Annotated in this window: 215 protein-coding genes, 5 tRNA genes and 6 pseudogenes (2 of these 226 cut by a window edge); 95 read left to right on the top strand and 131 right to left on the bottom strand. The window is 59.5% G+C overall.

What is annotated here, in order from left to right:
* Positions 1-1,328, top strand: partial view of a DEAD/DEAH box helicase gene (locus K3728_06955; GenBank protein UWQ96947.1) — the 3' portion only. It extends 775 nt beyond the left edge of the window; 1,328 of the gene's 2,103 nt are visible here — the last part of the coding sequence; its start codon lies off the left edge, out of view; its stop codon occupies positions 1,326-1,328.
* Here the strand turns inward: K3728_06955 and K3728_06950 are convergent.
* From K3728_06950 to K3728_06915, 8 genes are all read right to left on the bottom strand, one after another.
* On the bottom strand, positions 1,325-2,137 hold the full coding sequence (locus K3728_06950) for a citryl-CoA lyase (protein UWQ96946.1): 813 nt from the start codon (positions 2,135-2,137) through the stop codon (positions 1,325-1,327). The genes K3728_06955 and K3728_06950 overlap by 4 nt on opposite strands.
* A gap of 70 nt (positions 2,138-2,207) precedes the next feature.
* Entirely contained in the window at positions 2,208-3,203 is a 996-nt protein-coding gene (locus tag K3728_06945; GenBank protein ID UWQ96945.1) for a fatty acid desaturase, read from the bottom strand.
* A 195-nt stretch (positions 3,204-3,398) separates the two neighbouring features.
* Positions 3,399-3,797, bottom strand: coding sequence for a DUF2177 family protein (locus K3728_06940; GenBank protein ID UWQ96944.1), 399 nt, complete (start codon positions 3,795-3,797; stop codon positions 3,399-3,401).
* Positions 3,798-3,831: 34 nt separating this feature from the next.
* On the bottom strand, positions 3,832-4,569 hold the full coding sequence (locus K3728_06935) for an SDR family NAD(P)-dependent oxidoreductase (protein UWQ96943.1): 738 nt from the start codon (positions 4,567-4,569) through the stop codon (positions 3,832-3,834).
* Positions 4,562-5,719: a cyclopropane-fatty-acyl-phospholipid synthase family protein gene (locus tag K3728_06930; protein ID UWQ96942.1), complete on the bottom strand. Its 1,158-nt coding sequence runs from the start codon at positions 5,717-5,719 to the stop codon at positions 4,562-4,564. The genes K3728_06935 and K3728_06930 overlap by 8 nt, the downstream gene beginning before the upstream one ends.
* Complete coding sequence (locus K3728_06925) at positions 5,719-6,471, bottom strand: DUF1365 domain-containing protein (protein UWQ96941.1); 753 nt, start codon at positions 6,469-6,471, stop codon at positions 5,719-5,721. The genes K3728_06930 and K3728_06925 overlap by 1 nt, the downstream gene beginning before the upstream one ends.
* Positions 6,471-7,751 (bottom strand): FAD-dependent oxidoreductase, encoded by a 1,281-nt coding sequence (locus tag K3728_06920; GenBank protein ID UWQ96940.1) that lies wholly within the window; start codon positions 7,749-7,751, stop codon positions 6,471-6,473. The genes K3728_06925 and K3728_06920 overlap by 1 nt, the downstream gene beginning before the upstream one ends.
* 186 nt (positions 7,752-7,937) lie before the next feature.
* Positions 7,938-9,605 carry a GMC family oxidoreductase N-terminal domain-containing protein gene (locus K3728_06915; GenBank protein ID UWQ96939.1) on the bottom strand — a complete coding sequence of 556 codons (1,668 nt, stop codon included), beginning with the start codon at positions 9,603-9,605 and terminating at the stop codon, positions 7,938-7,940.
* Between the two features lie 105 nt (positions 9,606-9,710).
* On the opposite strand from K3728_06915, the gene K3728_06910 reads away from it, so the two are divergent.
* Positions 9,711-10,622, top strand: coding sequence for a LysR family transcriptional regulator (locus tag K3728_06910; protein UWQ96938.1), 912 nt, complete (start codon positions 9,711-9,713; stop codon positions 10,620-10,622).
* Positions 10,623-10,655: 33 nt separating this feature from the next.
* On the opposite strand, the gene K3728_06905 is transcribed toward K3728_06910, so the two are convergent.
* From K3728_06905 to K3728_06895, 3 genes are all read right to left on the bottom strand, one after another.
* The gene (locus tag K3728_06905) at positions 10,656-11,768 is read right to left on the bottom strand and encodes a glycine cleavage system protein T (protein UWQ96937.1); all 1,113 of its coding nucleotides are present in this window, start codon (positions 11,766-11,768) and stop codon (positions 10,656-10,658) included.
* 318 nt (positions 11,769-12,086) lie between these two features.
* The gene (locus tag K3728_06900; GenBank protein UWQ96936.1) at positions 12,087-12,566 is read right to left on the bottom strand and encodes a RidA family protein; all 480 of its coding nucleotides are present in this window, start codon (positions 12,564-12,566) and stop codon (positions 12,087-12,089) included.
* Between the two features lie 211 nt (positions 12,567-12,777).
* A tRNA-Leu gene (locus K3728_06895) sits at positions 12,778-12,862 on the bottom strand.
* Positions 12,863-13,022: 160 nt separating this feature from the next.
* Between K3728_06895 and K3728_06890 the strand changes: the two genes are divergently transcribed.
* Positions 13,023-13,631 carry a Hint domain-containing protein gene (locus tag K3728_06890; protein ID UWQ96935.1) on the top strand — a complete coding sequence of 203 codons (609 nt, stop codon included), beginning with the start codon at positions 13,023-13,025 and terminating at the stop codon, positions 13,629-13,631.
* 85 nt (positions 13,632-13,716) lie between these two features.
* On the opposite strand, the gene K3728_06885 is transcribed toward K3728_06890, so the two are convergent.
* Positions 13,717-15,297 (bottom strand): NAD(P)H-hydrate dehydratase, encoded by a 1,581-nt coding sequence (locus K3728_06885; GenBank protein UWQ96934.1) that lies wholly within the window; start codon positions 15,295-15,297, stop codon positions 13,717-13,719.
* Between the two features lie 189 nt (positions 15,298-15,486).
* On the opposite strand from K3728_06885, the gene K3728_06880 reads away from it, so the two are divergent.
* The gene (locus K3728_06880) at positions 15,487-15,825 is read left to right on the top strand and encodes a P-II family nitrogen regulator (protein ID UWQ96933.1); all 339 of its coding nucleotides are present in this window, start codon (positions 15,487-15,489) and stop codon (positions 15,823-15,825) included.
* A 66-nt stretch (positions 15,826-15,891) separates the two neighbouring features.
* Positions 15,892-17,298, top strand: coding sequence for a type I glutamate--ammonia ligase (gene glnA, locus K3728_06875; protein UWQ96932.1), 1,407 nt, complete (start codon positions 15,892-15,894; stop codon positions 17,296-17,298).
* Between the two features lie 75 nt (positions 17,299-17,373).
* Here glnA and K3728_06870 read toward each other — a convergent pair whose 3' ends face one another.
* From K3728_06870 to K3728_06820, 11 genes are all read right to left on the bottom strand, one after another.
* Entirely contained in the window at positions 17,374-17,991 is a 618-nt protein-coding gene (locus tag K3728_06870; GenBank protein UWQ96931.1) for an MliC family protein, read from the bottom strand.
* Between the two features lie 115 nt (positions 17,992-18,106).
* Positions 18,107-18,301 carry a hypothetical protein gene (locus tag K3728_06865; GenBank protein ID UWQ96930.1) on the bottom strand — a complete coding sequence of 65 codons (195 nt, stop codon included), beginning with the start codon at positions 18,299-18,301 and terminating at the stop codon, positions 18,107-18,109.
* Between the two features lie 180 nt (positions 18,302-18,481).
* Entirely contained in the window at positions 18,482-18,679 is a 198-nt protein-coding gene (locus K3728_06860) for a hypothetical protein (protein UWQ96929.1), read from the bottom strand.
* Positions 18,680-18,735: 56 nt separating this feature from the next.
* Positions 18,736-19,434 carry an SMC-Scp complex subunit ScpB gene (gene scpB / locus K3728_06855; protein UWQ96928.1) on the bottom strand — a complete coding sequence of 233 codons (699 nt, stop codon included), beginning with the start codon at positions 19,432-19,434 and terminating at the stop codon, positions 18,736-18,738.
* Entirely contained in the window at positions 19,431-20,231 is an 801-nt protein-coding gene (locus K3728_06850) for a segregation/condensation protein A (protein ID UWQ96927.1), read from the bottom strand. The genes scpB and K3728_06850 overlap by 4 nt, the downstream gene beginning before the upstream one ends.
* Positions 20,224-21,222, bottom strand: a complete 999-nt coding sequence (locus tag K3728_06845) for a beta-hexosaminidase (protein UWQ96926.1) — start codon at positions 21,220-21,222, stop codon at positions 20,224-20,226. The genes K3728_06850 and K3728_06845 overlap by 8 nt, the downstream gene beginning before the upstream one ends.
* Before the next feature lies 1 nt (position 21,223).
* The gene (locus K3728_06840) at positions 21,224-22,255 is read right to left on the bottom strand and encodes an SPOR domain-containing protein (GenBank protein UWQ96925.1); all 1,032 of its coding nucleotides are present in this window, start codon (positions 22,253-22,255) and stop codon (positions 21,224-21,226) included.
* An 81-nt stretch (positions 22,256-22,336) separates the two neighbouring features.
* The gene (gene argS, locus K3728_06835; protein UWQ96924.1) at positions 22,337-24,064 is read right to left on the bottom strand and encodes an arginine--tRNA ligase; all 1,728 of its coding nucleotides are present in this window, start codon (positions 24,062-24,064) and stop codon (positions 22,337-22,339) included.
* A gap of 74 nt (positions 24,065-24,138) precedes the next feature.
* The gene (locus K3728_06830; GenBank protein UWQ96923.1) at positions 24,139-24,486 is read right to left on the bottom strand and encodes a hypothetical protein; all 348 of its coding nucleotides are present in this window, start codon (positions 24,484-24,486) and stop codon (positions 24,139-24,141) included.
* Between the two features lie 43 nt (positions 24,487-24,529).
* Entirely contained in the window at positions 24,530-24,895 is a 366-nt protein-coding gene (locus K3728_06825) for a hypothetical protein (protein UWQ96922.1), read from the bottom strand.
* Between the two features lie 2 nt (positions 24,896-24,897).
* Entirely contained in the window at positions 24,898-26,088 is a 1,191-nt protein-coding gene (locus K3728_06820) for a deoxyguanosinetriphosphate triphosphohydrolase (protein ID UWQ96921.1), read from the bottom strand.
* Positions 26,089-26,176: 88 nt separating this feature from the next.
* Between K3728_06820 and K3728_06815 the strand changes: the two genes are divergently transcribed.
* From K3728_06815 to K3728_06805, 3 genes are all read left to right on the top strand, one after another.
* The gene (locus K3728_06815) at positions 26,177-26,506 is read left to right on the top strand and encodes an iron-sulfur cluster assembly accessory protein (GenBank protein ID UWQ96920.1); all 330 of its coding nucleotides are present in this window, start codon (positions 26,177-26,179) and stop codon (positions 26,504-26,506) included.
* An 80-nt stretch (positions 26,507-26,586) separates the two neighbouring features.
* A complete protein-coding gene (locus K3728_06810; GenBank protein UWQ96919.1) occupies positions 26,587-27,771 on the top strand; it encodes an acyl-CoA dehydrogenase family protein in 1,185 nt (394 codons plus the stop codon).
* On the top strand, positions 27,768-28,817 hold the full coding sequence (locus tag K3728_06805; protein UWQ96918.1) for an acyl-CoA dehydrogenase family protein: 1,050 nt from the start codon (positions 27,768-27,770) through the stop codon (positions 28,815-28,817). The genes K3728_06810 and K3728_06805 overlap by 4 nt, the downstream gene beginning before the upstream one ends.
* Here the strand turns inward: K3728_06805 and choV are convergent.
* The 4 genes from choV to choX all read right to left on the bottom strand — a co-directional run bounded on the left by choV (position 28,800) and on the right by choX (position 32,310).
* A complete protein-coding gene (choV, locus tag K3728_06800) occupies positions 28,800-29,819 on the bottom strand; it encodes a choline ABC transporter ATP-binding protein (GenBank protein ID UWQ96917.1) in 1,020 nt (339 codons plus the stop codon). The genes K3728_06805 and choV overlap by 18 nt on opposite strands.
* On the bottom strand, positions 29,816-30,226 hold the full coding sequence (locus tag K3728_06795; GenBank protein ID UWQ96916.1) for a GFA family protein: 411 nt from the start codon (positions 30,224-30,226) through the stop codon (positions 29,816-29,818). The genes choV and K3728_06795 overlap by 4 nt, the downstream gene beginning before the upstream one ends.
* Positions 30,223-31,119: a choline ABC transporter permease subunit gene (gene choW / locus K3728_06790; protein ID UWQ97478.1), complete on the bottom strand. Its 897-nt coding sequence runs from the start codon at positions 31,117-31,119 to the stop codon at positions 30,223-30,225. The genes K3728_06795 and choW overlap by 4 nt, the downstream gene beginning before the upstream one ends.
* 246 nt (positions 31,120-31,365) lie before the next feature.
* Entirely contained in the window at positions 31,366-32,310 is a 945-nt protein-coding gene (gene choX / locus K3728_06785) for a choline ABC transporter substrate-binding protein (GenBank protein ID UWQ96915.1), read from the bottom strand.
* Between the two features lie 92 nt (positions 32,311-32,402).
* On the opposite strand from choX, the gene betI reads away from it, so the two are divergent.
* The 7 genes from betI (at position 32,403) to K3728_06750 (ending at position 40,685) form a co-directional block, all read left to right on the top strand.
* Positions 32,403-32,975 (top strand): transcriptional regulator BetI, encoded by a 573-nt coding sequence (betI, locus tag K3728_06780; GenBank protein ID UWQ96914.1) that lies wholly within the window; start codon positions 32,403-32,405, stop codon positions 32,973-32,975.
* The gene (gene betC, locus K3728_06775) at positions 32,972-34,492 is read left to right on the top strand and encodes a choline-sulfatase (GenBank protein ID UWQ96913.1); all 1,521 of its coding nucleotides are present in this window, start codon (positions 32,972-32,974) and stop codon (positions 34,490-34,492) included. Before betI ends, betC begins: the two co-directional genes overlap by 4 nt.
* Before the next feature lie 22 nt (positions 34,493-34,514).
* Positions 34,515-35,960: a betaine-aldehyde dehydrogenase gene (gene betB, locus K3728_06770; protein ID UWQ96912.1), complete on the top strand. Its 1,446-nt coding sequence runs from the start codon at positions 34,515-34,517 to the stop codon at positions 35,958-35,960.
* Entirely contained in the window at positions 35,961-37,631 is a 1,671-nt protein-coding gene (gene betA / locus K3728_06765) for a choline dehydrogenase (GenBank protein ID UWQ96911.1), read from the top strand.
* A 353-nt stretch (positions 37,632-37,984) separates the two neighbouring features.
* A complete protein-coding gene (locus K3728_06760) occupies positions 37,985-38,737 on the top strand; it encodes a glycosyltransferase family 2 protein (protein ID UWQ96910.1) in 753 nt (250 codons plus the stop codon).
* Between the two features lie 2 nt (positions 38,738-38,739).
* Entirely contained in the window at positions 38,740-39,057 is a 318-nt protein-coding gene (locus K3728_06755) for a lipid-A-disaccharide synthase N-terminal domain-containing protein (GenBank protein ID UWQ96909.1), read from the top strand.
* Positions 39,054-40,685, top strand: coding sequence for a glycosyltransferase family 39 protein (locus tag K3728_06750; GenBank protein ID UWQ96908.1), 1,632 nt, complete (start codon positions 39,054-39,056; stop codon positions 40,683-40,685). Before K3728_06755 ends, K3728_06750 begins: the two co-directional genes overlap by 4 nt.
* 71 nt (positions 40,686-40,756) lie before the next feature.
* On the opposite strand, the gene K3728_06745 is transcribed toward K3728_06750, so the two are convergent.
* The 10 genes from K3728_06745 to K3728_06700 all read right to left on the bottom strand — a co-directional run bounded on the left by K3728_06745 (position 40,757) and on the right by K3728_06700 (position 51,377).
* Positions 40,757-41,770: a Gfo/Idh/MocA family oxidoreductase gene (locus K3728_06745; protein UWQ96907.1), complete on the bottom strand. Its 1,014-nt coding sequence runs from the start codon at positions 41,768-41,770 to the stop codon at positions 40,757-40,759.
* A 14-nt stretch (positions 41,771-41,784) separates the two neighbouring features.
* Positions 41,785-42,909, bottom strand: a complete 1,125-nt coding sequence (locus K3728_06740; GenBank protein UWQ96906.1) for a Gfo/Idh/MocA family oxidoreductase — start codon at positions 42,907-42,909, stop codon at positions 41,785-41,787.
* On the bottom strand, positions 42,906-43,979 hold the full coding sequence (locus K3728_06735) for a Gfo/Idh/MocA family oxidoreductase (protein ID UWQ96905.1): 1,074 nt from the start codon (positions 43,977-43,979) through the stop codon (positions 42,906-42,908). Before K3728_06735 ends, K3728_06740 begins: the two co-directional genes overlap by 4 nt.
* A gap of 2 nt (positions 43,980-43,981) precedes the next feature.
* On the bottom strand, positions 43,982-44,998 hold the full coding sequence (locus tag K3728_06730) for an ABC transporter permease (GenBank protein UWQ96904.1): 1,017 nt from the start codon (positions 44,996-44,998) through the stop codon (positions 43,982-43,984).
* On the bottom strand, positions 44,995-45,933 hold the full coding sequence (locus K3728_06725; GenBank protein UWQ96903.1) for an ABC transporter permease: 939 nt from the start codon (positions 45,931-45,933) through the stop codon (positions 44,995-44,997). Before K3728_06725 ends, K3728_06730 begins: the two co-directional genes overlap by 4 nt.
* Positions 45,930-47,420 carry a sugar ABC transporter ATP-binding protein gene (locus K3728_06720; GenBank protein UWQ97477.1) on the bottom strand — a complete coding sequence of 497 codons (1,491 nt, stop codon included), beginning with the start codon at positions 47,418-47,420 and terminating at the stop codon, positions 45,930-45,932. The genes K3728_06725 and K3728_06720 overlap by 4 nt, the downstream gene beginning before the upstream one ends.
* 96 nt (positions 47,421-47,516) lie before the next feature.
* Positions 47,517-48,533, bottom strand: coding sequence for an ABC transporter substrate-binding protein (locus K3728_06715; GenBank protein ID UWQ96902.1), 1,017 nt, complete (start codon positions 48,531-48,533; stop codon positions 47,517-47,519).
* A gap of 49 nt (positions 48,534-48,582) precedes the next feature.
* On the bottom strand, positions 48,583-49,497 hold the full coding sequence (locus tag K3728_06710; protein ID UWQ96901.1) for a sugar phosphate isomerase/epimerase: 915 nt from the start codon (positions 49,495-49,497) through the stop codon (positions 48,583-48,585).
* A gap of 2 nt (positions 49,498-49,499) precedes the next feature.
* A complete protein-coding gene (locus K3728_06705) occupies positions 49,500-50,660 on the bottom strand; it encodes a Gfo/Idh/MocA family oxidoreductase (protein ID UWQ96900.1) in 1,161 nt (386 codons plus the stop codon).
* Positions 50,661-50,669: 9 nt separating this feature from the next.
* Positions 50,670-51,377: an SDR family oxidoreductase gene (locus tag K3728_06700; protein ID UWQ96899.1), complete on the bottom strand. Its 708-nt coding sequence runs from the start codon at positions 51,375-51,377 to the stop codon at positions 50,670-50,672.
* Between the two features lie 150 nt (positions 51,378-51,527).
* Between K3728_06700 and K3728_06695 the strand changes: the two genes are divergently transcribed.
* Complete coding sequence (locus tag K3728_06695; GenBank protein ID UWQ96898.1) at positions 51,528-52,550, top strand: LacI family transcriptional regulator; 1,023 nt, start codon at positions 51,528-51,530, stop codon at positions 52,548-52,550.
* Here K3728_06695 and K3728_06690 read toward each other — a convergent pair.
* Both K3728_06690 and K3728_06685 read right to left on the bottom strand, forming a co-directional pair.
* Positions 52,547-53,269, bottom strand: a complete 723-nt coding sequence (locus K3728_06690) for an SDR family oxidoreductase (GenBank protein UWQ96897.1) — start codon at positions 53,267-53,269, stop codon at positions 52,547-52,549. The two genes, K3728_06695 and K3728_06690, sit on opposite strands and share 4 nt — an antisense overlap.
* A gap of 29 nt (positions 53,270-53,298) precedes the next feature.
* Positions 53,299-54,387, bottom strand: a complete 1,089-nt coding sequence (locus K3728_06685) for a fatty acid desaturase family protein (protein ID UWQ96896.1) — start codon at positions 54,385-54,387, stop codon at positions 53,299-53,301.
* A gap of 256 nt (positions 54,388-54,643) precedes the next feature.
* Here K3728_06685 and K3728_06680 point away from each other — a divergent pair, with 256 nt between their 5' ends.
* Positions 54,644-55,000 carry a hypothetical protein gene (locus K3728_06680; GenBank protein UWQ96895.1) on the top strand — a complete coding sequence of 119 codons (357 nt, stop codon included), beginning with the start codon at positions 54,644-54,646 and terminating at the stop codon, positions 54,998-55,000.
* Here K3728_06680 and K3728_06675 read toward each other — a convergent pair.
* Both K3728_06675 and K3728_06670 read right to left on the bottom strand, forming a co-directional pair.
* Entirely contained in the window at positions 54,981-55,934 is a 954-nt protein-coding gene (locus tag K3728_06675; protein ID UWQ96894.1) for a dihydrodipicolinate synthase family protein, read from the bottom strand. The genes K3728_06680 and K3728_06675 overlap by 20 nt on opposite strands.
* Positions 55,934-58,039, bottom strand: a complete 2,106-nt coding sequence (locus tag K3728_06670; protein UWQ96893.1) for a xanthine dehydrogenase family protein molybdopterin-binding subunit — start codon at positions 58,037-58,039, stop codon at positions 55,934-55,936. Before K3728_06670 ends, K3728_06675 begins: the two co-directional genes overlap by 1 nt.
* Positions 58,040-58,165: 126 nt before the next feature.
* Here K3728_06670 and K3728_06665 point away from each other — a divergent pair, with 126 nt between their 5' ends.
* Positions 58,166-58,927, top strand: a complete 762-nt coding sequence (locus K3728_06665) for an aspartate dehydrogenase (protein UWQ96892.1) — start codon at positions 58,166-58,168, stop codon at positions 58,925-58,927.
* A gap of 1 nt (position 58,928) precedes the next feature.
* Positions 58,929-59,870, top strand: a complete 942-nt coding sequence (locus tag K3728_06660) for a LysR family transcriptional regulator (protein UWQ96891.1) — start codon at positions 58,929-58,931, stop codon at positions 59,868-59,870.
* 8 nt (positions 59,871-59,878) lie between these two features.
* Here the strand turns inward: K3728_06660 and K3728_06655 are convergent, their stop codons facing one another.
* The 6 genes from K3728_06655 to K3728_06630 all read right to left on the bottom strand — a co-directional run bounded on the left by K3728_06655 (position 59,879) and on the right by K3728_06630 (position 66,220).
* Positions 59,879-61,141 carry a TRAP transporter large permease gene (locus K3728_06655; GenBank protein ID UWQ96890.1) on the bottom strand — a complete coding sequence of 421 codons (1,263 nt, stop codon included), beginning with the start codon at positions 61,139-61,141 and terminating at the stop codon, positions 59,879-59,881.
* Positions 61,138-61,686 carry a TRAP transporter small permease subunit gene (locus K3728_06650; GenBank protein UWQ96889.1) on the bottom strand — a complete coding sequence of 183 codons (549 nt, stop codon included), beginning with the start codon at positions 61,684-61,686 and terminating at the stop codon, positions 61,138-61,140. The genes K3728_06655 and K3728_06650 overlap by 4 nt, the downstream gene beginning before the upstream one ends.
* A gap of 75 nt (positions 61,687-61,761) precedes the next feature.
* The gene (locus K3728_06645) at positions 61,762-62,745 is read right to left on the bottom strand and encodes a TRAP transporter substrate-binding protein (GenBank protein UWQ96888.1); all 984 of its coding nucleotides are present in this window, start codon (positions 62,743-62,745) and stop codon (positions 61,762-61,764) included.
* A gap of 148 nt (positions 62,746-62,893) precedes the next feature.
* Positions 62,894-63,436 carry a 3-hydroxyanthranilate 3,4-dioxygenase gene (locus tag K3728_06640; GenBank protein ID UWQ96887.1) on the bottom strand — a complete coding sequence of 181 codons (543 nt, stop codon included), beginning with the start codon at positions 63,434-63,436 and terminating at the stop codon, positions 62,894-62,896.
* Between the two features lie 103 nt (positions 63,437-63,539).
* Entirely contained in the window at positions 63,540-64,910 is a 1,371-nt protein-coding gene (locus tag K3728_06635; GenBank protein ID UWQ97476.1) for a glutamine synthetase family protein, read from the bottom strand.
* Positions 64,907-66,220, bottom strand: coding sequence for an aromatic ring-hydroxylating dioxygenase subunit alpha (locus tag K3728_06630; protein UWQ96886.1), 1,314 nt, complete (start codon positions 66,218-66,220; stop codon positions 64,907-64,909). Before K3728_06630 ends, K3728_06635 begins: the two co-directional genes overlap by 4 nt.
* A 95-nt stretch (positions 66,221-66,315) precedes the next feature.
* Between K3728_06630 and K3728_06625 the strand changes: the two genes are divergently transcribed.
* From K3728_06625 to K3728_06560, 14 genes are all read left to right on the top strand, one after another.
* Positions 66,316-66,978, top strand: a complete 663-nt coding sequence (locus tag K3728_06625; GenBank protein UWQ96885.1) for a helix-turn-helix domain-containing protein — start codon at positions 66,316-66,318, stop codon at positions 66,976-66,978.
* Positions 66,979-67,120: 142 nt separating this feature from the next.
* Positions 67,121-69,925 carry a molybdopterin oxidoreductase family protein gene (locus K3728_06620; protein UWQ96884.1) on the top strand — a complete coding sequence of 935 codons (2,805 nt, stop codon included), beginning with the start codon at positions 67,121-67,123 and terminating at the stop codon, positions 69,923-69,925.
* 97 nt (positions 69,926-70,022) lie between these two features.
* Positions 70,023-70,787: a 4Fe-4S dicluster domain-containing protein gene (locus K3728_06615; protein ID UWQ96883.1), complete on the top strand. Its 765-nt coding sequence runs from the start codon at positions 70,023-70,025 to the stop codon at positions 70,785-70,787.
* Positions 70,788-70,790: 3 nt separating this feature from the next.
* Entirely contained in the window at positions 70,791-71,663 is an 873-nt protein-coding gene (locus K3728_06610) for a dimethyl sulfoxide reductase anchor subunit (protein ID UWQ96882.1), read from the top strand.
* 65 nt (positions 71,664-71,728) lie between these two features.
* Positions 71,729-71,980 carry a helix-turn-helix domain-containing protein gene (locus tag K3728_06605; protein UWQ96881.1) on the top strand — a complete coding sequence of 84 codons (252 nt, stop codon included), beginning with the start codon at positions 71,729-71,731 and terminating at the stop codon, positions 71,978-71,980.
* A 368-nt stretch (positions 71,981-72,348) separates the two neighbouring features.
* The gene (locus K3728_06600; GenBank protein ID UWQ96880.1) at positions 72,349-74,133 is read left to right on the top strand and encodes an ATPase; all 1,785 of its coding nucleotides are present in this window, start codon (positions 72,349-72,351) and stop codon (positions 74,131-74,133) included.
* Positions 74,134-74,341: 208 nt separating this feature from the next.
* Entirely contained in the window at positions 74,342-75,697 is a 1,356-nt protein-coding gene (gene hmgA, locus K3728_06595) for a homogentisate 1,2-dioxygenase (GenBank protein UWQ96879.1), read from the top strand.
* The gene (locus K3728_06590; GenBank protein UWQ96878.1) at positions 75,694-75,843 is read left to right on the top strand and encodes a hypothetical protein; all 150 of its coding nucleotides are present in this window, start codon (positions 75,694-75,696) and stop codon (positions 75,841-75,843) included. Before hmgA ends, K3728_06590 begins: the two co-directional genes overlap by 4 nt.
* The gene (locus K3728_06585) at positions 75,840-76,196 is read left to right on the top strand and encodes a DUF1428 domain-containing protein (GenBank protein ID UWQ96877.1); all 357 of its coding nucleotides are present in this window, start codon (positions 75,840-75,842) and stop codon (positions 76,194-76,196) included. Before K3728_06590 ends, K3728_06585 begins: the two co-directional genes overlap by 4 nt.
* Positions 76,193-76,825: a maleylacetoacetate isomerase gene (gene maiA / locus K3728_06580; GenBank protein ID UWQ96876.1), complete on the top strand. Its 633-nt coding sequence runs from the start codon at positions 76,193-76,195 to the stop codon at positions 76,823-76,825. Before K3728_06585 ends, maiA begins: the two co-directional genes overlap by 4 nt.
* A 75-nt stretch (positions 76,826-76,900) precedes the next feature.
* A complete protein-coding gene (fahA, locus tag K3728_06575) occupies positions 76,901-78,151 on the top strand; it encodes a fumarylacetoacetase (protein ID UWQ96875.1) in 1,251 nt (416 codons plus the stop codon).
* Between the two features lie 150 nt (positions 78,152-78,301).
* Complete coding sequence (locus K3728_06570) at positions 78,302-79,252, top strand: MBL fold metallo-hydrolase (GenBank protein ID UWQ96874.1); 951 nt, start codon at positions 78,302-78,304, stop codon at positions 79,250-79,252.
* 74 nt (positions 79,253-79,326) lie between these two features.
* Positions 79,327-80,970 (top strand): FAD-dependent oxidoreductase, encoded by a 1,644-nt coding sequence (locus K3728_06565; protein UWQ96873.1) that lies wholly within the window; start codon positions 79,327-79,329, stop codon positions 80,968-80,970.
* Positions 80,967-81,149, top strand: a complete 183-nt coding sequence (locus K3728_06560) for a DUF2783 domain-containing protein (GenBank protein ID UWQ96872.1) — start codon at positions 80,967-80,969, stop codon at positions 81,147-81,149. Before K3728_06565 ends, K3728_06560 begins: the two co-directional genes overlap by 4 nt.
* 76 nt (positions 81,150-81,225) lie before the next feature.
* Here the strand turns inward: K3728_06560 and K3728_06555 are convergent, their stop codons facing one another.
* From K3728_06555 to K3728_06545, 3 genes are all read right to left on the bottom strand, one after another.
* On the bottom strand, positions 81,226-81,996 hold the full coding sequence (locus K3728_06555) for an ATP-binding cassette domain-containing protein (protein ID UWQ96871.1): 771 nt from the start codon (positions 81,994-81,996) through the stop codon (positions 81,226-81,228).
* Positions 81,996-83,126, bottom strand: coding sequence for an ABC transporter permease (locus tag K3728_06550; protein ID UWQ96870.1), 1,131 nt, complete (start codon positions 83,124-83,126; stop codon positions 81,996-81,998). The genes K3728_06555 and K3728_06550 overlap by 1 nt, the downstream gene beginning before the upstream one ends.
* Before the next feature lie 145 nt (positions 83,127-83,271).
* Positions 83,272-84,219 (bottom strand): sugar ABC transporter substrate-binding protein, encoded by a 948-nt coding sequence (locus K3728_06545; GenBank protein UWQ96869.1) that lies wholly within the window; start codon positions 84,217-84,219, stop codon positions 83,272-83,274.
* A gap of 179 nt (positions 84,220-84,398) precedes the next feature.
* Here K3728_06545 and K3728_06540 point away from each other — a divergent pair, with 179 nt between their 5' ends.
* Positions 84,399-85,397: a LacI family DNA-binding transcriptional regulator gene (locus K3728_06540; protein ID UWQ96868.1), complete on the top strand. Its 999-nt coding sequence runs from the start codon at positions 84,399-84,401 to the stop codon at positions 85,395-85,397.
* A gap of 100 nt (positions 85,398-85,497) precedes the next feature.
* Here the strand turns inward: K3728_06540 and K3728_06535 are convergent, their stop codons facing one another.
* The 3 genes from K3728_06535 to K3728_06525 are packed head-to-tail and all read right to left on the bottom strand — an operon-like array spanning position 85,498 to position 88,676.
* Positions 85,498-86,631 carry a Gfo/Idh/MocA family oxidoreductase gene (locus K3728_06535; GenBank protein UWQ96867.1) on the bottom strand — a complete coding sequence of 378 codons (1,134 nt, stop codon included), beginning with the start codon at positions 86,629-86,631 and terminating at the stop codon, positions 85,498-85,500.
* Between the two features lie 39 nt (positions 86,632-86,670).
* The gene (locus tag K3728_06530; GenBank protein ID UWQ96866.1) at positions 86,671-87,561 is read right to left on the bottom strand and encodes a sugar phosphate isomerase/epimerase; all 891 of its coding nucleotides are present in this window, start codon (positions 87,559-87,561) and stop codon (positions 86,671-86,673) included.
* 11 nt (positions 87,562-87,572) lie between these two features.
* Positions 87,573-88,676 carry a Gfo/Idh/MocA family oxidoreductase gene (locus K3728_06525; protein ID UWQ96865.1) on the bottom strand — a complete coding sequence of 368 codons (1,104 nt, stop codon included), beginning with the start codon at positions 88,674-88,676 and terminating at the stop codon, positions 87,573-87,575.
* Positions 88,677-88,781: 105 nt separating this feature from the next.
* Between K3728_06525 and iolD the strand changes: the two genes are divergently transcribed.
* From iolD to K3728_06505, 4 genes are read left to right on the top strand one after another with little or no spacing between them, the layout of a single operon-like run.
* Positions 88,782-90,653, top strand: coding sequence for a 3D-(3,5/4)-trihydroxycyclohexane-1,2-dione acylhydrolase (decyclizing) (iolD, locus tag K3728_06520; GenBank protein ID UWQ96864.1), 1,872 nt, complete (start codon positions 88,782-88,784; stop codon positions 90,651-90,653).
* Positions 90,653-91,633: a 5-dehydro-2-deoxygluconokinase gene (gene iolC, locus K3728_06515; protein UWQ97475.1), complete on the top strand. Its 981-nt coding sequence runs from the start codon at positions 90,653-90,655 to the stop codon at positions 91,631-91,633. The genes iolD and iolC overlap by 1 nt, the downstream gene beginning before the upstream one ends.
* A 15-nt stretch (positions 91,634-91,648) precedes the next feature.
* Positions 91,649-92,488 carry a 5-deoxy-glucuronate isomerase gene (locus tag K3728_06510; protein UWQ96863.1) on the top strand — a complete coding sequence of 280 codons (840 nt, stop codon included), beginning with the start codon at positions 91,649-91,651 and terminating at the stop codon, positions 92,486-92,488.
* Positions 92,485-93,324 (top strand): class II fructose-bisphosphate aldolase, encoded by an 840-nt coding sequence (locus K3728_06505; protein UWQ96862.1) that lies wholly within the window; start codon positions 92,485-92,487, stop codon positions 93,322-93,324. Before K3728_06510 ends, K3728_06505 begins: the two co-directional genes overlap by 4 nt.
* 69 nt (positions 93,325-93,393) lie before the next feature.
* Here the strand turns inward: K3728_06505 and K3728_06500 are convergent, their stop codons facing one another.
* From K3728_06500 to hisD, 6 genes and pseudogenes are all read right to left on the bottom strand, one after another.
* The gene (locus K3728_06500) at positions 93,394-93,585 is read right to left on the bottom strand and encodes a hypothetical protein (GenBank protein ID UWQ96861.1); all 192 of its coding nucleotides are present in this window, start codon (positions 93,583-93,585) and stop codon (positions 93,394-93,396) included.
* A gap of 109 nt (positions 93,586-93,694) precedes the next feature.
* Positions 93,695-94,249, bottom strand: coding sequence for a sulfopyruvate decarboxylase subunit beta (gene comE / locus K3728_06495; protein UWQ96860.1), 555 nt, complete (start codon positions 94,247-94,249; stop codon positions 93,695-93,697).
* Complete coding sequence (gene comD, locus K3728_06490; protein UWQ96859.1) at positions 94,246-94,752, bottom strand: sulfopyruvate decarboxylase subunit alpha; 507 nt, start codon at positions 94,750-94,752, stop codon at positions 94,246-94,248. The genes comE and comD overlap by 4 nt, the downstream gene beginning before the upstream one ends.
* Positions 94,753-94,785: 33 nt before the next feature.
* Positions 94,786-95,772 carry an alcohol dehydrogenase catalytic domain-containing protein gene (locus K3728_06485; protein ID UWQ96858.1) on the bottom strand — a complete coding sequence of 329 codons (987 nt, stop codon included), beginning with the start codon at positions 95,770-95,772 and terminating at the stop codon, positions 94,786-94,788.
* Positions 95,769-95,984, bottom strand: a pseudogene (locus K3728_06480) (SDR family oxidoreductase). The gene K3728_06485 and the pseudogene K3728_06480 overlap by 4 nt, the downstream one beginning before the upstream one ends.
* Positions 95,985-95,998: 14 nt before the next feature.
* Positions 95,999-97,306, bottom strand: coding sequence for a histidinol dehydrogenase (hisD, locus tag K3728_06475; protein UWQ96857.1), 1,308 nt, complete (start codon positions 97,304-97,306; stop codon positions 95,999-96,001).
* Between the two features lie 191 nt (positions 97,307-97,497).
* Here hisD and K3728_06470 point away from each other — a divergent pair, with 191 nt between their 5' ends.
* Positions 97,498-98,520: a LacI family DNA-binding transcriptional regulator gene (locus tag K3728_06470; protein UWQ97474.1), complete on the top strand. Its 1,023-nt coding sequence runs from the start codon at positions 97,498-97,500 to the stop codon at positions 98,518-98,520.
* 197 nt (positions 98,521-98,717) lie between these two features.
* Here K3728_06470 and K3728_06465 read toward each other — a convergent pair whose 3' ends face one another.
* The 6 genes from K3728_06465 to K3728_06440 all read right to left on the bottom strand — a co-directional run bounded on the left by K3728_06465 (position 98,718) and on the right by K3728_06440 (position 104,948).
* Entirely contained in the window at positions 98,718-99,473 is a 756-nt protein-coding gene (locus tag K3728_06465; GenBank protein UWQ96856.1) for an ABC transporter ATP-binding protein, read from the bottom strand.
* 48 nt (positions 99,474-99,521) lie between these two features.
* On the bottom strand, positions 99,522-100,280 hold the full coding sequence (locus K3728_06460) for an ABC transporter ATP-binding protein (protein UWQ96855.1): 759 nt from the start codon (positions 100,278-100,280) through the stop codon (positions 99,522-99,524).
* Positions 100,281-100,291: 11 nt separating this feature from the next.
* Positions 100,292-101,491: a branched-chain amino acid ABC transporter permease gene (locus K3728_06455; protein ID UWQ96854.1), complete on the bottom strand. Its 1,200-nt coding sequence runs from the start codon at positions 101,489-101,491 to the stop codon at positions 100,292-100,294.
* Between the two features lie 3 nt (positions 101,492-101,494).
* A complete protein-coding gene (locus tag K3728_06450; protein UWQ96853.1) occupies positions 101,495-102,526 on the bottom strand; it encodes a branched-chain amino acid ABC transporter permease in 1,032 nt (343 codons plus the stop codon).
* A 149-nt stretch (positions 102,527-102,675) separates the two neighbouring features.
* A complete protein-coding gene (locus K3728_06445; protein UWQ96852.1) occupies positions 102,676-104,052 on the bottom strand; it encodes a substrate-binding protein in 1,377 nt (458 codons plus the stop codon).
* Between the two features lie 221 nt (positions 104,053-104,273).
* On the bottom strand, positions 104,274-104,948 hold the full coding sequence (locus tag K3728_06440) for a spermidine synthase (GenBank protein UWQ96851.1): 675 nt from the start codon (positions 104,946-104,948) through the stop codon (positions 104,274-104,276).
* 200 nt (positions 104,949-105,148) lie between these two features.
* Between K3728_06440 and K3728_06435 the strand changes: the two genes are divergently transcribed.
* The 3 genes from K3728_06435 to K3728_06425 all read left to right on the top strand — a co-directional run bounded on the left by K3728_06435 (position 105,149) and on the right by K3728_06425 (position 111,270).
* A complete protein-coding gene (locus tag K3728_06435; protein UWQ96850.1) occupies positions 105,149-108,358 on the top strand; it encodes a reductive dehalogenase in 3,210 nt (1,069 codons plus the stop codon).
* Between the two features lie 96 nt (positions 108,359-108,454).
* On the top strand, positions 108,455-109,903 hold the full coding sequence (locus tag K3728_06430; GenBank protein ID UWQ96849.1) for a mannose-1-phosphate guanylyltransferase/mannose-6-phosphate isomerase: 1,449 nt from the start codon (positions 108,455-108,457) through the stop codon (positions 109,901-109,903).
* Positions 109,900-111,270, top strand: a complete 1,371-nt coding sequence (locus tag K3728_06425) for a phosphomannomutase (protein UWQ96848.1) — start codon at positions 109,900-109,902, stop codon at positions 111,268-111,270. Before K3728_06430 ends, K3728_06425 begins: the two co-directional genes overlap by 4 nt.
* Before the next feature lie 19 nt (positions 111,271-111,289).
* On the opposite strand, the gene K3728_06420 is transcribed toward K3728_06425, so the two are convergent.
* The 6 genes from K3728_06420 to K3728_06395 all read right to left on the bottom strand — a co-directional run bounded on the left by K3728_06420 (position 111,290) and on the right by K3728_06395 (position 117,840).
* On the bottom strand, positions 111,290-113,398 hold the full coding sequence (locus tag K3728_06420; GenBank protein UWQ96847.1) for an AAA family ATPase: 2,109 nt from the start codon (positions 113,396-113,398) through the stop codon (positions 111,290-111,292).
* Between the two features lie 396 nt (positions 113,399-113,794).
* The gene (locus K3728_06415) at positions 113,795-114,301 is read right to left on the bottom strand and encodes a GAF domain-containing protein (protein UWQ96846.1); all 507 of its coding nucleotides are present in this window, start codon (positions 114,299-114,301) and stop codon (positions 113,795-113,797) included.
* 15 nt (positions 114,302-114,316) lie between these two features.
* A complete protein-coding gene (locus K3728_06410; GenBank protein UWQ96845.1) occupies positions 114,317-115,063 on the bottom strand; it encodes an ABC transporter ATP-binding protein in 747 nt (248 codons plus the stop codon).
* Positions 115,060-115,890 carry an ABC transporter ATP-binding protein gene (locus K3728_06405; protein ID UWQ96844.1) on the bottom strand — a complete coding sequence of 277 codons (831 nt, stop codon included), beginning with the start codon at positions 115,888-115,890 and terminating at the stop codon, positions 115,060-115,062. The genes K3728_06410 and K3728_06405 overlap by 4 nt, the downstream gene beginning before the upstream one ends.
* Complete coding sequence (locus tag K3728_06400; protein UWQ96843.1) at positions 115,887-116,783, bottom strand: ABC transporter permease; 897 nt, start codon at positions 116,781-116,783, stop codon at positions 115,887-115,889. Before K3728_06400 ends, K3728_06405 begins: the two co-directional genes overlap by 4 nt.
* A 1-nt stretch (position 116,784) precedes the next feature.
* Positions 116,785-117,840, bottom strand: a complete 1,056-nt coding sequence (locus tag K3728_06395) for an ABC transporter permease (protein UWQ96842.1) — start codon at positions 117,838-117,840, stop codon at positions 116,785-116,787.
* 147 nt (positions 117,841-117,987) lie between these two features.
* On the opposite strand from K3728_06395, the gene K3728_06390 reads away from it, so the two are divergent.
* The 12 genes from K3728_06390 to K3728_06335 all read left to right on the top strand — a co-directional run bounded on the left by K3728_06390 (position 117,988) and on the right by K3728_06335 (position 131,964).
* A complete protein-coding gene (locus K3728_06390) occupies positions 117,988-118,605 on the top strand; it encodes a helix-turn-helix domain-containing protein (protein UWQ96841.1) in 618 nt (205 codons plus the stop codon).
* A gap of 27 nt (positions 118,606-118,632) precedes the next feature.
* Complete coding sequence (locus K3728_06385; protein ID UWQ96840.1) at positions 118,633-120,222, top strand: ABC transporter substrate-binding protein; 1,590 nt, start codon at positions 118,633-118,635, stop codon at positions 120,220-120,222.
* An 81-nt stretch (positions 120,223-120,303) separates the two neighbouring features.
* A complete protein-coding gene (locus tag K3728_06380) occupies positions 120,304-121,416 on the top strand; it encodes a Xaa-Pro peptidase family protein (protein ID UWQ96839.1) in 1,113 nt (370 codons plus the stop codon).
* A 116-nt stretch (positions 121,417-121,532) separates the two neighbouring features.
* A complete protein-coding gene (locus K3728_06375; protein ID UWQ96838.1) occupies positions 121,533-122,498 on the top strand; it encodes a nucleoside hydrolase in 966 nt (321 codons plus the stop codon).
* A complete protein-coding gene (locus K3728_06370) occupies positions 122,495-124,366 on the top strand; it encodes an amidohydrolase family protein (GenBank protein ID UWQ96837.1) in 1,872 nt (623 codons plus the stop codon). The genes K3728_06375 and K3728_06370 overlap by 4 nt, the downstream gene beginning before the upstream one ends.
* Before the next feature lie 155 nt (positions 124,367-124,521).
* The gene (locus K3728_06365) at positions 124,522-125,559 is read left to right on the top strand and encodes an ABC transporter substrate-binding protein (protein UWQ96836.1); all 1,038 of its coding nucleotides are present in this window, start codon (positions 124,522-124,524) and stop codon (positions 125,557-125,559) included.
* A gap of 77 nt (positions 125,560-125,636) precedes the next feature.
* Positions 125,637-126,461 (top strand): ABC transporter permease, encoded by an 825-nt coding sequence (locus K3728_06360; GenBank protein ID UWQ96835.1) that lies wholly within the window; start codon positions 125,637-125,639, stop codon positions 126,459-126,461.
* A 1-nt stretch (position 126,462) separates the two neighbouring features.
* Entirely contained in the window at positions 126,463-127,251 is a 789-nt protein-coding gene (locus K3728_06355; GenBank protein ID UWQ96834.1) for an ABC transporter permease, read from the top strand.
* 13 nt (positions 127,252-127,264) lie between these two features.
* Positions 127,265-128,326, top strand: a complete 1,062-nt coding sequence (locus K3728_06350) for an ABC transporter ATP-binding protein (protein ID UWQ96833.1) — start codon at positions 127,265-127,267, stop codon at positions 128,324-128,326.
* Positions 128,323-129,657, top strand: a complete 1,335-nt coding sequence (locus K3728_06345; GenBank protein UWQ96832.1) for an amidohydrolase — start codon at positions 128,323-128,325, stop codon at positions 129,655-129,657. The genes K3728_06350 and K3728_06345 overlap by 4 nt, the downstream gene beginning before the upstream one ends.
* A gap of 4 nt (positions 129,658-129,661) precedes the next feature.
* Positions 129,662-131,056 (top strand): M20/M25/M40 family metallo-hydrolase, encoded by a 1,395-nt coding sequence (locus K3728_06340; protein ID UWQ96831.1) that lies wholly within the window; start codon positions 129,662-129,664, stop codon positions 131,054-131,056.
* 8 nt (positions 131,057-131,064) lie between these two features.
* Entirely contained in the window at positions 131,065-131,964 is a 900-nt protein-coding gene (locus K3728_06335) for a nucleoside hydrolase (protein UWQ97473.1), read from the top strand.
* Here the strand turns inward: K3728_06335 and K3728_06330 are convergent.
* On the bottom strand, positions 131,961-133,136 hold the full coding sequence (locus K3728_06330; GenBank protein UWQ96830.1) for an amidohydrolase: 1,176 nt from the start codon (positions 133,134-133,136) through the stop codon (positions 131,961-131,963). The genes K3728_06335 and K3728_06330 overlap by 4 nt on opposite strands.
* A 74-nt stretch (positions 133,137-133,210) precedes the next feature.
* Between K3728_06330 and K3728_06325 the strand changes: the two genes are divergently transcribed.
* Positions 133,211-133,888 (top strand): phosphoribosyltransferase, encoded by a 678-nt coding sequence (locus K3728_06325; protein UWQ96829.1) that lies wholly within the window; start codon positions 133,211-133,213, stop codon positions 133,886-133,888.
* 221 nt (positions 133,889-134,109) lie between these two features.
* Positions 134,110-135,048 carry a response regulator gene (locus K3728_06320; GenBank protein ID UWQ96828.1) on the top strand — a complete coding sequence of 313 codons (939 nt, stop codon included), beginning with the start codon at positions 134,110-134,112 and terminating at the stop codon, positions 135,046-135,048.
* A 39-nt stretch (positions 135,049-135,087) separates the two neighbouring features.
* On the opposite strand, the gene K3728_06315 is transcribed toward K3728_06320, so the two are convergent.
* The 4 genes from K3728_06315 to K3728_06300 all read right to left on the bottom strand — a co-directional run bounded on the left by K3728_06315 (position 135,088) and on the right by K3728_06300 (position 138,751).
* Complete coding sequence (locus tag K3728_06315) at positions 135,088-135,426, bottom strand: alkylphosphonate utilization protein (GenBank protein UWQ97472.1); 339 nt, start codon at positions 135,424-135,426, stop codon at positions 135,088-135,090.
* 149 nt (positions 135,427-135,575) lie between these two features.
* Positions 135,576-136,229, bottom strand: coding sequence for a 5-formyltetrahydrofolate cyclo-ligase (locus K3728_06310; protein UWQ96827.1), 654 nt, complete (start codon positions 136,227-136,229; stop codon positions 135,576-135,578).
* A gap of 161 nt (positions 136,230-136,390) precedes the next feature.
* Complete coding sequence (locus K3728_06305) at positions 136,391-138,034, bottom strand: BCCT family transporter (protein ID UWQ96826.1); 1,644 nt, start codon at positions 138,032-138,034, stop codon at positions 136,391-136,393.
* A gap of 273 nt (positions 138,035-138,307) precedes the next feature.
* Positions 138,308-138,751, bottom strand: coding sequence for an Lrp/AsnC family transcriptional regulator (locus K3728_06300; protein ID UWQ97471.1), 444 nt, complete (start codon positions 138,749-138,751; stop codon positions 138,308-138,310).
* A gap of 137 nt (positions 138,752-138,888) precedes the next feature.
* On the opposite strand from K3728_06300, the gene K3728_06295 reads away from it, so the two are divergent.
* The 6 genes from K3728_06295 to K3728_06270 all read left to right on the top strand — a co-directional run bounded on the left by K3728_06295 (position 138,889) and on the right by K3728_06270 (position 146,257).
* On the top strand, positions 138,889-139,947 hold the full coding sequence (locus K3728_06295) for an ornithine cyclodeaminase (GenBank protein UWQ96825.1): 1,059 nt from the start codon (positions 138,889-138,891) through the stop codon (positions 139,945-139,947).
* Between the two features lie 454 nt (positions 139,948-140,401).
* Positions 140,402-142,444, top strand: coding sequence for a PAS-domain containing protein (locus K3728_06290; GenBank protein UWQ96824.1), 2,043 nt, complete (start codon positions 140,402-140,404; stop codon positions 142,442-142,444).
* Between the two features lie 115 nt (positions 142,445-142,559).
* Complete coding sequence (locus K3728_06285; protein UWQ96823.1) at positions 142,560-144,221, top strand: PAS domain-containing sensor histidine kinase; 1,662 nt, start codon at positions 142,560-142,562, stop codon at positions 144,219-144,221.
* 65 nt (positions 144,222-144,286) lie between these two features.
* Positions 144,287-144,661, top strand: coding sequence for a response regulator (locus K3728_06280; protein UWQ97470.1), 375 nt, complete (start codon positions 144,287-144,289; stop codon positions 144,659-144,661).
* Positions 144,662-144,947: 286 nt separating this feature from the next.
* Positions 144,948-145,886, top strand: coding sequence for a response regulator (locus tag K3728_06275; GenBank protein ID UWQ96822.1), 939 nt, complete (start codon positions 144,948-144,950; stop codon positions 145,884-145,886).
* 2 nt (positions 145,887-145,888) lie between these two features.
* Positions 145,889-146,257 carry an Hpt domain-containing protein gene (locus K3728_06270; GenBank protein UWQ96821.1) on the top strand — a complete coding sequence of 123 codons (369 nt, stop codon included), beginning with the start codon at positions 145,889-145,891 and terminating at the stop codon, positions 146,255-146,257.
* Between the two features lie 88 nt (positions 146,258-146,345).
* Here the strand turns inward: K3728_06270 and K3728_06265 are convergent, their stop codons facing one another.
* Entirely contained in the window at positions 146,346-147,458 is a 1,113-nt protein-coding gene (locus K3728_06265) for an S-(hydroxymethyl)glutathione dehydrogenase/class III alcohol dehydrogenase (GenBank protein ID UWQ96820.1), read from the bottom strand.
* A gap of 281 nt (positions 147,459-147,739) precedes the next feature.
* On the opposite strand from K3728_06265, the gene K3728_06260 reads away from it, so the two are divergent.
* Positions 147,740-148,378, top strand: a complete 639-nt coding sequence (locus K3728_06260; protein ID UWQ96819.1) for a glutathione S-transferase — start codon at positions 147,740-147,742, stop codon at positions 148,376-148,378.
* On the opposite strand, the gene hemN is transcribed toward K3728_06260, so the two are convergent.
* Complete coding sequence (hemN, locus tag K3728_06255; protein UWQ96818.1) at positions 148,375-149,724, bottom strand: oxygen-independent coproporphyrinogen III oxidase; 1,350 nt, start codon at positions 149,722-149,724, stop codon at positions 148,375-148,377. The two genes, K3728_06260 and hemN, sit on opposite strands and share 4 nt — an antisense overlap.
* A gap of 146 nt (positions 149,725-149,870) precedes the next feature.
* Here hemN and K3728_06250 point away from each other — a divergent pair, with 146 nt between their 5' ends.
* Entirely contained in the window at positions 149,871-150,740 is an 870-nt protein-coding gene (locus tag K3728_06250; protein ID UWQ96817.1) for an ATPase, read from the top strand.
* Between the two features lie 54 nt (positions 150,741-150,794).
* Here K3728_06250 and gndA read toward each other — a convergent pair whose 3' ends face one another.
* Together gndA and K3728_06240 are read right to left on the bottom strand one after the other, a co-directional pair.
* Positions 150,795-152,186, bottom strand: a complete 1,392-nt coding sequence (gene gndA, locus K3728_06245; GenBank protein ID UWQ96816.1) for an NADP-dependent phosphogluconate dehydrogenase — start codon at positions 152,184-152,186, stop codon at positions 150,795-150,797.
* A gap of 151 nt (positions 152,187-152,337) precedes the next feature.
* Positions 152,338-152,649 carry an elongation factor P gene (locus tag K3728_06240; GenBank protein UWQ96815.1) on the bottom strand — a complete coding sequence of 104 codons (312 nt, stop codon included), beginning with the start codon at positions 152,647-152,649 and terminating at the stop codon, positions 152,338-152,340.
* A 213-nt stretch (positions 152,650-152,862) separates the two neighbouring features.
* Here K3728_06240 and efp point away from each other — a divergent pair, with 213 nt between their 5' ends.
* Positions 152,863-153,426, top strand: coding sequence for an elongation factor P (efp, locus tag K3728_06235; protein ID UWQ96814.1), 564 nt, complete (start codon positions 152,863-152,865; stop codon positions 153,424-153,426).
* Positions 153,427-153,431: 5 nt separating this feature from the next.
* Here efp and K3728_06230 read toward each other — a convergent pair whose 3' ends face one another.
* From K3728_06230 to K3728_06215, 4 genes are all read right to left on the bottom strand, one after another.
* The gene (locus K3728_06230) at positions 153,432-154,286 is read right to left on the bottom strand and encodes a rhomboid family intramembrane serine protease (GenBank protein ID UWQ97469.1); all 855 of its coding nucleotides are present in this window, start codon (positions 154,284-154,286) and stop codon (positions 153,432-153,434) included.
* Positions 154,287-154,376: 90 nt separating this feature from the next.
* Positions 154,377-155,639: a hypothetical protein gene (locus K3728_06225; protein UWQ96813.1), complete on the bottom strand. Its 1,263-nt coding sequence runs from the start codon at positions 155,637-155,639 to the stop codon at positions 154,377-154,379.
* Between the two features lie 205 nt (positions 155,640-155,844).
* Positions 155,845-157,197: a TolC family outer membrane protein gene (locus K3728_06220; protein ID UWQ97468.1), complete on the bottom strand. Its 1,353-nt coding sequence runs from the start codon at positions 157,195-157,197 to the stop codon at positions 155,845-155,847.
* A gap of 87 nt (positions 157,198-157,284) precedes the next feature.
* Complete coding sequence (locus K3728_06215) at positions 157,285-157,938, bottom strand: protein-L-isoaspartate O-methyltransferase (GenBank protein UWQ96812.1); 654 nt, start codon at positions 157,936-157,938, stop codon at positions 157,285-157,287.
* A 165-nt stretch (positions 157,939-158,103) separates the two neighbouring features.
* On the opposite strand from K3728_06215, the gene K3728_06210 reads away from it, so the two are divergent.
* Positions 158,104-158,177, top strand: a tRNA-Cys gene (locus K3728_06210).
* Positions 158,178-158,246: 69 nt separating this feature from the next.
* Here K3728_06210 and K3728_06205 read toward each other — a convergent pair.
* A pseudogene (locus K3728_06205) lies at positions 158,247-158,480 on the bottom strand (integrase).
* Positions 158,481-158,561: 81 nt separating this feature from the next.
* On the opposite strand from K3728_06205, the pseudogene K3728_06200 reads away from it, so the two are divergent.
* Positions 158,562-158,966 (top strand): annotated as a pseudogene (locus K3728_06200) (hypothetical protein).
* Positions 158,963-159,919 (top strand): ATP-binding cassette domain-containing protein, encoded by a 957-nt coding sequence (locus K3728_06195; protein ID UWQ96811.1) that lies wholly within the window; start codon positions 158,963-158,965, stop codon positions 159,917-159,919. Before K3728_06200 ends, K3728_06195 begins: the two are co-directional and overlap by 4 nt.
* On the opposite strand, the gene K3728_06190 is transcribed toward K3728_06195, so the two are convergent.
* The 7 genes from K3728_06190 to K3728_06160 all read right to left on the bottom strand — a co-directional run bounded on the left by K3728_06190 (position 159,916) and on the right by K3728_06160 (position 167,448).
* The gene (locus K3728_06190; GenBank protein UWQ96810.1) at positions 159,916-161,130 is read right to left on the bottom strand and encodes a hydantoinase/carbamoylase family amidase; all 1,215 of its coding nucleotides are present in this window, start codon (positions 161,128-161,130) and stop codon (positions 159,916-159,918) included. The genes K3728_06195 and K3728_06190 overlap by 4 nt on opposite strands.
* 466 nt (positions 161,131-161,596) lie before the next feature.
* Positions 161,597-162,292: a DUF1275 domain-containing protein gene (locus K3728_06185; GenBank protein UWQ96809.1), complete on the bottom strand. Its 696-nt coding sequence runs from the start codon at positions 162,290-162,292 to the stop codon at positions 161,597-161,599.
* Between the two features lie 360 nt (positions 162,293-162,652).
* The gene (locus tag K3728_06180; protein ID UWQ96808.1) at positions 162,653-163,324 is read right to left on the bottom strand and encodes a class I SAM-dependent methyltransferase; all 672 of its coding nucleotides are present in this window, start codon (positions 163,322-163,324) and stop codon (positions 162,653-162,655) included.
* A gap of 11 nt (positions 163,325-163,335) precedes the next feature.
* Positions 163,336-164,232 (bottom strand): NAD(P)/FAD-dependent oxidoreductase, encoded by an 897-nt coding sequence (locus K3728_06175; GenBank protein ID UWQ96807.1) that lies wholly within the window; start codon positions 164,230-164,232, stop codon positions 163,336-163,338.
* Positions 164,229-164,678 carry an Rrf2 family transcriptional regulator gene (locus tag K3728_06170; protein ID UWQ96806.1) on the bottom strand — a complete coding sequence of 150 codons (450 nt, stop codon included), beginning with the start codon at positions 164,676-164,678 and terminating at the stop codon, positions 164,229-164,231. The genes K3728_06175 and K3728_06170 overlap by 4 nt, the downstream gene beginning before the upstream one ends.
* A gap of 481 nt (positions 164,679-165,159) precedes the next feature.
* Positions 165,160-166,557 (bottom strand): autotransporter outer membrane beta-barrel domain-containing protein, encoded by a 1,398-nt coding sequence (locus K3728_06165; protein UWQ96805.1) that lies wholly within the window; start codon positions 166,555-166,557, stop codon positions 165,160-165,162.
* Between the two features lie 684 nt (positions 166,558-167,241).
* A complete protein-coding gene (locus K3728_06160) occupies positions 167,242-167,448 on the bottom strand; it encodes a ParD-like family protein (GenBank protein ID UWQ96804.1) in 207 nt (68 codons plus the stop codon).
* A 117-nt stretch (positions 167,449-167,565) separates the two neighbouring features.
* On the opposite strand from K3728_06160, the pseudogene map reads away from it, so the two are divergent.
* Positions 167,566-168,409, top strand: a pseudogene (map, locus tag K3728_06155) (type I methionyl aminopeptidase).
* 299 nt (positions 168,410-168,708) lie between these two features.
* Here map and K3728_06150 read toward each other — a convergent pair.
* Complete coding sequence (locus K3728_06150; GenBank protein ID UWQ96803.1) at positions 168,709-169,944, bottom strand: hypothetical protein; 1,236 nt, start codon at positions 169,942-169,944, stop codon at positions 168,709-168,711.
* A gap of 385 nt (positions 169,945-170,329) precedes the next feature.
* Between K3728_06150 and K3728_06145 the strand changes: the two genes are divergently transcribed.
* The 10 genes and pseudogenes from K3728_06145 (at position 170,330) to K3728_06100 (ending at position 176,567) form a co-directional block, all read left to right on the top strand.
* A complete protein-coding gene (locus K3728_06145; protein UWQ96802.1) occupies positions 170,330-170,683 on the top strand; it encodes a hypothetical protein in 354 nt (117 codons plus the stop codon).
* On the top strand, positions 170,680-170,865 hold the full coding sequence (locus K3728_06140) for a hypothetical protein (GenBank protein ID UWQ96801.1): 186 nt from the start codon (positions 170,680-170,682) through the stop codon (positions 170,863-170,865). Before K3728_06145 ends, K3728_06140 begins: the two co-directional genes overlap by 4 nt.
* Before the next feature lie 864 nt (positions 170,866-171,729).
* Positions 171,730-171,891 (top strand): annotated as a pseudogene (locus K3728_06135) (transposase).
* A gap of 563 nt (positions 171,892-172,454) precedes the next feature.
* Complete coding sequence (locus K3728_06130) at positions 172,455-172,838, top strand: hypothetical protein (GenBank protein ID UWQ96800.1); 384 nt, start codon at positions 172,455-172,457, stop codon at positions 172,836-172,838.
* A 488-nt stretch (positions 172,839-173,326) separates the two neighbouring features.
* Positions 173,327-173,818, top strand: a complete 492-nt coding sequence (locus K3728_06125) for a hypothetical protein (GenBank protein UWQ96799.1) — start codon at positions 173,327-173,329, stop codon at positions 173,816-173,818.
* Between the two features lie 201 nt (positions 173,819-174,019).
* Positions 174,020-174,463 carry a LuxR C-terminal-related transcriptional regulator gene (locus tag K3728_06120; protein UWQ96798.1) on the top strand — a complete coding sequence of 148 codons (444 nt, stop codon included), beginning with the start codon at positions 174,020-174,022 and terminating at the stop codon, positions 174,461-174,463.
* 261 nt (positions 174,464-174,724) lie between these two features.
* A complete protein-coding gene (locus tag K3728_06115; GenBank protein UWQ96797.1) occupies positions 174,725-175,444 on the top strand; it encodes a hypothetical protein in 720 nt (239 codons plus the stop codon).
* A 106-nt stretch (positions 175,445-175,550) separates the two neighbouring features.
* Positions 175,551-175,640: transfer RNA gene (locus K3728_06110), tRNA-Ser, on the top strand.
* A gap of 84 nt (positions 175,641-175,724) precedes the next feature.
* Positions 175,725-175,800: transfer RNA gene (locus K3728_06105), tRNA-Arg, on the top strand.
* A 218-nt stretch (positions 175,801-176,018) separates the two neighbouring features.
* On the top strand, positions 176,019-176,567 hold the full coding sequence (locus K3728_06100) for an integrase core domain-containing protein (protein UWQ96796.1): 549 nt from the start codon (positions 176,019-176,021) through the stop codon (positions 176,565-176,567).
* Positions 176,568-176,962: 395 nt separating this feature from the next.
* Here the strand turns inward: K3728_06100 and K3728_06095 are convergent, their stop codons facing one another.
* Positions 176,963-177,511 carry a hypothetical protein gene (locus tag K3728_06095; protein UWQ96795.1) on the bottom strand — a complete coding sequence of 183 codons (549 nt, stop codon included), beginning with the start codon at positions 177,509-177,511 and terminating at the stop codon, positions 176,963-176,965.
* A 356-nt stretch (positions 177,512-177,867) separates the two neighbouring features.
* Between K3728_06095 and K3728_06090 the strand changes: the two genes are divergently transcribed.
* Positions 177,868-178,776 carry a LysR family transcriptional regulator gene (locus tag K3728_06090; GenBank protein UWQ96794.1) on the top strand — a complete coding sequence of 303 codons (909 nt, stop codon included), beginning with the start codon at positions 177,868-177,870 and terminating at the stop codon, positions 178,774-178,776.
* Here the strand turns inward: K3728_06090 and K3728_06085 are convergent, their stop codons facing one another.
* The 4 genes from K3728_06085 to K3728_06070 are packed head-to-tail and all read right to left on the bottom strand — an operon-like array spanning position 178,777 to position 181,421.
* Positions 178,777-179,493 carry an SDR family oxidoreductase gene (locus K3728_06085; protein ID UWQ96793.1) on the bottom strand — a complete coding sequence of 239 codons (717 nt, stop codon included), beginning with the start codon at positions 179,491-179,493 and terminating at the stop codon, positions 178,777-178,779.
* Positions 179,483-179,773, bottom strand: a complete 291-nt coding sequence (catC, locus tag K3728_06080; protein UWQ96792.1) for a muconolactone Delta-isomerase — start codon at positions 179,771-179,773, stop codon at positions 179,483-179,485. The genes K3728_06085 and catC overlap by 11 nt, the downstream gene beginning before the upstream one ends.
* 5 nt (positions 179,774-179,778) lie before the next feature.
* The gene (locus tag K3728_06075; GenBank protein ID UWQ96791.1) at positions 179,779-180,075 is read right to left on the bottom strand and encodes a YciI family protein; all 297 of its coding nucleotides are present in this window, start codon (positions 180,073-180,075) and stop codon (positions 179,779-179,781) included.
* A 17-nt stretch (positions 180,076-180,092) separates the two neighbouring features.
* The gene (locus tag K3728_06070) at positions 180,093-181,421 is read right to left on the bottom strand and encodes a TIGR00366 family protein (GenBank protein ID UWQ96790.1); all 1,329 of its coding nucleotides are present in this window, start codon (positions 181,419-181,421) and stop codon (positions 180,093-180,095) included.
* A gap of 89 nt (positions 181,422-181,510) precedes the next feature.
* Between K3728_06070 and K3728_06065 the strand changes: the two genes are divergently transcribed.
* From K3728_06065 to pcaD, 4 genes and pseudogenes are all read left to right on the top strand, one after another.
* Entirely contained in the window at positions 181,511-182,377 is an 867-nt protein-coding gene (locus K3728_06065) for a 3-hydroxybutyryl-CoA dehydrogenase (GenBank protein ID UWQ96789.1), read from the top strand.
* 2 nt (positions 182,378-182,379) lie between these two features.
* Positions 182,380-183,387, top strand: a complete 1,008-nt coding sequence (locus K3728_06060) for a cyclase family protein (GenBank protein UWQ96788.1) — start codon at positions 182,380-182,382, stop codon at positions 183,385-183,387.
* Positions 183,388-183,397: 10 nt separating this feature from the next.
* Positions 183,398-184,236, top strand: a pseudogene (locus K3728_06055) (3-keto-5-aminohexanoate cleavage protein).
* The gene (pcaD, locus tag K3728_06050) at positions 184,233-185,027 is read left to right on the top strand and encodes a 3-oxoadipate enol-lactonase (GenBank protein ID UWQ96787.1); all 795 of its coding nucleotides are present in this window, start codon (positions 184,233-184,235) and stop codon (positions 185,025-185,027) included. Before K3728_06055 ends, pcaD begins: the two are co-directional and overlap by 4 nt.
* Positions 185,028-185,251: 224 nt before the next feature.
* Here pcaD and K3728_06045 read toward each other — a convergent pair whose 3' ends face one another.
* The 5 genes from K3728_06045 to K3728_06025 form a co-directional block, all read right to left on the bottom strand.
* Entirely contained in the window at positions 185,252-186,493 is a 1,242-nt protein-coding gene (locus tag K3728_06045; protein UWQ96786.1) for an extracellular solute-binding protein, read from the bottom strand.
* Between the two features lie 64 nt (positions 186,494-186,557).
* On the bottom strand, positions 186,558-187,376 hold the full coding sequence (locus K3728_06040) for a carbohydrate ABC transporter permease (protein ID UWQ96785.1): 819 nt from the start codon (positions 187,374-187,376) through the stop codon (positions 186,558-186,560).
* Complete coding sequence (locus tag K3728_06035; protein ID UWQ96784.1) at positions 187,373-188,257, bottom strand: sugar ABC transporter permease; 885 nt, start codon at positions 188,255-188,257, stop codon at positions 187,373-187,375. Before K3728_06035 ends, K3728_06040 begins: the two co-directional genes overlap by 4 nt.
* On the bottom strand, positions 188,254-189,327 hold the full coding sequence (locus K3728_06030) for an ABC transporter ATP-binding protein (protein UWQ96783.1): 1,074 nt from the start codon (positions 189,325-189,327) through the stop codon (positions 188,254-188,256). The genes K3728_06035 and K3728_06030 overlap by 4 nt, the downstream gene beginning before the upstream one ends.
* Positions 189,324-189,998: a TIGR00725 family protein gene (locus K3728_06025; protein ID UWQ96782.1), complete on the bottom strand. Its 675-nt coding sequence runs from the start codon at positions 189,996-189,998 to the stop codon at positions 189,324-189,326. The genes K3728_06030 and K3728_06025 overlap by 4 nt, the downstream gene beginning before the upstream one ends.
* 56 nt (positions 189,999-190,054) lie before the next feature.
* Between K3728_06025 and K3728_06020 the strand changes: the two genes are divergently transcribed.
* Complete coding sequence (locus K3728_06020) at positions 190,055-190,777, top strand: DeoR/GlpR family DNA-binding transcription regulator (GenBank protein UWQ96781.1); 723 nt, start codon at positions 190,055-190,057, stop codon at positions 190,775-190,777.
* A gap of 904 nt (positions 190,778-191,681) precedes the next feature.
* Here K3728_06020 and K3728_06015 read toward each other — a convergent pair.
* Positions 191,682-192,557 carry a helix-turn-helix domain-containing protein gene (locus tag K3728_06015; GenBank protein UWQ96780.1) on the bottom strand — a complete coding sequence of 292 codons (876 nt, stop codon included), beginning with the start codon at positions 192,555-192,557 and terminating at the stop codon, positions 191,682-191,684.
* A gap of 85 nt (positions 192,558-192,642) precedes the next feature.
* On the opposite strand from K3728_06015, the gene K3728_06010 reads away from it, so the two are divergent.
* Positions 192,643-192,716, top strand: a tRNA-Cys gene (locus tag K3728_06010).
* A gap of 239 nt (positions 192,717-192,955) precedes the next feature.
* Here K3728_06010 and K3728_06005 read toward each other — a convergent pair.
* The 9 genes from K3728_06005 to K3728_05965 form a co-directional block, all read right to left on the bottom strand.
* The gene (locus K3728_06005; protein ID UWQ96779.1) at positions 192,956-193,843 is read right to left on the bottom strand and encodes a c-type cytochrome; all 888 of its coding nucleotides are present in this window, start codon (positions 193,841-193,843) and stop codon (positions 192,956-192,958) included.
* Position 193,844: 1 nt separating this feature from the next.
* Entirely contained in the window at positions 193,845-195,425 is a 1,581-nt protein-coding gene (locus K3728_06000) for a flavin monoamine oxidase family protein (GenBank protein UWQ97467.1), read from the bottom strand.
* Between the two features lie 272 nt (positions 195,426-195,697).
* Positions 195,698-196,786, bottom strand: coding sequence for a glycoside hydrolase family 88 protein (locus tag K3728_05995; protein ID UWQ96778.1), 1,089 nt, complete (start codon positions 196,784-196,786; stop codon positions 195,698-195,700).
* Positions 196,783-198,291 (bottom strand): glycoside hydrolase family 28 protein, encoded by a 1,509-nt coding sequence (locus K3728_05990; GenBank protein ID UWQ96777.1) that lies wholly within the window; start codon positions 198,289-198,291, stop codon positions 196,783-196,785. The genes K3728_05995 and K3728_05990 overlap by 4 nt, the downstream gene beginning before the upstream one ends.
* An 80-nt stretch (positions 198,292-198,371) precedes the next feature.
* Entirely contained in the window at positions 198,372-199,607 is a 1,236-nt protein-coding gene (locus K3728_05985; GenBank protein UWQ97466.1) for an ABC transporter substrate-binding protein, read from the bottom strand.
* 35 nt (positions 199,608-199,642) lie between these two features.
* On the bottom strand, positions 199,643-200,773 hold the full coding sequence (gene ugpC, locus K3728_05980; protein UWQ96776.1) for a sn-glycerol-3-phosphate ABC transporter ATP-binding protein UgpC: 1,131 nt from the start codon (positions 200,771-200,773) through the stop codon (positions 199,643-199,645).
* Positions 200,773-201,687, bottom strand: coding sequence for a carbohydrate ABC transporter permease (locus K3728_05975; protein UWQ96775.1), 915 nt, complete (start codon positions 201,685-201,687; stop codon positions 200,773-200,775). The genes ugpC and K3728_05975 overlap by 1 nt, the downstream gene beginning before the upstream one ends.
* 3 nt (positions 201,688-201,690) lie before the next feature.
* Complete coding sequence (locus K3728_05970; GenBank protein UWQ96774.1) at positions 201,691-202,575, bottom strand: sugar ABC transporter permease; 885 nt, start codon at positions 202,573-202,575, stop codon at positions 201,691-201,693.
* On the bottom strand, positions 202,575-203,969 hold the full coding sequence (locus tag K3728_05965; GenBank protein ID UWQ96773.1) for an alpha-galactosidase: 1,395 nt from the start codon (positions 203,967-203,969) through the stop codon (positions 202,575-202,577). The genes K3728_05970 and K3728_05965 overlap by 1 nt, the downstream gene beginning before the upstream one ends.
* Before the next feature lie 134 nt (positions 203,970-204,103).
* Here K3728_05965 and K3728_05960 point away from each other — a divergent pair, with 134 nt between their 5' ends.
* Complete coding sequence (locus K3728_05960; GenBank protein UWQ96772.1) at positions 204,104-204,949, top strand: helix-turn-helix domain-containing protein; 846 nt, start codon at positions 204,104-204,106, stop codon at positions 204,947-204,949.
* Between the two features lie 24 nt (positions 204,950-204,973).
* On the opposite strand, the gene K3728_05955 is transcribed toward K3728_05960, so the two are convergent.
* The 3 genes from K3728_05955 to uxaC all read right to left on the bottom strand — a co-directional run bounded on the left by K3728_05955 (position 204,974) and on the right by uxaC (position 209,396).
* Complete coding sequence (locus K3728_05955) at positions 204,974-206,509, bottom strand: altronate dehydratase family protein (protein ID UWQ96771.1); 1,536 nt, start codon at positions 206,507-206,509, stop codon at positions 204,974-204,976.
* A complete protein-coding gene (locus tag K3728_05950; GenBank protein UWQ97465.1) occupies positions 206,506-207,909 on the bottom strand; it encodes a mannitol dehydrogenase family protein in 1,404 nt (467 codons plus the stop codon). Before K3728_05950 ends, K3728_05955 begins: the two co-directional genes overlap by 4 nt.
* An 80-nt stretch (positions 207,910-207,989) precedes the next feature.
* Complete coding sequence (gene uxaC, locus K3728_05945) at positions 207,990-209,396, bottom strand: glucuronate isomerase (GenBank protein UWQ96770.1); 1,407 nt, start codon at positions 209,394-209,396, stop codon at positions 207,990-207,992.
* A gap of 114 nt (positions 209,397-209,510) precedes the next feature.
* On the opposite strand from uxaC, the gene K3728_05940 reads away from it, so the two are divergent.
* Complete coding sequence (locus K3728_05940; GenBank protein ID UWQ96769.1) at positions 209,511-210,209, top strand: GntR family transcriptional regulator; 699 nt, start codon at positions 209,511-209,513, stop codon at positions 210,207-210,209.
* An 85-nt stretch (positions 210,210-210,294) separates the two neighbouring features.
* Here the strand turns inward: K3728_05940 and K3728_05935 are convergent, their stop codons facing one another.
* From K3728_05935 to K3728_05895, 9 genes are all read right to left on the bottom strand, one after another.
* On the bottom strand, positions 210,295-211,818 hold the full coding sequence (locus tag K3728_05935) for an aldehyde dehydrogenase (protein UWQ96768.1): 1,524 nt from the start codon (positions 211,816-211,818) through the stop codon (positions 210,295-210,297).
* A gap of 128 nt (positions 211,819-211,946) precedes the next feature.
* Positions 211,947-212,906 (bottom strand): GAF domain-containing protein, encoded by a 960-nt coding sequence (locus K3728_05930; GenBank protein UWQ96767.1) that lies wholly within the window; start codon positions 212,904-212,906, stop codon positions 211,947-211,949.
* Between the two features lie 137 nt (positions 212,907-213,043).
* Positions 213,044-214,324 (bottom strand): TRAP transporter large permease, encoded by a 1,281-nt coding sequence (locus K3728_05925; GenBank protein UWQ96766.1) that lies wholly within the window; start codon positions 214,322-214,324, stop codon positions 213,044-213,046.
* Position 214,325: 1 nt separating this feature from the next.
* Positions 214,326-214,871 (bottom strand): TRAP transporter small permease, encoded by a 546-nt coding sequence (locus K3728_05920; protein ID UWQ96765.1) that lies wholly within the window; start codon positions 214,869-214,871, stop codon positions 214,326-214,328.
* Between the two features lie 89 nt (positions 214,872-214,960).
* Positions 214,961-215,944, bottom strand: coding sequence for a TRAP transporter substrate-binding protein (locus K3728_05915; protein UWQ96764.1), 984 nt, complete (start codon positions 215,942-215,944; stop codon positions 214,961-214,963).
* Between the two features lie 273 nt (positions 215,945-216,217).
* Complete coding sequence (locus tag K3728_05910; protein ID UWQ96763.1) at positions 216,218-216,736, bottom strand: redoxin domain-containing protein; 519 nt, start codon at positions 216,734-216,736, stop codon at positions 216,218-216,220.
* A 24-nt stretch (positions 216,737-216,760) separates the two neighbouring features.
* On the bottom strand, positions 216,761-217,930 hold the full coding sequence (gene uxuA / locus K3728_05905) for a mannonate dehydratase (protein ID UWQ96762.1): 1,170 nt from the start codon (positions 217,928-217,930) through the stop codon (positions 216,761-216,763).
* Complete coding sequence (locus tag K3728_05900; protein ID UWQ96761.1) at positions 217,927-218,667, bottom strand: ribonuclease activity regulator RraA; 741 nt, start codon at positions 218,665-218,667, stop codon at positions 217,927-217,929. Before K3728_05900 ends, uxuA begins: the two co-directional genes overlap by 4 nt.
* Before the next feature lie 11 nt (positions 218,668-218,678).
* Entirely contained in the window at positions 218,679-219,644 is a 966-nt protein-coding gene (locus tag K3728_05895; GenBank protein ID UWQ96760.1) for a sugar kinase, read from the bottom strand.
* A 79-nt stretch (positions 219,645-219,723) separates the two neighbouring features.
* On the opposite strand from K3728_05895, the gene K3728_05890 reads away from it, so the two are divergent.
* The 3 genes from K3728_05890 to kduD are packed head-to-tail and all read left to right on the top strand — an operon-like array spanning position 219,724 to position 221,624.
* Complete coding sequence (locus K3728_05890) at positions 219,724-220,035, top strand: cupin domain-containing protein (GenBank protein ID UWQ96759.1); 312 nt, start codon at positions 219,724-219,726, stop codon at positions 220,033-220,035.
* Positions 220,036-220,074: 39 nt separating this feature from the next.
* On the top strand, positions 220,075-220,902 hold the full coding sequence (kduI, locus tag K3728_05885; GenBank protein ID UWQ96758.1) for a 5-dehydro-4-deoxy-D-glucuronate isomerase: 828 nt from the start codon (positions 220,075-220,077) through the stop codon (positions 220,900-220,902).
* The gene (kduD, locus tag K3728_05880; protein ID UWQ96757.1) at positions 220,899-221,624 is read left to right on the top strand and encodes a 2-dehydro-3-deoxy-D-gluconate 5-dehydrogenase KduD; all 726 of its coding nucleotides are present in this window, start codon (positions 220,899-220,901) and stop codon (positions 221,622-221,624) included. Before kduI ends, kduD begins: the two co-directional genes overlap by 4 nt.
* 88 nt (positions 221,625-221,712) lie before the next feature.
* On the opposite strand, the gene K3728_05875 is transcribed toward kduD, so the two are convergent.
* Entirely contained in the window at positions 221,713-222,456 is a 744-nt protein-coding gene (locus K3728_05875) for a glucose 1-dehydrogenase (GenBank protein ID UWQ96756.1), read from the bottom strand.
* A gap of 366 nt (positions 222,457-222,822) precedes the next feature.
* Here K3728_05875 and K3728_05870 point away from each other — a divergent pair, with 366 nt between their 5' ends.
* Positions 222,823-223,506, top strand: coding sequence for a GntR family transcriptional regulator (locus tag K3728_05870; protein ID UWQ96755.1), 684 nt, complete (start codon positions 222,823-222,825; stop codon positions 223,504-223,506).
* A gap of 50 nt (positions 223,507-223,556) precedes the next feature.
* On the opposite strand, the gene K3728_05865 is transcribed toward K3728_05870, so the two are convergent.
* A complete protein-coding gene (locus K3728_05865; GenBank protein ID UWQ96754.1) occupies positions 223,557-225,602 on the bottom strand; it encodes an NADH:flavin oxidoreductase in 2,046 nt (681 codons plus the stop codon).
* A gap of 124 nt (positions 225,603-225,726) precedes the next feature.
* Here K3728_05865 and K3728_05860 point away from each other — a divergent pair, with 124 nt between their 5' ends.
* Complete coding sequence (locus K3728_05860) at positions 225,727-226,353, top strand: TetR/AcrR family transcriptional regulator (protein ID UWQ96753.1); 627 nt, start codon at positions 225,727-225,729, stop codon at positions 226,351-226,353.
* Here K3728_05860 and K3728_05855 read toward each other — a convergent pair.
* The 4 genes from K3728_05855 to K3728_05840 all read right to left on the bottom strand — a co-directional run bounded on the left by K3728_05855 (position 226,350) and on the right by K3728_05840 (position 228,964).
* A complete protein-coding gene (locus K3728_05855; protein UWQ96752.1) occupies positions 226,350-226,964 on the bottom strand; it encodes a ferric reductase-like transmembrane domain-containing protein in 615 nt (204 codons plus the stop codon). The two genes, K3728_05860 and K3728_05855, sit on opposite strands and share 4 nt — an antisense overlap.
* Before the next feature lie 85 nt (positions 226,965-227,049).
* Positions 227,050-227,553 carry a cytochrome b/b6 domain-containing protein gene (locus tag K3728_05850; protein UWQ96751.1) on the bottom strand — a complete coding sequence of 168 codons (504 nt, stop codon included), beginning with the start codon at positions 227,551-227,553 and terminating at the stop codon, positions 227,050-227,052.
* Positions 227,550-228,455: a VOC family protein gene (locus K3728_05845; protein UWQ96750.1), complete on the bottom strand. Its 906-nt coding sequence runs from the start codon at positions 228,453-228,455 to the stop codon at positions 227,550-227,552. The genes K3728_05850 and K3728_05845 overlap by 4 nt, the downstream gene beginning before the upstream one ends.
* Positions 228,456-228,535: 80 nt before the next feature.
* Entirely contained in the window at positions 228,536-228,964 is a 429-nt protein-coding gene (locus K3728_05840) for a DoxX family protein (protein UWQ96749.1), read from the bottom strand.
* 163 nt (positions 228,965-229,127) lie between these two features.
* On the opposite strand from K3728_05840, the gene K3728_05835 reads away from it, so the two are divergent.
* Positions 229,128-229,988: a LysR family transcriptional regulator gene (locus K3728_05835; protein UWQ96748.1), complete on the top strand. Its 861-nt coding sequence runs from the start codon at positions 229,128-229,130 to the stop codon at positions 229,986-229,988.
* Between the two features lie 102 nt (positions 229,989-230,090).
* Positions 230,091-230,686: the start of a xylulokinase gene (gene xylB, locus K3728_05830; GenBank protein UWQ96747.1), read on the top strand. Its footprint extends 856 nt past the window's final position; 596 of the gene's 1,452 nt are visible here — the first part of the coding sequence; it begins with the start codon at positions 230,091-230,093; its stop codon lies beyond the right edge, outside the window.

Raw genomic sequence — 230,686 nt, 5'->3', positions numbered from 1 at the left:
CGAACCGGGGATTTTCGGTCGTGGCTTTGTCGGGGGAATTGACCCAATCGGAGCGGACCAATGCCCTGCAAGCCATGCGCGATGGACGGGCGCAGGTCTGTGTGGCCACTGACGTGGCGGCGCGCGGCATCGATTTGCCCAATCTAGAACTGGTGATCCACGCCGAATTGCCGACGAACCAAGATACCCTTCTGCACCGCTCTGGCCGCACGGGCCGCGCCGGACGCAAGGGGGTTTCTGCCCTGATCGTGCCGCCTGCTGCCCGCAAGAAGGCGCAACGCCTGTTGGGGTGGGCCAAGCTGACCGCCGTTTGGGCCGACGCGCCTTCGGCCGAAGAGGTCACCGCCAAAGACGATGAGCGGATGATGCAAAGCAGTGATTGGGAGGCTGAAATTGAGCCCGCCAACCGCGACGCGGTGGCACGTTTGGCCGAGATGTATTCTGCCGAGCAACTGGCCGCCGCCTTTGTGCGTATGTACCGAGAGCGCCGCTCGGCGCCGGAGGAGCTGTCCGATGTGACCGCCGCGCCCGAACGCAAGCCCTTCGGACCGAGCGTCTGGTTCTCACTCGCCGGGGGCCAAGCGGTGGGCGCAGAGCCACGCCGACTGCTGCCGATGCTGTGCAAGATGGGCAAGATCAGCCGCGAAGACGTGGGCGCAATCCGCATCCACCACGAGGCCTCGTTCATTGAGCTGCGCGAAAGCGCCGTTGATGGCTTCCTGTCCGCTATTGGTGGAAAAATGCAGCTTGAAGACGGTGCGGCGCTGACCCGTTTAGACAGTGCCCCAAATGTTGATCGCGGCCCGCGTCCGCCACGGGGCGATGCGCCCCAAGATCGCAAACCGCGCACCAACAAGTCCAATGACCGACGCGGGCCCAAGCCTGCGCCACGCGACCATGACGGACCCAAACCGAGCGGTCCCAAGTCGAGCGGTCCAAAGCCGGGGCATTCCAAGCCGATTGATTGGAACGACGCGCCGGAGCCGCGCCAGAAGAAGCCAAAAAAGCCCGCCACCGGCGGCAAGCCGCGCCACAATGCAGCAGAGAGCAAGCCGGATTTGCCCCAGGCCGAGCCGTGGAAGGCCCGCAAGCCACGCCACAAGAACAGCAAGCCCGACGGCGGCGCAGGGTTCGAGCGCCCCACGCGGCCCGAGGGTAAAACGGCGGCTAACCCCGGCGCACGACTAGGCGCGCCCACCACCGGGAAACCCAACAGCAAGAAGAACAAAGCCCGCCGCGCGGCCGCCACTGAGGCGGGTGGAAAAGGCGCGCCGAAGCCGCGCAAACCCCGCGCGCCCAAGGCGTCCAAGCGGCGCGATCCGTCTTAGGTTTCGCCCGCGTCCGGTGCATAAAGTGGCAGGTAGGCCGGGGGCATTGGGCCCTTGTTTCGGCCTCCCTGCTGCATCTGTTCCCACCCATGGGCGAGGATGCCGACAGAGCGCGACAGGCAAAACAGGCCCCGTGCCAGAGGCGGCGCGAAGCCTAGCTCACAGAAGATCACCGCTGTCGCCCCGTCGATATTCATCGCAATGGGGGCGCCTCGGTTTTGGCCGATCCGCGTTTGCAGCGCTTCGGCGATGTCGGCAAAACGGCCCTGTACGACGCCGGCTTTCGCGGCCTCGCGCACCAAATCCATCATGCGCGGGGCGCGGGGGTCCGTGGGTTTGTGGAAGCGGTGACCAAAGCCGGGGATAATCTTGCCGTGAGCCGTGCGCCAATCGTCAAGGGCCGCGTCGATGGCCGCGTCTTGCGGGGTGCCGTCGTCCATGCGGGTGGCGATGTCTGAGTAAAGCTCGGCGCATTGCTCCCCCGCGCCGCCGTGGACATCTCCGAGCATATTTACCCCCGTAGCCATCACGTTATTGAGGCCAACGCCGCAGGTCGCCGCCATTCGCGCCGCCGCGATAGAGGGCGCTTGCGGGCCGTGGTCAACGCCCGCCACCAAGGCCGCCTCTAGCAGCGCCCCCTGCTCGGGCGTGGGAAGATCGCCGCGCGTCATCAGCCAGATCATCTGCGGGAAACTGACCGCGCCGATCAGCGCCTCGACCGGGTGGCCGCGAAAGGCGATCTTTCCCGGCTCCATATCTATGATCGAAGTGCGCCACCACGCGCGGACGGCATCGGCATCGTCTGTCATCGGCTATCCCATCTGATCGCGCCCATTCGGCAAAGCGCCTCAGACTACCATAGCCGAATTGCCCGGCGGGTTAAGCCGCCAAACGCCGCGCGGCGGCGAAGGACAGCAACTTGCGGCTATCTTCGTCCCACAGATGCAGGCGCGCACATTTGAAGCTTTCCCAAAGGGTAATTCGCTGAGATTGCGCCAAAACATCGTGGTCACGCATCACTTCGGGCAAGCGGTAGAACGGGATACGGCTGGCAAGGTGGTGGACGTGATGAACGCCGATATTACCCGTCAGCCAGCGCAATACAGCGGGCAGATCGTAGTGAGAGCTGCCGTGCAGCGCCGCGTCCTGGATCGTCCAATCGCCGTCACGGTCCCAAACCGTATCTTCAAACTGGTGTTGGATGTAGAACAGCCACATGCCAACAACAGCCGCCAAAAACACCGTGGGCAGGAAGATAAACAGCACGACATTCAGACCGCCAAGCCAGAACAGCCCCCCCACAATCGCAGCGACGCACAGGTTTGTGCCTTGGGCGCTGATCCAGTAACGCCAGCCCCCGCGCATCACGCCAATGGGCAAACGGTTTTGCAGGAAGAAGGTGTAGAACGGCACGACGCCGAACAAAAACAACGGGTTACGAACCAACCGATACAGCGCGCGCCCAATCCAGCTTTTGGCGCGATATTCGCGCACGGTCAGCGTTGGCAGGTCGCCCGATCCGCGATGATCCAGATTACCTGTCGTAGCGTGGTGCATCGCGTGGTTGCGGCGCCACACGTCATAGGGCGTCAGCGTCAGCACGCCAATGAAACGGCCTAACCAATCGCCCACTTTACGGTTCTTGAAGAACGCGCCGTGGCCGCAATCGTGCTGGATCATGAACAGCCGCACAAGAAAAGTGGAATTCGCGACCGCCAGGGCCAGCGCCAACCAAGGGCTGACCGACAAGGACCACCATGCCAACGCCCAAATCACGGTGAAGGGGGCAAGGGTTACAGCCACCTCGAAAATACTGCGCGAATGGTTCGGCTCGCGATATTTCGCAAGGATGCGGGTCCAGTCAGATGGTTGCAATCGAGTCTCCTTCGCGCTTGGGACGTCAATTGCCCTTCTGCGTTAGTGGCAGGTCACGCGCGGGATGGATAGCCCCCATTCTGAAGGCAAGGCATATCGTGCAATGGCCATTCCCCCATCCGATCACGGCAAAGGGGCAAGAACGAGGGTAGCTGCCGGAAGGTAAATATTTCGTCAAAGAGCCTCATACGGCCCCTAAACCACCGCGCGCGTCACCATAACTCCGGCCCAGGCGGCGAAACCGGTCAACACACCGCCCCAAAGGGTGTCCACGATGACCTGCTCTGCCGTCCAATCCGCCAAGGTGGCGAAGTTGGTAAATTCGTAAGTACCGTAAGCCATCAGGCCCAATATCACACCGCCGATCAGCGCCGCAGAAGGGTCACCGGCCCGCAGCGCGGGCAAGGACACGAACCACAAAATGCCCCCCACATAGCCAAGGTAGAACAACGCTGCCGGCACCGCGCGGAAGCTGTCGGCATAGAGGTGGTCGATGTGTCGATCAAACACCGGTTTAACCAACAACCGCAGCCCGACCGCGTCGGCTGCAAAGAAGATTAATGCGGTTGCAATATAAAGGATCAGAATATTCATGGCTGGACTCCAGTGAAAGAAGGGAAACTTGCGTTCATTGCGTCAACCGCCGCGTTAGGGGCAGCGCGGCCCAATAGGGCAGAACGCTCAGCAATTTCAGGGCGTAGGTGAAGCGGCGCGGGAAGTGGACCTCGAACCGGCGGGAGTTCAGCCCGGCGATAATCGCACGCGCGGCGACCTCGGGGGTGACCATGGCGGGCATGGTAAAATTGTTGCGTTGGGTCAGGCGCGTATCGACGAAACCGGGGCTTATCAGACGCACATCGCGGCTGCCTGAAAGCTCGGCCCGAAGCGATTGCGCCAAGTTCATCACCCCCGCCTTCGTGGCCGAATAGATTTGGCCCTGCGGTAAGCCGATATACCCCGCGACCGAGCCGCAAAGCGCCAGTTGCCCGCCTTCGCGCAACAGCGGCGGGGCGATTTGGGCGATATGGAACGTTCCAGTGAGGTTCACGGTGACGATTTGAGCGGCGGTGTCCGGGTCCAGTTCCGCGACTTTGCCGGGGTCATACATTGCCGCCAAGTGGACGACACGGTCCAACGGGCCGATGTCTGCGATCCTTTCAGCCGCCGCCACAAGGCTGCTCCGATCCGCCACATCCAAGGGCAGCGCCACGTGATCCGGGCCGAGGCTTGCGGCGAGGTCTTGCAACGCTCCCTCGGAACGGGCCGACAAGATCAACCGCGCGCCTTCGCCCGCCCAAGCCCGTGCCAAGGCCGCACCGATGCCGTCACTGGCGCCGATGATCCAAATGGTCTCGCGCTCAGGCATGGGCCAGCTCCACTTGCACGACGTTGGTGTGATCCGCAGAGAATGAGCCCGCGCAAATGCCCAGATAATAGCGCCAGTTGCGCAGGAAGCTGTCGGAGTAGCCCAAGCGCCGGATGCGGTCAGCCTGTGCGTCCAGACGGTCGCTCCAGATGGACAGGGTGCGGGCGTAATCAGCCCCAAAGGCGTGGCTATCCTTCACCATCAGCCCTGCCCGCTTTGCCTGATCCGCAATGACGGCGTCCGAGAGCAACATGCCGCCGGGAAAGGTGTAATGGCGGATGTAATCCGAGCTTTTGCGATAGGTCTTGAAGTAATCATTCGGCACCGTGATCGCCTGAATGACCGCATGCCCCCTGTCTGCCAGCCGGTCTTTCAGGGTGGCGAAATACGTGGGCCAATAGGTTTCACCCACGGCCTCGATCATCTCGATCGAGACGATGTTATCGAACTTCCCGTCGCATTTCCGGTAATCCTGAAGGCGGATTTCAGCGCGGCCATCCAGACGCGCATCGGCGTAGCCTTTTTGGCTGGGAGAGATCGTAAGCCCCGTCACATCGCGCCCATGCTCGGCGGCGCGTTCGGCAAAACCGCCCCACCCGCAGCCGATCTCCAACACCCGCTCTCCGCTGCCTAAATGCTGCAAGATCCTGTCGTACTTGCGGTTCTGCGCCCGGCTTAGATCGTCATCACCGGGGGCAAATAGCGCCGAGGAATAGGTCATCGTCTCATCCAGCCACAGCTGATAGAACTCATTGCCCACATCGTAATGGGCCCGGATGTTCCGCGCCGCACCGCGCACGGAATTGGCCCGCATCAGACGGTTGGCGGCCAGAAACTTCAGGTTGTTCCAAAAGCCGGGATAGGCGTAGCCCTCAAGCTTCTCCATGTTGCGCACGGCCACTTCGGTCAGATCGGCGATGGAGGGCGTGTCCCACAGACCCGCCACATAGGTTTCGCCCAGGCCGATATCACCGCGCGCGGCAAGAGAGGTGACAACAGACCAATCGTGGATCTCGATCTCGGCCGCGGTGCCGCCGTCGCCGAAATCATACACCTCGCCTTCGGGCGTGCGCAGGCGCAGGGTGCCTTGACGGATACGGGCGCAGCTCTCCAGAAAGTCGTGTTTCACGCGTTTGGTAAGGAATAACATTAGGTTACCTCCGAATTTGGCGGCGTTGGCCGGGGGCGATACACAGCCCCCTTCAACTTCAGTCGCAGGGCCTGCCAGTAGATCAACGCCATGGTGCGCATCGCGCCCAAGGGGCGGCGCAGGCTGGCCCCCAATATGACCCGATTGGTTAGGGGTGCACGGGGGCCGAACAGGCTGGCCGACACACCCTGATCGCCATTGCGATGCAGGATATTGATCGCGATGCGGTCACGTTTGATATCGAAGTGAAACGTATAATCTCCGGCCACCTCTTGGAAGGGCGAGACATGAAGGGATTTCTGCGTCGTGATCCGCGTCAACGCCGTGATCGGGGCAAAATCGGGGGAATGGCAAAGGTAGGAATGACGGTCGCCAAAAGGGGTGGAGACTTCGGCGATGACCGCAACCAGCGCCTCATCCCGCTGTGCGAGCCAGAAGCTGACGGGGTTGAACGCATAGCCCAGATAGCTTGGCTGCGTGAGCAGGCGAAGATCGACGCCGTCGCTGGCTAGCCCATGACGTTCCAACACTTCTCGCGCCCAGATCGGGCCGCGCCCTTTGGACATCGGGCCGCCGTGGTCACGATCCCGGACCGCCATCAGGTTGAACCGATTGCGCCCGAACAGGGCCGGACCCGGCGCGCTGGCCTCAGGATTTATCAGCACGAAATCAACGTCGTAGCTAAAATGGTGCTTAATTGCCCCCTTGCGCCGATGGGTCGTAGTGCCCGCGATATGTTCCGGCCTGTGCATCAGGCCACCTGCCGGTCCATCAGGCGGGCAATCCGCGCGGCCGAGGCGAAGCCATCCTCATGAAATCCGTGGCGCGTGTAAGCCCCTGCAAACCACGTGTTGTTCTGCCCCTGCATCGCCGTCAGCTGCTTCTGCGCGGCCAAGGCAGGCCCATCGAAGACCGGGTGGCGGAAGGTTGTCTGATCGTAAATCAAATGCTGCGGCACCTCTGTTGAGGGGTTGAGCGACACGAACAGCGGGTCCGCCTCGGCGATGCCTTGCAAGCGGTTCATCCAATAGGTGACACCAATGGCGGGCTCCGGTCGCGTGGTATCGGCCTTATACACCCAACTGGACCACACCGCGCGGCGCTGCGGCATCTGGGTGGTGTCGCGGTGCAGGATCATCTGGTTGTCCTGGAAGCGCATCGCCGACAGCGCCGTGCGTTCTTGCGCTGTTGGTTGCTGCAACAGCCGCAAGGCTTGGTCGGAATGGCAGGCGAAAATCACCTGATCGAAGGGCTCCTGTGCGCCCTGCCCCGTCACGACGGATACGCCCCCCGCCGCACGCACCACCTGTTGCACCTGCGTTGCCGTGTGGATCGTGACGCTATGGGCGCGAAGGTGTTGCTCCAGCCGGCGCACGTATTCGATGCTGCCGCCATCCACCGTCCACCATTGATGAGTGCCCGACGCGCTCAGCAGCGCGTGATTGCGGAAGAACTGCACCAAAGCGCGGGCGGGAAAGGCGCGGATTTCGGACGGCGGGGTAGACCAGATCGCCCCGCACAGAGGCATCAGGTAATACCGCTGGAACCAATCGCCCAGGCTCAAGTCGTCCATCAGCTCTCCGATGGTGGCGCTGTCGTCGGTGGCGTAACGCTCGGCCTTGTCGTTGAAGCGCAGGATATCGCGGACCATACGCAGGAAACCCGGCCGCAACAGGTTGCGCCGCTGCGCCGCTAGGGCCCCAAGGTCGCGCAGGCCGTATTCGACCCTACCGCCATCGACCGAGGCCCCAAAGCTCATGTCGCTTTTCTTCACCGGCACGTCGAGGTCTTGAAACATCCGCGTCAGATGCGGGTAATTGGCGTAGTTGAACACGATAAAGCCCGTATCCACAGGCTGATCCCCATTGCGCCCCGCCATCACCGTACGGGCGTGGCCGCCCAGCCGTGGCGCGGCCTCAAAAATCGTGACGGCGTGGTGGCGCGCAAGCAAATAGGCCGCCGCAAGGCCAGAGATGCCTCCGCCAATGATTGCAATACGTTGGGGGGCGATCGGGCGGGCGTCAAAGGGCATCGGAACTCCGGTGGGTTAGATGTATCTGATACGCCTGCCCCATGGGATTGGATCAAAAACATGCGGATTATTTTCCGGCCCCATGTGGGGGGGCTGAAACATCGCCTTACGGTGATCGTACACGATTTAAGACCTGCACGTCTTTGGATCGTCCGATTTGCCTTTAAAAAAGCGACCGAATGGGCGTCAGCGGCCCGCCAAGATCCAAGCGGCGGCTTTTTCCGCGATCATGATTGTGGGGGAATTGGTGTTGCCGCTGGTGATATTCGGCATGACCGAGGCATCCACAACCCGCAGCCCCGCAACACCCTTCAACCGCAAATGCGGGTCAAGAACGGCGCTGTCATCGTCTGCCCGGCCCATCTTCACGGTGCCCACGGGGTGGAAGATGGTGCTGGCAATATCGCCCGCCAGCGTCGCCAGTTCCTCATCGGATTGGTACTGCGCACCGGGTTTGAACTCTTCCGGCCCATAAGCCTGCATTGCCGGCTGATCCATGATCTGGCGCACCTGCCGCAGACTGTCGGCCGCAACTTTCCGGTCCTCGTCCGTATCAAGGTAATTGGGCGAGATTTCCGGTGCGTCGCGGAAGTCGGAGGAGGCGATGCGCACATGCCCCCGGCTGGTGGGGTTCAGATTGCACACGCTGACGGTGATGGCCGGGAAATCATGCAAATCCTCTCCGAAAGCCTCCAGGCTCAGGGGTTGGACGTGGTATTGTAGGTTCGCGTGGGGGCGGCTTGGATCAGAGCGGGCAAAGGCCCCCAATTGGCTGGGGGACATGCTCATCGGGCCGGTGCGTTTCAGGGCATATTCCAGACCGATCTTGGCCTTGCCGAACAGGGAACTTGCCAGCGTATTCAGGGTCTTGGTGCCTTTGACCTTATACACCGCACGGATTTGCAAATGGTCTTGCAGGTTCTCGCCGACACGGGGCGCGTCCTTCACCACGTCGATGCCATGGTCGCGCAGTAAGGCCGCCGGACCAACGCCCGAAAGCTGCAAAATCTGGGGCGAATTCACCGCGCCCGCCGACAAGATCACCTCCTGCGTGGCACGGACCGTGACGGGGGTGCCATTGCGGTGAACAACCGCGCCGGTGCAGCGGGTTTGTCCGTCGTAGGCCTTGGCGAAGGTCAGCTTCTCCACCTGCGCTTCGGTCCAGACCGTCAGGTTAGGCCGCGACGTTGCAGGCCGCAGGAAGGCCTTGGCCGTGTTCCAACGCCAGCCCGAGCGCTGGTTGACATCAAAGTAGCCGACGCCGGTATTATCGCCGGTGTTGAAATCTTCGGTCTTTGGAATGCCCGCTTCATTTGCGGCGTCGGAAAAACTGTCCAACACGTCCCACCGTAGGCGCTGTTTCTCGATCCGCCACTCTCCACCGTGGCCATGCATGTCCGAGAACCGGCTGTTGTCGCCCGTCGCCGGGTCCGCGCCTTCGTCCAGCTTGTAGTGATCCTCGTGCGCCTTGAAATCATTGAGGGAGTTTTCCCAGTTCCAAGCCGCCTCGCCGGTCAATTCGGCCCAATTGTCGTAATCACGCGCCTGTCCGCGCATGTAGATCATGCCGTTAATTGACGAACATCCCCCCAAGGTTTTGCCCCTAGGGTACAGTAAACTGCGCCCATTCAGCCCCTTGGCAGGCTGCGTTTTATACATCCAATCGGCGCGCGGATTTCCGATACAGTAGAGGTAGCCCACGGGGATGTGAATCCACGCATAGCGATCGGGTTTTCCGGCCTCCAGCAGTAGCACCCGGCGCGATGGGTCTGCGCTGAGGCGATTGGCCAACAAACAGCCCGCCGACCCTGCGCCAACCACGATGTAATCGAAGTGGCTTTCCCCATCCATCATCTGCGCATCCTGCCCGCTATCGTCCTTGATTGACCAAGACCTTTGCCGCCCTTTGCGGCACAAATCTAATGACAATTCTCACATAGCTATATTAGTTCCTTTTATATGGATAGATTTTCCAACCTTAACACCATCTTGGCCTTTGTGACCGTCGCCCGAGAAGGCAGCGTGTCCCGTGCGGCAGAGGTGTTGAATCTGACCCAACCCGCCATCAGCCATCAGATCAAAAGGCTAAGCGATGAAACCGGGATCACGCTGTTCACCCGCACCGCCAGCGGGTTGAAGATTACCCATGACGGTGCCGCGATGTTGGGCAAGGCCGAGCAAGTCTTGACCGCGATGGGTGAATTCCGCCGCAGCGCCAGCCAGCGCTTGGGCCAAGTCAGCGGCCAGTTGACCCTTGGGACCATTGTGGACCCCGAATTCATCCGACTGGGGCGCTTGTTAGCGCACCTGCGCAGAGATCATCCAAAGATTGAAACAGAGCTGATCCACGGGGTGAGCGGCGATGTGTTAAAATGGGTGAAACAGGGGCGTGTGGACGCAGGTTTTTACCTATGTGCGCCCGATGACATGGCCCAGATCGAGACTACCTCCGATGCCCCCATTCACGCGATCAAGCTGGCAGATTTCAGCTACCGCGTCATCGCCCCGGCGGGGTGGCAGAACCAAGTCGAAAACGCCGATTGGTCGAGGCTGGCAACATTGCCTTGGATTGGCACGCGGCAAACCTCGGTCCACCATCGCCTATTGGCCAAAGTGTTTGAAGCCACCGGAAAGCCGCAGAATGTCGTGGCCTTGGTGGATCAAGAAGCCTCGATGCTGGAAATGGTCCGCTCTGGCATCGGGTTAAGCCTTTGCCGAGAGTCCATCGCGCTGCACCAAAAGCAATCCTTCGGCCTTGCTGTTTGCCAGAACGTTTCCGTGCCCGCCTGCCTTTGTTTCATTGCCCTCGCCGCCCGCAAAGACGACCCCATGGTGGCTGAGGTCTTCACCCTGCTTGATCAAATCTGGTAAGCCCCGATGGGAAGATGCTGGCATAAGCGCTCCTTAAATGAACGGTATCCTATGGGTGCGCGCGGCATGATCTACCCCATCGATACGAACCGTTAACCCCGCCGCCCCTTCTTCAAGATCGGCGCGGATCATTCCCACGCCAATCGTGGATTGCATCCGTTTGGAAAAAACCAATTCGCTGACGTAGCCCACCTCAGCGCCCTCATGGCAAAGCGGCAAAGGATGGCCGGGGAATTCAGGCGTGCCTGCAATCACCAACCCCACCATGGCCCGCTGGCGCGGTGCGTCCGCCAATCGCGTCAGCGCCGCGCGGCCCACGAAATCGTGCCCGGCAGAAAGATCAACCAGCTTACCCAAGCCCATTTCAAACGGATCGGCCCGGTGGGTCTGCCACCGCATATCCGCCCCGTAAGAGATCAGGCCGCTTTCCAAGCGCTCTGTATCGTTTGGCGCTCCAGGGCCAATGTCAAAAGGCGCGCCAGCCTCTTTCACGAGATCCCACAGCTCAACGCCCCGTGCGCCATCCATCAGGTACAACTCAAACCCGCCCTGCTTGGACCAACCGGACCGGGCCAGCACCAAGGGAATGCCCTCAAGGCTCGTTTCCTCAAACCCGAAATAGCGGAAGTCGCGCACCCTATCGCCAAAGAGCTTTGCCGCCACCTCCACCGCTTTGGGACCTTGGATGGCGAGGGGCGAGACATCGGGCTCAGTCACTTCTACATCCCAGCCCTTTTCCTTACCAATCGCTGCCGCCCAAAGGTGGATATCGCTATCCGCCACAGACAGCCAAAACCGCGTGTCCGACAATTTTAGCAACACCGGATCGTTGATCAGCCAACCATCGTGGTCGCATATCGGCACATAGCGCCCCTGCCCCACTTTGGTTTTGCTCAAGTCTCGGGGGGTCAAATATTGCGCCAGTAGCGCCGCGTCGGGGCCCTGCAACTGCACCTGCCGCTGCGCCGCCACGTCCCACATCGCCACGCCATTCAAAAGACGGTCATACTCTGCCTCCGGGTTCCCGAAATGGCCGGGAATATACATGTGGTTGTAGACCGAAAAGCTCTGCACCCCATCGCGTACCGTTGCCTCAAAATAAGCGGATTTTCGGATATTCGGGCCAATGCCAATGGTGAACGTCATGGGTGATCCTTCGCGTAAGTGCCGAGCATGCGGTGTTTCCCTTCCCAAACCGAGTGAGCCTTGATTTGCAAGAGCGTTTCCGTAGGAGACGACTGAATGAGATCACTACTTGGCGAGCGGCCCCCCCTCAGCGTGCCATTCCTTAAGTATTTGCTGCCATTGCGGCTGGGGAGATGTAGAGACGCAACTTGAAGCTTATGCGCAATCGCTTGTTCGACCGCGCATTTGGCCTAGAAACGCATCCCTTTGTCCACGAGTCACGCGTGGAGCGATCGCTGGAAGAGGTCGTTTCGGTCTGACGGGACGGGCCCAAAAATCTCACCCATCCGCTAAGGGGGCTTGCGCCACGGCGCGGATCTCCATCAGGCCACCGGGCACGATCAACTCGGCCACGCCGATGGCGGTCCAGGCGGGAAAAGGCGGCGGCAGGTATCGGTCTTTTACGGCCATGAAGGTCGCCATGTGGCGGGACATGTCCACATGGTAGGTGGTGATCTCCACCACATCAGAAAGCTCCGCCCCAGCCGCCTGGAGGATCGCGCGCAGCGCCTCAAATGCGGTGGCGAATTGTGCCTCTGGGTCTCGGACGGCCACCAACTCGGTCAAAGTGTTTGTCGGCGCATTGGTGGTCGCCTGCGCCCCCGCAAGACCATCATCAGAGGGTGGCTCGCCGTCTGGGCTGGTGCCGATGATCCCGGAACAGAAGATAAGTCCGTTGGACACAACGGCGGGCGCGAAGTGCCAATTATCGTACACGCCTTGCAGCGCCGGAGGGATAATGCGGGGGGCCGATGTCATTGGAGCACTTTCTTCTTCGGTTTTGGCGCGGGTCTTGCGCAAAGTTTGACCTGCGGATTGGGCCAAAGCAATGGGCAGCCGCGCGCCATGGCCCCTCGGCGACTCGGGCAATTGACTAAGGTGGGGCACAAACGTGAAGACCGCGCCACGGGGACCTCAGGGCGCCAGGCGCGACCTAAGTGATTGAAAATACCTAAAAATTTAAGAAAAATGGTGCGGGTGAAGGGACTCGAACCCCCACGCCTCGCGGCGCCAGAACCTAAATCTGGTGCGTCTACCAATTCCGCCACACCCGCACTGGGGCTGCACTTAGCAGGGCATTCGCGGCAAATCGAGACCAAAATTTACCTTAGCATTAACCCACCCGTAACGCGGTTTTGCCCATATTGCGCCCCAATTCACCGCGAGAACGAGTTCATCAACGGGCTGCCACCCGAAAACCTGAGGGGAAGACACATGACTGACACCACTTTGATCGTTGAAGAAAACACTCGCCCGATGGGCGTTGATGGCGTAGACTCGCTTACACAAACACGAGGCAACAAATGCCCGAACGAGCGAGCAGTAAACCCAATGACCAATTCTTCCCCGCGGCCCACGGCCCGCGCGGGCGGCAAGACCAATGCCTGTGAGGCTGGCCTTGCGCCCGGAACCACCGTTCTTACCATGGACGGCGCTATCCCTGTCGAGTTCTTGAATCCCGGCGACCGCATCATCACCCGCCGCGGCGTGCGCAAGTTGAAGGCCGTCATGCGCCACAACCTGCCCGAAGGCACGCCCCGCGTTGTTGTTTCGGCCGACGCCCTTGGCGGTAAGCCTTCTACAAACATCACCCTGATGCCCGGCCAGCGTGTGCTGGTCCGTGACTGGCGCGCTCAGGCGCTGTGGGGCAAGGACATTGCCGCCCCTCAAGCCGCGCGTCTGGTCGATGGCGAATTCATCCGCACCGAGACTGAGGGGCGCCAGATCATGCTGTCGCTTTACTTCGGGGCGCCAGAAATCCTTTATGCCGATGGCCTTGAACTGGCCTCGGCTGACAAGCCAAAGGTGGCAGCCAAGGCTTAAGTCGCACCCGGGCGTTTTGCCGCCCGGTCCGACACTTCCTCCACAAAACGGCGTCCGTTTGGGCGCCGTTTTGCGTATGTGCCCTTTAGTAACCGTGTTCCCGCAACACCTTTGGCAGATTCTCGGGCAGGTCCTCGGCGATAAGTCCCGGTCCAACGGCCCGCGCGGCCTCTACATGTAGGAAGGCTCCGGCCTCGGCCGCCCAAAGGGGATCAAAGCCCCGTGCAAGCAGCCCCGTGATGATCCCCGCCAACACGTCCCCCGCCCCAGCCGTGGCCAACCAGGGAGCCGCGCGATCGTAGGCGGCGGAATGGACGCGGACCCGACCGTCCGGCGTGGCGATGACCGTATCCGCCCCCTTGAATAGCACCACGCAACCCGCGATGGCGGCGGCCTCTCGGGTCGCGTCGATCTTGGAGTAGGCGGGGCCTTGGGTGGCCGAAGCGTCCAACCGCGCGGCGATTGTTGGAAACAGCCGGGCGAATTCGCCGCCATGGGGCGTCAGAATGGCCTGCGGGTGGAGCATGTTGAACAGGGCCGCGGGATCATCGGCGAAGACGGTCAAGGCGTCAGCGTCCAGCACCACAGGGCGTTTTGTGGCCAACGCGCTTGCGACCATCTCTTGGGTGTTGGGCCCGATCCCCATGCCCGGCCCAAGGCACAAGGCGTTGAAACGAGCATCACCGAGAAGGGTACTGAGGGCTTCGGCCCCGTCGCATCTCCGGGCCATGATAGCAGTCAAATGCGCAGCGCATTCCATCATGGCCGAGCCCGGAACCGCCAACGTCACCAGCCCCGCCCCGATGCGCAATGCCGCCCTTGCCGCCATGCGAGCCGCGCCGCTGCGCCCCATGGGCCCCGATACCAACAGCGCGTGACCGTGGTTATATTTATGGCCGAAACCCTTCGCCAAACTGGGTTCCGCCAACATCGGGTCGGGAAGCCGCGCCAAGCGTAGATCGTCGCGTTCCTCGGCTTCCGAACCCCGCAAACCGATGTCTGTGACCAATAATTCACCGCAAACCTGCGGTCCATCAGCCAGCATATGGCCTTGCTTGGGGGCGTGGAACGTAACGGTCAGATGCGCACCGATGTCGCCGATCCAGTCCCCCTCGGCGCTCAAAACGACGCCGCTGTCAGCATCAAGGCCCGATGGGACATCGACGGCGACCACAAACGGAGAGCGCGCGTTTCCGTGACCCCAAAACCCATCGGCAAACATGCTGTGGAACGCCGCGCCGATTGATGCGGGGGGCACGAATCCCCGGCTCAGGCCGATTCCGAAAATTGCATCGACAATTAAATCCGCACCGCCAAAATTCGCCTCGGTGAGGTCCGCGACCGGGCCGATTTCAAGCCAACGCGCGTGGTTCGCCTGCGCATCTGGCGTGGCCTCCCCCGGCACGCCAAAGCCGTAGACCGTCACCCGCCAGCCCCAGTCATGCAACAGCCGCGCGATGACGTAGCCGTCGCCGCCGTTGTTACCGGGACCGCATAAAACCACCCCTTGGTGAGGCTTGGCCGCCAAGGCGGGCCAGCGCGAAAACACCGCGTCGACCACCGCCTGCCCGGCCTGCTCCATCAGGTCCAACCCTGTGGCACGACCAGAATCCAACGCGTCTTTTTCGACGCGGCGCATCTGCGCGGATGTCAGCAATTGCGTCACAGCACGCTCCGGTCGCGATTCACTTTTGCACATATTTTAATCGCTCAGCCTATTTTTTGATCGCACACGTCGGAATCTCCATCTCACCCCCAACGCTTCCCCCGTGCCGCATGGACGTTGCTCGCGCAAAGTGGTGTCACGTTGCTAAGACTGCGGGCCCAAGGCTGCGACGAGGAGGACACGGGAACCATGAAGAAAATCGAAGCAATCATCAAACCGTTCAAACTGGATGAGGTCAAAGAGGCCCTCCAAGAGATCGGCATTCAAGGTCTCAGCGTGACCGAGGTCAAAGGTTTTGGCCGTCAAAAGGGCCACACCGAACTGTATCGCGGCGCGGAATATGTGGTGGATTTCCTGCCCAAAGTTAAGATCGAGGTCGTTTTGTCCGACGATCTGGCAGATGCCGCCATCGAGGCGATCATCAACGCCGCCAAGACAGACAAGATCGGCGACGGCAAAATCTTCGTCTCCGACGTGAGCCAAGCGATCCGCATCCGCACCGGCGAAGCTGGCGAAGACGCGCTGTAGGACACTAACGGCCCCGCCCCCGCGCGGGCCAAACCGAACACCTTACGAACTCAAGGAAAACTGACGATGAGCACAGAGAGCTTTTTGAAAATGATGAAGGACGAAGACGTAGCCTACGTCGACGTTCGCTTCACCGACCCGCGCGGTAAGTTGCAGCACGTAACGCTGATCGCCGATCAGGTAGACGAAGACTTCATCGAGGAAGGATTCATGTTCGATGGCTCCTCCATCGCGGGTTGGAAAGGCATTGAAGCTTCCGACATGAAGCTGATGCTGGACACTGACAGCGCCTACGTAGACCCCTTCTACGCCGAGAAAACGCTTTGCGTGCATTGCTCGGTTGTTGAGCCTGACACCGGCGAAGCCTATGATCGCGACCCACGCGGCACCGCCGAAAAAGCCGAAGCCTACCTGAAGTCCTCGGGCATCGGCGACGTGTTCTACTGTGGTCCTGAAGCTGAATTCTTCATCTTCGACGACGTGCGCATGTCCGTTGAGATCAACAAGGTTTCCTACGAAGTTGACGCACAGGATGCTTCCTGGAACGGCGACACCGAGTACGAAATGGGCAACATGGGCCACCGTCCCGGCATCAAGGGCGGCTATTTCCCTGTGAACCCGATCGACGCATCCCACGATCTGCGCTCGGAAATGCTTTCGACGATGAAAAACATCGGCATGAAAGTGGACAAGCACCACCACGAGGTTGCGTCCTGCCAGCACGAGCTTGGCCTGATCTTCGATAGCCTGACAAAACAGGCCGACGAACTTCAGAAATACAAATACGTCATCCACAACGTGGCCCACGCCTATGGCAAGTCCGCTACGTTCATGCCCAAGCCCATCGCAGGCGACAACGGCACCGGGATGCACGTGAACATGTCGATCTGGAAAGACGGCAAACCCTTGTTCGCTGGCGACAAATACGCTGACCTTTCCGACGAGGCCCTATGGTTCATCGGTGGTGTTCTGAAGCACGCGAAGTCCTTGAACGCCTTCACCAACCCGTCCACCAACTCCTACAAGCGTCTGATCCCGGGCTTTGAGGCCCCCGTTCTGCGCGCGTATTCCGCCCGTAACCGCTCCGGCTGCGTGCGTATTCCATGGACGGAAAGCCCCAAAGCCAAGCGCGTAGAGGCGCGTTTCCCCGATCCGGCGGCAAACCCCTACCTGTGCTTCGCGGCCCTGCTGATGGCTGGCCTCGACGGTATCCAGAACAAGATCAACCCCGGCGATCCTTCCGACAAAGATCTTTACGATCTGCCACCGGAAGAGCTGGCAGGCATCCCAACCGTCTGTGCCTCGCTTCGCGAAGCGCTGGACGAGCTGGAAGCCGATCACGAGTATCTGCTGAAAGGTGACGTGTTCACCCGCAGCCAGATCGAAGGCTACGCCGCGCTGAAGTGGGAAGAGGTTTACGCCTACGAGCACACGCCGCACCCGATGGAATACAAGATGTACTACAGCTGCTAATCAGCAGTTATGATATAAGAGAAGGGGCGCTTCTAGCGCCCCTTTTTTTTGGGGCTATCAGTGGGTCACACCGCCTCAACAGCCGTCGTTGAAAATGCCGTTCAGCACAAAGCGCGGCGCGCACAACAGCCCGCCCCATTGGTGCGCTTGCTGACCGTTGAGAAGCTGAACCACCCACCAATTAAAGCCGTTAAAGCCAACGCCCGTATCCGCAATCAGTGTCAACTGCTGCCCGTTGAAGGTCGAACCGACATCGGCAAAGTTTGTGCCCGGCCCGGCCCTTAGGTTGCCGCCAAAGGAAAAGCCCGCAAAGGTGCCTCCACCTTGTGCTTGATTGCCCGGCACAGCCACGTTGCCGCCCGGCTCAGTCACAGAGGTCACGATGCAGTTGAATTGCGCGCCTGACAGTGTGGACAGGAACGCTTGTCCCTGATGTTCCACGAAGTCCAAGCCGCTGGCGGCATCGAAGAACCGCGCCCCGCTGCCGGACACGGCCGAACCTAATATGGCCCTTGAGACCTGCCCAGTGGCCTGATTGCGCGCATCGACGGCGACCACGTCTTCCTCGTCAAAATAGATGGCGGTGAAGTCAATGCCATTCGCCGCACCACAGGCGTAGTTCACATTGGCATAGGCCGCGCCGGTAAAGGTCAGGCAGGCGGCAGCCGCGCCCAAAACAGTTCTAAAAGTCATGAATCTAGAGGTCCCATTTGGTTAATGCCCCCCAATCATGCGCGCAGATTGCTGTTTCTCAAACGAAAAAGACGCCCCAGAGGGCGCCTGTCGGGTTTTCCGTAGGTTTTTAGAACTACTTCGCCGCGCGTTTGCTGGCGAAGGTTGCGCCGTCTTGGCGGCTCGCGAGCTTAGCTTGATCTGCCTTGAACGCGCTCAATGCGCGGTCGTGACTGCCGCCCATTGCGATCCGGTTTACGTGGATATCTACGGCTCTTTCGCCATCGCGTCCCGCAACAAAGCGCAGGAAGTTTGTGACCAATCGCTCCATAACACTGCCTCTTTTCTTTTTTGTTTTTGTCTTATCCACAGGGGTGCCGGGGAAATAAGGCAAAATCTAGGCAGAGGTCGCGGACAAGAAACAGGGCGCCAAAGGTGTGGCCGCTAAGCCACCACCCAAGGCCCCGTTAAGGCGTTATCTCAGTACAAAATGGCCCGTGAGGCCCGCCGATTACATCCGGCCAATCCGTCGGAACATCCGCATCGCACCGCGCGCTTGGCGCACAGCGCCCTTCGCTTGGCCACGCTGTTCGGAATTTGGTGCGGCGCCATTGCGTCCCCGCGTGGCGTGGTCAATGCCCGCGTCGATGCCTTTATTGACAACGCGGCCAATGACTTGCCGCAATATCATATTAAGAATCCGGTCCATAAGTGACCTCCTACTTTGCCTGTTGCCCTGACCTTAGCGGGCGAGTGCGGCGAAAGTCAGGCGTCATCTTCAAAGATAACCGCGTCGTCATCGGGGGCAGCTTCCGCATCATCGTCGAACATATCACCCGTGTTCTCATCGCGGGTGTCAGCGGGCTCTTCAGCCTCTGGCGGACGGCTTTCCAAAAGGCCCGCATCGCGTAGTTCCTTGAGACCCGGCAGATCGCGGGCGGATTCCAACCCAAAATGATCGAGGAAGACTTGCGTCACCACATAGGTCACCGGGCGACCGGGCGTCATGCGACGGCGCCCAAACTTGATCCAATCGAGCTCGATCAACAGATCGACCGTACCGCGACTGACGCTAACGCCGCGAATTTCCTCAATTTCTGCCCGTGTCACAGGCTGGTGATAGGCGATGATCGCCAATGTCTCGATCCCGGCACGGCTTAGCTTGCGCTGCTCCACCTGCTCTCGCGCCATCAAGAAACCAAGGTCCGCCGCCGTCCGAAACGCCCAAGCATCGCCGATTTTCGTGACCTGCACCCCCCGCCCCTCGTATCGGCGACGCAGTAGGTGCAGCGCTTCGGCCGGGTCCGCGCCATGGGGCATGCGCGCCGCCATCTCGGACAGGCTTACCGGCTCGGCTGAAGCAAACAAAAGCGCCTCAACCATACGTTCCTGCTCGGCCAACGGGGGGGCGCGAAACAGGCTTTCCTCGGCCTGCGGTTCGGGGCGATCGGGGGTGTCGGTCATGTATCTTTCCGGCGCAGTTGAATGGGCGAGAAGGTCTCAGATTGGCGAATTTCCACGCGGCCCGCCTTGGCCAGCTCCAGCGCCGCTGCAAAATTTGCCGCCGCGGCCGAGCGGCGCTTGGCCGGGTCCATGGTCCAACCGTCGGGCAAATAAGACATCAGATCGGACCAATCGCCCATGAAGCCCACCAAACCACGCAGGCGATCCAACGCTTCTTCCATGGTTAACACCGCCTCGCGGTCCATGACGAAAGGGCGGAATTCATCCTTGGTGCGGATGCGGGCATAGGCTTGCATCAAATCGAGCAGGCCCGCCGTATACGTCACGCGGCGGTGCGTGGTCATCACTTGCGGCGCACCGCGCACAAAACGATCGCGGCCAAGACGGTCACGCGCCATCAGCCGCGCGGCGCAGTCACGCATGGCGGCCAAACGCTCTAGCTGGAACGCCAGATGCGCGGCAAGATCTTCGCCCGAGGGGCCTTCTTCCCCCGGTTCCGGAGGCAGTAGAAGTTTGGATTTCAGGAAGGCGAGCCATGCCGCCATGACCAGATAATCTGCGGCCAACTCGATCCGCAACTGACGAGCCTTCTCAATGAAAACAAGGTATTGCTCGGTCAGCGCGAGGATCGAAATCTTGCGCAGGTCCACCTTCTGCGTGCGCGAGAGGGTCAGCAAAAGGTCCAATGGGCCTTCATAGCCGTCCACGTCAACGATCAGCGCCTCGGCCTCACGGCGGGCGGCGACGGAATCCCATTCATCGGTGTTGGCTGGTTGCCCCGCGCCGGTGTCAGACATAAACCTCTCCGCCCAGAAGGTCGGAAAGTTCCGCCTCTATGGCCTCGATGTCAAGCGGATCGGGTGTTCTGCGGAGGGCTAACGCGGCGTCTGTGCGGGTCTTCGCTTCCCCGTCGAGCGTCCCTGAGGCCGCAACAACATCGTGCATTTCTGGCAGTTCGCCATTGCAATGCAGGATCAGATCGCACCCCGCCGCCCGCGCCCTTGCCGCGCGTTCACCGATGGGGCCGGGCAAGGCACCCATAGACAGATCGTCGGTCATTAACGCGCCCTGAAACCCGATATCTTCGCGGATCATCGCGATGATCTCCGGGTCCATCGTGGCCGGAAGGCGGCTGCCCAAGGCTTCAAACACGATATGGGCAGTCATTCCCAAGGGCAGGGATTTGAGCGCTTGGAATGCTGCAAAATCAACAGCTTGCAAGGTAGCGCGGTCTTGCGTGACGCGAGGCAGGTCTTTGTGGCTGTCGGTCACTGCCGCACCGTGGCCGGGTATGTGTTTGACCACCGGCAAGACGCCACCCGCCAGAAGGCCCTGTGCAACGGCCCGTGCGGCTTGCGCGACCGTATTCACATCGGTCCCATAAAGCCTGTTGCGCAGAAAGGGGTGGGTTTCATCCCGCGCCACGTCGGCGGTGGGGGCGCAGTTCACGTCGATCCCCACGGCACGCAGCTCATGGGCGATCAGCCGATAGCGCAGCGTCATGGCACGCGGGCCGGCCTGTTCCATCTGTTCCAGTGGGGGCTTCCATTCGCGCCAAATCGGGCCCCGCATCCGCTGCACGCGGCCCCCTTCCTGGTCAATCAAAATGGGTGCGTCATAGCCCACAGCATCGCGCAGTTCCGCCGTTAAAGCAGAGACTTGCGCGGCGTTCTTGATGTTGCGCGCAAAAAGGATAAAGCCCCAGGGCCGCGCCTGCGAAAAGAAGGCGCGTTCATCATTGGTCAGGGCCAACCCCTCACACCCGAGGATGGTGGCAGAGTGGGTCATCCTAGCGAACGGTAACCGGAATACAGGCCGCCCCTTGGGCCACCAGCGCGGCGCAGAAACGGCGCGATGCGGACAGGTCGCCGAAGCCGTGGGCACGGAGACGATAGAAGGTTTGGCCGCCCGATGTCGCCTCTTCGATCACGCGGGCGCGGCCCAGAAAGAAGTCCGGGAAGTTGCCGGACAGGCGTTGCCATTCGGACCGCGCAAGGGCGGGCGTGTCAAAAGCGCCGAGCTGCACAAGACGGGTGCCGGCCTCTAGCTCGGAGGTGGCGATCTCGAAGCCTTCGTCATCTTCCGTCACCCCTTCGGCCACGGCATTGGTGGCGGCAGGCGCTGCGGCGGGGGCACGGGCAGAAAGGCCGGCAGGCCGCGCTGCCGGACGTGGGGAGCGGCGCACGCCGGGCACGGAAACCGGGACGATGTCGGCCACAACTTCGGCCTCTGCATCGGCGGTAGGTTCATCTAGCGCGGGCGCGTCCATGTCGCTAAGCGGCGTGGCCTCTTGCAACAGACGCGCAATCAGCGTTTCGGTGTCTTCTTCCGGGATCACTTCGGGCAGGACTTCCGCGTCAATATCGGGCAGCGCGGAGGAGGCATTGGCGAATTCTTGTTCCACCGGCGCTTCCTCTGGCGTTGTGTCCGCCTCGGCCAGATCTTGCGGTGGAGGGGCCAACAGTAGCTGGTCTGGCACCGGCGCGGCCTCGGCCCCTTCGGCCAAGCGGTTCACCGCAAGCCCTTGATTTTCAGCGATAGAACCGCCGGGGTTTTCGGGGGCGACCCGCATCGGCCCGTCCAGTGCCCGGATCACCGGCACATCGGCCACGTCACGTACCAGAAGCTGGAACGCCCAAACGCCCATGCCGATCACGAGGCCCATGGACACCAACGCCCCGGCCCAGTTCACCAGTTGAGTAACCCGCGATGCGTCCGCCGAGGCGGCAACAGGTGCCGCCTGTTCGTGGCCATATTCATAGCCGCCATCATAGGAATACGCGCCAGAGGAATGTTCCCCGGAATATTGGATATCTGCCATGCCCGCCTCATCGCCCGGTCACAGCACGCTGCCCGGGTCATTTTTTGCCTGTGACGTCCGGGTCGGGAGAGGTCTTGCGCCTCACATCTGATCGACCGGAGTGACCCCCAAGATACCAAGACCGTTGGAAATGACAATCGCCACAGCGGAAATCAGGCACAATTTCCCAGATGTTGCCGATGGATCAGCCTCTTGGAAGAAGCGCAGGCTCTCGTCCGTGTTGCCCTTGTTCCAGAGCCCGTGGAATTCCGACGCCAAATCATACAGATAGAAGGCCACCCGGTGCGGCTCGTGGCCTTTGGCGGCAATCTCGATCAGGCGCGGGTATTCCGCGATCTTGGCCGCAAGGGCCAATTCCGCGGGATCGTTAATGGCGTTAAGGTTTGCCACATCCGCCGTCATGCCCGCGTCTTCCGCCTTGCGCAGCACAGATTTGATCCGCGCGTGGGCGTATTGCACGTACCAGACGGGGTTGTCCTTGGATTGTTCGCGCACCTTGTCCACGTCAAAATCCAACGGCGCGTCGTTCTTGCGCGTCAACATGTGGAACCGCGTTACGTCAGGGCCGACCATCTCGACCACATCGGCCAGGGTCACGAACGTCCCTGCCCGCTTTGACATTTTCAGTTCTTCATCGCCACGGCGCAGTTTAACCAATTGCGTCAGCTTCACATCCAGCGGAACCGAGCCGTCAGACAGCGCCGAAACAGCCGCCTTCATCCGCTTCACATAGCCCCCATGATCGGCACCAAAAACGTCGATCAGCTCATCGAAGCCTCTGGAAACCTTATCAAAATGATAGGCGATGTCGGGGGCGAAATAGGTCCACGACCCGTCGGATTTCATCACCGGACGATCCACATCGTCGCCGTGCTCGGTGGACTTGAACAGGGTCTGTTCGCGGGGTTCCCAATCATCGGGCTTCTTGCCTTTTGGCGGCTCCAGGTAGCCTTCGTAGATCAGGCCTTTGTCGCGCAGATCACCAATCGCTGCCTCAATCCGGCCCGTCCCATAGAGCGATTTTTCCGAATAGAACACGTCCATCTCGACGCCGAGCATCGCTAGATCCTTACGGATCAGGTCCATCATCTTCTCGGTCGCGAATGCACGGATATCGGCCAGCCAGAACTGTTCACCCTTGCCGACGATCTGGTCACCAACCTTATCTTTCAGCGCTTGGCCGACCTCGATCAGGTAATCGCCGGGATAGGTGCCATCCTCAAACGCAACCTCTTGGCCGTGGGCCTCCAGATATCGCAGATACACCGACCGCGCGAGGACATCGACCTGCGCACCACCGTCGTTGATGTAATATTCCCGCGTCACGTCATAGCCCGCGACGTCCAGAAGCGAGGCCAAAGCATCGCCAAATACCGCGCCCCGCGTGTGGCCTACATGCAACGGGCCAGTGGGATTTGCGCTGACATATTCGACGTTAACGCGCCGCCCTTCGCCAACGCTGGACCGCCCGAACGCGTTAGTTTGTTGCAAGACCTGCCCGATAACAGCACGCCAAACATCGCCCGACAACCGTAGGTTCAAAAACCCCGGCCCCGCCACATCGACGGCGTCGATCCGGGGATCGTCTGCCAGTTTCGCGGCCAGCGCCTCGGCGATATCGCGTGGCTTGAGGCGCGCAGGTTTAGCCAGCACCATCGCGGCGTTGGTCGCCATATCCCCGTGGGACGCATCGCGCGGCGGCTCCACCGTGACGGCGTGCGTCTCCAAACCTTCGGGAAGGATGCCATCAGCAACAAGCCCGCCAACGGCGGCCAAAACGGTTTCGCGGATCTCGGCGAAGAGGGTCATGAGCGGTGTCCTTTTAAGATCACCGGGGGTGTATCATGGCCCTCGCCAAGGTCAATGCAGACAGGGGTGCGGCGTTACGGCGTGCAACGGTTGTAGTCGGTCACGATACCGTCATTAATCATCCGCATCACGGTGTCGCTCTGCAAGGGGATTAGCAGCATGTTCGCCGTCCATTCCAGCCCTTCGCCCGCGCAATTTCCGATGTAGGAAAAACCCTCGGTGCCTTGGATCGGTACTGGATTGGACAGGGTGCAGGTGCTTTCCCAGAAGGAAAGGACATTGTTTTCAAGGCGTACGATGGTGTCGAGCGGGTGCGTCGTACAAGCGCCGATCTGGAAGCGACCGTTGGTGACCTGCGCCGTGGCGGCCTGAGCCGCCAGCGCCGTGACCAATACGGCGGTGCTGAGTATTGAAAGTTTCATGATAAAATCCGAGCGTTATAAAAGGGACGCGCGGCGCGGGAAACTAGGGCTCACACCGCACATAGGTATGGGCGGTATTGTTCAACACCACGACCAGCCCATCAATGGAGGCATCCCCCACTAGCAATCGCGCGTCAAAATCGACGCCTTCGGCTGTGCAGGCTCCATCGTAGAGGAAGGTTTCATCCATATCGCGCACGTTGATCGGGTTCGACAGGTCGCAACACTGCTCGGTCAGGCATAGGGTCGGGAATGACAGCGAGGCGGTGCGTTCGCCACCCGGATCAAACCCTTCAGCGGGGCAGGTAAAGCCTTGATAAAAAAGGCCGTCTTGAGGAAACGCATGGGCGATGACTGTGGACGCAAAAAGGGCCGCCGCAGGCAGGATAGGGCGCAGAAATGAAGGCATGATCAGGCTCCGAAATTGAGCGAGTGGGGCCCTTTCACTGTGCCGCCTTCCAGGCCACCGATCAACCTTTGGTGGCTTTGCAGGGCAAATCTGTCGGTCATCCCCGAGATATAATCAGACACGATCCGCGCCAGCGCCGTGGCATCGCCCGCGACATCTTCCACATCCTTGCGCCATTGCTTGGGCAATTCGCCGGGGTTTTGCAGGAAGAACGGGAATAATTCCTCCACCACTTGGGTCACGTCCCGACGCATCACCACGACCGAGGGCGCACGATACATGCGGGTGAACAGGAACTTGCGGATGACTTGCAGATCATCAAACAGGCTTTGAGAAAAGCGAATGATCGGCCGCCCCGCCATGCGGATATCCATCGGGCTTTGGGGGGCAACTTCGGCCAAAACGGCGCGTGCGTGGTCCAACACATCTTCTACCAAGACGCCAAAGAACCGCCGCAGCGCCTCATGCCGTCGGCGGTAGTAGTTTAGGCCGGGGTAACGCTTGTCCACCTCTGCAAAACAGGCGTCCAGGATCGGCAACTTCGCAAGCTCATCAGTTGAAAACAGCTCGGCCCGCAGGCCGTCGTGCAAATCGTGATGGTTGTAGGCAATGTCATCGGCAAGGGCCGCAACCTGCGCCTCGGCCGAGGCATGGGTGGTCAATTCCAGATCAATGCCTTTGCAACTAGCCGCCAAGGCCCACGGCAACGGCTCGGGCACAGGGCCGTTGTGTTTGGCGATCCCTTCCAACGTTTCCCAAGTCAGGTTAAGCCCATCGAACTCTGCGTAGTGACGTTCCAGATGGGTGACAATCCGCAGCGCCTGCGCATTGTGGTCGTAGCCGCCGTAAGGTTCCATCAGCGCTTGCAGCGCATCCTCGCCCGTGTGGCCAAACGGCGGATGGCCCAAATCATGGGCCAAAGCGACAGTTTCCGTCAGGTCTTCATCCAGCCCCAGCGACCGCGCCATGGTGCGGGCGACCTGCGCCACCTCCAGCGAATGGGTCAGGCGGGTGCGGAAATAATCGCCCTCATGCTCCACAAACACCTGCGTTTTATGCTTCAGGCGGCGGAAGGCGCTGGAGTGAATAATCCGATCCCGGTCGCGTTGAAACGGCGACCGATGAGCGCTTTCTTCTTCCGCCACGATGCGTCCGCGCGTGGCTGTTGGGTCGCATGAATAGACTGCACGCATAATTTCTGCCTCCAAAGAGGCGATCTTGTCCCGCGCCCCTGCCGCCCATATATTGTACCCACACGCGATTTACGACAGGTGAACGCCCATGCTTTCCATTCCGCCCAAAGTCACAGACCGCGCCTTCGCGCGTTTGGCCGAGATCAACGCGGCGGCCGACGCCCCACAAGCCCTGCGCGTGGCCGTTGAAGGTGGCGGCTGCTCCGGGTTTCAGTATGAAATCAAGCTCGATGCGCCGGGTTCAGATGACTTGGTGCTGGAAGGCCAAGGCCAGAAAGTCGTTGTCGATATCGTGTCCCTGCCCTTCTTGGCCGATGCGATTATCGACTTCTCGGAAGAGCTGATCGGCGCGCGGTTCACGATTGAGAACCCCAATGCGTCGTCTTCCTGCGGCTGCGGCACATCGTTCTCAATGTAGCACTACTTGGCGTAACGTAGCGTTCCCGCTAGATTTTCTACCACCGCCTGTTACCCTTCCGTAGCCACGGGAGGGGTACGATGGATCTATCATTTTCGCCGCAAGAGCTTGCTTTTCAAGCCGAGGTTCGCGCTTTTATCTCCAAGGCTTTGCCCAAAGATATCGCCGCCCGCGTAGCCGATGGCAGCGGCCCCACCCGCGATGACATGCACAATTGGCACGCGATCCTGAACGACAAGGGATGGCTTGGTGGCACTTGGCCTGCGGCCCATGGCGGCTGTGACTGGGGCCCGATCAAACTGCATATCTTCGAGGAAGAAAGCGCCTTGGCAAACGCGCCACGGATCGTGCCGTTCGGCCTGAAAATGCTCGCGCCTGTGCTGATGAAATTCGGCTCTGCGGCGCAACAGTCAGAGCTTCTGCCACGCATCTTGGACGGGCGTGATTGGTGGTGTCAGGGCTATTCTGAGCCCGGCGCAGGCAGTGACCTTGCGTCCCTCAAGACCCGCGCGGAACGCGACGGGGACCATTATATTGTTAACGGCCAGAAGACTTGGACGACCTACGGCCAATACGCCAACCGCATCTTCTGCCTTGTGCGCACCCGCTCTGACGGCAAACCTCAGGCCGGGATCAGTTTCCTTCTGATCGACCTGGATACACCGGGGGTCGAGATGCGCCCCATACGCCTGATTGAAGGCGGTTTCGAGGTAAACGAAGTGTTCTTCACCGACGTCCGCGTGCCCGTCGCAAACTTGGTAGGGGCCGAGAATGACGGCTGGACGATTGCCAAGTATCTTCTGGGCCACGAGCGGACAAACATCGCTGGCACCGGGTTCTCCGTCCAAGCCTTGGCGCAGATCAAAGCCCTTGCAAGAACCGTCAAGCGAAACGGCAAGCCGTTGATCGAGAACCCATTATTTGCCGCCCGCCTGGCAGAAACAGAGGCCGAGTTGGAGGCGATGAAAATCACCAACCTGCGGATGCTGTCAAAAGCCGCCGCAGGCGGGCAATTGGGGGCAGAGCCTTCGATGCTGAAAATCAAGGGCACGGTGATCCGACAATCCCTCAATGATCTGGCGCGGCGCGCGTTGGGTCCGGCGGCCGCCCCCTTCCCGTCGGAAGACTTGGACAATCTGGCGATCACGCCCCCCAACCACAGCCACAACGCCGCGGATTACTTTAACAACCGAAAGATCTCGATCTACGGTGGCTCGAACGAAATCCAACGCAACATCTTGGCCAAAGGGATGATGACGCGATGAACTTTGAGCAATCCGATGACCGCCGCATGTTGTCAGAAACCCTCCGCCGATATTTGGCGGACAGCTATGAAATCTCTCACCGCAACGCTGTCGCCTACGACGCGCCTTTCCATGATCCGACCAAATGGGCGGAGCTGACCGAACTCGGCCTGTTCTACGCCCTCGTCTCCGAGGACCGCGGCGGTATGGGCGGGCACGGGTTTGATATCGTGACCGTGTTTGAGGAATTGGGCCGAGCGCTTTGCCCGGAGCCGGTTTTGGGTCAACTCATGGCGGCCTCCTTATTAACTGACGCGGACCCGTTGATGGCGGGCACGCGCTACACGCTGGCCATCGGCGAAAGCGACGCGCCCTATGACCTGCAAGACATCACCACAAGTTGCGTTAATGGCCGGTTAACAGGGCGGAAATCCGTGGTTTACGGCGCACCCGCTGCTGAAATTCTGTTGGTCGCGGCCCGGCAAAACGGCAAGATCGCCTTGTTTGAGATGCCCGCCGAAAACGCCGAAATCACCGGCTATGGGATGATAGATGGCGGCCCGGCGGGAGAGGTCTTCTTTGACGACACGCCTGCCACGCTACTGCTGGAAGATGCTGAAAACGCTTTGCAAAACGCCATGGACCGGGGCGCATTGGCCCTTTGCGCCGAGGCTCTTGGCGCGATGGAGGTGGTGCAGGACACGCTGGTGGACTACCTGACGACACGCAAGCAATTCGGCCAGCCTCTCGGCGCGTTTCAAGCCTTGCAGCACCGCGCCATCGACGTGGCGATCGAGATCGAGCAAGCCCGCTCCATCGTGATCCTTGCGGCCTCTGCCGATGGCACCGAGGCCTTCGCAAAACGCGCCGCTCAAGCGAAACACTTGGTCGGAAAGATCGCACGGCTCGTGGCCGAAGAAGCGATCCAGATGCACGGCGGCATCGGGATCACTTGGGAATATCCGCTGTCACACTACGCCAAACGGCTCGTCATGATCGACCACCAATTAGGCGACACGGACTGGCATTTGGAGCGCCTTATGAAAGGCTTAGCCGGGGGTTCCTAGACGCGCGGCCACGGAATCCGTGGTCACGGTTCCCACAATCTCTCCGCCCTCTTCGACGGCCAAAGGGGCGGGATTTTCGGCGAAGCGGGCCAGGATGTCTTTCACCGGCATTTCGGCCGGAACGCTTGGGGCTTCCGTGGGTACATCCTGCATCACATCGCGGGCGGTCAGGACGCCTAAGGGGTTCATGTTAGACACAAATTCCGCCACATACTCTGTCGCCGGTTCCGAGAAAATCTGCCGTGGCGTGCCGATTTGAACGATGCGCCCCCCTTCAAGAATGGCGATGCGGTTGCCGATTTTGAAGGCCTCGTCCAGATCATGGCTCACGAAGATAATCGTGCGCTTCAGATCCCGTTGCAAATCCAGCAATTCATCCTGCAATTTGCTGCGGATCAATGGGTCGAGCGCCGAGAACGGCTCATCCATCAACAGGATCGGCGCGTTGGTCACAAACGCCCGCGCAAGACCCACACGCTGCTGCATCCCGCCCGACAAGTCACCCACCTTGCGATCTGCCCATTCGGCAAGCCCCACCAAGGCCAGCTGCTGTTCAACGGCGGCATTCCGGTCAGCGGCGGATTGCCCGGCCAGCTCTAACCCAAGCCCCACATTTTCCCGCACAGAGCGCCAAGGCAGCAGGCCAAACTGCTGAAAAACCATGGAGACGCAATTCTGGCGCAGATACCGTAGATCAGTGCCACTGGCGCCCGGAAGGGTGCAGGACCAATCGCCGTCCGTCACCTCGACCTGCCCACGGGCAACAGGGTTAAGCCCGTTAACCGCCCGCAGAAGCGTGGATTTGCCGGAGCCCGACAACCCCATAAGAACAAGGATCTCCCCTTCTTCCACATCGAGAGAACAGTCGTGAACGCCCAAGACATGCTCGGTCGCGGCTTGAATGTCGGACCGGGTGCCGCCCTGATCGGCAAGGGTTAACGCCTGCGCAGGACGGGGACCAAACATGATGCAAACATCGCGAAATGAAACGGCTGTGCTCATCGGTTTACCTCGTAACGCAAGATACCGGCGACCCCGTCAGAGGGGCCTCCGTCGTTGGGGTGTTGCTGGCCGTCATGGACGATGATCTCGGCCAGTTGGAAAGGTGACTGCCCTTCAAGACAGGCCAGATTTACCCCGTATTCATTGGGGTTGGAGCGGCGCTTGTGGTGAGTGTAGATGCCACAATGGCTGCAAAAGTAGTGCTCGGCCACGCGAGTGTTGAACTGATACAGCGTCAGGTTCTCTGCACCCTTCGTGATGGTAAACCCTTCCAGATCGGTCGAGACCGCGACCGCCCCGCGCATGGTGCAAAGGGAGCAATCACAGCGGCGAGCAGAGGCCAGCCCGCCCTTGAGATCAGCCGTAAACTGCACCGCCCCACAATGGCATTTTCCGTTCAGTTTCATGCCTTCACCCTCAACGTGCGGTCTAGAACGATGGCGACCACAACGATGATGAAACCGCTTTCAAAGCCAAGCCCCGTGTTCACCTGGTTCAACGCCCGCACCACCGGAACACCCAAGCCATCGGCGCCCACAAGCGCCGCGATGACGACCATCGACAGCGACAACATGATGGTTTGGTTCAGGCCCGTCATGATCTGTGGCAGGGCGTAGGGAAGCTCTACCTTCCACAATTTTTGCGAAGGCGTGGCCCCAAATGCATCGGCGGCCTCGCGCAAGGAATTCGGCGTGGAGGAGATGCCAAGATGCGTCAGGCGGATCGGCGCGGGCAGCACGAAGATCACTGTTGCAATCAGGCCCGGCACCATGCCGATGCCGAAAAACACAATGGCTGGAATGAGATAGACGAAGGTCGGCAGGGTCTGCATCAGATCCAGAATGGGCCGCATCCAAGCATATAGCCGGGGCCTATGGGCCACTGCGATGCCAATCGGAACGCCCACGCCCATGCAAACGACACAGGCCGACAGCACCAGTGTTAAGCTTTCGGTCGTTTCTTCCCAGTAGCCTTGGTTTACGATGAACAAGAAGCCCACGGCCACCAAGGTGGGCACCTTCCAGCCGCGATGTAGCCACCATGCCAGCCCCGTAAAGATCGCAATGATTAGAAAGGGATGTAATTCCTGCGGGTAAAGAAAGCTGGCATCACGCAGGCGAATATCCTGCCACCAAGAGGTGTTGGGCGGCTCTTGCAAGATGGCGAGGAAGACCTCGATCATTGCCTCCAGCGCCACGGCCAAAGCGTCAAAAATGAACGCGCCGTTAGATTGTAGCCAATCGAATACCGCCTCAGCCCCGTCACCGATGCGCAGTTTGCATTCGGTCAAAAAGGTGATCGGCCCCGTCACATCGGGATCATTGGGAAATGAGCACTCTGAGATGCCGTCTTCTTGCCACCAAGCGCGTAAGTCGCTGAACCAAGTCATGTCAGGGGTCGTCCTGTTAGTTTGGGGAAGTCATGCATTGGCGGACTTCTTAACGTCGTTAAGGAATTGCGGAATATCCCGCGCCCCGTTGCTTTGCAGGGTCTGCCAAAAGGGCCCGCCAACCGGCAGGCCCTTCCGTTTGTCTTTTGACGTGGTTTAAAGACCCAGAGCTTCGGACACTGCGGCGGCTGCGTCGCCACCGTCGAAGGTGGTCACACCGTCCAGCCAAGCCATAACGGCGTCAGGGTTAGCGGCCATCCACGCGGTCGCGGCGTCGGCGGGATCTTCACCTTCGTCAAGGATCGCGCCCATGATCTCGTTTTCCATGGCAAGGCTGAACGACAGGTTGTTCAGCAATGCGCCCACGTTCGGGCAGGCATCCACATAACCGGCAGAGGTATTGGTGTAGACCGTCGCACCGCCCAGATCGGGGCCGAACCAATCGTCGCCACCTTCCAGATAGGTCAGGTCAAAGTTGGCATTCATCGGGTGGGGTTCCCAACCGAGGAAAACGACAGGCTCGTCCCGATCTGATGCACGGGCGACTTGCGCCAGCATCCCCTGCTCCGAGGATTCGACAACCTCAAACTCGGACAGGCCAAAGGCGTCGGCCTCGATCATATCCATAATCAGACGGTTGCCGTCATTGCCGGGCTCGATGCCGTAGATCTCTCCGTCCAGCTCATCCATCGCCGCAGCGATGGAGGCGAAGTCGGTGATGCCAAGCGCCGCGCCAGCCGCGTTGGTGGCCAGCGTGTATTTGGCGCCTTCAAGGTTTGCGCGCACGGTGTCCACAGTGCCTGCCTCACGATAAGGGGCGATATCGGCCTCCATCGTGGGCATCCAGTTGCCAAGGAAGATGTCCACATCGCCTTCGGCCAGCGACGTGTAGGTCACTGGTACGGACAGCACGAGGATGTCGGTTTCATAGCCAAGCGCCTCGAGCACCACGGTGGTCGCCGCCGTCGTCGCGGTGATGTCGGTCCAACCGACGTCCGAGAAGGTAACGGTGCCACATTCGGCATGGGCGTCAGCCATCGCTGCCCCGGCGGTCAAAGCAAGCGCCATGGCGCTGGTCGCTGTTGCGCGGAAAAGGGTCATTTTAGTCTCCTGTTGGGATCTGGTCGTTTTTGTTGATTGACCAGTCAATTAAAAACATATTTCTGGTACATGGCAACAAGGAAGGTGTCTCGATGCCCCGCATAGGTATGATGGCTATACGCAAGGACGCACTTGTCAACGCTACGATCAGCGAGATCGGGCGGTGTGGGTCTTTGGACGTGACCATGGGGCAGATCGCGAAAGCCGCGGGTGTGTCCTCTGCCTTGGCGCACCATTACTTCGGCTCCAAGGACGCGCTTTTGTTGGCTGCGATGCGTGCAATCCTTCGGGAATTTGGCACTTCTGCACGGGCCGAACTGGCCAAGGCCGATACGGCGCGAGGCCGCCTGACCGCCATTGCGCGGGCCTCTTTCGGGGGGCAAAACTTCCACCCAGAGGTCGTCTCGGCGTGGTTAACTTTCTACGTCATGGCACAGCGCGACCCCAAAGCCGCGCGGCTTTTGCGTGTGTACCAGCATCGTTTGGTGTCCAACCTGACCTATTCGTTAAGGCCGTTAACGAATAACGCCGTCAATATCGCCGTGACTACCGCTGCTTTGATCGATGGCCTCTACATTCGCCACGCTTTGGTTAGCACGACCGTGCCCGATGCCGACGCCGCCATTGCCCGCGTCACCGATTATCTGGAGGTGGCCCTGCGATGACTGCACCTAGTTCTCGGCCTAACATATTGATCCTCATGGTAGATCAACTGAACGGCACGCTTTTTCCCGACGGCCCCGCCGAGTGGTTGCACACGCCCAACCTGGACCGTTTGGCCGCGAAATCCACGCGTTTTGCCAATGCATACACCGCCTCTCCACTCTGCGCGCCTGCGCGAGCGTCGTTCATGTCGGGGCAATTGCCCTCGCGGACCGGAGTTTATGACAACGCGGCCGAGTTCGCCTCCTCCATCCCGACCTACGCCCATCATTTGCGACGGGCGGGCTACTATACAGCGCTTTCGGGCAAGATGCATTTCGTCGGTCCCGATCAGCTTCACGGATTCGAACAACGCCTGACGACCGACATCTACCCCGCCGATTTTGGCTGGACGCCCGACTATCGCAAATCCGGCGAGCGGATTGATTGGTGGTATCACAACATGGGGTCCGTCACCGGGTCGGGCGTGGCCGAGATCACCAATCAGATGGAATACGACGACGCCGTGGCCTTCGAGGCAGAGCAAAAGCTGTACGATCTGTCGCGCGGGAAAGACCCGCGTCCGTGGTGCCTGACCGTCAGCTTTACCCACCCCCACGACCCCTACGTCGCGCGGCGCGAGTTCTGGGATTTGTATAACGATTGCGAGCACTTGATGCCCGAAGTCGGCCCGATCCCCTACCCCGATCAAGACCCCCACTCTAAGCGCATTCTGGATGCGAATGACCTAGAGAATTTTGAGATCACCGATGCCGATGTCGCCCGATCACGGCAGGCGTATTTCGCTAATATTTCCTACCTCGATCAGAAGATCGGCAGCATTCTGGATGTGTTGGAACGCACCCGGCAAGAGGCGCTTATCGTCTTCGTCTCCGACCACGGCGATATGTTGGGCGAGCGGGGGCTTTGGTTCAAAATGTCCTTCTTCGAGGGCTCTGCCCGCGTGCCGTTGATGATCTCGGCCCCGGACATGACGCCGGGGTTGGTGACCGATCCTGTGTCCACAATCGATCTCTGCCCAACCCTTTGTGACCTTGCGGGCGTATCGATGGAAGAGGTGATGCCCTGGACCGACGGTGAATCGTTAATGCCGTTAGGAAATGGCGCCACGCGCAGCAGTCCCGTTGCGATGGAATACGCGGCCGAGGGCTCTTACGCGCCGCTGGTGGCTCTACGCTACGGACCGTGGAAATTCACCAGATGCGCCTTGGACCCGGACCAATTGTTCGACCTGTCCGCGGACCCACAAGAGTTAACAAACTTGGCTGAGGTTGCCGAACACCAAGGCACGCGCCTGACGCTTCGTGCAAAATCCGAGGCACGTTGGGATTTGGACGCCTTCGACGCAGACGTGCGCGAAAGCCAAGCCCGCCGATGGGTCGTCTACGAGGCCTTGCGAAACGGCTCTTACTATCCTTGGGATTTCCAACCGCTCCGCGACGCCTCTGAACGCTACATGCGCAATCACATGGACCTCAATGTTCTTGAGGAAAATCAACGCTTTCCACGGGGCGAATAGCTCCACGATCTTTAGGTGAACGATGCAACCGACTGCCTCTCATTTTGTGAACGGCGCGTATCTGGAAGATACCGCTGGCACCCCGATCCCCGTAATTTTCCCCGCTACGGGTGAAGAAATCGCGCGGGTTCATGCCGCAACCCCCGCCGTGGTAGAGGCCGCTTTGGCATCGGCCAAGGCCGCGCAGGCCGAATGGGCGGCTCTGATGGGCGTGGAACGCGGCCGCATCCTGCGCCGCGCAGCCGACATCATTCGCGAGAGAAACCAAGAGCTTAGCGAGTTGGAAACCCTCGATACCGGCAAACCGATCCAGGAAACTCTGGTGGCTGACGCCACTTCCGCCGCGGAATCGTTGGAATATTTCGGCGGCATCGCGGCCAGCTTGGGCGGTGAACATATGCAACTGGGCGGCGATTGGGCCTACACGATGCGCGTGCCTTTGGGCGTTTGCGTGGGCATTGGCGCGTGGAACTACCCCACCCAGATCGCCGCATGGAAAGGGGCGCCCGCTTTGGCCTGCGGCAACACGATGGTCTTCAAGCCTTCCGAACAAACGCCGCTATGTGCTTTGAAAGTCGCGGAAATTTTGGTGGAGGCCGGCGCCCCCGCTGGCGTTTACAACGTGATCCAAGGTGCTGGCGAGGTGGGCCGCGCTCTGGTCGAGGACCCGCGCACCGCCAAGGTTTCGCTGACAGGCTCGGCTGCTACGGGCAAGAAAGTGTACGCCGCCGCCGCCGCACAAATGAAACACGCGACGATGGAATTGGGAGGCAAGTCCCCTCTCGTGATCTTCGAGGATGCCGACCTCGAAAGCGCCGTTTCCGGTGCGATCAACGCGAACTTCTACGCCTCGGGTCAGGTCTGCTCCAACGGCACGCGCGTGTTTGTTCAGAAGGGAATTAAAGAAGCCTTCCTCGCCCGCCTGAAGGAACGCACCGCCAAAGCCATCATCGGCGACCCGCGCGACGAGGCCACAAACTTCGGCCCAATGGTAAGTGAAGAACAACTCGCAATCACTTGTTCTTATGTCGAAAAAGGCGTCGCCGAAGGCGCGCGACTGATCCACGGCGGCACACGGTTGGACCGCCCCGGTTGCTATATCGAGCCGACGATTTTTGCCGATGTGACCGACGATATGACAATCGCCCGGGAAGAGATTTTTGGCCCCGTCATGTCGGTTCTCGACTTTGAAACAGAGGAAGAAGTTATCGGTCGCGCCAATGCCACTGATCTTGGCCTATCGGGCGCTGTGTTCACCGCCGACCTGACCCGCGCGCACCGCGTGGTGCATAATATCGACGCGGGTAGCCTTTGGATTAACCAATATAACTTGACCCCTGTTGAAGTGCCCTTTGGCGGCATGAAAGGCTCGGGCGTGGGACGCGAAAACTCTCGTGCGGCGGTGGAGCATTACTCGCAACTCAAGACTGTCTACGTCGGCATGTCTCCGGTAGAGGCGGCGTTCTAAATGGAAGCGGATTACGTCGTTATTGGTGCAGGATCAGCGGGTTGCGCGGTGGCGTACCGTTTGGCCGAGGCCGGAAAATCGGTGCTGGTGATCGAGCATGGTGGCTCTGACTGGGGGCCGTTCATCAACATGCCCGCCGCGCTCAGCTACCCCATGGGCATGAAGCGCTACGATTGGGGCTACGTGACAGAACCCGAGCCAAACATGAACAACCGTGTAATGGCCTGCCCGCGCGGTAAGGTTATTGGCGGCTCCTCCTCGATCAACGGCATGATCTACGTGCGCGGCCACGCCAAAGACTTCGATACATGGGCCGAAATGGGCGCCGATGGTTGGTCCTATGCGGACGTTCTGCCTTACTTCAAACGCGCTGAAAATTGGCATGGTGACGCCGGAGATCCCGCGTATCGCGGCACGGGCGGCCCGTTGCACATCACCCGTGGGGCGCGAAAGAATCCCCTATTTCAAGCGTTTATCGACGCAGGAGCCGAAGCAGGCTACGGCAAGACCGACGACTACAACGGCCACCGCCAAGAGGGCTTCGGCGCGTTTGAGATGACGGTTTGGAAAGGCAAACGCTGGTCAGCCGCCAGCGCTTACCTGAAGCCCGCGTTGGCAATGCCGAACTGCAATCTGATTAACGGCTTGGTCGAAAAGATCGAAATCGAAGACGGGCGCGCTACTGGCGTACGCCTGACCGATGGCCGTCTTATCAAGGCCCACACAGAAGTGGTTCTTTCCGCCGGTGCGATCAATTCACCGAAAATTCTGATGCTGAGTGGCATTGGCCCCGCCAAGCACTTGGCAGAAAACGATATTCCACTGGTCGCGGACCGCCCTGGCGTGGGGCAGAACCTGCAAGATCACTTAGAGATGTATATTCAGTTCTCGGCCTCCAAACCGGTGTCGATCGCGCCCTATTGGTCGCTTTGGGGCAAGGCTTTGGTCGGGGCACAGTGGTTGTTCACCAAAACGGGTTTGGGCGCGACGAATAACTTTGAAGCTTGCGGATTCATCCGCTCAGACAAGGGCGTGCAATACCCTGATATCCAATACCATTTCCTTCCCATCGCGGTCCGCTATGACGGCAAAACACCGCCCGGTGGGCACGGCTTTCAGGCCCACACAGGCCCCATGCGGTCCCCCTCGCGCGGGGAAATCACCCTGCGCAGCAAAGATCCGGCAGAGGCCCCGAAAATTCAGTTCAACTACATGTCGCACGACAAGGATTGGGAGGATTTCCGCCGCGCCATCCGCCTGACGCGAGAGATTTTTGCCACCGGGCCGATGGCGGAGTTCGTCGATCACGAGATTCAGCCCGGAGAGGACGCGCAATCCGACGAGGCGCTGGATGCCGTGATCCGCGAGCATGCGGAATCGGCCTACCACCCCTGCGGCACCGCGCGCATGGGGCGTCGAGACGATCCAATGTCCGTTGTGGACCCGGAAAACCGCGTCATTGGGGTGGAGGGGTTACGGCTCGCCGATAGTTCCGTGTTCCCGCTGATTCCGAACGGTAACCTTAATGCGCCGTCGATCATGGTCGGCGAAAAGGCGGCTGACGCGATCTTGGGCCAAAAGCTGCCACCCGAAAATTTGGCGCCATGGATTGCCCCTGAGTGGCAGTCTGCGCAGCGTGAAAAGCACGCGGATGCGGTAGCGGCCGAGTGACGAGGGCCTAGTGGCCAGCTTGTGGGTGAATATTGCAATTGTGCTTCATTCACCCGGAACTCGCGGTCCTCATACCTCCGAATGTTCAAAAAATGAATACCTCGCCGCCCATAGGAACCAGTCTTCCGCAAGATATCCACAAGTTTATCAACAGCCAGCCGCGCCGATCTTCCCCACTAAGGGCAATCAGTAACACCCCTGTTGCAACAGTGTTTCTGCCGCGAATGCCTAGCTCAGCCTAGGCGGTCTTAAACGCCGGTGCGCCGGTTAACATCACGATCCGCCATTCGCCCCTTCCTGCCCAAGGGAAATAGGCTTAAACCAAGTCGAAATCGCCCTTGAGGAGCGCCCAAATGACCACGCCCCGGTTCGCGATTGCGATCCCCATGTTGAATGAGGCCGAAACGGTTCCGCATTTGCTCGGCGGATGCGTGGCGGCGGCCGAGCCCTTTGGCGCATTTGAGATCTGCGTCACGGACGACGGCTCGACCGATGGAACCGGCGCGGCATTGCGGGCGTTTGGCGCGGCTTACCCGCAGGCGAATTTGACGATCCTCACCCATCCGCGCCCCGCCGGGCAATCGGCTGCGGTCCACGCCGCAGTTTCAGCCGCCCGCGCGCCGATCATTGCGACGCTGGATGGGGACGGACAGAACCCGCCAGAGGAGCTTCCAAAACTGCTTAACGTTCTGTTGAACGGCCCTGAAACGCTGGGTCTGGTGGCGGGACAGCGCGTGAAGCGCGATGATCCTTTGCCCAAGCGCGTCGCCTCCAAGGCCGCTAACACGATCCGAGGTGTCTTACTGAAGGACGGCACCCGCGACACCGGGTGTGGGTTGAAAGCTTACCGCCGCGATGCCTACCTTGCCCTGCCCTATTTCGACCATATGCACCGCTATTTACCCGCGCTTTTTCAACGGGATGGATGGGAAATCGCCCATGTCGACGTGGCCCATAAGCCGCGAACATCGGGCGCGTCGAAATACACCAACCTTGGCCGCGCCATTGTGGGGTTGTCGGATCTTTTCGGGGTCGCTTGGCTGATCCGTCGGCGGCGCAAAGTGCTTCCGAAAGAGACTGAAATCTCCCGCCAGGAGGAGCGTTAACCATGCAAGAATGGCTATTCAGCTTCTTCAACATCGACAATTGGTTCGAGTTCTGGTGGGTCGGCCTTGGCTTCCTTGCCCAAGGCGTTTTCGCCTCGCGTTTCATCGTGCAGTGGATCGCCTCTGAAAAGGCCGGTCGCTCCTACGTGCCGGTCGCCTTTTGGTACTTGTCGATCAGTGGGGGCCTGTTGATGCTCGCCTATGCGATCTACCGCCAAGACCCGGTCTTTATCCTGGGCCAAGCCTCGGGCGTGATTGTCTATGCCCGGAACCTGATGCTCATCCACCGCTCCAAGGACGCGGTTCACGACCAGACATGAGTGTTCTGACCGCCCGTTTCACACCGCTCTGCGTGCTTCTGTTCGCGTTGCTGAGCTTCGCAATTGGTTTGGCGGAACTGCCGGTTCAAGACCGCGATGAGGCACGGTTTGCCCAGGCCTCGCGCCAGATGGCCGCGACTGGGGACGTGGTAGATATCCGCTTGCAGGACGCCCCACGCCACAACAAACCGGCGTTGATTTACTGGGCGCAGACCGCTGCAATCTGGGTCACCGGCATGACCGGTGAAACGCCGATTTGGGTGCACCGCCTACCGTCTTACCTTGCGGCGACCATAGCAGCTTTGGCGATGATTTGGGCCGGCACGCCTTTGGTGGGACGGCGTGCGGCGGTCGTTGCTGGGATCATTTGCATCAGCCTCTATATGCTACAGGCCGAGGCCCGGACCGCGAAGACAGATGCCGCGTTGGTCTTGTCAGTCATCGTGGCTATGGGGGCGTTAGGCCGTGTGTGGCTGGGGGAAAGCCGTGAATGGTTAACGCCGTTAACCTTTTGGACAGCGTTGGCGGCAGGGTTCCTGTTGAAAGGCCCCATGGTTGTGCTGCCCGTTGCCGGCGCGATCCTTTGGCTTTGCGTGCAATTCAGAAGCTTCGCTTGGCTTGCCCGGCTGCGTCCCGTGATCGGCGGCCTGTGGTTCGCCCTTCTTGCAGCGCCTTGGTTCATCGCAATCACAATGGTCACGGACGGCGCGTTTTGGGGCGCTTCCATTGGGACAGACTTTAGCGACAAAATCACCGCCGGGGGCGAACATGCCGCATCGCCCCCCGGTTTCTACGTGCTGACTGCGTGGCTCACCTTCTTCCCTTGGAGCCTGCTGATCCCCCTCGGCCTGACCTTTGCATGGTCGGCGCGCAAAGATCCCAAAATCGCCTTCATCCTAGGCTGGCTCATCCCCGGTTGGCTCGTGTTCGAGGCGGTCCCAGTCAAACTATTGCACTACACCTTGCCGCTCTATCCCGCATTGGCGCTTTTGATCGCTGCGGCGCTGATTCAAGTGAATGATGGTCGCCTTCCCTTGCGTCGGTGGATCATCGGGCTTGGGGCAGTCGGGTGGTTAATTGCATTAACCTTTTTCGCCATCGTCGCCGCCCTCGCCCCGATCCGCTATGGAGATGGTGTTAACCTTTTCGCCATCGCGGGGAGCGCCGTCTTTACCGTCGCGGCCCTCGTGGGGCTGTGGCACATGTGGCGCGGCGTAGTCCTGAAGGCCATCATCGCGCTGACCATCAGCGGCGTGCTGCTCGGCTGGACGTTGACCGCCGTGTCCCTGCCCGCCGCACGGGACTTCTGGATCGCGGACCGCTTGGCGGAGATCATGGCGCAGAATTCATGCTTCAGCGGCCCCGTCGCTGTGGCTGGTTACGCGGAACCCTCGACCGTGTTTCGGTTGGGCACAGACACGATCTTGACCGATGCGGAGGGGGCGCTGGCCTACCTGGCCGAAGCCCGCGGGCGGGCCGCATGGATTGACCCTGCGCTGGTGCCTGACCTGTCCGACACAGCGGGAGTTGTGATCGAGGGGATTTCCATCGGTAATTTCCGCCCCGTGACCTTGCAGCTTTTTGTCTCGCCCGGCGTAGCAGCGCCGGTTAATCCTTGCGGCCAATAGCACGTTGGCACGGCAAAAATTTCGCGCCGCCCGCAAACAAAACATATCTGAAGCTACGAGTTAACGCCCTATCAAAGCGCAACTCGCTGCCCCGTTCGAATGCTCTCATCAGCCGCCAGACAAATGGCCAAAGACGCGACGGCGTCGGCCATGTGACGGCTCAGGTCCATATCCTCTGCAATCGCGCGACGCATGAAAGCCTGCTCCGCATCACAAAGCTCTTGATGGCCCGGCTCCGCGTCAAACGAGATCAACTCATCACCGCTTGGACGATGCACCAGCACGCCGCCAACCTTGGTGTGGCCGTCAATATCGGCGCTGTCTGCCTTGTCGGCCTCGGTGATTGATACTGCGCCGTTGGGGCTTATCACATCCTTCACGAAGAACGCCGTCTCGGACATCATCGGCCCCCAACCCGCCTCGTACCAACCGACAGAACCGTCGTCGAAGAACACCTGAAACTGCCCATAGTTATACATCTCCGGCGCGATTTCGTCGCTGAGGCGCAGGCCCATGCCGTGAACGGCGACGGGTTTGGCATCGGTGATCTGGCACCAGACATCAACGTAGTGAACGCCGCAATCCACGATGGGAGAGGTCGTTTCCATTAACGCTTTGTGGGTCTGCCACGCCGCGCCGTCGGACTGTTGGTTAAGGTTCATTCGAAACACATAGGGGCCGCCCAACGCGCGAGCCTCCTCGATCAAGCGCATCCAACTGGGGTGGTGGCGCAAGACATAGCCGACAACCAATTTCCGCCCCGTCTCCTGGGCGACGTTAACCACTCTTTCGGCATCCGCGACGTTGGTGGCGAGCGGTTTTTCCACTAACACATCCGCGCCCGCCTTCATGGCGCGTTCGGCAAGCTCTGCGTGGGTGTCAGAATAGGTGGCAATCACGACCAGATCCGGGCGCTGCGCCATGCCTTCGTCGAAGGTGGAGAACAAGGGATAGCCCTTCAACGCCTCCGGCAGGTCACGGGCCGAGCGGTTAACCAAGCCGACCACCTCCACCCCTTCTGCCGCGTGATGGGCCAAGGCGTGGCTTTTTCCCATGTTTCCAAGACCGACGATCAGTACCCGCATGTCGTTGCTTTCCTTTAACTTTCCAAGCGCCGCGCGGCGCCAATCTCGACCTCGCGACCCGTCATCCGGGACCGCACAGCGGCAAAGGCCATCGCAAGGCTACGCAGGTTTTCAGCCGCGCCGTTGGAAGGCTCTCGGTCTTCCTCAATGGCGCAAAGCAGCTCGCCCATCGTGCCTTTGAAACCGTCGTTGAACCACTGCCCTTCCAACTGCGGCCGCGCGATACCATCGGGCGTCGTCAGGGTCACGCTTTGCTGGCTCAGGTCCGGCCCATCGGACACGAGCGAGCCCCCCGTGCCGCCCACAAACGTCGTGTCACGGGGGCCGTGGGGCACGCCGCCGTCAAACACGACCGAGGCCTGACCACCATCAACCCGCACCATCGCCTGCGCCAGCAGCGGCACTTTGTTGGCCTGCCCTGCCCCGCGAGTGGCATTGGCGAAAACAGCTTCGGCCCTTTCGCCGACGATAGAGTTAATAAAATCGAACCAATGCACGCCAAAATCGTAAAGGATCAGATCCTCGATTTCGTCAAAGGGGGTGCCTGCGGTCCAACCGTGGGTCCAGTGAACGGCCAGATGTACAGAAAGGACATCTCCGATATGACCGGCCTTCACGGCTTCGCGCATGAAGGCGAAATAGGGCGCCCACCGCGCATTTTGGTTAACGGCAAGCTTCACGCCCTTGTCTTGGGCCAGTTTCACAAGGTCCATTCCGACATCTAGATCGGTCACGAAGGGCTTCTGGCTAAGCACATGCTTGCCCGCCTTCAGCGCCGCGCGGGTGATCTCGGTCCGATGCTCGGGATGTAGGGTGATATCCACCACGTCGATGTCAGGATTGGCCAGGATCGCGCGCCAATCGTCCTCGATCCTGGCCTTGGGGCAAAACTCGGCCGCTTTGGCGCGGGCCTTGTCCGGCGTCCGGTTCCAAAGCGCCGCCACGTCCCACCCCGCATCGCGGTAAGCATCAAGATGCGCGCCGGAAATGCCGCCGGTTCCGATCACGCCGATCTGGGGGCGATAGGCCTTGGGCATCGGCGGGAGGTAGGACACATCGGGGGCGGCGATGTCCGGCAAATCGGCGGCTTTCAAGGCATAGGTATCGCTATCGCCCGCGTCCTGAGAGGCTTCGGTCATGGCAGCAACTCCAACGTGCGTTTCTGGGCGGCCGAGGCGGCGGCGGTGTCTACAATCCGTTGCGCCGTCAAGCATAGAGCGGGATCAAACGGCCCTTCCGGCTTGGCCCCTTTCTCAATCAGATCAAGGATATAGGCGATAGCATCGCTCCGCCCCTCAGGCAACGGGTCGACCGGAACCTCGTGCTTCTCGGGCCGGGCGCGGGTTTGGACCGTGACGGCCTGCGCATAATCAGGGCTGCTGATCGTTCCGTCACTGCCCACAAAAACGAAGCCGCAGGTGGGCTGAGGGTTCTCGGTCCAAGGGTCTGTGAAGGTGCCCCAACGGGTCTCCATCTTGCTGAGGCCACGGGCGTAGCGGACCAAAGCGATGGCGTGTTGATCGACCTCGATCCCCGGCGTGTCATCGACGCTGCATGTGACCTCTAGCGGCGCTTCCCCATCCATGTACCAAGTGCCAAGCGTGGCACCGTAGCCCATGTAATCCAGCAAGCTCCCGCCGCCCGAGGCCGCCTTGTACCACCAGCTGTTGGGCTTCTGCGCCTCCACCTCTTCCGGGGAAACCTCCACCTTATCGGCAAGGTGAAACAACGGCCCGCGATTACCGTCGTAGAAGTGAACTTCGCGCAGGTCTCCGATCATGCCTTCGTCAATCAGACGCTTTGCGGTCAGGTGCGATTGCACCCATGCCAGTGGCCAGTTGATCGACATGATCTTGCCCGTCCCCGACATCGCCGCAATCATCCGGCGCGCGTTGTCAGCGCTATCGGCGAAAGGTTTCTCGACGTGGATATGAACGCCGTGGGGGGCCAAACGCTCGGTCATTTTCGCGTGGTCGGCTGTGGCGCAACAAAGGATCGCCAGATCAAAGGGGCCCGCCGCCATGCAGGTGTCAAAGTCGGTGAAAAGCGCGTCGTCGGGCACATTGAACGTCTCCGCCGCACCCTGCATCTTGGCGCGGTCCGGATCGTAGAGCGCCGTGATTTCTGCGTTTGGATGGTTGTCCACCATGCGCAGCAGATCACCCATGTGCATGTGGTCGAAACTGATGCCAACAACCTTGAAAACCATGGTTAACGCGCTCCCGTGATGCGGACATAGAGTGCTGTGACGAGTAGGATGATAAGGCCAAAGAATGCGATCCGCGCGCCTTCGGGCATTTGCAGAAGCGTCAGCATGGTGTCGATAACGCGCAGGATCAGCGCGCCCACGATGGCCCCCGCGAAGCTGCCCCGCCCCCCGAAGATCGAGGTACCGCCGATGACCGCCGCTGCAACGCTTGGCAGGAGCAATGGGTTCGCCAATGACAGCGATGGCGTGCGGATCATGCCGAGGTAAAGCAAGCCCGCGAGCGCCGCGATCAACCCCGATAATGCGTATAGCGCAAGATAGACCTGCCACGAGCGGACTCCGCTTAGCTTGGCGGCATCCTCGTTAGAGCCGAGCGCGAACAGAAGCCGCCCGAAACCGGTGAACCGCATCAGGAAAAGCACCGCCACCGCGAAGGGGACGAAGATGAACAGCCCGTTCGGCATCCCCGCCGTGCGGCCCGTGCCAAGCCAGACCAGCGTTTCCGGGATCAACGTGCCGGTGGAGATCACGAAGCGTTGGTAGACCTGCAAACACCCCGTTGCGATCAACCCGGTGCCGAGCGTCATGATCAGCGGATGGACGCGGACCACACCGACGCCAAAGCCGTTCACCAACCCTGCCGTGACCCCGGCCGCAAGCGCGACCAGAACCGCAGGCGTCACGCCGATCAGCGGCCCGAGAGTGGCGCAAACAAAGGCCGAAACAGTCGCGATAATGCCCGCGCTCATGTCGATGCCAGCGGTTAACATCGTTAACACTTGGCACGCGGCGAGCATCGCCAGCGGAATTGCGAACTTGATAAGGTTGTTGACCCAGAAGGCGGATATGACCCCGGTGCGCCCCGTTCTTAAGGGCATGACCACATAGAAATGCGCCAGAATAAGCAGGACCAGGAAGACAATCAGCGGCACGACCGGATTGTCCGCCAGGAAACGCCCGAACCGCTTGAGCCCCGTGGCGACCTCGGCGTCGGCGTGAATGCGTGGTTGCTCGCTCATCCGCGTGCCCCCCTGTAAGTTAGGACCGCGCCAAGCATCACCACGGCCACCATGATGACCCCTTCGACGATGGTGGTCACGTTGGGATCAACGGCGGCAAGGGTCAGGATTGTGCGGATGATGCGCAAGATGAACACGGCAATGATTGGGCCCAGCAGGCCGCCGCGCCCGCCGCCAAGTACGACGCCGCCCAAAACGACCGCCGCCACAGAGGCCAGCAGATAGGGGCCGGGAACGGGCTCTCCAATCCCGGTTAACATGATTAAGGAAAGCCCCCCCATGGCCGAGAGAACACCCGCCAAGCCGTAGGCTGTGATCTTCGTCCACGTCACATTGATGCCAGACCGAAACGCCGCCAGCTCGTCCGAGCCTACCGCGTAAATCGACAAGCCCAATTTGGCGCGACGGATCGGCACCCAGACCAAAGCCACCGCAATCACCATGAAGATCAATGCGTTAGGGATGCCAGGGATCATCGTACCGGCAATAAGCTCTCGTAACCCCGGCGACACCGTCCCCCCCGGAGAAGTTAGGATAAGCAGCGCCACCCCCTCCCAAACGAACAACATCGCCAAGGTCACAACGATGTCGGGCACCTTCGTTACCACGATTAACCCGCCGTTGAGCGCCCCCATCGCAAGGCCCACAGCCAGAGTGATAGCCACCGCCGGAACCGCGCCCATGCTTTCCATCAGCACTGCCGCAGTCACCCCGCAAACGGCCATCATCGAGGCAATCGACAGGTCGATCCCGCCAACGATCACCACAATCGCCATCGCCGCCGTGGCAAAGGCGAACGGCATCGCGGCGCGGGCAAGGCTCTCTAGCCCTGTCGCCCCGAACGATGGCTGGATCACCTTGGTCACAATCATCAACACGACCAACAAAACGACCAGCCCGAGTGTCCAGGCGTTCTTTTGCAATAGACGGCTCATGACGCGACACTCCCTTCGGTCAGCCCGTAGGCCGCTCTCATCAAGGTTTCTTCCGTTGCGTCGGCCGCGTCGATCATGTCCACGACCCGACCGTTGAAGATCACGATGGCGCGGTCGCAGGCCAACGGGATTTCTTCAAGTTCCGACGTGTAGAACAACACTGCCGCACCTTGGTCGGCCAGCTCTCGCACAAGGGGATAAATCTGCCGCTTCGTGCGCACATCAATGCCGCGCGTGGGGTCGAACAGCAGCAGCGTTTGCACCCCGTGCGCCAGCCACCGCGCAATGGTCACCTTTTGCTGGTTGCCGCCGGAAAGGCGCTGCACCTCGCCTTGGGCGCGGGTGTCGATCTGAAGCTTTTCAATGGCATAATCAACACGTTGCTTCTCTTTCCGGGCCTTCAGCGGGCCCCAATCACGCAACCTTGCGGAGAATGGCAAAGCGATGTTCTCGCGCACTGATCGTTCGCGCAATAGCGCATGAGCCCGGTCGCCGGGCACAAAGCTAAGGCCCGCCGCGATGGCGTCTGCGGGGTGGCCGAAGCTCATCACTTCCCCGTCCACTTCCAGCGCGCCGCCAGTGGCTTTCACGTGGCCCGAGAGGACATCAAACACCTCGTCCTGGCCCTGCCCTTCCAAGGCGACAACGCCCAGAACCTCGCCGGGAAACAGGTCGAACGACACATCCGAGACCTTGGGGGCGATGGCGATATTCGTGGCCCGCAGACGCGGCACACCGCTGTTCAAACGCGCCGCACCCGTGTCGCGTTTATCGAGGCTCAGCTTCGCGCCCAACATCAGCTCTACGCACCGATCCTCAACCCCCGGTTCGATCTTCAAATCGCCCACCGTCATGCCGTCACGTAGCACCGTGGCACTGTCGCACAGCTCGGCAATCTCGGTGAAACGGTGCGAGATATAGATAACGCCGCGCCCTTCATCAGCCTGCCCGCGCACCACGCGCAACACGTTTTCCACAAGGTCCGTGGGCAGCGCAGCGGTCAGCTCGTCCAACAGCAGGACATCGGGTTGGCTTGCCAAAGCGCGGGCCAAATCAAGGATACGCAGGGTAGCCAGCGGCAGGTCGACGATCATGTCGTCAAGGCGCACACCACTGATGCCAAGCTCATTCACCCAATGCAGGAAGGCGTCCTTGGGCGTATCGCCAAGGCGCAGATTGTCCGCCACGTCGAGGTCCGGGATTAATGAGGGTTCCTGATACACCGGCACAAGGCCCGAACGGCGGGCCTGCGCGGGCGAGCCCACGCGCGCGTCTTCGCCCCGGATCAGCACCTGCCCCGTGTCCGGGCGCAACGCGCCGGTCAGAATCTTCACAAATGTCGATTTACCCGCGCCGTTTGCGCCCATCAGGGCCACAACTTCGCCGGGTGCCACATGAAGGCTCGCGTCCGTCAGCGCACGCACTGCGCCGAAACTCTTCGCAACGCCGGTCGCATCCAGCAGCGCCGTTTGTTCTGTACCGCCCATGAAGCCTCTGATCTTGTTCGTTTCTTTGCCACCCACCAAGCACATGGCCCAGTGGGTGGCGTGATTCATGCGGCTGAGATACCGCTTAACCGTTGCTTAACCTTCGCAGGCGATGATCTCGGCCATGGTGTAGTCGGTCCAGCCGGGGATCGACACGGACACCGGCCATTCCGGGTCCAGATCGGGGTTCAATGCGCCCGCAATCGTCTCGCGCCCTTCGTCAGAGGAGTTTTCCCAAAGGACCGGGTCAACCAGAACCGTTGTTTCTTCTGGCGCGTTGCCGTTCAGGATGTCCACGGCCAGCGCAATACCCGCCCCACCGACAGAGCCGGGGTTGGTAACGGCAGCGCCCGTGAAGCCTTCAATATCGTTGAGGTACTGAACGAAGCCCGCGTTATCCGCGCCCACAATCGGCACCATCGGCGCGCCGGATTCCACGAACGCGTCAACGATCACGTTGTCGATACCCGAGGTCCAGACCCCGTCAAACGGGATGCCTGTGGCAAGGAAGTCAAACATCTGCTGTTTGCCCTGATCCTGTTGCCAGCCGGTGAACACTTCGTGCACGACGCTGACATTCGGGAACTCGGCCAGGGCACGCTGGAAGCCGTTGTCACGGTCGGTATCGGCGGAAACACCCGCGATGCCGCGCATATAGACGACCTCGCCTTCGCCACCGATCTGTTCAAACAACCAACGCGCGCCGAGGTAGGCGTATTCTTCCTGGTTGTTGGACAGGATGTAGGCCCCTTCCGCAGAAACGCCCGCATCAACGGCAACCACAACGATGCCCGCCGCGATGGCCGCATCCAACGCCGAGTTCAGCGCGTCGGGGTTGGCAGGGTTCAGAACGATGGCGTCGACGCCCGCTTCGATCAGGTTGTTGAGGTCTTCCAGCTGGCCCGCCGCGTCGGTGTTGCGGTGCGCCACGATCAGCCCTTCAACGTCGCCCTCAGCGGCCGCCTGGGCACGCATTGCGCAGATCATCTGCTCGCGCCAACCGTTACCTTGCACAGTGTTCGAGACACCGATGGTGTAGCCGCCATGGCCGTCTGCATAGGCCGCAGGGGCCATCATGGCGAGCGCTGCGGCAGTTGTCAGAAGTTTTTTCATTGGTCTCTTCTCCCTATTAATAACGATATTTATCAGTTAGTTATGGCGCCTACTTAATGTAGGGCGTCAGCACATCTCGGGCTAAAAGGAAGCCACGTTTCACGCGGTCTTCTGTGCCCTCGAAATCTCGATCTTCGTGTTCAATTATGACCGCCCCGTCGTATCCGGCGCGGTACAGACCCGAGAAAAAGCCGCTCCAATCCACGTCTCCCAGACCGCAGAGGCGCGGGATTTGCCACCCCATGCCAGTGGACATCGTCCCGTTCTCATAAAGCCCGTCTTGGTCAATCATCACATCTTTCGCGTGAACATGAGCCATCTGAGGCCCGAATTCCTTAATGAACCGGGTCTGGTCAATGAACTGCCAGATCAGGTGAGAGGGGTCGAAATTCATCCCGACGGCGTCCCCCCATTGGTCAAAAACCCTCCGCCAGATCTTCGGGCTGTAGGCGATGTTGTGGCCGCCGGGCCATTCATCGTAGCTGAAGATCATCGGGCAGTTTTCAAAGCACAGCCGCACGCCGGATGCTTGGGCGTGGGCCACAATCGGATTGAAAATCTCGATCGCGCGGGCCCAGTTTTCATCGACGTTCAGGCTGCGATCTCCGCCGAGGAAAGTGTTAACAACGGGCACCTCCATGGTGCTTGCTGCGGTAATCACCTTCATCAGATGGCCGATCACCTCATCCCTATGTTCCGCCTCTTTGTGGAGGGGATTAGGATAATACCCAAGGCCCGAGATGCTTACACCACTCTCTGCCAAACCCGCTTTGATATCAGCACCTTGGCTTTTACCAAGACCGTCAACGTTGATGTGCGACGTACCAGCGTAGCGGCGCTTTTCGCCGCCGGACGCGGGCCAGCAGGCCACCTCCATCGCCGAGAAACCATTGGCCCCAGCCCAAGCGCCGACGTCCATCAGGTCCATATCTTCAAGCGGCGCGGTTAATATTCCCAGTTCCATGATTATCCCTCAACCTCATCCAGGCGCACCCAGCGTTCTTCGCGGGCCGACAGCACGACCGCATCGCAGAACCGCATCTCATAGTGGCCATCCTCAAAGGTGGCCCAGGTGCTGTTTTCTTGCCGCCCCCCCGCTTCCACGTCCGCATAGACGGCCCGAAAGAAGTTGAAGAAACTATCGGCAAACCCCTCCACATGGCCGGGGGGTAAGGCCGCCGCCGCCACGCCCGTGTCGTTCATTAACGTAAAGTCTCGCATTAACGTCTCATTGGCGCGATCTCGGTGGCCGATGAACAGGTGGTCCGGCGTTTCGCTGTCCCAAGCGGCCGAGGCGTTGGCCCCCGCCACATCCCATTGCAGCGAGTTCTTGCGGCCCATGTTAACCTGCGACGTGGACATTACGCCCCGCGCACCGCCGGGGTAGCGGATGACGATCATCGCCGCGTCGTCAGTGGCAATCGGCACGGATTCCGTCGCGCCGGCGGCGTTGGAGAATGTCTCGACCGGGCCGGTTGGCTTTTGGCGTTCGGGGATGAATGTGGCGAGTTCGGCCATCACGGCCTCGGCCTTCAGGCCCGTCACAAAGCTGGTCAGGTCGATCCAATGGGTGCCGATATCCCCGACCGAGCGTAGCTCGCCGCCCTCATCTGCAACAAGCCGCCAGTTCCAGTCCGTATCCTTCGCCAACCAATCCTGATGGTAATGACCTGAAATAAAACGAATATCGCCAAGCTCTCCGGCAGCGACCATCCCGTGGGCCTGTTGGTTCAGCGGATAGAAGCGAATATTGTAGCAGACCGCCGCAACCTTGCCAGAGGCGCGGGCGACCTTAACCATTTCGGCGCTTTCTGCCGACGTCATCGCCAAGGGCTTCTCACAGATCACATGCTTTCCGGCCCGCAAAATCGCCAAGACTTGGGAATAATGCGCGTGGTTCGGAGAGGTCACATGGACGACATCAACGCGATCATCGGCAAGCAATTCATCCAAGTCGCCGTAGGCCTTTGCCACGCCCATCTCAGCCGCGCGATCCGCCCCGCGAGACGCCGAAGATCCCAAGACGCCGCGCACCTGCACCCCCAACCGACGCAGGGCTTGCGTATGGACGGTGCCGATAAAACCCGTACCGACAACAGCCGCGCCGATGCCTGAAAAATTTGTCATAAGCCCCTCTTATGCAACAGAATATCCTCCATCTACCGGGATCGTTGTCCCGGTCATGAACTGCGCTGCGTCGGACGCCAGAAACAGCGCCACGCCCGCAATATCTTCGGGCTGACCCCAGCGCTTCATCGGTGTGCGCGCCTCGATCCGGGCGGTGAATTCCGGGTCCGTGCGCGCCCGCGCTGACTGTTCGGTCACGATGAAACCGGGGGCGATGGCGTTGACGCGAATGTCGTCCTCGGCCCATGCGATTGCGAGCGATTTTGTCATCTGCTCCACCCCCGCCTTGGACGCGCCATAGGCCGGATTCATGGGGGAACCGAAGCGGGCATACATGGACGCAATGTTAATGACGCTGCCGCCCCTCAACGCTCCGCGCAATGCTTCGGCACAGCGCAGTGACCCGATCAGGTTCACATCCAAGACATGGGCGAAGAACGCCGGGTCCATTTCCTCTCCGCGCTTGGTGATCGCGGCGCAGTTAACCAAAACGTCCAGCTTCTGGATGCCCGCCGCAAAGGTACGAACAGCCTCGGTATCGGTCACGTCCAACTGGTTGTAGGCGAAGCCTTCGTCGGGCACGGGCGCAGCCTCAACCCCGGTGACTTGCACCGATGCGCCTGCGTCCTGAAACGCCCGCGCAATCGCCGTGCCGATGCCGCCCCGGCTTGCGCCGACGACAAGAACTTGGGCATGTTCAAACGCTGGTACGTTCATGTCTGTCTATGGCAGAACCCTGCCAACCTCCCTATTTCCCCCGATCTCAGCCGTCCCAAAGATTTTTCTTTGTGGTGAATGAAATCGATTACATACTCGAACTACTCACAGATTCGAGTCAAGACACAAATCCAGTTCTGGTAGAGTTCAATGGCCCCGAGAAACGCAACGATCCAAGATGTGGCCACGGCGGCCAAGGTTTCGACTGCCACAGTCAGCCGCGCATTATCAAACCCCGGCGTTGTGTCTGACGCCACGAGAGAGGCCGTGTTGGAGGCCGTCAGGACGACAGGCTACCACGTGAATCATGCCGCTCGAAACTTGCGGATGCGCCGGGCCGGCGCCGTTCTGATCCTGGTCCCGAACCTTGGAAAACCATTTTATTCCGAGATCTTACAAGGCATTTCAAAGGGGTTCTCTGGCAGTGACTACGCTGTACTGATTGCCGACACCGAAAGCAGGCCGCTTCACGATACCGAACTCGCGGGCAACTTCACCAGTGGGCGGATTGATGGTGTTGTGAGCCTTGATGGCGGGTTAAGTCACGCTACCTTGGATGCGTGCAATGCGGCGGGAGTTGACCAGAAGATCGTCTTCGCATGTGAGTGGGTGGACGGCTACGTTTTCCCCTCCATCCAGTCCGACAACGCCGAAGGGGCCCGCCTTGCGATAAGGCATCTGCACGATCTGGGGCACCGTAAGATTGCCCATGTCACCGGGCCAAGCGGCAACGTTCTGACCCGCGTGCGCCGCCAAGGCATGTTAGAAGAACGCGCCCGTCTTGGCCTGCCCGCGAGAGAGGATTGGATCATCCGCGGCGACTTTTCCCTAGAGTCCGGCCACGACGCGGCACGTCAGATTTTGGCGATGGAGGACCGCCCGACAGCGGTCTTTTGTGCCGCCGATATGGTGGCTTTTGGCCTGATCGCCTGCCTGCGCGCAGGCGGGCTTCGCGTGCCAGAGGATATTTCGGTCGTGGGGTTCGACGACATTGATATGTCCGCCTATTATGTGCCTGCGTTAACCACGATCCGCCAAGATCGGGTCCGCTTGGGGCGCACTGCCGCCGCACGTCTGTTAGAGAGATTAGATACCTCTCCCCCTGCCCCGCCGGTCGAAGACCTGTTGCCGGTAGAGTTGGTCATCCGCGCCTCCACAGCCAGCCCGTCTTAGGGTGCGGCTCCGGCGACCCATTGCTCCAAATCCATGTTCACCCCGGACATCGGGATCGACGCATCCGATAACATCCACAGCGCTTGCGCCGCGCATTCCTTTGCCGTGACAAGGCGTCCCAAGGGTTGCTGCGCGGCCTGCTGGTCCAGCCATCCCGCCCCTTTATCGGCGTGCACCGCCTGTTCAGATTCCGTGGCGACCCAACCAAGGTTAATGCCGTTAACCCTGATGCGATCAGCCATATGGGCCTGCGCTGCGTTCTTCGTGAGCGTCTGCAAGCCCCCCTTACTGGCCGAATAAATCGCCAGCTCGGGCGTACCACAATGGGCGTTCATCGACTGGATATTCACGACCGATCCACCGACATTCCGGCCCCGAAGATGGGACACCAATTCGGCCATCAGGAAGAACGGGGCCCGTAGGTTCACGGCAATCAAGGCATCAAAACGCGCCACATCGGCATCGGTGAACGAGGCACGGGTCGTCAGACCGGCAGCATTTACCAGACCGTCAACCCGTCCCGCCATTTCAACAGCCTGCGCAAAGATCCGGCCGGGCGCATCGGGCGTGGCAAGGTCAGCCACGATCCCGCCGGGCGTCGCGTCGCGGTCTACCCCGATCACCTCGGCCCCGGCCTTAGTGCAAGCCTCGGCGATGGCCGCGCCGATGCCGCGTGCGGCCCCGGTGATGAGCACCACTCTTCCTGTCAGATCCGCCATCAACCCGCCCTCAATCCGTTAACATTCATCTAGCTCACCTCGGGCAGCGCATCTTGGCCGTGCAGTTCTTCCCGGTAAGGTCGCGCCCCCGCTGGAAGCGCGCGACGGGCATAATGCCCCGGCTCCGTCCTTTGGCGCCACAACGCGCCGAGCATCTCAGCATAAGCATGCGGAATGGACGGGTTCGCGGGGGGTAGATCGTCTTTGATCAGCGCGTGGAGATCGGGCAATGCGTGGTAGGGAACCATCGGGAACATGTGATGTTCAACGTGGTAATTCATGTTCCAATACAGCCAGCGGCTGACGGGGTTCATGTAAACGGTGCGTGAATTCAGGCGGTGATCCAGCACATCTTCGGCCAGGCCCCCGTGCTGCAACAACCCCACCATCACCATGTGCCACGTCCCATAAATGCGCGGCCCGCCGATTAAAACCAAGGGCAACCAAGACCAGCTAAGCAAGGCCCAAAGCAATGCAACCGCGTGGATTGCCACGAAAATACGCGCCCAGAACGCGACCTTGGGCAGTTCACTCTCGGGGATGTAAAGCGCTTCTGCCTCGGTCAATCGACCGGTCGCTTGCCGCACAAGAACACCGAAGTGCTGGAACACATCGGGCAATCCGATGAACGCCAAAGCCTTCCGGGCGATGTCGGGCGGGCGCATCAGGGCGATCTCGGGGTCACGCCCGACGATGATCGTATCGGTGTGATGGCGCGCGTGGCTCCACCGCCAGGCGACCGGATTCCGCATCACCATGAAGCTCGCGATGACGTAGACCCAATCGTTCTTCCACTGGGTCTTGAACGCCGTACCATGCCCGCATTCATGCCACCGACTGTCGCACGCCGACCCGTAAAGCACGCCGTAGACCGCAAAAAACGGGACACACCACCAAGTACCCCAGGTCAAAATACCGCCCAAAGCTGTCATGACCATCAGGCCGAGCCACATGGCCGTGTCGCGCGTCGCCGCTGTGTCGCTGCGCTTCATCAGGCCCTTCATGACCTTACGGGGCACGTCAGAATGATACCACTGCGCTGACACCAAACCTAGCTCCTCCGCACGGGTGCTTTCGGCGCCGTTTAGTGAATAATCCCGTGCTTGCACGCGTGTCATCAATGATCCTCCCAGATAGGCGCAAGTTGTTTGGCGGGCGGGGGCAAGTCAATCAGCAACGGCGAAAATTCGTCGCGCTTCATACTTTCAATCGATTGGCACACCTGTATACTGATCCCGAGAACCGGTCCTTCTACGGGCACGCTGCGAAACTGTGCATCGCACAGGGGGCATCGTGAGAAGGCCCAGAAATCTCGACATAAACCATTGAATGCACGCTGCTTTACTAATCTCGACCCGAAGGCATCACCGAATAATGACAGAGCGTTTTTCAGCACCCGCAAGCAGCGGCAAAAGTCAGACGAACCACGCAGCCCCGCAACAAAACCGCGTCCATCCAGTTGCGACAGAGCAATCCTCTCCATTCGTGGAACGGACCGCGCGCAGCGTCGCGATCGCCAAAACCATGGCGCGCATGCTGGGTGTAGACCTATTTGACGAACACCGCCGTGGGCGCTTCAAAGAGCTCGTCCAGAATTGCGATGTCTGCTTTCTCCACAAAGACTGCTACCAGCAGGTGGAAGAGCGAACCCCGATCCGAGCCGTCCCTACCCACTGCCGAAACAGGCATGACTTTGCCCCCGCCAAGGCGCTTAGGTCTGCAACCCGCTAGAGGCGAACGCCGCCCGCGTCGCGGCCTTTTCCGCTTCGGTCAGGTCCAACATCGGGGCACGAACGCCGCCGCCCACTTGGCCCAACAGCTCTTGCCAATACTTACCATGCGCCTGAGGTTTATCGGCGGGTTTCGTGCGCTTGAACGCCGCGCGTACAGGATCAAGACTGTCCCGCACCCGGCGGGCCTCTGCAAAGTTGCCTTCAAACGCCAAACGCGTATATTCGTTCATCCGCTGATCGACTTTCGACTGAATTTGGTACGGCGGAGAGGAACAGAGATAGAGCTTCCAATTCAGCTCTTCGATGTTCTCCAACCACGCGCTTTCATCTGCGGTGGACACATGGATTTTGTCGCCCGCCAGCTGTGAAAGCTCCACATAAAGGGGGCGCGGGACCGAATATTTGATCGCCACGATGTTGGGCAATTCCGCGATCCGGGCGCAAAGCTGCGGGGACATCAGATAGCCGCTGTCGGGATGGCTCCACATGGCGATGCCAATATCGACGCGCTCACAAATGGCCTTGTAGTAATTGTATAAGATCTCGTCTTGATTGCTCACGAAATGGAGCACAGGCGCGTGGACCACCACGTAATCCGCGCCACAGTTCTGCGCATGAAGGGCCAGTTCAACGACTGTCTCGAAGTTCTGGTCCGAGGCCGAGAAGATCGTGCCCGCCAACGCGCCGCATTCGTCCACTGCGATCTCGATGTTGCGCTTGCGCTCTTCCAACGTCATCGAGAAGAACTCACCCTGTTTTCCGGCAATGAAAAGACCCGCGATTGCCAGATCATCCACCCAATGGCGAATGTTGGAACGAAAGCCCTCTTCATTAAAAGACCCGTCTTCCCGCCAAGGATTCAGGCACGCGGCCCAGATACCGCGGAAGTTTTCCTGCGCGTGGTCTTTCGCATCTAAACGACTGTATTTCATCAGGTTTCCTTCTCTGCCGCGCCGATGGCGGACCAAATTTTGCAAGGTGTAAGAGGCATATCAAGGTGCCGGACGCCCAAGGGGTGCACTGCATCCAAGACCGCATTCAAGATGGCCGCCGGAGCGCCAATCGTGCCCGCTTCACCCACACCCTTTGCGCCCAAGGCGTTGAACGGCGACGGATGCTCGGACGAGGCGATTTTCAGCGCCGGCATATCGGTGGCGCGCGGCAAGGCGTAGTCCATCAGACTGCCCGTCAGCAGTTGGCCCGAGGCGTCGTAGACGACTTCTTCCATCATCGCCTCGCCCAGACCTTGGGCAAATCCGCCCCTGATCTGCCCCTCCACAAAGGCCGGGTTCACGACCCGCCCGGTATCGTCAAAACTGGTGGCATTTGTGATCTCAAACTGGCCCGTGTCCCGGTCCACGTCCACCGCCACGATGGTGACGCCGTAGCCCCAGGCTTGGCCCTCGTTTTCATAGCGCACGTCTTCTTCCAGCGGCAGCTTTTCGCCATTCAAGTGCCTTGCCCGAAGGCGTTCGCACGCCACGAAAACCGCGCTGCCCCCGATCGCCGTGCTCCGCGACGCCACCGCCCCGATCCCTTCAGGGCAAGTCTTGGTGTCGCCCTGAACCACCCGCACATCGCTAAGCGAGACCTCAAGAACATCAGCCGCAATCTGGGCGTAGCCGGTTTCGCGCCCCTGCCCTTGGCTGGACGAGCCGCTGGCGATCTCCACCCCCGCCTCAGACCAACGCACGCGGGCCGTTTCAAACCCCTCACCTGAAGGCTCCAAATAGAAGGCCACGCCCAGGCCGCTCACCCCTCCCGCTGCCCTTTTGCGGTCGCGTTCTATAAGCAACGCGGGGTAGTCTGACGCCGCCGCACTATCGGTCAGTGCCACGGGATAATCCCCGGAATCCAATCTGTTACCCGTTGCAGTGAGGGTCGGCAGGGCGCTGGCCTCCAAGACATTGCGAGCTCGGATCTCCATCGGGTCCAGCCCCGTCGCGCGCGCGGCCTCTTCGACCAAACGCTCCATCAAACAGGCCGCTTCTGGCCGCCCGGCGCCGCGATATATCCCCATCGGCGCGCGGGCATCCATGAGGGCGTTCGTCTCAATATCAACGGTATGGATGTTATACCCGCAGGGCAGAATACGCGCGGCATTCCACGCTGGAACAAGGGCCGAATTCGCCAGCCAAGGCCCCACAGGCGCCGTCACCCGCGCCTCTAACGCCGAGAAAGTACCGTCAGCGGCTACGGCCAAACGGCCCCATGTCGTCAACCCTCGCCCCTGCGTGGCAGACAGAAAATCCTCGCTGCGCGTGGCGCACCACCGAACAGAACGGCGGTGATGCAACGCGGCCCAAACGGCAAAAACCTCTTCTGGATAAAGCGAGGCCTTCATTCCAAACGCGCCCCCGACATCCGGGGCGATCACCCGCATAAAACCCGGATCAACGCCAAGCATCTTGGCGAGTTCAGACCGCGTGCGGTGCGGTGTTTGCGTGGAATGCCAGATGGTTAAACCGTCCTCGGTCCACTCCACGGCAATCGCTCTCGGCTCCAACGATGTGGGCGCAAGGCGGGGGTGTTGGACATTAACCTCGACCACATGATCGGCCTGCTCAAACGCCAACGCCGGGTCGCCCGTGCGCCAACGCCGTGTCGCGATGGGGGCGTGCTCCGTCGCATCATTGGGGGTAATATCCGCCCAAATAGCCTCTGCCCCGTCCTGTGCGGCGTGGGCGCTTTCTGCCAAAACCGCAGCAATCGGTTGCCCCAATCCGGTGACGTTATCTGTGGCGAGGATCGGAAAGGCCGGGGTCGCGCGCATCGGAATGACCGGGTTAACGGACAACGCGCACAAATGCGCCACGTCTGAGCCCAAGTGCACCGAAACGACGCCGGGCACAGCCAACGCATCTTCCGTCTCGATCGGCGCAAGCGCCCCCTCGGGTTCCGTGGCACGGGCGAACGCAAGATGAAGCGGGTTTGTCAGCGCCACATCGCCCACAAACAGCCCTTCCCCGCGCAGCCGAATGGCAGCGCGGCGGTCTACGGGCGAGGCCCCAATAACATGTGCGGTTCTGTCTAACATGTGGGGAAAATTAACCACGAAGCGCTTGAATTCCGAAATCGTATTAAGGCACAGTGGGTATAACTTATCCGGGTAGCAGAACTTTTTGATGCTACAGTTTTTATATATCCAAGAAGGACGCATCAGATGCAAGTGGCGGTTATCGGAAAGGGCGCAATCGCCGGATATATCACGACGCATATCGCGGCCACACCGGGGATGGCGCTGGTCGCTCGTGTTCTGCGGAGCCCGCAGACAGGCGCGGTAACGGACGTAGCTGACCTGCCCCCGGTAGACCTGCTGATCGACTGCGCGGGCCACGAAGGGTTGGCCGCCCATGGCGCGAAGGCCCTTTCGCGGGGCATCAACGTGTTGACGCTGTCCCTTGGCGCATTGGCCGATGACGCGCTGGCGAGGTCGCTGACCCAAGCCGCCGAGGCGGGCCAAGCCACCCTGCATCTGGCCAGCGGAGCCATCGGCGCATTGGACGCCTTGCGCGCCGCCCGTGTCGGCGGATTAACCAAGGTCACCTACACCGGGCGCAAGCCGCCCGCCGGGTGGCGTGGATCAATGGCAGAGGAGGTCTTGGACCTCGACACTGTCGCCGATGCCGCCGTCCACTTCGAAGGCTCTGCCCGTGACGCGGCGCTCCGGTATCCCAAAAATGCCAATGTTGCTGCCGCTGTGGCCCTTGCCGGCATCGGGTTTGACGCCACAGAGGTAGCACTGATCGCGGATCCAAAAGCCACAGGAAATACACACGAAATCAATGCTGTCGGCGCATTTGGTCAGGCGCATTTCACAATTACCGGTAACAGCCTGCCAGATAATCCACGGTCCTCCGCCTTGGCAGCGATGTCGGCGGTGTCCGCGCTGCAACAGGCTTCCGCGCCCGTTAGGTTCCTGTGACATGGCCAGCAATTCCGCCCTCTTCGACCGAGCCGTCAGCCGCCTGAAATTGCGCCAATTGCGTCTGCTGGTGGCGGCGGGGAAGCACCAGAACATTCTCTATGCGGCACAATCCCTTAACATTTCGCAGCCTGCCGCCACCAAGCTGATCAAGGATCTAGAAGCAGATTTCGACGTCCGTTTGTTTGACCGAACGAACCGAGGTGTCATCCCGACACCCCACGGAGCAGCCTTAATTCGGCACGCGCAGTTGATCTTCGCGCAACTCGGCACAGCCGCGCAGGAGTTGGAGGATTTGACCGAGGGCGCAACCGGCCGCGTCACCGTGGGAACCCTTGTCGCCGGGGCCGCCCGGTTGGTGCCCGGTGCCATTGGAAGGGTGCTGGAAACGCGCCCCAACGTTGCCTTTAAGGTGATCGAGGGCACCAACGAGGTGTTGATGCCCAAGGTTAAAACCGGCGAGATCGACATGGTCGTAGGTCGGCTGCCCACCCATCGCCATCGACGTGACCTGCACCAGCTACCGCTGATCGACGAGGACATCGCCCTTTTGGTCGGAAAAGCGCATCCCCTTGCGGGGCAAATGTCACTTCAGTTCGATGATCTACGCCCTTTCGGCTGGATACTACCGCCGCCCGAAACCACCCTTCGCCGCCAGATTGATGAGGTTTTCATGGACGCCGCGCAGTACCAGCCGCCCCTTGTGGTCGAAAGTGTTAACTATCTGACGAACCGCGCCTTGCTTGGGTTGGGAAAACTGATTGGCGTCGTCCCGCGCCAGGTTGCGGTCCCTGATCTCACCTCGGGCCTTCTGGTGGAGCCCGATCACAAGTTGCCGTTCAGCTTTGGCCCCGTCGGCGTCACCCACCGCGGCGAAGGGCAATTGTCCCCCGCCGCGATGGTGTTTCTGGATGCCCTTCAGGCCGAAGCGGCGGCCACTTAGGCGCGCATTCAGTCGATCAACGCAGTGGACAGCGCCGGGAAATAGCTGAGCAAAATCAGCACAACGGTCACAGCCAAAAGGAACGGCCAAAGTGCCTTCAAGATGCGGCCCGTCGGAGTCTCGGACATGGCGCTGGCGATGTAGAGGCCAACGCCCACGGGCGGCGTCAGCAGGCCCAAAACAAGGTTAAGCGAGATCACCACGCCAAACTGGTACGGGCTGATCCCATAGCTTTCGATCGCAATCGGCAGCAGGATCGGCGTCACCAGAATGATGGCGGCGATACCGTCGATCAGCATCCCTACGAACAGCAAAACAAGGTTAACGATCAGCAAGAACAAGAACGGATTCTCGGTAATCGTGGTGATAAATTCGGCCAATCGCTGCGGCAGCGCTTCGTAGATGATGACCCATCCAAAGACGTTCGCCGCCGCAATCATGAAGATGATAAGAGAAGCATTCAGCGCCGTCCGCTTGAACATTTCGAACAGCTTTTCGGGCTTCAACTCTCGGTACAGCAGCCAGCCTAATAAAAATGCCACCACCGAGGCGACAGCCGCAGATTCCGTCGGCGTCGCAATGCCGCCAATGATACCGCCGATAATCGCCGCCGGGATAAGCATCGCGGGCAATGCATAGGTCAGCGCGCGCCCTGCCTCTCGGGCCGTTAACCATTCCCCTTTGGGGAACTGCTGCCAAAGGCCGATCAAAGCGATGACCAACGCAAAGCAAACCGACAGGATCAGGCCCGGAATGATGCCCGCAAGGAACATATCACCAATGGGGATTTGTGCCAAAACGCCGTAAATTACAAACAGCATCGACGGCGGGATCACTGGCGCAAGAAGCCCGCCTGCCGCCGTCGTGGCAGCGGCGAAACCTCGGTCATAACCCTCTTTCTCCATCGCGGGGACCATGGCGCGGGACATGACCGCGATTTGAGCCGCCGCAGACCCGACGATGGCCGCCATGAACATATTGGCAAGCAGGTTGATATAGGCCAAACCGCCACGAAAGCCGCCGACAAAGACACGGGCCGCGTTAATCAAACGGCGCGTCATGCCGCCTTCATTCATCAGCTCTCCGGTCAGCATAAACAGCGGGATCGCCAGCAAACCATAGCTTTCGATCCCCGAGAACATGCGCTGCGCGAAGCTTTCATACAGGATCGTGTTGTCGCTTTCCCAGATGTACCAGATCGCGGTTAACGAAAGGACAATGGCGACGGGAACGGCCAAGAGAAGTTTGGCGAAGAAGACAAAAGGGGTCATGTGGAAACCGCCGCTTTCTCGGATTCAAGTTCAGAGAAATTCAAAAGATGCGCTAAGGCGTGGATGAAAACCCCTAAGGAAAACAGCGGCATAACCAGCCAGATGATCCATTTCGGGATGCCGATTGTCGATGTTGGCTCGGCGTAGATAAAGTTGAAAGTAGCGCCCTGGAAGGCCATCGTATCAAAGCCCATGCCCGCGATCTCCAACGGCAGATACCAGCGCCAGCAAAAGTAGAGCATCGCACAGGCGAAGACGAATATCGCCAAATCCACCAGCTTCGCGGCCACCCGTTGCAAGCCCGTGGGCAGCACATCGGTCAGGATCGTAATGGCGACTTGTTGGCGGTAGTGGATGGCGGCAGAGGCGCCAAGGAAGGTCATCCAAACCATCGTGTAAATCGCCGCCTCATCCACCCAGAACAAGGCGTTGTTCATGCTACGGGTCACAACGTTCAGCAAAATTAGCAACGTCACGCCGACGGCCAGAACGGCCGAAGCAATCATCTCCGCCTGCGCCCATTTGGCAGATATCTTGTGCAGCATCACAGCGCCTTTAGTCTAAAGGAAGGCGCGCGGAATATTCGCCCGCGCGCCGTTCAATATTATGGTATTTCCGGATTATTCCAGCTCAGCCGCCGCTGCACGCAGGTTGGAGAGTGCCTCTCCGGCGCGTTCTTCCCAGATGCCGTTCCATTCGGCGATCGCGTCACCGAAGAACTCTGGACCGGCTTCAATGTAGGTGATGCCTGTGCCACGGATCTGCTCCAACCATGGGCCGTCACGCTCGACGTAGGTGTCGATCGTGCTGTCGACGGCGGCGCCCATCAACTCGGCGATCATCGCGTGATCTTCCTCGGAAAGACCGGCCCAAACACGGCCCGAGACCAAAGCGACCATCGGGAACATCATGTGGTTGGTTTCGATCATCGTGTCGGCGTGCTCGTAGTAGTTGAGCGCCCAGATCAGCTCGGCGTCCATGTCGATCCCGTCAACCTGACCGTTGGCCAGCGCGTCAAACACGGCAGGCAAAGGCATGGGTGTGGGGGCCGCGCCAATAGCGTTGTAGAAGTCCAAGTTGGCTTGGAACGGGGTGATGCGGATCTTCTGGCCGTCCAGACCAGCTGCATCGGTGACACCGCCGTTAGTTACAATTTGGCGCATTCCGGCGCTGCCGAAACCAAGGCCAACGACACCCACGGTACCGGGCAATGTATCGAGCATCGCCGTCGCTGTGTCAGAGCGAAGGATCGCCGCCGCATGTTCAATATCGGTAGCCAGATAGGGCGCGTAAAACGCCCCGAATTCAACCGCGCGGTTGGAAACTTCTGCAACCGTCATGAACGCCATGTCCAAGGCACCGGTCTGCAATTGTTGCAGCATCTCGGCCTCGTTGCCCAACTGGCGGGCGGGGAAAACCGTGACGCTGTGGGCATCGCCCGAGGCTTCGGCAAGCGCCGCACCAAAGTCTTCAGCGGCCAGCGTCCAAACGTGGGTAGGCGGTGTGATCAGGCCAAGGCGGAATTCATCGGCCAAGGCTTCGCCCGCCCCGAAACCGGTCATTGCAACGGCAGCAGAGGCCATCAGCGCATTGAATTTCTTCATGTTTCTCTCCTTGTTAAAGCCCGTGACTTCATTGGCCCGAGCGCATTTTTCGGTCTCGTCTGAGGGTCAAACGGCCGTCGTCTTTTCGTCACCCTGCCGCATATCCCGGCATCGCGCAACATATTTTAAGCCTAAAGCATTTTCAGTCCTATAGCGTCACCCACCCTTCGGGCGGCTCTTTTCCGGGGTGGAGCGCACCGCAAGACCCGCAGGTTCGCGCCTCTTCCGAGGCATAGAACGCCGCGTAGACGGGCGGCAGATCATCCACGATCGAGGTTAGATGCATTTCCGAGCGATGCACCAGGTTGCCGCAGTCAAAGCAGTACCATTCAATCGCATCTACCGCGCCTTCCGGGCGCTTGGGTTCAATCACCAGCCCTACGCTGCCTTCTTGCGGGCGTTGGGGGGAGTGGCGCACATGGGGCGGAAGCAGGAAGATCTCGCCCTCGCGGATCGGCACGTCGTAGAACTCTTCGCCATCGAAAAGCTTCAACACCATGTCGCCTTCGAGCTGATAGAAGAACTCCTCGACCGGGTCGTCGTGGTAATCGGTCCGCTTGTTGGGTCCCCCCACGACCGTCACCATCAGGTCGGATTCCTCAAAAATCATCTTGTTGCCGACGGGCGGTTTAAGAAGGTGGCGATGTTCGTCGATCCATGCCTTGAAGTTGAACGCGCTGAGACGGCCCATGTGATATCTCCTGAGTATGTCCGCAGATCAGAATGCCCGAGTTCGCTATAACCGCAAGCGCGGAATGCTGATCCAGATATCCGAAAATCTGATATCCCGATGCCTAAAGCGTGCCGAAATATTCGGCATGTTCCCAATCCGAGATGTGGGAAAGGTAGCGGTCCCATTCGGCACGCTTCAAGATCAGCAACCAATCGGCCACCTCTGGCGACAGCGTTTCGCGCAATGTGTCCGAGGCGGCAAAAGCCTCAATCGCGGCCCCTAGGTTCGTCGGCAGTTCCGGTGCGCCGTGTCCATAGGGATCGTCCAGCGCGGGGGGCGGTTGTAGCTGCCCCTTCAGGCCGGACAGGCCCGACAAAAGCTGCGCGGCAAAGGCAAAATAAGGGTTGGCAGAGCTATCAGGCAATCGGTTCTCGACCCGGCTGGCGGTGTCGTTGGGCGCCGTAATGGCGCGGACCATTGCGCCGCGATTGTCATGGGCCCATCCGATCCGGTTCGGGGCCAGTTGGTGCGGCACAAAGCGCTTGTAGCTGTTCACCGTGGGGTTCGTCAGAAGGCAACAGGCGCGGGCGTGGTGCAGCAGGCCAGCGGTCCACTGGGCGGCGGCATCGCTGAGGCCGGGACTGTCGGCGGTGAAGATGTTGGCCCCCGCCGCGTCAGCGACGCTTTGATGAATATGCCAGCCGTTTGCCGCCGCATTAGGCAGCGCAGATTTCGCCATGAAGCTGGCCAGCAATCCGTCGCGGGCGCAGATCTCTTTCGCGAGGGTGCGGAAGTTTACCGCCATTTCTGCGGTTTGATTGGGGCTGTCAGGGGCGAAGGTCAGCTCATACTGCGAAGGGCCCATTTCGATCTCGACCGAGCGGACATCCATCCCCATCGCTTCCGCCGCGCGGCGCAATTGGTCGAGCATCGGCTCCACCTCTGCGTAGCGGGTCTCGGTCAGGTATTGATAGCCCTGGGTGGTGTTTTCCACCTGCGGCGGGGTGCCGGGCATGGTGGCATGCTGCGGTGCCAGGCGCGGATCGGTGACGCGGAAGACCTGAAACTCGATCTCCAGCCCGAAGGTGGCGGCCAGCCCCTCCTCGGCCAAGGCCTCCTCGCAGCGGCGCAAAAGGGTGCGGGAGGCATAGGGGATCGGCGCGCCATCAAGGGTGGTGACATCGCAGTGGATCAACGCCGAATGAGGCGCGTGGGGCAATTGCCGGAAGCTGGCGGGGTCAAGACGCAACAAAACGTCTGACGCACCCTGCATCGGGGCGCCATCCGCGGCCCAGACCGGAAAAACGGTGCGGTGCGACAGGTCTTTCAACAGCAGGGTCGAGGGCACCCGAATGCCGTTCATTAACGCCCCCGGCAGGGCAGAGGCCGTCAAAACCTTGCCGCGCAGAATACCGTGGGGGTCGGTGAAGACGGCGCGGATCGTCTCGATCCCCTCCGCCTCTACCAGGTCCAGAATATCACGGGGCGTCAAACGCTTGCATCCCATTCGCATTGGCCGCGCCGCTCCAGATCCGCCGCCTCGCTTGCCGCCACCCAATTGTCATCGGGCGCAATGGCATCGTTGGAAAGCGGGCCTCGGATAGCCTGAGTGTCATCATTTTGCATCTTCAAGCTCTCCCCCTCTCCGGCCTCCAAAGCAGCAATCGCGGCACGCAGCATACGGCGGTATTTAATGATACCCACATCGGTTTTGCCAAGGTGTTCTTCGCGGCGATCCTGAATACGGCCCATCGATTCGACGGCCCATTGGTCGTGGACGTTAATATCCAGCCCCATGCCCGTATAGGTCAGCTTGCCCTGCTCCTCGACATCATAGCCGTAGTTGTTACGGGCGTTCTTCAAGGGGGCGTAATCGGGCAGACGATGTTCCTCCAGTCGCTGATCGCGCATCTTCACTTTGTCCACGGGCGCGCCGAAACTGGTGAACATGGAGAACCAGTAGCACGTCTCATCATCCACGGGGACGTGCCATTGCGTGATCGTCATCTCGCGGCTCATGGGAATGCAGATGGCTTGAGGGAAAATCTGATTGGTGACGCGCACATGGGTCCGGCCATCGTCCAAATGGCGCAGCGCGGTCAGCTTCAGGCCATAGTCGGTTTCATCCACGGTGATCTCTGGGCGCGGGTAATCACGCAGCAGTTTGGTCATCGGGATTTCGGTATTGCCCGCTTTATCCCGGAATTGTTTGCCATAGCTGTCGGCGGGGTCTTCGTCTTGCAAGAAGCGGTGAAGGAAGCTGGCGTGAGCGGGGTCGATGCCGACCTCCATAGCTTGCAGCCAGTTGCATTCCCACAGGCCCTTGAAAGCGAAAACGTGAGTGTCAGGGGCGCGAAAACAGTCGAATTCCGCAAAAGGGGGCGGGGTGCCTTCGCCCATGAAGGCCCAGATGATCCCGTTTACCTCGCGCACCGGATAGGACACCGCCTTGATCTTCTCGTGCATGCGCGAGCCCTCGGGCTCTCCGGGTTGCTCAACGCACTGCCCCGAGCAGTCGAAGTGCCAGCCGTGGAACGGGCAACGCAATCCGTTGTCTTCAAGGCGGCCATAAGCCAGATCCGCCCCGCGGTGCGGACAATGCCGCCCGATCAGGCCCAGATTGCCGGTCTCATCGCGAAACAGCACCAACTCCTCGCCCAATAGCTTTACCGGAACCACGGGCCGCACGCCCATCAATTCATCGACCAAAGCAGCCGGTTGCCAGTATTGCCGCAGCACTTTGCCCGCAGGTGCACCCGGCCCAACGCGGGTGATCTGGTCGTTCATTTCCTGGCTCATCATGGGGGCGTGCTCCTCAGCAAAGTGCGATTATCGCACAAAAGTTGACATTTCAATCTTATGCTTGCTAAAGTCGAGCTGTCAACGTCAGGTGCCCCATGTCCAAAACGCTCTCTACCACGCTCCTCAAAGGCCTCGGCATTCTGGACGCATTTGACGGCGCCCCTTCCCTAACCCTTGTGGAGATCGCGGCGCGCGCCGGCCTTGACCGGTCCACCGCGCGCCGCTTGACCCTCACGTTTGTGGAGGCCGGTTGGATCGTCCAGAAAGGTCGCGCCTTCGCGCTGTCAGCTCGCGTTCTGCGCCCTGCGGGGCAGTTCCTTCAGGCCGGGGGATTTGGCCGCGCCGTGCAGCCGATCCTGAATGCCCACGCCGAAAACCTTGGGGGCGAAATCAGCCTAGCAGTACGCGATGGCGACCAAGCGCTTTACGTCGCCCACTCCGCCCGCCCCGGCGCGCGGGTGTCCCTCGGGCTTACCGTGGGCTCTGCCGTGCCACTGGAAACAACAGCCATCGGACGCGTTTTGTTGACAAGTGCCGAGCCGTTTCAAATCCTTCGCGGCGCCTATGAGACAGGGGTCTGCGGCTTTGCCGTACCCATCGGCCCGCCCGATGCGCCGATCGCGGCGGTGGGATCAACCTTCCCGCTGGCATTGCCAAACCTCGAAAGCCGGTTAGAAAGTGCCCTAGCGGGACTTCAAATGGCAGCAGCTGAGCTTCGAGATGTCGCGGGATTGCAGTTGATTGCCTCTGCCGAATAATAAGTATAGCAACCAAGTTGAGACCTTAAGTCTCAATACCTGAAGCATTCTGGCCCTACGACCCACAATCTTTGGCCATATGGTGCGCAATGCAGATGCTCGACTAAGTCGACGAACCAATGACTTGCAAAGGGACACACACATGGCACAACCCGACCTGAACCTGTCCCCCAAAGTCTCGGACGAGATCCGCAAAACCACCTGCTACATGTGCGCCTGCCGGTGCGGCATCAACGTCCACATGAAGGAAGGCCCCGACGGAGAAAAGAAAGTCGCCTATATCGAGGGCAACCGCGATCACCCTGTTAACAAAGGCGTTCTCTGTGCCAAAGGCAGCGCGGGCATCATGCAGGTGAACGCCCCTTCGCGTCTGAAAGCGCCCCTCAAACGGGTCGGCCCCCGTGGCTCGGGTGAGTTTGAGGAGATTAGCTGGGAAGAGGCCTACGGCATCGCCGAAGGCTGGCTACGCCCGATCCGCGAAGAAGCCCCCGAAAAGCTGGCCTTCTTCACCGGTCGCGACCAATCGCAATCTTTTACAAGTTTCTGGGCGCAAAATTTTGGCACGCCCAATTACGCGGCCCACGGTGGCTTTTGTTCCGTCAATATGGCGGCCGCTGGCATCTATACGATGGGCGGCGCGTTTTGGGAGTTCGGCCAACCCGATTGGGACCACACCAAATTGTTCATGCTGTTTGGCGTGGCCGAAGATCACGACAGCAATCCAATCAAGATGGGCCTAGGGAAGATCAAGGCCCGCGGCGCAAAGGTTATCGGCGTTAACCCCATCCGCTCGGGCTATAATGCCGTTGCAGATGAATGGGTTGGCATCACACCGGGCACGGATGGCCTGTTCATTCTGGCGCTGGTGCATTGCCTGATGAAGGCCGGGAAGATCGACCTCGATTACCTCGCCCGCTTCACCAATGCGCCGGTTCTGGTGGATGCGGAAACCGGGATGCTTCTGCGCGACGGCGATGGCAAAGAGCTAGTAATCGACCGCAAGACCGGCAAGCCCGCCGCCTTTGATAAAAAGGGCGTCCAGCCCGACCTCGCTGCCACCTACAATGGCCACAAGCCCGTCCTCCACCTTATGGCAGAGCGCTACATGTCGGACGAATACGCGCCCGAGGCTGTGGCCGAGCGCACCGGGATCGAGGCTTCTCGCATCCGTGCCATCGCCGCCGAACTGGCGCGCGTAGCGTTTGAGGAAAGCTTTGAGCTGCCCGTCGAATGGACAGATTTCCGCGGCGAAACCCACAAAAGCATGACCGCGCGCCCTGTCGCCATGCACTCCATGCGCGGGATTTCCGCCCACGCCAACGGCTTCCAAACCTGCCGCGCTCTGCATGTGCTGCAAATCCTGCTTGGCACCGTGGAGGCTCCCGGCGGCTTCCGCTTCAAGCCCCCCTACCCCAAGCCCTCAAAGATCCACCCCAAGCCCCATTGCAAAGTGACCCCCGGGGCGCCACTGGATGGGCCGCATCTGGGCTTCGTCCACGGCCCCGAGGATCTGGCCCTGCGCGAAGACGGCTCTGCCGCCCGTATCGACAAGGCCTACACGTGGGAAAACCCGATGTCGGCCCACGGCCTCATGCATATGGTGATCTCCAACGCCCACGCGGGCGATCCCTACAAGATCGACACGCTATTTATGTATATGGCGAACATGTCGTGGAACTCGTCGATGAACACCGGCGGCGTGATGGAGATGCTGACCGACAAGGACGCGGACACCGGCGAATACGTCATCCCTCACATCATTTATTCCGATGCCTACAGCTCCGAGATGGTGGCCTATGCCGACCTGATCCTGCCCGATACCACATATCTGGAACGCCACGATTGTATCTCGCTGCTGGACCGCCCGATTTGCGAGGCCGACGGGCTGGCCGACGCGATCCGTTGGCCGGTGATCGAGCCTGACCGCAACGTCAAAGGCTTCCAATCGGCGCTGTGTGATCTCGGTGCGCGCTTGGGCCTGCCCGGCTTCATCAATGAAGACGGCTCCCAGAAATACGCCGACTACGGCGACTACATCACCAACCACATCCGCCGCCCCGGTATCGGCCCCTTGGCTGGTTGGCGCGGCGAAGATGGCAATCAACATGGCCGTGGCAAGGCCAACCCGGATCAACTGAACCAATATATCGAGAACGGCGGCTTCTTCGTCAGCCACATCCCCGACGGCGCCCAATACATGAAGCCCTGGAACGCCAAGTACCAGGATTGGGCCGTCGAAATGGGCCTCTACGACACGCCCCAGCCCTATATCTTCTCGCTCTATGTGGAGCCGATGCAAAAGTTCCGCCGCGCGGCCGAAGGCCACGGCGACATTCAACCGCCCGAGCACCTGCGTACCCGCGTGGCCGAAAACATGGACCCCCTGCCCTTCTGGTCCGACCCGGCGCCCGCAAACCTCGGTGACGCATATCCCATCACCGCGCTCACCCAGCGCCCGATGGCGATGTATCATTCCTGGGGCACGCAAAACGCTTGGCTGCGCCAACTCCACGGCCACAACCCGCTCTATATGCCCAGCAACCTGATGCGCGAAAACGACCTGAAGGATGGCGACTGGGCGCGCGTCACCTCCCCCCACGGCGAGATCATTGTCCCCGTGTTGGAAATGGCGGCGCTGAACGAAAACACCGTCTGGACATGGAACGCGATCGGCAAACGCAAAGGCGCTTGGGCGCTGGATGAAAACGCGCCCGAGGCCACCAAAGGCTTCCTTCTGAACCACCTGATCCACGAGCTTCTGCCCCCAAAAGGCGATGGCCTGCGCTGGACCAACTCAGACCCGATCACTGGCCAAGCCGCTTGGTTCGACCTCAAGGTCCGCATCGAAAAAGCCCCCGCCCAAACCTACTCCCAACCCTCCCTGCCGCCAATCAAATCCCCCGTCGGCAAAGGCGCCAAAAACCTTGCTTGGAAGGTGGGCGAATGACCGGCCCCGCGCGCCCGCTCCTTCATCTTGGCCATACACCTCCGGGGAGCGCGAGGGGCTGGCCCCTCGCTCCAACGCCAGCAAAGAGAGCCAGCGCATGACACAATTGCCCCCTCCCCCCGCCAAGAAACTCGGCCTCGTCATCGACCTTGATACCTGCGTCGGCTGCCATGCCTGTGTGATTTCCTGCAAAGGTTGGAACACGGAAAACTACGGCGCGCCCCTTAGCGATCAAGACGCGTATGGCGCAAACCCTACCGGCACCTTTCTCAACCGTGTCCACTCCTATCAAGTCCAACCTCTGGCCACCTCATCCAAACCGCACCCCGCAGCGCAAACCATCCACTTCCCCAAGTCCTGCCTGCACTGCGAAGATGCCCCCTGCGTCACCGTCTGCCCCACCGGCGCCTCTTACAAACGCGAGGAAGACGGCATCGTTTTGGTTAACGAAAGTGATTGCATCGGCTGTGGCCTCTGCGCCTGGGCCTGCCCCTACGGCGCGCGGGAGCTGGATCAAGACGAAGGCGTGATGAAGAAATGCACCCTTTGCGTCGACCGTATCTATAACGAGAACCTCCCCGAAATCGACCGCACCCCCTCGTGTGTGCGCACCTGTCCCGCGGGCGCGCGCCACTTCGGCGATTTTGCAGACCCCGACAGCCACGTCAGCAAACTTGCAGCAGAACGCGGCGGGATGGACCTGATGCCCGAACAGGGCACCAAGCCGGTGAACCGATACCTGCCGCCGCGCCCCAAGGATGATCTGCCCGAATTCGACGTGCTCGCCCCCTATCTGGAGCCCGTAGCCGAAAACCCCGGCGGGTTCATCGGCTGGCTCGACAAAGCGCTCGAGAGGATCTGAGCCATGCACCCAGCCCCCTCAGTCATCATCTTCACCACGCTTTCAGGCCTTGGCTTTGGCCTCCTGTTTTTCCTGGGCCTTGGCATGCCCTCGGTCACGGGCCTCTTTGCCTTCATCTTCTTCGCCATCGCCTATGTGCTGGCGGTTGGCGGGCTTTTGGCTTCCACCTTCCACCTTGGCCACCCGGAACGTGCTTGGAAGGCGCTTAGCCAATGGCGCAGCAGCTGGCTGTCTCGGGAAGGCATCTGCGCGATTGCGGCGCTGGTCGTCATGGCGATCTACGGCGCGGGGCTGGTCTTTGCGAATACCGCACTGGCCCCCATCGGCTGGATCGGCGCGTTCCTGAGCCTCGCGACTGTCTACACCACGTCGATGATCTACACGCAGATGAAATCGGTGCCGCGCTGGCACATCCCCTGGACGCCTGCGAAATTCCTGACGCTTTCCCTTGCCGGTGGCGCACTTCTTGCGGGACAAGTCTCTTTTGCGATCGTTTTGCTGACCCTGTCGGGCGGCATCACTCTGGCCACATGGTTCATCGGCGATAGCGCCTTCGCGCGCTCCGGCACCACGATGGAGACTGCCACGGGCCTCGGCTCCATCGGCGCGGTGCGCGCGTTCGAGCCTCCGCACACCGGCACCAATTACCTGATGCGCGAGTTCATCCACGTCGTGGGCCGCAAGCACGCGCAAAAGCTGCGCATCATCGCCTTCGCGCTGGCCTTCGTGCTGCCGATCATACTGCTCCTCCTGCCCTTCGGGCATGTCCTCGCCCTTGTCGCTGTGCTCAGCCATGTGGCGGGCGTGGCCACCGCGCGCTGGTTGTTCTTCGCGCAGGCCGAGCATGTGGTGGGCCTGTACTACGGAAAGCGCTAACCTGTGAAACTAATGGTGTCCTCACTTCATGCGCGCTTGCTTTTCTATTAGATGCCGCTGGCACGATGACAGGCCTCATGAACATCCAAAGTGATCGCCTCAAAGCCATTCGCAAAGGCCGCAATATTGGGCGGGTAAAGCTGGCCAATTTGTCTGGTCTGACGGAACGGAAGCTGACGCGGATCGAGGCCCAAACAACGGTCGTTCTGCCACGGTCGATGTTCGCAAAGCTCTCTGAAGTCCTCCAAGTGCCGGAGCCAACGCTTGCGGGCGACTTTCCAATGACATACGCAGACCTACGCCCACTGGCGAAATAGCAATGCACCAGCGGTTGTTGCGGTTAAAGGCGTTTTGCAGCCGCCATTTTAGCACGCACGATGGCCCGTAAATAGGCATTTACATCTGGCCTCTCCGGGGATCGCATCCATTTAGTGCATTGAAACAATTACAAATTGCCTCTGCTCGTTCCGAGTAGTATGCGATTGTACACGACAGCTATGTTCTGGCGGATCACCCGAGTTGGAGCACACCCTCACCGTTGTTCGCGTGTCGATCTGCTGTGGCGCAGCGCCATTAAGTGCGATCGTTCGCCAAGGCGTTTCGCAATGGTCACTGATCGGTCAAACTTCGAACACAAGCCTGTGGTGTCTCTTCCCAAAAGAAGAATGCTTGCAGTGAGGCAGCGATGACATGCTTTGACGGACTAGTGGCCGAGCCCGCCCTATGGTTGGCAACCGGCGTCAGCGTAATGGCGGCGCTTGTCTTGGCATGGATGGTGAAGTTTCAGAAGTTTCAGGGCAAATTCTACTACGCCGCGACCTTCATTGCCATGATCTGGACACTGATGATGATCGGGCTGGAGGCGTCGTCGCCAGCGTTCGCATGTCAGATGCAATGGGCCACATGGGCATGGCTGGGTAATGGGTTAGTGCCCGTCGCATGGTGCTTCTTCGTGCTGGCCTACATCGACAACAAAACGCCATTCAACAAGCGCCTCATCGGCGCCGTGTTGGTCGTTGTGCCAACGGCCATCTTTCTCCTCGCGGCCACCAACCAATGGCATTACCTTGTCTATACCGATGCCACGCAGATCCCTGCGGGCGAGCATTATATTGATTACGTTCATGGGCCCGGTTTCTATGGCATTATCGCGACCCTTTATACGTTTGTGGCTGTCGCTCTGTTCCGGCTTGCCAGAGCGTTCCGACGCGCAAAACGCAGCGCTTGGCCCTTGCTGCTGACGCTGGTCCTCATCACCACCACGCCACTTACCGCGAATGCGGCGTATGTTGTGTTCGGCTTCACCGTCTTCGGCCTTGATCCAACGGCCTTCATGTTCACCTTCGGCGTCCTCGCCTTCACGTGGCTGCTTGTGACAAACAAAACGATGGACATGGCCTTTGTAGGTAAGTCCGTGCTTTTTGACACGATGAGCGAACCTGTCGTTCTCGTGGATCGCCAGCGCAAAGTTACCTTGATGAACACCGCGGCAAAAGACACCGGTCTGTATCGCGGCTCAGTTTCTATTTTGAACGATATCATCGCGCGCATTGAGGAATGGCATCGAAACGAAGACGCCGTTCACCTGACCCTAAACCAACGGGTGTTTGAGCCGCGCGTCCGCGCCATCGAAAGCCCCCTTGATCCGGCCGGCGCCGCACTGGGCTGGAGCATTACCTTCGTCGATATCACGGACCGGATTGCCACGAACGCTGCACTGGAAAAAGCGCTGAAACAGGCGGACGAGGCTAATAGAGCAAAGGACGATTTCATTTCCGTCGTTAGCCATGAACTCCGTACGCCCCTGACCTCTCTGAAGGGGGGGCTAACCCTTGCGCTTAGCGGCCGCCTTGGTGATGTTTCCGACCCCATTCGCTCGCTTCTCAGCATCGCGCATCGAAACGGCGACCGTCTATCACGGCTTGTGGACAACATTTTGTTGGCCCAAAAGATTGATATCAATGCGCTTGAGTTGGACATCAAGCAGGTCGATCTTGGCGATCTCCTGGAAGAGAGCTTCGCAGAAAACCGGATGTTCGCCTCCGAACGCGGCGTGCAGCTTTCTTTCGCGCCCGACACGACAGCCATCACCATAGGCGACGCTTTCGCGATCCGTCAGATCATCGACAACCTCGTTTCCAACGCCATCAAGTTCTCCAACAAAGATAGTGTGGTCGAAGGGCTGATCAGCACGTCTGGCGGCAAAGTGCGGCTTTCGATTGAGAATACGGGTCAGGGAATCCCAGCGGGTATGGAAAGCAAGGTTTTTGGCCGTTTCGAACAAGTAGGAAACAGTGGGCAAGCGTCTACACAAGGTTCCGGCCTTGGGCTTCACATCTCCAAGAAGCTGGCAAAACAGATGATGGGCGATATCTATTATGAGAGCGAAATCGGCGTCGGTACGGTATTTTATGTAGAGTTTCCCTTGGCCGGCTATCAAACCACTGAGCCCACGCAACTCGCCTGTTAAGGGCTGCCGCCTTTCTTCGCTTTGGGCCACCAGTAGCCACCGCTGATCCGGCCCACCCCAACGCGCGCTGTGTGCATAATGTCAACTCATCCGCCACGCGCCCCAACCCTACCTTTCCGCTCAGCGCCAAAGGCATTTCTCTCTCGCACCCCTTGTTAGTTACAAAAGCAACCATTATCGTCTGCCCAACGCTGCCCAGAGGTGCCCCATGAACGAACAAGCTGCCATTCGTACGATGATCCAAGCCCCCAGCCACCCCGGTGCGCACGAAGGCTATATGCCCGGCTTCGGCAATGATTTTGAGACAGAGGCCCTGCCCGGCGCCCTGCCCCAGGGCATGAACTCGCCGCAAAAGGTGAACTACGGTCTTTATGGAGAGCAGCTCTCTGGCACCGCCTTCACCGATGTGCGCCCCGAGCGGACGTGGTGCTACCGCATCCGCCCTTCGGTGAAACATTCCCACCGCTATGAGAAAATCGACCTGCCCCAGTGGAAATCCGCCCCTAACGTGGACCCAGATGTGGTCTCTCTGGGGCAATATCGCTGGGACCCCGTGCCCCATTCCGACCAGCCGCTGACATGGCTGACAGGCATGCGCACGATGACGACTGCAGGCGACGTGAACACCCAAGTGGGCATGGCGAGCCATATCTATTTGGTCACCGAAAGCATGGTGGACGCGTATTTCTACTCCGCCGACAGTGAAATGCTGGTTGTACCCCAAGAAGGCCGCCTGCGGTTCTGCACGGAACTGGGCATTATCGACGTAGAGCCCCAGGAAATCGCGATTCTGCCACGGGGCCTCGTCTACCGGGTAGAGCTACTCGACGGCCCGGCCCGGGGCTTTGTCTGCGAGAACTACGGCGCGAAGTTTGAGCTTCCGGGCCGAGGCCCCATTGGCGCCAATTGCCTTGCAAATCCCCGAGATTTCAAAGCCCCCGTCGCCGCTTATGAGGACCGCGAGGTGCCCTCCACCATCACCATCAAATGGTGCGGCCAATTCCATACCTCGCAGATCGGCCAAAGCCCTCTGGACGTAGTCGCATGGCACGGCAATTACGCGCCGCTCAAGTATGACCTGAAAACCTACTGCCCCGTCGGCGCGATCCTGTTCGACCACCCCGATCCTTCAATCTTCACCGTCCTCACCGCACCCTCGGGCCAGCCCGGCGTGGCCAACATCGACTTCGTGCTGTTCCGCGAACGCTGGATGGTGGCCGAAGACACGTTCCGCCCGCCATGGTATCACAAGAACATCATGTCGGAACTAATGGGCAATATTTACGGCCAGTATGACGCAAAACCCAAGGGCTTCGTCCCCGGCGGCGTGTCATTGCACAACATGATGCTGCCCCACGGACCCGACAAGAACGCTTTTGAGGGCGCGTCCAACGCCGAACTGACGGCCCAGAAACTCGATAACACCATGTCGTTCATGTTCGAGACACGCTTCCCGCAGCATCTCACGGCTTTCGCGGCTAATGAGGCGCCCCTGCAAGACGACTATATCGACTGCTGGACAACGCTGGAGAAAAAGTTCGACGGCACGCCGGGCAAGAAATGACACCGCTCGTCTGGCTGCTGATCGGCGCGGCAATCTTCGTGACAACCCTCGCGCCGGTCGTCATCATCGCGATAGCCAAACGCGCGGAACGCCACAGCGCCCCGCCTCAAGCCACGCGAAACAAGACATCTGGGAGGATGAAATGAGCCATATCGACGGATTTATTATCCCTGTGAAGACCGCCCGCAAAGCGGAATACGTGGAAGCTGCTAAACAGATCGTGGAGCTCTACCGCAAGCACGGCGCCACCCGCTGCGTAGAGACCTGGGGCGCCGGAATCGACCAAGGCGAACGCACCTCCTTCCCCCGTGCCGTTCAGGCCGAGGCGGATGAGGCCATCGTGTTTTCCTGGATGGAATTCCCTGACAAGGAAACCAGCGACGCCGCCCATCAGGCAGTCTGGTCGGAACCGGCCATGCAAGCGATGATGGAAACCGACATCGTCGATGGAAAACGGATGATTTTTGGCGGGTTTGAGCTGCTTCTGGACGCCAAATGATCCTGTATTCCTACTGGCGCTCGACCACATCCTACCGGGTCCGCGCCGCCCTCAATCTCAAAAGCCTGTCCTATACCCAACGCCCCGTTGACCTTGTCGCGGGCGATCATCGGGCCGATGCCTATACCGCCCTTAACCCCGGCCAAGGCGTTCCGGCCTTGGAACTGGATGACGGCACGGTGCTAACCCAAAGCCTCTCCATCCTCGACTACCTCGATGCCACCTACCCCGAACCGCCTCTGCTGCCATCGGACCCGCTACTACGCGCCCGCGTCCTGGCCGCCGCTCATACCGTCGCGCTCGATATCCACCCGGTCAATAACCTGCGCGTGGTGGCCCACCTCAAATCGGCTCACAACGCCACATCGGAAGAAGCCCAAGACTGGATGCGCCACTGGATGGCCGAAGGCTTCCGCGCCCTTGAAACGCTCCTTCCAGACAATGCCTCCTTCGCCTTCACCGACACCCCGGGCCTGGCGGACCTCTGCATCGTCGCCCAATGCTACAACGCCCACCGCTGGGGCCTTCCCCTTTCCCCCTACCCCAAAATAGCCCGCATCGAGGCTGCCTGCCTCGCCATCCCCGCCATCAAAGCCGCGGCGCCCGAAGCGCAACCGGACGCTGCCTGATCCCACTCCTTCATCTTGGCAAATACACCTCCCCCCGGAGGGTCGGCCAACTCCAATCCGCACCGAAAGTGACCCATGTCTGACCTAAAACGCTCCTGGCTCTCCTCCGCCAATTCCGCCACCACGGATTTCCCCCTCAACAACCTCCCTTACGGCGTCTTCTCCGTCGAAGACGGCGACCTGCGCTGCGGCGTCGCCATCGGCGACCGCATTGTTGACGCCACCGGACTGGAACAGGCAGGCTACCTTCGCGCCGACCCCGATGCCGACGTCCTCGATGCCCCCTACTGGAACGACTTCATGGAACTGGGCGCCCCCGCTTGGGCCGCCTACCGCGCCGCCCTCACCGCCATGCTGTCCGAAGACGCGGATGAGGCCACGCAGGACATCATCACCACCTTCTCCGTGCCCATGGCCGAGGCCACCTTGCACATGCCGTTCCAAGTGGCGGAATACACGGACTTCTACGCCGGTCGTCACCACGCCACCAACGTCGGCACCATGTTCCGCGGCGCCGAAAACGCTTTGCCGCCAAACTGGCTGCATATGCCCATCGGCTATAACGGCCGCGCATCCTCCGTGGTGGTCTCCGGCACCGATATTCGCCGCCCTTGGGGCCAACTCAAATCCCCCGACCACGACATGCCGATCTTCGCCCCCTCGCGGCGCTTCGACATCGAACTGGAACTGGGCGCCATCGTCGGCACTTCCTCCTCCGGCCCCCTCACCGTTGACCAAGCCGACGCCAATATCTTCGGCTACGTCCTGCTCAACGACTGGTCCGCCCGCGACATCCAAGCTTGGGAATACCAACCCCTCGGCCCGTTCCAGGCCAAAGCCACCGCCACCACAATCAGCCCCTGGATCGTCACCGCCGCCGCCCTCAAACCCTTCCGCACCGCTACCCCGCCGCGTGAAGTAGCCCTCCTGCCGCACCTCTCCGACACCACGCCGATGAACCACAACATTTCCCTCACCGTCACCCTTAACGACGAACAGATCGCCCAAACCAACGCCGATGAGCTCTATTACTCCTCGGCCCAGCAACTGGCCCACCACGCCACTGCCGGCTCTCCCATGCGCTCAGGCGACCTTCTGGGCTCCGGCACCATCTCCGGCCCCGAGAAACAGAACCGCGGCTCCCTTCTGGAACTCTCCTGGGGCGGCAAAGAGCTGCTGGAAACAGCTTCCGGCACCCGCACCTTCATCGAAGACGGCGATACCCTCGCGCTGCACGGCACCTCTTACGGCGACGGCTACCAAATCGGCTTCGGCCCCTGTGTTGGCAAAGTTATCCCCGCCGCCAAAGACCCCTTCACACCCTAACACTTCCAAGAAAAGCGCCCCGCCCTCCACGCCACGGGCGGGCCGCTCCCTCTTTCATCTTGGCAAATACAACTCAATCCCCCGCGCCCCACGGGCGCTGCTCCCTCTCCTTCACGCGCGCCCGGCGCTGACCACCTAAGGAAACACACCATGGCCAAAGCTTTCGCATCCCAAGGCGACATGACCGAGAAAGCCATCACCTTCGACGAAATCGGCGACGGCCTCTACGCCTTCACCGCTGAAGGCGACCCCAACTCCGGCGTCATCATCGGTGATGACAGCGTCATGATCGTCGAGGCCCAAGCCACCCCGCGCCTGGCCAACAAGGTGATCGACTGCGTGCGCTCCGTCACCGACAAGCCAATCTCTCACGTGGTCCTCACCCACTACCATGCTGTCCGCGTCCTTGGCGCGTCGGCCTACAACGCCGACCAGATCATCATGTCCGACGCCGCGCGCGGCATGGTGATGGAGCGCGGGCAGGAGGATTGGGATAGCGAATTTCAACGCTTCCCCCGCCTCTTTGAAGGACACGAGTCGATCCCCGGCCTCACCTACCCCACCACCACTTTTTCCGATGCAATGACCGTCTACCTCGGCTCTCGTCGCGTGGATATCTCCCACATCGGCCGTGCCCATACGGCAGGCGACGCCGTCATTCACGTCCCCGACGCCAACGTTCTGTTCACCGGGGACATCGTCGAAGACCACTCCGCCTGCTACTGCGGCGACGGGCACTTCGCCGATTGGGGCAATACGCTGGACAACATCGCCGCCTTCCAGCCAGACGCCATTGCACCCGGTCGTGGCGGTGCGCTGATCGGAGATGAGGCCGTCAATCGCGCCATCGCCTCCACCCGCGATTTCGTCAATTCCACCTACGCCCCCGCCGCCCGCGTCGCCGCCAAAAACGGCACGCTCAAGGACGCCTGGGACGCGGTCCGCGCCGAATGCGACCCCAAATTCAAAGACTACGCCATCTACGAGCACTGCCTCCCCTTCAACGTCGCCCGCGCCTTTGATGAGGCCCGTGGCATCGCTCACCCGCGCATCTGGACCGACAAACGCGACCTGGAGATGTGGGAGCAACTCCAAGGCTGACCCCGTAAACCGGGCCTTGGCCCGGGGACGGCGCAATCCGGGCCAAGGCCCGGTCTACACGGAAGGACACGCATATGGTCGGAGCCACCTACGCCCTCGCTCACACCCTCTACCCCTACGCGCCGGTTCCTGACCAACAGCGCGTGGCGCATCATCCCGTCATCATCATCGGTGGCGGGCCCATCGGCGTGGCCACGGGTCTGGACCTTGCGCAAAAGGGGACGCCTGCCCTGATCCTCGATGATCATGACGGCGTCGGCCAAGGCTCTCGTGCGATCTGTTTCGCCAAGCGCACCCTTGAAATCGCCGACCGGCTTGGCGCGGGCGGGCCCATGCGTGAGAAGGGTGTCGTTTGGAACACGGGGCGCGTGTTTCATGGCGACGGCGAAGTCTTCAACTTCAACCTCCTTCCAGAAGATGGCCATCGCAATCCGGCTTTCATAAACCTGCAACAGCCCTACTTTGAAAAGTTCCTCGTCGATCAACTCCGTGTGGCCGAGGCTGCCGGAAAACCAATCGAGATCCGGGGCCGCAATGTCGTTACCGCGCTCACGCAGGACGCCGACAAGGTCACGTTAACCATCGACACGCCAGACGGTCCTTACCAAGCCACAGCCGATTACGTCATCGCCTGCGACGGGGCGCGTTCGCCCACCCGTGATATGATGGGCCTCACCTTCGATGGCCGCGTGTTCGAGGATAACTTCCTGATCGCGGACGTAAAAATGACCGCCCCCTTCCCGACAGAGCGCTGGTTCTGGTTTGAACCGCCACTCAGCGCCAAGCCGCAATCGGCCTTGCTGCACAAGCAACCCGATGATGTCTGGCGCATCGACTTTCAACTCGGCTGGGACATCGACCGCAAGGCCGAACTGGCCGAGGATCGCATCCGCCAACGCATCGACGAATTCCTGCCCGCAGGCACGCAATACGATCTTGTTTGGACCTCTATCTACACGTTCCAGTGCCGCCGGATGGAGCGCTTCCGCCATGGGCGTGTGCTCTTCGCAGGCGACAGCGCGCATCAAGTCTCTCCCTTCGGGGCGCGCGGGGCGAACTCGGGCATCCAGGACGCCGATAACCTCGCTTGGAAGTTGGACCTTGTTCTGAAGGGCCGCGCCCCCGACAGCTTACTTGATAGCTATCATGAGGAACGGGCGTTCGCGGCGGATGAGAATATCCTTAATTCCACCCGTGCCACCGATTTCCTGACCCCGAAATCCGAGACCTCCAAGATCTTCCGCAACGCGGTGCTGACGCTGGCCAAGGATCACGCCTTCGCCCGGCCGATGGTAAATTCAGGCCGCCTTTCCGTGCCAAGCACCTACGACAACATGCCCCTCAACACCCCCGACGCCCTGCCCGGGGGGCCGCAACGAACACGGCCCGGTTCGCCTTGCCCCGATGCCCCGCTGACCGATGGCAAGGAAGAGGTGTTTACCGAAAGTCATCTTCTAGAGTTACTTTTGGGCCGATTCACCTTGCTAAGTCTTGAAACGGATGTTCCGGCAGTAAACGAGCTTCCCGGTGCGCTTCCGCTCAACACTGTCAGGCTATCGGGCAATCGCATCACCCCCGATTTGCGCGCGCGATATCTGGGCGACGCGCCCCACGCGCTTTACCTGATCCGCCCCGACCAACATGTCGCGGCCCGATGGGACAAAGCTACACCCGCCCAGATCCGCGACGCCATCCTTACCGCCATAGGCCACCCATGACCCTGAATACGCAACCCAACATTTCCGATCCCGATGGCTTCTACGATGACCTTCTGGCCGCCCATGATGGGCTATCCAAGGACCAATCCGACGCTTTGAACGCGCGGCTGATCCTGATTCTTGCCAACCATATTGGGGATCGAGACATTATTCGCGCGGCACTTCAGGCCGCGGCTTAATCCCCCAGAAGCGATCAGAGCGCCACTCTTTCGAGGGCGCTCTGACATCGGCTTTTAGCGCTGGAGAAGTGGTCTGTTAGACCGTGCCACCAAGCGAGCCTTCAAGCTGCGCCATCTCTTGGCCACCAGCCATAAGGTCTTGCAGTTCTTCCGGTGTGATCTCACCCTTCTGAGCCGTGCCGAGGGTTTTGCCCCGGTTCAGCACCGTGAACCGGTCACCCACAGCCAAAGCGTGACGCACGTTGTGGGTGATGAAAACCACGCCGATGCCCGCCTTGCGGACCCGGTCCACCGTGGCCAGAACGTTCGCCGTCTGCCGCACCCCAAGGGCCGAGGTCGGCTCGTCCAAAATCAGCACTTTCGCACCGAAGTAGACAGCCCGTGCAATGGCAACGGTCTGACGTTCGCCGCCCGACAGGGTGCCTACCGCCTGATCGGGCGAGCGCAGGTTAATGCCCATCTTCCTCATCTCGGACATCGTGGTGGAATTGGCCTTCTCGAAGTCGATCATGCCGAACCGCTTCGTAGGCTCGCGGCCCATCCAGAAGTTACGGGTGACGGACATCAGCGGGATCATAGCAAGGTCTTGGTAAACCGTCGCAATTCCGGCCTCCATCGAGTCACGCGGGGACGAGAAGTTCATCTCCTGGCCCTCGAACAAAATGGTGCCGGACGTGGGTTTATGCACCCCCGACATCGTCTTGATGAAGGTCGATTTCCCCGCGCCGTTATCACCCAGAAGGCAATGACATTCCCCCGCCCGCACGTCGAAAGAGACGCCGTTCAGAGCAATAACCGGGCCGAAGTGCTTTTCGATATCGACCATTTTCACGATTGGATCAGACATTAACGCTCTCCCGTGATGATGCGGCGGATGTAGGTGTTCAAAACCACGGCGAACAACAAGATGATGCCAAGGAAGACCCGGAACAGGCTGCTTTCCACGTCCGCAAAGAACAGGCCCTGCTGAACGACGCCAAAGATCAACGCGCCCAAGGCGGCCCCCATAACCGAGCCGTATCCGCCGGTTAGCAACGCGCCCCCGATGACCACGGCAATGATCGCCTCGAACTCTTTCAAGATACCGCGGTCGGCGGCGGCTGAGCCGAATTCAAACACCTGCACACAGGCAAAAACCGTGGCGCAAAACGCTGTCGTCATGAACATCGAGATCTTCACCCGGTCCACCGGAACACCCACGTAACGTGCCGCCTGTGCGTCGCCGCCAGCCGCGAAAATCCAGTTGCCGTACTTGGTGCGGGTCAGAATGATGTGGCCTGCGATAACCAGAACGATCGCCCAAACAATCAGCATTGGCAGACCGCTAATCACCGGCTCCCCCTCTCGGGTGCCTCGGGTGAAGGTATCGACTAAACCGATATCGGCGAGCCAGACAAAGAACCACCCGGCCAGATCGGTGTTGAAAAGTGCGGCCAGCCAATCGCCCTCTGCCGCTTCTTCGATACCGCCAATGATGGTGCGGCTTTCAACCGTTTGCGGCACGAAGATGGTAAAGCCCCGCAAGATAAACAGGAACGCCAGCGTCACGATGAACGACGGCAAGCCCGTGCGCACCACAATGATGCCGTTGATAGCGCCAATGGTCAGGCAGATCGCGAAGGTGATGACGATCGCCAGCCACATGGGCAGGCCCCAGACGACGCCGAACATCGCAATCGAAATTCCCGCGAAACCGATCATCGAGCCTACGGAAAGATCGAACTCTCCGGCGACCATCAACATGCAGGCCCCAACGGCGATAATCATGAATTGCGCGGAAATCTGGCTCCAGTTCATGATGCCTTGGGCGTTAAACATGCCGCTGTCGCCCGCCAAAATGCCGAAGAATACGAATACGGCGATTACGCCGACGATGCCGCCCAACTCGGGGCGGATAAGCCATTTTCGGAACCCGCCCTGTTCCTTTATGCGCTCATCATCTGGACCGCCTGCGGCCAATGGCTGCGTTTCACTCATCTCTCTGTCTCCCCGGTCGTTCGCGCCCAATGGGCACCTCTGAACTGCGTGTCTTGGAATAAAAAAAGGACAGGCAACGTCGCCGCCGCCCGCCCTGAAAACCTAGCCCCGCGCGTACATTGTTATGCACGGGGCGGTTGGCAAATTAGCGGTACTCGCCGGCCAGAGCTTCGACCAACTCAAGACCATCGGCAGTGATGAAACCGGGGCCAGAGTTGATGTTGTTGCCCGGCAGCACGCCATAGCGGTGGTAGTTGGTCATCACGACAACCGGCAGATAGGCCTGCAAGAAGGGTTGCTGGTCGATGCCCCAGTTGATCACGCCGTCACGGATCGCGCTGACGATGTTTTCGCCAAGGTCAAACGTGCCAAAGTAGATGTCACCGGCCAGGCCAAGCTCTTCTAGCGCCAGGATGGTGGGGTCAGCCGATGTTGGCCCAAGGGCAAGGATGCCATCAGTTTCAGGGTTGGCGTTCAAGTAAGCCATGACCCGGTTTTGAATTTCCTGAGGGTCTTGACCGGCGTCGATCATGCTCTCGCCCAGTTCCACACCCAGACCATCGGCGAAGCCTTGGCAACGCTCGGCCACAACGGGGTTAGAGATGACGTGGTTCACGCAGAGGAAGTTGGTGACACCGTCGCCAGATGCGCGCTGACCTGCTGCGAAGCCCGCGTCATATTCGGGCTGACCAACATACATCAAAGCGCCCACTTCGCGCGCTTGCTCTGGCGTGCCAGAGTTCATGATGATGACGTCAACTCCCGCATCTACGGCAGCTTGGATGCTGTCGGACAGAACGGTGGGGTCGGCAAGTGTCGTGATGATGCCGTCTGGGCCAGAAGCCGCCGCCTGCTCGATCAGACGCGCCATGTCGGCGATGTCGCCAGTTGGCGGGTTGCGGTATTCAACCTCTACGTCCATCTGCTCGCCGGCCAAAGCCAGGGCGTTGCGGATCGTGTTCCACCAGCTGTCGCTGTCCGGTGCATGGCTGACCAGCACATAACGCTCGCCTTCAGCGTGAACCGCCGTGGCACCCATCAGGGCAACTGCGGAAACCGCGGTGACTGCCATCGTCTTGAAAAATGCGTTCATATTTTCCTCCCAAAAGATATGGGGCGGGTCGAATGGCACTTGCCTTGCCCGCCTTGACGAAAAGCGTAGCCGTGATTCGGAATTTTTGCAACCGGTTGCAATAAATTTCCGACCGCAGCAGGATGATGCTCATCGATGTTGGCTCTGGCATACCAGAGCGCCTCAGATTAAGTGGAACCATGGCCGTAACCTTAAAAGATGTAGCAATGCGTGCGGGCGTTTCGACCTCTGCTGTTTCGCGCACATTTACCAAGGGCGCGTCAGTTTCCTCCAAGACCCGAGCCAAGGTGGAACGCGCGGCCGATGACTTGGGCTACTCGCCCAACGCGCTTGCCTCGTCGCTGACCACAGGCCGCACGAAGTTGATCGGCCTTGTCTCCAACAACTTCCACAACCCCTTGTTTCTAGAAGTGTTTGACCGCTTCACACGCGGTCTTCAGGATCGAGGATTGCGCCCCCTTCTGGTGAACCTTTCCGATGAAACGGACCCGGTGAACTCTGTGCGCATGATGCGGCAGTATTCGGTGGACGGGGCCATCGTCGCCTCCTCCACCCTACCCCCCAGCTTTGCCGAGGCTTACCGCGCCGCGGGCATTCCCGTCGTTCATTCTTTCGGCCGCTATGCGGCCGCGCCTCAGGTCCATGTGGTGGGAATCGACAACGTCGCCTGCGGCCGAATGGCCGCGGAAACATTGGCGGCACGGGGTTATAAAAAAGTGGCCTTCTTGGGCGGCCCAAAGGACGCAACCTCTACCCAAGACCGGGCTCTGGGCTTCTTAGGCACGCTGCGTAACCAACCTGAGATAGAAGTTTCGGTGTCTTATGCGCAGGCCTATTCCTTCGACGCCGGTCGGGTCGAGATGACCAAGTTGCTGATGACCGACCCCGCAGAGGCATATTTCTGCGGTGACGATGTTCTGTCCGTCGGGGCGCTATCGGCGGTCCAGGAGGCCGGGCTATCGGTGCCCGGCGACATCGGGATCATCGGGTTGAACGATATGGAAATGGCCGCGTGGCAAAGTATTAACCTCACCACGATCCGCCAACCCGTGGCGGAGATTATCAGCGCCTCCATTGATCTGGTGGTTGATACGGTGGAGGCACCCAACCGACACCCCGAAACCCGGCTGTTCCCATGCCGGGTGGTAGAGCGTGGCACCCTACGCCCGCTAGGTTAACATTGCGTAAAATGTTGCACGAAACCGGCCGTGTTGGGCGATTCCGTGCGTAGAATGTGTGGCTGCGGCACAACGGGCTTTAGCGACGCCCTATTTGCCCTTAACGGAACATCGGAGGCCGCGCATCAACCCATTTTCCGCGCTCTTTGGCCGAATCCACCGCCGCATATACCGCCGCCATGGACCGCACCCCGTCCACCGCTTTGGGCAGGTTGGCGGATGACCCGCCTCGGATCGCGCTGGCCAAATCCACGTAGATATTGGCGACGGCCAGGGGAAAGCCCTCGGGATGCGCAATTGCCACGCGGCTCAGGCGGGTTGCCTCATCGGAAAGACCACCTTCGCCCTTCTCCATGATCTGTGTCCGCCCACCCACAGGCGTGTAGTAAACTTGGTTCGGCTGCTCGGACGCCCACCGGAATCCGCCAGTCTCTCCAAACACTTGGATGTCGAAACCGTGCTGCCGCCCAATCGCCACAGACGAGGTCCAGAGCCGCCCCACGGTGCCGCCTTCCATGCGGAAGTTAACCATAGCATCATCTTCCAGAACCCGGCTGTCGATCGCGCTGGCGAAGTCGGCGGAAAGCTCTCGCACCTCGTCGCCGGTGATGAAGCTGGCCATATGCATCGCGTGGATGCCGCAATCGGCGAACTGGCCAGAAACACCAGCCATTTCAGGATCATAGCGCCACCGAACCCGAGGGTTGTCGGCATCCGTCGCATCCCCATGGTGTCCATGAGAGAAATTCGTGACGACCAAACGGACCTTCCCGATCTCGCCCTGCGCCACCATATGGCGCATTTCCCGCACCATTGGATAGGCCGAGTAGCAATAGTTAACGGCGCATATTTTCCCTGCCTTTTCCGCAACTTGGACGATCTCCTCGCCCTGCTCCACGGTCATCGTCATGGGCTTTTCGCACAGGACATTAAAGCCGGCTTCAAGAAACGCCTTGGTAATCTCGAAGTGGGTGGAGTTCGGCGTCGCCACCGTCACCAGATCAACACGATCCTCCCGCGCGGATTCCGCGGCCAGCATCTCGCGCCAATCGCCGTAGGCACGATCCGGCGAAACCCCCAAGGATTCAGCGTACTTACGCCCCTTCTCCGCGTCATGATCCAATGCGCCAGCCGTCAGAACAAAGTTCCCATCGGCCTGCGCCCCAAGGCGGTGCGCGGGCCCGATCTGAGACCCCTCACCGCCACCAATCATACCCCATTTCAGCTTTGTCATCGCCGCCTCCTGTAGACCGGGCCTCGGCCCGGGTCGTGCTTAAAAGCCAATGCTTTGCAGATACTCACGGTTGGCACGCGCATCATCTAGAGGGCGCACATCCAACAGCGGATCGCAATCCTGCTCCACGGTGCACCAGCCCTCAAACCCGGCGTCCAACAAGATCTGGCGCACAGCAGGGAAATCCACATCGCCCTGACCCAGGTTGCAGAAGATCCCCTGACCGCATGCATCGTAAAATCCGGTGCCTTTCGCGATCACGTCCGCTTTAACAACGGGGTCGATGTCTTTGAAATGCATATAAGAAATGCGGTTTATGTGGCGCTTCATAAAAGCCACGGGATCGAAACCCGCGTAAGAGTGGTGACCAGTATCGAAGCAAATTTTCAAGATCTCTTCGGGTACTTCATCCAACAAACGTTCCAACTCAGGCTCGAAATCCATGAACCCCGCCGCATGGGCGTGAATACCCACGGTCAACCCGTATTCCTCGGCTCCGATTTTTGCGATCTTCGCGATCCGGTCCCGGTAAGCGGCCCACTCACCCGCATCCATCTGCTCGGCGGCATCAGCACGGCCCGCGGTGGGCGCACGTCGAGGAGAGATAGAGTCAATCAAAACAAGATGTTCCGCACCATGGGCCGTCAGCGCCTTACAGGTGCGGACGGCACCGTCCAGCACATCGTCCCAGGCATTCGGGTCGTGGAACGGGCGGAAAACGACGCCACCGATCAGCTCCAAGTCATGCTCAATCAATGCGTCGCCCAACAGCGCCGGATCTTCTGGCATGAAGCCCACTGGCCCCAGTTCGATCCCCTTATAGCCCGCTGCCGCGCAGTCAGACAAAACCGACTGCCACGTGGGATTACGGGCGTCATCTGCGAATTCCACGCCCCATGAACAAGGTGCGTTACCGATACGAATAGTCATGAATTTCCCTTTCAATCCTGAGGGATAGAAGCCCAACCGCCGGTTTCGGCGGCCACAAAGGCGGTGTCGATGATGCGGCTGACATCAAGCCCGTCGCGGAAGGTGGGCCAGATAGATGTGCCCGTTTCGATGGCACGCAGGAAGTCACGCGCCTCGATAATGATTTGATCCTGATAGCCCGTGCCATGCCCCGGCCCCTGACAGAAAGGAAGGTAATCCGGGTGCTCCGGCCCCATGAGGATTTTCACAAATCCGCGCGTCGCCTCTGGCCCCTCAGCCCGGTAGAGGTGAACGGCATTCTGGTCCTCTTGATCGAAGCAGATAGAGCCTTTTGTGCCATGTATTTCATAGGCATAGCCCATTTTCCGCCCGGTTGCCGTACGGCTAAAGTAAAGGTGCCCCATCGCGCCATTCGCGAATCGAACCATCATCTGAGCGTGGTCGTCGTTATCAACTTTTACCCCGCCGCGCGTTGCATGAACGGTCTCGATCGAGGCGGAAACCTCCGCCATCGGCCCCATCAAAGCTAACGCGCAATTAATCATATGGGGCGCAAGATCGCCCATGCAGCCATTGGCACGCCCGGTGGTGCGCCAGTTTGCCGGTTCGTTGGGATCGGCCAGAAAATCCTCTGTGTGCTCGCCCCGGAACCAGGTCACATCACCAATCGCGCCTTCCTCCAATAGCTTGCGCACGAATTGTGTGGCGGGGGTGCGCACGTAGTTGAAGCCGATCATATTGGGCAGATTGGTGGCCTCCGCCGCGGCGACCATCGCGGAAGCATCCTCGAACGAGGCACCAAGAGGCTTTTCGCAAAACACTGGCTTTCCAGCAGAAAAAGCGGCTTCGGCGATCTCTCGATGCGTGTCTTGAGGCGACGCAATCACGATGGCCTCTACCTTCGGATCCGCCACCATCGCCCGCCAATCCCCCGTGGCGCGAGCGAATCCAAAGACCGCACGGTAGCGCTCCGCCGAGGCCTCGCTAGAGGCGGCAATCATCTCCAGCCGCGGGCGCAGGCCCGTGTTGAACACCGCGCCAACAGATGCCATTGCGACCGCATGGGCCTTTCCCATATAGCCGCCGCCGACCAAGCCAATGCCGATTTCGCCCATAAAGCACCCTCCCTTGCGCAACCGTATTGCAACCGGTTGCAAAACACGTATCCTGCAAGTGACACCTTCGCAATATCCAATCTGGAATCCGACCGGGGAAATACAATGACCGCACCGACATCTACAATTCGGCTGACCGTGGCGCAGGCCATCGTGCGCTATCTGATGAATCAGTTCATCGAGATTGACGGCGTTGAGACCCGCATTTGTGGCGGGGGTTTCGGAATTTTCGGCCACGGCAACGTGCCCTGCCTAGGCGAGGCGCTGTATCCGGTGCAAGATGAGCTGCCCCTTTATCGTGGCCAGAACGAACAAAGCATGGGCTTTGCAGCCGCCGCCTACGCCAAGTACCACCTGCGCCGCCGCTTCATGTTTTGCACCGCTTCCGCCGGGCCCGGCACGGCCAACTTGCTGACAGCCTCAGCCCTTGCCCACGCCAACCGGTTGCCGATGCTGATGTTGTGCGGCGATACCTTTATCACCCGCCTGCCCGATCCGGTGCTGCAACAGCTTGAGCACTTCGGGAACCCAACCCTCGGCGTTAACGATGCCTTCAAGGCCGTGACCCGCTTCTGGGATCGAATCACGCATCCCGCGCAGATCATCCAATCCCTGCCCGCCGCCTTGGCCACCATGCTGGATCCCGCCGATTGCGGTCCGGCGTTCCTTGGCTTGCCCCAAGACGTTCAGGGCTGGACCTACGACTACCCCGAAGCCTTTTTCGCACGTCGCGTTCATCGCATTCGCAGCCAAGCGCCCGACGCCGCAGAGATCGCCGATGCCGCGGCGGCGCTGAAGCAGGCCAAACGTCCCATGATCATTGCGGGTGGCGGCGTACAATACGCAGGCGCCGTGGCCGAATTGACCGCCTTCGCCGAGGCGCACAACATCCCTGTCGTCGAAACCATCGCCGGGCGCGCGAACCTGTTGGACGATCACGGGCTGAACATCGGGCCGTTGGGCGTTACGGGATCGGACTCGGCTAATACCATCGCGGAAGAGGCCGATGTGATCCTTGCCGTTGGGACAAGGTTGCAGGATTTCACCACCGGATCGTGGACTGCCTTCGCCAAAGATGCGCGGTTGATCGGTTTGAATGTCGGCCGCCACGATGCTGCCAAGCATCTTTCGCTGCCAGTGGTGGGTGACGCCAAGCAGAGTCTTCCGGCCCTTGGGTCAGCTTTGGGAAGCTACGCGGCTCCGGCAGAATGGACGGATAAAGCCAAGGCCGAACGCGCGAAATGGACTGACTATGTCGCGGACAACGTGGCCCCCGGAAACCGACCCAATTCTTACGCTCAAGCCATCGGTGTTGTGAACGCACTTTGCGACAAACGCGACCGTGTTGTTGCCGCCGCAGGGGGGCTTCCCGCGGAAGTGACAGCCAACTGGCGCACCCTTGATGTGGGTACTGTAGATGTCGAGTTCGGCTTCTCTTGCATGGGATATGAGATCGCAGGTGGTTGGGGCGCGCGGATTGCACAATCCGAAAGCGAGTCCACAGCCGATACGATCGTTTTCTGCGGGGATGGTAGCTACCTCTTGATGAATTCGGACATTTACTCAAGTGTCCTGACCCAGAAGAAAATGATCGTTCTTGTGCTCGATAACGGCGGTTTTGCCGTCATCAACAAGCTGCAAAACAACACCGGGAACGAGAGCTTCAACAACCTGATCGAGGATTGTCCCACGGTCCCCGAGCCCTTCACCGTAGACTTCGACGCCCACGCCCGGTCCATGGGGGCGGCAACCGAAACTGTGTCCAACCCTGCCGAGTTGGCCGAGGCTTTCAAGCGCGCCAAGGCCGCCGACAAGACCTCCGTCATCGTGATGAAGGTGGACCCCTATGAGGGCTGGACCACCGGCGGGCACGCCTGGTGGGAGGTCGGGACCGCACAGGTTTCGGACAATCCTAACGTGCGCGAGAAGCACGCGGAATGGGAAGCGGAGCGCATCAAGCAAAGGCAGGGCGTGTGATGCAGATTCAGGGCAAAAACTTCCTTATCATCGGCCGTGCGGGGATGGATATGTACCCCGACCCTCCCGGCACCCGGACCGAGGACGCAACGCATTTCTTCACCTGCCTTGGCGGCTCCTCCGCCAACATCGGCGTCGCGATCACGCGCCTTGGGGGACGGGCTTCTTTGGTCACCCGCGTCGCCGATGACGCGATCGGTCGGTACTGTTGCAATCAGCTGGACCACTACGGCATCGACCGCACCCATGTGCATGCCGAAGGCGGCGAGGCGCGCAATTCGCTCGCCGTGGTTGAGACCCGGATCGAGGATCACCAGTCGGTGATCTATCGCAATGGCGCCGCTGATTTTGAGATGACAATCGCCGATGTAGAAGCCGTGGATTACACCGCTTTCGACGCGCTGATTACCACCGGCACGGTCTTCGCGGCAGAGCCTTCGCGCAGCGCCGCATTCCGCGCGTTCGAGCTGGCGAAAGAGGCCGGGTTGCCGCTGATCTTTGACGTGGACTACCGCCCCTACTCCTGGCCCTCAGCCGAGGTCGCTGCCGAAGTTTATTCCCGCGCCGGGGCCATGTGTGATGTGATCGTAGGCAATGATGTGGAGTTCGGATTTATGGCCGGAGACTACGACCAAGGCCTTGAAAAAGCACGTGAATTGGTAGGAAATGGCGCCGCCATCGCGGTCTACAAAATGGGCGAAGAAGGCGCGGTCACGATCACCCCGGAGGGTGAGGTTCGCACCGGAATCTACCGCACGCAGGCCCTGAAACCCACAGGTGCCGGAGACAGCTTCATGGGCGGTTTCGTGTCGGGCTTGGCCGACGGTCTGCCCATCGGCGAAGCTGTGCTACAAGGCTCTGCCAATGCCGCTATGGTCGTGGCCCGGGTCGGATGCGCCCCCGCCATGCCCACCCACGCCGAACTGGACGCATTTTTGAACGAACACCCCGGGCCGACCCGCGCCGGTGAACCGGCCTGAAAGGATAAAATCACTATGCATATCCCTCCGTTTGATAACCAGAACAAGGCGATCGTGGACGTGGACGACGCCCATGTGCCGCTGACCTACTTCAATATCGTAAAACTGAAATCCGGCGATGCCTTCGATTACCGCCTTAAAGGCTATGAAACCTGCGTCGTTCCGGCAACGGGCACGGTCACCGTCGAAGTGGGCGGAGACACCTATGCCGACATCGGCAATCGCGGCGCAGATGTCTGGGATGGCGACCCGGAGGGCGTCTATGTGCCTACGGACACCGGCGCCCGGATCACGGCGCAGACCGACACCGAAGTCTTCATCGCTGGGGCGCAATTTGCCGAGACGCTGAAGCCTTTTGCCGTGCGCTCCGCCGATCTGGACCTTGTGCAATACGGGTCAGACGACACAAAAACCCATCGCAAGATCAAGCACATCCTTGGCGCTAGCCACCATGACCGCGTGGGCCGATTGTTGGTGAGTGAGCTGTTTACCGTGGGCGCTGGCGGCTGGTCTGGGTTCCCGTCTCACAAGCATGACACGGATCGCCTTCCCGACGAGACGCGCCACGATGAGACCTACAACTTCCGCTTCAAGCCCGACTACGGATCGGGGCTGCAAATGTTGCAGCGCGTCGATAATGAGCCGGGCGACGCCTATCACATCGTCAATGGGTCTACAGTTCTGATCGACAAGGGCTACCACCCCTGCTGCGTCCTGCCGGGGTACGAAATGTACTACTTCACCATTCTGGGCGGTCTGACCCAGCGCAGCCTGAAGCAGTACTTCCAACCAACTCACGCCGAGCAATTACACACGATCCCCGGCATCATGGACATGGTGGAAAAGTTCAAATGACCCTCGCAACGCTTTCCGATGTCGTCCTGCCCGCCTCTACCGGAGGCTATGCCGTTCCCGGCCTTGTCTGCCTTGGATGGGAGGACATGCGCGCCTTCGCCATGGCCGCCGAGGCCGAGCGTGCGCCCGTAATCCTGCAAGCAGGCCCCTCCTGCCGCGAACACACGCCTTTGCCGATTTTGGGCAAGATGTTTAGGCACTTGGCCGAAAGCGTCTCGGTCCCCGTGGTGGCGCATTTGGACCACGGCTATACCATGGACGATTGCAAAGCCGCACTTGATGCGGGCTTCACTTCGCTGATGTTTGACGGCTCCAGACTGCCGCTGGATGAGAACATCGCCCAGACCCGCGCGGTGGTGGAGCTGGCCCATAGCGCAGGCATTTCGGCAGAGGGCGAGATCGGTTTTGTCGGCTACTCCGGCGGAGAGGCCAGCGCCGGAACAGACCCAGAAGATGCCGCACGCTTTGCCCGTGAAACCGGGGTCGATGCCATGGCGATCAGCGTGGGCAACGTCCATTTGCAGCAAGATCACGAGGGCGGCTTGGATGAGCCGCGCATCCGCGCGATTGAGGCGCTGACTGATGTGCCTTTGGTGATTCACGGCGGATCGGGTGTACCGAATGCGCAGCGATTATCGCTCGCCACCAGCTCGCAGATCGGCAAGTTCAATATCGGCACCGAACTGCGCATGGCCTTCGGCGCGGCGCTGCGCGACGCGGTAAATGCCGACCCTGATCGCTTTGACCGTGTGCAGATTTTGCGCGACACCCACGATCCGGTTCTTGAGGCCACCCGCAACGTTTTCCGTAGCATGAATGCGTCTGGAAAGGCTTGAACGCGACCGTAAAATAAAGACACGCCGAGCCGTGGCTCTCCTGCGGCTCGGACACCTGAACCAATTGATCTAGCTGTTAGATTTTGGCCATGTAAAGATCAGGTTATAGGCCAGAAACCCGCCAATCCCGGCCGACAGATAGGCCCAGATGTCATTGCCGAAAGACATCTCTACAAACGCCCATACAAACGGCACAAGTACCAATAGCCAACGCCGCCATGCGGCTTGAAAGAAGGGGTGTGATGGATCGATCAGTTTCATCCCACCACCTAGCCCGAGCGGACGCTAAATCGCAAGCCGCCCCGAAACCCAGAATGCGCGCTTGCCGGAGCAACCGCCGCGATGTTGCGGCTGCCCCCGCTTGATTGAACTAGCTTGCCACCGCATCCATGAATCGCTGACGGATCACGACCGGATCTTTCGTGATGACGGGCAGCTTGATGTTGCCACTGTCGCACTTGGACACGATGATCGTCATCTGCTTACTGTCGATGGCTGCTTGCAGCGCGGCACCGGTATCAACATCTTGGCAGACCACGACATTTTCGCAGCCACAGGCCTTTGCCACGTTTTCTAGCTTGGTCAGCTTGCCCGCATAGGTGGGCTGGTCGCCAGTGGACCCGTAAGAGCCGTTGTCGATAATCAGAAGGATGTAATTGTCGGCCACGTTGTTGGCGATTGTGGGCAGCGTGCCGAGGTTCGTCAGAACCGAGCCGTCGCCATCAATGGAGATCACGGTTTTGTCCTGTGCCAAGGCAAGGCCAAGACCAATCGACGAAGAAAGCCCCATGGTGCCGAGCATGTAGAAGTTGCGCTCATTGTCGTCGATCATGTGCAGCTCTTGGCTTGGCAGACCGATATTACAAACGACGAGGTGAGGGTTCAGGATGGGCGCGATCTCGCGCAGGATTTCGGAACGGATCATTGGTCGCCGTAGCCTCCCCAGAAGGACGCATCGGTCAGGATGGCCACAGGTTTGTTGCACATGAAGGTGTATTTCAGGATCGCGTCCAGCTCATCCGCGTCACGTTCCTTGTGGAAGTGGTAGGTGGGGATGTTCATCTGGTTCAACAGCGCCTTGGTGTGAACGGCCATTTCGACTTGGCAGGCCACGGGTTCACGCAATTCACCCCGGTAGGAAATCAGCATCGGCAGAGGCATCCGGTAGTACTGGATCAGCGTGGCCAAGGTGTTGATCGTCACGCCAATCGCGGTGTTCTGCATGATGATCGCAGGGCGCTTGCCGCCCATGAAGGCACCGGCACACAGGCCCATCCCCTCATCTTCCTTGTTGGACGGGATGTGGAAAATCTCGGGCCGGGCTTCGACCTCATCAATCACCCCGGCCAATTGCTTACAGGGCACGGTCGTAACAAAGGACACGTCGTTGGCGACGAGATCGTCAACGATCTTCTTGGAAATACTCACGGGCGTCACAAGCTCCTGTTGCTGAGGGCGTAGTTAATCAAAGGGCCGCAGCACAATTTTGGGCGCGGCGGTGGTGCCGGAACGGATGTCAAGGAAAGCCTGCGCCCCGTCGGAGAGCGGGCGGGCCTCGGTCCAATTCAGCGGGCCGAGGCGGCCATCGAAGATGGCTTGCGCCGTGTCCCGAAAATCCTGCGCGGTGTAGGTATAGGTGCCGATGAAGGTGATCTCTTGCAAGGTCATGCGACGAACGTCCAAACCGCCCGTGGCCTCCCCCAAACCGATGTGAGCAATCACGCCGCCGGGCCGTGCATGGGCCGAAGCGGTGGCACGGGTGGCAGCAAAGCCCACGGCGTCAATTACCACGTCGAAAAGGGCATCAGCGGGCAGATCATCAGGGGAAATGGCCCTTTGTTGGCAAAGCCCGTTCAGAGCCGTCCGGCGCAGGTCATTAGGCTCCAGAATGGTGACATCGGTGATGCCCTGAGCGCTAAGCGAAAGCGCCGCGCCAAGACCGATTGCGCCGCCGCCAATCACCAAGGCATGGGCGGCATCCGGTACAACACGCTTGGCAAGGCGAACGGCGTGCCAGCCGCAGGCAATCGGCTCCGCCAAGCATGCCGCATCAAAAGACACGTGATCGGGCACTGTCACCAGGTTCTCATCGCGCATCGCCACCAGTTGCGCAAAGGCCCCTTCGCGCGGCGGCAAAGAGATTATTATACGCTCGCCACACAGGTTCCCGTTGCCCGCCGTACAGGCCGCGCAGGCGCCGCACGACACCAGCGGGTTCACGGTGACCCGTTCCCCGGCGCGGGGGCCGCCGATGATCTCTCCGGCGGCTTCATGGCCAAGGATCAGGGGCGCAGGGCGGCGCGCATCGTGGCCCAGATAGGCATGCATGTCAGACCCGCAAATGCCTACGGACATGACCTTGACCAAATGCTGTCCGGGGGCAGCCACCGCATCGGGCACTTCGCGAAACCCAAGGGCCTCAGGCCCGTCATAAACAAGCGCCTTCATTTCGCTGTATATCCCCCGTCAACCATCAGGACTTGTCCCGTCACGTACGATGCGGCCCCTGAACACAGGAAAAGCAGCGGGCCGTCAATGTCTTCCATCGCTCCATTGCGCCCCACGCAAGTCTGCGCGGCATTCCGCGCGACGTGATTGGGGGCCGAGAATAACGGCCCCGTCAACTCTGTCGGGAAAAAGCCCGGGCCGATGGCATTGGCCAAGGGTGCCAGCATTAAGCATTTGAGGACAGATCGAAGGCTTCGTCGGGGAAGTATTTGGCCAATCGCACATCGGCTGAACGGGCATGTCCCTCCATCCCCTCAAGTCGCGAAATCCGCGCGGTAGCAATCGCCACATCGCGCGAGCCTTCGCGGGTCGCCTGCTGCCATGTCACGATTTTCATGTACTTATGAACCGACAACCCGCCGGTGTAGCTGGCCGCGCCCGAAGTGGGCAAAACATGGTTGGTTCCCGATGCCTTGTCGCCGTAAGCCACTGTCGTTTCCTCGCCCAAGAACAAGGAGCCATAGCAGCTGAGGCGGCCTTTCCACCAAGCCAAGTCCTCGGCCTGCACCGTCAAATGCTCGGGGGCATATTCGTCGGAACAGGCGGCCATATCTTCGCGATCCGCGCAGATGATGACCTCTGCGTAATCGCGCCATGCGGCGGCGGCGTTTTCCCGGTTCACCTCTGGCAGATCATCGATCAAAGCGGGGATACGGGCCATGACATCTTCGGCCAGCGCCTTGTCATCAGTGACCAGCCAGACCGGAGAGTTATAGCCATGCTCGGCTTGACTGACGAGGTCGGTGGCTACCACATGGGGATCAGCGGAGCGGTCAGCAAGGATCAAGCTATCGGTCGGCCCGGCGATCATGTCTATACCCACACGCCCAAACAAGTGGCGCTTGGCCTCGGCCACAAACTGGTTCCCGGGCCCCACAAGAATGTTGGCCTTTGGCAGTCCGAAAAGACCAAAGGTCATCGCCGCTATCCCCTGCACCCCCCCCAGCGCCATAATCGTATCCGCGCCACAGATATGGGCCGCATAGACAATGGCCGGGGCCACTCCGATGCTGGGGCGTGGCGGAGAGGTTGCGATAGTATGCTTGCACCCCGCGACCTTAGCAGTTGTCACGGTCATGATGGCGCTGGCGATATGGCTGTAGCGCCCGCCCGGCACATAGCAGCCTGCCGCATCCACCGGAATCGCCTTTTGCCCGGCGATGAGGCCCGGAACGACCTCGACCTCCACATCGCTGACGGTGGCTTTTTGGGCCAACGCAAAGCGACGCACGTTGTCGTGGGCGAACTGGATATCGGCTTTCAGTTTGGCTGGAACCAAGGCGCTGGCGGCAGCGATCTCTTCCTTGGTGAGGATGATATTGCCGTCGTATTTATCGAATTTCGCAGCATATTCGCGCGCTTTGTCGTCTCCGCCTGCCTCGATCTCTGCCAAGATTGTGCGCACGGTCTCCTGCACGTCGGACGCATCTGACGCAGAGGTGAGCGGCGCTTTCTTCAGGTATTCTCTTGTCACGTCACGACATCCTATTGCTGGCGGAGGCCCTATGGCGCGGAAGCGGCAACGGGCGAGCTGCGCGCGAGGTGTTCGGTTTCATCTACAGCTTTGTAAGCCTTTACATTGCAGGTCTGCAAGCCTTTACATTGCAGGTCTGCAAGCCTTTACATTTGCGCGCGACGGGCAATGACCTTAAGGTGACACGCCTGATGACCCCGCCCCGCCCCACCCCGACGCTTCATGATGTGGCAAAGCTATCCGGCTATTCGACCGCGACGGTGTCTCGGTGCTTGAACTTTCCCAGCCAAGTGTCGGAGAAAACCCGCGATAAGGTGATGAGCGCCATCGCAGAGCTTGGCTATTCCCCCAATTTTGGCGCCCGCGCGATGGCTGCGCAACGCACCAACACTATCGGCGCGATCATCCCCACAATGGAAAACGCCATCTTCGCCCGCGGCATTCAGGCGTTTCAGGAGGAGCTAAACGAGAATGGCTATACACTTCTGGTGGCCAGCTCTTCGTACAGGGCGGATTTGGAGGAAAGTCAAATCCGCTCGCTCGTGGCGCGCGGCGCCGATGCGTTGTTGTTGGTGGGACACCGGCGCGCCCCGGAGGTCTACCAGTTCCTAGAAGCGCAGCAAGTGCCGACGTTGATCACATGGGCTTTCGACCCGGACGGCGCACGACCGTCCATCGGGTTCAACAACCGTGTCTCCATGGGCGCGATGGCACGAGAGGTCTTGCGCCTGGGCCATCGACGCTTGGCGATGATTTCGGCGCATACTGCCACCAATGACCGCGCGGGCGCGCGCTTGGACGGTGTGCGCGATGCCCTGCGCGACGCAGGGCTGTGCGACATGACCTTGCCCGTGGTCGAGACAAATTACGGCATTGAGAACGGGGCAGAGGCATTCACCCAGTTGATGCAGGCCAGCACCCGGCCCACAGCCGTTCTATGCGGCAATGACGTATTGGCCGTCGGTGCGTTGAACCGCGCCAGAGAGATGGGGTTAGTGGTGCCACGCGACGTGTCGATCACCGGGTTCGACGATATCGAATTGGCGCAGGTGGCCTTCCCAAAGCTATCCACCGTCCATGTCCCGCACCGAGAGATGGGGCGCAAAGCAGCCGCTGCGCTGATCGGTTATTTGAATGGGGAGGGGGAAGTTGTCGCAGAAGAGCTGACGGCTGACCTTCGACTTCGTGACAGTTTGGGGCCGCCGCCGGTTTAGGGTGGGAAAGGCCATCAAGGGGGGGGACGACCGCCCACCGTCACGATGGGGGTGGGCGGTGTTCTTGAGTTGTATTGGCCAAGATGAAGGGGGGAGCGGCGCGCGAAAGTAGCAAGCGCGCGCGGGGACGACGTGTGGAAAGTGCGCGCGCGCCCCGCGCGGGGTGTTACGCGGGGGCGGGCGGGATTTTGAGCGGCTTAGATTGCGAGATATTCTTCGCGAAGCGCCTGATTTTCCAGAACTTCCTTCGCATCGCCATCAAAGACGACACTGCCGGTATCCAGAATAACGGCACGGTCCGCCAGTTTCAGGGCGGCCACGGCGTTTTGCTCGACGATGATCGTCGTGATCCCCTGGTCGCGGATCAGGTTCAGCGTGCGGGCGATTTCCTGAACGATGACGGGGGCGAGGCCCTCGTAGGGTTCATCAAGAAGCAGGATTTTGATGTCCCGAGCCAAGGCGCGAGCGATGGCCAGCATCTGTTGTTCACCGCCGGAGAGGGTCACGCCTTCTTGTTTGCGGCGTTCCTCCAGGCGGGGGAATAACTCGTAGATGCGCTCTAGGGACCAGCCCACAGGCGGCGCGATCTGCGCCAGTTTCAGGTTCTCTTCCACCGTCAGGCCGGGGATGATGCGGCGGTCTTCGGGCACCAAGGCTACGCCTGCGGCGGCGGCCTGGTGGCTTTTCATCTGGTGCAATGGCTTGTGATCCAACCAGATTTCTCCGTGGCGAACCTCGGGGTCATCGACGCGGGCGATCGCGCGCAGGGTCGACGTTTTGCCCGCCCCGTTGCGCCCAAGAAGAGCCAGAATCTCGCCCTCGTGGACGTTGAAGCTTACGCCTTGGACGATGTAGCTTTCGCCATAATACGCATCAATATTCCAGACCGACAAAAACGCGGGCGCGGTGGCGGCGTGGTTGGCGTTGGGGTCAAATGTGGACGTGGTGGTCATGTGTGATCTCCGATCAGCGCAAGGACGGGCAACGGGTGCAACGGCAGGTTAAACCTGCGCATCGCCCAGATATGCTTCGCGTACTTTCGGGTGGCCCTTGATGTTCTCTGGGGTGTCTTCAACCAGCGGCGTGCCCTGGGCCAAGACGGTGATCCTGTCGGCAAGGCTGAAGACCACGTGCATGTCATGCTCGATGATCGCCATGGTGATGTTGCGGGTTTTGCGGATCTCTTTCAGCAGCTCGATCGTGTTGTTGGTATCGGCCCGAGCCATGCCCGCCGTCGGCTCATCAAGCAGCAGAAGCCGCGGGTTTTGCACCAATGACATGGCCATTTCCAGCCGCCGTTTGTCGCCCCGTGACAGAGAGCCTGCGAGCATCTCTGTCTTTTTGTGCATGTCGACTTCGCGCAACATCTCCATCGCTTGCGCCAGAATGTCGGTCTCTTGGCCGATGGATTCGTAGGCACGCATCCGGAACGACCCGTCGCGGCCGGCAAAGCAGGGGATCAGCACGTTTTCCAGCACCGTTTGATCGGCAAAGATCTCGGGCGTTTGGAAGACGCGGCTGATGCCCATCTGGTTGATCTCATGGGGTTTGCGCCCCAGCACCGGCTTGCCGTCGAACATCACTGTCCCGCTGTCGGGGATCAATTTCCCCACCAGCACGTTGAGAAGCGTCGATTTACCGGCCCCGTTGGGGCCGATGATCGCGTGGCAACTGCCTTCTTCCACGTTGAGGTTTACGTTCCCCAAGGCTTGGAGACCTCCGAAGCGTTTGTTCACGCCTTCTACTTCAAGCATTCCCATCGTCTTCGCTCCTATTCGCCCGACTTCGCGGAAGTGGTATCTGCGCCATCACGGGATTTGCGGCTGAACAGCGCGCCAATCCGTTTGCCGCCCTCAACGATGCCGCCCGGCAAGAAGATCACCACCAGCATGAACACGAGGCCCAAGGTCAGGTGCCAGCCAGAGCCCACGAAGGGATAGATGATGTTCACCAGCGTGTTCTCCAGCCATTCTGGGAGACCGCCGAACCAGTTGTGCAGAACAGTCGAGCCGATCGTCGAGATGATGGATTCGAGGTAAGCAATCACCCCAGCCCCAAGAATTGGGCCGATCAACGTGCCGGCACCGCCCAGGATTGTCATCAAGACCACCTCACCCGATGCGGTCCAAAGCATCCGTTCGGCGCCCGCGATGGGGTCCATGGCGACCATCAGTCCACCGGCCAGACCGGCATACATGCCCGAGATCACAAAGGCGGCCAGCGCGTAGGGCTTGGGGTTCAGGCCCGTATAGCTCATTCGGGTCTGGTTCGATTTGATCGCCCGCAGCATCAGGCCAAAGGGCGAGCGGAACAGGCGTACCGCAAGATAGAAGGCGACCAGCATGATAAAGCCACTCAGGTAGTAGCCCATGTTCAGCGTGAAGGCCCAATCGCCCATGGTCAGCTCCAGGCTATCGCGCATCTCGATCCCGAACAGGTTGGTGGAGGGGATGTTGCCGGTGCCACTTGCCGCACCGTCCAGCACCCGAGGATCGTCGAGGGCCAGAGACAGGTTGGATTCACCGCCCGTGATCGGCGTCAGAACCGAATAGGCAAGGCTGTAGAACATCTGCGCAAAGGCCAGCGTCAGGATCGAGAAGTAGATCCCCGTGCGGCGCAAAGAGATGAAGCCGATCAGCAGGGCAAACAGGCCCGCTACGACAACCGAGATGATAAGCGCCGGAAGGACATTCACCGTCAGCAGTTTCATCGTCCAGACCCCGGCGTAAGAGCCGATGCCCAAAAATGCCGCGTGGCCGAAGGAAAGATAGCCCGTCAGACCAAACAGGATGTTGTAGCCCACGGCGAAGATGCCGAAGATCACCAGCTTTTGCATCAGATCAGGATAGCCCGCGTTGAACTGCGCCATGCCAACCGATTCAGGGAACGGGTTCAACAGGAACGGGGCGAAGACAATCATCGCAGCGACGATAAGAAACAGTCGAAGATCACTCTTGTTCAAACCAAGCATTGATCAATCCTCCATGACGCCCTTGCGGCCAAACAGGCCACGGGGACGGGTCAAAAGTACGATGACGGCGACGAGGTAGATGACCACCTGATTGATGCCGGGGATAAGTTCGATGATCCACGACATGGATGCAAAGGACTGAAGGATGCCAAGCAGGAACCCTGCGGCGACAGCGCCGGGTAGTGACCCCATGCCGCCCACAACAACAACCACGAAGGACAGCACAAGAAAGTCCATCCCGATGTGATAGTTGGGCGACAAGATCGGCGTATACATCGCGCCCGCAAGGCCCGCCACGATAGCGGCGATGGCGAACATGATGACGAAGCGGCGGTCAATGTCGATGCCCAGAAGGCCCACCGTCTCTCGGTCCGCCATGCCGGCGCGGACGACCATGCCGAAGGTGGTGAACTGGAGGAAGGCGAAGACCGCGCCGATGATAACTGCCGAGAAGGCAAAGTAGATCAGGCGCCAGTACGGATACATGATCGTGAACGGATCGAGGCCGAACATCGCGCCGATATCAAACGATCCGGTGAACGCCTCGGGCGCGGGGGTCGGGATTGGGTTCGCGCCGTAGAACGCTTTAATGATTTCCTGAAGCACGATGGCGAGGCCGAAGGTCACAAGGATCTGGTCCGCGTGGGCACGTTTGTAAAAGTGCTTGATCAGGCCACGCTCCATCACCACGCCGATGATCGCCATGATCGGGATCGCAATCAGCACCGATAGGGGCACCGCCCAATCTATCATGCCGTTCCCCACGGTTTCACCGAACCAAGACACCACATAGGGCGTGTCGATGGTCATCGGGTTGCCTAGGAAGTCGGTCCGGGTTTCATCCACAACCTCATAGGAAATGCCAAGCACACGCTTGACCGTCACGGCGACGAAGGCGCCCATCATGAACAAGGCACCGTGAGCAAAGTTCACCACACCAAGTGTCCCGAAAATCAGGGTCAAACCAAGCGCGATTAGCGCGTAGGCAGACCCTTTATCCAGGCCGTTAAGAACTTGTAGGATGATCGCTTCCATGGCTTTCCCCGTTCAGTAGGCAGTAAATATGAGTGCCGCGCCTATTAACGCGCGGTTACACAGAGGGCCCGCATCGCTGCGGGCTATGGTATAGGAGGGTTAGGGCATCAGGCCCCTGCACATGGCAGGGACCCGACGTTTGTTTCACCTTAAGCGCCTGGGTTACAGGTGCCCAAGTCGCCGCCCGCGAAGTCCGGGTGGTCGGTGGCGTAGGTCGCATCTTCGCGCGACGTGATGTCCACGATTTCCACCAGATCGAATTCGTTCTCGGGGTTTTCTTTACCCCGCACAACGACCACGTCCTTGAAGCACTGGTGATCGTCGGCACGGTACAATGTTGGGCCGTTGCCCAGACCGTCGAACTCGAACCCTTCCATGGCTTCGACCACAGAGCAGGGGTTGAAGCTGCCGCCACGGGTAACCGCATCTGCGTAAAGCAGTGTCTGCGCGTAGCATGTCTGCGCCGCCTGAGAGGGTGGGAAGCCGTATTCTTGGCCGAAGGACTGAACGAAGGCGTTGGTGCCTGCATACCGGTCGCCACGCTCGTTCTCGATCTTCCAGTCCCAGTTCTGGGAACCAAGGATACCGACGATGTTGTTGCCCGCACCGCGTGCCATCAGCTCGGAATACAGTGGCACAACGATCTCGAAGTTGATCCCGTCCACCTGCAAATCGCGCAGACCGAACTGAACCGCTTGAGTCAAAGAGTTGACCATGTCCCCACCGTAGTGGTTCAAAATCAGAACGTCGGCACCCGAGTTGGCAACTGGCGTGATGTAGGACGAGAAGTCGCCCGCGCCCACTGGCGTGAGAACGGCGTTGGTCGTTTCCCAACCCATGGCCTCGGTATAGGTCTGCATGGAGCCCTGCTGCGACCAACCCCAAGTGTAGTCCGCCGTCAGATGATAGGCGCGACGGTCGGTGCCGTAGGCTGCTTCAAGGATCGGCGCCAGCGCACGGCCAGACTGCTCGGTGTTGAAGAAGTGACGGAAACCGTTGGCACGACGGTCTTTACCGGTCGTGTCATTGGAGTGGGTCAGACCTGCCATGAAGATCACGCCAGCGTCTTGGCACAGGCCCTGAACCGCAATGGCAACGCCCGAGGACGAACCGCCAGAAATCATGATCGCGCCATCGCGTTCAATCATCGAGCGCGCCGAAGACCGTGCCGCGTCGGAAGATGTCTGCGTGTCGCCAGTGACGTACTCAACCCGGCGGCCAAGGATACCCGTGCCGTCCAATGCGCTGGACGAGAAGGTGTTCAGCATACCGCCGTCGCCTTCACCGTTCAGGTGCTTAACGGCCAGTTGGAACGCGCGCAGCTCGTCTGCACCTTCGTCCGCATAAGCGCCGGTCTGTGGCACGTTGAAGCCAAGCGTGACCGAGCCTTCGCCCGGCGCGTTGGTGAAGCCCGTATGGCCATCGGCCCAAACGCGACCGGTGAAGATTGTTGGAACTGCCAGGGCCGCACCAGAGGCGGCGCCTGTTTTCAGCATGCTTCGACGGGTAAAGTTACCTTTCGACATGTCTTCCTCCTAAACTGTGGAAAGACCCGGACCTCCCAATCCAGGCGAGGGTAATTACTACCCACGCAGAAGGTTGCAGCCCTCTAGAAAATTATCAACGCGGGGGTTTGGGTGAAATTTTATTCTGTTACTTTTTTTACAGATACGAGAAAAACTAGGAAATTTATCCGGCTAACTGACGGATTTTACATGTAAAGCGCGCGTTCATTTCGCGAAAACTATCAACCCGCCTTGGCAATCCAGATCGTGTGGCGGCTTCCGCGCTTCGCCCGGCTGGCCCGAACACTGTGGACAGTGGCCTTAAATCCGCATTGTTCCAAACGCCGTGTGAAGGCCGGATCGGGATGGGCCGACCAGATCGCCAAAACCCCGTTAGATGACAGCGCGCGCCGCGCGGCGTTCAGGCCTGCGACCGAATATAGCCCGTCGTTATCGGCCCGTGTCAGCCCGTCGGGGCCGTTGTCCACGTCTAACATGATCGCTTCAAAGCGGCCTTGGGCTGATCGGATCATCTCTGCCACGTCGCCAATCTCGACCCGCACGCGCGGGTCGTTCAGGCAGTCTCCGAACACCGGGGCCATTTGCTCCGTTGCCCATGACACCAGCTCTGGCACGATTTCCGCGACCACCAATTCCGCCTGCGACGACGCCACATCCTGCGCCGCGCGAAGGGTAAAACCCATGCCCAACCCGCCGATCAAGACCCGCGGCGCGGCGACCTTAGGCAAAGCCTCGAACGATAATGTCGCCAGCGCCTCTTCCGAGCCGCCGAGGCGAGAGTTCATCAACTCGTTCCCGCCTTCCAACCGGATCGAGAATTCCTCCCCCCGGCGCGACAGACGCAAACGGTCCCCTTCCGGCGCGATGGCAGAGGCCAGATGTATCCAAGGCTGCATAATTGTGACCCTTTCGCCGCGTCCAACGCCTTTGCTCATGGCGCGACTGGCAAGCAAATGCAACGCGTCGCACCCGTCCCCTTTTACAGGGCACCACGGGGGTTGCCTTCGCGCCGGACCAAAGCCACCTTCGCGCCTAACTAGTACCGACCCATTTGCCACGCGCCCCGTGGCTGGCAGGCAAAACTAAGGATGGCTCCATGACGCTGCGCTTCTTCTCTGACAAAAAGCGCCCTGTGCATATGGGACACTACCCAACGGAGCGCCTTCTTCGCGCACAGAAATCCCCGGACCTGTCCGCCGTCCCATCCACGCCGCAACTGTCCTTCACCGACAGCGCCGCCCCCCATTCCATCATCAACGCAATGCGCGAACATCAGGCGATGTTGGACGCGATCCGGGATGGCTTGGTGAACAAAGCCGTGGCCGAGGCCCCTACTGATCCGCGCGAACGGGCCGACCACCTGAAAGCGTTCGGCTACTTCTCGGACGCGGCCCTTGTGGGCATCTGCAAGCTGCCCGACACGGCCCATCTCGCCGTGCCCCATGTGAACCCCGATGTCAGCCGCCTTGCCAGCGATCTGCGCACCCGTCAAACCAAGACGCTGGCCGCCGGGATCGATATGATCATGGCCGATCTGCGCGACAGTATGGAGGCGCCGCCCTCGGGGATCGAAGGACACACCCATGCGCTTGTCTTCCTGTTTGAGAACCCCCGCGACCCTGAACCGGACGAAGTTGGGACTGGTTGGATCAAAGACGCTGCAGCGCATCGCGCGGGGCTTTTGGCCTCGGAAGCGGCGGTTATTCTGGCCAATTACCTGCGTGTTCTGGGCTATCCCTCTCGGGGGCATACGGCCTCCAGCTCGGACGTGGATTTGAACAAACTTGCCGTCGCGGCGGGCCTTGCAACGGTCGAAGACGGCGCGTTGCATCATCCCTATATCGGCACCCGCTTTGGTCTGGCCGCTGTGACAACGACCTTCGACATGGCCACCGACATGCCCCTTGCGCCAATGCGCGACCAGCCGAAATCAGCCTTTGGTCTTGGCTGGAAGTTGGGCACCACCTCGGCCAAGAACGCTCTCAACTCGGTGCCCTATGCCAAGCGCCGGTTCGTCGATGGTGCCCACCCGTTTGAAACCCTCAAGCGCGTGGACACCCCCACCACCTATATTGACGAGCCTAACGTCCCCCGTGTCCCCAAACGAGCCGATATGTTTGCGCGTGGGCAATTTGGCGACATGGGAAAGAAGATGCAGGATGCCGCGAAGGGCGGACACTACGTGCGCAAGGCCGCCCCCTCGATGGCGCAACGCCGCGCGTTGGGGGCGTTTGTGTTGTTACAAGACGGAGCCTCGGCCCCGGACAAAACTCCATTGGACCCGCAAGAGGCGGCCGAGCTTATCAAGGCCACCAGCTATTGGCTTGGGGCCGACGCCGTGGGCATTTCCCGCTGCCCCGAATGGGCGTGGTACAGCCACGATGCGCGCGGAGAGGTGATTGACCCGCCCCACGACCAATCAATCAATATGATTATTGACCAAGGCTATGAGACGATGGAAGGCTCCAGCGGCGACGACTGGATCGCCGTCGCTCAATCCATGCGGGCCTATCTGCGGTTCTCTTTGATTGGCGGGGTGATCGCCAAGCAAATCCGCAACCTCGGCTACAAGGCCAAAGCCCATACGGTGATGGACGGTGAAGTGCTGCAACCACCGCTTTTGTTGTTATCGGGTCTTGGTGAGGTCAGCCGTATCGGAGAGGTCATTCTGAACCCCTTCCTCGGCCCGCGCCTGAAGTCCGGCACTGTGACCACCGACCTGCCCCTCGCCTCTGACAAACCGATTGATTTCGGCCTGCAAAGCTTCTGCGAAAGCTGCAACAAATGCGCCCGTGAATGCCCCTCGGGCGCGATTACGGCGGGACCGAAGCTGATGTTCAACGGCTACGAGATCTGGAAATCCGACAGCCAGAAGTGCGCCACCTACCGCGTCACGACGCCGGGCGGGGCCATGTGCGGGCGCTGCATGAAAACCTGTCCCTGGAACCTTGAAGGTCTTTTCAAGGAAAAGCCGTTCCGATGGGCGGCGATGAATGTGCCCGCGCTGGCACCGGCTTTAGCCAAGCTGGATGATGTGGTGGAAAACGGAACTCTTAACCCCGTTAAGAAATGGTGGTGGGACCTGGAGATTCAGGAGGACGGCGGCTACCGCCCGACCCAGAACCCGGTGAACACGCGGGCCCTGCAAAAAGACTTGGACCTGCGGGCCGAGGATCAGACGCTGGCCGTCTACCCTGCCCCGCTCGCCCCGCATCCCTACCCCTATCCGTTCCCGATGGACCGCGAGGCCGGCATTGCTGCCTACCAAGCGATGATAACCGCGGATGAATACAAATCGCTTCTAGAACGCGACGAAACGGGCCACCTGCACATCTACACCGCCGAAGGCGAAAGCCCTGTCATCCAAGTGGAAATCACCCGCGCCGAGCAAAGCGCAGACGGGGTGATGATCTACGAATTTACCCCCGTGGATGGTGGCCTACTGCCCGAATGGCAGGCGGGCGCGCATCTGGATATCGTCGTCGCGCCAGAGTTTCTGCGCCAATACTCCATGTCGGGCGACCCGGCGGATCGAACCAAGTATCAGATTGCCGTGTTACGCGAAGATGCGGGCCGGGGTGGGTCGCTTTTGCTGCACCGGATTTTCAACAAGGGTCGCCGGGTGTTCATCTCTCGCCCCATTAACCACTTTCCCCTGGATGCAACGGCCAGCAAATCCTACCTGATGGGCGGCGGCATTGGCATCACCCCGATGATCGCCATGGCCCATGAGCTTCACGCCGCGGGCCGTGTGTTTGAGATGCATTATTCTGGCCGCTCTCGCGCCACCATGGGCCTGTTGCCTGAAATCGCAGCGGCCCCTTGGGCGTACCAAGTGCGCTATCATATCACCGATGAAGGCACGCGCGCAGATTTTGCCGCCCTTTTGGCGGGGGCCGAGAAAGGCGCGCACCTCTATACCTGCGGTGCGGATCGCTACATGAGCAGCGTCATGGAAGCCGCTGAAAACGCAGGATTCCCCGAGGAAGCGCGGCACCTGGAATATTTCTCTACCCCCGAAGTGCCGGACTACGTGAACCACGAGTTCACCCTGAAACTGGCCCGCTCAGGCCGGACCCTAACGGTGCCCGCCGACAAATCCGCCACCGACGTGCTGGCGGAAAACGGCGTCCACGTGGATGTGAAATGCTCGGACGGGATCTGTGGCGTGTGCAAATGCGGGTTGATCGCCGGAGAGGTCGAGCACCGCGACTTCGTCTTGTCCAAGGCGCAGCGCAAAACCGGGGTGATCCTGTGCCAAAGCCGCGCAGCTACAGCAGGCGGCGAGATCGAGGTTGATCTGTAACCAAGTCGCCCAAAGCCCGCGCCGTTAACACACTAACCCGTTACAGCGGCTAGATTTGTCCCTAAGATCAGCGACAACAGCGGCGAAGGGAATGAAATGACACCGATGATCCACCCGGTTCTGTTGTGTGGCGGCTCTGGCACGCGGCTCTGGCCGCTTTCGCGCAAGTCCTTTCCGAAGCAATTCGTGAAGCTGGTGGACGAGGAAAGCCTGTTCCAAACCTCTGCCCGGCGCTTTTGCGCCCCTGAATTCACGCCGCCGACGCTGGTCACGGCCTCGGATTTCCGCTTTGTAGTGCTGGAGCAACTGGCCGCTATCGAGATCGGTGCGGCGCAGGTCTTGATCGAACCCACAGCCAAGAACACCGCCGCCGCCATCTGTGCCGCCGCCCTCGCACTGGAGGCCAAGACCCCCGGCGCAATGATGTTGGTTGTGCCCTCGGACCACGTGATCCCCGACGATGCCCGGTTCCGCGACGCTGTGATTTCCGGGACCGCCGCCGCACAAGCGGGCCAGATCGTTACCTTTGGCATCCGCCCAAGCCACCCGGAAACTGGCTATGGCTGGTTAGAGCTATCCCAAGCCCCCGACGCCGCCTGCTCCCCTACCCCGCAACCCCTGCGCTCCTTTGTAGAAAAGCCTGATCTGGCGACGGCAGAGCGGCTAATGGCCGGAGGGATGCATCTGTGGAACGCAGGCATCTTCCTGTTTTCCACCACCACGATTCTGAAGGCATTTGCGACCCACGCACCCGATACGCTTTCCCACACCCGCACCGCGTATCAAGACGCGGAACTAGACCTTGGCTTCACCCGTCTGGCCCCCGCCCCGTGGGAGGAATTGCCAAACACGTCAATTGATTATGCCGTGATGGAAAGGGCCGACAACATGACAGTGGTGCCCTATGGCGGCGCGTGGTCGGACCTTGGGGATTGGGACGCCGTGTGGCGCAATGGCTCGGCACACGCGGACGGCGTTGTCAGCATGGGGCCCACATCGGCGCTGGACTGCGAAGACACCTTGCTGCACGCCACCGCCCCGGCACAGCAATTGGTGGGGATCGGCCTGAAAGACATCATCGCTGTCGCCATGCCCGACGCTGTTCTGGTGGCCCACAAGGACCGGGCGCAAGACGTGAAAGACGCGGTGGCGCAGATGAAAGCCACTGGGGTCGCGCAGGCTGAAACGCTGCCCCGCGATTACCGTCCCTGGGGCTGGTACGAAAGCCTCGTCGTTGGCCCGCGCTTCCAAGTGAAACGGATCGTTGTGCATCCCGGCGCGTCGCTTAGCCTGCAAAGCCATCAGCGGCGGGCAGAGCATTGGGTCGTGGTCGAGGGGACTGCAAAGGTCACGATCCACGACAAGGTCTCGCGTGTGACCGAGAACCAATCGGTCTACATCCCCGTTGGCGCGAAACATCGGATGGAAAACCCCGGCGACACCCCCCTGACGCTGATCGAGGTGCAGACCGGCACCTATTTCGGCGAGGATGATATCATTCGGTATGAGGATAAATACGCTCGGGACTTGGGCGGGACGCAATGAAGCCCCTTACCTGCTTCAAGGCAAATGACGTCCGCGGCCGCCTAGACGTGGATCTGGATGCAGAGATTGCCTACCGGATCGGCCGCGCCTTTGCCGAGGTGTTAGAGGCCAAAGCAGTGGTCTTGGGCCGCGATATACGGGCCTCGTCCAAGATGCTAGCCGACGCCGTGGTTGCGGCCCTTACGGACGCAGGATGTGAGGTGTTCGATCTTGGCCTTTCGGGCACGGAAGAGATGTATCACGCCACATCGCAGTTCAAAGCCGACGGCGGAATTTGCGTGACCGCCTCCCATAACCCGATGGATTTCAATGGGATGAAGCTGGTGCAAGCCGGCTCTGCTCCGCTGGACGCAGACCGGAGCCTTTCGCACATCAAGGAACGGGCCGAGGCGGCCGATTTCGCGGCCCCAAAGGCCATTGGCCGGATCATAGACATCTCCGAAAAGGCGCGGGCCGCCTATGTCGACTGTGTCGTGGCATTTGCGGACGTCAGCACCCTCAAACCTCTGAAGATCCTTGTGAATGCGGGTCACGGCACCGCTGGCCCCACGTTCGATGCCATCGCAGAGCGGCTCACACAAATGGGCAGTCCGTTGCGCTTTGAGAGGCTTTTCCACTCCCCCGATGGTACCTTTCCTCAAGGCATCCCAAACCCGCTTCTGCCCGAAAACCATGCCGCAACCGCCGATGCGGTCAAGGCCACAGGGGCGGATTTCGGCGTAGCGTGGGATGGCGATTTTGACCGGTGTTTTTTCTTCGACCACACAGGTGCGTTTGTGGATGGCGAATATGTCGTGGGGCTTCTGGCACAGGCGTTTTTGGCGCAACATCCCGGCGAGACGATCATTCATGACCCTCGGGTGATCTGGAACACGCGCGACTTGGTGGCCAAGGCAGGTGGGCGGGCCGAGCAAAGCCTGACGGGACACGCTTTTATCAAGCGCAAGATGCGCGACTCCAATGCCATCTACGGCGGAGAGATGTCAGCGCACCATTACTTCCGTGATTTCGCCTATTGCGATAGCGGCATGATCCCCTGGATCTTGGTCGCCAACCTCGTCAGCGCCCACGGCCCCTTGGCCGACCTTGTCGCGGCCCGCAAAGCGGCGTTTCCCTCCTCGGGCGAGCTGAACTTCACGATAGATGACCCAAGCGCCGCGCTAGCCCGCGTCAAAGCCGCTTTCGCATCTGAGGCGGTAGGCGTTGATCAAATGGACGGGCTCGGGATCGACATGGGAACTTGGCGCTTCAACCTGCGGCGCTCCAACACCGAAGCGCTGGTGCGACTTAACGTGGAAGCCCGAAAAGACGCGCGGCTGGTGGCGCAAGGGGTCGAACGGGTGAAGGCGGCATTGGCCGAGCAATAGCCCAGTAGCCGCCTTGCCCTTAGTCGTTCGCGTAGTAGCCTGAGGAATAACCATCGTAGCCATATTGGCCGCCGTAGCCGTAGCCCTTCATCTTCTTTTGATCCACTTGGGTCAAAACAGCCCCATCCACGGGATGGCCGATAGAATTCATCATTTCCAGACCTTGGCGCACTTGGGTGCGAGTGGTGAAGCCCCAGCGCACGGCAAACACGCTCACGTCGGCATAGCGGGAAAGGACCCGAGCGTCAGGCACGGCCAAAACCGGCGGGCTGTCGATGATAATGTGGTCATAGCGCTCGCGCAGTTTCTTGATCAGATCGCCAAAGCGACGCGATTCAAACAAGTCAGCGGCGTTAAAATCCCCGCCCGACCCCATCAACACTTCCACCCCAAGATCAGGGTCACGCAGGTCCATGCCATCCAAGTTGGCTTTGCCCAACAGAACATCGAGCAGTTTCACACCGGTCGGGCGATCCTCCTCCACATAGGCGCGCAGCGTTTGGCGACGGATATCGGCTTCCAGAAGAAGGACGCGACGCCCTTCTAACGAGCCCAAGTAGCGCGCCAAGGCCAATGACATCGTGGTTTTGCCCTCCCCCGGGATCGAGGAGGTGACAAGGATAACCTGTGGCTCTTCGTCAGGGCTGACCATCAAAATGGAGGTCCTCAGGTTGCGAACAGCCTCTGCAAAGATCGAGTTCGGCTTGTCCTTCAGGCGCTGAAGAACATCCTTGCGCCCTCGTACGGACATGGCGGGCAACGCGCCAAGCGCTTTCACGCCCACGAGGCTTTTCAATTCGTCCGTCGTGCGGAACCCGGCAAACCGCCATTCGCGGATTAGCACAATTGCAGACCCGACCATCGCGCCCAAAATAGCCATCAACGCCATCATCAACATGACCCGCGGGCTAGACTGTCCGCGCGGTACCGCCTCGGACAACACGATGCTATCGGCCGTCTCTAGGCCCTGCTGAATGCTGGCTTCTTGCAGACGCGTCAGGAAGGTTTCGTACAGCAGGCGCGACGCTGCGACTTCGCGATCCAACTGCTGCATGGCAATCAACTCGTCCGATTGCAGCGACACTTGCGCTGTCAATTCTTCGGCGGACCGACGCAGAGAGGCCAGCTGGGTTTCATTGCGACGGATGTCGTCCCCGATGCTGGAAGCGATGTCCAACAACGCGACCTGCGTGGCCTCGGCTTCCAATCGCCCGGCGCGGAAACGCTGGATGATCCCCGTGAACCGTGTATCGCCAGAGGCTTCCAGCACGGCCAGCAACGCGTCAAAGTCATCCGCGCCCTCGATCGCCGCTTGCAGTGCCTGATCCTCGGCCAAGCGAACTTGCGCGTCCTCGACCCGCTCACGCAGGTCACGCAATTGCAGGTTTTGCGCCTGCAACAGTTCGGCATCAATCACGTTAGAGGCTTCCATGCGCTGCGCCAGTTCCTGCTCCAACGCCTCAACGTTTGCCTCAAGTTCGGTGGTACGCTCCGACAGGAATTCAATCGCACGTGTCGCGTCGTCCAGCTTCTGACGGATCTGATTGTCTATATAGATCTCAGCCAGCGCATTAACGATTGCGGCCGACTTATTTGGGTCGGTGGTCGTGATCTGAATATTGAACGCCAGCGATTGGCGGATATTGGAGACCGAAAGGCTTGCGACCACAACGTCAATGACGCGGTTGCGTATTTGGTCATCGCTGAACGTCGGACGTTCCCCGCCCGAAAGGGTCTGCATAACCCGCGACAAAAGGCTGGGAGGCGCGAGAACTGAATTGAATTCCGGGTCATCTACAAGATTTTGCTCATCAACCAAGCGCCCCACCAGAGAGCGCGACAGAAGCACTTCCACTTCTGTATTCAAGCCGACGGTATCAATGCCGCCGCCTGAGAAGATGCTTTCAATGTCGCCGATGACCTGCTGCTGTTCGCCGTTAAAGGCAATCGTCGCCCGTGCGGGGTACATCGGCACAGCCACCCGCGTCGCATAAAGAAACGCGCCTACAATTCCGATAAGCGCGACAAGAATGATCCAAAGCTTGCCGCGCCAAAGTACGGCAAAAAGGGCTACCAGATCAATTTCGTCGGAGTCTACATTTGCGTTCGCTTCAGCTGCTCGGGTCATATCTCGGATCACTATTGAAATTTTGCCTACGTTTAGGCGGCATTCCAAAGCAATGCTAGGCATTAGTCCGCGCCTGTACCGGGGAAACACCGCGTTAACGCATCACTTTTCAAGCATCTACGGTGGATCACAAAAACGGGCCAAGGAACTTGCTTAAAAACGTGCCCGCAACCGCAGTTGTCTAGGGACGGCAAGCGGATGCTAAAGCCTTGTCATACGGGTAAAGACCCCTCTTGGGCGGACACGTGTGCCTGTCTCTATCGGGCTCATGCTGTGACCGTCAGAGGAGCGGCGGACCCGATCTTTAAGGGTCCGAGGCGTTAACCTATTGTCGGCAAATTCCCGCCGAATAGGTTAACGGTTTCGGTGCAAACGTCGGAAGCCTCCGCCCCACCCCTATGCCGCTTCCCGCAGGGCCAGAGTCGCCCGTACCGCCTGCAAGGCGGGGGCCGTCAAAATGGCGCTGTATTCCGCCACACGGGCGGCGTTGAAATGTCCTTCTGCATCCAGAAGGTTCACCGTGGCCAGCAACGTGCCATTGTCGATGATCGGCAGGTTCATCACCGATCCGCACCCAAGAGAGCCGATAAGTTCATAGTCAGGAAAGACTTTAGCAATGTCGGCCAAGGTATTGGCCACAAAGCATTCGTGACGGCCGTGGACGATGTCGAACCAATCGTTGCGGGTGATCGGCTTGGTGCCAGAGGCGGGATAGGCCTCGGGCATATTGGAATAGGCACGCCGCGCAAGGCCCGCTTCCATATCAACCGTCATCACAGTCCACAGGCGCACGGGCGCCAATGCGTTGCTCAGGCGGTATAGCGCCTCTAGTACCGCATCTTCGGTGGTGGCTGCTGCAAGGTCTGTGTCGAACTGTGCCTGTGCTGTTTCTGCCTGCGTCATGGGAAGCTCCTGTTATTATGCGTTATTTCCGCCACTCGCGGCGTAAAGGCTTTGGGTGTAGGGATCGGTGAAACTGCCATCGTGCAATGCCGTGGCGGGCGCAATTTCGACAATTCGGCCTTTGTTCATCACCGCCATGCGGTCACACATGAAGCTGACCACCGGTAGATTATGGGTGACCATCAGATAGGTCAGCCCCCGTTCCGCCCGCAGGCGTTTAAGAAGGTTGAGGATCTCCGCCTGCACCGACACGTCGAGGGCGCTGGTCGGTTCGTCCAGCAGCATCACCTCAGGCTCCAGCATCAGGGCGCGGGCGATGGCGACGCGCTGGCGTTGGCCGCCGGACATCTGGTGCGGATACCGAAACCGGAATCGCGCATCGAGCCCCACATCGGACAGCACTTTTTGCACCCGCGCGTCCTTGTCACCGATCCCGTGGATCGCCAAAGGCTCTGACAGAACCGCATCCACGGTTTTGCGCGGGTGAAGCGAGCCGTAGGGGTCTTGAAACACCATCTGCACTTGTGCGGCCAAGGCTCGGTTAGGCTTGTGGGGGCCGGGTTGGCCCAACACTTCCATCGTGCCGGTCCATTCCGACGCAAGACCACACAACGCCTTGAGAACGGTGGACTTGCCCGAGCCGCTTTCCCCCACCAAGGCGAAGCTTTCGCCCTTGGCCACATCGAAGGAGACATCATGGACAACGCGCAAGCCGTCGTAGGAAATGTTGAGGTTGCTCAGAGAGATAGCCGGGGCGGTCATGTGGTACGCTCCATCACGGGCAGGGTTTCGCGCGTTTCGTGCATTTGCGGCACAGCAGCCAGAAGGCCCCGCGTGTAGGGATGGGTCGCCTTATGCAGATCTTTCGCGGCACAGCTTTCCACCACGCGGCCCGAGTTCATCACTAGGATGCGGTCGCAGTAGCGGGCGACCAGCGGCAGGTCGTGGCTAATCAAGATCAGCCCCATGCCTTGGGGGTTGACCGTGTTGCCGCCCACCAGATCGTTGATCAGCGCCAAGACGTCGCCCTGCACGCTGACATCCAACGCGCTAGTCGGCTCGTCCGCAATTAGCAGGCGGGGGCGCGGGATCAGCATCATCGCGATCATCACACGCTGGCCCATGCCGCCCGACAGCTCATGGGCATACATGCGGGCCACACGCTCGGGGTCGTTGATCCGAACGGCCTCCAACATCTGGTGAACGCGGGCTTTGATCTCGGAGCGGGGTAGGCGCTCATGGGTGCGCAGGGCCTCGGCGATCTGTGCGCCGATGGTCATCACCGGGTTCAGGGAATAGCGCGGATCTTGCATGATCATCGAGATCTTCGCGCCGCGCATCTGCCGCATCTGCCGTTCGGACAGGGCGCCTAGGTCTTGCCCCTCAGAAGCGATTTTGCCCGAGACTTGCCCGGGCCGCCGGATCAGGCGCAGGATCGCACGGCCGGTCATCGACTTGCCCGACCCGCTTTCACCCACGATCCCAAGGCGCTCCTGCCCCAGATCAAAGGACACGCCGTCCACCACATTCACCCGGCCCTTGGGCGTGGGGAAACTAACGGTGAGGTCTTTAACAGAAAGTAGGCTCATCCCTTACGCTCCGATTTTGGGTCCAACACGTCGCGCAGACCGTCCCCAAGGAAACAGAAACCAAGCGACACAAGGATGATTGCGAAGCCGGGGAAGGTCGAAACCCACCACTGGTCGTAGATGAACGAGCGTCCGCCCGAGATCATCGCGCCCCATTCCGGTTCGGGCGGTTGCGCACCAAGACCCAGAAAGCCGAGGCCCGCCGCCGTCAGGATGATCCCCGCCATATCAAGGGTGACGCGCACGATCATCGACGAGGTGCAAAGCGGCAGCACATGGCGCGTGATGATGCGGGTGTGCGACGCGCCCAACAGGCGGGCCGCGGCCACAAACTCCGAATTGCGAAGGGTCAGCGTTTCTGCCCGCGCAATCCGCGCATAGGCGGGCCATGTGGTGATGGCGATGGCGATAATCGCGTTCTCGATCCCCGGCCCGAGGGCGGCGGCGAAGGCAAGGGCCAGCACCAGCTTCGGCATCGAGAGGAACACATCGGTAACGCCCATCAGGGCGCGGTCGATCCAGCCCCCGAAATAGCCCGAGATCGCCCCGATCAACAGTCCAAGGGGGGCTGAAATGATCGCTACCAAGGCCACAATCTGCAAGGTGATCTGCGCACCATGGACGACACGGGCAAAGATATCGCGGCCCAATTGATCCGTGCCGAACCAATGAGCAGCCGAGGGCGGCTCTAGCCGACGATCAAGAAACTGCCCACCGGGGCCGCCCGGCGCGATGGTGTCGGCAAAGATCGCCGTCAGGACCAACGCCGCAATGATAAGCGCCCCCGCCACAGCGAGCGGATTGCGCAACATGTCTTGCGTAATCCGGTAAGCGCGCCCCGATGCGGCTTGAAGGCGGGAAGAGGGGCTATCGTCAATGAGCCAAGCGTGCATCTTAACGGCTCCCTTCGCGGCTACGGGGGTCTAGGACGCGGTAGAGCACGTCGGACACCTTGTTAATCATGATAAACACCGCGCCAATCACCAACGTCGCGCCCAGCACGGCATTCATGTCGGCGTTGAAAAGCGCAGTGGTCAGGTAGTTGCCGATGCCGGGCCAGGAAAACACGGTCTCAATCATTACTGACCCTTCCAGCAGGCCCGCGTAGCTTAGGCCGATGACGGTAATCAGGGGCACCCGGATCGAGCCGAAGGCATGGACCCAGATCACCCGCCATTCCGGCACACCCTTCACGCGGGCGGTGGTGACGTATTCTTGGCTCAACTGATCCAGCATGAACGACCGCGTCATCCGTGCGATATAGGCCAGCGAAAAGACCGCAAGGATCGAGGCGGGAAGGATGATATGCGACCACGCGCTTTTCACGACTTCCCAATCGCCATCAAGCACGGCATCGACAGTAAGGAGGCCGGTCACGACGGGGGTTATTCCGTCGTAATAGATACTCACCCGGCCCGGCCCTTCGACCCAGCCAAGCCACGCGTAAAACACCGCAAGGCCCACGAGACCCAACCAGAAGGCAGGCACCGAATAGCCCAACAGTGCGAAGACGCGGATCACCTGATCCACCCAGCTACCTTGCCATGCGGCCGCCAATACCCCTGCGGGTACGCCAAGGCCGACGCCGATTAAGATGCCAAGGGTCGCCATCTCCAAGGTGGCTGGAAACACCCGGGCAAGGTCTTCCGCCACGGGGCGGTTGGTCGAGGTGGACATGCCCATATCGAATCGCAGCACATCGCCGACGTAGCTGACAAACTGCACAATTAATGGGCGATCGAGGCCCATAGCGATGCGTGCGACCTCATATTGCTCTGGTGTCGCGCGGTCACCGACCACCGACAAAACAGGATCAATTGGCACCACGCGACCAATGAAGAAAGTCAGCGCCAGAAGGCCCAGAAACGTCAGCGCCACAACGATGACAAACCGCAGAATGCCTACTGTTGTGCTGCCAATTGGGCCTGATTTGATGTCTTGAAATGCCATCTTTGTGGGGGCTCCTTTGGCGAGAATGAAGGTGGCGCCATTTCACGACGATGTAACATTTTGCTTGGATTTGGCAAATAGTTTTGGTTAGATCAAAAAAATTGTGGTGAAAGTCGATCAATCGTCAAACCACAGGGGGAGCGAAGAATGGCAAGACCAAAGAGCGACAAAGACCCCGCCCTAGGCGCGTTGATCCGCAAGCGGCGCAAGCAACTGGATCTGACGTTGCAGGCGCTTTGCGACGCGGCAGGATTGTCGGTTGGCTATCTCAGCCAGGTGGAGCGCGGACAATCGACCCCCTCGCTTGGCACGTTGGCGCAAATCGCCCAGGCGCTGTCGGTCGGGCTGGAGTACTTCATCACTACGCCCAAGCCATCTGACAGCCTGACACGGGCGGGCGCGCGGCCTCAGTTCTCGATCGACGGTTCGTCCATCATGTACGAATCCGTAAGCGCGGATTTCCCCGGCGCCGAATTGTCGAGCTACATTTTGCACGTCCCCGCCGGATATGCCTCGGAAGTGGTCAGCCACGAAGGCGAAGAGATCATCTTTCTGCTGGACGGCGAAATCACCCAGACCCTTGGCGGTCAGACCTTCATTTTACAACAGGGGGACAGCCTGCACTACACCGGCTCAACCCCCCATTCGTGGTCCAATGAGACCCAAAGCACGACGCGCATTTTGTGGACCGGCACCCTTTCGGTGCTGCAACGCAAGGGCGCGGTCAAACTACCCGAAATGAACCCGGCCAATTCCAATGGCTAACCTGAAACCAGCACGGAGTTAAAACCCATGAAAATGCTGAAACCCGCCCTACTGTCGGCGATGCTGGCCTTGCCGCTGGCCACGCCCGCAGCGCACGCGGATACCCCTGCGGATATCCTCGTTGTGGCCCAGAACATCGACGACATTGTCGCGATTGACCCGGCGCAGGCCTATGAATTCACCTCCGGTGAATTGGTCACGAACACCTACGACCGTTTGGTGCAATACGATGCCGAAGACACCACCGTTCTGGCCGCTGGCCTTGCGGAATCTTGGGAAATCGACGCCGAAGCAAAGACCATCGTTTTCACCCTGCGTGACGGCGTGACGTTCCACTCCGGCAACCCACTGCGTGGCGAAGACGTTGTAGGCTCGTTCTCTCGGGTTGTGCAGTTGAACCTGACACCGGCCTTCATTCTGACCCAACTGGGTTGGACGCCTGAAAACGTGGGCGAGATGGTCACAGCCGACGGCAACACCGTTACCGTACGCTACGATGGCGACTTCTCCCCTGCCTTCGTGATGAACGTGCTGGCTTCGCGCCCCGCGTCCATCGTGGATATCGAAACGGCGATGGCCAACGAAGTTGACGGCGACATGGGCAACGCTTGGCTGAACGCCAACACTGCTGGTACTGGCCCGTTCTCTCTCAACACCTTCCGCGCGGCTGAATTGATCCGCATGGATGCCAACCCCGACTACTTCAACGGCGCCCCTGCCATTGATGGCGTCATCATCCGTCACGTTGCCGAAAGCGCCACACAGCAACTACTGCTGGAAGCTGGTGACGTGGATATCGCGCGCAACCTGACGCCCGACCAGATCGCCGCGCTGGACGCGGACGCGCTGCAAGTGGACACGTTCCCGCAAGCCGCCGTTCACTTCCTGTCGTTCAACCAGAACGTCGAAAGCCTGACACCCCCCGCCGTTTGGGAAGCTGCCCGTTATCTGGTGGACTATGAGGGCATGACCAACTCGATCATCGCCGGTCAAATGGAAGTTCATCAGGCATTCTGGCCCGAAGGTTTCCCCGGTGCCCTGACCGACACGCCCTATTCCTACGACCCAGAGCGTGCCGCGCAAATCCTTGAGGATGCAGGCATCGAACTGCCGATCACCGTCACACTCGACGTGATTAACGCAGCCCCCTTCACCGACATGGCGCAATCGCTGCAGGCCTCTTTCGCCGAAGCAGGGATCGAGTTCGAAATTCTGCCCGGCACCGGTTCGCAGGTCATCACCCGCTACCGTGATCGTAGCCACGAAGCGATGTTGCTGTATTGGGGCCCGGACTTCATGGACCCCCACTCCAACGCCAAAGCCTTCGCCTACAACTCTGACAACCGGCAGGAGACCTACACCGCCACAACCACTTGGCGGAACTCCTGGGCCGTTCCAGAAGAGATGAACGAGATGACTCGCGCCGCTCTGACAGAATCCGATCCCGCGGTTCGTGAGGAAATGTATCTGGAGCTTCAGCGTCGCGTTCAGGCGGAATCGCCCATCGTGATCATGTTCCAAGCCTCCTACCAAGTGGGCATGGCCGAGAACGTCAGCGGCTACGTCAACGGCGCGACTTCGGACTTCGTGTTCTACCGCCTTGTAGACAAAAGCTGATCGCAACCACCCTTTTCGCCGGCCTCCAACGGGGCCGGCGATATTCGTTTTGACCTTTTCCAAAGACTAATGGGGCCAGAGATGGACATTTATAAAGACCGCCTTGCGCGTTTGCGGGCGCGGATGACCGAGACAGGCACCGACCTTGTTGCCCTTGGCCCCACCAGCCATATGACGTGGCTGTCGGGCGCTGATCCCCATGGCGATGAACGCCCGGTGATGCTGTTGGTCAGCCAAAGCCACGCGGGTTTTCTGATGCCTGTGCTCAACGCTAACTCCGTGCGGCAGGCGACGGATCTTCCGTTTGAAACCTGGAGCGATGAGCAAGGCCCAAGCGCCGCGCTGGACCGCTTGTTGCAGACCTGTGGCGTCACCGACGCGGGCCAATCCGTCGCCCTGGACGAGGCGATGCGCGCCGATTTTGCGCTGCTGTTGATTGACGCCATGGACGCGCCGAAACGGCGCTTCTCGGTCGATACTCTGGGCCATCTGCGGGCCATGAAGGACACGGCGGAAATTGACGCCCTGCGAGCCTGCGCCCACCTTAACGATGCCGCAGCCACCGCCGCCTTTGCCGCTCTGCGGGTCGGCATGACGGAACGTGACGTGCAGACGGTGATCCACGATTACTACAAAGCCCATGGTGCGAAGCCTGAATTCACCATCATCGGCTTCGGCGAAAACGGCGCCTTCCCGCACCACCACACAGGCGACACGGTGCTGCAAGACAACATGGCCGTACTGATCGACACCGGTTGCCGGATCGGCGGCTACCCCAGCGATATGACCCGCTGTGGCTGGTTCGGCGATACACCGTCCGACGAATTCCGGAAGGTCACTGAGGTCGTGGAAAACGCCGTGCAGGCCGCCATGGCCGTTGTGCGCCCCGGCGTTGTGGCGAAGGACATCGACGCCGCCGCCCGCGGCGTGATCGAGGCAGCGGGATACGGCGAGTATTTCGTGCATCGCACCGGCCACGGCCTTGGCATCGACATCCACGAGCCACCCTACATTACCGCCACCTCTGAAACGGTAATGCACGCGGGCAACGTCTTTTCCATCGAGCCGGGGATCTACCTGACCGGCCAATTTGGCGTGCGCCTTGAAGATATCGTCGTGGCGACCGACAGTGGGGCCGACATCCTTTCGGCCTTGCCGCGCACCATCTGGACACCCGCAAGCACGTCCAACTGACACGACCCCAGCGCCAAGGGGGGAACCCAAGCCCCTTCCCTTGGTGCGCCTTAAACATAACCCAAGTACCGGGGCCTTTGCGGCCCAGAACCTTTGAACAGCACACGAGGCGGCCCATGCGGCGGAAACTGATCCTTGATACCGACGGCGGCGTAGACGACGCGCAGGCTTTGCTGATGTTGCTTGCCGCAAACCATGGGCCGGACATGATCCTGACGGTGTTTGGCAACGTGGATTTGCCGACCGCCACGGGGAACATCCTGTCGGTTTTAGCAGTCGCAGGGAGCGACGATATTCCGGTACATATGGGCGCAGATCGCCCGTTGGTGCAGCCCTTCACCCACGCCAAGGAAATCCACGGCGATGATGGCTTGGGCGGCGCACCGCGTCCTACCACAATCCCCGAGCCCGCAAGCGCCGATGCTGTGGGCGTTCTGATCGACACGCTCCGCGCGGCAGCAAGTGCTAACGACAAGGTCGATCTGCTGCTGATCGGCCCGCTCACGAACCTTGGCCTCGCCCTGCGGATCGCGCCCGATTGCGTGGCGGGGATCGGGCAAGTGACGATCATGGGCGGCTCCATCCACGGGCGCGGTAACGTGACCCCGGCGGCAGAATTCAACATCTTCTCGGACCCCGAAGCGGCGGCTATCGTCTTTGCCGCAGAGATTGAGACCGTTCTGGTTCCGTGGGAAGTCTGCACCGACCATCGGATCAGCGGTGAGACGGTAGACCAGATGCTGGCCAACGCGCCCGAAACGGCGACCAAGCCGTTCTCTGCCGCCCTCGTGAAACATGCGCGCGGGATTATCCATGGCTACACCGGCAAGGATTACTTCCGCTTCGTCGACCCGCTCGCCGCCGCCTACGTCATCGACCCCTCCATCATGACCCGGTCGCTTCAGGCCTCCGTTGACGTGGCGCTCGCCCCCGGCATCACGCGGGGGATGACCGTCGTGGACCCCTCGGGCCGTCTCGGCACCCCGAAGATCACCCTGCTGGAAGAGGCAGACATGGCCCGCGTCAGCGCGTTCTACGAGGCCTCTATCCCCTGCAAGGTCCCGGAAGGCACGGCGCGATGACGGCACAGAACCATCCCACCGACGCGCTGATCAACGCCGCCGACGAGGTGAAAATCCGCCAACGCCTCGTGCGCGTATCTCTTGGTCATGAGCCCGCCGATACGCGGCTTCGGGTGGGCAAATTGCTCGACGTGCATTCGCGTATGTGGCTGACGGATCAAGAAATTATCATGTCGGGCCGCCGCATCGCCTATGTCGGCCCCGCTGGCAGCTACCCCGGCGAGGTCGCGCAAGACGTGCACGAGCCGGACCTGATGGCGGTTCCCGGCTTTGGCGAAGGGCACAAACATATCGAATCCTCTCACGTCACGCCGGAGTGGGAGGCGGCACTTGTCCTGCCCCATGGCAACACCTGGACCTGCGAGGCGAGCCACGAGTTTTCCAACGTGAACGGCCCGCGCAACCTTGAATTCTGGTTCAAGGCGCGGCTTGAAGGCAGCCCGCAAAAGATCTTCCCCCTGCCCGGCTCTGCCGTGCCGCCGACTGCTTATGAATGGGGCGGCGGGCATTTCGGATATGACGAACAACTGGGGTTCATGACCGACAACATGATGGTTGCAGGACTAGACGAGGTGATGGACTGGCCCGCCGTCTGGAACCCGGAAAACCCCTCCTACGACCGTCTTTGGGGTATGATCGAGGCCACGTTCGAGAAGCGCGGCGTGGTTGAAGGCCACGCGGCGGGTATCCGCGATATGGCGACGATCAACGCCTTTGCGGCGGCAGGGCTGGCCTCGGATCACGAGGCTTGGACGACCGAGGAAGTCTTGGACAAACTGCGGCGCGGTCTGTTCATGGAACTGCGCCCCCACTCGCTCACGGAAATGGTGCGCGGGCTGATCGAGGCCGGACTGTCGGATTGGAGCCAGTTTGCCCTGACCACCGATGACCGCTCCTGTTCGGACACGCTGAAGATGGGGGCCACGGATTACAACGTGCGCCTTGCGATCGACGCGGGGCTGGCGCCGGAAATTGCGATCCAGATGGTCACGATCAACCCCGCCCGCCACATGCGCCTGACGCCTTGGGTTGGCTCCATCGCACCGGGGCGTTTTGGCGATATTGTGTTGTTGGACGACCTGCAAAACCTGTCCATCGCCAAGGTTTGGGCGGATGGAGAACTGGTTGCGGACAACGGCGTTTATCTTAAGCCCGTGCCCAAGATCGATTGGCCCGATTGGGCAACGCAGACAGTAAACATCACCCGCGACATGACCGCGGATGACTTCGCGATCAAGGCCGATCCGGGACGCGAAACCATGACAGCGGCGCTTCTGCGCCCATTCCATTGGGACGACAACTTCATCGAGATGGAGCTGCCCGTTGAGGGCGGACTTGTGCAGCGCGATACCGCACGCAACGTGACCAAATTCGCCATCGTTGACCGGTTCTCGGGCGAAGGCAAAACCGCCGCCATGTTCTGGCTCGGCACTGGGCCAAGCTCGCCAGACACCGCGTTGGCCTGTTCCATGGGCCACGACAAACACAACATTTGGGCGGTCGGATCATCGGACGCTGCAATGGCGCAGGCGGTAAATGCCTTGCGTGAAACACAAGGCGGTTGGGCGTTGGTCCGAGAGGGCGAACTGGTCGCTACGGTCCGCTATGAAGTGGGCGGGTTGATGACCTGTCGCGCGCCGCAGGAACTCGATGCCGAGATGCAAAACCTCTACGCCGAGGGTGCGAAGATCGACTGGATGTTCGAGCCGACTTTCAGCCCCAGATGGTTCCCGGGCTTCCCGGAACGTCTGGCTTTCGCCACCCTGACCTGCGCCCCTTGGCGGTGGGTTTTGGTGGCCCCGTCAGAGCTTGCACCGCAGGGATTCGTCAACGTCGCAACGGGAGAGACTCATCGGGTCGTTTGGTAGGCCAAAGCTCAGTAAACTGACTTAAATTCAGTCAGTTAGATAATTACTAGGCAAGTGACCTTAAGGGCAACTTGTCACATTCGGGGGTGGGACATAGCCTACCTGTATTCTCGGCCTGACATTGCTGTCAGGCATTCACAAACCTGGGGAAGATCATGAAAAAACTATCCACTTCGCGCATCGCGGCAGCCTCTGTCGCCGCCATGCTGGCGGCAACGCCTGCACTGGCCCAAGACCGCACGTTCACCATTTCCTGGTGGGGCTTCAACGGCGATGCGCTGCAAGAGATCATCGTCGATCCGTTCCAAGAGATGTGCGACTGCGAAGTCATCTTCGAGACCGGCAACAACTCGGACCGGTTGAGCCGCCTTCAGTTGCGCGGCGGTGAAGGGGTGGACGTGATCTATCTGACCGACCGCTTCTCGCAATTGGGTATCGAACTGGGCCTTTTCCAGCCGATCGACCGGGCGCAAGTGCCTAATATTGATGAACTTTACGACCTCGCGCAGACGCCGCAGGGTGAATATGGCCCGGCCTATTCAATCGGTCGCGTCGGCATCGTTTACAACGCTGACGAAGTTGAAGCGCCGATCACATCCTGGAATGACCTGTGGCGCGAAGATCTGGCGGGCTCCGTTTCCCTGCCCGGTATCACCACCACCGCGGGCCCCATGGTCGTGCTGCGCGCGGGCGAACGGGCGGGTGTGAACGCTTACGACGACCCTGACGCGGCATTCGCCGAAGTGTCCGAGCTTCAGCCAAACATCCTGACCAACTACAACACCGGCTCCGAGATGATTAACCTCTTCTCCACCGGCGAAATCACCGTCTCCATGGCGCAGGATTTCGCACTGGGTCGCCTTCAGGCGGCTGTGCCGTCGGTCGTTTGGGCCGATCTGGACGATGGCGCGATTGCCACGCTCAACACCATCAACATCCCCACCGGGTCCGAAAACGTCGAACTGGCGCACCAGTTCCTGAACTTCGTTCTCTCCACTGAAATCCAGCAAACACTGGCCGAACGCGGCGTGGATGCGCCCGTGAACAACGGTGTGGACCTGACCGAGGAGCAAGCCGCCCCTTGGACCTACGGCGATGAGATGATTTCGAGCCTGAACCAGATCGACTACGTGCCGCTGAACGCGAACCTGACGTCGTGGATCGACCGCTGGAACGAAATCTTCGGCATGTAAGCCGATCTTCTACATGAATCCTCGGGGCGGCCCCAAGCTGCCCCGAGACCCTGACCTCCGGCACCGGAAACTGCCCTATGAATAAAATAACTGGCTGGATTTTATCGTCTCCGGCGACCCTTGCGGTGTCGCTGTTTCTGATCATTCCGGTGGCCGCTACGATCTCTTTCACCTTTACCGCGCCGGGGGGCACCTTTGCCCCCTACGTGGATTTCTTCGCCTCTGGCTTTCAGCGCACGGTGCTTTGGCGCACGTTCGAGATCGCGGCCTTAACCACGGTGATTTCCCTGATCTTCGGCCTGCTCACCGCCTTTGTGGTATCGCGTAGCCCACCGTGGATGAAATCCGTGCTCATCGTTCTGGCGGTATTCCCATTGCTCACCGGCGTTGTGGTACGTTCCTTCGCTTGGCTGATCATTTTGGGGCGCAACGGCGTTTTGAATAACAGCTTGGAATGGTTAGGAATAATCGAACGCCCCTTGGCCCTTCTCTATAGCCAAACGGCGGTGGTGCTGGCGTTGATCTATATCTTTATCCCCCTGATGATCCTGGTGCTGATCGGCGTGTTGGAAAACATCCCCGATGACCTGTTGCAGGCCAGCGCGTCCCTTGGGGCCCCGCCCACAAAGACCTTCATTCAGGTGATCTTGCCGCTGGCCACGCCGGGCCTGATCGTGGGGGCCGTGCTGGTTTTCACTGCCAGTTTCACCTCTTACGCGACCCCGCATCTTCTGGGGGGGACACGTCAGATGATGATGGGCACCTTCCTGCATCAACGCGCGATGACGTCCTTTGACTGGGTCAGTGCCTCGACCGTGGCGGCGATCATGGTGGTGGTGATTGTCACCACGGTTCTGGTCATGACGCGCATCGCCAAGCGCCTTAACCCGATGGCTTCCTGATATGACAAACCGCATCCACCCATTGCTGATCCTGATGACCATTCTGGTCTACATCTTCTTGCTTGGCCCGCTGATTATCATCTTCGGGGCCTCGGTCTCGGACACCACGTTCCTGGCCTTCCCACCCCAAGGGCTGACGCTGCATTGGTTCGAGAACATCTGGGAAATCTCGGCCTTCCGCCGAACCATCGTGACCTCATTGCAGGTCGCATTCCTCGGCACGTTCTTCGCGCTGTTAATCGGTATTCCCGCCGCCTACGCCCTAAACCGCCACCGCATCTACTTGCCAGGTTGGCTCTCGACCCTATTCGTGCTGCCCATTCTGGTGCCCGAAATCGTCATTGGTTTCTCACTGCTCCGCTCGGTCAACGTCGGCCTTGGCGCGCCTGTATTCGTGTCGCTTCTGATCGGCCACACCCTTCTGGTGCTGCCCTATGTGGTGCGGGTAATTTCCGCCTCGCTCGCGTCGTTCGACTTCTCGATCGAGGAAGCGGCGATTTCCCTTGGCAGCCATCCGGTGAAATCCTTCTTCACCATCGTTTTGCCCAACATCCGGGCGGGCGTGATTGCGGCATTCATACTGGCGTTCATCACCTCCATCAATGACGTGTCGGTGTCCCTGTTCCTGACCGGGCCGGGCATCTCCACGCTTCCGATCCAAATTCTCGCCCATGTCGAGCAATTCTTCGACCCGACCGTCGCGTCGGTGTCCGTGTTGCTTATGGGGCTGACCATCATCGTCATGGTTATCGTCGAGCGGACGCTCGGCCTGACCATCGTGGCGAAATAAAAGGCACTTCCCCATGACCCTGCCCCTTTCCATCGACAATATCACCGCCCACTACGGCAAGACCAAGGTGCTGGAGGATTTGTCGCTTAACGTCGGTGACGGCGAACTCGTCTCGCTTCTGGGCGCGTCGGGCTGTGGCAAGACCACGACCCTGCGCCTTGTGGCCGGCTTCATGCAGCCCACCAGCGGCGCGATCCGCTTGGGCGACAAAGACCTGACGAAGCTGCCCGCCCATGGACGCGACATTGGCCTTGTGTTCCAAAGCTACGCTTTGTTCCCGCACCTCAGCGTGATGCAAAACGTGGCCTTCGGCCTGAAACAGCGCAAACTGCCTTCGGCCGAGCAACGCACCCGCGCCATGCAAATGCTGGACCGTGTGGGGCTGTCGCATCTGGCGGACCGTCTGCCGGGTGAGCTTTCCGGCGGCCAAAAGCAGCGCGTGGCGCTGGCCCGCGCCTTGGTGATCGAGCCGCCGCTTCTGATGTTTGATGAACCTCTGTCAAACCTCGACGCCAAGCTGCGCGTTGATATGCGCGTGGAAATCCGAGAGCTTCAGCGCGCCAACGGCACCACGGCCCTGTATGTGACCCACGATCAGGAAGAGGCGTTCTCGATCTCGGACCGGGTGGCGATCATGAACCAGGGCCGGATCATGCAATTGGACACGCCCGAAACCCTCTACCAACGGCCCGCCAACAGCTTTGTAGCGCGGTTTGTAGGGTTCGAGAACCTGATTGAGCTGAAGGTGCAATCCCGCGACGGCGAGATGGTCACAGCCGTTGCCAATGACGGTACAACGCTTTCGCTGTCGCAAGACCGTTTGGGGGCTATTCCTGATGCGTTCATCCTTGCCACGCGCCCGGACGGATTGACCGTTACCAAGGCGGAAGGGGCCGAAGGGTTGCCCGCCACCTTGGGGCTGCGCACCTATCTGGGCCGAGCGTATCAATATCAATGCGCCTTTGCGGGTACGCAGTTGTTGGCTAACGGATCGCTCGCGACCCCGTTTGAGCCCGGCACGGGCGCCGTTTTGGTCCCCAACCCGGACCAATGCGCGATCTTGCAGCCGGAATGAAAACCCTTCTGACAAACGCATGGATCATCGCGGTGGACGCCGCGATGACCGAGCACCCACGCGGCTGGCTCCTGATCGAGGACGGCAAGATCGCCGCCCTCGGCGACGGCACCCCGCCCGACGCGCCGGGCGCTGAGGTCCGCGATATGGGTGGCGATATCGTCATGCCGGGCATGGTGAACCCCCATTGCCACATGGCCATGTCCCTATTCCGTGGCCTCGGCGAAGATGTGGACGACCGCCTGTTCCGCTACATGCTGCCGCTGGAACGCAAGTTCGTGTCGCCCCAGATGGTCCGCGCTGGCTCTGCCCTATCGGCGTTGGAAATGATTATGGGCGGCGTCACTTGCGTCGCCGATATGTACTACCACGAAACCGAGGTGGCCGATGTCATTGGCGCATCGGGTATGCGCGGCGTTGTCGGGCAAACGCTGGCCGATTTCGATCCCCCCGATCACCGCGATTTTGACGAAGGCTTTGCCCTGTGTGACGCGCTGGCCGATCATTGCGCCGACATGCCCCTTGTAACCGCCTCCATCGCGCCGCACGCGCCCTATTCAACGGGAATGGCGGTGCTGGAACGGGTCGTGGATTGGCACGAAGCCCACCCCGAGACGCGCATCCAAATCCATCTGGCCGAGACCGAGCCAGAGGCCGCTTGGGCCATGAAAACTCACGGCAAAAGCACCACCGCTGTTTGCGAGCAAGCGGGCCTGCTGAAACCTGGCACCATCGCCGCCCATTGCCTTCTGGTGGATGATGCCGACATTGCGACGCTGGCGCGCACCGGCACGCGCGTGGCCCATAACGCGCGCTCCAACGGCAAGGCGGGGCGCGGCATGGCGAGGGTCGATGACATGCGCCGCGCGGGCATTCCCGTGGGCATCGCCACCGATGGCCCGATGAGCGGTAACACCCTCGATCTGTTCTCTCAATTCGGAGTGGTGTCGATCTTTGCCAAGGTTCTTGGCGGCTCTCGCAAGCCATTGCCCACCCGCGATGTGATCCGCATGGCGACCCTGGAGGGCGCGCAGGTTCTGGGCCTTGATGATGTCACCGGGTCGCTGGAAGTCGGCAAGCAAGCCGACCTGATCCGCGTGGACCTGTCTGCGCCGCGAATGCAGCCGATCTACGATCCCTATTCCGTCCTCGTGTTTGCCACCAAGCCCGATGATGTGCGCGACGTGATGGTCGCGGGCAACTGGCTGATGCGCGACCGCCTTGTCGAAACACTGGAGCCTGCCGCCGTGTTGGCCGATGCCAACCAAGTCGCCGGTCAGTTCCGTTCCGAAATCGCCGCCATTGATGCGGCCCGAGCCGCGAAAGAGTAACCCAATGAACGATCTGCAAGCCGTCCTTGACCACGCCGATGCCCATATGGACGACAGCCTGGAGCGTCTGTTTGAGCTTATCCGCATCCCCTCGGTCTCGACCGTGGACGCCCACGCCGATGACTGCAAAGCAGCGGCGGTCTGGCTGACCGATCAGCTGAGCGAATTGGGCTTTGACGCCTCGGTGCGTGCCACCGATGGTCACCCGATGGTGGTGGGCCACAACAAAGGTGCCGATGGCCCCCATGTTCTGTTTTACGGCCACTACGATGTGCAACCGGTGGACCCGCTGGATCTGTGGAACACGGACCCCTTTGAACCTACCCTTGTGCCCGCCCCCGATGGTGACACCCATATCACCGGGCGCGGCGCGTCGGACGACAAGGGCCAGCTACTTACCTTCGTGGAGGCGTGTCGCGCTTGGAAAGCCGTCACGGGCCGCCTGCCGATCAAGGTCTCTATGTTGTTTGAGGGCGAAGAGGAATCCGGTTCCAAAAGCCTCGGCCCTTTCCTTGAGGCAACGAAAGAAGAGCTGCGCGCCGACGTGATGATGGTCTGTGACACCGATATGTGGGACCGCGAAACCCCCGCGATCACCACCATGTTGCGCGGCATGGTAGGTGAAGAGTTTACCATCACAACCGCCGACCGTGACCTGCATTCCGGCATGTTTGGCAACGCCGCACGCAACGCACTGCAAGTGGCCTCGGACGCGCTTTCGAGCCTGCGCACAGCGGATGGCGGCGTGGCGATTGAGGGGTTTTATGACGGGGTGCAAGACCTCGCCCCAGAAATCCGCGCCCAATGGCAAAGCCTGCCGTTTGATCAAGAGGGCTTCCTTGGGGATGTGGGCCTCAGCATCCCGGCGGGCGAAAGCGCCTATTCGATTATGGAGCAGGTCTGGGCCCGTCCCAGCTGTGAAATTCACGGAGTGATCGGCGGCTATACCGACCCCGGCTTTAAAACCGTGATCCCGGCGCAGGCTACGGCAAAAGTGTCATTCCGTCTGGTGGCCGGCCAAGATCCTTTCCGCATCCGCGATACCTTCCGCGACCATATCCGTGCCCATGTACCCGCCGATTGCTCGGTCGAATTCACCTCCCATGGGGCCAGCCCGGCACTGTCCCTGCCGCTCGATAGCCCCTATCTGGCCGCCACGCGCGACGCTTTGGGGCAAGAGTGGAACACCGAAGCCGCCTTGGCGGGCACCGGCGGCTCCATCCCGATTGTGGGGGAGTTCAAACGCCAATTGGGCATGGACACGCTGCTGGTGGGCTTCGCGCGTTTTGACAACCGCATTCACAGCCCGAACGAGAAGTACGACCTTTCCAGCTTCAAGGGCGGTATCCGGTCCTTCATCCGCGTCCTCGCCGCCCTGTCCGAGGTTGAAACCGCGTGACGCCTGCCCTGCCCGTTTTGATTGATACAGACCCCGGCCTCGATGACGCGGTGGGTATCCTTTATGCGCTGGCCTGCGGGCGGTTTTCCATCGCGGCCATAACCGCTGTGGCGGGCAACATCGGGATCGAGACAACGACCCGCAACATCGGGCGGCTTTTGGCGGCAATGGCCCGCGAAGATGTCCCCTACGCGGCGGGGGCCGTTGGCCCCTTGCAGGGCGACGGCCTTGATGAGGTCGCGATCCACGGGAACGATGGCATGGGTGGCGTGGACCTACCCCCGCCGCTGACCTCGCCCGACGCCCGCGGTGCCACGGCGCGTCTCGACGAGGTGTTGGAGGCCGCACCTGCGGGGGCACACACCCTTTTGGCGCTTGGCCCGTTAACCAATCTGGTGCTGTTGGCCCACGACGCGCCCCAAGCCTACGCCCGCATCGGGCGCATCGTCGCCATGGGCGGCACGATCCATGAGCCGGGCAACGCCGGACCCTATGCCGAGTTCAACATCGCCAGTGATCCCTTGGCCGCGCAGTTGGTGTTCGACGGCCCCGTTCCGGTGACCCTGATCCCGTTGGATGTGACGCGAAAGCTGCGGGCGACGCCCGAAGACCTCGACCGTTTGGCCGCCCTCGGCACCGATGCGGCGCAGCTGTCTGCTGACCTGATCCGCGCCTATTTTCATGGTAATGCCGATCGCGCCTCGCGCCCGTTGCACGACCCTTGCGTGATGCTGATGGCCCTGCATCCCGAGCTTTTCGGCGTGGAGAAGATGCGCCTTTCGGTCGATACGACCGAGCATCCCGGCCGTTTGTCGCAATCGCAAAACGGTGCGCTTGTGGACGTAGCCATGACCATCGACGCGCCCGCCGCGTTGGAGGCCCTTTGGCGCGGGCTTGGTACCGCTTAGGCGGGCAATTCCGCCTCTACCAGCCGCGTCCAGAACGCCATGCCCGGCGCGATGGCAGCATCGTTGAAGTCGTAGCCGGTGTTATGGTGCAACGCGCCGTCCACCGCCGGACCGTTGCCCAACCAAACGTAGCATCCCGGCACGTCTTGCGAGAAAAACGCAAAGTCATCCCCTGCCGTGGATGGCGGAAATTCCGTGCGGATGCGGTCATGTCCTAGGGCCGTTTGCGCCGCAGACAACGCCCGCGCCGCGGTGTCGGCATCGTTCACCACTGGCGGAATGCGACGTGTGAAACTGTAGCTTGCCGTGACCCCAAAGGCCGCCGCGATACCGTGGGCGACGGCGCCAATCTCGGCCTCTAGCTGATCGCGAACCTCGGGCGTATAGGCCCGCGCAGTCCCCGCAACCCGTGCCGTGTTGGGGATTACGTTCAGCGCCTTGAAATCCCCCGCCTCCAGCGCACAGGCGCTAACTACGGCGGGCTGCAACGGGTCCACAACACGCGCCACAATCGCGTGGATCGCGGCCAGAAACTGCCCCGCGGCCGTAATCGGATCGCGACCCAGATGCGGTTTCGCGCCGTGGGTACCAACGCCTGTAAACGTGACCTCCCAACTATCGGAAGAGGCCAATTGCGGTCCGCTCACCACCGCCATTTCATCGGGATCGAGACCGGGCATATTGTGAAGGCCATAGACGCGGTCCACGGGAAATTTGTCGTAAAACCCATCGTCAATCATCGCCTTCGCGCCCCCGCGCCCCTCTTCCGCAGGCTGGAAGATGAAATGTACCGTGCCCGAGAAATTTCGCGTCGCAGCCAGATGCCGCGCGGCCCCCAGGAGCATGGTTGTGTGCCCGTCGTGGCCGCAGGCGTGCATTTTCCCGGCTTGGGTGGATTTATGGGGCGGATTGCCTGTCTCTGGCATCGCGAGGGCGTCCATATCGGCGCGAAGCGCGATACGCCCGGTCCCATTGCCTACGGTCAACGTCCCCACAACGCCGGTTTTGCCAAGGCCACGATCCACGGTAATGCCTGCCTCTGTCAGCTTCTGGGCGACGATCTCCGCTGTGCGCTCTTCCTCAAACCCCAGTTCCGGGTGCGCGTGCAGATCATGGCGCAGGGCCACCAACATGGCGTGTTCATCAGCTTCAATGGTGAGGGGCGCAGACATGGCTTGCCATTCCTTTGTGTCCTATACGACAACATGTCTGACCCATCCCCGCGACCGACACAAGGAGCCAACCGATGCGCTTGGAACCCCACGCCTTTTGGCAGCACCTCGACGCCCCCGGCACCCATGCGACAGCCCCCGGCACAGTGTTTCGCGGCGCCTATCCGGCAACCCTGCCCGATGGGCGGCAAATGCTGCTGCCAATCCGGGATTTGCCCGGTGGCGCGGGGGCTGTCGCCTCGCTCATCGTGAACCAGGCCTCCTTTCGTGTGGAGGACGCGTTGGCGGACGCCATGGCGGCACAGTGGCAGGACACGGCACCCGATGTGGTTGTGGGGGTGCCGACCCTGGGCCTACCGATGGCAAACGCGCTTGCGCGGCGGTTGGGCCATGACCGCATGGTGCCCTTGGGCACGTCACGGAAGTTTTGGTACGACGATGCGTTGTCCGAACCGATCAGCTCCATCACCTCCCCCGGTAAGGGAAAGACTATTTACCTTGATCCCCGCATGGTGCCGCTACTGAGCGGGCGCAAAGTGCTGCTGGTGGATGATGTGGTTAGCACTGGGACCTCTCTCGCGGCTGTATTGCGCCTGTTGGCGAAGGCCGGGATAGAGCCCGCTGGCATTGGCGTCGCCATGGAACAGGGCACACGGTGGCACCAGACCCTGCCCCAAGCCGAGCGCCTCAGGGGCGCGATAAAATCCCCTCTCCTTAAGGCGTCTGGCGATGGCTATGTCGTGGCGACCTAGTGCGGGCGGTGAGGCTACAACGGATTTCGCCCCCCCCAAAAAACGCAGGCTGCCCCGTTGTCCGCCCCCTGTTGCCCACAGCTTCGGCAGAAATCAGGAAAATAAACTGCGTTAACCTTTTCGTCATAGTTACGCCCAATTTTTTGTGAATTACTGATAAAAGCAACGCCGCTACCCCGTCTGCAATCTGAGGGTCGGCCAGAATAAAAAGAGGTGTGTCAGTGAGAATTCTAGCGGTCGACGATGATCCTATCGCTTTGGAGCTTATGAAAGTGCTCCTGAAGCAAGCTGGTCATAAAAACGCAGTCTTTGCGGAGTCGAGCGCGGAGGCGCTGGATATCCTGCGCAGGTCTCGCAAGGGTTACGACTGCCTGATTTTCGATATCAACATGCCGGACATGGATGGGATCGAACTGTGCGCCGAAGTCCGCACCATGCCGAAATTTGCACGCACGCCGGTTCTTATGCTGACGGCACGGTCTGACTTTGCCGCAATTGCCGAAGCGTTCCGGGCGGGTGCGAATGATTACGTGACCAAGCCGTTTGACGTGGCTGACATCAACTCTCGCCTCGATGTTGCGATCCGCATGAGCAAGTCTCAGGAAATGCTGCCGATCCTTCAGACCATCGAGGCGAAGCCTGACGAAGCCTTGGGCGCACATCCCTTCAAGGTTTCCGAGCCTGTGAAGCTGCCTGTCGAAAGTGGTCTGATTGATAGCTTTTCGCTTGGGAACTACCTTGCGAAGCTGACGAAGATACGGGTCAAAAGCAGCATCGTGTTCGCCATCAAAGTGGCGAATATCCAGTCGCTGTATCTAAGCTGCACGACCAGCGAATTCACCTCGATCCTGAGTGATGTGTCACAGGCGATTTACGACGCAACAGAGAACCCGCATACGCTAAGCTCTTATATTGGCGACGGGAATTTCATCTGCATCACCCGTGAAGATATCTTGGAAACTCAACCCGATATCGGGCGGAAGGTAGAGGCCATCTATGGCCGTCTTGCCCGGGCGCATGAAGATCGCGACATTCGCGAGGTTACCTTTAAGGCTGGCCGCGCAATCCGCCCCAATGGCAGCCGATCGCACCGTGTGAAACCCACGATCAACCGCGCCCTTTCGGCCCTGGATCGCACGGCCGAGGTCCGCTCTGCCTAACGGCGTGATCACACCGGAACGGGCCGCATGCAGGCGGCCCTAGCCCGACGTCTTTTTCACGAATTGGGATTTCAGCCCCATCGGGCCGATGCCGGGAACTTTACAATCAATATCGTGATCGCCGTCCACCAACCGGATGTTGCGCACCTTGGTGCCCACTTTCACGACCGATGATGTGCCCTTAACCTTCAGGTCCTTGATAACGGTGACAGTGTCGCCGTCTTCCAGCACATTGCCGACGCTATCGCGCACCTGCGGGGCCGCATCGTCGGGCGACCCTGCCGCCCATTCGTGGCCGCATTCGGGGCAATTCATCAAGGCATCCACTTGGTAGGTGAAGGCCGACGCGCATTCTGGGCAAGGCGGTAAAGTATCCATCATTTCCCACCTATAGGCCTGCCATTACCGCCCCGCCAGCACTTAACTTGGGCGATGCAGACGCCCATTTCGCACGTCACAGCATCGCGGGCTTTGGGGGGAACGCGTCTTGCGCCGGTTAGGGGTGAAACGGCGTTCGCAAGGCCGCCTCACTGCTGCCCGTAGACTGCGCCATCAGCCAACACGACCGTGTCCATCGCGATATCCCACGGCATCGGAAAGATCGTGTCCATAACGCAATCGGGAAAACCGACGCCGACGATCCTCGGGCGCGGGCGAAGTTGCGCCAAGGTCCGGTCGTAATATCCGCCGCCATTGCCAAGGCGAAAACAAGATCTGTCGACTCCAAGCAACGGCGAAATCACGATGTCGGGCGTTTCTTCGGACCCTTGGGCGGGGACGGGAATGTTCCAAATCCCCCGTGTCATCGCGCAATCCGGTGACCACGTCCGAAAAATCAGAGGGGCGTTCTTTTCGATGACCACAGGAAGCAACACCTCAGCCCCCGCGTCATGGGCCTGGTTCATCCACCCGCGCAAATCTGGCTCCCCCCGGATCGGCCAATAGACCGCGATCTTCTTACCGCTTTCCGGCCCGACGATCGGGGCGAGTGTTTCGGCCAGAGTTGCCGTCAACCGAGCGCGATCATCGGTGGACAGGCGCCGACGTGCAGCCATCAGCCGGGCGCGCTCGGCGGTGCGGAAACGCGCCACGTCCTGGGCCGTGGTGGGATCAATCGGCTCACCGTTTATCAGCAGATGGGCGGTACACGGGGCCGTTCCTCCGTGATCATCGTCCTCCATGATCGTGCCTTTCTGAGATGACAGCGGATAGGATGAATGTAGCCTGCTTCGCCCGCGTTCAGGGATCAAGCCCGACCGGATACATGCCCATCACTGCCCGCCCATAGAAAAGCGGGCACCTGTTTCCAGATGCCCGCCCAATTCGTTTTTCCGGTGCTCAATTACTTGAGTTCAGCGCGCTCGCTCTGCAAGCCGCGGAAGATGCAATAGCACATCACCAACAGCACAAGCGTGAACAATAGCCCTGTGGAAATGACCATGGACTGAAGCGCCGCAAGGCCACCGCCAATCAGCAAGGCAATCGCGACGGCACCTTCAAAGATGCACCAGAACACGCGCTGAGGAACAGGCGCGTCGACCTTGCCACCCGCAGTGATCGTGTCGATCACCAACGAGCCAGAGTCCGAGGATGTCACGAAGAACACGATGACCAACACGATGCCGATAAACGACGTGATGGAGGCCAAGGGAAGCTGTCCCAACATCTGGAACAACTGCCGGGGCAACTCTGCATCCTGTGCGCCGGTGAAGTTGTCCGTGATGACCTGATGGATCGCGGTGCCGCCAAAGATCGACATCCACGCGACGCACACGACGGATGGGATCAGAAGCACGCAGATGATGAACTCGCGCACCGAACGACCCCGGCTGACGCGGGCGATAAACATGCCCACGAAAGGTGACCAGCTGATCCACCACGCCCAATAGAACGCCGTCCAGCCTTGGCTGAAGTTGACGTCTTCGCGCCCGAATGGATTGGCAAGGGCGGGCAGGAACTCGACATACGCTTTCAGGCTATCCCAGAAGAAGGCGAACAAGAACGCCGTTGGCCCAACGATAAGCGTGAACACCGCCAACAAGCCCGCAAGGCCCATGTTGACCTCGGACAGGATCTTCACGCCGCCATCGAGACCACGGAGAACCGAAATCAGCGCAACGGCGGTGATCGCCGAGATCAAGATAACCTCGGTGGTGTTACCGATTGGAACGCCGAACAGCTCGTTCAGGCCCGCGTTGGCTTGAGTGGCACCGAAGCCCAGCGATGTCGCCAAACCAAAGAGCGTCGCGAATACGGCCAGAATGTCGATGATATGGCCCGGCCAACCGAAGACACGGTCCCCGAACAACGGGTAAAAAGCTGACCGGATCGTCAGGGGCAAGCCCTTGTTATAGCTGAACAACGCCAGCGCCAGACCGACGATCGCGTAGATACCCCAAGGGTGCAGCCCCCAGTGATAGATGGTGGCCGCCATGCCAAGGCGGATAGATGCCTCTGCATCGCCTGCCGCGCCGGTCAAAGGCGCCCAGTCCGAGCGAACCCCATCGGCCGATACGGCCCCGCCCATGGAAGACGAGAAATGCGACAGCGGTTCTGACACGCCGTAGAACATCAGGCCAATGCCCATCCCCGCTGCAAACAACATCGAGAACCAGCCGAGGTATGTGTAATCCGGCTTCGCCGTTGACCCGCCAAGGCGCACGCTGCCGAAGGGCGTAACAATCAACAATAGCGCGAAAATAACGACGATGTCAGCCGCGCCGATAAGGAACCAGTCGAAGTTCTTTGTGGTGAAGTCGAACATGGCCTGGAAGATCGCGCTCGCCTGTTCGGGCAACGCCAAAGTGAAGAACACAAAGGCCACGATAGCCGCGCCAGAAATGGCGAAAACCGGGTTGTGAATGTCAAAGCCAAACGGCCCAACAGACCCGTCGACGTTGTCTTGTCCTATCTCATATTCGGTGTCGATGACATCCGCGGCGCCTTGCGGCGCGGGTATGCCTTGGTTGGTACTTTCATCTGTCACGATAAAACCCTTTCCCGTGGTTTTTTATTTACAGGGGGATCAACAGCCGAGGCGCAACGATTGCACGAGGGAGCGGCACCTCATTTGCAAGTTGCGGCAATCGGGGAACCTAAGCCCCAAAGTTCCGAGCTGTATGACCGCCTTACCCGTTGGGTATCAGCTTTCCGCCAAAGTCGAAAGCAGATGCTTTTTTAGGCATTCATGCCCCGCACCCGGCCCTTAGTCGGCCATCGGAGGCCATGGTCACCCTCGGGTCACGCCACCAATGGCGGCTCAGGTGGTCGTCAAAAGGATGCTCGTTTCACTATTCAGGACACCTTCGACAAGGCGGACCTCTCTCAGCACGCTGTCGAATTTTGACAGGCTTTCCACCAATATTTCCGCGATCAGGTCCCACTTTCCGCTGGTTGTGTGCAGGGCGGTCAGCTCGGGCAACCCTCGTAATCGGTTAATCACCTGCGTGGTGTTTCGGCCCGACACTTCGATCATCATGATCGCGCGAATTTGGTGTTCGTCGTAATCCTCGCGCACCCGCGCCGTGAACCCCAGCAAAGCGCCCGAGGCCAATAACCGGTCCAAGCGCGTCTGCACCGTGGCCCGCGACACGCCCATGATGTCCGCCAGTTTTGACACCGGTGCCCGCCCATCCGCCCGTAGCAGGGCAATCAACTTCTGGTCCTGCGTGTCGAAGACGTATTTCGTTTCAGATGGCTCCATCACCACAGGCCTTACATTCTGCTAACTCAAGGTAAGCAATATGCACATTTTACCGCCAAAGTTATAGCCACTTCCCCATTTACCGCGAAAACTTTAAGGCGCACGCTGCACGCAGCCCCCCTAAATCGAGGTCCATCATGCCCGTGTCTCAACCCTCCAAGCTGGCCTTTGTGCCCTTCGTCAGCGTCGCGAACATGATGCAGCTGATTAACCGCATCGGCCTTTCTGATATGCTTTCGGGCGTGGCGACGTACATCGAGGAGGACTTTCGCCGGTGGGAGCTATTCGACAAGACCCCGCGCGTGGCCTCTCATTCCGACGTGGGCGTGATCGAGCTGATGCCAACCTCTGACGGAGAGGTTTACGGCTTCAAATACGTTAACGGCCACCCCAAGAACGCGGCCGAGGGGCTTCAGACCGTCACCGCCTTTGGCCTCCTGGCCGACGTGCAAACGGGCTATCCGGTGCTTTTGTCCGAAATGACCCTGCTCACCGCGCTGCGTACGGCCGCGACCTCGGCTTTGGTGGCGAAATACCTCGCGCCCGGAGGGGCCGACACGATGGCGCTAATCGGCAATGGTGCACAATCAGAATTTCAGGCGATGGCGTTCCGCGCAATCTGCGGCGTCACCAAACTGCGTCTTTACGACATCGACCCTGCGGCGACTGAAAAGGCCGTTCGCAATCTGCAAAATCAGGGGTTCGACATCACAATCTGCGAGACCGGCCAAGAGGCCGTGGAAGGCGCTCAGATCATCACAACCTGCACCGCAGACAAACAATATGCTACGATCCTGACCGACAACATGGTCGGCGCGGGCGTGCACATCAACGCAATCGGCGGCGACTGCCCCGGCAAAACCGAGCTGCACAAAGACATCCTCAGCCGTGCTGATGTGTTCGTGGAATACCCCCCTCAAACCCGGGTGGAGGGCGAAATTCAGCAGATGCCCGAAGATTTCCCCGTGGTTGAAATGTGGCAAGTGATTGCAGGCATCGCCCCCGGCCGCCGCAATCCGCGCCAAATCACCCTGTTTGATGGCGTCGGTTTCGCAACCGAGGACTTTTCGGCCCTGCGCTATCTACGGGACCAGCTCGACGCGACGGGGCTGTTTGAGGCGCTTGATATGATTGCAGACCCAGACGACCCGCGTGACCTTTTCGGCATGGTTCAACGCAACGCCGCCAACGCCTAGCCCCGCCTTTTGCCGTGGGTGTTATGGCCGTCTCGAGAGGACTGTGACATTTTACTCACAGTCTTGGGGTGGCCGTTTTTGGGGAAAGTAGGAATTGGAAAACGCAGCGTTTTGTTAACCATTTTACCTTTCCAACCAAAAGTTTCGGACAACTTGTCTAAAAAATGCTAATAATTCCAGTATACAAGCACACAGACGGCCAAAGCGCATAGATTTTAAGCTCAATCACTTGCGTTTAACGGGCCCCGAGTGTCGACCGAACGCGCGCTCTAGGGTGACTCCGATCAAGACGCCAGCCCGTTAAAATAAGCTCTTGTCTAACAATCAGTTGCCCGCTTCTCGGCGCGTAGCTATTATCAAAGAGTTGTTAACGATCATTCTTGACCCTTCGGCGAAGTTTCAAAGCCGAAGTAGGTGTCATGTTGCTGCTGAACCTGATGATCGGACTCAATCCATGAGATATTTTTGGGCCTTATTTCCTTACACTACGAACATCGTGTTTGTGGCAATGGCGATCATTGTTGGGCTGGTTCTGGACCGGTCCAACGTGAACCAACACTTGTCGGAGCAGCGCCTTCAAGTTCTTGAAGATGCCTATGAATTACAGGCCGCCCTAGAGCGCGAGATCAGCGAAAAGCTGTGGCTGACTGAAGGCTTGGCCTCGGTCATCACGGTTAGCCCGGATCTGGGCCAAGACGAATACGCCCGGTCGGCGGCGATCTTGGTGGAGAACACCGACAACGTCATCAACGTTGCCGCTTCGCCCGATATGGTAATCGAATTCATTTACCCAATCGAGGGTAATGAAGCCACGCTTGGCGTCGACCTGACACAGCAAGATCAACTTGTATCAGGCTTGCAGCAAGCCATTGATACCGGGGAAACCATTTTTACCGGACCGGTCGGGCTTTTGCAGGGCATGCAAGGATTCATCACACGGGCTGCGGTCTACATCGAAGGTGCCGAAGGGGGGGAGCCCGAACTTTGGGGCATCGTTTCCTTGGTGTTGGACGCAGGCGTGTTGTTTGAAACCGTCGGGCTTGGCGCGCCGGGCTTGGAAAATGCCTACGTCATTTATGATGGCGATGGCCTGCTTCTGGCAGGTGACGAGTCCATCATGGGGGTGGACCCGGTGGCGACCCGCGTGATTGCGCCGGGTGTGAATTGGGAACTGCTGGCCGCCCCCCGCGATGGCTGGTCCCTTTCCCCGCCCAACCGGATGGAAACATGGATTGTTCTGATCCTGATCACTTTGGGCTTGCTGGCCGTTTTCCGTATTTTGCGATGGGCGCTGAATCGCAAAGAAGTGGCTGAGACGCAGTTAGAAGAGGCGGTGGAAGCCTTGAGCGACGGCTTCGCGCTCTACGATCCCGATGGCAAGTTGACCATGTGCAACCAGACCTACCGGAATCTCTTTCCGCGGGCCGCAGACATTATGCAACCCGGTGTTTCCTTTGAGCAGATCCTGCGTCGCGGTATTGAAACGGGCCACTTCCCCAACGCCGAAGGCCGAGAGGAAGAATGGATCGCAGAACGCGTTGCCGCCCACCGCAACCCGACAGAACCCGTTGAATTCAAGATGCCCGATGGCCGCTGGCTGCGGGTGGAAGAACGCAAGACCGCCTCTGACCACGTGGCGGGTATCTTGGTTGACGTTACGCAACTTAAGGACGCCGTTGTTCGATCCGAGGCCGCCAGCGCCGCGAAGACCGACTTCCTGAACACCGTCAGCCACGAATTGCGCACCCCCCTATCGGTGATCCTCGGCTACAACTCTTTCATGAAGAACCTGAATACTTTGCCAAGCTATCGCTGGCTTCAGGGCGACATCGAAACCGATGAGCTGAATGCCCGGCTGACGACCTTTGCCAGGGACATCAAGAAGTTTTCGGATCAGATCGATACCTCGGGCAAACACCTGATGGCGTTGATTGCCAGTGTTCTTGATATTGCCGCGATCGAAGAAGGCACGCTGCAACTGCACCCCGAAAGCCTGAGCCTTGAGCAGACCCTAGATGAAGTCGGCACCCAACTTCAGGTCGTGGCGCAGAAGAAAGGTCTCGATCTAACGATCGATAATAATGTCAGCGACGTCTGGGCCGACCCTGTTCGCCTGCGTCAAATCCTGCTGAACATCATCGGGAACGCCTTGAAGTTCACCGAAGCGGGCTCGGTCACCGTCCGCAGCGAAAATGATCACGGCAAAACGCACATCATCATCACCGACACCGGACCCGGTATCGAACCCGAGGTTCTGGCCTCCATCTTTGACCGCTTTAAGCAGGCTGACGCAACGAGCAGCCGCAAGCACGGGGGCATCGGCCTTGGTCTTTCCATTGCCAAAGAGCTGACAGAACTTCACAAAGGCTCCATTGAAGTCGAAAGCCGTGTAGGTGAAGGGACGACCTTTAAAATCATCCTTCCGCTCCACGATCCGGAGCAAAATGGCGATAGAAAGCATGATGTTGCCAAGCAGCGAACAACACAATGCGCGTAGTTCGACTTAATTTGGCCCACTTCTCTAGCCAAATTTATGTTAAGAAGAGTGGTAAGGGGCAACGACCCCAATCGTGTGAAGAACGAGTAACTATCAAGTAGTTTTGAGGCAGGTTATGAATAAGTTCAGCAAAACAACGGTCTTGGCCTTGGCGTTTGGCAATTTGTTATTCGCTGGTGCGATCCCCGCCGTCTTGCACACATTTGTTCCGGCCGTTGCCATCAACTCGCCCGTCGGCTTCTTCGGCTACTTCCTCCTCTTTTTCTCTATCGTATCCATGATCTGTGTTGTCAGCTTGTGGATCGCCCACGCCAGCAGCCGCGCTGCGACGGACGCGCTTTTGGGCGGTTATGACGCCGCCATCGGAATGCGCGACAAAGCCATTAACCAACACACCATCGTTTGCGTCACGAACGCCAACGGCCAGCTGAAGTCCGTGAACGAAAACTTCGTTAAGGCGTTCGGCTACTCCCCTGCCGAGGTTTTGGGCAAGACGACAGAAATGCTCTACTTCAATGACGGCGCTGGTACTCCTTTCCCAGATGTGCTGGCCGTCGCAGGGCGTGGCGACATCTGGAAGGGCGAACAGCGCCTGAAGGCTAAGGACGGCTCTATCGTCTCTGTCGAAACCACGATCATTCCGCGTTTTGATGACCTCGGAAATCACATCGAAAGCATTTCGATCCGCACCGACCAAACCGCGGCCCGCTCCAAAGCCGCCAACGAAAGCCGTAACGCGGTAATCGAAGGCCTGCCAGATGGGGTCTTTGTGTATGATCCCGACACCTATAAAATCATCTACGTCAACGCCAACGGCCGCACGCGCCTGAAATGGTCTATGGATGAACTTGGCGACAAAACTATCTTCGACACCTTCAAGAAGTTCGATAAGGGCCTGTTCCGCCGCTATCTTGAGCCTCTGGAAACCGGTGCGGCAAAGCAGGTGACCCTTCAGGTCGATCACGACCTTGCCCCGATCGAGGTTCTGACCCACTTGGACATCGGCCCCAACGGCCGCCGGAGCCTGATCTCGGTTGTGCGCGACATCTCGGAACGCAAAGCAGCCGAGAAGCTGAAGCTGACCTCTGTTTCGACCGTGAGCCATGAATTGCGCACCCCCCTCACCTCGATCAAAGGGGCGCTTCGCCTTCTGGAATCCGGCGGGTTGGGCGACATGAGCGATAAAGCCAAGCACATGATCGCCATCGCCAACCGCAACAGCGACCGCCTACTGGCACTGGTGAACGACATTTTGGTTCTGGAAAAGATCGAAGCGGGCGAAATGACTGTTACCTGGCAAGAGGTTGATCTGCAAAAACTGCTGGTCGAGGCCGCCGAAAACCACGCCTCTTACGCCGAGCAAGCCAACATTCGTTTCGAAGTCGTGCCGTCGCAGTTTGACGCTGTGGTACAAGCCGATCCCGATCGCCTTATGCAGGTTTTGGCCAACCTGATGTCCAACGCGGCCAAGTTCTCTCCGCCAGAAGGATCGGTAAAGCTGCATCTGAAAGATGTGGGAGACGCCTGGCGCCTGTGCGTTGAAGATCACGGACCAGGCATTCCTGAGGCCGCCCGCAAGACGCTGTTCGACAGCTTCTTCCAAGTGACCGCGGACGCGCGCTATTCCCGCCCCGGCACCGGACTTGGCCTGACCATCTCCAAACGGATCATGGAGTTGCATGGGGGCTCGATTTCTTTCACGACCGAGCTAGATAAGGGCACGATCTTCCACTGCGACCTGAGAAAGCAAGCTGACACTCAAGTTCGCGCCGCATGACTAATCTAATTCCGTTTCCGGGCAAGACCCGAGGGCTGGGATCTAAGGGAACTTCTATGCCTGAACTGACGACTATTCTGCACGTAGACGATGATTTCGATATCCGGGACATCGTCCAAATGTCGTTGAGCCTGGACGATTCCCTGACCCTTCATCAATGCAGTTCCGGCAACGAGGCTTTGGACTACCTGCAAGCCGATCTGCCCGACCTTTTGCTACTGGACGTGATGATGCCCGGCATGACGGGACCTGAGCTGTGGGCGAAAGTCAAAGAGCTTCCGGGCGCTTATGCCAACATCCCCACGATTTTCATGACGGCCAAAGCCGAAGATTCCTTGTCGAAAGAACTGTTGGAACAAGGCGCCATTGGCGTCATCACCAAACCCTTCGATCCGATGTCCTTGGGCGATGACATTCGCGCGGTTTGGGCCAAGCAGTAACAACGCATTCGCGCATTCCGTACCTGTAGGCGGCGTCCTCGCGACGTAACGCAGGCCGGACCCGTGCCGCCTGCCCTACCCCTTGAACGCTGCCTCAAGTCACCCAGCCAGAGTGTTGAGATCTCTATCAGGCCCGTTGGTGAACAAAGTTTCGCCCAATTCATCAATTAATAATTAATTTAGATTCGAGCGGAATCAGAATGTGAACCCCAACTCACAAGAACTGCTCGACCAAAAAACGCCAATAACACCGGTGCAAAATCGGTGAAATAATAGGAATTGAGCCGTGAAACTTCTTGCTGTTGATGACGACCCCATCTTCCTGGACCTTCTCGTCACTACCCTTAAAGAATTGGGGTACGACAACATTACACCCGTCAAATCCGCGATGGAGGCCCTGCACGAACTGGCCGTTGCGACCGACCCGTTTGACTGCCTGTTGTTCGACATCCAGATGCCGGTAAAAAACGGCATCGACCTGACCAAAGAAGTCCGGCAGCAAGCGCGCTATGCCCATACGCCGATCATCATGATCACGTCGATGCAGCAGCGTGACTTCATTGACCAAGCCTATGCCGCCGGCGCGAATGACTATGTGGTGAAGCCGATCCAATCCTTGGAACTGGCCGCGCGCATTGGCATGGTACAGAAGGTTGCGGAACTGAATGATCAGGTCAAACACGCCGCTTCCAAAACCGGTCAAACCTACCGCTTCAGCGACGCGATCCCCCTGGAGCCGCGCGACAACATCCTTAATTACTTGGCGCTGGAAAACTATCTGTTGACCCTTGGCCGCCTGAGAATGTCGAACATCTGCGCCTTTGGCGTGTCTTTGGTTGGGGCCAGCGACCGTTTCGCCTCTGCGCCGATCGATGAATATACCGACATCCTGAACGACATTGCGGCAATCGTCGTGGATCACACGATCAAGTATCGTCCACTGATTTCCTACGCGGGCTCTGGCCGGTTTATCGTGGTGCTGCCACGGGCAATGGGTCTCGATACGGAAGACTTGGCGGCCTTCGTGAATGCCGAGCTGGAGTCGCTCTACACGTCCGTTTATCTGCCAGAAGAAATGGGCGCAGAAGTGCGGATGGGGCCGGTTCACCGCCCCCGTATGCTCAACGGCTTCTCTCCCAAATCGATGATAACCAAAGTGCTTGGCGGCATGAGCGATGAAGTGCAAGGTGCCCGTTACAAGCAACTCTGGAAAAGCGCAGCGTAACCATGGCCCCTCCCCTACCTCCCTCCAAGGCAGGCGATCAGTTTGCCAATGCTCTTGCACGGGTTCGGGCGCGGTTTGTGGAATCCATCCCCGACCGGCTGGAGGAAATCGGCTGTCAGTTTGAGCGTATCTCGGACGGCGAAGACCTTGCCGATTGTCTGCACGGTATCGAGCGTGAGTTGCACAAGGTTGCCGGGATTGCGGGCTCTATCGGGCTTGGTGAACTCGGGGCCAAAAGCGCCCGAGCTGAGGCAATGCTGATTGATGAACGCACGGGCGAGCCAAGCGCCGTCGGCGTGGAAAAGGTGTTTGAGGCGGTCGTTGACCTGACCGAAGACCTTAAAGCTGTGCAAGCCAACAGCCCCGCCTGACGACCTTTCCCTGCAAGAGACCTCCCAACAGAAAAAGGGCCGCCCATGGGACGGCCCCTTTGCATTTTTAGGCGTTCGCGCGTGGCCCTTAGTATTCCACGACCGCGCGGATCGACTTGCCTTCATGCATAAGATCGAAGCCGTGGTTGATCTCTTCCAACTTCAGTTTGTGGGTGATCATCGGGTCAATCTCGATCTTGCCGTCCATGTACCAATCCACGATCTTGGGCACATCCGTGCGCCCCGACGCGCCGCCAAAGGCAGTGCCACGCCAGCTACGCCCGGTGACCAATTGGAACGGACGGGTGCTGATTTCGGCACCTGCGGGGGCCACGCCAATGATGATGCTTTCGCCCCAGCCCTTGTGCGCAGCTTCCAGCGCCGTGCGCATGACCTGCACGTTGCCCGTGGCATCAAAGGTGTAATCCGCGCCGCCGCCGGTCAGTTCCACCAGATGCGCCACCAGATCGCCCTCTACCTTCGAGGGGTTGACGAAATCGGTCATGCCAAAGCGTTCGCCCATCTCGACCTTGCTGTCGTTCAGGTCCACGCCCACGATCTGATCCGCCCCCGCAAGGCGCAGGCCCTGGATCACGTTCAGGCCAATACCCCCCAATCCAAACACAATCGCGCGGCTACCGATTTCCACTTTGGCGGTGTTGATAACCGCACCAATGCCCGTTGTGACGCCACAACCGATGTAACAAATCTTATCAAACGGCGCGTCTTTGCGGACCTTTGCCAAGGCAATTTCCGGCACAACGGTGTGGTTCGCGAAAGTTGAGCAGCCCATGTAGTGATGGATCGGTGTCCCATCCAGCATCGAGAACCGCGTCGTGCCGTCCGGCAACAGCCCCGCGCCCTGGGTCGAGCGGATCGACTGGCACAGGTTGGTCTTCGGGTTGAGGCAGTACTCGCATTCCCGACATTCAGGCGTGTAAAGCGGGATCACGTGATCGCCCACTTCCAAGCTGGTCACGCCTTCGCCCACTTCGATCACCACACCTGCGCCCTCGTGGCCCAAAATGGCCGGGAAGATCCCTTCAGGGTCATCGCCCGAGCGGGTGAATTCATCGGTGTGGCACAAGCCCGTGGCTTTGATCTCGACCAAGACCTCTCCGGCGCGGGGGCCTTCAAGATTGACCTCCATAACCTCAAGCGGTTTTCCGGCGGCAACGGCGACGGCTGCGGTAGTTCTCATATCACATTCTCCCTTATTTGACTTGCCAGAAGTCAATGCATTCTCATCATCCGAGATCTTGTCTCAGGGCCAGTTGCATCGCATCCCCCTGCATTTCGGCGCCCACAAGCGCGTTCCGAAACCACAGTGAACCCAATCCGGCTGCTTGCGTTAATTGATAGCCAAATGCCCCGCCCCCTGCCACCGCAGAATTCACCGGTCGTCTTGCGTGGATCACTAGCGACCCACCCCGCCCTGTGCCAAAATGCGGCCACCCTCGTCCCATGAAGTAAAGCCAACCTATGCCCCCTTCCCCGATCCTCTGGAGCTTTCGCCGCTGCCCCTATGCCATGCGGGCCCGAGGGGCGATCTTGGCGGCGGACATCAAGGTGGAGCTGCGAGAAATCGTGCTACGCAACAAGCCAGAGGCGTTTTTGCAGACCTCGCCGTCGGCGACAGTACCCGCCCTGCGATTACCGGACCGGGTGCTGGACGAAAGCCTTGATATCATGATCTGGGCGTTGCAGCAAAACGACCCTGACCGTCTGCTCGATATGCCCGCCGACGGCATGACCTTGATCGAGACCAATGACGGCCCGTTCAAAGCCGCCCTCGATCACACAAAATACGCCTCTCGCCACCCGGACCTTGATCCAGACGCGGAACGTCAGACGGCGTCACGCTACCTTATGGCGCTAGAGACCCGGCTGGCAGAGAATGATTGGCTGTGCGGCGACCGGGCTATGTTGGCGGATCACGCAATCTGGCCCTTCGTGCGACAGTTCGCCAATACCGATCGCACTTGGTTTGACGCACAACCCTGGCCACGGCTGATTGCCTGGCTCGCCCGGTTCACGGACACCCCCCGGTTCACCGAGATCATGCCCAAATTCATCCCTTGGGCCGAGGGTGATGCACCCGTCTGGTTTGGCCGCGCCTAAACGGCGACGGAATGGCGCGCCGTGCTGTCTTGCAAGTAGGTGTCAAAGGCCGCCGCCGCGAGGCGCACCAAAGGCTGTCCCTTCTCTGTCATCGCCACCCTTCCGTCGCGTAGGGATAACAAGCCGTCCACGGCCATCTCTTGCAACTGCGGCAGGGCAGCCTCCCACCACCCCGCCGCCGCGCCGTGGCGCGCGCCAATGGCGTCTGCGTCCACGCATCCGTCGCACATCAACCGCTCAATCACATCGCCGCGCAAACGATCCTCTCCCACAAAGGGAAGCCCCTTGGCCACCGGTAGCCGCCCTTCCTCCACCGCGCGGGACCAAGCCCCTGTTTCCGCTATGTTTTGCACGTATCCCAAGGGCGTCCGCCCGATCGATGTGGCCCCCATTCCCACCATCGTTTCGGCCTGATCCGTGGTGTAGCCTTGGAAGTTCCGCCGCAGCGTGCCGTTGCCCGCCGCGATCGTCAGCGCGTCGCCGGGCAGCGCGAAGTGATCCAAGCCGATAGCGACATAGCCTTCCGCCACCAGCGCCCGCGCGGCTGCGGCGGCTTGGGCGGCGCGTTCCGGCGCTTTGGGCAGGCTTGCCTCGTCAATCATGCGCTGGTTCTTCGCCATCCACGGCACATGGGCGTAGCCAAACAGCGCGACCCGGTCCGGGCGCATGGCGGCGCTCAGCTTCACGGTTTCGACGATGCTGTCCACGGTCTGAAACGGCAGCCCATAAATCAGATCAAAGTTGATCCCCGACACGCCCCCTGCCCTGAGCTGATCCACACTTTTTCGCACCATTTCAGGAGGTTGCACCCGGTTAATCGCCTTCTGAACCCGTAGGTCGAACTCTTGCACGCCGAAGCTGGCGCGGGTGAAGCCCATCGCGCCGATCCGCGCGGCCATCTCTGCCGTCAAGGTGCGCGGGTCGCTTTCAATCGCTACCTCGGCATCGGGGGTGAAATCCCACCATTCGTGAACCTCCGCCATCAAGGCTTCCAGATCATCGGGGCTCAGGGCCGTCGGCGTGCCGCCACCCCAATGCAGATGCGAAACCGTCATCCTGTCTGGCAAAGCCTCAGCCGTTAGCGCGACCTCTTTCCGCAGCGTTTTCGCGTAGTTAGCGACGGGGTCGTACTTTGAGGCGAGCTTCATGTTGCACCCGCAGTACCAACACATCTGACGGCAAAACGGCACATGCAGATAGAGCGATATCGGGTCATGTCGATCCAGTTTACCTAGCCAATCTCGGTAGCGGGTTTGGGTAAATCCCTTCTGGAAATGCGGGGCCGTGGGATAGCTGGTGTAGCGCGGCGTGGCGCGGGTGGCGTAGCGTTGCAAAATAGGGTCCATCGGGCGCTCCTGCTGCTGGGGTGGTGGCGCTTGGCCGTTGGCGCCACCTTGCAATCGGCGCGGGCGCCGCGCTTTGACTCAGATCAACCGCGCGAATTGCGGCGGTTTCAAATGGCGTTTCCCGGCGGGTTTGATATCTGTGAGCCATGGTTAATCAGACAACAGACGCCTGTATCGGCATCGACGGCGGCGGCACCAATTGCCGGTTCGCCCTGCGCCTTGGCTCGCAGCGGTGGGATGTGAAATTGGCGGGGGCCAATGCCTCTACCGACTTTGATCGCGCCGTTGAAACCCTGCGTAGCGGCTTGGCTCAACTGGCTACTGCCGCCGGGATCAGCGACAGGCAAGCCGCTGAAATGCCAACGTTTATTGGCCTCGCGGGGGTCATGGATGCCGCTATGGGCGCAGCAATCGCCACGGCATTGCCGCAGAAAAACGTCGCCGTGGAGGACGACAAACGCACCGCCATGGTGGGCGCATTAGGGGCCTCGGACGGGTGCATTTTGGGGATTGGCACCGGCACCTTCATCGGCCGCCGCGCGGGCGGTGTGGATCGGCTGATCGGCGGATGGGGCTTGGTTTTGGGCGATGTCGCCTCAGGCGGATATTTGGGGCGTGGATTGTTAAGCCGAGTTTTGGAAGTGGAAGACGGCTTGCATCCCGCCAGTGAGTTGACGCGAGAGACATTGGCAGAGTTTACCTCGCCCGCGGCGATCGTGGGGTTCGCCGCCCGCGCCACGCCGGGAGATTTCGCTCGCTTTGCGCCCCGGATTGTGGAGGCCGCAAATGCGGGGGATATCAACGGCTTAGAGCTGGTTCAACAGGGCGCGGGACACATCGCGCGGCGGTTAGAGCATTTGGGCTGGCAAAGCGGTGAGAAGATCGTGCCGATTGGCGGCCTCGCGCCCCATTATGCACCGTTTTTGCCAGCCGAGATGGCGGTAAACATCGTGCCGCCAGAGGGCAGTTCCCTAGATGGGGCCCTTACCCTTGCGTCGCAGATGGGTCGGAATTAGCGGGACATAAGCCCACCAATTCCCATTTTATTTCAACGACCTACAAGGCGAAGCTCATACACCAGCCCAGGGACCATGCTGATCCTTGGCACCACTATCCAGACGCTCGAACCCGTGCAGACCAAAATGGTCGCGCTGGCCTTGGATCATATTCGCCGTACCGCGCGCCTGCCGCATGGTGTCGAAGTAGGCCAAGGCCGCGGACATGGCAGGCACGGGGAGCCCGGCACCGTTGGCCGCGATCACAGTTTCGCGCAGTGCACCGATGGTTTCTGCAAGGATATCAGCGAAATAGGGCGCAGCCATGAGGGTGCCATCGGGGGCCGTCTCGAAGGCTTCGGCCATGTCATCCAACATGGCAGAGCGGATGATACAGCCTGCCCGCCAATTGCGGGCGATCACCTCGGGCTTCAGGGACCAGTGAAACGCGCTAGCGGCGGCGCGAAGCATGTCGAAGCCCTGCGTGTAACAGAGGACTTTTCCGCAGGTCAGCGCCGCTTCGAGTATATCAATTGGTATATCAATTTCGTTAACGCCGCCGAAGGTCTCGGCCAAATCTGACCGCAACCCGCGCTGCGCGGACATGTTGCGGGCGGCGACGGCGGCCTCGATCACCGGGATCGGCGTGCCCAGATGTTGCGCCTCGATCGCGGTCCAGCGCCCGGTGCCTTTCTGGCCCGCCGCATCGACGATCACGTCCAAAAGCGGCGCGTCTGTCGCCGCGTCATGGGCACGGGCGACGGCGGCAGAGGTCTCGATCAAGTAAGAGCTCAGTCGCCCCTTGTTCCAATCGGCAAAAATCTCGCCCGTGGCAGCCGCATCCATCGACAGACCGTCGCGCATCAACCCGTAGACCTCGGCGATCAGCTGCATGTCCGCATATTCGATCCCGTTGTGGACCGCCTTCACGAAATGCCCGGCCCCGTTTTCGCCCATCAGATTAGCGCAGGGCGTGTCTTCAAACTTCGCAGCGATGGCAGTCAGGATCGGTTCCACCCGCGCCCAATGGGCCGGATCGCCGCCGCCCATGATCGCAGGGCCGTGGCGCGCGCCCTCTTCCCCGCCAGAGACACCGATGCCCAGAAACGGCCGCGTAAGATCCTCCATCCGGCGGATCGTGTCCCGGAAATTCGCGTTGCCCGCGTCGATCACCATGTCGTCGGGGTCAAGGAACGGGTCCAGCGCCGCAATCTGTTGATCCACGGGCGCCCCGGCGGGCACCATCAGGATGATGGCGCGCGGGCCTATCAGCGCGGTGGTCAGCTCCTCTAGCGTATCAGTGGCGACGACATTGGCAGCTAAGTCTCCGGCCTCTTTCACGAAAGCCTGCGTGGTGGCGGCGGTGCGGTTCCAAACCGCGACCTTAAAGCCCTTCTCGGCAATGTTAAGCGCCAGCGCCGAGCCCATCGTCCCTAGCCCGATCAATCCGATGTCTGCTTTATCCATGTCGCGTCCCCTCAAGTTTCCTCACATCAAGGCGACTTGGTGCGGAATTGCAAGATGAGGCCCAGAGGAAATGCAGCGCCAAGACCCAGAAACGAAAAACGCGCCCTGCAGAGGGGCGCGCTTTCGAAGTGGCAGCTTAGTAACGTCTGGATCAGGCAGCTTCGGCCTGATTGCGGCGTTCGCTTTCTTCACGGCTCAGTGCCACAGAAGTCCGAACCCCGTTTGCTACGAAGGCCATGAGGCCGTTCACAACTCTTTCATTCGGGTCAATACCCGCGCAGGACAGGACTTCCCGTCCATCGCGCGAACGCGCCCAACGAGCGATTTGCTCTGGACCATTCCCGTATTTCTTGTCATCGGCTATCGCATCATCCAACGCTGCCAAAACAACCGCGGCGAAAAGTTTTCGCGCCCGTGTGCCTTGTTCAAAGTTGAAAGCGGTTCCGTCAACGAAATCGCGCATTTCGCTTCCTTTTTATTGCTCTTGCATTTTTGGCGTGCCGCTTGTTATGCCCAGATTCTGTGCTGTTTAGGGATGCAAATATCACATATGTGGTATGCACCCCCTGCATGGCTCGCCGTTCTCGCGCACAGTTTCCGGTGTATGGACACCCTCTCAGAGCCCAGATATAGGTTGCGTCAACAATTTCTCAAGGTTTTGCCAAGGTTTTGACACATGCCGAAAATTAACGGAAACGAGATTCGCCCAAGCAATGTACTTGAACATAATGGCGGTTTGTGGGCCGCCGTGAAGGTGGATCATGTAAAACCCGGCAAAGGCGGCGCTTTTGCTCAGGTCGAGTTGCGCAATCTTCGTAACGGCTCAAAGCTGAACGAACGGTTTAGGTCCGCGGACAAAGTAGAGCGGGTTCGACTCGAACAGAAAGATCAGCAATTCCTTTACGAATCCGACGGAATGCTGGTGTTTATGGACGCCGAAACCTACGAACAGATCGAATTGCCGGCCGAGTTGTTGGGCGAACGCCGCCCCTTCTTGCAAGACGGCATGACCATCGTGGTCGAATTCCACGAGGAAGAGGCGCTGAACGCCTCGCTCCCGCAAAAAGTGGTCTGCAAGATCGCAGAGACTGAGCCGGTAGTAAAAGGTCAGACGGCGGCGAACTCGTTCAAGCCCGCGATCCTGGAAAACGGCGTCAAAGTGATGGTGCCGCCTTTCGTGGGTCAGGACGAAGAGATCGTGGTGAACACCGAAACGATGGAATATTCCGAGCGCGCCTAAGGCCGCTACCGTTTCCCGGACCAAGGCCCCCGCGGCGCACGACGCGTGCCCGCGCGAGGCACCCGGGCAAGGTCCGCAAGGGGCCGATCCATGCCCTGCGGGCTGCGAGAGCGGCGCACGATCGGGATCGGAGAGCGGGCACGTTTGACGACACGATATTCCATTTCGTCATGGGGCGGCTTGCCCGACGACGTGGCCCAGTATCCCGCCGCGCCCCGGCGCAGGAACAACGGAAGCGCCAAGACCACACCCGCCACAAAGCCCCCCGCATGGGCCCAATAGGCCACGCCGCCGCCCACCAGATCCATCGACAACCCGCTGACCAATTGCAGGGCAAACCACAGGCCCAACATCAACCAAGCCGGGATCGTGAAGACTTTCACAAACACCACGAGGATCACTAGAACGTCGATCCGCGCCCGGGGGAACATCAGCAAATAGCCCCCCATTACGCCCGCAATCGCCCCCGACGCCCCCACCATCGGCACGGAAGATCCAGTGTCCGCAAGGATTTGCCCCGCCGCGGCTGCCGCCCCACTGGCGAGGTAGAACAGCAAAAAGCCGACGCGGCCCATCATGTCTTCCAGGTTGTCGCCAAATATCCACAAAAACAGCATGTTACCCAGCAAGTGCATCCAGCCCCCATGGAGGAACATCGATGTGAGGATTGTCTGTGACGTGCCCCCTTGCAGCACGTCGCGGGGCACCAGCCCCCACGTGGTGTAGAAGCGCAGCAATTGCGCCTCGTCCCCGCCGATGGCCGGATAATAGAGCAGGAACACAACGACATTCACCGCCATCAACGCCCATGTGACATAGGGCGTCCGCTCGGAAGGGTTATGGTCACGGATCGGAAACATGGATGACAGGTTGGGCGTCAGGACGCGAAGGTCAAGCGCCGTGGTCAACGGCCCGCCCTAGGACTGGGCTAGGCCGCAGAAATCACAGCGTTATTCGAGTCCTTCCGCCGCCAAAGCCAGACGGATTTCACGCCGCACCATTTTGCGCACATTGCGCGTGATGCGTTGGCCCAAGACCCCCTGAAGCTCCTCGCGCACGACCTCGACGATGATCTCGCGCAGGGTGTCTTCGTCAAGGATGCCTTCATCGGCTTCCGGGAAGGCAAAGGGGGATTCCGCATCACCGAAATCGTCGATGTCGTCCTCGGTGACGGCCTCGGCGGAGGTATCTTCGCTGGCGGCATCTTCGTCGGTGCGGTCGGCTTCCAGGGTGTCGGCAATTTCGGCGGCGACAGGAGTTGGAATGAACGGCGTGAAGGGTCTGGAATCAGCAGCCTTGGAGCCGGCAACGTTGTCGTCCTCGGCGTGCTCTTCCTCAACATGGTCTTCGGAGGGCGCATCGTCAGTCGCTTCGACGTGTTCCGAGGTTCGCTGCGCTTCTTCTACGTCATCTTCGGCGGGGTCATCAGAGGCTGTGTTGTCCTCTTCATCGCTGTCCGCTTCCCACGCAGGGCTGTCATCGGTCGCCTCTTCCGCCTGATCGCTTTCGGACGTGCCGTCGCCTGCCGCATCGGGTTCCGGCGTGCCTTCAACCAGCTCAACCGGAGTTGCGGCTGCTTCTTCTGCCGCCCCTTCTTCTTGAGCGTCAGCCTCCTCCGATGCAGGCTCACGGCGGGCAACAAGCGTCAGAAGTGCTGCTTCCGCCCCGCCCTCGGGCCAATTGTCATCGCCCGTCTCGGATTCGAAATCTGCGTTGGTCGCCTCAGAGCCATCAAGTCGGATCAGGTCCGCGATGTCTTCCTCGGCAGAGGTTTGTTCATTTGGCTCACTCACCCAGGGTTCCGGGAGCGGGCGGTCATCTTCCACCGCCCCGACAGAGGCGAAGCTGGCAAGGCGATCATCGGGCTGCCATTCAGCGCCGTCAGGCTCTGAGGTATTTTCTGACGCATCTTCTGGCGCAGGGGATACTTCTTCCGATTCCTCGGCAGAGGTCACGATCTCGGCGATAAGGTCTTCTGCCGCCATCGTTTTCTCCGGCGCTTCGACGGGCACCCAAGGGTCTTCGGGGTCAGTCACACGGAACGACGGGGTCAGAACCAACGCGTCAGGCTGCGCCGGTTCTGCGGCCACCTCAGGGGCTGGATCGGCAGATTTTGCACGCTCTTCCCGCGCGGGCGAATGGTCGGACACAAGCCTACGGACAGATGCCAAAACATCTTCGATCTCTTCCGGCGTTTTCGCGGGATCGGACATTCATGCTCTCCTCAAAGGCGGGCGCAACCGCGCCATGGCCCCTCAATAGCGGCCATTGGCAGGCCGTTCTGATAATCAGTTCAAGGGTAGGATACCTAAAAGCGGCATTTCACACAACAATTCCTGTGAACGATCCCTGAAGGATTCAACTCAAAGCCCAGATATTGCGATCTGCCCCCGGCGCGATACGCCATAGGGCAAGGGTTTAGTCGCGGCCGACACGCTCTAGCATAGAATCAAGCTGCTCGCCCTGAGGGCTGTTCACCCGCGACGGCGCGCCCGAGAACATGTTGGCATAAGCGGCGGGGTCATATTCCGGCACGTTGAGGTTCAGCGCCTCCACCGTCAGAAGGCCCGCGGCCGACAGCAATTGATAGCTGTATTGGTACAGGTCTGCCTGCGCCTCGATCCGGCTGATGCGGGCGTCGAGCACGTCTTGTTCAGCGTCGAGCACATCCAGAGTGGTCCGAGCGCCAAGGGACGCCTCTTCCTGCACCCCAGCAAAAGCCAGCTCGGCCGCTTCAATCCCTTGATCTGCCGCCTGAATTTGCGCCGATGCAATGTTCATCAACGCCCAGGCGTTGCCCACCCCTTGCAGGTTTACGCGCACCTGCTGATTCAGGGAAAAGCGCACCGCAGCGGCCTGTGCGCGCGATTGACGCTCCAACGACATCAACTGCCCGCCGCGATAGATCGGCTGGGTCAGCGTCAGACCGATGGAGGCGGCGCCCCCTTCAGCGGTTGGATTGGCGGTATTTTCAAACACTTCCGTCGCCCGGCCATCAAGGCTGAGTTGCGGACGCAGGCCGGCACGGGCCTGTTCAATGCCCAATTCGGCGGCGGTAACTTCGTGCTGCAACGCCTGAATCGACGGATGTTCCTGCCGCGCCAAAGCCTGCGCGGCGGCTTCTGTGCGGGGCACATTGGGGATCGAACCGGGATTGTTGAGCCCATTGGGATAGCGGCCCACGGCAAGGTTAAACAGTTCGCGGCTGATCTCTAGCGCGCCTTGGGCTGCGGCCAGTTGCGACCGGGCCGTGGCCAATTGCGCCTCGGCCTGGGCGACATCGGTGCGGGTGTCTTCGCCCACTTCAAAGCGATCACGGGCGGCGCGAAGCTGTTGCGTGATGACGCGCACGTTGCGTTCGCGCACACCAACGATCTGCATATCGCGCCAGACATTCATATAGGCGGTGACGGCATCAAAGAGCACTTGCTGCTCCAGCGCGACAAGCTGCTGACGGGCGGCCAGAACGGTCTCTTCCGCCGCCTCCAACGCGAACCGACGCGCCCCGCCATCGTAGATCAAGTATTCCGCCACCAACGACGCCGAGGCCGTAGAGGTGTTGTTGACCAAGTCGCGCTCCATGGAGGCCACGAAGCTGAGAACCGGGCGCAACTGCGCAACCGCTTGGGCCACGCCTTCGTCCTGGATGCGCAGGAGATAGCGGTTCTGCTCGAGCAGGTTGGAATTGCGATAAGCATCCACCATGACCTGCCGTAAGCTATCGGCCTGAACGGGAAGCGCGGCGATCGCCGCGAGGGTTGTGGCCAACATCACGCCCCGTGCGCGACCAAAAAACCGAAGTGCCATCCAGGAAGTCCTTATCTACGTCTGTCTTACGCCGGACCCGGGCCCGATCCGTTAAAATGCGAAGCTATGCGCCCGTGCAAACCCCGGCAAAACCGGCGCCGTTGCGTTGAACACCATCCGCCAGGACATCCGCCCGCCAGATTTGACCCCGATACGAGCCTCTCCCAACGCGCCATCCATGAAGATGGCAGCGATATGTCCACCCTCTTTCAACTGTTCAAGAAGGGCCGCGGGAATTTCTTCCACGCCGCCCATGATCGCGATGGCATCATAGGGCGCATGTTTGGCGTTGCCGTCCACCAAGGCACCTTGGCTGAGCGCGGCATTATCAACGCCCTGCTCGCTGAGGGCGGCCTGCGCGTCGCGCACCAGATCTTCGTCTTCCTCAACCGCAACGACAGCCTCGGCCATATGGGCCAGAAGCGCGGTTGTGTAGCCAGTGGAGGCCCCAACTTCGAGCACAAGATCGGTTGGCTTTGGCTCCAACGCTTGCAAAAGTTTCGCCGTCGCGCGCGGGTCCAAGAGCTGACGGCCACCGCCCAAGGGGATCGGCCCATCGGCATAGGCGACATCGCGGGAAGCGTCGGGTGTATATGCCTCTCTCGGGACGCTGAGCATCGCATCGAGGACAGGGAAATTGGTTACATCGGAGGGGCGCACTTGCGTATCAACCATCGTGACACGGCGCTGTGTAAAGTCGGCCATAAACTGAACCATTCCGTCTAGTTTCTCGATTTTGGTGTCGCATATCGCCGTCCCCCGCGCAACGACCCATTGCCCCTTGGTGCCAAACTGACGCGGACCATATCGCAAACCGTTCCGGAACCGCTTGACGCCCCGCAGCGGAGCCAATAGTCAGACACCGCTTCGGGCGAGTTGGCGGAGTGGTTACGCAGCGGATTGCAAATCCGTGTACACCGGTTCGATTCCGGTACTCGCCTCCAAGCAAATCAATGACTTGCGTCATTTCATCCCCTCCAAACTTCAGGTTTTTGAAACAGGTGTTGAAACATTCATGTTTCCTTCCTGTTCTGTTCGAAACGATTGCGTGCGTCTTGGGCGCGTGCCGCCAGCTCTCGCTGACGGATCGTTCCTCCATACTTTTGTAGCATCTCCAACCCAGAGTGCCCCGTCACAGCCTTCACCATCTCGTCGTCGCATCCTGCCTGGTAAAGTTCGATTGTCGCGTTCTTGCGCAGACCGTGTGTGACGTAATTTGCTGCGTCCGGGTGTTTCATCTTCGACTTCCTCTGAAAACATCCACCAGCCCATTTGTGCAACAAAGCCGATCTGATTCACCATTGCGCATCCGTTGCGCATTTCTCAGTATGCCTGTCGCTCTACCAGTTTCCGGCGACAGTTTGGCGCGTGTCTGGACGCGCAGTTCAGAAAGGCCACGATCTCTTGCCCAGCTGTGTGACCGCGTGGCAGTGATGTAAGCAGGCCGGATTGTGGAACAGGGCCCGACACGCGCTATCCTCGACACGCCGCACCACCCCTACACTGCGCGGCTGATGGCCTGCGTGCCAGAATTGGGCGGCGGACGGCGACGACTGGAGGCCATTCCTGGTCTGCCGCCTCCCGTCGATGCCCTCCCCCCCGGCTGCTCATTCGCGGACCGCTGTGATCGCGTGCAGTCCGATTGTCGCAAAGGCGAACTGACACTGCGAACAAATCGCAAGCGCGCTGTCAGATGCCTGCATCCCGTCGCCCAAGAGGAGGCCGCCGGATGACCCCTGCCCTGCGCCTGTCCGATCTGTCAAAAACCTTTCCCCTCGCACGCACTTTGTTCGGGCCAGAGAAACCCGGTGTGCGTGCCGTCCATCCGATCACTCTGGATGTGGAGCCCGGTGAAACACTGGGTATCGTAGGCGAGTCCGGTTGCGGCAAGTCCACTCTCGCTCGGATGCTAGTGGGGCCGTTGCAACCTACGACCGGTACCATCGAGATAGAGGGAAACGCCCTCGACAACGCCTACCCGGCGCTGTTCGGCAAGCGTATCCAGTATGTTTTCCAGGACCCGATCAGCTCCTTGAACCCCCGCAAGACCATCCGTCAAATCATCGAAGTGCCATTGAAGCTCTTGCATGGGATGACCAAGATGGAACGTGATGCGCGCATCTCCGAGATTTTCGCGACCGTTAGCTTGCGTGAGGAATTCCTCGACCGTTATCCGCACGAATTCTCAGGTGGACAGGCACAGCGCATCGGGATCGCCCGTGCCTTGGCTGCCGAGGCGCGCATTCTTATACTAGATGAGCCGGTTTCCGCGCTGGACGTAACTGTGCAAGCGCAGGTGCTTAACCTGCTGGCCGACCTCAAGACATGGTTTGGCCTGACCTATCTGTTCATCAGCCACGACTTGGCGGTCGTGGAGGCGGTCTCTGACCGGGTCGCAGTGCTGTATTTTGGATCCTTGGTAGAACTTGGAGATGCTAAAGACGTATTCCGCGCCCCGCGTCATCCCTACACCAAGTTGCTGGCCGATAGCGCACCCATCGTGGGCCGGGACCTTGTTGCCCCCGAGGGGCACGAGACGGAACTCCCCGATCCACTGAAACCGCCCAAAGGTTGCGCCTTCCGTGCGCGGTGCCCGTTTGCCAGTGATATCTGCGCCATCGAGGTGCCGAAACTGACATCTCATGACGGCAAGTACCCCGTCGCCTGCCACCACCCGATCGACTAGCCTGCGCCACCCGCCAATCGCTGTGCCGCAACAGCCAGCACCTTGAGGCCGTCCACGAGGTCAGCCTCGGCGGTATCTTCCTCAAACGCATGAGAAATACCGTTGATGGAGGGGACGAACAGCATCCCCACCGGCATCAACGCCGCGATGTTGGAAGCATCGTGAAGCGCGCCGGACGGCATCGACCTCCAACGCCCAGGCGCGATGTCCCTTGCGGCGTCCGATAGCGCGGATTTCATCGTACCGTCCATCGGGACAGGCACCAGCGTCTGGCGCAAGTGTTCTATTGTGATCTCACATCCAGTGTGACGGGCTGTTGCGGCGACAACATCGGCAATTATGCGGTCCATCCGCTCGAGCCGATCCTCATCCACATCGCGCCATTGCAGAGTGAAAACGGCGCGGCCAGGAACGATGGATGGAACATTGGGGTGTAGATGCAACTGCCCGATGGTCCAAACCGTCTGAGGTGTAATCACGTTGGCAAAGGCATCTTCCAGTTTCGCAGCGAACCTCGACACTGTTGTCAGCGCATCACGCCGCATCGCCATCGGGGTAGTGCCCGCATGGTTTTGCTGGCCCTGCACTGTGATCCGAAGCTGTCGGGAACCGACGATGCCAGTGACGACGCCGATTGATTCACCAGATTGGTCCAGGTTCGGGCCCTGTTCGATATGCAATTCGAGAAACCCGGTGAAGCGTTCGGGATCGATAAAGCCGCCCTCGCGATTGCCGAGGGTCTTTCGCGCATCCGCAAACCGAGTACCGTCGTCTGCTACAAGGCTGTCGGCACTGGCCAGATCCAGCTTTCCAGACCAGACCGAACTGCCAGTGAGTGCGCCGAAGCGCCCCTCTTCATCCTGAAAACTAACGACAGATATGGGCGGTCCGCCAACCTCAATTGAAGCGCGCGCTATTTCCAGACCTGCGATGACACCCAAAGCGCCGTCAAGCCAACCGCCCTCTGGCTGGGTGTCGGAGTGAGATCCAATCAATAACGATTTGCCAGGTGCGAGACCGAAGAGGTTTCCGACAGGGTCGAAGTGGGGAACTAAGCCGGCCTCGGACATGCGTTTCGCCATCCAATCCCGCGCTTGTAAATCCACCTTTGAGAACGCGCGCCTTCGCACCCCGCTTCCATCCGCGCCAAACCGGCGGAGGGAATGAAGGTCCGAAAGAAAGCGTGCTTGGTTAACGGTATAGGACGGCATGAATTTACAATAACCTTTTGCTACCCAACCGCCAACTGCTGGAAGCATTAATTCCTCCAGCCAGAAACGACTTTATCGTTAACTCTATGCCCAAAAGGGACGGAATTTTCAGAGACTTCAAGTAATCTAGGGTAATCGATCTTCGGCAGTTTTTCTCACTGAGCCAACTTTGAGTTTACTTGCAGTGGATGGCTGCTTCCATCTGCGGTCTTGTAATACTCCCATCTGTATTTCTCGTTCGCTTTCCGCCCTTGGTCCAAAGTCACTCCCGGCCCTTACCGGACATTCGCTACGTGGCTGAGCGCTGCGGTGCAGCTTCACCAGAGCGGCCATTCGTTCATCGTCAGCATTCTCGAAGGGTGGAGGTCGGCAGAGCGGGCCTTTCAGACCTTCGCTTCAAGTTCGCCAATGTCCGGTTCAGCAAACCGTTCAATAGGCGGTCATTTTCGGGAGTCAGAAGCTGAAGTCAGGTACGATGCGCTCGGAGGGCTTCAGGGACAGCTATGAGCAACAACACAGAAGCGGCGATCATAAACAACCAACTCCCTACAAGTTGAAACAGTAGCGCCCCGCAGACGCCCCCAATCGTAAAGCTGACGAGGGTCAAGCTGTGTAGTTTGAGCTTTGGCGAGGCATCTGTGCGAGACTTTGCGTCACCTACTATAGCCACCAGCTCGATTCCTATATCGGTTGCCATTCCTGACACATGGGTTGTGCGTACCCGCGCCCGTGAGATCATCGTCGTGACTGCGTTTTGAAGTCCCATTACGAAACTGAGAACAATGACTGGAAATGTCTCATGAGGGTGAGCGAACGACAGAATAAGCGCCGCGCCAATCAGCAGAAGTATGACGGCCTCGGCAGTTATTGCGAGGGCGTAGATTGACCGAAGGTTCCTTTTTTCTCCCGCTTGTATGACCAAGGCCGCTATGCTTGCACCAAAGATAAACGCTGCGACCAGACCCAAGAACGACATCGACATAACGACGGCACCATTTGCAAAGCCGTCAGCAAAGGCCGAAATGTTGCCCGTCATATTCGCTGTAAACGTCCCTGCAATAAGGAATCCGACGGCGTTTAGCGCCCCTGCTATTGAGGACAAAAGGCCTGCCAGAACCAAATCAATGTCTGAGGTGCGATCATCGCCAACTTGAATTAACATTGTTGCTCCTGCTCGGTGTTCTCTCTCAAGATGCCATTGGCCATTGCTCTGTACAAACGCAAAGAAGCCCGTTGCGACACCCAACCCTTATGAAACAAGTAAAGCCGGACCTTTCCGGCTATCCTTCGTACAGCAGTCATTCCAACATGACACAGCATCAGTCATTCTGGGCTCGAAGTTGCCGGTCGCTGCGACGCAGCGTCTTCCTGCCAGTCCTTCGTCGCTTCCGGCCCTTAGCCGCCGTTAGCGGATCGGCCCGTCGCAACACCGCAGCCACTTCGAAGCAGTCATTAATAGATTGCGCAGCAATCGGGGTCGACAAGGTCTGCACTGCGGGACCTTGTCGACCAGTGCTGTCGATCAATCCCGATAGCCGACCCAGCCCTTGAAGGTGAACGCGGCATAGAACAGCTGAATGTCGGTGAATCCTGCCTCTGCCAAAATGGCTTGGTCTTGTTGCGGCGATAGGATCGGCAGGCGTGTCTTCAGCGTCTCAATACTCTTTGCCGCCTGCTCGGGGGGCATGCCATGGGATACCATCATTGCCGCGTTCCGTCGTAGCCAAATATGCCGTTCCACACCCTCTTGCACACTGTGATGCAGCACGACTAGCGGAGCCCCTGAACCCAAACGACGCGCGATCTGCTGCAACGTCCTCAAGCGCTCTTCGCGTGGCAGGAAGTGAAGCGTCAGCAAACAGGTTGCGCCGTCAAAAGGGCCATCTGGCGCATCGTCGATATAGCCTCGGGTGAAGGATACGCGGTCAAGCTGATCGCCGAGCGTGACACGTGCCTGATCGATCATTTCCGCCGAAGGGTCGATGCCGTCAAAATGCCATCCGGGCTGCATGTCGGAGAAGACTTTCAACTCCAATCCTCCTCCCGCACCTACGACCATCACGCGGCCAGAAGGCGGCACATGTTCGGCAAGCAAAACCCCGGCCATGCGGTAAACGTCCGGCAGGCCGGGGACGAGACGTGCCGTCTTTTCCGCGTATCCGGCGGCATCCTGTGTGAATGGATGATTGCTCATGCTTCACATCTTCATGGCTGCATGTCTGGCCAAACCAGAGTTCGGTGAATGTGCAGACCAGCCATGGCACCGTCACCGACAGCAAGAGACAAGGAATGCGGCATCATGGCTGCGTCACCGCAGCCATATACGCCCCGTACTGTGGTTTCTTTTGACCCGTTAACCGCGATCATCTGGCCCATCGGTCCTTCTGCGATGTCACAGCCCAGAGTGGCTGGCAACGGAGTAGTAGGCTTTACAGTCGGTGCAACAAAAAGACCGGAAAATGTGAAGGTCCGGCCATCACTCAACTGCACATCGGCATCTCCAGCGAGCGTGCGGATGGGGGTGTCTTCGACGGTAATACCCTTAAATCCCAGCGCTTGCCGGACGTCAGGTTCCAACATCAGGGCACCGTTGGTGAAAAAAGTGACCGTGCCCCATTCGGCCAGTAGCTCGGCCTGATGCGACGACATCGGACCGGAGGCAATGACGCCGATACGGCCTTTATCAAGTTCGTAGCCATGGCAATACGGGCAATGAAAGACGGATTGCCCCCAACGCTCAGTCAGCCCGTCGATTGCTGGCAAGTGGTCCTTCACGCCGGTCGCAAAAAGAACGCGGCGACCGAGGTAGGTTTGGCCTTCGGCGGATGCCACTTCGAACCGGTCATGTTCTCCGGCGACGGCGGCAGCCTCGCCCTCGACCCAAGTGAGGGTCGGATAGGCCTCCAACTGATGGCGGGCATCACGAGCGATGACGGCGGGATCGACACCATCCTGCCCTAGGAACCCGTGGGAATAACTGGCGGTGCGGTTGCGCCGCTTTCCAGCGTCGATAACAAGCACGGATCTGCGCGCACGCAGAAGCTGGAGGGAGGCTGCCATTCCGGCGTAGCTTCCCCCGATGACGATAACATCGTGTATCATTCAGCGTTCTTTTTGTTGAGCCGGGCGGCGTATCGCGTAGCGAAATCCGCGGCGAGGTCGGAAAGGGTGATTTCTCCAAAGCGTGCGAGAAGCAGGGCCTCGGCCTCGGCAAAACTTTGGTCCAGCGCCGCGTTGACGGTCTGTTCGACCAGACATTCCGGCGCCTCTTTGCGGTTTCCGACGGCAAACAGTGCGGGCTCGCCCAAGGCATCATGCAACTGGCGCAGCGAGACTGTGTTAAGGTCGGCCGTGATGCGCCACCCTCCAGCATGACCACGATCCGAGGTAACGATACCGGCATCCCGCAAAAAACCCATCGTTCGTCGAACAACAACGGGGTTTGTTACGAGGCATTTTGCCAGCTCTTCAGATGTCAAGGCACATTCACGCTCCGCCATATGGAGGAGCGCATGCAGAACCGAGGAGAGACGACTATCACGCTTCATGTAATTTCAATAGTTACGAGTAGAGCTAAATGTCAAGCAGCACTCTGACTTTCGAAACGAAGCTAGTAGCAATCGTGGAGCGCTGCAGTCTGGCGATAGGAAAAATTCAACTCACGGCCCATAGCTGCCACTCACCCTAGTTGCAGCGAAGGGCCGGTTTTACCCAAAAGGCCGAATGCTGAAATCTGCATCAACGGCAACGTAACAATACCAGCCAGTCGTCTCGCTTCACGGTTTAACGTATCTTCCTACGGCAGGTTGCGCACGACTATGTCGACCTTCTCAAAAGCACTGTGCACACCGATAGACCCTCAATCGAGGTACTGCCGGCGTCCGAAGTGACTGCTTTTCAATTCTAAGGCAAGCCTCGCCTGTGGACTCCGTGCTGATCAAAAGCGTCATAAAACTGGCCTTTAGCTGTGATGCGACGCAAAAAGCCGCCCCATCACAGGGCGGCTCTTCGTGTCACCATTCGCAGATCTCAGAAAGTGAATGCCACGCGCAACCCGCCTGCGATGGTGCGCATGTCGCCGCCCAACCCGCTTAGGTTAACCGAGGTCGCAAGACCCAGACCGTTGCCCAGATCGGTGGACCCACCCAGCTCAACCCGGCCCGTCCAGCCATCGTCCGCCAACAGATCCTCAACCAGCACAACGCCCGCGTCCTGCGTCAGGTAATCTGCGTGGAGACCCGCAAACAGCGACCCATCGGGGCCGTCGAAGGTGATCCGTGCGCCCAGTGACCCTTGGGAGAACTGATAGGTCTCGGATGTCGTCAGCGTGCCGCCCGTCCCCTCGATCTCCTGCTGGCCGTGCAGCAATCCAAGGGTTGGCGTAAGGGTAAACTCCTCGGCCAGCGCATAGTCATAACCGCCCTCGAACGTCACCGCCGTCAGGGATATATCCGCGGTGCCTGTGCCCCCGGTGGAGGTCTGGTCGAACGATCCCACGCCGTACATCAGGCTCGCGTTGCCGTGCCAGTTGCCCGCGCGGTAGCTGAGGTAGGGTTGCAGATAGGTCATCTGCCCTTCCTGGCTGAAGGCGCCGTCGCTGGCATTGATCTCAGAGAATCCAAGCGATAGGCCCGCGACCATGTCCGGGCCGATGCCGATATCCGCGCCGATGGCGAAGCCAGACCCTCCAACCGCGTTCGTGCCGCCGCCGGTCTCTGTGGAGCGGAAGCTGGTAACATCCGCCCATGTGTAAAGGCCGCCCACCAAGCCGGGTGCGCTTTGGGTGGAGGCCGTCACCGTCCCGTCCACACCGCGCACGAAGCCGCCGGTGGCGTCGCGGGTGGCAAGGCTTACCTGCCCCAGATCACGTGCCACACCGCCCGCGTCCACGACGATCAGCCGCGCCGCGCCGCCGGAGGCGGACAGCATAGCTGCAAGTTCGGCCTGCTGCGACGGGCCCCAGCCAAGGATCATACCGTTCAGAATCGCCGTGATCTCGTGGGAAGAATATCCGTCATAGTGATTCATCGAAACGACCAGCTGATATTGCCCGTTGGTAATTCCCTGACCTGTCAAAAGCGCAACAGAGGCGTCAGTGGTATCCGTCCCGCTGGCTAGAGCGCCTGAAATAGCCGCAGAAGAGAATGGCAAAGCACTTACATCCGCATTCGCCGCAAACAGATTGTAGCTAATCCCAAAATGATTGTCGTTGTAGCCGGTGATCAGATTTTGCGTAGTATCCGCTGATATGATGGACGCGTCTACAACCGTAACTTGCGTCACACTATAGGCATAATAAGATGGCGAGGCCGCGAAGGGCGTACCATCCACGATGATGTCGGTGACCAATGTCGTTTGTGACCAAACCGCGCCTCCGGTCAACGACGTTGACGCGGCCAAGACTGCCGCGATTCCCAAATTCCTCATCTGCTCACCCTTTTATTTGCAACCACGCACAACGCGCGGCTCATGTAGTTACCCACACCCTATAAGCGAAAAATCGCCTAGCTACAGAAAAACAATAGTGCCTGTTTCCAATGCCTTCGCCTGTGTGCGCTTCAAGCCACATGTTGTGTTAGATTCATGTCTGTCCCGCGACCACAAGTAGGCGAACGCACCTCTGGCCCTTCTTCTCACCCACCGTTAAATTACCCTGATCGCCAAACCCGTCACCACCTTCACCTGCGCATCCGGCGCCGCGTCCCCTGAAAGTGGTCCGTGCGTTATGGTGATTGCAGCGCGTAAAACGCAGTCCGCCGAGCATCGTTCTTGGTGCTTTCACCGCGGCCTTGATCTGATGAATTCAGACAATAAGAGTTGTGTTGGAATTTCACGTGCTTTGTCCACGTAGCAGACGTCCAAGCTCCGCGCAGCAAACGTCCGCTTTCCGCCCTTTGTGTTGATCGGAGGGATGCCGGTCGCTTCCTGCCCATTGCTGCCGTTCACCATAGGCTAGACGCTGCGGCGCAGTTTCCCCGAAGCGGACATTAGACAATTGCGCAGCATTAATGTCCGCTTAAGGTCCGCTGTCCGGACAAAGATGCCGTTAGATGCCGCCTGGCAGACGACCGCTTCGCCCAACTCGCAACCCTACAGCGGGAGCATCGAGTTTCAGGCTGCTTCGATCTCCGGCACCTGCACATCGGCGTTCTTGAGTTGCTGCGCCATAATCTCCTTAAAGGGCAAGGTCGGGTTTGCTTCGGCAAGCATACCGACCTTCATCCAGAATTCGGCCTGCGCATTGATCGAACGGCACATGACCGAACTGGACTTGCGCAGTTCCTCATGCAGATCGTCCCCGATTTTCACGATCCCCATCGACACACCTCCTGCATACTTATACACGAATCGTATATGAATCGCATATACCAGTGACTGACTGCCGGTCAATCTGACCTTTGTTGCTACACGGTGGAATACGCAGGGAGGCGAGTGATGAACAGCTATATCAACGAGCCGGTCGCACCAAAGGCGTACAACGCCCGCAGAACCGAAGCCATCAAACTCTACGGACTGGATGCCTATAAGGGGATGCGCCGAGCAGGTGAGTTGACGGCCAAATGTCTCGACGGCGTGTCGGATCTTGTCCCCGTTAGCACAGATCGACGCTTTCGTCCTCGAGTTTGCGGCCGCCCATGACGCAATGCCCGCAACATTGGGCTACAAGGGGTATCAATACGCCTGCTGTACATCGGTCAACCACGTGGTCTGCCACGGATTCCCGAACGAGAAGAAGCTGCGCGACGGCGATATCGTGAACGTCGATGTCACACTGATCCATGACGGATGGTATGGCGATTCAAGTCGGATGTATATGGTTGGAAAGCCGAAACGCGCAGCTGAACGCCTGATCCAGATCGCCCATGAGGCGATGATGAAGGGAATCAGGGCGGTGCGTCCAGGTGCGCGACTGGGTGATATCGGTCATGCAATCCAGACCTACGCACATTCCAAACGCTGCTCGGTGGTCCGCGATCTTTGCGGCCACGGCATCGGTCAGGTCTTTCATGACTCCCCAAACATCCTGAACTTCGGCAGAGCTGGAACCGGCCCGGAACTGAGAGAGGGCATGATCTTTACGGTTGAACCGATGATCAATCTGGGCCGCGCCGACGTAAAAATGCTTGCAGACGATTGGACGGCCGTGACGCGAGACAAGTCACTTTCGGCCCAATTCGAGCATTCGATTGGTGTGACATCGGATGGTTTTGAAATTTTCACACTCTCGCGCGCGGGCCTTCACGCGCCAGAGGTCGAGCTTCGAACCAATCCTGCGTAGTGGGGCTTCGCCGCTAACGCGGCATCGGTCAAATTGGACTCCGCGCACGCCATGTTTGCCCAAACTGAAACCGAAGAATATGAAAACCAGACCCGAAAACTCTCGTTATGAATGAGGGAGCCTCGGAGGGCAGGTCAAATATCCTAATGATCTGCTCTTCACTGAAACGACTTCTCGTCATCGTCTGCCTCATAGTTGGAGATCAGGCTAACTTATTACGCAGAACTTTTCAGGGGAGTGGTCACGCGGCAGAAGGCCGGAACAAGCAGTGTCACAATTCACGCAAGGGGCGGCACGTCTCATTTGAAACGCGCATAGTAGATCTTATAGTCCTCGTGCTGCAGGCAGCACTTTTCCTCGTATCGAGCTCGCACATAGTAAATTAAATTTACGGCTAGTAGAGCAAGGGTGCCGGATACGGCACTTCCGAGAGTCGTGCCAAGAATTGGTATTTCAATCATCCAATAGGATATGTTCTTAGATAAGTACGCAGGGTGGCGCGTGAATTTGTAAGGCCCACTGCATACAACACCTCGATACGTCAAGTTCGAGAATCTATATCCGAATGAAACTGTGCTCAGCGCATAGACTGTCATAAGAAATAAAATTGCACTTCCCCAAACTGCATAGGGTATACTAGCCTCAACAAATACATTACCCCAAACTACTCCATCGCTATAGTTGAGGTAGTTTCTGTTAATAATCTGCCAGAACGGGACGTAGCACATAATGCAGACCATCCATCCCCCGAGAGTACGCTCCGGAAAACGAACATGAGCACTTAAGAGCCGAAAGCTGCAAAGATATCCAATTGCGCCGAAGCAAACATCTATAAGTAGTACAAGCTGATAGCTAAGCTCATAGAAGTCGCGGAAACCATCAATCTGAACGGTAATTGTGCTAAGCCTAAGCCAGTCCCCCAGCCCGAAACCGACCATTATTGGGACGAAGAACATCTTGATTAGTATCCCGAGAGCATAGTCTGCCGCCTTCTTTCGATCGCCGAGATGTCCGCAAGATAGGCATAATCTTCCAAATTCCGCTAGGCCGTCATCTGGTTCCAGAGAAATGAAATGGAAGGTAAGTAGATAAAGAGAAAAAAATGGCAACGCATAGGGAAGTGCCGACTGCAATACAATGAATGTCTCTTGATACCAAACGTCTTGGTAGATCGGCAAGAAAGAGTATAGAATCCAAGCGGTTGCAAAGCTCGCAGCTACTCCAACAACTTTGTAAAAAAGAATCAGAAACATCTGACTTGAAAACTGAGGCCTTAATGCAAGGCCTCCCACGTCGGGTTGCTTGTAGACCCTGTAGAAAATCAGATCACATAGCGCCATCGCAATAAACATCACTGAACACGCCTGCAAGAACCCTGACGCATCAGTAAACGCAGCCCCCGTTCGGGCGATAATAAAACACCCAACAAGGGCTGCCAGGCCAATATAGCCCGTCAACGCAGGTTGTGCGTTACGAATAGTAGATCGCGCCGTCGTAGCGTCCGTTCGCTCAGAAGCGGTGAGCACGTGCGTCATCAAGATTTGCCTTGTAAAGATCTTCCAAAATCAAGAAATCCCGATTGCCCTACGAGGCACCGGGATTTCTAATGGTAAACTATTTAGACACCTTCAACGGGCGGCCGCGCTAATGATGGAGGCCTGAGTTGTTGCAATGCGAACCGCACCTTGGCCAACTTCAATCGGCGCGGAAACGGAGACGCAAGTAGTCCTGGGCATCAGCGAAGGCGCAGATTGGAAACGGATGATATCGATCTCCAAGTCGCTACCGACTACCGCATCGTGGACAACACCTACGACATTGCCGTTAGCGTCGAAGACTGTGTATCCATCGAACAAGTCCGAATTTCCTCCGTTGGAGCAATGCGGATTTGAGCGCAGAGACGCGATCGGGCCCGACAATGTGCCGCTCGTACCGGATGTGCCGCTCGTGCCAGACGTGCCGCTCGTACCAGACGTGCCGCTCGTGCCAGACGTGCCGCTCGTGCCAGACGTGCCGCTCGTGCCAGACGTGCCAGACGTGCCGCTCGTGCCAGACGTGCCGCTCGTGCCAGACGTGCCGCTCGTGCCAGACGTGCCGCTCGTGCCAGACGTGCCGCTCGTGCCAGACGTGCCAGACGTGCCAGACGTGCCGCTCGTGCCAGACGTGCCGCTCGTGCCAGACGTGCCGCTCGTGCCGCCGGAAGTGCTCCCTAGGATGCTCCCCACGCCCGATACGGTTCCACCCACGAGACCGCCAACGCCGCTGCCGCTTTGAGAACCTTCACTAAGTGCGTCTCCGACCCCGGATACGGCGCCACCGACACTTCCGACAACGTCTCCGACGCTGCCACCTACGGCTCCGCCAATATCGCTGACAGCGCCACCGACACCACCACCGCTACCGCCCCCGATAGCTCCGCCCACAGCATCACCGACTCCGCTCACGACATCCCCTAGTTCCCCGAGAAGGTCAGCCTTCGCGTGGGTTGGAACCATCGCGACGCCAATCGCGGCAACGGCAACACCAACGGCAGTGGCCATGGCAAGCGCCGTGCCAAATGACTTATGTGTCTGCTCATGTTTCAAAGTTAATTTCCGCACTATCTTACTCCGTGTCATATTCAAGTGATTGGCCATGGCACGCACTCATCGGCATGCTGTTGTATGACCCAGCCGGCGGCCGCTTTTTCGTGTCACGTTGCCAACAGCTTCTCGTAGAGCAGACCGCCACACCTATTCTCCCAATGCTCCGTTGAATGAAGTTTCTCTTTTTTAGGCCCGCAATGTGTTCGGACTTCAGGAAGACTCGAAGAGCATTGGTAAAAGTGGGCGAGCCTTTTTCTGCTGCCACGACGAAACCGTAGGCCACTCCCACCCAGCTTCGTCCATCGCACTCGAGTACGATGGTCCTAAAGTAGGATGTGTGGTCCTCTAATGGATTTGAAGTTCGTTCTTTCACCATCCATCGCATTCGGTTTAATCATTGGTTACCGGCGGCTTTGTTGATGGCGTGGATACCCGCAGTACGCACCACACGGACTTGATGGCAGTCTGCAACTATACCGGTGATACTCCCCCACTGAATTGGTCCGGCCCTATAGTTAGGAAACGGAGGATCAAAGATGGGAAACTAACGACACAAGCCAGGAGAGATTGTCACAAAGTTGCGGCAGGCTGAGATGGCGATCTTCGAAAACATCCATGGCATCTATAATCCGCGGCGCCGACACTCAGCACTGGGCTGGAAAAGTCCCGTCGCATTCGAAGGTAAAGTGGCTTAAACGAGCACTTGGGGCGGCACATAAGCGTGAAAGGTTAAGACTGCTGAACAGAGAGACCTTTTACTCACTACTTCAGGCCCAAATCATCATTGAAAGCTGGAGGAAACACTACAACACCAAGCGACCGCACAGTGCTTTGGGCTACCGCCCACCGGCTACTGATTCCGTCGTCCCGATGGAAACGAGGCCAATTGTGCACTAACATTCAAATTGGACCACTTAGGTGGGGCTGATCACCGGCAGGCTCAAAAAACTCGACTGCCTTTCGCCCCGTGATTACTTTCGCACAGTAAGAGCCTCAGAGCCGGAAAATTTCATCATAGTTCCGAGCCAGAAAATGCCAGAACTGAAAACCTACGTTCACGTCCAGGCGCGCTCCACCAAACATCTCTGGCCGCAATGGCGCGGCCAGAGAGCGTCTCGAATGTGGTTTTATCGTGCGGCGGCCTGCAGGATGCTGGTCTGCGAGATTGGAAGTGACACGACGCCGGCTCCGGCGGCGATGTCGCTACCACCAACTTCGACACAAGCAGGCGCCCCAGCGCCGCTCGATAAGAAGCGCACACGGACGATCTGTTGTGACGCATCCACGAGCACATCGTGGACCGTGCCAAGTGTGACACCACCGGTGCCGATTGCCGTGTATCCGTTGTAGGCTTGGCTATTGCCGCCTGCGGAACACCGAAGAGATCCCAAGCGCGCGCGACGCCCGGGGAACGCACTGGTGTCTGTCGGGCCTCCATCAACAAGGTTAGGGCCGCCAGTTTGTGGAACGTCGGGGTTGTTGGTGCAATTCGAGACGCAGTTGGGATCTGTGGAGGCGGTGCCACCGTTCAGAATATCCCCAACGCCATCGACGACGCCGTTCAAGCCGCCACCGACGGCATTTCCCAGATCGCTGTTGATGCCGTCTACGACGCCACCGACAACGTCGCCCACAACGTCGCCCAATCCCCCGTCACCACCGTTGCTAGCGCCGTTCAGTGCATCACCAACACCGCCCACGGCATCGCCAACACCACCCACGGCGCCGCCAACGGCACCACCGACATCGCTGACAGCTCCGCCGAGATCGCCACCGACAGCATCGCCGACGCCGCCCACTGCGCCACCGACCGCATCACCGATGCCGCCAACCAGGTCAGATAGATCTGCATGGGCAGGGGCGCTGAGAGCAAGAAGCGCGAGTCCGGCTACGGGCAGAAGGGATACTTTTTTAGGGCGTGCCGCCGAAACAAAAGATTGGATCTTACGGGGCCGGAATGAGAGTTGGTTCAATGGCATGTTATCTTCCTCAGGTGTTGTGTTCGCTAATTTCTTTGTGGATCCCCGGATGTCCCCCCGGAGATCCCACTTTCAGATGCATCAACCTCTGGGACGATCTTCATCCCTCAAATGGGGGAGGAACTTGCCCGTTGGCTGTTGGTTGGATTTGCCCGTGTCGTCGAACAAATATTTCTTCTGACCAAAGCGCTTGACCTACGTGTCTTGGGGGCTAGGTCCACCGCGCTGGCGTATGGAATGGTCATCACCGTACGGGACTAAAAATCCATCGTACTTCCGGGGGGAACCTACGAGAGTACTATTACTGGTGAGCGGAATTTGTGTTTGGTATCGCACGATATAACCGTGCTAGAATGGATGACCTCGATCAAACCTGTGCGATCCGGAAGACAGCGCATGTGAACGAAGGTAGTAGGTTAAGAGTGATTATGAGTATCCCGAAGAAGCAGCGGTCACCCCGAAATAGCCAGCAGACACCCAGAGCGGGTCTGCTGGACGCGCTTGGACCAAAGAGGGGTCCGGTTGTGAACTTGAGCAGCTATGGAATTCTATCTGCCTTAGCCTTGGCGCTGTGCAGCAGTCAGGCAGGCAGCGTTTCTGCTCAGAGCCCAATGCCATCCTTCGATCCCAGCTCGTCATACATCCGCATAGAGCCACTTCCAGAATTTATGTACCTCACGGTCTTGGAACGCCTGGAAGAAGCGGGCTATACGATTGAAAATGTTACAACTACGTGGCTTCAGCGATTGCGCATAAGAGCCGTAAACTCAATGCATCGGCGCGAAATCGTAGTAAGTCCCACCAACGGCCTGATTCTTCGCGATGCCATCATAGAGGTTTTTTGACACGATCTCTGCAGAGCAAAATTTACCCCGGAACCGCTGCGCGTCCAACGTCAACCGGTGTGACTGGGCCTGCATTCTATAGACTACTGCTTCGAGCTGGTGCAGCCGCGAGCACTTCGAATAGGAACGAGGCGATTGGACAGACCACATCTCACCAAGGCAACCATAGCTGCACTAGTAGTGTTGCTTCTCGTTCAGTTGGTGAGCGGTCTTTTTTTTGCGTCAAAGTTATTCTCGGACGTGTTTTCGGTCCGCGTACCCATCATCCCTTGGCACATTGCGGAAGTTCTGGAGATCCTTGCCTCTGTGGGGGTTCTGTCAGGGGCTGCCACCAGCTTCGTGCTGATCCGTTTCAGCCTGCGTCGCGTCAAGCGCGTAGAAGCTCAACTGTCGGCGGCAGCGACCGGTGTCCAAAAGCACGTCGAAGCGCAGTTCGAACGGTGGGGACTTACCGATACTGAGCGCGATGTGGCGCTTCTGGTTGTAAAGGGCTTCAGCAACGCAGAGATCTCCTCATATCGAGGTACGACGGAATCCACGACAAAGTCGCAGGTAAGCTCGGTGTTTCGTAAATCCGGCCTAAAGAGCCGACAGCAGTTGGTGTCTTTGGTGATCGAAGACTTCTTCACGGAATTCGAAGTATAAGTTTAAAAAACAGCGGCTTCCGTCGAGTTTTCATGAAAGCTGCCTATCGCACTTTGGTGCAATGAGCCTAAAATCCGCCCAGAGTGCAATATATCGCAGAGCACAAAGGTACGATGATCAAGGCATCCGGGAGTTGTGTCACAATCCCCAGTTGGTTGATCAGCACTCGCACCCTCAGGACATCTGATCTTCGCATGACCCCCGGATATTCGAGCGCACACCCGTTTATTGCGCTCGCCCATCTGCAAAGGAACGTCTGCCATGTCTATGAACGCCGACCATAAAGCCACCTCTTCCAATGCTCGGATGACGAGCAAACCGCGACGTGCAGGTTCGTTGCTCGCCGGTGTTGTGAATTTCCTCACCAACGAAGACGCTCAGATTGAGCTGCCCGCATTTTCGAAGGCCCCGCCTGCCGCGCAAGTTCGTCCACGCCTCCCGCTGACACCACCCCGTCCAGCATCTGAGTGTGAGCGCGTTAACGCTGCCGCAGGCCGAAAGATCGACAACTTCATCTTGCTTGATGAAGAACTCTTGGCCGAACGAGACATTATCGTCGTCGCGCCGCGCGAGACGAGCGCGCTGATTAACAATGTCGATTGGCTGGCGGACCGCGCCGCCTCTTATCGTGTGGTCACGACACTCGAAGAGGCAACCAAGGGCCTTTGCGAGAACATGGCCGAGCATCAGATGATTTTCTGTGACATCGATGCGTTCACCGACAAGATACAGGCAATCGATGCACTGAGAGACTTCCGCAATCACTATCCATCGGTCTCTTTGATCATTGGATCGCGCACTTTTTCGCGGAATGATTTTTCGACCGATCGCGGGATCATCGGTGATGTCTCGCTTCGGCTGCCAGCTGGTCGCCCGGCGGTCGCGCTTGCTGTGAACGCTAGCCCCTCAAATAACCGGGAGCTGCGCCGCCGCGGCACTATCGGCTATCTCCTTCATGAAGCTCCGGTGATGGTCTCCTAAGATCGTATAAGTTTGCGGGCACCCACCTTCGGGGAGCCTCCCAACCCAAGTAAAAGTCCGTTGCACGCCATGGCGCGCAACGGACTTTTACTTTCAAACGCAGCTTGGAAACGTGGCAGAGTTGTCGATTGCACCGTCTTGGAAAGGCGGCGGACATGTGAATGTCCCTCAAGTTCAAATCCTGTCTCTTCCGCCAATAAGAGGCCCCCGCCGTTCGGCGGAGAGCACAATCGAGGCTTCGGCGGTTGCGCCGGCGTAGCAAAGCAACCGCCCCTCTTGCGGCTCCTTAGCTCAGCGGACAGAGCAGCCAGCGTCTAAGTGACAGGCCCGAGGTTCGAATCCTCGACGGGCCGCCAAGACACCATAAGTGTCAGAATAACCAAAAGTTTGCGCGAAAGAACGCAATAGTGTGCGCACGATGACTGAATGGCCGGCGTGTTCGCCGCATCACGACGAGATATATTATTTTAAATCAATTACTTGACTGAACACGCCTCGCATCGGCGTTAGCTATGCAGCGCGGATTTCCGTATCTGGTCGCCATCATGGACTGGCATACGCGCAAGGTTATGGCATGGTGGATATCAAACACATAGGAAGCCGGTTTTTGCGTCGACTCGTCGACGCGTCAAACGAGGCGATCCACAAGTTTGGGCCACCGGACATAATGAACACGGATCAGGGTTCCCAGTCCTCGTCCTTCGTCTGGACCGACAGATTGCGGCGTTCGAGCATCCGTGTCTCGATGGACGGCAAGGGCCGTTTCTTGGACAACATCTTTGTCGAACGGCTCTGGCGGTCCCTTAAATGCGAATGCGTCTATATGCGTGCCTGGGAGACCGGATCAGAGGTCAAGGTGGGGATCAGAACTTGGATCGAGTTCTACAATCACAAGCGCGCGCACTCCTCACTTGGCGGCAGGCCACCTGCCATGGTCTACTGGCAGCGAAACGAAGCAACACAACCCGATCAGCAGGTCATCTGCTATCTGCGCATTGCTGACCTTCATGCATGGTGCAGCATCGGCACATTGATCAAAGGGGCGGTAAATGGCCGCTTGTTTCTTTCTGACATGAGCCTCTCGCTATTTCAGCGAAAGTCCGGAATCCGCCCTTGGTGTTGATCGACGCCAATAGGCCTTAACGGACCATCATGATGCTCGCGGGAGAAGTCAGCCTTGAGATTGACTGGTCCAGTGAGTGACTCGTTTCAATATGCGATGCAAACATCATGCGGACCATCTGTCATTAACACCGGCTTGTCTTAAGCGCACTTGTTTCCCTGAGCTAGCCGAGCAAGACACGTTCAGGAGAGCCAGGCCATGACGCCAGTGCAACATGCTAATCGGCCAACGAAGTTCCGACACCTGACAAGGGCTAACCAGAATTTGCAAACCTTCAGGGGGAGCAAAACTCGCCTTTACGATAGCTTCATTGGCGATGCTTGGGACAAAGGACAGTGCGGCTCAACGAACTAGTGCCGCACCAGGAAGTTCATTAACGGCAGGAACTCCCGCAGTTAAATATCCCCACAAAGCGCAACCTCAATCCCCAACTTGGCAGCCAAAGCTGAACGGACCGCAATGATCTGACGCGCACTCTCATCGCTATCGGCATAGGCCACCTGAATGTGATTGGCCTTGTGACGCCCCATCATCGCGTCGCGACCTACCCCCGAAAGAACGCCATGCATGATTGGCCACTCATAGGTGGTAGCGCGGCTTCTTCGGTTGGCTTCGCCTTCAGGAAGCTCAACCGCGTGGCCCCTCCCGATATCAAGTTTTAGGCGGCCTTCCTCGACATAGACACGACTCCAAACAATGGCACCGGGCTTGGCATAGCCTTTGAGACCTCCCCCGCCGCTGGGGAAATACATTGCCGGTTGACGCAGACTTTCAGACCCGGACCATCCGCCCTTGTGATGTGCAGGGGGAGCGGCACCGGAGATTTCGAAAACCCAGACGAACCCCTCTACTGTTCCGCTCGCATCCTCAGCCCCCCACCGCAAATCGTGCAACGTGGTTTCAACCGGCTGGTTCAATTCGCGGTGCACCCGCTCGATCATCATCGCATCAAGGCCCGCGCATTCGTCCACTTCGTTGAAGTGAATGACCGGGCGTCCGTCGCGGATGATCGACAGCAGGAGGACCTTTCACTGTATGTGCCGTGGCGGCAGATATCTGACCTCATTGATAAAATTTAGGCCTTCTGCTCACCGACCCAATGAACTCGACTCAAGGACGGTGAGAGTTGCAAAAGCGTACTCTGTGATTGTTTTGGGAGAGACTGTTCGTTGAACAAAACGCCAAACAGAACATAGGCGTGTTTCGCAGCAACAACTTATAGCTCTGTGATAAGAGTTGCTTGCCTGAGGGGCCTCTGTGATAAACTCAAGCCTACCCGCAACGCACTTTGAATTTGAGAATGGTCGAACCTTTACAAACTCATCCCACGCTCCGCCAGTACGAGATCTTTGTCGCCATCGCCGAGGAGCTGCATTTCGGGCGCGCCGCAGAACGCTTCGGCGTAGCGCAGCCCGCGCTGACACAGCAACTAAAGCTGCTTGAGGAGGCCTTCGGCGGCGAGCTCCTCTTTGATCGGAACAGACGCCGGGTTCGGCTCACTGAGTTCGGCGCCACAGTCCTGCCGGAAGCACGGGCGCTCCTTCGGCAGGCGCGGCGCGTCGAGAGCGTTGCCCGCCTGATGGCGGAGGGGCGCGGGGGGCGGTTGGAAATCGGCTACGTAGGTTCCGCCTCCTACGCGGGCGTCCTCAGTCGTACTCTCAGGACCTTTCTGGATGGAGCCTCAGATGTCGAACTCGTGCTGCAGGAACTCGATATGGACCTCCAGATCCACGAGATCCAGTCGGGTCGCATGGACGCGGGCTTTGTACGGCTGCCGGTGCCGGGCACGCCCGACAATGTCCGGACGCTGTCCATCTTGGAAGAAGAAATCGTTCTTGCCGTGTCCTCGTCCCACCGGCTCGCCGGCAGTGACTCTGTGCAGATGACCGACCTCATGGACGAGCGATTCATCTTCACGCATCTGGGTCCCGACACGGGCTTCGCAGCGTGCGCCTACGCGCTTTGCTCAGACGCAAGATTCACCCCGAACATTGTGCATCGGGCGCGACAGTTCACGGCAATCGTCAGCTTCGTATCGGCCGGTCTCGGTGTGGCCCTCGTTCCGGCGTCTGCGGCGCGCATGGACGGCGAGGGAGTGAAGTTCGTTCGGATCTCGGATGCTGCCAGGAAAAGCCGGATCGGTCTTGCCTATCTAGACAACCCGACCAATCCGGCCCTGAGGCGTTTCCTTGAAACGCTGCCCTCGTGATCATCCGACAGCTGTTCCACCACAAACGAATACTGTCTGCCCGGTGATGAAACCGCTCCGATCATCGGCAAAGAAGGACACTGCGTGGGCGACGTCGTCCGGCATGCCCATCCGGCCGACCGGAATTGCGTCGATGATGCGCCGGGTCTTCGGCGCGCCTTCGGGATTGTTCTGCCAAAAGGCCGAGGTGGCGATCGGGCCCGGCGCCACGCAGTTGACGGTAATGCCGTCTCCTGCAAGCTCGAGTGCCCATGTCCGTGCCATGGATTGCAAGGCGCCCTTGCTGGCCGAGTAAAGCGACCGGTCGATCTTTCCCTTGGTCACGCGGCTCGTGTTCATGATGATCCGACCGCGGCCGACCTTCCTCATGCCCTCGACGACACCGCGAGCCGCGGTGATAGCGCTGCGCACGTTGACGTGCATGAGCCCGTCGAAATCCTCGATGTCGAGGGCGTCGAAAGACGCGGGGCGCACGGTGCCAACGTTGTTGACCAGGCAGGTCACGGGAAACCTTGCGGCAATCCCGCCTACAGCTTCGCTCGTCGCGGAGACATCACCAAGATCGACGCGCACGGCATCCGCCGCCAGATCGGTGTCTTCGGGGGCTTCGATATCTAGGACGTGCACCCGCCAGCCATCGGCTTTCAGCCGCCGTGAGATTCCCAAACCGATATTCCGCGCGCCCCCGGTGACGATCGCGTTGCGCTCAACTTTCATCGGCACGCACCGACGACGGGTGGCGAACGAGCGGTTTCACCTCGATAGCCATGTAGGGAAACAGGGGCAGGCCCGAGATGACCTCGTGGAGCCTGTCGCTGTCGCGAACATCGAAGATCGAGAGGTTCGAATACGTGCCGGCAACGCGCCAAATGTGACGCCATTCACCGGTATTCTGGAGTTCCTGCGAGTAGGCTTTCTCTTTCGCCTTGATGCTCGCCGCCGTGCTTTCTTGCATGTCCATCGGCAAGGTTACGGTCATGTTAACTTGAAACAGCATTGACCTCAGATCTCCCGTTTTCCTGCCAAGTAGGCTTTGCGCCAGCGGGTCACCTCGACCCGCTGGAAGAGACCCGCTTCATGGAAGGGGTCGTTCTTGATGAAGGATTCGGCCTCGATCCTGCTTTCGACATCGAGCAGGTACAGTCCCCCGCTCGCAAAGGAGCCATCGTCGGAAAGCTTGGCGCCACAGGCCAGCAACCTCTCCTCATGGATGTCGAGATAGGCGAGGTGCCGGTCCCGCACCTCCAGGCGAAGGTCGTAGAGACCTTCCTTGTCCCAGGTTTCTATCATGAATGGCATGGATCGATCTCTCCTTCCTAGGCGCCGAACAGGCCCCAGAGCATCACCGCGGCACCGAAGATCAGGCCGAGGTAGATCAGGATCAGTACCAGGTATCCCATCACGTCCCGCAGACGCAGACCCGAGATCGCCAGCACCGGCAGGATCCAGAACGGCTGCACCATGTTCGTCCACTGGTCGCCGATCTGCACAGCAAGTGCTGTGGCCGGAATGGAAGCCCCGATTTCCTGGGCTGCGCCCATCATGACCGGACCCTGAACCGCCCACTGACCGCCGCCCGAGGGGGCGAGGAGGTTGATCAGGCCACCCGACAGGAAGGACCAGATCGGAAGCGTGTCCGGCGTGGAGATGTTCACGAACATCTGCGCGAAGGTGACAAGCAGGCCCGACCCTGTGAGAACCCCGAGAATACCGGCGTAGAAGGGATACTGGATGATGATCCCCGCCACGATGGTCACACCTTCACTCAGCGCTTTGAGGTACTTAGCAGGCGATGCGAAAAGAAGAATCCCCAAGAACACAAAGATCGTATTGATGATGTTGAGATTCAACGAACCTCCTGCAAGGAAGTGATTTACTGCATAGAGAAGGCCCAATGCGCCGATGGCAATGCCGACAACGGGGCTGGCGTTCATGCGATCGGCTATCGTGCGCTCGGCATCCCCTTCTACCTCAGCAACAGCCAGGGGCGCATCGGGTTTGGCCTCGATCACCTCGGACGGATCCTTGGGGTGCAGCCATGCGTTGAAAAACGGCAGGGTCACCACGATGATGAGGCTAGTAATCAAAAGCACCGGCGAAAAGATGGTTTCGGTGATCGGCACGATGCCGATCTCATCTTGCAGGAAGTGCCCTTCGGTCGCAATCAGCAGCGGAACCGAACCAGACAGGCCGATGCCATAGAGCGCAAAACCTGAATAGGCCGCCGCGATTACCAGCGGGTAGTGGAGGCCCTTTACTCGCTGACCGAGTTCCCGGGCAACCAACGTGCCGATGACGAGGCCAAAGCCCCAGTTCAGCCAGCTCCCGATTGCGCCGACGAGCGTCGCGACGACCACTGCCGTGGCCGGCTTCTCAACCTTTGATACCAGCTTCACGAGGACCGCATTTACCGGCGGGGACTTTGCAAGCAGATAGCCGGCTAGAAGAATGACCGTCATCTGCATCGAGAAGGCGAGCAGGTTCCAGAAGCTCTGCCCCCAGTAGACCGTGCTCTCCATGAAGCCGGTCCCTTCGACCACCATCGCAAGTCCGATGGTAAAGAACGTCAGGCCGACGGCAATGACAAGCGGGTCAGGCAAATAGCGCCCGACAAGCCGCGTGAAAAAGTTGGTAAGTCCGTTCATCGTGATCCTCCCTTGAACTCAAAACTTGGCATTTGCTTATCACCCAGACTCTGTGATAATCAAATGCGAAATTGAGGGAGTGGCTAAAAATGCCGAAAGTCATCATCGTTGGCGGTGGAACAATGGGATCGTCCATCGCGCGCCTGTTCGCATCGAACGCATGGGCCGTGCAGCTGATCGAGCCGAATCCGGAACTCGGAGAGCAGCTGCAACAAAATCTTGAAGGGGTGGGAGTCTTGTCGGCGATCACTGCGTCCGTTACCGCGGATGTCGCAGTGGAATGCGTTCCTGAAGAAGCTTCGTTAAAGCGAAGTGTTCTCCGGCAGATCGAGAGTAAAGTGGCCGACGACGCGCCGATCTTGTCGAACACTTCGGGTCTGTCTCTTGCCGATATCTCCTCCGAGATGGTGACACCGGGCCGCGCCGCGATCGCGCATTTCTTCAATCCCGCCGACGTGGTTCCCGCCGTCGAAGTCGTCACCGCGCCCGGGGCGAAAAAGGAATTCTCCGACTCCGTCATGGCCCTGCTGCGATCCCTCGGGAAGCGGCCTGCGCGACTGGCGCGGGAAGTTCCGGGCTTCATTGCCAATCGCATTCAGCACGCCGTCATGCGCGAGTGTCTGCACCTCGTCGAGGCCGGCGTGGCAGAACCCAAGGACATCGACGAGATCGTCAGGTGGTCGATCGGCGTCAGGATGGCGGTATCGGGCCCGTTCCGTCAGCGCGACCTCAATGGTCTCCAGACACACCTGAATATTTCGCGGTACCTCTATCCGGACCTCGCGGCCACTACCTCGCCATCCCGGATGCTGGAGCGCATGGTGGAAGACGGCCGAACGGGCAGAAGGTCCGGCCGCGGTTTTTACGAATGGCCCGCCGGCGAGGATGAAGAGACAGACGAAAGAACGCTGCGGGCAGTCCTTGCGGCTGTCGAAGCAGATACCGAGGGGAGTTAGCTATGAGACGGTGGACGCAAAGGCCCGAGGGCTCCAACTGGGGCGATTTTGGCGATGACGACGAGTTGGGCCTTTTGAACCTGATCGGGCCGGAGGAGGTCCGCGCCGGCATCGCAACCGTGACGGAGGGGCGGACGCTGTGCTTGTCCCTGCCCCTCGACCTTCCCGGCGGCAACCTTCTCAACCCGCGTAGGCATCCCCCGCAGCTGGCGCCGACGGAACTCGACGGAGATCAATACGTCAATTTCCCCCTGGCCAATCTCGATCCCGAGCTCCGCGATGTCATCAGCGACGACCGCGTGATCCTCTACACCCAGTATTCGACCCAATGGGACTCGCTGGCCCATGTCGGTGCGCTGTTCGATGCCGACGGCGACGGCGTGCCCGAAAGAGTCTACTACAATGGCCACCGGGCCGAGACCGATATCGAGGCGCCCGGACCGGATGGCGGGCCTTCCCGCGCAAACCGCCTTGGCATCGAGAACCTCGCAACCCACGGCGTTCAGGGGCGCGCCGTTCTTGTCGACCTCGCATCCGTTTTCGGGACGGGGCGCACCATCGTGGGATACGTCAAGCTTCAGGCCGCGCTTGAGGCGACGGGCGTGCACATCCGGCGGGGCGATATCATGGTGATGCGGACGGGATTTGCCGAACGTATCGTGGAGATGGGCGGAAGTCCGCATGTCGAAGAACTCGACCGAACCGGCGCGGTGCTAGACGGGCATGACCCGGAGCTGCTCCAATGGATCACCGGCAGCGGGATCTCCGCCATCTGCTCTGACAACTACGCCGTTGAGAACCCCCACCCGCCCAAAGGGGCGACGTTGAAACTCCCCCTGCATCACCACTGTCTGTTTAAGCTCGGCCTTCCCCTTGCCGAATTGTGGTACCTAAAGGACCTTGCCCAGGCTCTCGATACGCTCGGGCGACGCGAGTTCCTGCTAACCGCCCCGCCGCTTCGATTGCCCGGTGCTCTTGGATCGCCTGTCACACCTATTGCAACGCTCTGAGTAGAAAAACATGTCTACCAATAAACCCGCGATCATCTGCGTCGCCATCACCGGATCCCTGCCGCGCAAGAGCGATAACCCAGCTGTTCCGGTTTCGGTCGAAGAGCAGATCGAAAGCGCGCATGCCGCTTACGGGGCCGGGGCTACGATCTGCCACGCCCATGTTCGAATCGACGATGAAAGCCCGTCTTCCGATCCGGATCTCTTTGCCAGTCTCAAGGAGGGGTTGGAGAAGTACTGCCCGGGTATGATCATTCAATTTTCGACAGGTGGCCGGTCGGGCGCCGGTCGAGCTCGTGGCGGTATGCTGCCTCTCGCGCCAGACATGGCCTCGCTTTCCGTGGGCTCAAACAACTTCCCGACTCGCGTCTACGAGAGCCCGCCGGACCTCGTATCCTGGCTTGCCGGAGAAATGGAAAACTACGGTATCAAGCCCGAAATCGAAGCTTTCGATTTCAGCCACATCCTTTATGCCAAAGCAATGATCGACACGGGCGAACTCGCGTCGCCCCCTACATACAGTTCGTCATGGGTGTGAAGAACGCCATGTCGGCAGATCGGGAGGTCTTTTTCTACTACGTGAAGACCGTTGAGCGTCTCTTAGGAGACGTGCCATGGTGCGCCGCGGGCATCGGCCGCCACCAGATCGAACTCAACGAATGGGCGGCCAAAGCTGGCGGCCATCTGCGAACGGTTCTGGAGGACAACATCCGACTCGACCGGAACACCCTCGCGCCGTCGAACGCTTCCCTCGTCGCTCGCGCCGTTGATATATGTCACAAACACGACCGAACGGTCGCCACCGCGGCGCAAGCGCGCCAGACACTCGGACTCAAGGAGATCGCATGACTTTTCTTAAGGTAAACGGCGCCGTCATTCATCACCGCCTTCGACGCAAAGTCGATAGTCGCCGCCCGGACGAAACGGCGGTGGTCTTTCTCAATTCTCTCGGGACCGACCTGCGGATCTGGGACGAAGTGATTTCCATGCTACCTGATGAATGGACGATCCTGCAGGTCGACAAGCGAGGCCACGGCCTGTCGGAGTATGTGGACACGAACATGGAGGTCTACGCCTCTGACGTTGCCGCGCTGATGGACCGCTACAGTATCGGTCCCGCGATCATCAGCGGTGTTTCGATCGGCGGCATGATCGCGCAACAGCTTTTCCACACTCGGCCGGACCTTGTGCGGTCGATGCTTCTATCGAATACCGCAGCAAAAATCGGCGATGCAGATGGCTGGCAGGCGCGGCTGGATCAATTGGAAAAGGTCGGCTTGGACGCAATGGCGGACGGTGTTCTTGAAAGGTGGTTCTCGGCAGGTTTCCTGTCGAGCCGCCCGGACGACACCCGAGGCTATCGCGCGATGCTGTCGCGAACGCCAGCCGAGGGCTACGCCGCTGCCTGTCGGGCCATCCGAGACACCGACCTGCGGAGCAGGTCAGGCGAAATCAACGTGCCCGTAAGCTGCGTCTCCGGCTCCTACGATCTGGCCACGCCGCCGGAACTGGTTTCCGACTTCGCGAAGAGCCTCCCCAAGGCGACGCTCCTAAACGTAGAAAATGTGGGACACCTGCCTTGCATCGAAGCGCCTTCTCCCATTGCGACGGCACTGACCGATCTTGCGGCGCAGGCCTGAACTGCCCAAGGCATTTTGACTGGGTAGAGCAAAGTCTCATGTCGCGCGCAATGAAGGGTTGGTCTTGGCAGTACGGTCTGCTGCCATATGATCGTTTCGGTTTCCTGGGATCCGTTAAAACGTCCTCGTTTTCGGATAGAGCTTTCCGCTCGATCGCAAATTCGGCGGCCTACGCCTGCTAAATGGGCTGCACGATCCACTCGTGCAGCCCAAGTCGATGTCGCTCAGTTCATACCCAACTGATCCCGCACCGTGTCGGCGAGCTCGTTTACCGTTGCTTCGACGTCGGCACCTTCAGAGAGCTCCGTCAGGGCCGCGGCGATCAGATCCGTTACGGCAACACCCTCATCACCTGGGTAGGCGTACCACGGCCCGGCATGGTCGGCGACTTGTGTGTGACCGACGATGGCGTTTGGGTTCGCCTCATAATACGCGCCAAGATAGCTCTCATCGTTCAGGACGATCCTGTTCGCCGGAGCATAGCCAGTGTTTTCCACGATGATCCGCTGACCTTCTGGACCGGTTACAAAAGACAGGTACTCCCACGCCGCGGCCTGCCGCTCGGCATCGTCAGTCATGATGACGATCGCGGATCCGCCGGTTGGAAAGTAGACGTTCTCGTCGGCGACAACAGGCGTTGGTCTGACAGCCAACTCGAAGTTGCCGGCCGAACCTTCTTCGAAGCGCGTCAGAAGCGACGAAGATTCAAAGAACATGCCCAAAGTGCCCGCTGGGAACGCTTGACGTGCATCGTCTTGCCCCCAAGACGGCATACCGCCTTCGCTCATGAAACGATGGTAGAGGCCCGCAGCCGTCATGCCGGCTTCGCTGTCAAAAGTGATATCTGTTTCGTCGGCGTTCAGTGGGCGACCACCGTGGGATCCTAGAAGTGACTGGAAGCGCCAATCATGGCGGCCGATCCAAACACCTTCGATATTGTCGCCTAGGGCGTCGATCCGAGCCGCCAGCTCAATGATGCCGTCGAAGTCAGTTGGGAAATCTTGCATGGAGCCACCAGCCTGCTCCACCAGATCGGGGTTCACGTAGAGTATCATGGTCGAAGCGGATGTCGCGAGCGCGTGCTGTGCGCCTTCATACTGCCCAAGTGACAGGAGCGCATCGGTGTAGCCAGCGGCCTCTGCATCTTCTGGCAAGAAGTCATCGAGTGGATAAATGACACCGCGATCCTCTAGGATGCGCCAGCGATTCAGGCCGACATAGGCCACGTCGGGTGCCGTTCCAGCAATATTCTCACGCAGCAAACGCTGGACGCCTTCGGCATAGCCCTCTGCCGGACCATCGATGACAATATTGATGTCGGGATGGGCGGCCATAAAGGCCTCGGCCAGTTGTTCCTGCGTATCTGCCCAGATCGTAGGAATTGCGTAGTGCACGCGGATTTCTGTTTCAGCTGCGGCCATCGACGCTATGAGCGCCAAACCAGCAGATAGGACGAGAGGTTTCATTGGGATCTCCGTTGGATTGAAAAGTATATCTCATGGGGAAGGTATTGGGGTGCTCCAGACTTCCTCATCCTTTGAGCCCGGTATTGGCGAGGCCTTGCGTGAAGCGCTTCTGAGCAAGCAAGAAGCCAATCACCAATGGGGCTGTTATCAGTGTCGCCCCGGCCATCAGCGGGCCGATGTCGTCGCCACTTTCTTCATCTCGAAAGAACAAGATGCCGCGCGGCGGGGTGGCGAGTTGGGGGTCAGTCGTCGCGATCAAAGGCCAGAACAGATCGTTCCAATGGGCCGTGACCGAGAAAATCGAAAACGCAATCACCGTGGGCATTGCGAGCGGAAGCGCTACGCGCCAAGCAATCCCGATCTCCGACATCCCATCGACGCGAGCCGCATCGATCAGCTCAGTGGGAATGCGGGCAAAGGCTTGGCGCAAAAGGAACAGGCCGAAGGCCGTTGCGACAAAGGGAAGGATCAATCCTGTGTAGGAATTCAGGAGCCGAAGCTCAGCGAACCCGATGAAGATCGGAATTGCGGTCACATGAAATGGCACCAGAAGCGCTGCGACGATCCCTGCAAACATTAGCTTGCGACCAGGAAAATCGCGATGCGCAAGAGCGTAGGCCGCTGGGACCGTCACAAGAATTTGCAGGACAAGGATCCCACCGGTAACGACGACGCCGTTGAACAGATAGAGCGGGATATCGGTCTCTGAGATCGCGTGCCAATAGTTTTGTAAAGTTGGCGCTTGCGGAAACAGCCGGACATCCGTTGTGAAAACCTCGGCATGAGGCTTAAGGGACACCGATACCATCCATACAAAGGGCAGCAGTATCATGGCTGCCCCAATCGCGACGAGACCAAGTGATATGATACCTGAGGGCTTCATCGGTAATGTACCCGACGCTCGATCACGACGAGCTGGATCGCGGTGATCAGCAGCAGCGCAAAGAAAAAGACGACTGTGATTGCACTCGCGTATCCAGCTTTGAAATAAACGAAGCCTTCCCGATAGAGTGCATAGACAATCGTGTCAGAGGCAAAGGCAGGACCGCCTCCGGTCATCGTCGCAACGGTCTCGAACACGCGAAACGCGCTTGTTGCGGTGACGATAAGGACAAAAAGCGTCGTTGGCCCGAGCATCGGCCAAGTCACGAGCCAAAACTTTGACCAGCCACTCTCTGCTCCGTCCACTTCGGATGCGTCATAGAGAGTGTCCGGAATGGACGCCAAACCGGCAAGAAACAGCACCATGTTGTATCCGATGCTCTGCCAGACACCGATCACTGCAAGAGAGTACAGCACAATGTCCCTGTCGCTCAGCCACTGCTGAGGTGAAAAACCGAGGGCACTGGCCCAAGTGTTGAGCAGGCCCAAGGATGGGTGCATCAGCATCTGCCAACTCACCGCCATCGCAACCAACGTAGCCGCAACGGGAAGGAAGTAGATGGCCTTCATAAGGTTGGAGACCCGCGGCAAGCTCTTGGAAAGACTGTGAAGCTTAATCGCAACAAGAAGTCCCAAACCAACCGAGGCCGGAATGACAATGCCCGCGTAGATCAAAGTGTTGAAGATTGCGTTGCGGCCAAGTCGCGATCCAAAAAGATCGCCGAAATTCTCTAAGCCGACCCAATTCGCACTCCTTGCTCCGAATTGATAGTCCGTAAAGGCCAGAACAAAAACGATGCCCACTGGCAGGAAAATGAACAGAACAAGTGCAACGGCTGCCGGCCCAACAAGGGCGAGATCTGTGATCCAGCGCCGCGTCATTGCGCGATCTCTTGTCTTAGGCCCTGCTGGTCAAATCCATGCAAGGCCGTTTCAAGGGCGTTGAGGTGAACGCTGGAGCCGAGCGCCGGAGGGGCAATGCCGCCCCGAATAACGGAACTCAGCGGCAGACCTGCCGGGCCGCGCAACTTCAGAATCGTCTCTTCGCCATGAAATGTCAGACGCTCGACTACTGCTGGCAGGCCCTCTTCACTGATAAACAGATCCTCTGGCCGCACACCAAGAGATAGGCCTGCGCCCGATGCATGGAGGCTACCCCCTGCCCCGACGGGCAGGATGTTCATACGATGCTGCCCAATGAACGTCGCAATTTCTTGGGTAACTGGACGATTAAAGATCTCAACCGGCGTCCCGAGTTGCACGATTTTTCCGCCAATCATAACGGCGATACGATCAGCCATAGACAGGGCGTCAGATTGGTCATGGGTCACAAGAAGAAAGGGGTAGCCCGTCCGATCATGGAGCGCTTTGATCTCTTCGCGGGTTTCCGCGCGAAGTTGAGTATCGAGGTTGGACAGCGGCTCATCTAGCAGAAACGCTGACGGGTCCCGCACGAGCGCTCGGGCCAAGGCGACCCGTTGCTGCTGCCCGCCTGAAAGCTGACCGGGTTTGCGATCAAGAAGCGCACCCAAGCGTAGCAAATCGGCCATTCGACTGACCGCTCCTGCTATCTCAGTGGCCTCTTTCTTTATGCCAGAAGCAATGAAAGTAGCGCCAGGCAAGCGTTGCCAAGCCGAAAGCCTACGCAGTCGTAGCGGCATGGCGATGTTCTGCGCTACTGTCAGATGCGGATAAAGCGCGTAGGATTGAAACATCAATGCGATATTGCGGGCGGACGCGGATGAGGTGGTAACATCTTGGCCGGACAGCAGGACTTTACCGTCGGTCGGCGCTTCGAGGCCCGCGAACAAACGCAATGTGGTGGACTTTCCGCAGCCGGACGCGCCAAGCAACGCAACGAATTCACCCTCACGCAATTCTAGGCTGAGGTTATCGACCGCTGTTGCATCACCAAATCTTTTGGTCACGCCATCAAGCGCCAAAACAGTCATAGGCAGGCACCCCCGAGCGTTTCTCCATTCTTGGTGGGTTCGGGTCGGGTGCTTGCCAGGATCAACGCCTCCAACACTGCGGTGACAGCCGCGTCGGCACTTTCAACATGGGTGACGCCATCGACCTGTGCAGCGCCGGCAATCCCGATCACGGGTTTTGAGAAATGCAGCCCATAGGCGACTTCACTCAACGTTCCGTAAGATCCACCGACAGCGACAAGAACACGCGCCGATTTCGCAATGATCATGTTCCGCGCCTCGCCGAGACCGGTTGGAAGCGGTATGCCGACGTAGTCATTTGCTTCACTCGGAACGCTTCCAGGCAAGATACCGACCATCAGGCCACCCGCGTCGCGACACCCGCGCGAGGCCGCTTCCATAACCCCTGACTTGCCTCCGCAGATCAAAGTCAAACCGTAGCTTCCAAGGGAAAAGGCGATCTGTTCTGCCGCGCCAATCTGTTCCAACGTTGCGTCTCTGGGGCCGATAATTCCAACAACAACACCTCTCAGCTGACCACTGCTTGCGAGATGCTCGAAGGCTTCCTCGAGTGAGACGGGCGACCCAGAGTTACTTTCTGACCCAAGGCACCACCGCGAGGCGTCTAACTCGAATCCGTTAATCTCAATCCGGCCATCGTTGCGTTTTGCCAGAGATATTTGTGTTGTCATCGTTACCGTCTGCTTTGTAAGATAGCTTACAAATGGTAGATAATTGACACAGATTTATGACAAACCACGATTCAAACCTTACACTTTCCGAGCGACGCACGAATATCTTGGAAACTGTTGAACAGAGCGGTTTCGCAACGATTGAAACCTTAGCCGAACGTTTCAGGGTTTCCGCGCAAACGGTTCGTCGCGACATCATTGCGCTAGCCAATGCTGGCCGTTTACAGCGATTTCACGGTGGTGCAGGGCCGGTAGATCAGGCGGAAGCCGCTAGACTTGATTACAGTGCAAAGCGAAACATCGCCCGACCCGAGAAGCAGATTGTTGGGCGGCGAGCTGCAAAACTCATTCCTGATGGTGCCACGCTCTACCTCGATGTTGGAACAACGATAGAGGCCTGCGCAGTTGAATTGGCGAAGCGCCCTGGCTTCACTGTTTTCACCAACTCCATGCCCGCAGCAATGAAGTTCGATCCGGCCCACCATCAAGTCCACCTGCTCGGGGGCCGCATGGCCGGTCGAGATGGCTCTCTTGTTGGCGCAGAAATCGTTGATCGCCTCCGGAATGTGCGTTTGGACTACGCGTTGATTGCTTGCTCAGCCGTCGACCAGGACGATCGAGTGATGGATTTCGATGTAGATAAGATCGCAATCAAACAAGCAGCGCTGCAGTCAGCCCGTCATCCCTTTTTGCTTGCGACCAGGAGTAAATTCAACAGAACAGCTCTCGCGGTCGTCGCCTCAGTCGAGGACTTTGATCAAGTCATCTCCGAAGGCTGACATCCGAGCGCATTGCAGCATTGTAGTGGACGCGACATTGCGCGATCAGGATTTGCACGTTCCTCGGCTGTAGACAATTTCGATGTTAGGCGGCTCGCCCAAGAAGCGCGCGTTGAAGTTCGTAGTATCCGCTTTCCTCTGGTGACCCCGGCTCGATGCAAGCCATCTTTGCGCCAACCGCCGCGATCCAACCCTGCACCTTCTGAGCGATAAATTACGGGCCCTCGTGGGAACCTGCATATTCGGGCGGGCCGCGCAGGATGACCAAATCCGTCAACGCACCCAGCGCGTCGGTTGAGGTGAGCTATCGATTGACGCGGATCATCAACGCCCCTCTACTTACTGTATTCATCCATGATGTTCCGTGTCCGATAGGCCCGGCAAATGGCTGTACGGCCCTAGACGAAATAAGACGATCAAACGCGGTTAGGCCGCTCAGGCCGCAGACGCACGCAGATACCATAGTTCAGCCAGAGCCGTGCTTTCCACTTATACTTATGAAGAACCTTCGGCCCTATGGGAGCCAGACTCCTTCGACCCGCTTGTGATACACATGCCAACCTGGGCTGTTCAGCAGGCCGGTGACCATGCGTGAGCCATAGAGCCCGGATTGATCGGCCAGCCCGGTGATGCCATCGGTAAGGCGTTTTTATTCGGCGCGGCCTCGAGGCACCTTTGCGCTGCGTAAATCGATACTAGCCCAAAGCTCGGCAGGCGCGGTGTTCAGGCGCGCCAAACTCTTGCGGAACTTGGCCACTGCACTTGCAGCGACAAGTAGGGCTAAGAAGTTACCCCTAGCTGAGTCGGATAGGATGAACCTGTCCATGGTCACATCGGATACTACAAGACGAGGTCGCCGGATCTCTTTCCCTAGATCCTTTAGAGCGCTGGGCCTGCTTAGAATTCATACAGCTACGTACGCGCGGTCGATCTGCTCATTCGTTAGGCCGTGTTCTGTGATCAGCTCTGCGCGAAGCTCTTCACTGACAGGCGATCCGAAGATGCGCATCCCCGCCTTGATCCGTTCAGCATAAAGCGTCGCCAAGTCGCTAGTTTTTGCGACTGGCTCCACCTCGACGGCATAGTCCCGCCACCGCTTATTCTTGAGCCAATTTGCTGAGTATGCGATGAATTGCTTCCCATTGCTCGCGTTCTCATCCGCATATGCTCTGGCTCCGGAGATAATCTTAGCAGGATCAGTGCCATCGGCCACTGCTTCAGCGTATCTTCGTTCAGACTCCACCCGGTCCCTCCGTCGAGGATAGATTTGCCAAAACTCCGCGAAAGTCGGATGTGTGTCGCAAGCGGATCCCACCGTACACATATCCTCTTCTTTCCTGTTCCTTTCAGGTTCCTCTCCGGTCGACCGGAGTTTGCCCGCCTCTAAACCGGAGTTTGCTCGCTCTGAAACTGGAGTTTGCTCTTGTGCTAGCTCGGGCGCGTCGGAATTTGCACTAACTCCAGGTTTCGGAGTTTGCCCTTCTAACCCGTCAAAATCGCATTCCAGAATGTAATAGGTGCGCCGTGTCGTATGACCGGGAACTGTGGACCTGATGCGCTGGATCAACCCGTCGGCTTCAAGCTTGGCAAGAGCAGCGTTGAGAGTCCCGTTCGCCATGCCTGTGCGCTCTCGCAAAGTCTTTTGCGAAGGAAAACAAGCGCGACGTGGATCGCGTTCACCATTGTGATGGTCGCAAAGGTGAAAGAGGACGCGAAATGCACCGGGCTTCACCCGCGCCGGCGCTAATTGTGCAAGCCAACAGTTTGCTCGATGGCTCATGCAACCACCTTTCCCGCCACAAAATCGAGATTTGAAACTTTCCTGGTTTGTTCACGGTTTGTCGGCGTGGTCTTTGAAACATTTAGGCTTTGAAATAGTTGAATTTTACATCGGATTGCAAATCCGTGTACACCGGTTCGATTCCGGTACTCGCCTCCAAGCAAATCAACGGGTTACGAGGCGTAGGTGCCCGATCCGTCTTCTTCCAACCAATCGCTCTCCCCTATCACGCACGCAAAACGCGGAGAGAGGGCATGTGCGCTGCTCGCGTTTTGCCTCGGTTCACATTTGATCGGGTGGCCCGACGATCGCGCGCACGCGTGGGCGTTGCGCACAAAAAAGGGGCGCCGGGTGGATATCCGCGGCGCCCCTTTAAGGGTCAGTTGGGTAAGGCCGTGTCAGGGACGGACGGCGACCACCTCGATTTCGACCAGCCACGAGGGGCTAGCCAGCCCGGCGACCTCGAACACGGAGCGTGTGGGCAGGTTTGGTTGCGCCTCGGTGCCGAAATACTGCACGTAGCCCTCCATGAACCCGCCGAAGTCCATGCCATCAGCGCCTTCCGGGGCCACCAGAAACACCTGCATGGAGATCACGTCGCCCATGGTCAGGTCGAGGGATTCCAGACGCGCTTCGATCGACGCGAGGGTGCTGACCGTTTGCGCTGTGGTGTCGCCATAGCGCTCGGGCGAGCCTTGTTCGGCGGTGTCATCCACGACCTGTGGCACCGCGCCGCTGAGGTAGACCATCGTCGCATCTGCGGGCACTTCCACCGCCAAGGAGATCGGGAAATCCGAGCCGGGAATGGCGTGGCGCGTGACGCCAGAGGTATCGCCGTCGGTGGGGTCACGCACCTCATGCTCGGCCATCTCTGGCTCGGGCGCGACGGGGCGTGTATCGGCGACCATCTCGACCGTCGCATCGGGCGTGTAGTCATTGCCCAGATTGGTTTGCAGATAGGTCATCAGGTTCACGATCTGCTCATCGTCCAACAAAGACCCAAGGGCAGGCATCCCGCCTTGGCCATTGATGACCAGATAGGTCGCATAGGACGAAAATTCGAGGTTGGGGTTGTCGGCCAAGGCAGGATAGGTGCCCGCGCCGACGGCCCCTTCCCCGCCGGGCATGTGACAGCCGGCGCAGAAGGTTTGGTAGATTTGCTCCCCATCGGTGCTGACATAGCTGCCCGCGTTGAACGCCTCGGTGGCCGGAGTGCTGGTCTGCGCGGTTGCGGAAAAGGCCGTCAAAGCGCCGAGCGAAAGTGTTGCTAAGAATGTGTTTTTCATATCATTCACCACCGTTGATGACGACTTCATGGAGACGCGAAACCGCGTCGAGCGATGACAGGATTGCCCCCTCCATCCACGCAGAGAGGTAGGAGAGGTGCTCACCCGCGCAGACCACGCGATTGTCGATCTGGATCGCGGTGTCGTAGTCGCGGGCGCGGTCTTCCCAAATGCCCGAGCACCCAAGCACCCAAGGCACCTTGTGCCACGTCACGGCAACGCCGGTCTTGAACTCCTCCCGATATTGGGAGTGGATCTTCTCGCCCATCTCAAGGGCCATTTCGATCCGCTCTTCCGGCTGCATCGCGTTGAACTGAAAGGTGTTCGCCCCGCGCCACGTATAGGCCCCCAGCAGAACGGCAGGACCGTCCGAAAGGAATCCCGTGGAAGGATAGCTGATTTGGCTAATCGCTTGGTCCGTATAGGAAATACCGCCGTAGATATCTTCATCCTGTTCCCAGAAGCGGCGGTTGAATTCCAGACCCACCTTGGTCGCGCCATTATAAGGCATCGCGCTGATGATGGCCGACAGATCGCCGGACAAGTTGTGGTCGATCTGACCCAAGATAGAGAACGGAATGGTGCAGACACAATAATCGGCGGTGCTGGTGTTGGTGCCGCCGTTGGCGAGGTCTTCCCACTCTACCGTCACGCCGCTGTCGTCTTGTTGCAGCGAGACCACCTTGGCGTTGTAAGTAATCAGATCACCCACCTGACGTTCAAAGCCACGGGCGATGCCGTCCATCCCGCCTACGGGTTGGAACATGGGCGCATGGTGGCTCATGGTTTCGTGGGTGGCCAGATAGGTCCAGAGGCGGGATTGGATCACCTCGGATGGGTCGAGCAGTTCAGAAGCGATCGGGGCCGCGCCCTCGCCGCCGCCGGGCTGTTTCTCGTAGCCACGGTAGCCACTGGTGCGCAGGCTTTGGACGTATTCATGTTCGTCGTTGAGAACACCAAAGCGCCGCAAGCTATCAAGCAGCAGTTCCTTGTCTTCCTCCGTCACCATATCGTCGAGACGGTTTTGATCCACGGCCTTGGCCAGCAATTCCGAGATGTGACCACGATAGTCGGTGAGCACCTCTTTCATCCGCATGGGGCGGCCATCATAGGCGTCCGAGCGGTGCACGTAGGCGTTGTAGTTGGTCTGAATAAAGGGCTCTAACTCGACGTCGAGACGCCGGCAGTAATCCATGACGGCGTAGTGATTGTGGGGAATCCGCCAAGGGCCGGGGTTGATGTAGTTGCCCTCTTCGAAGTCGACGGTTTGGGTCGCGCCACCAAGCTCGGTATAGGTATCGCCCGAGCGCAACGTCCAACACCGACCGCCCGCTTTCTCGCGGAATTCCAGCACCTCCACCTCATATCCCGCGGCGCGCATCTCCAGCGCGGCGGTCATGCCTGCAAGACCGGCCCCAAGGATCAGAACCTTGGTTCCGTTCGGGTTGCCTTCCAGTTGAATGGGTCCTGAATAATCCGACGGCATGGCGTGTCCCATTGCCGTCATTGCGTAATACATCGCGCTGCTACCCGCAGCTGTACCGATCATCGTCAGCAAGCTTCGCCGAGTCATCCCCGTCATCATAGATCTCCCGCTAATAAATTGAGACATATGGAAAACTCAGTGCGCGCCACTAAAGTTCCCAGTGATCTCATCCCTCCCGACAGGCAGCCGAACAGCGTCAAAGAAACGCCCAAAAGCGCCCTTTTGCAGAGTTCGGAGTTTGTCGTGTGCCTACATCTTAAGCAGTAAGAATTTTTCTAAGCAAAGAGGTTTCACCGGATCGGCAACTTCCTGCCAAAACCGTTGGATTTACTCAACAAGGCGGAATCGGACGGGCCAGCAGGCCCCATTTACACCCGCGCAAGCGCGGGAGCTTCGGCCTTGGAAAGGGTGGTCGCCACGGCCATCATCAGCGGCGCGATCCCTTTGATGTCATTGTCCCTTAGCGTCTCGGACACGTAGTACGCGGCCGATCCATCACGATAGCGCCCCTCGTAAAAGCCAAGGCCCGCAACGTGGCACAGGTTACCCATGGTCCAGCCTTGATGTGCGTCTCCGGTGATTGTCTGAGAGATCAACCGGTCCAGAAGCCCTTCCACGTCGCCGTTCCAAAGGCCAAGGTTCTTCCCTTTCAGCAATGCATAGACGCACATCGCCGAGGCAGAGCTTTCTTGGTAATTCCCGGCAAGATCAGGCTGGTCCATGACTTGCAACCACAGCCCCTCGGGTTGCCTGAGCTGCTCGATACGAGACAAGAGCGCCTGCGTCCGATCCTTTAGGGGAGCAAAGCGGTCGCGGCCCACAAGCTCTGCGATATCCACAAGGCCCATGGCCAACCAGCCGATGGCGCGGGCCCAATGGGCCTCGGTATGGCCCGTGTCGGGATGTGCCCAAATCTGTTTGCGGGCCTCATCCACAGCATGGGCGTAAAGGCCGGTTTCAGGCACATATGTCATGTCGAGCGCGGTGGAAACCTGAGCCAAGGAATCCGCCACCAGTTGATCCTGCCCGGACCGCAACCCGTAGCCGATCTGAAACGGGGGGCCCATGTAAAGGCCGTCCAGCCAGACCTGCCACGGATAGCGCAGCTTGTGCCAGTAAACGCCCGATTGCGTGCGAGGGTGTGTCGCCAGTTGGTCAACCAGCCGCTCGGCTGCGGTCCAATAGGTCGCATCGCCCGTCACCGTATAGAGGTACAACAGCGCCCGGCCTGCCATGACGTTATCAATGTTGTAATCACTCGGATCATACCCCGAGAGGGACGCCCCTGCCCCGATCTGGGCATCGGCAAGGCGGACGATATGATCCAGCCAGCGCCCCTCTCCGGTGGCGCGGTGCAGGCATTCCAGACCGCGATAGAGCAAGCCGTCCTCGTAGCACCAATTGCCATTCTTGTAAGGCTGATGGGCAAGGGCGTAACGGTCGAAGAATTCCATCATGAGGTCAGGGCCTTCTCGTCTGAAAGGAGGGTGAAGGTGCCTTGCACGTCGCCAAATTCCACCACCACGCCCGCGTGACGGGTGGCGGGGACGTTGCAAGCCATGAGGGGCACGTCGGCGACGGCGTTCGGGTCATAGCTGACCCGGCAATTCTTTAGCGTGATGCCGGTTACGGGGGCTTCGGGAAGCCCCAGGACGGCGGCGGCAGCCAAGGTGACGCCCGTGGCTGTGACATCGCACAGGCTGATATCGCGGATATGGGGCGTCGTGTCGGAAACCGGCGCGGCTTGGCGCGATTGCACCCAATCATCGCGACCATCAGGATCGCAGAAATAGAACGCATTAACGGCCAGAGGCGTAGGCACATCCACCATATCGACGTTGCTTAACTTTACGTCTGCCACGGTCCCGCCCCGGCCCCGGCGCGTCTTGATCCTCAGGCCTCGGTCAGTCTGGCAAAAGGTGCAATCTTGTACGGTCACTGCGGTGATATCGCCGGACATCTCGGACCCTAGGACCACGGCGCCGTGGCCCCGTTCCATCAGGCAATGGGAGATCACGATATCGCGGCACGGGGCGAGGTGCGTGTTATCCTCAAGCCGCCGCTTGCCTGCCTTGATTGCAATGCAATCATCACCCACCGAAAAGGCCACGCCTGTGATCGCGACATTGGTGCAACTCTCGGGGTTCAACCCATCTGTGTTCGGGCTGTTGGGCGGATTCTCCACCCTAAGGGCCGACACTTTCAGGTCGTCACATTTGTAGGGGTGGATGGTCCAAGACGGTGCATTGCGCACGGTCACGCCCGACAAGATGACATCCCGGCCATGGGCAAGGTACAGCGCCCGTGGGCGGCGCGCGCCGTCACGGGTTTCTTTAGGCCATTGCCACCAATCGCCACGATCGCCGCCTGCATCAAGAATGCCGCGCCCAGTGATCGCCAACCCGTCGCATGACAGTGCCGTAATCGGGGCCGCGAACATCGCTTCGGGCACGCCTTCCCATGTGCTCAGCACTCTGCCGTCCGCGTCATGTGGCGGCAAGATCGGCCATCCCGCCCGGTCACCATGGGCGGCAATCACGGCCCCCTCTGGCAGCCACAAGGTCATGTGAGGTTTTAGAAAAATTGGGCCTGTCCGGTGATAACCGGCCGCAAGGCGCAACGTGCCGCCTTCGGGCACGGCATCGACGGCGGCCTGTAGCGCTGCGGTATTGTCATCGGCCTCTGCCGTCACGCCGAAGGAAGCCGCCTCGACTAAGCCCGCGCAGGGCGGGGTGGTAAAATCCAGATCGCCAAGAGGCGTTTTCAGGCGGTAGTCCTGTGCCGGGTCCAGCCCTTCAACAAACACGACCGTCTTATCGGTAGCACCGCTGCGTACGGCTCCTTTATTGAGCTGCGCCAGCGTCCAATCCAACGGCCTTGGCTGTTCGAACCGAGCGCCCTTGGGAGCCAATAGGATCGACACCGTGCGGGCGGTTGCCGAGAGAATGCGCAAACTGCTCATAGGGGGTGATCCGGCAGGAAATAAGAGGGGGAAGGTGCGTGCCGAGGCCTTGGCCCCGGCGCCGCTTGGTTTCGCAAAGTTCAGAGATCTTCGAGCGCTTCAGAAATGGCTTCCATCATCTCAGCCGCCGCCGTGGCCGCGTCGATCTGGCCATAAGCGAAGAACTCCAGCCCTTCCATCATGGCGCCCCGAACGTCCGGATGCTCCATATAGGGGTGGATCGCGGGGCCTTCGGCCTCAAGAACCTGCGCCTGGGCGCTGACTTGAATGTCGGCAATCGCATCGGCTTCGAGCAGCATGTTGCGTGCGGCATCCGAGGCAGGAACACCGCGCGTAGCGCCAAGGGCCATCACGCCAGTTTCCTCGTTCATCAAGCAGTTAAGGATCTGTGCAGCGGATTCGGGATGCTCAGAATTAGCCGAGATCGCGAAGACCATGGACGCTTTACGGTAGATGCCCGGCGTCAGCTGGCCATCTTGGGACAGCAGACCGGAATAGACCAACTCCTGACCCTCTTCCATCGGGTCGGAAATCTTGAAGTAAGTCGAATCCCATTGGTAGGTGCCGCCGATCCGGCCCGCCGTCCAATCTGGGTTTTCGTGCAGAGGCACGTTGCCCGCCGCATTCATTTCTTCCCAAGATTGGATGACATGATTGTCCACCAAAGTCTGGTAGAATTGAATGGCATTGGCCAGTTCGTCCTGCGACCACAGAATCTCATTCGTGGCCGGATCAATCAGCGGGTTGCCGGTGACCTGAGTACCGTACAGCGTGACCACCAGCGCCGCATCAAGGCCACGGGCCTCGAACGGATAGTAATCTTCGCCCAGAACTTCTTGAAACACCGGACCGGCGGCTACCAGTTCGTCCCATGTTGTCGGGATATCAAGCCCGGCCGCAGCCCAAGTTGTGGTGTTGAAGGCAAACAAGCGTCCGGTTGTTGAAACTGACAAACCGTTTAGGGCGCCGTTCATGGTGCCGGCCTCTAGCCCCTCGGCAGTCCAGTTGGACAGGTCGATGATTTCCGAATAATCGTTCAGGTCCGCAAACCCGGTGCCATCGGGCGAATAAATCGGCAGCCAAGGCCAGTTGACCTGCATGATGTCGGCTTCTGTGCCGCCCGCGATTTGCGTTGTCAGGCGTTCAAAATGGCCGGACCAACCGGTATATTCCGGACTGATCGTGTGGCCGTGAGCTTCACCGCAGGCCAGAAGCGCTGCTTGGGTGGCCTCGTGGCGGCTATCGCCCCCCCACCAGCTCATCCGCAATTCTTCGGCCTGTAGAGGGGCGACCATCGCTGTTGTCGATAGCCCCAGAGCAAGGATTGAAAATTTCTTCATAGGTTCCTCCCTTAAGATTTTTGCACGCCAAGTGAGATGTTTGCGCCCTCTCCCGGCGCGAACAGGTGGAGTTTTTGACCCTGCGGCTTCAGACCCACGCGATCGCCGCGCTTGATCCGTCCGATAACCGTTTCGGCCAAAGTCACGGATACGAAGTTGGCGTTGCCGACCTGCGTATGCAGGTTCACTTCGTGGCCCATGAATTCGATATTGGTGACAGTGCCGGTCAACGCGTCCGCGGTGTCGGGGGCGATAACCTCCAGATGCTGCGGCCGGATGCCCAAACGCACCGACCCGTTGCCGCCGGTAATCCGGTCAAACAAGCCGTCGGACACAGTGATGGATTGCCCTTCCACTTGCAGCGTCACCTGCCCCGCATCCCGATGCATTTCCGCATCCACAAGGTTCATTTCCGGCATCCCGATGAAGCCCGCGACGAATTCATTGGCGGGACGCTCAAACAACGTCACCGGATCGGCGACCTGCATGATATGGCCGTCTTTCATCACACAGATGCGGTCGCCCATGGTCATCGCTTCGACTTGGTCATGGGTGACGTAAACAACCGTTGCGGGACGCCCTTCGTCACGCAGGCGTTTATGCAAATCCGTGATCCGCACCCGCATGGAGGCGCGCAACTTTGCATCAAGGTTCGACAGGGGCTCATCAAACAAGAACACCTCGGGGCTTTTGATTAAGGCCCGCCCTAGCGCCACCCTTTGCGCCTGCCCGCCCGACAACTGTTTGGGCAAACGATCCAGCAGCTCCCCGATCTCTAGAATAGAGGAGACTTCGTTGGTCGCCGCCTCGATCTCGGGCTTGGCCACCCGTTTCAGCTTCAAGCCAAAGCTCAGGTTCCGCGTGACTTTCATATGCGGATAGAGCGCGTAGTTTTGGAACACCATCGCGATGCCGCGCTTGCCCGGCACCAATTCGTTCACGACCTGATCCCCGATCGAGATTTCCCCGGCAGTGATCGTCTCTAGCCCGGCAATCATCCGCAAGGTTGTGGATTTGGCACAGCCCGACGGGCCGACCAGCACCATGAACTCTCCATCCTCGACCGTCAGGTCGATGCCGTGGACAGCCTTGAAGCCGTTGCCATAGGATTTTTCTACAGATTTTAGGCGCAGCTCAGCCATTAGCCTTTGACCCCTCCGGTTGAGATACCCTCGATGAAATATTTCTGGGCCATGAAGAACACGACAAGCGACGGCGTCAGGGCGAGCACTGTCATTGATAGGATTTCGTTCCATGAGAATGCTTCGGTGCTGTCGATCGCCAGCCGCAGGGCCAGGCTGATCGGGTAGTTCTCCACCGAAGAGATGTAGATCAGCGGGCCGAGGAAATCGTTCATCGTCCACATGAACTGGAACAGACAGACCGAGATCAGAGCGGGCTTCAACAGCGGCACGACAACGTAGATGAGGGTCTGGAAAGTATTGGCGCCATCGACACGGGCGGCCTCTTCCATTTCACGCGGTATCGCCCGCAGGAATTGCACCAGCATGAAGACAAAGAACGCCTCCACCGCGAACCATTGCGGCACAACAAGCGGCAGATAGCTATCAAGCCAGCCAAGTTCGCGGAACAGCAGATATTGTGGGATGCGGGTGACGACATCGGGAAGCAGCAACGTGCCGATCAGGATCGCAAAAACCACCTTCTTGCCCGGAAAATCGAACCGCGCGAAACCGTAAGCCACCAGTGTGGACGATATCGCCGTACCGATCACCTTGGGGATCACGATCATCATCGAATTCAGGAAAAACCGTCCAAACGTGTAGGGGGTCGAGGTTTGCCAGCCGTCGATATAGCCCTGAAACGTCGGCTCTTGCGGCCAGAACCACGGGGTCGAGAAGATTTCGGAGTTGGTCTTGAACGACGCGCCGATCATCCACAAAAGCGGGTAGACCATGATAAGGCCGACAACGGACAACAACGTGTATCTGACAAAGGCCGACACGCGGGCCCGGCGGCGCAGTTTCAGCTCTAGCTGCGACGGGGGGCGGTCATCTTTGAGCACGGCGGCTGCGGTACTAGAGAAATCAATCATCGCTCAATTCCTCTTATCGCCGGCATAGTAGACCCACTTCTTGGAAGACCAGAAGGCGACCAGCGTCAGCGTCATGATGATGGCAAACAAGATCCAGGCGATGGCCGAGGCATAGCCCATATCAAAGCTGCGGAAGGCTTCGTCGTAGATATAAAGCGGCAGCAGATAGGTAGAATTCAGCGGACCACCTTGGGTAATGATGAAGGGGCCGTTAAATTCTTGGAACGCCTGCACCGTCTGCATGATCAGGTTGAAAAAGATCACCGGAGTGATCAGCGGCAAGGTGATATAGCGGAAGATATGGCGCGGCTTGGCCCCATCAATGGACGCGGCCTCGTATAGGGATTTATCGACCGATTGCAGAGCCGCCAGAAAGATCACCATGGCCGAGCCGAACTGCCACACCCGCAACAGCGTGATCGTGAACAGTGCATTCTGAGGGTCGCCGAACCAATTGACTGCCTCAAACCCAAGGCCCGTCAGGATCATGTTCACCAACCCGTTGCCCGCGAAGATGTAGCGCCACAACACAGCAATCGCGATGGAGCCGCCTAGGATCGACGGCACGTAATACGCCGTGCGGAACAGATTGATCCCCTTGAGGCGGTAGTTGAGCACCGTCGCAATAAACAAGGCGAACGCGAGTTTAAGCGGGACGGTCGTAAACACATAGATCATGGTGACCCGAAGCGACCGATCGAAGGTCCGGTCACGGGTAAAAAGCCGCTCGTAATTGTCGGTGCCGACCCACTCGGGCGCGCTCAGCAGATCGTAGTCCGTGAAGCTAAGATACAGGGACGACACAAAGGGGAAAGCTGTGAACAACAGCAACCCGATGATGTAGGGGGCCACATACCAAAGGCCCAGATACTTGCTGTCGCCCCCCATCACGCGGCCCCCTTCAAGTTTTCGGGCAGCCAGTGATTTGTTGCTGCAAGCATCTGATTAAACATCTCTTTCGCCGTTTTGGTCGGCAGTAGCGCGACCAGTGGATCTTGGTGGAACAACGCAAACAGCGCCGCGCGGTCCCCGTTCAAGACTGCCGGCACAAGCGCCGACTGACGCTGCGCATGAGGGGCCACGATATCTTCGAGCGCAACGGGCAACTTGCCCGCCGGGACCGGCGCGATTCCAAGCCCCGAGAAGACAGCATTGCTTTCCACAATCGCCCCTGACGGCAAGCCGCCGACCTGACCCCGGTTGGGTAAATTCACATTGTCCATGAACACGCCACCGCCCTTGAGCGCGGTAATCTGCTCGATCAGGGATTCATTGGATGGCTTCACGTGCGGCGCTATCCGGCCCATTTTCAGGGCTTCCGCTTTCTCTAGCTTCGCAGCCCGATCGCGGATGCGATAGTCGATCGGCGTCAGGGCAAACCCCCATCGGGCCGGATCGGCAAGGTAATCGGCCACGGGAAGAAACTCAGCCAAATGGCGATCCCCCGCGGCGGCAGGAAGGCCAAAGCGGCGCAACAGATCGAAAGCCACAAGGTTGCGCGTGCCGAAGTACTTACGATGCTCCTTATCGGCGTCGGGCTCGGTCTGATGCCAGCCCTTCGCGCCTTGGGCCGCCACGAACGCGCTGTAAGCAGGCATCATATCGCGCCCCCGCAGGGTGATACGATCAGCAAAGGTAAAGTGGTTGATCCCAAGTACATTCACTTCAACATCACGGAAGGAATAGGTTTCGCCCCCTTCTGCATCATTGGCGATACTGGCGACCATCCGGCGGATTTTCGTAACCTCGTGGCATTCGCCCCATGCCTTGATCTGAGGGAACGCCGCATAGAGCGCCCCCGTCAGAGCGCTCATCGGGTTTGTCAGGTTGCACACATAAGCATCCGGGGCGACATCGCGAATTGCAGTGGCAATGTCTGCCAACATGGGGATCGCCCGGATGGCACGCACAATCCCGCCCGGCCCAACTGTATCACCAACAGCCTGAGGGATGCCGTAGCTTGCCGGAATGGACAGGTCGTGGCCCATATCTTCAAACCGGCCGGGCAGGATCGAGATCACGACCACATCGGCCCCCGTCAGCGCCGCCTCTATTGTGGGACACGGCAAATAGGTTGCCGCGCACCCGCGAGAGACCTCTGCATATCGCGCGCCAATGGCGGCGTTACGCTCGGCAGCGGGGAAGTCGGTGTCGTAAAGGCGCACCTCGGCTTGCAGGCGGGTGTCATATGCCAAACTGGCCATCAGTTCCGGCGCCCAGTTTAGAGAACCGCCCCCGATGAATGCGATACGCACGGAAATATGTGAGCTAGAATTCGCCATGATATCTATAGTACGCAAGGTTTTTACAAACCGAACCCTTCATCCTCCCATTGACAGAGCCTCTGTTTGGGCTCCGTCACATAAGAAGCTAATATGCTAGCGGAGCACATAACATAGTGCTATTGGAGAAAAAGATGGACAGAATTGAACATACACCATTCGACCATATTCCCGTCGGCTCCTTGTCGCTACGTCTGGAACGCCCTGCGATCAAAATGACCCATGATTCCAGTTGGCGGATCGACAAGGTGAACCCCTCTCACGATCTGATTATTTGTCTGTCGGGGGGCGGGTCTTACCAACTTGGAAACGCAGCTGAACCGATCCATCTTCGGCCCGGAGAGGCCATGTTGATCCCCGCTTACACAAGGTTTCAGGGGGCGTTTAGCGGCGGCATGGAACTGTTCACCGGGGTTGCACAACACTTTTCTCTAGAGCTGTTCGGGCGCGGTGATCTGATCTCGCAACTGCGGCTGAAACGCAAAATCGCCCTGCCCGATTGGGAGGTACTGGAACCGTTTCTACGCCACTATCGCAGCACGGCGCCCTTGGGCAGCACAACGATGGCGCAGCATCACAAGTTTATGGTCGTTCTGCTGGCCTTCATCGACGCCGCTTTTCTGGATTGGAACAGCGAAGATACGGACCCGCAGAGCCACGATCAGCTGTCTGTGCACATCATGAAGGTCGCTACACGCCTTTCCGCTGATCCCCTTGGCGAGGGGGTGGACGAAACCCTGGACGACGTCCCCTACAACCCGGAATATTTTCGCCGCGCCTTTAAGGATCGCATGGGGTTTACGCCGCAAAAGTTCCGAGAATTGAAGCGCATGGAGTTTGCCGCCAGCCGTCTTGGAATGGGGCTTTCCGTTAAGGCCGTCGCGGTGGAAATGGGCTTTGCCGATCCGTATTTCTTCAGCCGAAAGTTCAAAGTCTATATGGGGGCGAGCCCTTCTTCATTTCGGTGCAAAGACCCGTAGGTTCCGCGAGCCGCCACACAAAGGCTACATCACGGCCCCGATATTCCACGGAATGAACTCGTTATCGCCCAGGCCCAATGCCTCGCTTTTGGTCGGCTGCCCCGAGGCGGTGGCGACGATTAGGTCAAGGATCTCGGCCCCCTTATCGACCAAGGAGACACCGGCGCTGATAACGTCACCGCAGGTCAAATCCATATCCTCGGGCATGGCCGCGAAAAGCGGGTCGTTGGTGGCCAACTTTATTGTCGGCGCAGGCTTGGAGCCAAAGGCCGAGCCGCGCCCGGTAGTAAACACGACAACTTGCGCCCCGCCCGCGATCTGCCCCGTGACAGAAACCGGATCATACCCCGGCGTGTCCATGAAAATAAGCCCAGAGGCCGTTGGCACCGCGCCATAAGCCACCACTTCGTTCAAGGGCGTGGCCCCTGCTTTGGCCACCGCGCCCAAGGATTTCTCGAGGATCGTGGTCAGTCCGCCGGCCTTGTTGCCGGGGGATGGGTTGTTATCCATCGAGCCGCCGTTGATGCGGGTATATTCCTCCCACCAGCTCAGGCGCTTGGTCAGGGCCGCGCCGATGGACGCATTGGCGGCGCGTTGCAGAAGCAGTTGCTCCGCGCCGTAAATCTCGGGCGTTTCCGACAGGATAACCCGCCCGCCGTGGCCCGCAAGCAGATCACTGGCGACCCCAAGGGCAGGATTGGCGGTGATGCCGGAATAGCCATCCGAGCCGCCACATTGCAGCGCGACGGTAAGGGCCGACAGGGGCTGCGGGCTTCGGGTGATGGCGTTGACCTCAGGCAGCAGCGCTTCGACCCGCGCAATGATTTGCGCAATGGTTGCCCGCGTTCCGCCGGTCTCTTGAATGGTCAGCCCGTGGAAACGCTCTTGCCCGGTGGCGCCGAACATCTGCTTCATGCGGGCAATTTGCATCACCTCACACCCCAACCCCACAAACAGCGCGGCCCCGACGTTGGGATGCGTGGCATGGCCCCAAAGTACCCGTTGCAGGTTCTCCCACCCCGGCCCGCTCGAGGCCATGCCGCAACCGGTGCCATGGGCAAACGCCGCCACGCCGTCCACATTGGGGTAATGGTCCAGAATGCCCGAACGGGTGATCTGATCGGCCGCTTGCCGGATAACGGTGGCCGAGCAATTTACCGTTGCAATAAGCGCGATCATGTTGCGGGTGCCCACCCGCCCATCGGCTCGGGCAAAGCCTGCAAATGTCCGCGCCTCGACCTGAGGGATCGCGGCCCGCGCCTGCGGCAGAAGCGAGCCGATGTCAGTGGCATCGCCATGGTCCCCGAACGCGAGGTTGTGGCTATGGACATGGGCGCCCGCCGGGATTGGCTGCGTTGCGAAGCCAATGATCTGGCCGAACTTATGAACCGCCGCGCCCGAGGCAATGTCGTGACGGGCCACTTTATGCCCCATAGACACCGGGGCCGTAAGCGCCGCGCCATAGCCCAACGGCTGATCGCCCGCTTTCGCCCGGCGGGTGACGATGGCGACATCATCACGCTCATGCAGGATCATTGTGCCCTTTGCAGCCTTCGTCATGGGTTTGCCGCCGTGGCAAATGCCTGAACAGTCTTGGCAGCCCCTTGCTCAAGCAGCGCCTTATAGCTTTGCAGAACAGCCGCCTGAAAACGGCTGTCGCGGGCAAGCTCTGGGTCAAAAATCTCGTCGATCGCCAACAGGTTTGCTACCTTTCCTTCGGCGTCCTCCGCCCCATCGGATGCGGCGCGCAACCGGTCCGCCAAGGGATCGCGCACGTCAATCGGCGCGCCGTTTTCATCCACGCCCCCCACATACCGCATCCATGCCGCCACCGCGAGGCAAAGCCCCCCCGGCACGCGCCCGGCGGCAAGGTTGTAGCGGATCGTAGATAGCAGCCGTTGAGGCAGCTTCTGGCTTCCGTCCATGGCAATCTGCCACGTCCGGTGACGGATCGCCGGATCGCGGTAGCGGGCCAGAAGGGACTGGCAATAGGCTGCAAGGTCTTCGCCCTCGGGTTGCGGGACACTCGGCGTGATCTCATCGCGCCACATCGCGGTGCAGAGGTGGGCGAAATCAGGGTCAGCGACGGTGTCGGAGATGGTTTCAAACCCCGCAAGATAGCCAAGGTAGGCAAGGGTCGAATGGGTACCGTTCAAACAGCGTAGTTTCATCAGCTCATGGGCATCGACGCTGTCCACAAACTGCGCGCCTGCGGCCTCCCACACGGGGCGGCCATCGGCGAAATCATCCTCGATCACCCATTGGCGAAAGCTCTCATGCACAACGCAGGCGGGATCGTAGTAGCTCGCATCCTTGGCCAATTGCGCTACGTCTGCGTCGGTCGTGGCGGGGGTAATCCGATCAACCATTGTAGCGGGGAAAGGCACCTGAGCCTCGATCCAACGGGCCAGGTCGGCGTCGCGTGCGGCGGCGAAATCTAGGACGACGCGACGCGCCAGCGCCCCGTTGGAGGGCAGATTATCGCACGACAGAACCGTGAAGGGCTTGCCCCCCTGCCCCCGGCGACGCGCAAGGGCCGCAACAATGAGCCCAATGGCCGAACGCGGGCCGTCGGGATGCGCCAGATCGTGAGCGATATCAGGGTGATCCATCTGCAAACGCCCCGTCGCGGGCGCGTGGCAATAGCCCTTTTCCGTAATCGTCAGGGACACGATCTTTACCGCCAGGTCGGCCATCGCGGCGATCACCGCTTCCGGGTCTTCCGGGGCAACGAGGACATCAGTTACTGCGCCAATCACCCGGCATTTGTTGCGCGGTGTTCCCAAGGTGACCGAGGTATAGGCCCCGGCTTGAGGCTCCAACTGATCGCGCGCCGTGGCGCTGCGCAGGCTGACGGCAACGATGCCCCAATCCCCCCCTTCTGCCGCCATCGCGTCTTCGGAATAGATCGCGTTGAACGCCCGGAAAAACGCACCGGGGCCAAGGTGAACCTGCCCGATTGCGGGCGCAGGGGAGATGCGGGTCAGTCGGTTTTCTGTTGGCACGTCAACCTCTTACGTTCGGGGCATGGAGGGAAGGCTCATAGCCCGTAGGCGTCTTTCGCCAAGCGGTAGGTCAGATCATGGGCCACCTCAAAGGCCTCGCCCTCGCGCAAGCGTCCGGTGCCCACGAGGGTGGCAAGGTAGGCGCAATCGGTGCGCCGCGCCACGTCATGGCGGGCCGGGATGGAGCAGAACGCCCGGGTGTCATCGTTGAAGCCTGCGGTGTTGTAAAAGCCGCAGGTCTCGGTCGTGGCTTCGCGGAAGCGTTTGATCCCCTCGTAGCTATCAAAAAACCACCAAGGCGGGCCAAGACGCAGGGCCGGATAGGCCCCGGCCAGCGGCGCCAGTTCGCGGCCATAGCTTGTCTCGTCCAAGGTAAAGAGGATGATCCTCAGGTCAGGCTCCATCCCCACGGCGTCCAATAGCGGCTTTAGCGCTGCGACGTAGTCCGTGCGACCGGGGATATCATAGCCCTTGTCGCGCCCGTGTTGGGCAAAGACGGCGGCATTGTGGTTCCGACGAGAGCCGGGGTGGATTTGCAGGGTCAGACCGTCTTCCAAGCTCATCCGGGCCATTTCCGTCAGCATATGGCCGCGAAACGCATCGGCCTCGGCGGGAGAGCACGCACCGCGCAGAGCTATGGCAAACAGCGCCTCAACCTCGGCGCGCGGCAGATCCATCGTGGTAGCCGTCGGGTGCCCGTGATCCGAGGCGGTGGCCCCGAAACTTTTGAAATAGGCGCGACGGGCACGGTGGGCGTTCAGGTAGCCGTCCCATGTGGCGGTATCTTCGCCCGTCAATGTGCCAAGGGCCGCGACGTTTTGGGCGAACCCTTCAAACTCAGGGTCAACAACGGCGTCGGGGCGATAGGTGGTCACGATCCGCCCGGTCCAGCCACTGTCACGCACCGCCTTATGCCAGCGCAGGTCATCCAAGGCCCCTTCGGTTGTGGCTAGCACCTCGATATTGAAACGCTCAAACAGGGCGCGGGGGCGGAAGCTATCGTCGGCCAACTTGGCTTCGATATGGTCGTAATAGACATCGGCTGTCGCTGCACTCAGTGGCTCGGTCAGGCCAAAGACATGCTCAAACGAATGATCCAGCCACATGGCCGACGGCGTGCCCCGGAACAGGTGATAGTTCTGCGCCAGCTGGTTCCAGATCGCCCGTGGGTCCGCCTCGGTCGCGCCGCCATCCACACGTGGCACGCCTAGGTCGGTCAACGCGATTCCTTGGCTGGCCAACATGCGGAACACGTAGTGATCGGGCACAACGAACAATTCGGCGGGGTTGGGGAAGCGGTTGTTTTCCGCAAACCATTGCGGGTCACAATGGCCATGGGGGCTGATGATCGGCAGGTCTTTCACGCTGTCGTAAAGATCCCGCGCGAGCGCCCGTTGGCCCGGCTCCACAGGAAAGAGGCGGTCAGGGTGGGTCAATGACATGGGGCCGATGCTCCGAGGTGATGTAGAATGGCCATCTGATATGCTAGCGGATCAGTTGTGTCAAAGCGTATCTCGTTCTATGGTCGGAGCAGGTTAAGGAAAGTGGGAAACTGAATGTCCAAATCGAACTTGTCATCGCTGGTGCCACCGCCATCGCAAACGGCAACGGAACGCGCCTTTAAAGTCATTTATGACGCGGTGATCTCTCTGAAACTGCCCCCCGGCACCAAGATCACCGAGAACGATGTAGCCAAGCAATTGGACATGTCTCGCCAACCGGTGCGGGATGCTTTCTTTCGGCTGTCGAAACTGGGGTTCCTGTCGATCCGCCCGCAAACCGCCACGCTGGTCACACCAATATCCGAGCAGGCCGTGCTGGACGCCGTATTGGTGCGCACCGCCCTAGAGGTGGAGTGTCTGCGCCTTGCGATGGAGCGTCTGACCGCAGCCGATCTTGCCCGCCTGAACGCCAATCTGGACGACCAGAAAGAGGCCTTGGACCATCCCGACCCTGCCGTGTTCCACGCCTTGGATGAGGCCTTCCACGAAACCCTTTGCGAAATCGCCGGCCATGCCCACGTGTGGAAGCTTATTCAGGAACAAAAGGCCCACATGGATCGTATCCGCTTCCTGACCCTGTCGCAGGAACGTCGGCAACAGGTGCTGGATGAACACCGGGGCTTTGTGGCCGCCATAGAAAGCGGCGATGCCGCGGAAGCGACGGCGCATCTGCGGGCGCATTTGGCCAGCATACGCACAATTCTGGGCGATATTCGCGCCCGCTATCCCGATTATTTTGAGACGTCGAAGTAGAAGGAAGCGTCCAGAAGGCCCCTGCCCCCGACTCTTACCCGAAAAATAGCGCCCCCGCACGAAGCTACGGGGGCGCCGTGGGCACCTAGAAAAAGCCCAGTTTGTTGGGGTTGTAGCTGACCAGAAGGTTCTTGGTTTGCTGGTAGTGATCCAACATCATTTTGTGGTTCTCACGCCCGATACCCGATTGCTTGTAGCCCCCAAAGGCCGCGTGGGCGGGATATGCGTGGTAGTTGTTCACCCAAACCCGGCCCGCTTCAATCGCGCGCCCCATGCGGTAACAGGTGTTCATATCGCGTGACCAGACACCGGCCCCCAAGCCGTACATCGTGTCATTGGCAATCGCCAAGGCCTCTGCCTCATCCTTGAACGTGGTGACGGATACGACCGGGCCAAAGATCTCTTCCTGGAACACCCGCATCTTGTTGTGGCCCTTCAGGATTGTCGGTTGGATATAATTCCCCCCCGCCAATTCGCCGCTGAAGCTTGCCGCCTCTCCGCCCACCAGAACCTCGGCGCCTTCTTCGCGCCCGATGGTGAAGTAGGACAGGATCTTTTCCTGTTGCGCCTTGCTGGCTTGTGCCCCGACCATGGTTTCTGGATCGCGTGGATCGCCGTGCTTGATGGCTTTGACCCGTTCGATCACCCGCTCCATGAAGGCATCATAGATGTCTTCTTGGACCAGCGCTCGGGACGGGCAGGTGCAGACCTCACCTTGGTTGAAGGCAAACAGAACAAAGCCCTCAATGGCTTTGTCAAAAAAGGCGTCGTCTTTCGCCATGATGTCGGAAAAGAAGACGTTCGGGCTTTTGCCGCCCAACTCCAGCGTCACCGGAATCAGGTTTTCCGTGGCCGCCTTCATGATCGTACGACCCGTCGCGGTAGAACCGGTGAAGGCAATCTTGGCAATCCGCTTGGAGGTGGCCAGTGCCGCGCCAACCTCGGCCCCAAAGCCGTTGACGATGTTCAGCACACCGGCGGGCAGAAGATCGTTCACGATCTCGGCCAGAACCATGATCGCCGCGGGCGTCTGTTCAGCCGGTTTCAGGACGGTGCAATTGCCTGCTGCCAAGGCCGGCGCCAATTTCCACGCTGCCATCAGGATCGAGAAGTTCCACGGAATGATCTGGCCGACAACGCCAAGAGGCTCATGATAATGGTAAGCCACCGTGTCGGCGTCGATTTCGCTCATCGAGCCTTCTTGGCCGCGCAACACGCTTGAGAAGTAGCGAAAGTGGTCGGCAGCCAGCGGGATGTCTGCGGCCATCGTTTCGCGGATCGGCTTGCCGTTGTCCCATGTTTCGGCTTGGGCGAGCAGCTCCAGATTGGCCTCGATGGCGTCGGCGATCTTCAGCAACAGATTGGCGCGGTCCGTGGAAGACGTCGCCCCCCACGCCGTCTTCGCGCCGTGGGCCGCGTCCAGGGCCAGCTCTACATCCGCCGCGTCCGAACGCGCGATGTCGTTGATCTTTTCATTTGTGATCGGCGTCACGTTTTCAAAATACTGGCCGTTCACGGGGGCGACGAATTTGCCGCCGATGTAATTGTCGTACCGCGTCTTAAAGGGCGACGTGTAGGTGCCCGTCTCGGTATGCGCGAGATCTTTCATGATATATTCCTCCATTTGGCCCGAGTCCTCCACTTGGGCTAGGCGGAACTTGGCGGGGCACGGCAGTACCGTCACCACGACGGAATCGAATGTCGGAAAGAAGTGTCTCAGGACTGAGACAGGTTGGCCTAGCTTTCGCTGAGGCCCAGGCGTTTCATGCGGCGATAAAGGGTCGCGCGGGCCACCCCAAGCTGTCTGGCGGCCTCGGAGACGTTGCCGTTCGCCCGCGCAAGCGCCCGGATTACGGCAGCCCTTTCGGCGCGTTCAAACCCGGTCGGCCCATCCTCGCGCCCCAGAATGTCGGAGGCGGGGCGCGCCTGAAGCGGCCCAGTGCCCGCCAAGCCAAACGCCCGGCGTGCCTCGCGGGTGGCACCGACCACAAGATCGTCGCGGTCAATCGCCAGCAGCGAAGCGGAGTCGCCATCGTCGCATTCAGCCACCACGATCCGGGCCGAAGCGAAAGCGGCGCGGAAGTTGGCCTCTTCAATCGCGCGGGCGGTTTGGGCGACCTGTGCGGCGATCAGGCGGTTGAACGCCTCGGTCTGATCGGCCCGCGCCGAGGACACATCAAGGGCGGCAACGATCTGCCCATCCACCCCAAAAATCGGCGCGTCGATGCAGCTCATCCCGATATTGCGGGCGTGAAAATGCTCATCTTGATGGATGATGACCCGGCGACGCTCCGTCAGGCAGGTGCCGATACCGTTGGTTCCTTCGCGTTCCTCGCTCCAATTCGCGCCAGCCCGCAGGCCCCAGACCTCGAACGTTGGCGTGTCCGCATCGGACATGCGCTGGTCCAGAATGACGCCCTCCGCGTCGGTCAAAAGCACCGCGCAGCCCGATTGTCCGACCAATGTATAGAGCGCGTCCAGCCGTGGCGCGGCCACCATCATGAATTGTTCATGGGCTTGCAAACGCTCCCGCAGGGCGGATTCCTCGATCAACTCGGGCGCACGGTCATTGTCCGGATTCAATCCATGTTTCAGGACCGAACGGTTCCAACTGGCCGCTACCTGCGACCGCGCAGCAGCCGACGCGGAACTGGTCGCTTCAAGGACTTTATCGGCATGGGACGTCTTGGACTGCATGGTCACCCCGCTGGCAATAGCTGGGGCAGTCTACGAACTTTTGCTTCAAATGAAAGGATAGCGGGCCGGCAATACCGCCAAGCACTCGGCCACCGGGGCCGCCTTGAGGCGGCAACCCCGGCCTAAGATGGCACGACTTAACGCATGACCGATGGCAACCACAAAGAGATCGCAGGCACATATGTCACCAGCAACAGCGCCCCAAAGATTGCCAAGTAGAAGGGCCAAATCGACTTCAGCGCCTGCTCAATCTTAATCCTACCCACGGCACAGCCTACGAACAGGCAGGTCCCTACCGGCGGCGTGCAAAGGCCCAAACCAAGGTTCATCAGCATCATGATCCCGAACTGGGTGGGGTCCATGCCAAGCCCTTGGGCGATCGGCAGGAAGATCGGCGTACAGATCAGGATCAGCGCCGCCATATCCATAATCATGCCAAGGATCAGCAAGATCACGTTAATCATCAGCAAGATGATGATTGGATTGTCCGAGATCGTCACCAGCGCCCCGGAAAGAGATTCCGGCACACGGTAAAGCGCCAGAAGATAGGCGAAAGAGCTGGCGAAAGCGATCAACACCATGACCATCGACGTGGTCCGAACGGTCCCCGTGATCGCCTGAAGAAAGGCTTTCCAGCTAAGGCTCCGATAGAAGACCGAAGTCAGGATCAGCGCATAAATGGCCCCGAACGCCCCGGATTCCGTGACCGTGAAAATACCCGACAGCGTACCACCCACGATGATGACGGCGGTGAAGAAGCCGGGGATCGCGGAGGCGGCGGTGCGCGCGACCTCTCCCCAACCGGGGAAGGGCTCGGACGGATAATTGTGCTTCACTGATAGAACGTAGGCCGCAATGGCGAGGCTGATGCACATGATGATGCCGGGAATGACCCCCGCAAGAAACAACCCGGAAACAGAGATACCGCCCCCCGCCGCTACCGCGTAGATGATCATGTTGTGGCTCGGCGGAATCACAACCCCCGCGATGGAGGACGTGACTGTCACGTTGACCGCGAAATCGGGGCGATAGCCGCGCTCTTTCATCACCGGCACAAGGATGGAGCCGAGCGCCGAGATATCCGCCACAGCCGAGCCAGAGATCCCCCCAAACAGCATCGACGAGAAGATGTTGACCATCGCCAAGCCGCCCTTCAGGTGACCCACAAGCGCGGAGGCAAGGCGCACCAGCCGCACCGCAATGCCGCCGTGTAACATCAACTCTCCGGCGAAAACGAAGAACGGGATCGCCAGAAGCGAAAACACCGACACGCCCGCATTGGCCCGCTGGAAGGTGATGAGCATCGGGAAGCCTTCAAACCAAAAGGCAGACGCCGCAGCAATGCCCATGGCGAAGGCGACCGGCATCCCCATCACCACCAACAGGAAGAAGACGCACAGAAGGATTAAGAGGCCCATTTTAGGTCTCCGAAATGTCAGTGGAAGACGTATCTGGCATTGCCTGCCAGTGCGAGAATTTCAGCGTGCGCAGCACAGCGCGAGAGGCACAGATGCCAAAGGTCAGCGCGCCACAGATCGTAATTGCAGCGGTACGGAAGGTCTCGGGGATATCCAGCATCGGCAGCAGGCTGTCCCAGCCGAATTGCATCAACTTGGTGCCCGCAAGGAACATGATCGCCCCGAAGGCCGCAAGAACGGCGTCCATCAAGATCACGATCACCTTCTGAAGGCCGCCGGGCATCATGTCGCGAAATAGAGTCACGCCCAGATGCGTTTCATCCCGTGTGCCGGCAACGGCGCCCAAAAATACGATGTAGCAAATCAACAGCAGGGCCAGTTGTTCGACCCATGTGGGGGTTACGTTCAAGACGTAACGCCCGAAAACCAACCAGCCGAATGTGGCTACGAGGATGACCAAGGCGAGCGATGCAATAAGCGTACAAATCTTGCCAATCCAGTAGAGGATGTTTTCGACCCATCCCTCCGGCGCTAATTGATCGTGCATGGCTGTCTCGCGATTAGGGTGGTTTCGATAGTGGCGCGGCCCGCGTTTCAAAGCAACGCGGGCCGCACTTTCTCAAGCCCTTGGCAGGATTACTCGGTGCCGCGGATCAGGTTGACCAGATCAGTCATGTCGGGGTTATCCGCCAGGAACTGCTCGTACACAGGGGCCATTGCTTCTTGGAATGGACCCTTGTCAGCGATCGTGTTCACGATCGTGCCACCGGCTTCAACGATCTCCATGGAGGCCGCTTCACGGGCCTGCCACAACTCACGCTGCAACTCGGCGCTGGCGCGACCGGCGGCCAGAACGATTTCCTGATTCTCCGGGGACAGGGCCTCGAAGGAGGCAAGGCTCATGCACAGGCACTCGGGAATAATCAGGTGCTCGGTCAGGGAGTAGTATTGAGCAACCTCAAAGTGGCTGGTGGATTCGTAGGACGGTGGGTTGTTTTCCGCCCCATCGACAACGCCCGTCTGGATCGACTGATAGACTTCCGCGAAGGCCATTGGCGTCGCGTTGCCATCCATCGCTTCAACCATCATGACGAAAAGGTTGTTGTTCATCACGCGGATTTTCAGGCCTTCCACATCGGCAGGCGTGTTGATCGGACGCACCGAGTTGTAGAAAGAGCGCGCGCCCGCATCGTACCAACCAAGGGCCACGATGCCCCGCTCGCGCATGCCGGCGTCGATTGCGTCGCCAACGGCACCGTCCATCAGTTCATACATCTCTGGGATGGAACCGAAGATGAAGGGCAGCGAAACCACGTTGGTTTCTGGAACGGAGGTGCCCATCTGACCCAATGAGAAGACGCCGAAATCAAGGGCGCCAAGGCGGACCTGCTCAATCGCGTCGGGCTGGCTGCCCAGAACGCCATTGTGGAAGATGTTGCCAGTGACTTCCCCCCCGGTCGCCTCCGACACTTCAGCGATGAAGGACTCCATCGCGATGGAAACGGGGTAATCTTCTACGTGGATGTTCCAACCGCGAAGGTCCTGTGCAGAGGCTGCCGAAGCCGCAACCGCCAAACAACCGCCAAGAATAGCGCTCGTGAGTTTAAAAGTCCGTGACATGTGATCCTCCCAGATCTGTTTTCTCGATCTTGCAGGTGGAAACGAAGCCTTTGCCCCTCATCCACCCGCCGACTAGAATACTAGTATAGTCGGCGCGGATTTGAGTCAATCACAACGATAAACAGAAGGTTAAAAACTGGTTGGGCTTTGAATGTGCAGGGAAATTGCGGGACTGCGTCGTGTAACAACAGCGCGGAGCAGCCATCGGCGCGCATTTCGCGCGCAAAAAGTGGGGAAGAGGCAGGGCTAAGACGCCCGGCCTCGGTTTGCGATTTATACAGTACCGCGCGGGGGGCGGTTGTTGTCTTTGGTGAAGATCATGCCGTCCAACAGCTCATCCAGATCAGGACGCGCCGAAGGGCCGTTGGAAATGGCGATCAGCAAGACACTGCCATCGGGCCGGATCACGAACGTGCCCGGCTCCGAGAACCTTTGATTGGTTTCCGCGTCCGACAAAGGCTCGGTCACATAAAGGCCAAGCACAGCCATCTGGTCTTCCGTCAGACCATAGCCCAGATCAAAGCCCCAGCCGAATTCAGCCTGATCTGCCGCCGCTTTTTCTTCCGGGTCTGCCGACACAACGGCGATATCAAAGCCCGCATCGGTCCATTTGGACCGCATTCCATCTAAGATATTGAGGTACTTCTTACACCGAGGGCAATGCTTACCCCGATAGACTGTCAGAAGGGTCCAATTCTCACGCTGGCCACCAACACTCAGGCTGCCACCGCCGAGCTTTGGGAAGGACATTTCATCAAGGACTACGCCGGGGGCGAGTTTAGGGGTGGGCATGAAAGAACCTCTTTCGTGTTGTGTTCAAGGATCGGGGTGATGGGGGTGTTCTAGCGCGGCGACGACGCCGCGAAGCTCGGCCAGACCACGCAAGCGCCCCACCAACGGATAGCCCGGGTGGCTTTGGCGTTGCGTGTCAGACAGAAGGTCGTGCCCATGATCGGGCCGGAACGGTATAGACGTGCCGCGCTGCTTTTCCGCCGCCAAAAGCGCTTGGATCACGGCAACCATATCAGTGTCGCCGCCCAGATGCGTCGCCTCTTCAAACGATCCGTCGGGGTCTTTGGCCACGTTGCGCAGATGGGCGAAATGGGTGCGCGGGCCAAACTTGCGGGCCATTGCGGGCACATCATTGGCGGGGTTCGCCCCTAAGGACCCGGTGCAAAGGGTCAGGCCATTAGCCTCAGCGTCCACAGCATCCAACAGCCATTGGATATCCGGAGCGTCCGACACGATCCTTGGCAAGCCAAGGATATCGCGCGGCGGGTCATCGGGGTGGATGCACATGGCCACCCCAAGTTCCTGCGCCATTGGAATGACCTCTTCCAGAAACCGCTTCAGGTTGGCGCGAAGATCGTCGCGACTTAAGCCGTCATAGGCTTGCAAAGCTTCGCGCAACGTCTCGATATCAAAGCGGTCATAGGCGCCGGGAAGGCCCGACATGATAGCGTGTAATAGCGCGTCCCGGCCCGATGGCCCTGCCGCATCAAACCACGCGCGGGCCTTTTCCAGAACCTCCGCGCTGTAGTCCGCCTCGGCCCCTGCCCTTTCGACCATGAATACCTCAAACGCGGCCATTTTGGCGGCCTCAAACCGCAGGCATGTGCCGCCCCGAGCGACGGGCGCGGCAAGATCGGTGCGGGTCCAATCCAGCAGCGGCATAAAGTTGTAGCAAATCGTGCGCACGCCGTTGGCGGCAAGGTTGGCCATGGATTGGCGGTAGTTGGCGAAAAGTGTGCTCAGGTCACCCTCGCCGCGCTTGATCGCTTCGTGCACGGGCAGGCTTTCGACCACATCCCACGTGAACCCCGCCGCTTTGATCGTGTCGTTGCGTGCGGCGATGGCGTCGGCCGCCCACACCTGCCCATAAGGGATATCGTGTAGCGCGGTGACGATCCCCGCCGCGCCGGTTTGGGCAATTTCCGGTAACGTAAGCGTATCGAGGGGCCCGAACCAACGCCAAGTCTCTTTCATGTTTGGGCCGCCTTCCACGCTTCAAACCGCTCCAGCGTATCTGGATCGGTGGGGGGATAGAGCCCAATGATCGGCACCCCGCGCAAGACCTCTTGCATCACAAATTCTTCAAACAGCTCCATTGGCGCGCCCTCAATAGCGATCTCGTCGGCCAAATGGCGGGGGATCACCATGACGCCATCGGCGTCGCCCACAATTATATCGCCGGGATAAACAGCAACGCCGCCGCAGGACACTGGCACATTCATATCGACTGCGTGATGTTTGGTCAGGTTCGTCGGTGCCGAGGGGTTTGCCGCGAACACAGGCATATCAAGCGCCGCCGCCCCCGCCGCGTCGCGGATACCGCCGTCGGACACAACGCCGCCCCCGCCGCGCACCTGAAGGCGCGTCAGCAAGATCGAGCCCGCCGAGGCCGCACTGGCGTCCTGGCGGCAATCCATCACCAGAATATGGCCCTTTGGGCAGGTTTCGATCGCGAGGCGTTGCGGGTGGTCAGGCTCCCGAAATGCTTCAATCGGGTCGGTGTCTTCACGCGCTGCAATGTAGCGCAGAGTGAATGCCGGGCCGACCATCCGGTCCTGTCCCTCGGCCAAGGGCTGCACCCCTTGCACATAGCAATTCCGGAACCCCTTTTTATACAACAAGGTCGCGACCGTCGCAGTGCTGATCCCTTTCAGCCGCGCCAGAGTTTGGCCATCCAGGGGGACGTCTTGGGCGGGTTGCGGGTTTGCCATCTGTTTTCCTTTCAGCTTGCAGGCGCCGTTGGCCCATCAAGGGTGACCAAAGCGCCCTTCTGGCCGATCACTTTGCGCGCCACATCACACCCCAACTTGATCGCCTCGGCGATGGAGGCGCTTCGCCCCAACCCGGCCAATAGCCCCGCATTGAAACTGTCGCCCGCGCTGGTGGTATCCACGACTGCGCCCGCTGGGGCTGGCGTCACAAGGCCGGTCTGTCCCCGGTGTGTGTAATAAATTTGGCCCGAGCCGTTCTTCACAACGACACTGCTCGCCCCATTGGCGCAGTAGCGGTTGGCCGTTGCCTCAAACGTCGCGTCGCCAAAATACTCGGCCTCTTCATCGAACGACGGTAGCACAAGGTCACTGACGGCGGCACCTGCCATGATCGCCTGCTGCATCTGCGCGGCATCGGGCCACAGTTTGGGCCTCAGGTTGGGATCGAACACAATTGTTTTTCCGCCCGCCCGCGCGGCATTCACCGCGGCAAGCAATGTGGCCCTTGCTTCAGGCGCCAAAATGGCAAGCGTGATACCCGAAAAAAACACCACGTGAGCATCCGCAACGGCCGCCGCCACGCGCTTTGGATCATCGGCCAGTAGGCGGGCCGCGGATTGCCCGCGCCAATACGAAAAGCTACGCTCTCCATCGCTGAGAGAGATCATGTAAAGCCCCAAGGTTCGGTCGGTTTCCCGGCCCACATGGTCCGTTTCCATGCCAGCGCCCGCCATCATCTTCAGCATTTCCTCCGAGATGTGGTCTTGGCCCACGCGTGTCAGGTAGCGGCACTTCCAAGCCGGGTTAAGCTGGCGCAAGTACCAAAGGGTGTTCAGGCTATCTCCCGCAAAAGATTGAGTAAAACTACCCTTCTCTTGGGCTGGCGCGAGCTCGACCATGCATTCCCCAATCGAGGTGACGCGCAGCGGCGCAGAGGATGGGCCGGACAAGAGCGGCTTGGATGGGTGGACACTCATAGCAGAATCAACTTTCACTTCTCAAACTGGTATACTATCATACCAGATACCGATAGCGTCCACATTAAGGAAGTCTTCCATGCCCCAATTCCCTATTGTCGAGGCCGGCGATAACGTGACGCGGCAGGTCCTATCTGACCATCCTGACCTTATGGTTGTCGCCTTTACGTTTGCCGCTGAAGGGGCCGAGGGGGCGCTTCACAACCATCCCCACGTCCAATCCACCTACGTCGAAAGCGGGCGCTTCCGTTTCTCGATGGATGGGGACCCGTTCGAGGTTGGCCCCGGCGATAGCTTCGTCATCCCCTCGGACGCCGTCCATGGGTGCGTTTGCCTTGAACCCGGTCGGTTGGTGGATTGCTTCACACCGCGCCGCGACGACTTTCTGTAAAGCATGCCGCGCGCGGCACATCCTATGAAAAGAGGTCCCATGACCCTGAAGATCGAAACCCGCCACGCCATTGATCCCGCTTCCGCAAAATCGATGGATACCACTGCATTGCGTGACCATTTCCACAAAGACGGTTTATTTGCAGAGGGGGAAATTAACCTTCTCTACACTCATTACGACCGCTTCATTCTTGGCTCTGCCGTGCCCGGATCTGGCACGCTGACCTTGGATCACGTGGCCGAAACCGGCACGCCCAACTTCCTTGATCGCCGCGAAATGGGCATTCTGAACATCGGCGATACGGGTCAAGTGTCCGTCGGTGGAGAGACCTTTACCCTTGAGAACGGCGAATTGCTGTATATCGGCATGGGCGCCGGCGTGGTCACCTTCTCGGGCGCGGGGCGTTTCTACATCACCTCGTCCCCGGCGCACCGCAGTTGCCCAACAAAGATGATCAAACTGGCCGATGCCCGTCGCGTGGAAATGGGATCGCGCGAGGCCGCGAATGAGCGGGTGATTATCCAGTTCCTCCACCCGGACGTCTGCGAGACTTGCCAGCTGTTGATGGGCTACACGCAGTTCCAACCGGGTAGTCTGTGGAACACGATGCCCGCCCATATCCATGACCGCCGGATGGAAGCTTACTTGTATTTCGAGGTTCCTGACGACGCCCGCGTGTTCCACTTCATGGGCGATCCGGCTGAGACACGCCACATCGTGATGGCCAATGAAGAAGCCGTCGTTTCGCCCCCATGGTCGATCCACTGCGGCGCGGGCACGGCCGCCTATACATTCTGTTGGGCCATGGCCGGTGACAACGTGGACTTCACCGATATGGACATGGTTGCCATGGATGCGCTGCGATGAACCCGTTTTCCTTGAGCGGGCAAACGGCGCTGATCACGGGCGCAAACACCGGGATCGGTCAGGCGATTGCAGTCGCTATGGGCCGCGCCGGAGCTCATGTGATCTGCGCCGGGCGGTCCTCATGCGCTGACACGGTGGCCATGACCGACAGTGCCGAGGCGCTAACCCTCGATTTCGCCGATCCGATGGCCGCAAAAGACGTTTTTGCAGCGCGGCAGATTGATATTCTGGTGAATAACGCCGGGATCATTCGGCGTGATGATGTCGTGGATTTTTCGGAAGCCGATTGGGATGACGTGATGGACGTGAACCTGAAGGCCGCGTTTTTCACCTGTCAGGCCTTCGCCAAGGCGGCCTTGCCGCGTGGTACGGGTAAGATCGTGAACATCGCATCGCTGCTGTCGTTTCAAGGCGGCATTCGGGTGCCAAGTTACACCGCCTCCAAGCATGGGATCGCCGGGCTGACCAAGATCATGTGCAATGAATGGGCCGCCAAGGGCATCAACGTGAACGCCATCGCGCCCGGCTATATCGAGACCAACAACACCGAGGCTCTGCGGGCCGATGCCGCGCGCAATGCGGCGATTCTGGATCGCATTCCTGCGGGGCGGTGGGGGCGAGCTGACGATATCGCAGAGACAGCAGTGTTCCTCGCCTCGCCTGCGGCGAATTACATCCACGGAGCGGTGCTGAACGTCGATGGCGGGTGGCTGGCCCGCTAGGGTAACTGCCTCGTCCGTTACCGAAATAACGCAAAAGGTGCGGGCCGTTTTCCACGACCCGCGCCTTTTCTCGTACATTTCCGCAGCTTTAGCTGAACAACATGCCGCCGTTGATATCGACGTTGGTCCCCGTAAGGAACGACGAGTCATCGCAGGCAAGGAACAGCACAAGGTTCGCTACGTCATCGGGCGTGCCTTGGCGTTTGACCGGCGCGTTCGCCTCATAGGCGCGGCGGCCCGCGTCAGGGGTGTGGATGTTGTGGAAATCGGTGTCGATCATACCGGGGCAAAGACCGTTCACGCGCACGTCTGGACCCAGCTCTTTCGCCAAGCCGCGAGTCATCGTCATAATCGCGCCCTTGGAGGCCGCGTATGCCACCGAACCGGGGCCACCGCCGTCACGGGCGGCTTGGCTGGCGAGGTTAACGATCGTGCCCTGCCCCATATGCGGCCCGACCGCCTTGATCATCATGAACGTGCTGGTCAGGTTCAGGGACATGACGTTGTTGAAATGCTCCAACGACATCTCGGCAAATGTTTTGCGCGCGATCAAACCGCCCGAGTTGTTGACCAGGACATCGACGCTGCCGAACGCCTCGACCGTGGCGTTAACCAGCGCGTCCACACCCTCTTGGTGGTTGAGATCGGCCTGCACGGCAATCGCATTGCCGCCTGCGGCCTTGATCTCGGCCACCGCACTGTCGGCACCTGCGCTACTGGCGAAATAGCTGATGGCGACATTCGCCCCCTCTGCGGCAAGTTTCAGGGCGCAGGCCCGTCCGATATCGCGCCCACCACCAGTAATGATTGCAGTCTTGTTAGCGAGTTTCATAGGTCTTCTTTCCTCGACAGTTTTGGCGCTTGGCGCTGGATCATTCTTGGGCGTCGCACATCGCAGATTTGGACTAGGGCTATTGCGGCAAACGGCAGAGCACTCCTCCCCGCCCCGCTTCCGCAACGCTCTAGCGACACGATTCGCCGCCCTCTGGTATACTAGTTTAAAATGCGTGGTATACTAGTATTGATTTTTGACCGCTCCCGCGGCTAAGTTAGAAGCAACAAATTGGAAGGGACTGCCTGCGGGTCTGCTAAAGACATACCGCTAGGTTTTTACCACAGGTGACACCTGCTTATGCTTGAGGTTACTGGCCAATACCCAACTTGGCCAGTATGTCCGTCCTGACCGAAGGAGTTTAAGATGCCTACATCCGCACGCACCAGAGATCGCCGAACCAGCGTCGATGTCGTCTTCGACCACCTCCATGCTTCTATCACCTCTCTCGAACTTATGCCGGGCGACAAGATATCGGAGGCAGAGATCGCCTCGCAGTTCGGGGTTTCCCGCCAACCTGTGCGCGATGCGTTCAGCCGCCTGGAAAACCTTGATCTGTTGTTAATCCAGCCGCAGAAGGCGACCGAGGTGAAGCGCTTTTCTTTGCGTGAAATTACCAAGTCGCGGTTCGTTCGGTTCAGCGTTGAAGCCGAAGTCCTGCGTCGCGCGGCAAGGGAAATCACCCCCTCCGACAGCGTAAAGCTGGACGCGAACCTGATGCTTCAAAAGCCCACAGTAGAAGACGGCAACTACGAGGAATTCAGCAAACTCGACTACGAATTCCACAACATCTTGTGCAAGATCGCCAAAGTCGAATTCGCCTTTGACGTGATCTCGTTCGAGAAGGCACGGGTGGATCGGCTGTGTATGTTGAGCTTGTCGAGAGAAGACAGAATGCCATCCCTTATAGAAGACCATCAGGCGATTACGGACTGCGTCAAAGCCAACGACGCCGAAGGCGCAGTGGCCGCCGGTATGCTCCACCTATCCCGGCTTGATGAAACCATCGACGCGATTTTCCGCGAGAACCCCAACTACTTCGAAACCTGAACGCCTGCTGCATCGCCGGGCAGAGGCAACCGCCCCTGCCCTTGCGCGCCCTAGAGGTCTTTCACCAACCGAAGCGCGTCATAGATGGCGGCGTGGGTATTGCGGGCGGACACCGCATCGCCGATGCGGAACAGTTGAAACGCTCCATCGGCATTGCGCTCAACCGTTTGTGGCACGCCTTCGATAAGCGCCTCGTGATCCACCGCCCCGCCGTTGGAACTGAGCGGTTTGAGGTCGAAATACAAAGCATCCAACGGCAAGGTCCCGTAGTTGACCACCACCTGATCCACGTCCTTTGTGGTCGAATGGTCACTGTAATCGGTGCCGATCACCGCCGTTAGCTGGTTGCCGTTTTTGGCCACGTCCAGCAAGCGGCGCGTGACGGTAAAGGTCACGTCCTTGTCTTGGAGCGACCGCATATAGGGCACCAGGTTCATTGCCATAACGCCCGCTGCGAAAACTCGGTCCGGTGTCATCACCTCCACGGTGGACCCGGCTGCTGCGGCAATCTCGGCGGCCTGAAGGCCCGCGTGATCGCCACTTTCGTCATAGATCAGCACGTTCTTGGCCGGTTTCACATCGCCCGAGATAATGTCCCAAGAGGTCACGACATGGGCCGCGTCCTGGCCTGTCTCGAACAACTCGGTATTGGGCATGCCGCCGGTGGCAATAATCACCACGTCGGGGTTCAACGCGGTCACGTCTTCCACCTCAGCCCATGCGTTGAAATGGAACGTCACATCGCGGGCCGCGCATTGGGCCATGCGCCAATCAATGATCGAGATCATCTCGCGCCGCCGCGCGCTTTGGGCCGTCAGGCGCACCTGCCCGCCGGGATCAGGCTGCGCTTCAAATACCGTCACGTCATGGCCACGCTCCGCCGCCACACGGGCCGCTTCCAACCCGGCGGGACCCGCCCCCACGACCACAACTTTGCGCTTCTTTTCAGCGGGTTGGATGGTGTGAGGCATGGTCAGCTCTCGCCCCGTTGCGGCGTTGTGAATGCACAATGCGTCCCCCGTCTCGTAGATCCGGTCGAGGCAATAGGTGGCCCCGACGCAGGGGCGGATATCATCCTCGCGCCCTTCCATGATCTTCTTGACCACGTGGGGGTCGGCCATATGGGCGCGGGTCATGCCGACCATGTCCAAAAGCCCCGCCTCTACCGCGTGACGGGCGGTGGCCACGTCAGGAATTTTCGCCGCATGGAACGTGGGCATTCCCGTCAACTTCTTGACCTGGCCCACGAAATCCAGATGCGGGGCGTTCTTCATGCCTTGGATCGGGATCAGATCGGTCATGGCCGGGTCCGTATGGATACGCCCGCGCACCACGTTCAGGAAGTCGAGCTGTTCCGTCTCGGCCAGTTTTTGCGAGATCTTCAAGCCGTCCTCAGCCGTGATGCCACCCTTCTGCGCTTCATCCGCCGTATAACGGAACCCGACGATGAACCCGTCCCCCACCCGTTTGCGAATGGCCGCCAGAACGTCCAGCGGGAACCGCATCCGGTTTTCCAACGTGTCGGCGCCGTACGGCCCCACCAGATCATTGGTCAAGGGCGACCAGAACTGGTCCAATAGGTGGCCGTAAACCTGCAATTCGATCCCATCCATGCCACCTGCCATCATCCGCTCTGCGGCATCGGCGAAGTCGTTGATGATGCGCTCGATATCCCAATCCTCGATCAGCTTGGGAAAGGCCCGATGCGCCGGTTCGCGATGTTTGGACGAGGAAACAGAGGGCAGCCAGTCGCCCTTGTTCCATGTAGTCCGCCGCCCCAGATGGGTCAGCTGGATCATCACCGCACAGCCATGTTCGTGGCACCCGTCGGTCAGGTTCTGAATCCACGGCACGACCTCATCTTGGTAGGCGAGGATGTTGTTGAACACCGGCGGGCTGTCCTTGGAAACCGCCGCCGATCCTGCCGTCATAGCTAGCGCAACGCCCGCTTTTGCCCGTTCCTCATGGTAGGCACGATAGCGATCTTTCGGCATCCCATCTTCGGGATAGGCCGGTTCATGGCTGGTGGTCATGATCCGGTTCTTCAAGGTGAGATGTTTCAACTGGTAGGGTTGCAGCAAGGGATCTTTGGTCATTGAAAAGTCTCGCTATCTGTTGGCTGGACAGGGAAGTTTACTGCGCAATTCATCTTGACACAGGTGTCATGTCGCCAATCCTTGAAGCAATTGACATACATGTCAAGTTTTCTATTCTACCCCCATGACAAACGCCCCCTCTCGTCAGCGCGGCTCCAGAGAGCTTTGGATCAATGCCGCCTACGAGGTGCTGATCTCCGACGGCATAGATGCTGTCAAAGTTATGCCTTTGGCGCGAAAGCTAAATCTGACGCGCACCGGCTTTTACTGGTTCTTTGAAGATCTGGACGAATTGCACAGCCAGATGGTGACTTTATGGGAAAATCAGAACACCGGGAATCTGGTGGACCGCTGCACCCTGCCCGCCGCAACCATTCACGAGGCGCTGTTCAACCTGATGGATTGCTGGCTGGACCCCAACCTGTTTGACGCAAGGCTTGATCTGGCGATCCGCAATTGGGCCCGCGTGTCCCCTGCCCTGCAATCCCAAATCGCCGCCGCCGATGCCGAACGCATTGCGGCCGTGGACCAGATGTTTCAACGCCACGGCTTCACGCAGAAACAGGCCGAGGTTCGCAGCCTCACGGTGATTTATACGCAGGTCGGATATATCTCGATGCAAGTGGAAGAGGACCCCACCGAGAGGCTGGAGCGCGTGCAACACTACGTGGAGCTTTTCGCCGGAAGCCCTCCCAATACGCCCGAAGTAGCCGGTTTCCGGGCCCGCCACCAAGGCCCGCGCTCCGCCTAACCCGCCGCGGGGCGACCGGGCCGTGGTCGCAGATACCAGTACCAAACGCGATACGCCTCCAGCGCGATAAGCGGACCAAAGTGGACCAATGCGGGCACCGAGCCGCTCCAATTATGCAGTGCCGCCCAATGGACTAGCGTCAACACTGCCGCTCCATAGGTCCAGCGTTGCAGCCATTTCCACCACGTCCCCATCTTGCGCACGAAGAAATCCAACGAGGTTGCCGCCAAGGGCACGAAGATCAGGAACGCGATCCAGCCGGTCCAGATGTACAGGCGCGAAAGTTCGGCCAGCACCGTCGCGGCAGAGGCTTTGTCGAGCAAGTAAAAGACCGTGTGCAACAAGGCATAACCGAACGCCGCAACGCCCAGATATCGGCGATTGCGTTTCATCCATTGCGGCCCTCGCCACCCCTTCAACAACATCGCCAAAGGCGTGGCCATTAAGGTGACTATCAGCAATCTGGCCGAGGTTTCGCCAGACGGATGCACCAGAATGTGGAACACTCTTGGATTGGCCGAGGTCAGCGCGTCATAGGTCATGGCGATGGCGGGCAACGCCGGCACCAGCCAAAGCAAGAAAGGGTGGGTCCGAGAGAGGAAGTTACGCATCGAAAGGCCTCCTACATTGCCGGGACAATGGGCGTTACACGCAATAGCGGCCCGTTTCAGTCGCCGCTACTGCGAATTTTTATCGCTACCCCTTAAGGGCCGGGATCATCCGGCGCAGGGTGCCGTCTTTGCGGATAAATTGGTTGAATACTGCCGCGGCCCCGTGGAGGGCTGCTAACCCAAAAAGCACGTTATTGAGGCCGAAGTGAATGCCCCCCAACGGCGCGACGCCGTTCCATGTCAGGCCACCGGTAATCACCATCCCGAACAGAGCCGCATAAAGGGCGCGGTGCATCCAAGTGGCGATTAGCGCCTGCGCCTTTGGGGTGCCGGGGGCGTGGCCGGGTACACCATAGCGATAGCGCAGGAACAGCCGGGCCAAGACCGCCAGAAAGATCAGCGAGCCCACGGACACATGCACCCAAGCCATGGTGACATCCGCGCTGACCGGGGTAACGCCGGTTTGCATCGCCTCGACCACGCGGACGATCTGTTCATTCGCGATCCATTGCACAAGAATGCCGAGGACGACGACCCAGTGCAGGGCAATCTGCGACGGGCGATAGGTTTGCGAAGACAGGTCCATCATGCGTCCTTTCCACTCGTTACAGTCCGCAAGGTGATTTCGACACCGGTGGGATCAATCCCGTGGGCAGAATCGCCGTTTCGTTGCAGGCCCGCATTTTCCAACAGGGCGGGATCGTGGGCGATCACCTCATAGCGCAGCAACCGCGCCATATGATCCGGAGCAGCGGGGCGGTTTGGTCCGGCCCAGGTGTTCATCGCCAAACGGTGCGTATTGGGCTTACCTGCCCCCATATCCGCAAAGCCCCAACCTGCAAGCGTCAGGTGGTTTTGAAAGCCCAGTCTTTTGTACCAGTCCAATGCCGGCTCTAGCGCGGCCACCTTGAAATGCAGGTGCGCCAGGTAGCTATCATCGGCCAAAGGGGCCATCAGGTCTGCTGTCTCTGCGTGGGCTAGTTCCTCGGACAGGTTTAACGCCTCGCGGCCATTGTGGGGGCGACCCTCGGCATCGAACATGATCAGCCCGCGCGACATGTCGCCCATGCGGCCGAACCGCCCAGGTGTTTCAAAGGTGATCTCGATCTCCAGTCCATCGGGATCGACCAGATACAGAGATTTCGACATCAGATGATCGGTCGGGCTGACTGGTATTTGCAGATGAAGCAACCGCGCCAACATGCGCGAGAATTCAGCCTGACTGCGCACGCCAATTGCAACGTGATACATGCCTGTAAAGGCGGCCTCTACCGGGGCAGTAGCGCCAGAATGCAGCACGAATAGCGTGCGCTCTGCCGTGCCCAAAGCCACACCGGGGGCTGCATGGTTGCGGTCGACCAAACCAAGGGCCGAGGTCCAGAACGCAACGGCACGCTCAAGATCTGTGACCTGAAGCTCTACCACGCCCCAAGACAGACGATCGGTTGTCGCTGCGGGTTCGGAATTCTTGACGAGGGAAAGTATAGACATAATGGCGACCCCTTAACTGACGAGGAAAGAAGGGCCGCACCCCACCCGCAAAGGGGGTGGAATGCGGCGATATCAGACGCTTAGCCCCGGGGCGCGATGGGTGCCTTCTTGGTGCGACCCCAGATGACAAGGCCAGCCAAGGCAAACAAGATCACGTTCATTGGCAGCACTTCGAATTCGCCGCGCACGGCATGCAGACCGAAGGCAAGGACCATGATAACCGCCAGCCCCAGAGCCGCGAGTTTGGTGAGGTCAGGCATGATGCGGGTGGCCGCTGGCAGGATCACACCAATCGCGCCAAGCACCTCGGCTGTGCCGATAAAGCGGATCAAGGCCACGGGCGTGTTCTCGGCCCAAAGCATCCCCATAGCGACCATGTCAGCGGGGGCAGAGGTCAACTTCATAAAGCCGGCCATCAGGAACATGGCAGCCAAGGCCACTTGAGCGACCCAAAGACCGATGTTCCAGGCTTTGCTTGTCGGTTGTGTGTTTGTGTTAATCGTCGTCATTTTTCGTACTTTCAAAAAAGGCGACCCGGCGGGCCGCGTGTTCACTTGATGGCGCCAGAACTAAACGTTTCCCAAACGAAGATCATTGCCCTATTATTTGAGACACCATTTACTATGAGTTGATGATCTGGACACGCTTCTAAGCCTCCGCGTCTTTGCCGAAGTGGCAGACCACAAGAGCTTCACCGCCGCGGCGGACCGTTTGGGCTTGTCCGCCGCGATGACCAGCAAACACGTCCAGCACGTCGAGGCCCGCGTCGGGGCCCGCCTGCTGAACCGTAACAGTCGCAATGTCTCTTTGACGGAAGCAGGCGCGCGATACCTTTTGGCCGTGCGCCCGCTTCTTGAAGGCGTGGATGAGGTGGAGGCTCAGCTATCCTCCGACACGTTGTCCCCACGGGGGCGGCTCAAAGTGTCGATGCCCGTGTGGATGGCCACCCCAGCATTTGCGAGAATACTGACCGCCTACCACCGCACGAACCCCGAGGTGACCCTTGATCTCGACCTGAGCGGACGGAAGATCAACATGGTCGAAGAAGGCGTTGATCTGGTGTTGCGGGTGGCGTTTGATCTGGATGATGGGTTGATCGCCCGCAAACTGGCCAAAGCCACATTTCAACTTGTCGCCGCCCCAGAGTTTTTGGACCGCTTCACCCGCCCTCAATCTGCCGCCGACCTCACCGGCGCACCGATGCTGGCCTATTCCCGAGTTGCCGCCGACGGCCATCTCCAATTTGGTGGCGCCACTGGATTGGACGTGAAATTGAACCCAATCGTGGTCAGCGCCAATGAAGGCCTGCTGCACCAAGCCACCGTCGCGGGCATGGGGTTTGCGATGATGCCCAATTGGGTCACCCACGAGGATCTGCAAGCGGGGCGGCTTGAAGTTGTGCTACCCCATGTTGAATGGCCCACATTGGACATCCACGCCATTTACACCGACCGCAGCTATCTGCCCGCCAAGGTACGCAGTTTTCTCGATTTCTTGGCAGGCCCCCAAGGGCTGTCCACCGTGCTTGACTAGGCAACAATCGGGTTGACCGGTTGGAGCGGTCTGACCAAGCCTCAATTGACACCGGAACAGGCGGCAGGTTTACCCTTTCACGTTACTTCGAAAGGGACGCATGTGGCACATCTGGGCATTGATATGGGCACCTCGGCAATCAAGGTCTGCGTGACTGACGACGCGGGCGAGGTTGTGGCAACGTCCGAGGGGCCGCTGACCTCTCAACACCCATTCACCGGAGCCAGCGAACAAGCGCCCGACGCTTGGATTGCCGCCCTAGGCGTGGCGATGGCGGGCTTGCCTGCCAATCTGCGCGAAACGATCAAGGTCATCGGCCTGTCGGGCCAAATGCACGGCGCTGTAACCTTGGATGAGAACCGCAAACCCCTGCGCCCCGCGATCTTATGGAACGATGGCCGCGCCGTGGCCGAATGTGCCGCGATGAGCGCCGCCGTGCCCGAAATCGGACATATCACCGGCGTCCCCCCCATGCCCGGATTCACTGCGCCCAAACTGCTATGGCTCAGCCGCCATGAGCCAGAGGTTCACGCCCGTATTGCCCATGTGCTTCTACCCAAGGATTATGTGGGGCTGTACCTGCATGGAAACTTGGCGACAGACCCGTCTGACGCGGCGGGAACATCATGGTTTAATCAACATTCCGGTCAATGGTCGCAGGCTTTGTGCGATGCCTCCGCCACTGATATCGCGTGGCT

This window comes from Rhodobacteraceae bacterium M385 (genome assembly GCA_025141835.1).
Lineage (GTDB): Bacteria > Pseudomonadota > Alphaproteobacteria > Rhodobacterales > Rhodobacteraceae > Gymnodinialimonas.
The sequence above is the reverse complement of the archived record's forward strand: the minus strand, read 5'-3'. Positions and strand labels throughout refer to the sequence as shown.

Excerpts from the sequence above, each read along its gene's own strand:
- K3728_05875 (UWQ96756.1), bottom strand. The coding sequence starts at position 222,456 with ATGAAACTCGCTAACAAGACTGCAATCATTACTGGTGGTGGGCGCGAT.
- K3728_06455 (UWQ96854.1), bottom strand. The coding sequence starts at position 101,491 with ATGCTTGGTTTGAACAAGAGTGATCTTCGACTGTTTCTTATCGTCGCT.
- K3728_06190 (UWQ96810.1), bottom strand. The coding sequence starts at position 161,130 with ATGCCGTCCTATACCGTTAACCAAGCACGCTTTCTTTCGGACCTTCAT.
- K3728_06260 (UWQ96819.1), top strand. The coding sequence starts at position 147,740 with ATGCCCCCTTCCCCGATCCTCTGGAGCTTTCGCCGCTGCCCCTATGCC.
- K3728_06180 (UWQ96808.1), bottom strand. The coding sequence starts at position 163,324 with ATGAGCAATCATCCATTCACACAGGATGCCGCCGGATACGCGGAAAAG.
- K3728_06510 (UWQ96863.1), top strand. The coding sequence starts at position 91,649 with ATGCATATCCCTCCGTTTGATAACCAGAACAAGGCGATCGTGGACGTG.
- uxuA (UWQ96762.1), bottom strand. The coding sequence starts at position 217,930 with ATGAAAGAGACTTGGCGTTGGTTCGGGCCCCTCGATACGCTTACGTTA.
- K3728_06830 (UWQ96923.1), bottom strand. The coding sequence starts at position 24,486 with ATGAAACTTTCAATACTCAGCACCGCCGTATTGGTCACGGCGCTGGCG.
- K3728_05910 (UWQ96763.1), bottom strand. The coding sequence starts at position 216,736 with ATGCCCACCCCTAAACTCGCCCCCGGCGTAGTCCTTGATGAAATGTCC.
- K3728_06630 (UWQ96886.1), bottom strand. The coding sequence starts at position 66,220 with ATGATGAGCCAGGAAATGAACGACCAGATCACCCGCGTTGGGCCGGGT.
- K3728_06325 (UWQ96829.1), top strand. The coding sequence starts at position 133,211 with ATGCGCTTGGAACCCCACGCCTTTTGGCAGCACCTCGACGCCCCCGGC.
- K3728_06265 (UWQ96820.1), bottom strand. The coding sequence starts at position 147,458 with ATGAGAACTACCGCAGCCGTCGCCGTTGCCGCCGGAAAACCGCTTGAG.
- K3728_06625 (UWQ96885.1), top strand. The coding sequence starts at position 66,316 with ATGTCCAAAACGCTCTCTACCACGCTCCTCAAAGGCCTCGGCATTCTG.
- K3728_06670 (UWQ96893.1), bottom strand. The coding sequence starts at position 58,039 with ATGTTAGACAGAACCGCACATGTTATTGGGGCCTCGCCCGTAGACCGC.
- K3728_06035 (UWQ96784.1), bottom strand. The coding sequence starts at position 188,257 with ATGACGCGGCGCTGGATCACAGATCTCGCCCTTGTTGGGCCGGCAGCC.
- K3728_06020 (UWQ96781.1), top strand. The coding sequence starts at position 190,055 with ATGACAAACCACGATTCAAACCTTACACTTTCCGAGCGACGCACGAAT.
- K3728_06505 (UWQ96862.1), top strand. The coding sequence starts at position 92,485 with ATGACCCTCGCAACGCTTTCCGATGTCGTCCTGCCCGCCTCTACCGGA.
- K3728_06705 (UWQ96900.1), bottom strand. The coding sequence starts at position 50,660 with ATGACAAATTTTTCAGGCATCGGCGCGGCTGTTGTCGGTACGGGTTTT.
- K3728_06925 (UWQ96941.1), bottom strand. The coding sequence starts at position 6,471 with ATGCACAGGCCGGAACATATCGCGGGCACTACGACCCATCGGCGCAAG.
- K3728_06950 (UWQ96946.1), bottom strand. The coding sequence starts at position 2,137 with ATGACAGACGATGCCGATGCCGTCCGCGCGTGGTGGCGCACTTCGATC.
- K3728_06085 (UWQ96793.1), bottom strand. The coding sequence starts at position 179,493 with ATGAAAGTTGAGCGCAACGCGATCGTCACCGGGGGCGCGCGGAATATC.
- K3728_06805 (UWQ96918.1), top strand. The coding sequence starts at position 27,768 with ATGAACTTTGAGCAATCCGATGACCGCCGCATGTTGTCAGAAACCCTC.
- K3728_05855 (UWQ96752.1), bottom strand. The coding sequence starts at position 226,964 with ATGCGTAACTTCCTCTCTCGGACCCACCCTTTCTTGCTTTGGCTGGTG.
- pcaD (UWQ96787.1), top strand. The coding sequence starts at position 184,233 with ATGACTTTTCTTAAGGTAAACGGCGCCGTCATTCATCACCGCCTTCGA.
- K3728_06750 (UWQ96908.1), top strand. The coding sequence starts at position 39,054 with ATGAGTGTTCTGACCGCCCGTTTCACACCGCTCTGCGTGCTTCTGTTC.
- K3728_06090 (UWQ96794.1), top strand. The coding sequence starts at position 177,868 with ATGGTCGAACCTTTACAAACTCATCCCACGCTCCGCCAGTACGAGATC.
- K3728_06415 (UWQ96846.1), bottom strand. The coding sequence starts at position 114,301 with ATGACGCAGGCAGAAACAGCACAGGCACAGTTCGACACAGACCTTGCA.
- K3728_06300 (UWQ97471.1), bottom strand. The coding sequence starts at position 138,751 with ATGGAGCCATCTGAAACGAAATACGTCTTCGACACGCAGGACCAGAAG.
- K3728_05860 (UWQ96753.1), top strand. The coding sequence starts at position 225,727 with ATGACAAACGCCCCCTCTCGTCAGCGCGGCTCCAGAGAGCTTTGGATC.
- K3728_06540 (UWQ96868.1), top strand. The coding sequence starts at position 84,399 with ATGGCCGTAACCTTAAAAGATGTAGCAATGCGTGCGGGCGTTTCGACC.
- K3728_06215 (UWQ96812.1), bottom strand. The coding sequence starts at position 157,938 with ATGGCCGACTTTACACAGCGCCGTGTCACGATGGTTGATACGCAAGTG.
- argS (UWQ96924.1), bottom strand. The coding sequence starts at position 24,064 with ATGACCCTCTTCGCCGAGATCCGCGAAACCGTTTTGGCCGCCGTTGGC.
- K3728_06605 (UWQ96881.1), top strand. The coding sequence starts at position 71,729 with ATGACAGGCCTCATGAACATCCAAAGTGATCGCCTCAAAGCCATTCGC.
- K3728_06530 (UWQ96866.1), bottom strand. The coding sequence starts at position 87,561 with ATGACTATTCGTATCGGTAACGCACCTTGTTCATGGGGCGTGGAATTC.
- K3728_06850 (UWQ96927.1), bottom strand. The coding sequence starts at position 20,231 with ATGTCTGACACCGGCGCGGGGCAACCAGCCAACACCGATGAATGGGAT.
- ugpC (UWQ96776.1), bottom strand. The coding sequence starts at position 200,773 with ATGGCTGAGCTGCGCCTAAAATCTGTAGAAAAATCCTATGGCAACGGC.
- K3728_05990 (UWQ96777.1), bottom strand. The coding sequence starts at position 198,291 with ATGAGCAGTTTGCGCATTCTCTCGGCAACCGCCCGCACGGTGTCGATC.
- K3728_05890 (UWQ96759.1), top strand. The coding sequence starts at position 219,724 with ATGCCCCAATTCCCTATTGTCGAGGCCGGCGATAACGTGACGCGGCAG.
- K3728_06900 (UWQ96936.1), bottom strand. The coding sequence starts at position 12,566 with ATGACATCGGCCCCCCGCATTATCCCTCCGGCGCTGCAAGGCGTGTAC.
- K3728_06745 (UWQ96907.1), bottom strand. The coding sequence starts at position 41,770 with ATGCGGGTACTGATCGTCGGTCTTGGAAACATGGGAAAAAGCCACGCC.
- K3728_06015 (UWQ96780.1), bottom strand. The coding sequence starts at position 192,557 with ATGAGCCATCGAGCAAACTGTTGGCTTGCACAATTAGCGCCGGCGCGG.
- fahA (UWQ96875.1), top strand. The coding sequence starts at position 76,901 with ATGTCTGACCTAAAACGCTCCTGGCTCTCCTCCGCCAATTCCGCCACC.
- K3728_05840 (UWQ96749.1), bottom strand. The coding sequence starts at position 228,964 with ATGACGACGATTAACACAAACACACAACCGACAAGCAAAGCCTGGAAC.
- K3728_06160 (UWQ96804.1), bottom strand. The coding sequence starts at position 167,448 with ATGGGGATCGTGAAAATCGGGGACGATCTGCATGAGGAACTGCGCAAG.
- K3728_06225 (UWQ96813.1), bottom strand. The coding sequence starts at position 155,639 with ATGTCCGATCCCGCGAAAACGCCGGAAGAGATCGAAGATGTTTTGGCA.
- K3728_06440 (UWQ96851.1), bottom strand. The coding sequence starts at position 104,948 with ATGCAGCCTTGGATACATCTGGCCTCTGCCATCGCGCCGGAAGGGGAC.
- K3728_06115 (UWQ96797.1), top strand. The coding sequence starts at position 174,725 with ATGTCTATGAACGCCGACCATAAAGCCACCTCTTCCAATGCTCGGATG.
- K3728_06695 (UWQ96898.1), top strand. The coding sequence starts at position 51,528 with ATGGCCCCGAGAAACGCAACGATCCAAGATGTGGCCACGGCGGCCAAG.
- K3728_06865 (UWQ96930.1), bottom strand. The coding sequence starts at position 18,301 with ATGGAGCGATTGGTCACAAACTTCCTGCGCTTTGTTGCGGGACGCGAT.
- K3728_06600 (UWQ96880.1), top strand. The coding sequence starts at position 72,349 with ATGACATGCTTTGACGGACTAGTGGCCGAGCCCGCCCTATGGTTGGCA.
- betB (UWQ96912.1), top strand. The coding sequence starts at position 34,515 with ATGCAACCGACTGCCTCTCATTTTGTGAACGGCGCGTATCTGGAAGAT.
- K3728_06375 (UWQ96838.1), top strand. The coding sequence starts at position 121,533 with ATGCGGCGGAAACTGATCCTTGATACCGACGGCGGCGTAGACGACGCG.
- K3728_06890 (UWQ96935.1), top strand. The coding sequence starts at position 13,023 with ATGACTGACACCACTTTGATCGTTGAAGAAAACACTCGCCCGATGGGC.
- K3728_06820 (UWQ96921.1), bottom strand. The coding sequence starts at position 26,088 with ATGCGTGCAGTCTATTCATGCGACCCAACAGCCACGCGCGGACGCATC.
- K3728_06185 (UWQ96809.1), bottom strand. The coding sequence starts at position 162,292 with ATGTTAATTCAAGTTGGCGATGATCGCACCTCAGACATTGATTTGGTT.
- K3728_06720 (UWQ97477.1), bottom strand. The coding sequence starts at position 47,420 with ATGGGCGGTACAGAACAAACGGCGCTGCTGGATGCGACCGGCGTTGCG.
- K3728_05935 (UWQ96768.1), bottom strand. The coding sequence starts at position 211,818 with ATGAAAGATCTCGCGCATACCGAGACGGGCACCTACACGTCGCCCTTT.
- K3728_06610 (UWQ96882.1), top strand. The coding sequence starts at position 70,791 with ATGCACCCAGCCCCCTCAGTCATCATCTTCACCACGCTTTCAGGCCTT.
- K3728_06940 (UWQ96944.1), bottom strand. The coding sequence starts at position 3,797 with ATGAATATTCTGATCCTTTATATTGCAACCGCATTAATCTTCTTTGCA.
- K3728_06545 (UWQ96869.1), bottom strand. The coding sequence starts at position 84,219 with ATGAACGCATTTTTCAAGACGATGGCAGTCACCGCGGTTTCCGCAGTT.
- maiA (UWQ96876.1), top strand. The coding sequence starts at position 76,193 with ATGATCCTGTATTCCTACTGGCGCTCGACCACATCCTACCGGGTCCGC.
- K3728_06315 (UWQ97472.1), bottom strand. The coding sequence starts at position 135,426 with ATGGATACTTTACCGCCTTGCCCAGAATGCGCGTCGGCCTTCACCTAC.
- K3728_05850 (UWQ96751.1), bottom strand. The coding sequence starts at position 227,553 with ATGATGGACCTGTCTTCGCAAACCTATCGCCCGTCGCAGATTGCCCTG.
- K3728_06590 (UWQ96878.1), top strand. The coding sequence starts at position 75,694 with ATGACACCGCTCGTCTGGCTGCTGATCGGCGCGGCAATCTTCGTGACA.
- K3728_06470 (UWQ97474.1), top strand. The coding sequence starts at position 97,498 with ATGACCCCGCCCCGCCCCACCCCGACGCTTCATGATGTGGCAAAGCTA.
- K3728_05895 (UWQ96760.1), bottom strand. The coding sequence starts at position 219,644 with ATGAGTGTCCACCCATCCAAGCCGCTCTTGTCCGGCCCATCCTCTGCG.
- K3728_06715 (UWQ96902.1), bottom strand. The coding sequence starts at position 48,533 with ATGAAAAAACTTCTGACAACTGCCGCAGCGCTCGCCATGATGGCCCCT.
- betC (UWQ96913.1), top strand. The coding sequence starts at position 32,972 with ATGACTGCACCTAGTTCTCGGCCTAACATATTGATCCTCATGGTAGAT.
- K3728_06620 (UWQ96884.1), top strand. The coding sequence starts at position 67,121 with ATGGCACAACCCGACCTGAACCTGTCCCCCAAAGTCTCGGACGAGATC.
- choX (UWQ96915.1), bottom strand. The coding sequence starts at position 32,310 with ATGACCCTTTTCCGCGCAACAGCGACCAGCGCCATGGCGCTTGCTTTG.
- K3728_06250 (UWQ96817.1), top strand. The coding sequence starts at position 149,871 with ATGGTTAATCAGACAACAGACGCCTGTATCGGCATCGACGGCGGCGGC.
- uxaC (UWQ96770.1), bottom strand. The coding sequence starts at position 209,396 with ATGTCATTGACCCACCCTGACCGCCTCTTTCCTGTGGAGCCGGGCCAA.
- K3728_06410 (UWQ96845.1), bottom strand. The coding sequence starts at position 115,063 with ATGACCGCCCCGGCTATCTCTCTGAGCAACCTCAACATTTCCTACGAC.
- betA (UWQ96911.1), top strand. The coding sequence starts at position 35,961 with ATGGAAGCGGATTACGTCGTTATTGGTGCAGGATCAGCGGGTTGCGCG.
- K3728_05965 (UWQ96773.1), bottom strand. The coding sequence starts at position 203,969 with ATGGCGAATTCTAGCTCACATATTTCCGTGCGTATCGCATTCATCGGG.
- K3728_06355 (UWQ96834.1), top strand. The coding sequence starts at position 126,463 with ATGACAAACCGCATCCACCCATTGCTGATCCTGATGACCATTCTGGTC.
- K3728_06370 (UWQ96837.1), top strand. The coding sequence starts at position 122,495 with ATGACGGCACAGAACCATCCCACCGACGCGCTGATCAACGCCGCCGAC.
- kduI (UWQ96758.1), top strand. The coding sequence starts at position 220,075 with ATGACCCTGAAGATCGAAACCCGCCACGCCATTGATCCCGCTTCCGCA.
- K3728_06525 (UWQ96865.1), bottom strand. The coding sequence starts at position 88,676 with ATGGGCGAAATCGGCATTGGCTTGGTCGGCGGCGGCTATATGGGAAAG.
- gndA (UWQ96816.1), bottom strand. The coding sequence starts at position 152,186 with ATGGATAAAGCAGACATCGGATTGATCGGGCTAGGGACGATGGGCTCG.
- K3728_06570 (UWQ96874.1), top strand. The coding sequence starts at position 78,302 with ATGGCCAAAGCTTTCGCATCCCAAGGCGACATGACCGAGAAAGCCATC.
- K3728_06060 (UWQ96788.1), top strand. The coding sequence starts at position 182,380 with ATGAGACGGTGGACGCAAAGGCCCGAGGGCTCCAACTGGGGCGATTTT.
- K3728_05940 (UWQ96769.1), top strand. The coding sequence starts at position 209,511 with ATGTCCAAATCGAACTTGTCATCGCTGGTGCCACCGCCATCGCAAACG.
- K3728_06425 (UWQ96848.1), top strand. The coding sequence starts at position 109,900 with ATGAAGCCCCTTACCTGCTTCAAGGCAAATGACGTCCGCGGCCGCCTA.
- K3728_06615 (UWQ96883.1), top strand. The coding sequence starts at position 70,023 with ATGACACAATTGCCCCCTCCCCCCGCCAAGAAACTCGGCCTCGTCATC.
- K3728_06045 (UWQ96786.1), bottom strand. The coding sequence starts at position 186,493 with ATGAAACCTCTCGTCCTATCTGCTGGTTTGGCGCTCATAGCGTCGATG.
- K3728_06030 (UWQ96783.1), bottom strand. The coding sequence starts at position 189,327 with ATGACTGTTTTGGCGCTTGATGGCGTGACCAAAAGATTTGGTGATGCA.
- K3728_06270 (UWQ96821.1), top strand. The coding sequence starts at position 145,889 with ATGGCCCCTCCCCTACCTCCCTCCAAGGCAGGCGATCAGTTTGCCAAT.
- K3728_06735 (UWQ96905.1), bottom strand. The coding sequence starts at position 43,979 with ATGGTTTTCAAGGTTGTTGGCATCAGTTTCGACCACATGCACATGGGT.
- K3728_06040 (UWQ96785.1), bottom strand. The coding sequence starts at position 187,376 with ATGAAGCCCTCAGGTATCATATCACTTGGTCTCGTCGCGATTGGGGCA.
- glnA (UWQ96932.1), top strand. The coding sequence starts at position 15,892 with ATGAGCACAGAGAGCTTTTTGAAAATGATGAAGGACGAAGACGTAGCC.
- K3728_06915 (UWQ96939.1), bottom strand. The coding sequence starts at position 9,605 with ATGATGGATGGGGAAAGCCACTTCGATTACATCGTGGTTGGCGCAGGG.
- K3728_05960 (UWQ96772.1), top strand. The coding sequence starts at position 204,104 with ATGGACAGAATTGAACATACACCATTCGACCATATTCCCGTCGGCTCC.
- K3728_06690 (UWQ96897.1), bottom strand. The coding sequence starts at position 53,269 with ATGGCGGATCTGACAGGAAGAGTGGTGCTCATCACCGGGGCCGCACGC.
- K3728_05915 (UWQ96764.1), bottom strand. The coding sequence starts at position 215,944 with ATGTCACGGACTTTTAAACTCACGAGCGCTATTCTTGGCGGTTGTTTG.
- K3728_06460 (UWQ96855.1), bottom strand. The coding sequence starts at position 100,280 with ATGGGAATGCTTGAAGTAGAAGGCGTGAACAAACGCTTCGGAGGTCTC.
- K3728_06000 (UWQ97467.1), bottom strand. The coding sequence starts at position 195,425 with ATGACGGGGATGACTCGGCGAAGCTTGCTGACGATGATCGGTACAGCT.
- K3728_05930 (UWQ96767.1), bottom strand. The coding sequence starts at position 212,906 with ATGCAGTCCAAGACGTCCCATGCCGATAAAGTCCTTGAAGCGACCAGT.
- K3728_05900 (UWQ96761.1), bottom strand. The coding sequence starts at position 218,667 with ATGGCAAACCCGCAACCCGCCCAAGACGTCCCCCTGGATGGCCAAACT.
- scpB (UWQ96928.1), bottom strand. The coding sequence starts at position 19,434 with ATGACCGACACCCCCGATCGCCCCGAACCGCAGGCCGAGGAAAGCCTG.
- K3728_06070 (UWQ96790.1), bottom strand. The coding sequence starts at position 181,421 with ATGAACGGACTTACCAACTTTTTCACGCGGCTTGTCGGGCGCTATTTG.
- K3728_06860 (UWQ96929.1), bottom strand. The coding sequence starts at position 18,679 with ATGGACCGGATTCTTAATATGATATTGCGGCAAGTCATTGGCCGCGTT.
- K3728_06170 (UWQ96806.1), bottom strand. The coding sequence starts at position 164,678 with ATGAAGCGTGATAGTCGTCTCTCCTCGGTTCTGCATGCGCTCCTCCAT.
- K3728_06390 (UWQ96841.1), top strand. The coding sequence starts at position 117,988 with ATGGCAAGACCAAAGAGCGACAAAGACCCCGCCCTAGGCGCGTTGATC.
- K3728_06905 (UWQ96937.1), bottom strand. The coding sequence starts at position 11,768 with ATGACGTTCACCATTGGCATTGGCCCGAATATCCGAAAATCCGCTTAT.
- K3728_06175 (UWQ96807.1), bottom strand. The coding sequence starts at position 164,232 with ATGATACACGATGTTATCGTCATCGGGGGAAGCTACGCCGGAATGGCA.
- K3728_05865 (UWQ96754.1), bottom strand. The coding sequence starts at position 225,602 with ATGACCAAAGATCCCTTGCTGCAACCCTACCAGTTGAAACATCTCACC.
- K3728_06500 (UWQ96861.1), bottom strand. The coding sequence starts at position 93,585 with ATGAAACTGATCGATCCATCACACCCCTTCTTTCAAGCCGCATGGCGG.
- K3728_06755 (UWQ96909.1), top strand. The coding sequence starts at position 38,740 with ATGCAAGAATGGCTATTCAGCTTCTTCAACATCGACAATTGGTTCGAG.
- K3728_06680 (UWQ96895.1), top strand. The coding sequence starts at position 54,644 with ATGACAGAGCGTTTTTCAGCACCCGCAAGCAGCGGCAAAAGTCAGACG.
- K3728_06810 (UWQ96919.1), top strand. The coding sequence starts at position 26,587 with ATGGATCTATCATTTTCGCCGCAAGAGCTTGCTTTTCAAGCCGAGGTT.
- K3728_06405 (UWQ96844.1), bottom strand. The coding sequence starts at position 115,890 with ATGAGCCTACTTTCTGTTAAAGACCTCACCGTTAGTTTCCCCACGCCC.
- K3728_05975 (UWQ96775.1), bottom strand. The coding sequence starts at position 201,687 with ATGATTGATTTCTCTAGTACCGCAGCCGCCGTGCTCAAAGATGACCGC.
- K3728_06450 (UWQ96853.1), bottom strand. The coding sequence starts at position 102,526 with ATGGAAGCGATCATCCTACAAGTTCTTAACGGCCTGGATAAAGGGTCT.
- K3728_06485 (UWQ96858.1), bottom strand. The coding sequence starts at position 95,772 with ATGAAGGCGCTTGTTTATGACGGGCCTGAGGCCCTTGGGTTTCGCGAA.
- K3728_06340 (UWQ96831.1), top strand. The coding sequence starts at position 129,662 with ATGAACGATCTGCAAGCCGTCCTTGACCACGCCGATGCCCATATGGAC.
- K3728_05970 (UWQ96774.1), bottom strand. The coding sequence starts at position 202,575 with ATGGGGGGCGACAGCAAGTATCTGGGCCTTTGGTATGTGGCCCCCTAC.
- K3728_06550 (UWQ96870.1), bottom strand. The coding sequence starts at position 83,126 with ATGAGTGAAACGCAGCCATTGGCCGCAGGCGGTCCAGATGATGAGCGC.
- choV (UWQ96917.1), bottom strand. The coding sequence starts at position 29,819 with ATGAGCACAGCCGTTTCATTTCGCGATGTTTGCATCATGTTTGGTCCC.
- K3728_06400 (UWQ96843.1), bottom strand. The coding sequence starts at position 116,783 with ATGCACGCTTGGCTCATTGACGATAGCCCCTCTTCCCGCCTTCAAGCC.
- K3728_06645 (UWQ96888.1), bottom strand. The coding sequence starts at position 62,745 with ATGAAGAAATTCAATGCGCTGATGGCCTCTGCTGCCGTTGCAATGACC.
- K3728_06165 (UWQ96805.1), bottom strand. The coding sequence starts at position 166,557 with ATGAGGAATTTGGGAATCGCGGCAGTCTTGGCCGCGTCAACGTCGTTG.
- K3728_05955 (UWQ96771.1), bottom strand. The coding sequence starts at position 206,509 with ATGACGAAGGCTGCAAAGGGCACAATGATCCTGCATGAGCGTGATGAT.
- K3728_06435 (UWQ96850.1), top strand. The coding sequence starts at position 105,149 with ATGACGCTGCGCTTCTTCTCTGACAAAAAGCGCCCTGTGCATATGGGA.
- K3728_06700 (UWQ96899.1), bottom strand. The coding sequence starts at position 51,377 with ATGAACGTACCAGCGTTTGAACATGCCCAAGTTCTTGTCGTCGGCGCA.
- efp (UWQ96814.1), top strand. The coding sequence starts at position 152,863 with ATGCCGAAAATTAACGGAAACGAGATTCGCCCAAGCAATGTACTTGAA.
- K3728_06385 (UWQ96840.1), top strand. The coding sequence starts at position 118,633 with ATGAAAATGCTGAAACCCGCCCTACTGTCGGCGATGCTGGCCTTGCCG.
- K3728_06195 (UWQ96811.1), top strand. The coding sequence starts at position 158,963 with ATGACCCCTGCCCTGCGCCTGTCCGATCTGTCAAAAACCTTTCCCCTC.
- K3728_06395 (UWQ96842.1), bottom strand. The coding sequence starts at position 117,840 with ATGGCATTTCAAGACATCAAATCAGGCCCAATTGGCAGCACAACAGTA.
- K3728_06910 (UWQ96938.1), top strand. The coding sequence starts at position 9,711 with ATGGATAGATTTTCCAACCTTAACACCATCTTGGCCTTTGTGACCGTC.
- K3728_06310 (UWQ96827.1), bottom strand. The coding sequence starts at position 136,229 with ATGGAGGACGATGATCACGGAGGAACGGCCCCGTGTACCGCCCATCTG.
- K3728_06380 (UWQ96839.1), top strand. The coding sequence starts at position 120,304 with ATGGACATTTATAAAGACCGCCTTGCGCGTTTGCGGGCGCGGATGACC.
- K3728_06565 (UWQ96873.1), top strand. The coding sequence starts at position 79,327 with ATGGTCGGAGCCACCTACGCCCTCGCTCACACCCTCTACCCCTACGCG.
- K3728_06100 (UWQ96796.1), top strand. The coding sequence starts at position 176,019 with ATGGTGGATATCAAACACATAGGAAGCCGGTTTTTGCGTCGACTCGTC.
- K3728_06420 (UWQ96847.1), bottom strand. The coding sequence starts at position 113,398 with ATGACCCGAGCAGCTGAAGCGAACGCAAATGTAGACTCCGACGAAATT.
- K3728_06655 (UWQ96890.1), bottom strand. The coding sequence starts at position 61,141 with ATGACCCCTTTTGTCTTCTTCGCCAAACTTCTCTTGGCCGTTCCCGTC.
- K3728_05995 (UWQ96778.1), bottom strand. The coding sequence starts at position 196,786 with ATGATGGAATTCTTCGACCGTTACGCCCTTGCCCATCAGCCTTACAAG.
- K3728_06365 (UWQ96836.1), top strand. The coding sequence starts at position 124,522 with ATGAAAAAACTATCCACTTCGCGCATCGCGGCAGCCTCTGTCGCCGCC.
- K3728_06560 (UWQ96872.1), top strand. The coding sequence starts at position 80,967 with ATGACCCTGAATACGCAACCCAACATTTCCGATCCCGATGGCTTCTAC.
- K3728_06290 (UWQ96824.1), top strand. The coding sequence starts at position 140,402 with ATGAGATATTTTTGGGCCTTATTTCCTTACACTACGAACATCGTGTTT.
- comE (UWQ96860.1), bottom strand. The coding sequence starts at position 94,249 with ATGATCCGTTCCGAAATCCTGCGCGAGATCGCGCCCATCCTGAACCCT.
- K3728_06840 (UWQ96925.1), bottom strand. The coding sequence starts at position 22,255 with ATGGCAGATATCCAATATTCCGGGGAACATTCCTCTGGCGCGTATTCC.
- K3728_06685 (UWQ96896.1), bottom strand. The coding sequence starts at position 54,387 with ATGACACGCGTGCAAGCACGGGATTATTCACTAAACGGCGCCGAAAGC.
- K3728_05925 (UWQ96766.1), bottom strand. The coding sequence starts at position 214,324 with ATGGGCCTCTTAATCCTTCTGTGCGTCTTCTTCCTGTTGGTGGTGATG.
- K3728_06760 (UWQ96910.1), top strand. The coding sequence starts at position 37,985 with ATGACCACGCCCCGGTTCGCGATTGCGATCCCCATGTTGAATGAGGCC.
- K3728_06220 (UWQ97468.1), bottom strand. The coding sequence starts at position 157,197 with ATGTTGGCCACAACCCTCGCGGCGATCGCCGCGCTTCCCGTTCAGGCC.
- betI (UWQ96914.1), top strand. The coding sequence starts at position 32,403 with ATGCCCCGCATAGGTATGATGGCTATACGCAAGGACGCACTTGTCAAC.
- K3728_06285 (UWQ96823.1), top strand. The coding sequence starts at position 142,560 with ATGAATAAGTTCAGCAAAACAACGGTCTTGGCCTTGGCGTTTGGCAAT.
- kduD (UWQ96757.1), top strand. The coding sequence starts at position 220,899 with ATGAACCCGTTTTCCTTGAGCGGGCAAACGGCGCTGATCACGGGCGCA.
- K3728_06845 (UWQ96926.1), bottom strand. The coding sequence starts at position 21,222 with ATGACCCACTCTGCCACCATCCTCGGGTGTGAGGGGTTGGCCCTGACC.
- K3728_06660 (UWQ96891.1), top strand. The coding sequence starts at position 58,929 with ATGGCCAGCAATTCCGCCCTCTTCGACCGAGCCGTCAGCCGCCTGAAA.
- K3728_06665 (UWQ96892.1), top strand. The coding sequence starts at position 58,166 with ATGCAAGTGGCGGTTATCGGAAAGGGCGCAATCGCCGGATATATCACG.
- K3728_06930 (UWQ96942.1), bottom strand. The coding sequence starts at position 5,719 with ATGTTATTCCTTACCAAACGCGTGAAACACGACTTTCTGGAGAGCTGC.
- K3728_06295 (UWQ96825.1), top strand. The coding sequence starts at position 138,889 with ATGCCCGTGTCTCAACCCTCCAAGCTGGCCTTTGTGCCCTTCGTCAGC.
- K3728_06465 (UWQ96856.1), bottom strand. The coding sequence starts at position 99,473 with ATGACCACCACGTCCACATTTGACCCCAACGCCAACCACGCCGCCACC.
- K3728_06730 (UWQ96904.1), bottom strand. The coding sequence starts at position 44,998 with ATGAGCGAGCAACCACGCATTCACGCCGACGCCGAGGTCGCCACGGGG.
- K3728_06005 (UWQ96779.1), bottom strand. The coding sequence starts at position 193,843 with ATGAAAAACACATTCTTAGCAACACTTTCGCTCGGCGCTTTGACGGCC.
- hemN (UWQ96818.1), bottom strand. The coding sequence starts at position 149,724 with ATGGACCCTATTTTGCAACGCTACGCCACCCGCGCCACGCCGCGCTAC.
- K3728_06150 (UWQ96803.1), bottom strand. The coding sequence starts at position 169,944 with ATGACGCACGTGCTCACCGCTTCTGAGCGAACGGACGCTACGACGGCG.
- K3728_06075 (UWQ96791.1), bottom strand. The coding sequence starts at position 180,075 with ATGCCATTCATGATAGAAACCTGGGACAAGGAAGGTCTCTACGACCTT.
- K3728_06240 (UWQ96815.1), bottom strand. The coding sequence starts at position 152,649 with ATGCGCGATTTCGTTGACGGAACCGCTTTCAACTTTGAACAAGGCACA.
- K3728_05920 (UWQ96765.1), bottom strand. The coding sequence starts at position 214,871 with ATGCACGATCAATTAGCGCCGGAGGGATGGGTCGAAAACATCCTCTAC.
- K3728_06430 (UWQ96849.1), top strand. The coding sequence starts at position 108,455 with ATGACACCGATGATCCACCCGGTTCTGTTGTGTGGCGGCTCTGGCACG.
- K3728_06650 (UWQ96889.1), bottom strand. The coding sequence starts at position 61,686 with ATGCTGCACAAGATATCTGCCAAATGGGCGCAGGCGGAGATGATTGCT.
- K3728_06230 (UWQ97469.1), bottom strand. The coding sequence starts at position 154,286 with ATGTTTCCGATCCGTGACCATAACCCTTCCGAGCGGACGCCCTATGTC.
- K3728_06870 (UWQ96931.1), bottom strand. The coding sequence starts at position 17,991 with ATGACTTTTAGAACTGTTTTGGGCGCGGCTGCCGCCTGCCTGACCTTT.
- K3728_06815 (UWQ96920.1), top strand. The coding sequence starts at position 26,177 with ATGCTTTCCATTCCGCCCAAAGTCACAGACCGCGCCTTCGCGCGTTTG.
- K3728_06710 (UWQ96901.1), bottom strand. The coding sequence starts at position 49,497 with ATGGAACTGGGAATATTAACCGCGCCGCTTGAAGATATGGACCTGATG.
- K3728_06330 (UWQ96830.1), bottom strand. The coding sequence starts at position 133,136 with ATGTCTGCGCCCCTCACCATTGAAGCTGATGAACACGCCATGTTGGTG.
- catC (UWQ96792.1), bottom strand. The coding sequence starts at position 179,773 with ATGCTGTTTCAAGTTAACATGACCGTAACCTTGCCGATGGACATGCAA.
- K3728_06675 (UWQ96894.1), bottom strand. The coding sequence starts at position 55,934 with ATGAAATACAGTCGTTTAGATGCGAAAGACCACGCGCAGGAAAACTTC.
- K3728_06740 (UWQ96906.1), bottom strand. The coding sequence starts at position 42,909 with ATGACCGAAGCCTCTCAGGACGCGGGCGATAGCGATACCTATGCCTTG.
- K3728_06025 (UWQ96782.1), bottom strand. The coding sequence starts at position 189,998 with ATGACAACACAAATATCTCTGGCAAAACGCAACGATGGCCGGATTGAG.
- hmgA (UWQ96879.1), top strand. The coding sequence starts at position 74,342 with ATGAACGAACAAGCTGCCATTCGTACGATGATCCAAGCCCCCAGCCAC.
- K3728_05870 (UWQ96755.1), top strand. The coding sequence starts at position 222,823 with ATGCCTACATCCGCACGCACCAGAGATCGCCGAACCAGCGTCGATGTC.
- iolD (UWQ96864.1), top strand. The coding sequence starts at position 88,782 with ATGACCGCACCGACATCTACAATTCGGCTGACCGTGGCGCAGGCCATC.
- K3728_06445 (UWQ96852.1), bottom strand. The coding sequence starts at position 104,052 with ATGTCGAAAGGTAACTTTACCCGTCGAAGCATGCTGAAAACAGGCGCC.
- K3728_06065 (UWQ96789.1), top strand. The coding sequence starts at position 181,511 with ATGCCGAAAGTCATCATCGTTGGCGGTGGAACAATGGGATCGTCCATC.
- K3728_06345 (UWQ96832.1), top strand. The coding sequence starts at position 128,323 with ATGAAAACCCTTCTGACAAACGCATGGATCATCGCGGTGGACGCCGCG.
- K3728_06640 (UWQ96887.1), bottom strand. The coding sequence starts at position 63,436 with ATGGGCCGTCTCAGCGCGTTCAACTTCAAGGCATGGATCGACGAACAT.
- K3728_06795 (UWQ96916.1), bottom strand. The coding sequence starts at position 30,226 with ATGAAACTGAACGGAAAATGCCATTGTGGGGCGGTGCAGTTTACGGCT.
- K3728_06350 (UWQ96833.1), top strand. The coding sequence starts at position 127,265 with ATGACCCTGCCCCTTTCCATCGACAATATCACCGCCCACTACGGCAAG.
- K3728_06555 (UWQ96871.1), bottom strand. The coding sequence starts at position 81,996 with ATGTCTGATCCAATCGTGAAAATGGTCGATATCGAAAAGCACTTCGGC.
- K3728_05845 (UWQ96750.1), bottom strand. The coding sequence starts at position 228,455 with ATGTCTATACTTTCCCTCGTCAAGAATTCCGAACCCGCAGCGACAACC.
- K3728_06360 (UWQ96835.1), top strand. The coding sequence starts at position 125,637 with ATGAATAAAATAACTGGCTGGATTTTATCGTCTCCGGCGACCCTTGCG.
- K3728_06095 (UWQ96795.1), bottom strand. The coding sequence starts at position 177,511 with ATGATGATCGAGCGGGTGCACCGCGAATTGAACCAGCCGGTTGAAACC.
- K3728_06725 (UWQ96903.1), bottom strand. The coding sequence starts at position 45,933 with ATGAGCCGTCTATTGCAAAAGAACGCCTGGACACTCGGGCTGGTCGTT.
- K3728_06825 (UWQ96922.1), bottom strand. The coding sequence starts at position 24,895 with ATGCCTTCATTTCTGCGCCCTATCCTGCCTGCGGCGGCCCTTTTTGCG.
- K3728_06585 (UWQ96877.1), top strand. The coding sequence starts at position 75,840 with ATGAGCCATATCGACGGATTTATTATCCCTGTGAAGACCGCCCGCAAA.
- iolC (UWQ97475.1), top strand. The coding sequence starts at position 90,653 with ATGCAGATTCAGGGCAAAAACTTCCTTATCATCGGCCGTGCGGGGATG.
- K3728_06880 (UWQ96933.1), top strand. The coding sequence starts at position 15,487 with ATGAAGAAAATCGAAGCAATCATCAAACCGTTCAAACTGGATGAGGTC.
- K3728_06125 (UWQ96799.1), top strand. The coding sequence starts at position 173,327 with ATGGATGACCTCGATCAAACCTGTGCGATCCGGAAGACAGCGCATGTG.
- K3728_06935 (UWQ96943.1), bottom strand. The coding sequence starts at position 4,569 with ATGCCTGAGCGCGAGACCATTTGGATCATCGGCGCCAGTGACGGCATC.
- K3728_06920 (UWQ96940.1), bottom strand. The coding sequence starts at position 7,751 with ATGCCCTTTGACGCCCGCCCGATCGCCCCCCAACGTATTGCAATCATT.
- K3728_06535 (UWQ96867.1), bottom strand. The coding sequence starts at position 86,631 with ATGACAAAGCTGAAATGGGGTATGATTGGTGGCGGTGAGGGGTCTCAG.